This is a genomic window from Naasia sp. SYSU D00057 (genome assembly GCF_017916505.1).
Classification (GTDB): Bacteria; Actinomycetota; Actinomycetes; order Actinomycetales; family Microbacteriaceae; genus Naasia.
In genome coordinates, this window is sequence record NZ_JAFMSZ010000001.1 from 1294461 (window position 1) to 1523061 (window position 228601).

The window sequence follows — 228601 nt, forward strand, 5'->3', positions numbered from 1 at the left end:
GGGCGGCGGCGCGAGCCGCGATCGGATCTGCCGCCCGGGCAGTACCTGGAGAACGGGTTCCCGGTGCTGAGCTTCGGCCCCACCCCGCACGTCGACGCCGACCGGTGGCAGCTGACCCTCACCACGGAGACGGGCGAGCGGCGCACCTGGGACTGGCAGGGCATGCTCGACCTCGGCCCCGAGCTCGTCGAGAACACCGACATCCACTGCGTCACGGCCTGGTCGAAGCTCGGCACCACGTGGCGCGGCGTCCCGCTCGACCGGTTCCTCGACGGCCTGCAGACCGAGGCCCGCTTCGTGATGGCGGGCAGCGCGGACGGCTACACGACCAATCTGCCGCTGCAGGAAATCCTCGGCCGCGCCTGGGTCGCCTACGAGTTCGACGGCGCCCCGCTCGCGCCCGAGCACGGCGGCCCGGTGCGCCTGCTCGTGCCGCACCTCTACTTCTGGAAGAGCGCGAAGTGGCTGACCAGCCTGCGCCTCATGGTCGACGACGCACCCGGGTTCTGGGAGCAGAACGGGTACAACATGCACGGCGACCCGTGGCGCGAGGAGCGCTACTGGTGAGCTCCTCCTGGGTCCCGGCCACCCTCGTCGACGCCTGGAGGGAGACGCCGGGATCCCGGACCCTCGTGCTCGACGCCCGGCTCGAGCCGGCGCTCGCCGGACAGCACCTCGACATCCGCCTCACCGCCGACGACGGCTACACGGCGCAGCGCTCCTACTCCCTGGGCTCCCCCGCGGGCGCCGAGCGCTTCCAGGTGACGGTGGACCGGCTCGATCAGGGCGAGGTGTCGCCCTACCTCGTCGACGGCCTCCAGGTCGGCCACCAGATCGAGGTGCGCGGCCCGGTCGGGCGCTGGTTCGTGTGGGAGCCGACGCAGACCGAGCCCATCCAGCTGCTCGCGGGCGGCTCCGGCATCGTGCCCCTCATGTCGATGATCCGCACGCGCGAGCTGGCGGGCGGGACGGCGCCGATGCGCCTGCTCTACTCGGTGCGAGCGCCGGGCGACCGGTTCTACACCGACGAGCTCGACGACCTGGCGGCGCGAGGGCGCATCGACCTGCAGTACGTGTTCACCCGGGAGGTGCCCGAGGGCTGGCCGGCGCGAGCGGGCCGGATCACCGGGGCGCTCCTGCACGAGCTGACCCTGCCTCCCGAGGACGGGCCGACGATCTACGTGTGCGGCCCGACCGGATTCGTGGAGGCCGCCACGAAGCCGCTCATGCAGTTCGGGCACGAGGCGTCGCGCATCAAGACGGAGCGGTTCGGGCCGACGGGCTAGCACCTTCTCCGCCGCTGCCGCAGGGATGGGTGCGCCGGCCCGGTCGTGGGTCGACCGGGCCGGCGCCATGCTCACTGGGCAGCGGCATCCTCTTTCACCTTCGACAGCGGGTCGGCGAGATCCTCGAGCGACTTCCTCTCCGCGGCGACCCCGAAGACCGCGGCGACGACGCCGCCGAGGCTCATGATCCCCGCGCCCAGGTAGTAGCCGATGGTGAGGGGTCCGCGGTCCTCGCCCTCCCCGATGAGGGAGCCGTAGATGGTGGGCGCGAAGGCTCCGACCAGCTGTCCGACGGCGAACATGTACGAGATGACCTGGCTGCGCATCTCCAGGGGGAAGATCTCGCTCACCGTCAGGTAGGCCGAGGAGGCTCCCGCCGAGGCGAAGAAGAAGGACACGCACCAGAGGATCGTCTGCGTCGTCGCGGTGAGCGCGTCGATGGAGAACAGGAACGCCGACACGGCGAGCACGGCTCCGCTCACCACGTAGGTGAGGAAGATCATCTGCCGCCGGCCCCACGTGTCGAAGAAGTGGCCGAGCAGCAGCGGTCCGAGCAGGTTGCCGATCGCGAACGGGAAGAAGTACAGCGACACCTGGGAGGCGTCGAGCCCGTAGAAGTTGGTGAGGACGAGGGCGTAGGTGAAGAAGATCGCGTTGTAGAGGAACGACTGCGTGATCATCATGGACAGGCCCATGACGGTGCGCTTCGGGTAGTCCTTCCAGAGCACCCGCCAGATGGTGCCGAACGGGATGCTGCCCGTCGCCTCGACCTTGATCGCCTTCTCCTGCGGCACCGGCTCGAGGCGGACGCCGCTCTCCTCCACCTTCCGCTCGATCTCGTCGACCGTGCGCTCCGCCTCGTCCTCGCGGCCGTGGGTCATCAGCCAGCGCGGACTCTCGGGGATGTGCCGGCGCAGGTAGATGATGATCAGGCCGAGGACCGGACCGATGAAGAAGCCGATCCGCCAGCCCCAGTTCTCGTCGAAGATGTCCGTGTTGAGCAGGAACAGGTTCGCGAAGGCGCCGAGAGCCGCTCCGCCCCAGTAGGTGCCGTTGATGATGATGTCGATGCGCCCCCGGTACTTGGCCGGGATGAGCTCGTCGATCGCCGAGTTGATGGCGGCGTATTCGCCGCCGATGCCGAGCCCCGCCACGAAGCGGAACACGTAGAGGAACCACGGCTCCGTGGCCAGGCCGGCGATGCCGCTGCCGGCCAGGTAGATGATCAGGGTGAGGATGAAGAGCTTGCGCCGGCCGAGCCGGTCGGCGAGGCGGCCGAAGACGAGGGCGCCGATCACCTGCCCGACGAGGTAGATGCTGCCCGCGAACCCCACCTCGGTCGCCGACATGCCGAGCGACTTCTGGTAGCCGGCGGCCGCCACGATCTGGATCTCCAGGCCGTCGAGGATCCACGAGACCCCGAGGCCGACGACCACCGACCAGTGGAACCGCGTCCACGGCAGGCGGTCCATCCGCGCCGGGACGAGGCTTGCGTGGGGCCCCTTGTTCAGGGCTGCAGCCATGCGCGATGACATAGACGACTCCCTCTGCTTCAGCGGCGACGCCGCCGCCGCACGAGAGGGAACGCTACTCGCGGCTCCCCAACCTGCGAACTCGCTGGACGGGGGCTTGTGGCGCGCTCGGAGGAGCGCTAAGTCAGTGCGTTCCGAAGCCGGTCGGAGTGACCACCATCACGACGCGGTCCTCCGCGTCCGGCGGCGGCGTCTGGTCCGCGTTGCCGTAGCGCTTGCCGAGCTCGACGTAGAAGGCGCCGGTCGGGTCCTCCTCGACGCGCTCGAGCATGCCCCGCACCTCGAGATACCGGTACGGGTTCTCCGGGTCGATGATCGTGAACGACAGACGCGGGTCGGCCTCGAGGTTCTTCAGCTTCTGCCGCTTCGTCGTGTGCGTGAAGCGCAGGCCCTCGCCGTCCCACTTGAACCACATCGGCGTCGCACTGGGTGCGCCGTCGGTGCGGATGGTCGCGAGAGTGCCCACGATCGGGCGCTCGAGCAGGTCCTCGTATCCCTGGGGAGCAGCAGCCATGCGTCGAGCATAAATCGGTTTCCCGCCTGCCCTCGGAAGCGGAGACACCTCCCGCGGGACAGCGCCGGTCCCCCGGATTGGGGACAGCCCCCACCCCGAAGGGGGGCCTGCTCAGGGGTTATGCGCCGCGGGACAGTGTTCGTGGACTGATCCCGCCCTCCAGGGGAAGCACGGAGGACGGGCGGACCGGCCGGCCGCTGGGGAGTGGCGCCGTCGCGCGAGCGGCGGTCGGAGCGCCGGTCCGGCATCCGGGGGGAACGATGGACCACAGGCTGCACGCCTCGGCGCTGACCGGCGGAGCCGCGGCGACGCTCGTCACCGCCATCCTCGCCGTCAGCGTGCTCTGGCCCGCCGGCCCCGCACCCGAGGCCGCCGCCACCGTGAGCGCGCTCACGACGCCGCAGACGGTGACCACCGAGGTCTCCCCCCCGCCGATCGTGCGAGACGCGTACACGGTGACCCCGGCTCCCGCGCCGGCGCCGACAGCCGACACGTCGGCCGGCACGGCGACGACCGCCTCCGCGCCCACCGCCACCGCCGCCCCGATCGACGCGCTCGACTATCCCGTCCCCGACGGCCTCTCCTGCGCCGCGGACGAGGAGGCGATCCCGTCCGGCGAGCTGGGCTACTCCTGCGGGCCGGCCGACCTCCCCGACCCGAACACGCGCCCCGTCTACGACGACGGAACCGGTACGCCGGTCGACCCCGCCGGCCCGGGCACGGGCACCCCGGGCGCCGGCACGACGATCCCCGGCCCCGACACCACCGGCGTCCCCGCCGGCGTGAAGCTCCGCGTCGTCTACGGCGACCAGACGATCACCGCCGCGGGCACCGTCCTCGACGGGCTCGACATCCGGGGCCGCGTCATCGTCAAGGCCGAGAACGTGACCATCCGGAACTCGGTCATCCGCGGCACCGACGCCGGCGGCAAGTACGGCCTCATCGACGCCCTCGCCGGCAAGCCCGGCCTCAAGATCTACGACACGGAGATCGTCGCGACCACGCCGAACTACACGGTCAACGGGATCATGGGCTACAACTTCGAGCTGCACCGGGTCGACATGCACAACACGGTGGACCAGGTGCACGTGACGGGCAGCAACGTCGTGGTCGCCGACTCCTGGCTGCACGACACCGTGCACTACGACTACGACCCGTACCACTCGGACGGCTCCCACGACGACAACATCCAGATCGTCGCCGGCAGCAACATCCTCATCAGCGGCAATGTGCTCGAGGGCGCGAAGAACACCGCGATCATGGTCAACCAGGACAGCGGCGCCACGTCGAACGTCACCATCGTCGGCAACCGGCTCGACCACGGCGACTGCATCGTCAACGTCACCAGCAAGGGCACCGTCCGGGGCCTCACGGTCAACGACAACGTGTTCGGCCTCAACGCCTCGGTGAAGCGCTGCGCCGTGTACAGCCCGGTGAGCCCGGTGAGCATGTCCGGCAACACCTACGCCGACGGCGTGGTGGCCCTTCTCCGGACGCGATAAGGCCGTACCCCGGTAGACCGGTCGGACCACCTCTCGCGGGGGCATAACGACTTGATAACGGGGGCGCGTGGCGCCCCAATTACTCGACGTTCGAGCGACGCTCCTGAGCTTCGGAGAGCCACCGCCCAATACCTGAAGAAACCCTGATGTCAAGGGCCTTCTGGCCCCTGCTGCGGACCTTCTCAAATCCGGTCGGGCGACCGGTTTCGGCCGGGGGCGCGCTCCCACGCCGGCTCACGGCCTCGCCTAGGGTCGTTCCTCGTTTGCTCCGACCAACCTGAGAAACGAGATCGCTTTGCCGAAGAAGTACCCCGCCTCCCGTCCGATGCGAGCGCTTCGCGCCATCGCCGCCGTCGGCGCCGCCGGCGTCGTCGCGACCACCCTCGCGGTCTCCGGGGCGAGTGCCGCCGGCGCCGTCACGAGCCTCACCCCGGCCGGGTCGGTCGGCGCTCCCGCCGGCTCGAAGGCCGTCGTCTACGGCGACCAGACGATCACCAAGGCCGGCACGGTCATCGACGGCAAGGACATCCACGGCCGCGTCATCGTCAAGGCCGAGAACGTGACCATCAAGAACTCGATCATCCGCGGCACCGACGCGGGCGGCAAGTACGGCCTCGTCGACGCCATGTCCGGCAAGGCCGGCCTCAAGATCTACGACACCACGATCACCGCCACGAAGCCCAACTACACGGTCAACGGCATCATGGGCTGGAACTTCGAGCTCCACCGCGTGAACATCCACAACACGGTGGACCAGGTGCACATCGCCGGCAGCAACGTCGTCGTGAAGGACTCCTGGCTGCACGGCACCGTCCACTACACGAACGACCCCTACCACTCTGACGGCTCGCACGACGACAACATCCAGATCGTCGCCGGCAGCAACATCTCGATCACCGGCAACACCATGACGGACGCGGTGAACGCGGCCCTCATGGTGAACACCGACCGCGGCCCGGTCTCGAACCTCACCGTGGCGAACAACAAGCTGGACAACGGCAAGTGCATCTCGCACGTGACCAGCTCGGGCTCCGTCACCGGCATGAAGGTCACGAACAACGTCTTCGGCCGCAACGCCAGCATCAAGAACTGCGCGGTCTACAGCACGAAGGCCTCGGTCGCGATGTCCGGCAACACCTGGACGGACGGCACGGCCGCGGTGCTGCGCACCCGCTGACCCTCCCCCCTTCCGCGGCCCGGCCTCCTGCCTCGAGCAGGACGCCGGGCCGCCGTCGTCCCCGGTCCCCGTCCCTCCTCCGCGGCTGCCGCTCGCGGCCTCGCCTCAGTCGACGGGTGCCGGCCGGACGCGCACGTCGGCGAGCCCGCGCACCACGAGCGCCGCGGTGACGGCACCGGCCGCCATGATGGCGGCGAGCACCACGATCTGGAACCGCCCCGCCTCGAGCGGGGAGATGCCGCCGAAGATCGCGCCGACGAACGCGCCGGGCAGCGTGACGAGTCCCGTCGTCTTCGTCTGATCCGTGGACGGGATGAGCGCCGCCGTGATCGCGCGACGGGCGAGGTCGCGCGTCGCCCGGCGAGGGGTGGCGCCGAGCGCCAGCCAGCCCTCGACCTGCTCCCACTGCTCGCCGGTCGCCTGGGCGAACCGGCGCCCGGCGAGGGTCGCGATCGTCATCGCATTGCCGATCACGATGCCGCCGAGGGCGAGAGCGTAGCGGGGACTGAGGTCGATGGCACCGGTCGCGAGGGCGGGGGCGAAGCGGGCGGGAGCGCCGGCCGCCGTGAGGACGAGCACGGTGACCGCCATCAGCAGCCCGATCCCGAGGAGGGTGGGGCCGAGGGCCGCGAGGTCGGTCACCTCGTCAGGCTACGGTCAGCGGGCGGCCTCGGCTGCGCCATCCAGGGACGCGACGACGCGGGAGACCGACTCCCCGAGCCCCCACCGGCTGCCGAGCCGCGTGATCTCCTCGTGGCCGCCCTCCGGGATCCCGATCCGGGCGTCCACCTCGGGCAGGTCGAGGTCCCGCGCGACCGCGACGACCGCCGGTGCCCGCTCGAGGTAGTCCTCCGCGGCTCGGATCTTGGCCTTCAGCGATGCCGACAGCCGGATCCTGTTCTCCGAGGCGGCCGCGCGGATCCCGTCGAGGTCGCCGAACTCGGCGAGCAGGGACGCGGCCGTCTTCTCGCCGATGCCCGCGACGCCGGGCAGGCCGTCGCTCGCGTCGCCGCGCATGGTCGCGAAGTCGGCGTACTGCGCCGCCGCGACCCCGTACTTGGCGCGGACCACTTCATCGGTCACGATCTCGAGCTTGCTCATCCCGCGCGCGGTGTAGATGACTCGGACGCCGCGGGCGTCGTCGACCACCTGGAAGAGGTCGCGGTCGCCGGTCACCACGTCGACCGGGATGGTGGCGGTCACGGCGAGGGTGCCGATGATGTCGTCCGCCTCGTAGCCGGCCTTCCCGACGATGGGGATGCCGAGCGCGGTGAGCGTCTCGACGATGATCGGCACCTGGGGGGTGAGGGTGTCGGGCACCACCTCGATGTCGGACCCGGCCTCGACCTCCTCCGCCACCCGGTGCGCCTTGTAGGTGGGCAGCAGGTCGACCCGCCACTGCGGACGCCAGTCGTCGTCCCAGCAGGCGATCAGCTCGGTGGGCCGGAAGTCCGCGACCAGCCGCGCGATCATGTCGAGCAGCCCGCGCACGGCGTTGACGGTGGTGCCGTCGGGTGCCTTGAGGCTGTCGGGGAGGCCGTAGAAGGCGCGGAAGTACAGGGCCGCCGTATCCAGCAGCATCAGGCGGCGCTCAGTCACGGCATCAGTCTGCCGGAGCGGCGCGCCTCCGCCCTACCAGGTGCGCAGACGCAGCTGATCGAGGTCGCGGCGGAGGAGCTCGAGGCGGCGTTCCCGCTGCTCCGGGTACTGCGGGTCCATCGCGGCCGGCGTGGAGGGCGCGAGCCGCGCGCCGACGATGTCGTCGAGGGCCGCGTCGCGCGCCCCGGCGAGCTCGTCGCGCAGGAACGCCGGATCGTCGATGAGGGTCCGCAGCCGGTCGAGCAGCCGCCGCGTGATCTCGGCCCGGAGCTCGAGCACCGGCACGTCCTGCTGGCGGTAGTCGTCGTGCCAGCTCGCCCAGCCCTTGCGGCGGCGGGCGCGGTGCAGGACCTTCTCGAGCCGCGCCGACTCCTCCTCCTTCTCCGCGATGAGCTCCCCGATCTCCGTCTTCAGCGCGGCGACGAGCGCCCCCTCGTCGTAGTCGACCCGGTCGCGCAGGGCGCGCACGACGAGGAGGTTCTTCATGGCGAGGCGCAGGGCGCTCGCGACGATGAGCATGCCCTCGTCGACCTGCAGCTCCACGGAGGGAGTGGAAGCGTCGAGCGGCCCTCCGTCCGGCTGCACCCCTGCCCCGCTCACGCTCCCGATCCAACCGCATCGCACCGACTCACGGTGGGCATTGCGGGCGGACGGGGCGCCCCCGTCCGCGTGCCTGGCCCGCCTCCTGATCCGGGTCTAGCATCGGCATCCGGAAGAGAGGGGTCGGGCGATGGCAGGTGGGACTCCGTGAGCGCGATCGCCGCCCTCCCGGCGGCACGGCGGATCCAGCGGATCTACCTGGCGCTGCTGCTCGGGAACACGCTCGCGGCGTCGTTCATCTGGGGCATCAACACGCTCTTCCTGCTCGACGCGGGTCTCAGCAATCTGGAGGCGTTCGCGGCGAACGCGTTCTTCACGGCCGGGATGGTGATCTTCGAGGTCCCGACCGGCGCGGTCGCGGACACCGTGGGCCGCCGCGCCTCCTACCTCCTCGGCACGCTGACGCTCGCCGGAAGCACCGTCCTCTACTGGCTCATGTGGCTGTGGCAAGCGCCCTTCTGGGCGTGGGCGGTCGTCTCGGTGCTGCTCGGGCTCGGCTTCACCTTCTTCTCGGGCGCGGTCGAGGCCTGGCTCGTCGACGCGCTGCGCGCGTCCGGGTACGAGGGAGCGCTCGAGCCGGTGTTCGCCCGCGGCGTGGTGGTGTCCGGGATCGCGATGCTGCTCGGCTCGGTCGCGGGCGGCGTGGTCGCGCAGGCGACGGATCTCGGTGTCCCGTTCCTGCTGCGCGCCGGAGTGCTCCTCGCGATGTTCGCGATCGCCTTCCTCGTCATGCGCGACGTCGGCTTCACCCCCGACCGCTCGGAGGGGCCGGGGCAGGCGGTGCGGACGCTGTTCCGGTCCTCCCTGCGCTACGGACTCGGCTATCCTCCGGTCCGCTACCTGATGCTCGCCGCCCCGTTCACGGCCGGGGTCGGCATCTACGTCTTCTACGCGCTGCAGCCGTACCTGCTCGAGCTCTGGGGCGACGAGGAGGCGTACTCGATCGCCGGCCTCGCCGCGGCGATCGTCGCCGGGTCGCAGATCCTCGGCGGCTACCTCGCCCCGCGCGTGCGGCGCCTCTTCCGCAAGCGCACGACGACGATCCTGCTGTCGGCCGCCGCCGGGATGATCCTCCTGCTCAGCCTCGGCGTCACCCGGAACTTCTGGGTCGCTCTCGCCCTGCTCACCGCCTGGGGCGTCGCCTCCGCCCTGGAGGGACCGGTGCGGCAGGCGTACATCAACGACCTCATCCCGTCGCGGCAGCGCGCGACGGTGCTCTCGTTCGACTCGCTGATGGGCAACGTCGGCGGCGTCGCCATCCAGCCGGCGCTCGGCCGCGCCGCCGACGTCTCGGGCTACCCCTTCTCCCTGGTCGCGAGCGGCGCCATCAGCGCGATCGCGCTCCCGTTCCTCTTCCTCAGCCGCCGGCAGAACGCGCCGGCCGATGCGGCGTCGGGCGGCGGGGACCTCGTGCCCGATGACGCACCGGCGCCGACACCCGACCTGTCGGGTGACCCCGAGCCGGACCGCTGACCCCTCGGCAACGACCGCGCGGCGGCGCCGCGGCGCCGATCAGGCGGGCGGCAGCGCCGTTCTGCAGCGCCGCGGAGACCGGAGGGGGTCGACCCACGGCGGCGGAATCAGGTGCGGGACGCCGTCGAGGTATTGCAACTCCCAGCCGTCGTTGTCGAACCGGCGGTGGTGGTAGGCACACAGCAGGATCCCGTTGGCGACGGCGGTCGGGCCCCGCGCGTTGCCGATGCCCTGATGCCAGCCCTTCACGTGCGCGGCCTCGCATCGACCGGGCGGTTCGAGGCACGTGCCCCAGCCGCAGCCGCCGTACTGGGCCACCAGCGCCAGCCGCTGGTTCTCGCTGTGCAGCCGCCGGCCCTCACCGAAGTCGAGGACCTGGGACTTCCCGCCGAGCACGGCGGGCAGGATCAGCGCGTCGCAGGCGATCCGCCGGGCGGCGGCTGCCGAGATGGGCTGGTCGACGCCGGCGATCGTGGCGGAGCCGATGCCCGTGAGGAGCGCCTCGTGATCGATGGTCACGATGACCTTCGCCGAGATGCCGCCGACGACGCCGTCGTCGCGCTTGATCGCGTCGCGGGCGATGGAGACCAGCGCATCGAGGCGGCGCCGCGCGAGGCTGCGGTCGTCGCCGAGCACGGCGTCGTCCTGCTCCTCCTCGTCGGTGCGGAACCGGACCTCCCGCTTCGGGGCGGTGCGGGCGTTGATGGCGGTGAGGAGGTAGCCGGCCGACTCCGGGTCCGCCTCGGTGAGGATCGCCACCATGCCGCTGCGCCGCTGGATGACCTTCGTGCCGGCCTTGGCCACCAGATCGGCCTCCCGCGCCGCGACCCCGTCCGGGTCGGCGTGGGCGATGTAGCTCTTGCAGATCCGGCCGAGTCCCTGCGTCGTCTGCACCAGCGCGCTCTGCACGAGGAAGGCCTCGTCCCCGGCGAGCTGGTCAGCGTCGCGCTTCGGCGCGATCGTCTTCAGGGTGTCGACGATCAGGTCGGCCGCTTCGGCGCCGATCGCCCCGGAGTCCAGAGCCGCGGCGACCTCCGGGTGGGCGTCCGGCAGCCGCTCTCCGACCAGGGAGCGGCGCACCCCGAGAGCCTGGCCGACGGCGACCCACTCCACCGCCCGCCGCACCGACACCCGCCCCAGGGCCGCCACGGCGAGGGGTGCGCTGCGCTCCCCCAGCCGCTTCGCCAGCGACTCCTCGTCGCCGCGCGTGGACCGGCCGGCGAACTCACCGGCGGCCGCCGAGCCGATCGCATCCGCCAGGTTCGCCAGCCGGCCCGAGCTGCGGACCAGCTCGATCAGTGCCGTATCACCCAGCCCGTCGAGCAGCTCCCGGAGCTGCCCCGCATCCCCCGACACCGCCGCCTCGACGAGGGCGCGGTCGAGCCCGATCGCCTCGTCGGCGAGGGTAGCGGTCGGGCTTGCCATGGGTGCATCCTGCCCCCACCCACCGACACTCATCCCTGGTCAGACGCCGGTTATCCACATCCGAAGCCACCTGCCGCGACGCCGTCGGCGACCCCTTCAACGCACCGGGCATCCGTCCGCCGAGCGGGGCCTCTTGCGCTTGTTGGGCGGCCGCGATCAGAGTTCCGGCATGCAGGTGAGACGACTCGGCTGGGTGGGCACGCGGACGGAGAGGGCCGAGGAGCTCGCGCGCTTCTACGGCGAGGTCCTCGGCCTCCCGCTCGTGCACTCGGAGCCGGACTTCTGGGTGTTCGAGCTTCCCGACGGCAGCCACGTCGAGGTCTTCGGCCCCCGCGCCCCGGACCACGACCACTTCACAACCGGGCCGGTCGCGGGCTTCGCCGTCGCCGACCTCCCATCCGCCGTCGAGGAGCTCCGGGCGGCGGGCATCGAGTTGCTCGGCGTGGCAGGTCCGACCTGGCAGCACTTCCGCGGGCCCGACGGCAACGTCTACGAGCTCGTCGCGGAGTAGGCGCTCGCAGCCTCTTCCGGAGTCGGACGCGGACGGCCGTCAGCCGGCGTGCTGGTCGGGCTCGCTGTTCTCGGGCTGGAATGTCCACTCCGGCGGCTCGTCGGCGCCGGACTCCTCCGCCTCCTCGGCGACCTCCTTCGACGGCTGGACGGCGCCGGCCGCGTGATGCGACGGCGCGTAGATCGTGTAGAGCCGCAGCGGCTCGTCGCCCGTGTTGATCACGTCGTGCCATGTGCCCGCCGGGACCTGGATGGACCAGCCATCCGTGACGTCCTGCTGGAAGTCGAGGTCGTCCTTGTCAGGGCCCATCACGCAGCGGCCCTTCCCGGCGTCGACCCGGAGGAACTGGTCGGTGCCCGGGTGCGCCTCGAGCCCGATGCTCTCCCCCGGCGGGATGCTCATGAGCGTGACCTGCAGGAACTTGCCGGTCCACGCGACGGCCCGGTAGTTGTCGTTCTGCACCGTGGCGGTCTCGATGTCGAAGGCGTTCGGCTTGGGTCCGTTGTCCTGGATGCTCATGACTCGATCCTGGCGGGCCTGACCGCGGGGCGGGAGGGGTTGCAGGGCTTCGGGCTCGCTCCGTAGTGGCGCCGATCAGCAGAGGTGCGGCCCGAGCGAAGAGCCCGGGCCGCACGAGACCGCGCTAGGCGATCTTCTTCCGGTAGACGACCATCGCGAAGGCGTAGGCGACGACCAGGATGCCGACGCACCAGGCGAGGGCGGTCCAGAGATCGGCGCCGACCGGCTGCCCCGCGAGCAGGTCGCGGAGGGCGTTCACGATGGACGTGACGGGCTGGTTCTCCGCGAACCAGCGAACCGGCCCCGGCATGCTCTCGGTCGGCACGAACGCCGAGCTGAGAAAGGGCAGGAAGATGAGCGGGTAGGAGAACGCGCTCGCCCCGTCGACCGACTTCGCCGAGAGCCCGGGGATCACGGCGATCCAGGTCAGCGCGAGGGTGAACAGGAACAGGATCCCGGCCACCGCGAGCCACTCCAGCACACCCGCCCCTGACCGGAAGCCCATCAGGAGGGCGACGAGCACGACGACGACGAGCGAGGTGAAGTTCGCGACGATCGAGGTCAGCACGTGCGCCCAGAGCACGGATTGGCGGGCGATCGGCATCGACGAGAACCGCTCGAAGATGCCGCTCTGCATGTCGAGGAAGAGGCGGTAGGCGGTGTACGAGATGCCGGAGGCGATCGTGATGAGCAGGATGCCGGGCAGCAGGTAGTTCACGTACGAGTCCGTGCCGGTCTGGATCGCCCCGCCGAACACGTAGACGAAGAGCAGCAGGAAGGCGATCGGCATCACCGCCGTGGTGATGATCGTGTCCATGCTGCGGGTGATGTGGCTGAGCGACCGTCCGAGCAGGACCCGGGTGTCGCTGACGACGTGCGTCGACATGGTTGTCTTCTCACTCTCCCTTCGCGCCGACGATCGCGAGGAAGATCTCCTCGAGGCTCGGCCGCTTCTCGACGTACTCGACCCGGGCGGGCGGGAAGAGCTGCTTCAGCTCGGCGAGGGTGCCGTTCGCGATGATCCGCCCCTCGTGGAGGATGGCGATCCGGTCGGCGAGCGCCTCCGCCTCGTCCAGGTACTGGGTGGTGAGCAGCACGGTCGTGCCGCGGCCGGCGAGCTCCCGAATCGCCTGCCACACGTCCACCCGACCCTGGGGGTCGAGGCCGGTGGTCGGCTCGTCGAGGAAGATCACCGGCGGATCGCCGATGAGGCTCATCGCGATGTCGAGGCGCCGGCGCATGCCGCCCGAGTACGTGGACACCTTGCGTGCCGCCGCCTCCGTGAGGGAGAACCGCTGCAGCAGGTTGTCCGCGATCGCACCGGGATCCTTCAGATGCCGCAGTCGGGCGACGAGCACGAGGTTCTCGCGTCCTGTCAGGATCTCGTCCACCGCGGCGAACTGCCCCGTGAGGCTGATCGACTGCCGCACCTGCGCCGCCTCGCGGGCGACGTCGAAGCCGTTCACCCGCGCCTCCCCGGAGTCGGCCTTGAGGAGCGTCGACAGGATTCTCACGACGGTGGTCTTGCCGGCTCCGTTCGAGCCGAGCAGCGCGAGGATGCTGCCGGGCGCCACCTCGAGGTCCACCCCGCGCAGCACCTGCAGCTCCTTGTATGACTTCTCCAGCCCCGCCACGCGGAGGGCGGGGGCGGTCAGGGTCGTCATCGCTCCCGCTCCTCTCCGCTCGCTCGGTCGATCGCGTCGGACAGCCGGGCTCTCTCCTTGCGGATCCAGCTGCCGCCGCCGTAGTTCTCCATGAATGTGTCGGCGAAGTCCGCCGGCTCGCTGCCGACGACGTCACGGACCGGCACGCCCGCGGCCGCGCTCTGCTCGAGCAGGTCGGCGAGGTCGCTGAGCATGGCGATGAGGCTCTTGCCGTCGTCGCTCGGACCGAGGTGGAGCAGGTACCGCTCGAGCGCCGCTGCCGCCTGCCGGTAGCCGTCCGGCAGGGCCTTCACCCGCTGCTTGTACTCCCGGTACTGCTTCTTGTCGCCGAGGTCGCCGATGAGCTTCTCGAAGATGCCGGACATCGTCACTTGCCTTCTTCCCGGAGCTGTTCCAGTCGCTCTGCGAGGAAGCTCCACGTCCTCCAGAACTCTTCGAGGTAGTCGCGTCCCTGATCGTTGAGGGAGTAGACCTTGCGGGGCGGCCCTTTCTCGGACGGGACCTTCTCCACGTCGACGAGGCCGCGCTGCTCGATGCGCACCAGCAGCGCGTACACCGTGCCCTCCGCGATCTCGGCGAAGCCCTGTTCGCGCAGCCGGGCGGTGATCTCGTACCCGTACGCCGCTCGGACGGACAGGATCGCGAGGACCAGCCCCTCCAGCGTGCCCTTGAGCATCTCCGTCATCTGCTTGCCCACCGCACACCTCCTCGCGCTACTCAATGTCACTGACTACCGGTACATAGTGACCCTGGGTACCGCGCGGCGCAAGAGGCGCGAGAAGACGATCAGCCTTTCGGCCGATTCGCAGGCCGGCGCAGCGCAGCAGAGTGGAACCATGAACTCTGGCCCCCGCGCCCGCCGGCGGCGGCCGCTGCGCACCCTCGGCATCGCAGCCCTCGCCGCACTCGCGCTCCTCCTGGTCTCGGCCGCCGCCAACGCGGTCCTCACCGGCGTCGAACGCGCGAGCACGCCGCCCTACGGTGAGCGCGTCGCGGTCGGCGACGGGCACCTCAACGTCCACCGGCAGGGCGCGGAGGGCCAGACCCTGGTGCTCCTGACCGGCTACGCCACGGCCGCGCCGGCCCTCGACTTCGCGCCGCTGATCCGCGAGCTCGACGGCTACCGGATCGTCGTCGTGGAGGGCTTCGGCTACGGCTACAGCGACACCGAGGCCCCGCCGCGCACCATCGACAACATCACCCGCGAGCTCCATGAGGCTCTGGCCGCATCCGGGGTCGACGCACCCTATGTCCTGGTCGGTCACTCGATCGCCGGCATCTACGAGCTCTACTACGCGAACCGGTACAGGGACGAGGTGGCGGCCGTCGTCGGCATCGACGCCTCGGTCCCCGGCCAGATCAACGGCCTCGCCGGCCAGGACAGCCCCCTGAACCGGCTGCTCCCGGCCAGCGGCCTGCTGCGGGTCGCGAGCTTCGTCGCGCCGTCGTTCTTCGACCCCGAGGGCACCGCCTTCACCGACGGCGAGCTCGACCGGATGCGCCTGATGGCGAATTGGAACTCGGCGAATCCCGCCGTGCTCGACGAGGCGAACCACGGCGAGCAGAACTTCGCGGCCGTCGAGGAGCTGACTTTCCCGGCCGACCTGCCGGTGCTCTCCTTCATCAAGAGGACGGGCAGCCAGGAGGGCTGGCGGGAGCTGCACGAGCGGCAGCTGGAGGACCTCGAGCACGGCGAGCTCGTCGTCCTCGACGGCGGCCACTACCTCCACCACACCCTGGCTCCCGAGATCGCCGCCGCGATCACGCGGTTCCTGGGCGAGACGACGACGAGCCCGTGACGGGCCGGCGCGACGCCCGCCCTGATCGCTCTCTCGCGCTGCTCTCAGCGAGCCGGTCAGCGGTCGCCCCGGTCGGCCCAAACCTTTAGCGGCTAAAGTGACCGCGTGACCACCATCGCCCTCTTCGGAGCCACCGGCAAGACGGGGCGACGCGTCCTCGACCGCGCACTTCGCGCTGGGCACGACGTCCGCGCGCTCGTGCGCGACCCCGCCAACCTGGACGTCGCATCCCCGCGACTCACCGTGATCGGCGGGGACGTGCTCGATCCTCGGGCCGTCGCGGAGACCGTCGCCGGCGCCGACGCCGTGCTCAGCCTCTTCGGCCAGGTGAAGGGGTCGCCGGCGACGCTGCAGGCAGACGGCACCCGCAACATCGTCGCCGCCATGCGCCATTCCGGTGTGCGGCGCCTCGTCACCCTCTCCGGCGGAGGCCTGCGCGCCCCGCAGGACCGGCCGAAGCTGCCCGACCGGATCATGCGGCTGCTGCTCAAGGCCCTGTCCGGACATGTCCTCGCCGATGCCGAGCAGCACCTCCGGGTGCTGCAGTCCAGCGGGCTCGACTGGACGGTGGTCCGCGCCCCGCGACTCGTCGAGGTGCCGGGCAGGGGACGCTATCGGGTCGGCTGGGCGGGGGTGAACGCGAGCACCAGGATCAGCCGCGACGACCTCGCCGACTTTCTCCTCACCCAGATCGAGGACCGCTCCTTCGTGCACCAGCTGCCCTTCGTGAGCGACTGATGGCGGGCGACCGCGCCATCGAGGAAGCACGCGGAGAGCAGATCGCCCGGGTGCTCGAGGGCGTGGTCCTGCTGAGCCGGACCCTCACCTCGCACCGGCGGGCACCGTTCGCCGCGCGCCGCCTGACCGGCACCCAGATCGAGACCCTGTTCCTGCTCGCCCATCGATCCGGGCCGCTCACTCCGGGTCGCCTGGCGAGGCTGCTCGGGATCACCGCCGGAGCCGTCACCCAGCTGCTCGACGGCCTGCGCGAGGAGGGCCTCGTCGAGGTGACAGCGAATCCCGAGGACGCGAGGTCGCGGATCGTCTCGCTGACCCGGGACGCGGCCGCCGAAGTGGCGCGATTCGAGTCCGAGGCGGTCGTGAGCCTCCTCCCCCGGTTCGCAGCGCTGACCGACGGCGAGCTCACGGAATTGGCCGACCTCCTGCACCGCGTCGAGGGCCTCGCCTGACCGGTTGGCCTGCTCCCCCTTCATCCCGTGGGACTCGCTTGACCGACACGACCAGCCCCACCTGCGCACCGACGAACGGCATGATCGCCCGGATCGCGGGCGAGGCGGAGGGGCCGCTGCCCTCCCTCAGACGGTCTCCCCTTCGGCGCGCAGCTCCTCGGTGCGCGCCCAGGAGGCGAGCAGCCGGAGGCGCTCGGCGGAGGGCGAGCCGGGCTCAGCGGTGTAGACCATGAGCACGAGCCCGGGCTCAGCGGTGATGGCGAGCTCCTCGTAGGCGAGGACGAGCTCGCCGACGACCGGGTGGGTGAAGCGCTTGGTGCCCGTGCCGTGGGTGCGGACGTTGTGCGCGCCCCACAGTGCGCGGAAGGTCTCGCTCCGCGTGGAGAGCTCGCCGACGAGGTCCTGCAGGCCGCGGTCGTGCGGGTCCCGCCCTGCCTCCGCGCGCATGATCGCGACGCACATCTCGGCGAAGGTCTCCCAGTCCGGATAGAACTCGCGGGAGGCGGGATCGAGGAATTGGAAGCGCGCCAGGTTCGGGGTCCGGCCGCCGTTCCCGAGGACGGGCGAGTAGAACGCACGCCCGAGGGCGTTGACCGCCAGGAGGTCCTGCTGCGGGTTGCGGACGAAGGCGATGCCGTCGGTGATCGCGTCGATCGCCCACCGGAGGCTCGGGCGGGAGACGCTCTGCTTCGTCGGCCGGCGGCGCGGTCGGCCGGAGGCGGGGATGCCGTCCGCGGCTCGCGCGAGGTCGAACAGATGGGCGCGCTCGGTGTCGTCGAGCTGCAGCGCGCGGGAGATCGCCTCGAGCACGGATCCCGACGCTCCGGCGATGGATCCGCGCTCGAGCTTCGCGTAGTACTCCACGCTCACACCGGCCAGCGCGGCGACCTCGCTGCGGCGCAGCCCCGGCACTCGCCGGGAGACGCCGGAGGGCAGTCCGGCGAGCTCCGGGCTGACCCGCGCCCGTCGCGACATGAGGAAGTCGCGCACCTCGGATCGGTTGTCCATCCCGTCAGGGTAGGTCGGAGTGCGGGCGCCTGGGGTGCCCTGGCGGTACACCCCTCGGCAGGGACTCCCTCGCCTCGGCGCACCGACGTCTCCTGGTAGAGCGATGACCTCCACGACACCTGCTTCCCCGTCCGCCGACGCCGCGCCCGCCGCGCGTCCCGTCGGCCGGGCGCTTCCGGCCCTGCTGCTCCTGCTGACCGTGTTCGGGCCCATCTCGATGGACCTCTACCTCCCCGTGCTTCCCGCGCTCACCGCCGAGCTCGGCGCGGCCACGTCGCTCGCGCAGCTGACGGTCACGGCCTGTCTCGTCGGGCTCGCCCTCGGTCAGCTGCTCGCCGGTCCGCTCTCCGACCGTTTCGGCCGCCGGACGCCCCTGCTGATCGGGGTCGTCGCCTACGTCGCCGCCTCCGTCCTCTGCGCCCTCAGCCCGAGCGTCGAGGTGCTCGTCCTGGCGCGGCTGGTGCAGGGCGTCGCGGGCGGGGTCGGGCTGGTCATCGCGCTGGCGGCGGGTCGCGACCTCTACTCCGGCGGCCGGCTCATCCGCTTCTACGGACGCACGACGGTGCTCGGCGGGCTGGCCGCCATCGTCGGGCCGCTGCTCGGCGGACAGCTGGCCACGGTCACCGACTGGCGCGGACTCTTCCTGTGCCTCGCCGGGATCGGGGCAGCGATCCTGCTCGCGATCGCCCTCGGCTTCGGTGAGACGCTTCCGGCGTCCGGCCGCACCGGCGGCGGCTTCGCCGAGACAGCTCGGGACTACCGGGCGCTGCTGACGGATCGGGTGTTCGTGGCCGCCGTGCTCGTGCAGGGCTTCACCGGCGCCGCACTCTTCGCCTACCTCAGCGGCGCCACCTACGTGCTGCAGGACGTGTACGGGCTCTCACCCCAGCAGTACGCTCTCGCCTTCGGCCTCAACTCGGCCGGTTTCATGATGTTCGGCTACCTCGCCGGGCGCAGCTCCGAGCGGTGGAGCCTGCGCGGGACCCTCCTGATCGGCCTCGTCCTGGTAGCCGCGGGGTCGCTCGGCATCCTCGCCGCGGGACTCGTCCAGATGCCGCTGATCGCCGTGATCCTGTCGCTGCTCGTCATGGTCTCCGGCGTCGCCGCGATCACTCCCCCGACGACGACGATCGCTCTCGCCCACCACGCCGACATCGCCGGCACCGCATCGTCGGTGCTTGGGATGGCGCGCTTCGCATTCGGCGGCGCCGCAGCCCCGCTGGTCGGCGTCGCCGGCGCAGCCACCATGCTGCCCTTCGGCATCGTCACCACCGTGTCGACCGTCCTGGCCTTCGCCGCGCTCGGCCTGCTGCGCCGACACGGACGGTCCCGCAGTCCTCTCGTGGCCTCGCCCGCCCGGGCCCACTGACCGCCAGCGGCCCCCGAACCCGCACAGAAGCCCAGCCAACAGGAAGAAAGGAACACCATGCGTGGAGTTCTCATGCACGCCCCCGGAGACGTCCGCGTCGAGGACCGCGAGCGGCCGACAATCGTCGAGCCGACCGACGCGATCATCCGCCTCACCGCCGCCTGCATCTGCGGGTCCGATCTCTGGCCCTACCGCGGCGTCGGCCAGGACACCTGGCCCGTGCCGATGGGCCACGAGTACGTCGGCGTGGTCGAGGACATCGGCGCCGAGGTGAGGGACATCAGGGTCGGCGACTTCGTCGTCGGATCGTTCTTCGCCTCCGACAACACCTGCGAGATCTGCAAGGCCGGCTACCAGAGCCACTGCGTGCACGCGCAGCCAGGCGCCGCAACCGGGTCGCAGTCCGAGTACTGCCGCATCCCGCTCGCCGACGGCACGCTGGTCGCCATCGAGGGCACGCCCACACCGGAGCAGGAGCGGAGCCTGCTCGCCGCCTCGGATGTGCTCGGCACGGGCTGGTTCGCTGCGGTGGCGGCGGAGGTCGGGCCGGGCAAGACGGTCGCCGTCGTCGGCGACGGGGCGGTCGGCCTCCTCGGCGTCCTCGCCGCCAAGCAGCTGGGCGCCGAGCGCATCATCGCGATGAGCCGCCACGCCGACCGCCAGGCGCTCGCCCGCGAGTTCGGCGCGACGGACATCGTCGAGGAGCGCGGGGACGAGGGAGTGGCGCGGATCAAGGAGCTCACCGGCGGGGTCGGCGCGCACTCCACCATCGAGGCGGTCGGCACCCAGGAGGCGATGACCCAGGCTCTCCGCGCGACGCGCGCCGGCGGACACGTCGGCTACGTGGGCGTCTCGCATGAAGTGGAGCTGCCCGGGCTGGAGCTCTTCTTCTCCGGGGTGCACCTGCACGGCGGCCCCGCTCCCGTCCGCCGCTTCCTCCCCGAGCTGATCGACCTCATCATGCGCGGCGAGATCGACCCCGGCAAGGTGTTCGACCTCACCCTTCCGCTCGAGCAGGCCGCCGAGGGCTACCGGGCGATGGACGAGCGCCGTGCCATCAAGGTGCTGCTCCAGCCGTAGGCGCGGAACTGCATCGGCTGCCGGCGTCCCGCCGCGACATCAGGAGGCGCGGCGTCGCAGCAGGACGACGGCCAGCAGTATCACCGCGACGCCGGCGAGAGGCACGGGGGGCAGGCCGCGCAGCTCCGTCGCATCCGCGACGAGTCCGGCGAGTGTCGCGAGAACATGAAGCCTCAGTGCTCGTCGACTTCGACCAGGCCGGCGTCGGCCGCGCCCCGCCGCAGGGCATCGAGGCCGAAGGCAGCGACCGGGCCGTGCGCACCGGGCAGGAGGGGTGCGGGCGGCGCGGCCGCGTACGACGCGCCCCAGGCGAGCAGCGACGCGGTCAGCGAGTACGGATCCGGACCGGTCAGCGCGACGGTGGCGAGCTTCCGCCCGCCCAGGTCGCGTGCGACGGCCAGGACGAGCGAGCGCCCGCCGGGATCCGGCTCGCGGTCCGCCCCGGGAAGCCGCTCGGACAGGCGCCCCATCAGCGTCTTCATCGCCCGCGTTCGGCTGACGGGCGCCGCGAGACGGATGCCGACCTGGAGCGGCCGGGTCCAACGACCGAACCAGCCCAGGAAGACATCCACTCCCTGCAGCTGCGGGTAGCTCTCCGGCAGACCGAGATGCTCGGAGCCGCCCACGGACACCCCCGCCCGGGTCACGCCGGCGAACTCGAACCGGCGCACGCGCATGGCGCCCGGCTCCTCATGCAGCTGCGCGACACCCCCACGGACGCGAGGGCGGTACGCGAGCGCCGGCTCGGACGCCGTCGCGAGCACGGTGGCGCGGGTGCCGCCCGACGTCAGGGTCATCGCATCGCGGAGAGTGCCGCGGTAGTGCAGCTCATCGCCGCGCCCGGACCGCGACATGAAGTAGCCCACCTCCACCCGGCGGGCTCGCGGTCCGGCCTTCTCCACCGCCAGTGCCCCGGCGAGGTTGCCCGGCACGAAGTCGTAGCCGAATGCGGGCACCAGGGTGGCGCCTCGCTCGGCGGCCATCGGACCGAGGTCGAACACCTTGCGGACGAACGCCGCCTCGCCGGTCGAGTCGAAGTAGGAGGCACCGGCCCGGGCGGCCGCCGTCACTGTGGCACTTCCGAGCTTCAGGAACGGACCGACGGTCGAGACGACCACGTCGCCGGGGCCGAGGATGCGGCCCATGGCCGGCTCGGAGGTGACGTCGGCCTCGACGACCGGCAGGTCCGCCTGCAGGCCTGCCGCGACGGCGGTCATCCTCTCCGGGCTCCGCCCCACGAGCGTCGGACGATCGCCTCGCGCCAGCAGCTCGCGCAGCACTCGCCGCCCCGTATAGCCCGTCGAGCCGAGCAGAACGATCCGGGATCGCTCCATCCCGCCGCCTCCCGTCATCGGTGCAGCGCCAGGATACGACCGCGGGCGACGTCATCTTCGGCGCGTTCACGGAACTGTACGTTCGTACGTGTGACTTCCCCCGGCACCCGCATCCTCCGGCGACGCCTCGCGATCTTCGCGTTCATGCTCGTCTTCGGCATCGGGATGGCCTCGTGGGTGGTCCGCACCCCGGCCGTGCGCGACCTGCTGGAGGCGTCGACGGCCGAGATGGGCCTCGTCCTGCTCGGGCTGTCGGTGGGGTCCATGACGGGCGTGCTGTCGTCGGCCGCCGTGGTCCGCCGCCGCGGCGTCCGCTTCACGGTGACGGTCGGCGGCTCCGCCTTCGTGTCCGGGGTCGCGATGGTTGGCTTCTCGGCTGAGCTGTCCAGCGCGGTCGGGGTCTTCCTCGGCCTCGCCCTGGTCGGGCTCGGCATCGGCGTCTCCGAGATCGCGCTCAACGTCGAAGGGGCGGCCCTCGAGGAGATCTCGGGCAGAGCGGAGCTGCCGGCTCTGCACGGCTGCTTCAGCCTCGGCACGGTTCTCGGCTCCGTCGCGGGCATCGCCCTCACCGCCATCGATTTCCCGGTCGTCTGGCAGCTCGCGGCCGTCGCCGCCCTCGCCGCCGCCCTCCTGATCGCGGCGATCCGGTTCGTTCCCGCCGACACGGGCCGAGTGGCGCGACCGGCGGCGAGCGACTCCGCGTCGTCCCGACCGCGGCCATGGCACTCCGTCTGGCGCCAGCCGCGCGTCATCATGCTGGGCCTCATCGTCCTGGCCCTCGCCCTGGCCGAGGGCTCGGCCATGGACTGGCTCCCCCTGCTGATGGTCGACGACTACGGCTCATCGGCGACCCTCGGCACCGTCGTCTTCACCGGGTTCGCGGCGGCGATGACGGTCGGACGGTTCCTCGGCGGGCCGCTGATCGCATGGTTCGGGAAGGCCGCGGTCCTGCGCGTCAGCACGCTGGTCTCGGCTGCGGGGATCGCGATCGTCGTCTTCGCCGACAACCTGATCGTCGCCGGCTGCGCCGTCGTCCTCTGGGGCCTCGGCGCCGCCCTGGGGTTCCCGGTCACGCTGTCCGCCGCCGCGGACAGCGACGACCCCACGTCCTCCGTCGCGGCGGTCGCCACTGCGGGCTACGTCGCCTTCCTCGTCGGACCGCCCCTGCTCGGCTTCCTCGGCGAGCACTTCACCCTGCGCGGGGCGATGGTCGCCGTCCTCGTCCTCGTCGCCGCGGCGACGCTGCTGACGTCGGCCGCGAAGCCGCGCGCTCGATCCAAAGAGGCGGTGAGCACGTCCGGTGCGCTGTCGGACGGCGCCGCCCCGCTGAGTGCGCGGCACCCGGGCTGAGGCGATCGCCGAGGGTCATCGACGGCCTGTCTGCGCTCTGGCGGAGCGAGGCGGGAGAGAGCGCCTACAGCGGAAACAGAAAAGGCCCGGATGACCGGGCCTTCTTTAAGCGAGCACCTGCTGGCGCACCACGCCACCCAAGTCGCCAACGCCTCATCACGGTGGCTCCATCCCGCCACTCCCTCCATCTCGCACCACCGCCCCTCCCTCCCCCGCCACACCCGAGGGATTTGGCGGAGCCGGACGGAGACGGGGCTGATTGCAGCCCCTGCCACCGCCGGGGCTGCAGAAACTGCCGTGCCCCGCATCTCCTGTCGATAGCATTCGAGCGGACCCGGCGAGGGCATTCGATCCGACACCTCGACGCGTCAGGACGCAGGCCCCGCGGCTGCGCAGTTGTTCCAAACCGGAGGACCCGATGACGAGTTCCGACACCGCCCACGCCGCTGCCGAGCGGGAGCACGCCGAGCGTGAGCGTGAGCGTGAGCGTGAGGCGATCATCGCTGGCCGCGCGTACCTGGGGATCGAACTCGGGTCGACTCGCATCAAGGCATGTCTGATCACGGGTGAGTCCGCGCAGGTGCTGGCGGTCGGCAGTCACGAATGGGAGAACCGGTTCGTCGGCCGCATCTGGACCTACACGCTCGAGGACGTGTGGTCCGGCCTCCAGGCGGCATATGCGGACCTGGCGCGGGACGCTGAGCAGCGGCATGGTGTGCGTCCCGAGACTTTCGCCGCGATCGGGGTGTCGGCGATGATGCACGGCTACCTCGCCCTGGACGGGGACGGAGAGCTGCTCGTTCCCTTTCGCACGTGGCGCAACACGACCACGGGACCGGCCGCGGCGGAGTTGACCGAGCGCCTCGGCGTCAACATCCCGTTGCGCTGGTCCGTCGCTCACCTCTACCAGGCGATCCTCGATGAGGAGCCCCATGTGCCCCGGGTGCGCCACATCACCTCGCTCGCCGGGTACGTGCACTGGAAGCTGACCGGTCGGAGCGTGCTCGGTGTCGGGGACGCCTCGGGCGTGTTCCCGATCGACCCCGTCACCAAGGACTACGACAGCACGCTGCTGGGTCGGTTCGACGAGCTGGCCGGTGAGCGGGTTCCGGGGATGAAGCTGCGCGAGCTGCTGCCGGATGTGCTCGTCGCGGGCAGCGCGGCCGGTGAGCTGAGCCCGACGGGCGCGGCCCTCCTCGACCCGACCGGCGGGCTCAGATCCGGAGCGGCTCTGTGCCCTCCGGAAGGCGATGCCGGCACGGGGATGGTGGCCACCTGTGCGGTGGCACCTCGCACCGGAAACGTGAGCGCGGGCACGAGCATCTTCGCGATGACCGTGCTCGAGAGCCCGTTGACACGGGTGCACCCCGAGCTCGACGTCATCACCACGCCGGTCGGCGACCCCGTCGCCCTCGTCCACTGCAACAACGGCGCGAGCGAGCTCGCCGCCTGGGCCGGGATGTTCTCGCGATTCGCGGACGCCATGGGTCAGCCCGCGGACACCGACGCCGTGTACGAGGCTCTGTTCACGGAGGCTCTGGCCGGGGAGGCCGACGCGGGCGGCCTGCTGGCGTACAACTACCTCGCCGGTGAGCCGATCGTGGGGCTGCAGGAAGGACGGCCGCTGTTCGTCCGCACGCCGGACAGCCGGTTCAGCCTCGCGAACGTGATGCGCGCTCAGCTCTACGGCGTCTTCGGCACCCTCATCATCGGCATGCGCGTCCTCGCCGACGAGGGCGTCGCCCTCGACCGGATGTTCGCGCACGGCGGCATGTTCCGCACAGCAGGGGTGGCGCAGCGCTTCCTGGCCGGTGCGCTCGACGCCCCCGTCACGGTGGGCCGGTCGGCGTCGGAGGGCGGCGCGTGGGGCATCGCGGTGCTCGCCTCGTACCTGGATGCGGCGCCAGGTCTGGAGCTGGACGCCTACCTGCGGGAGCGGATCTTCCGGGACGCCGAGTTCGACACCGTGGAGCCGGACCCTGACGACGCGGCGGGCTTCGCCGCGTTCCTCCACCGCTACCGTGCCGGCATCGAGGTTGAGCGCGCGGCCGCCCAGGCCCTCTGACCGACTCCCCTCAGAGTAGGTGCGCCGCCGGGTGGAGCCCACCGCGGAGAGGCGACGACGCCTCAGATCGAGGTGACGTCGTCGAGGACCTCCAGCACGTGCCGGTACGGCTGCCCGGTCGCGCGAGTCATGCCGAGCTCGCACGTGCGATTGAGCGACGCGTACGCCGAGGCTCCGACCTCATCGAGCTCCCGCGACTCCGGTGCGGTTGCGGACGCGGTCAGCTCCGGATGCAGCATCCCCCGATCTCCCGCGAAGGCGCAGCACCCCCAATCGTCCGGCACGATCACCTCGTCGGCCGCTGCAGCGGCGACCCGCGAGAGCGCGGGGTTCACCCCCAGCCTCGTCGACGAGCACGTGGGGTGCAGGGCGAGCGAGCGCACCTTCTCCCCGGCGGGCAGCCGCGGCAGGACCATCTCGTCCACGAACGCGACGGCGTCGATCACGCGTATCGCCGGCTCCCCTGCCGCCTTCAGCAGGATGTGCAGGCCTTCCGTGCACGACGAGGCGTCGGAGACCACAGGGAGAGCGCCATCGAGCGTCGCGCGCCGCAGGGAGGCGACCACGCGCCCCTTCATCTCGGCGTACCCCTCGGTGAGACCCTTCGACTTCCAGGGCGTACCGCAGCACAGCGAGGGGATGTCGTCAGGCGTCGCCAGCTCGACGCCCGCGCGTTCGCACAGGCGGAGGAATGACTCGCTCACTCCAGCGCCGCTCTCGGGTCCGAACATGGTCGTGGTGCAGCTCGAGAAGTAGACGGCCTCCGGCGCCTGTGCGTCCAGCCGCTTCCTCCGCTGCCCGCCGCCGGGCAGCGTGCCCGAATACTGGGGAACCGTCTCGTCACCGAGCAGGGCCCGGCCGATCGTCGTCGCGAACGCGGGCAACGCACCCGGCACGCTCTTCGCCACGCTGAGAGCGATGCCACCGATCCGGCTCGTGGCGTCCCAGTGCTTCGCGACCGTCTTCCATCCCGCCTGCTCCGCCCTGCTGGTGTCGTCGGCTCTGAGCCTGCGGACGAGATCGCCGGTGTTGATCAGCACCGGGCACGCGGTCTGGCACATCCCGTCGACTGCGCACGTCTCGACGGCGTCGTACTCGTACTGCTGCTGCAGCTCGCGAAGCAGCACGACATCGCCCGCAGCCCTCGCGCGCGCGATCTCCCGACGCAGCACGATCCGCTCCCGGGGCGTCGTGGTCAAGTCACGGCTGGGGCATACCGGTTCGCAGTAGCCGCACTCGACGCAGCGGTCGACCTCCTCCTCCACGGTGGGGGTCGTCTTCAGGTCACTGACGTGCGCGTCCGGATCCTCGTTGAGCAGAACCCCCGGACTGAGGAGGCCGCCCGGATCCACGAGCGCCTTGACCTCCCGCATCACCGCGTACAGCTCGTCGCCATACTGCCGCCTCACGAACGGGGCCATGATCCGGCCTGTGCCGTGCTCGGCTTTGAGAGTGCCACCGTGGGCGAGCACCAAGGCGACCATGTCTTCCGTGAACGCTTCGTACCGGGCCAGCTCGTCAGGCCGGTCGAAGCGCTCGTTGAGCATGAAATGGATGTTGCCGTCCTTCGCGTGCCCGAAGATCACGCTCTCCTCGTACCCGTGCAGCTCGAACAGGCGGATCAGCTGCGAGCAGGTGTCGTAGAGACGCTCCACCGGCACCGCGATGTCCTCGAGCAGCGCCGTCGTGCCTGACGGCCGGTTCCCGGCGACGGCGGTGTAGAGCCCTTTCCGGATGTGCCACAGCTGCGCGCGCCGCACGGGATCGGTGCTCAGATCCGCCGGGCCGATGAGCCCGAGACCGGCGAACAGTTCGAGGGCCCGCTCCGCCTTCGCGCGGAGGGCCTCCTGCGAGTCCTCCTGGAACTCGACGAGCAGCGCTGCGTGATCCTCGACGGACAGCCCCCGCAGCTCCTCGGTGGCGTCGGGGTCCCTCTGAGCGACGCGGAGGCTCGCCGCGTCGAGCAGTTCGATCGTCGCGAACCCGGCGGCGACGAGCGAGGGCAGCGCCTTGGTCGCCGCGGCGAGGTCGGGGAAGAACAGGAGGCCCGTCGCCACCGCGGACCTGACCGGCACCGTCCGGAAGGTCGCCTCGGCGACGAACGCGAGTGTGCCCTCACTGCCGACGACCAGGTGCTCGAGGATCCGGACTGGAGGGTCGTGATCGAGGAAGGAGTTGAGCCCGTACCCCATCGTGTTCTTGATCGAGTAGAGCCGCCGTATCGTTGCCACGGAAACCGGGTCCGCTCGAACCCGATCGCGGAGGCGCTCCAGCCCTGCGTACAGGTCGGGCTCCGCAGCCTGGAGGCGCTGGTCCGCGTCTATGGCACCCGTGTCCAGCAGGGTGCCGCTCGGCAGCACGAGCACCGCGGACTCCAGCGTCCGGTAGGTGTTGGCCGTGATCCCACACGCCATGCCGCTCGAGTTGTTGGCGATCACCCCGCCGATCGTGCAGGCGATCTCGCTCGCCGGGTCGGGGCCGAGCTTCCGCCCATAACGCGCCAATCGCGCGTTGACCGAGCGGACAGTGGCTCCGGGCCCCGTTCTGACCCGCTCTCCGCTGTCCAGCACCTCGATTCGGCGGAAGTTGCGGCGCGTGTCGATCAGCACGCCCGCGGTACCCGCCTGACCGCTGAGGCTGGTCCCACCTGAGCGGAAGGTGACCGGCACCCTCTCGCGCGCGGCGACGGCGAGAACCGCGGCCACCTCGCCTGCTCCGTTGGGTGCCACGACCGCCAACGGGGTGAGCAGGTAGTGGGAGGCGTCGTGTGCGGACGACAGTCGATCCGAGGCACGAGCGGCGACCGTGCCACACGCCTCGGCGAGCGCCGCGACGAGTTCGGGCGGAACCGGAGCGAGGGTGGTGGCAGAGTCACCGTGAGCACGGCTCCCCTCCCCCGGACTCGCGATCCTCATCCTCCGCTTTTCGCGCAGCCGCTGCAGTGTCGCGCTACGACGCTTCTCGTGATCCATCGGTGCACTCCCTCGTGGTGATCCGCGCGTTCAGGCGACTCGGCGCTGGAGCACTCCGCCGGACGCGAAGCTCTCGATGTCCTGCATCAGCATTCGCAGACCGCGTTCCTGCACCTGCTCCGTCGCTCCGCCGATGTGCGGTGTCAGGATGACGTTCGGCAGCTGCACCAGCTGCGGCCAGACTCCGTCCGGCTCGCAGACGTCCAGCACCGCTCCGCCCAGCTGACCGGACCACAGAGCATCGAGCAGGGCCGATTCGTCGAGCAGGCTCTCGCGGGCCGTGTTCACGAGGATGGCACCCCGCTTCATGCGGGCGATCCTTCCCGTGTCGACGAGGTGCCGGTTCTCGGCCGTCGCCTTGGCGTGGAGACTGACCACGTCGCTGGTGCTGATCAGCTCATCGAGGTCGACCATGGCGATACCCGGGGGCACCGACGTCACATAGGGGTCGTACCCCTGCACGCTCATGCCGAAGGCGGTGGCGAGTGCGCTGACCTTGCGTCCGATGGCTCCCACGCCGATCAGTCCGAGCACTGCCGAGCGCGGCTCCCTGCCCATCCACATGCCGCCGGAGAACGTCGAATCGAGATGCGTCTCGCCGGCGAGAGCACGCTCGCGCAGCCATGACGATGCCTCGTTCTGCCGACGCATCAGCTGATTGACGCCGCTGAGGGTGAGGTCGGCGACGGAGTCGGCGTTCTTCGCCGGGGTGTTGATGACCGCGACCCCGCGCTCGCGTGCCGCGGCCAGGTCGACATTGATCGGATTGCCGCGAGCGCACGCGATGAGCCGGATCTGCGGGCGCGCGTCGAGGAGCTCCGCGGTGACAGGAGCGGCGTGCACGAGGAGCACTGTCTCGTCGTCCATCGCCGCGGCGATCGCCATCGGATCCCCTTGGTACTCCGCAAGGCCGGGCAGCGTCGGGCGAACGGAGCCGTCGATGTCCTCGTACCGGAGACGGAATCCCGCTCCCCACCCGTCGAGCGTGCGGCGCATCTGGTCGGCGGACAGATAGCTGTCTCCCATGACGAGAATCGAAGTGGTCACGCGGCTTTCCCTTCTGCGGTGCGAACGTGGTAGGTATTCGGTGAACATTTGTGCGAGCATCCGTGCATCCGGCGGCCGCCCTTCTTTCTGGAGATCCGATGTCCCACGCCCTGCCCTACGGCCGCGATGACGAGTTCGATAGAGAGCGCCTCGTGCGCGTGGCGTGGTACTACTACCGGGACGACATGACCCAGGCGCAGATCGCGCAGAAGATGGGAGTATCGCGGCCCACCGTGGCACGTCTGCTCGACCGGGCTCGAACGAGCGGCGTCGTCACGATCGACATCCAGACGAACGGCCTCGGCGGCATGGAGCTCCCGCGGATCCTGCGGGAGAAGTACGGTCTTCGAGACGTCGCAGTCGTTCCGCAGATCGACGAGTCGGTGTCCGGAGAGACAACCAATGCGCGGGTCGCGCTCGAGGGCGCGCAGTACCTGCGGCGCTACCTCTCCCCCGGCGCCGTCATCGGAGTCGGCTGGGGCGACACGGTGCTTCGCACGCTGCTGAGCCTCCGCCGAGCTGAGCTGGCGGGGGTCACCTTCGCAACTCTCACCGGGGGCATCGACGCGTACACCACCGCCATCCGGGGGGCGGCGAACAATGGGATCGCCGAGTTCATCCGGTTCATCCCCGCTCCTCTCCTTGCCTCCAGCCCGGAAATCGCCGAGGCGCTGGGGCAGGAGCGCCTCGTCACAGAGGTGATCGACCTCGCTCGTGGCGCAAGTGCGACGTTGATCGGGATCGGCGGAGCGGTGGCACAGGCCACGATCCTCCAGAACGGTCTCGTCAGCGAGGGACAGCTCGAGCAGTACCGCCGCCAGGGCGCGATCGGCGACATCCTCGCGCAGTGGTACGACGCGGACGGGGAGGTCCTCGACATGGGCATCGAGCGCTCGCGCGTCGGGATCCGGATCGAGGAGCTGCGCGAGATGCCGAACGTGATCGCCGTCGCCGGCGGGATGGACAAGCTGGCGGCGATCCGGGGCGCGCTGAACGGGCGCTTCGCCAGCGTCTTGATCACGACCGAGGACGTAGCGAGAGCTCTCGCTGTGGAGTGACGCCAAGGACACCTGCGTCCCTTTCCGTGAACATTTGATCACGCCGTGAACAGATGTTGATCACGGCTTGTCAGGATGTTAGCGTGGCCGAGGTCGTCGGGGACCGGGTTTCGTTCCCGCGGGAGAGGCACGAAGCGCCGGTGAGCGAACAGACGGTATCCATCCCGGAGACAAGATCTCCGGTGATCCCGCGCCTGCAGATCCAAGGGGTCTCGAAGAGCTTCGAGGCGGTGCATGCTCTGCGCGGCATCGACTTCTCGATCGCCCCGGGTGAGATCCACGCCATGGTCGGCGAGAACGGCGCGGGCAAGTCCACTCTGGTCGGCATCATCACCGGCCTTCTGACGCCGAACACGGGACAGCTACTTCTCGACGGGGAGCCCGTCTCCTTCAGCAGTCCGCTGCAGGCCCGGCACCACGGCATCGCCGCCGTCTACCAGGACCCCAATCTCTTCCCGCACCTCTCCATCGCCGAGAACATCTTCACCGGGCAGTACCCCACGCGCGCCGGCGCCCTCGACTCGGCGACGATGCGGCGTCGGGCGCAGGAGCTCCTCGCCCGCCTGGGCTTCGAGCTCGACGTCGACGCGCTGGTGGCCGGCCTCACGGTCGCCGAAGCTCAGTACGTCGAGATCGCCCGAGCCATGTCATCGGACCTGCGGCTGCTCATCCTGGACGAACCCACCAGTGCCCTGACTCCGGGCGAGGCCGCGAAGCTGTACGACCTCGTGGCGCGGCTGAAGAGCCAGGGCACGAGCGTGCTCTGGATCTCGCACCGGATGGAGGAGATCCGGCGGCTCGCGGACACCATCACGGTCCTCCGCGATGGGACACACGTGCGGACGGCGCCCGTCGACGAGCTGGACGACGCCACCATGATCAAGCTGATGGTGGGGCGATCTGTCGCGCTCGAGGCCGTCGCCCGCGACCGTCCCCTCGGCCCAGCTCGGCTCTCCGTCTCGAACCTCAGCCTTCCCGGCGTCTTCGACGGCATCTCCTTCAACGTGCACGAGGGGGAGATCGTCGGCGTTGCGGGACTCGTCGGATCCGGCCGCTCCGAAGTGGCGCAGGCGATCTTCGGCCTGTCCCCTCGGATGACGGGGACGGTGCTGGTCGACGGCAAGCCCGTCCGTCCCCGGTCACCCGGACAGATGAGCGAGCTGGGTCTCGTCTACCTTCCGGAGGACCGCGACGCCGAAGGCGTCATCTCGTCGATGACGATCACGGACAACATCGCCCTGCCGAGCCTGCCTCGGCTGAGCCGCTTCGGCTTCATGTCCGGCCGGAAGGAGCGGGAGGCGGCGTCGGAGCAGCAGAGCGCGCTCAGCATCAAGGGACGCCTCAAGTCCTTCGTCAGCGAGCTGTCGGGGGGCAACCGCCAGAAGGTGGCCCTCGCGCGGCTGCTCGCCACCGGTCCGAAGGTGCTGCTGCTGGACGAGCCCACGCACGGCATCGACGTGGGCACGAAGGCTCAGGTGCACGACATCATGCGGAAGCTGGCGCGGGAGGAGCGCCTCGCCATCCTCATGATCTCGTCCGACCTGCCCGAGGTCCTCGCGGTCAGCGACCGCGTGCTCGTGGTGTCCCGAGGACGACTCGTGGACGACATCCCCATCGAGGACGCGAGCCAGGAGAGCATCCTCGCGGCGGCCACCCGCACCGGCGCCGGCGGGGCGAACAAGGAGGACAGCAAGTGACCAAGACCGACGCGCCGCCCATGACCCCCGGCGTGACCTCCCGACGAGGCTTCGCGTCGAGTGGCGCGGCCGCCCTCCGGGTGCGGTTCCTCGGCGTCGTCGTGTTCCTGGTCCTGCTGATCCTCGTCTTCAGTCTCCTCGCACCCCGTTTCTTCACGCTCGACAACGGACGCAGCGTCCTCTTCACGGCCGCGATTCTGGCCATCGCGGCGGCCGGACAGACCCTGGTGGTGCTCACGGGCAACCTCGACCTCTCGGTCGGCTCCATCATGGGGGTGTCCGCATACGTCGTGTTCGACATCGCGGGAGGGGCACCCGCGCTGCAGCCCCTCGTCGTCGTCCTCGCGATCGCGATCGGGGCGGTGCTCGGGTTCATCAACGGCTTCCTGGTCGCCGTGCTCGAGATCCCCTCGATCGTTGCGACGCTTGGAACGCTCTCGATCTACCGCGGTTTCGTATCGGTGTACGCGAATGCCCAGGAGGTCACCGTGGGCGAGCTGCCCCGGTTCATGCGCGACCTCGCGACCGCCATCTGGCTCGGCGTCCCCGCCTACGTGTGGCTCGCGCTCGTCGTCGTGATCCTCGTGGCGCTCGCCCTGCGCTTCCTTCCCTGGGGCCGCAAGATCTACGCCTACGGCTCCAATCCGAAGGCGGCCCGCTTCTTCGGCCTCAACAATGCGGCCATCGTCCTCGGCGCCTATGTCGGCGCCGGCATCATCGCCGCGCTCGCCGGCCTGCTCCTCGGCGCCCAGGTGGGGAACATCAACTCCCTGCTCGCGAGCGGCATCGAGCTGCAGGTGCTCGCCGCGGTTGTCATCGGCGGGGTCAGCATCTGGGGCGGCTCGGGAAGCGTCTACGGGGCGGCGATCGGCGCCATCGTGCTGGCCACGATCAACAACGGGCTGGTCCTCCTCCAGGTCCAGGAGTTCTACCGGCTCCTCATCCAGGGGGCGGCGATCATCGCGGCCGTCGCCGTCGACGCGGTCGTGCAACGACGGGTCCTCGGTGCGACATCGCGCCGGCGAGTCATGGAGGTGACCGCGTGAAGCAGTTCATCCGCTCCTACGCCTGGGAGGGCACGCTCGTCGTCCTCATCGTCCTGGCCGCGATCTGGTCGAGCACGCTGTCTCCCTACTTCCTGAACTCGGTCAACCTGCTCAACTCGGCGGCGTTCTTCGTCATCTTCGCACTGATGGCCTTCGGGCTCTTTCCGATCGTGGTCCAGGGCGAGATCGACATCTCGCTCGCGTCGACGCTCGCGGTCGGAGCCGTGCTCCTCGCGAACCTCTCGGTCGCCGGGATCCCGCTCGTGGCGGGCCTGCTCATCACGCTCCTCGTGTGCGCCCTTCTCGGGGCCATCAACGGGATCCTCGTCGCCGTCGCCGGCCTCCCCTCGCTCGCGGTGACGCTGGGGACATTGGGGGCGTACCGCGGAATCGCCTACATCCTGGCCGGCGATGCCGGAATCACAGGGCTGACTCCGGAGTACACGCAACTGGGCTCCACGTGGGTCGGAGCCGTTCCGGCGACGGTCGTCCTCGCCCTCGTGGTCGCGGCGGGCTTCGGGGTGCTGATGGGCTTCACCCGCTTCGGCCGAGCGAGCTATGCGATCGGGAACAGCGCGAAGGCGTCCCGCATGGGCGGCATCGCCGTGATCCGCAACCGGGTGATCGCCTACGCACTCGCCGGAGCGATGTCGGGTCTCGCCGGCCTCGTCTGGGTGAGCCAGTACCAGTCGGCGCGCGGAGACAACGCCGACGGCAGCATCCTGTTCGTCATAACGGCGGTGGTGCTCGGCGGCGTCTCGATCAAGGGCGGAAGCGGCCGCGCGCTGGGCGTGCTGCTGAGCCTCGTCCTGCTGGGCACGCTGCAGACCGGCATGAAGCTCGCAAATGTCCCAGGGACCAGTCAGACCCTCGTGGTGGGTCTGCTCCTCGTGGCGAGCATCGGCCTCCCCCGTGCCTACCAGCTGATCCGCGCGCGGATCGCTGCACACCGACCTGCACACGCGAGAACCGCAGCACTGGAGGACGCCACACCGGCATGAATCCCGTCTCTCGCACCCGTAGGGCCCCACGGGCGACGGTCGCCCGCATCCACCGATCCGAAAGGAAGAGCATGTCCTCCATCACTCGACGAGGAAGTCGAATCTGGAAGGGAGCCGCGGCGCTCGTCGCCGGGGCACTCCTTCTCACCGCCTGCTCCAGCACGCCTCCCAGCGCGGGCGGGGACGACGCCGCCGCCGGTGGCGAAGACGTGAAGATCTTCATGGCACCCAAGTTCACCGGCCTCGCCTACTTCGAGGTGGCGCGGGAGGGCGGCGAGCAGGCGGGAGAGGACCTCGGCTTCACCTTCGACTACATCGGCTCCGACAAGCCGGACGCCACGGAGCAGATCGCGACTCTCACGAACGCGATCCCGCAGGCACCCAGCGCGCTCGTTGTCAGCGCCATCGACGGTGACGCCGTCGCGCCGGCTCTCAAGCAGGCGCGCCAGCAGGGCATCAAGGTCGTCACGTACGACGCGGACGCGGCAGTCGATGCCCGTGACCTGTTCGTCAATCAGCTGAGCTACGAGCTCGCGGCACAGACGATGCTCGACGCCGCGCTGCTCAACTCCCCCGAGGGCGGGCAGGTGGCATTCATCTCGGCGTCACCCAGCGCTCCGAATCACACCGCGCACGTCCAGATCATGAAGGAGCTCATCGATACCGACCCGAAGTACTCCTCGTTCAGCTACATCGACACCGTCCAGTTCGCCGGTGACGACGCGCAGAAGAGCCAGGACATCGCGCTCAACCTGATCCAGGCGAACCCCGACCTGAAGGTGATCATCTCCTCGTCCGCTGTCTCGGCGCCGGCCGCGCAGCAGGCCATCATCAACGCCGGCCTGCAGGGCAAGGTGTTCGCGACCGGCTTCGCCCTGCCCAGCTCGGTGAAGGACTTCATCGAGTCCGGCGCATCCGCGGCGTTCGCTCTGTGGGACCCGGCCGAGCTCGGCTATGTCGCGTCCGTGGCGGCCTACCAGCTGGCCACCGGCGAGATCAAGGGCGAGGAAGGCGAGACGATCGACGCCGGCGACGCCGGCACCTACACGATCGGTAAGGACGGGGAGATCCTCTACGACAAGCCGCTCATGTTCACCGCGGAGAACATCGGCGACTACGACTTCTAGTCCGATCGCACACAAGAAGAAGGGGGGAGCCGGCGGAGCCGGCTCCCCCCTTCTTGCGTGCCCCGACAGGGCGTCGGACGACGGACTGTCGGCAGCTCGGGTGGCCTCAGCGCGGGAAGTAGCGCCGGAGACTCTGCGTGCGGCCCACCAGGTCCCGCAGATCGGCGAGCGCGCCGGACAGCTCCCCCGCTGCTCGCGCCTGTACGAGGACGTTGCCGATCGACGTCGCCTCGACAGGCCCCGCCACCACCGGCAGCCCGGTTCGATCGGCGACTGACTGACAGAGCAGGGGAATCTGAGCGCCGCCGCCGACGATGTGCACCGAGTCGACCGCGAACCCGCTCAGCCTGGAGGCGGTCGCGACCGCGCGGGCATACGCGTGGGCCAGACTGACGAGGATGCTGCGGACGGTCGCCACCTCTCCACTGGGCGGGGCGATTCCGTGCTCGACGCACCAGTCGGCAATCCTGCGCGGCATGTCGCCCGGCGGCAGGAACCGGGGGTCCTCGGAGTCGAACACCACCGGCTCCCCATCCGCCGCCTCCGCCGCCGCGGCCAGTGCCGCCAAGTCGACGGAACGGCCGTTCCGCTCCCACCGGCGCTTCGTCTCATTGAGGAGCCACAGCCCGTTGACGTTGCGCAGGAACCGGACGGTGCCGTCGACGCCGAGCTCGTTCGTGAAGTTCTCCTCGCGGACCGCCGGCGTCCGCACCGGACCGACGAGCTCGAGCCCGACGAGCGCCCACGTTCCGCTCGAGATGTAGGCGAAGCGGGACCCGGTCGCAGGGACGGCAGCGACGGCTGAGGCGGTGTCATGAGAGGCCACGGCTCGGATCCGGACGGGACCGATTCCGTAGGCCTCCCGCACGTCGGGCGCGATCTCGCCGATGAGAGTCCCCGGCTCGGTGAGACCAGGCTCGAAGGCGAAGGGGATGTCGAGCCGCCGGAAGAGGTCCGCGCTCCAGCCGCCGGTGCCGATGTCGACGAGTCCCGTCGTCGACGCGTTGGTGCGCTCCGCGCCCCTCACTCCCGTCAGCTCGAAGGCGAGAAGGTCGGGGATCATCAGCACGCTGTCACCCTCCCGGAGCCAGCCCGTCCTGGCGTCGTCGAAGAGCTGATACAGGGTGTTGAACGGCAGATGCTGAAGGCCGTTGATCGCGAAGAGTTCATCGGCCGTCACCCGGTCCTGCGCAGCCGCGACGGCACGGGCATTCCGCTCGTCGCGGTAGTGCCTCGGCATCCCGAGCAGGCGACCCTGCCGGACGATGCCGTAGTCCACCGCCCAGGAGTCGATGCCCGCGCTGGCGAGCGGCCCCGGAAGTGCCGCGGCGGCGATGCCCTCGCCGACGTTGCGGGCGAGCTCGCCGAAGCTCCAATGGAGACCCTCGACCGTGCGGACAGGCAGGTTCGGGAACCGGACGACCGTCTCGAGACGAAGGACATCCCTGCTCACGGTCCCGCGGACAACCCGGCCGCTACTGGCGCCGAGGTCGACTGCGGCGACCGAGATCGTCATCGCCGACTACCGGAGGAAGGCCGCGGCGACACCCGAGTCGACGGGCACGTGCAGGCCCGTGGTCTGACCGAGATCGGCGCTCGCGAGCACGGCTACGGCTGCGGCGACGTCCTCGGGGATCACCTCTTTGCCGAGGAGGGTGCGCTTCGCGTAGTAGGCCCCCAGCTCCGACTCGGGGACGCCGTAGACCGCGGCCCGGCTCGCTCCCCATCCGCCCGAGAAGATCCCGGAGCCTCGCACGACCCCGTCCGGGTTGATGCCGTTCACGCGGATGCGGTGGGCGCCGAGCTCGGCGGCGAGCAGCCGGACCTGGTGCGCCTGGTCGGCCTTGGCGGCCGAGTAGGCGACGTTGTTGGGCCCCGGGAAGATCGAGTTCTTGGAGGAGATGTAGATGATGTCCCCGCCCATCCTCTGAGGGATCATCACGCGGGCGGCCTCGCGGGAGACGAGGAAGGAGCCGAGCGCCATGACGTCGTGCAGCAGGTTCCAGTCGTCGACGGTCGTGTCGGTGAGCGACTTCGCGACGGTGAGCCCGGCGTTGTTCACCACGAGGTCGACGCCGCCGAAGGCGAGCACCGCCTCCTGGAGGAGCTCACGCACCGCCTCCTCGTCGCGCACATCGGCCGGCAACGCGACCGCGACGTCGGTGGCGCGGAGGACACCGGCCGCTTCCGCGATCTCGTCGGCGACGGCGCGAGCGTTGTCGAGATTGACGTCGGCGAGCACGACGCAGGCGCCCTCCGCGGCGAGACGCTGGGCGATCGCCTTGCCGATGCCGCTCCCGGCCCCGGTCACGAGCGCGATCCGAGTGGCGTGGCGCTTCGGCTTCGGCATGCGCTGCAGCTTCGCTTCCTCCAGGGCCCAGTACTCGATCCGGAACTTCTCAGCCTCCGGGATAGGCGCGTACGACGAGAGCGCTTCGGCGCCGCGCATGGCGTTGATCGCGTTGACGAAGTACTCGCCCGCGACACGGGCCGTGAGCTTGTCGCGCCCGAAGCTGAACATGCCGATCCCCGGCACCAGCACGATCGCCGGGTCGGCGCCGCGCATAGGGGGCGAGTCGGGCGCCGCGTTCCGCTCGTAGTAGGCCCGATACTCCTCGCGGTACTGCTCGTGGAGCTCTGCGAGCCGGGCCAGGACGTCCTCGAGGGCGGCGTCCGGGCGGAGGTCGAGCGCCAGCGGCTTGACCTTCGTCCGGAGAAAGTGGTCGGGGCAGCTCGTGCCGAGATCGGCGAGCCGCTGGTACTGGGCGCGAGCCATGAAGTCCAGCACGCGCTCGTCGTCGATGTAGTGGCCGACAGTCGGCGAGTCCGTCGACGCCATACCGCGCAGCGTAGGCAGCAGCTCGGCAGCCCGCCGCCGGCGCTCCGGTGCGTCGAGCGGCCTCATGCCGTCGACGAGCGGGCCGAACGGCTCCGCCTCCCCCTGCTCGGCGATGTACCGCTCGGCGGTCTCGATGATCTCCCGCGAGCGTGCTTCGCACTCCTCGCTCGTGTCGCCCCACGCGGTGATGCCATGTCCGCCGAGGATGCAGCCGATCGCCTGCGGGTTCTTCGCTTTGATCTCCGCGATGTCGAGACCCAGCTGGAAGCCGGGCCGACGCCACGGCACCCAGACAACCCGGTCACCGAAGACGGCGCGGGTCAGCTCGGGGCCGTCGGCCGCGGTCGCGATCGCGATCCCCGAGTCTGGGTGGAGATGATCGACGTGCGCCGCGTCAACGAGGACGTGCATCGACGTGTCGATCGAGGGGGCGGCGCCTCCCTTGCCGTGGAGGCAGTACTCGAAGGCTGAGACCATCTCGTCCTCGTGCTCCGGTCCGCGGTACACGTCGCGCAGCCCGAGGACGCGGTCTCGACGCAGCACGGCGAGTCCCCCGCGGCTCAGCGTCGCAAGGTCGCCTCCGGATCCCTTGACCCAGACGAGGTCGATCGGTTTGCCGCTCGCAGGGTCGAGGTCCGTCCCCTTGGCGGAGGTGTTGCCGCCGCCGTAGTTCGTGAACCGCGGGTCGGCGCCGAGCGTCCGGCTGCGCTGGACGAGTTCATCGGCGGGCGTGGTGGACGTGGTGGCAGGCATGCGGAGGCACCTCGGATCGGGGAGGGAAGCGGAGATCGGGGAAGGAGGGGAAGGATCAGTGGTGGCGCTGCGAGGCCACCGCACGCAGCTGCGCGTCGATGAAGGAGCGGGCCTGGGTGGCGAGGTCCATGCTGTCGTCCCAGAGATCGCGCCAGATCGCGAGCGTGTGGGAGAGCTCCGGCATGACGACCTTGGACGAGAAGCTTTCGAAGGTGATCGGTCCCGAGTAGTCGATGGCTCCGAGCCCGCGGAAGAGCCCTGCGAAGTCCACGCTCCCACTGCCCAGATAGCCGCGGTGGCTCTCGCCGATGTGGACGTAGCCCAGGAGGTCGCCGCACTCGAGGACGGCGGCGTAGTTGTCGACCTCCTCGATGTTCATGTGGTAGGTGTCCAAGTGGATGACGAGGTTCGGCCGGTCCACCTCGCGCACGTACTCGACGGCCTGCCGAGCCGTGTTGAGGAGATTCGACTCGTACCGGTTGACGATCTCGAGCCCGATCGTGATGCCGGAGTCTGCGGCGGCGTCGCAGAAGCGGCGCACCGCGCCGATCGAGTTCGCCCTTCCCCGCTCCGTCACCGGCTGCGCGTACTTACTCAAAGCGCCGAACAGCACCCCGCCGAGGTAGACGAGTCCGACCTTCTCGGCGACATGGAGCGCATCCGCCAGGACCGCCTCGCCGGCCTTCACCCGCTCCTCGTCCTCGCTGCTCACGTCCGTGTCGAGAGAGAGACCGAGCGAAGCGCTGGCCTGCACCTCGTACTCGTCGAGCAGACGGCGCGTCAAGGCGGCGTCGACCCCACGCGGGTTCATGAAGAGGATCTCGATGAGGTCGTAGCCGGCGCGCTTGGTCGACTCGATGGAGTAGCGGGCCTCCTCCGGCGACCATCCGCCGGCCCAGACGAGACCGTGTGCGCCGATGAGGTTCGTGTAGGCCGTCTCCGACATGGGTTGAGCGCCACCTTTCCGCGTCGTCGATGACGCTTGCCGTTTCCTCGATCGAGGCTAGGGGTCCTGCGGGCCGCTGTCAAACATATGCTCAACACGTGAACATCTGTTCATTGCTCGATCTGCCTAACCCAAGTCGAAGCCTGCGTGCGTCCGAGGTGAGTCGCAGCAATGGGTCGATGCGCTGGCATCCTCAAGTGAGGCGACCACACCCGCGACGTGCGCGCAGAAACAGGTCTAGCCGACCGGCCGGAGGATGCCGCCCGCTTGCAGTCGACATTCCGGCGGCGTATGCCGGGCGCTGCCCCTGTTCACGCGCAGAAGCTGCTCGCTGCGCATCGCAGGAAGCGTCCATGGCGTCAGCCGGCATGGGATGCCCTGAGCTTGGAGATCGAGACACCGACCGCGCACGCAGAGTGCACGGGTGCATCTGGTCCCCCACCCTCAGACGGGCGCTAGCAGACTCAGGCGAGGAAGGACGCTGACGCGGAATCCTGCGGAAAACAGTGCTGGGGTACCTGGACTCGAACCAAGAACAACTGAACCAGAATCAGCCGTGTTGCCAATTACACCATACCCCAACGGGGGCGCCGCGAAGCGGACTCCCGGGCGGTCCCGGGCGAGGCCCGGACAACCGACATACGACTCTACCCCATGCGAGACGTTCCCGCTGACGGCCCTCGGCTCCCGCCTGCCGACGGGCCGCTTTCGAAAACGGTGTCGAAACCGGCACAGGGTCCTTTGCCTCGCGCCCCGTGGCTGTTAGCGTGACACCCGCGACGCTGCTTCACGTTTGAGCGAAACAAACGGGAGCAAATCCGGCGCCGCACTTGCACCCTCCAGCAATCCTCGATGACGAGAAAGGGACCAAGCAATGGTGCTGTCCAGGAAACGAGCAATAGCCGGTGTCGCGCTCGCCGCGATCTCCGCGATCGCGCTCAGCGCGTGCGGCTCCAGCGGGCCCGGCCAGAGTGCCGGCGGCGGAGCCTCCGGCGACGGAGCCTCCGCGTGGGCCCTCACGGGAGGCGTGCACGAGGTCATGTGGAAGGAGTCCTTCGAGAACTGGAACAAGGACAACCCCGACCAGGAGATCGCCGTCGAGTGGTTCGCCAACGACCCCTACAAGGAGAAGATCCGCACGGCCATGGGCGCCGGCACCGGCCCGAGCCTCGTGTTCGGCTGGGGTGGCGGCACCCTGAAGGAGTACGTCGACACGGGCAAGGTCGTCTCGCTCGAGGGTGAGGTCGACGAGCTCCTCGACCGGCTCATCCCGTCGATCGTCGACGGGGGCCGGGTCGACGGCGAGCTCTACGCGGTGCCGCAGTCGCAGACCCAGCCCGAGCTCATCTACTACAACAAGGACCTGTTCGACCAGATCGGGGCGGAGCCGCCCACGACCTGGGAGGAGACCATGGCCCTCGTTCCGCAGTTCAAGGAGGCCGGCATCGCGCCGTTCTCCCTGGCCGGCGCATCCAAGTGGCCCGAGCTGCTGTGGCTGCAGTACCTCACCGACCGGATCGGCGGCGCCGAGCCGTTCGCGAAGGTCGCCGCGGGCGAGGCCGACGCGTGGTCCGACCCGGCGTTCGCCGAGGCGCTCACCAAGATCCAGGACCTCGTCAAGGCCGGCGGCTTCGCCGAGGGCTTCGGCACGGTCGTCGCCGACGCGAACGCGGACGCCGCGCTCGTGCACACCGGTCAGGCCGCGATGCTCCTCCAGGGCAGCTGGGTCTTCTCGAGCTTCGCGCAGGACGCGCCCGAGTTCGTCGAGGGCGGCAAGCTCGGCTTCATCCCGTTCCCGACCGTCGAGGGCGGCACGGGCGACCCGGCCAACGTGGTCGGCAACCCGTCGAACTACTGGTACCTCAACGCGTCCGCGTCCGACGAGGCGAAGGAGGCCGCGATCACCTACCTCAACGAGCGCGTCTTCAACGACGAGTACACGAAGACGCTCATCGACGGTGGCGGCGTGCCGCCGGTGAAGGGCATCGAGAGCCAGCTCGACGACGCCCCGAACGGCGACTTCCTCCGCTTCGCGTACGACCTGGTGAACAACGCGCCCAACTTCACGCTCTCGTGGGACCAGGCGCTGCCCTCCGCGGCTGCTCAGGAGCTTCTGACCAACATGGACCAGATCTTCCTGCTGCAGATCACTCCCGAGGAGTTCGTCGCCAACATGAACGCGACCCTTTAGTCGGTCATGACCACCGACATCGAAGCCGGCGCCGCGGTCTCCCGCGGCGCCGGCTCCGGCCTCCTCCCATCCTCGGGACGCGCCCGCCGCGCTCCCCGCCCCAACGGCGGGGGGCACGGCCCCAGCCTCCTGATGGCAGTGCCGGCACTCGCCTTCTTCGCGGCCTTCGCGATCATCCCGCTCGTCGGCGTCGTCATCCTCAGCCTCATGAACTGGGACGGCCTCGGCACGCCCACCTGGGCCGGGTTCGACAACTGGACCCGCACCCTCGCCTCCCCCGAGACCCACAACGCCGCGTGGCTGAGCCTCGTGGTGATGATCGGCAACTGGGTGATCCAGGCGCCCCTCAGCCTGCTGATCGGCGTGTTCATCGCCGGGCACCAGCGCTACCGCGCGTTCCTCGCGGCGCTCTACTTCCTGCCGCTCGTCTTCTCGGCCGCGGCGACCGCGATCGCCTTCAAGGCGCTGCTCGATCCCAACTTCGGGCTCGGCGCGGCGCTCAAGATCCCGTTCCTCAAGCAGAACTGGCTCGGTGACCCGACGCTCGCGCTGGGCGTCGTGCTCTTCGTGATCGCGTGGACGTTCATCCCGTTCCACTCGCTGCTCTACCAGGCCGGCGCTCGGCAGATCCCGGCCTCGCTCTACGAGGCCGCCATGCTCGACGGGGCCTCGGGGTGGCAGCGCTTCTGGCAGATCACGATCCCCCAGCTGCGCTACACGATCATCACGTCGTCGACGCTGATGCTGGTCGGGTCGCTCACCTACTTCGACCTCATCTACGTGCTGACGCAGGGCGGCCCCGGCAACGCGACGCGCATCCTGCCGCTCGACATGTACCTGGTCGGCTTCCGCAGCTTCGACATGGGCCGCGCGAGCGTCATCGCCGTCATCCTCGTCGTGGTCGGCCTGACCCTGTCCCTCGCACTCAACCGAGCCAGCGGCGCCAACCGCATGGAGAGCCAGATGGAGGGCATGTGAGAACCGCACGCGCACGGCCGAACATTCTCGGCGGCATCCTCGGCTGGGTCTGGCTGGGCGTCATCGTCCTGCCGATCTACTACATCGTCCTCACCAGCCTGCGGGAGCAGTCCTCCTTCTACACGGAGAACCCCCTGCTGCCGCCGGCGGCACCGACGCTCGACTCGTACATCACCGTGCTGACGAGCGGTTTCCCGCTCTACTTCTTCAACAGCGTGGTGGTCACCGTCGCGTCGGTGGCGGTCATCCTCGTGATCTGCGTGATGGCGTCGTACTACATCGTGCGATCGCGGTCGAAGAACGCGCAGCGCACCTTCTCGGTGATCCTGCTCGGACTCGCGATCCCGCTGCAGGCGACGATCATCCCCGTCTACTACATGATCACGCGGCTGAGTCTCTACGACAGCCTGCTCGCGCTGATCCTGCCCTCGATCGCGTTCGCGGTCCCGATCACCGTGCTGATCCTCGTCAACTTCATGCGGGACATCCCCGGTGAGCTCTTCGAGTCGATGCGCGTGGACGGCGGCGGGGACTGGCGGATGCTGTGGAGCCTCGTCGTTCCCCTCGCCCGTCCGGCGATCGTCACCGTGGCGATCTACGACGCGCTCAACGTGTGGAACGGCTTCCTGTTCCCGCTGGTGCTGACCCAGAGCGCCAACACGCGGGTGCTGCCCCTGTCGCTCTGGACCTTCCAGGGCGAGTTCCAGATCAACATCCCGGCCGTCCTCGCGGCGGTCACCCTGTCCGCCCTGCCGATCGTGGTCCTCTACGTCGTGGGTCGCCGGCAGCTGATCTCCGGCCTGACCGCCGGATTCGGGAAGTAGCCGGGTCGCCGCCTCGGGGGCTCCATACCCCGGGGCGGCGACCCTCTCCGAGCGTCGCTCACCTGCGCCTGTGACGTAGGGTGGCGACGCTCGGCACAGTCGACGGCGGCAGCAGGCCGCCGGCTGCCCCCAGCAGAAGGATCGAGAGATGACACGACGCGGACGCCCTCCCCTGGGGCCCACCGAGGACGGCTCCGGCACGCGCCGCCTCTCGGAGCAGGAGGAGAGGTCGCTGGCGGGCACGGTCGCCGAGGCCTACTACCTCGAGGACCGCTCGATGGTCGACATCGCGGAGCGCCTCGGCATCACGCGGTTCCAGGTCGCGCGCCTCCTCCAGTTCGCCCGCTCGTCCGGCATCGTGTCGATCGACGTGCGCCTTCCCGGCGGCGTCGACGAGCAGCTGAGCGAGCGGCTCCGCGACGCCCTCGGCATCGAGCGCGCGATCGTGCACGACGTCGTCGGCGACAGCCCCCGCACCGAGATGGGGCGAGCGCTCGCGGAGCTGCTGCCCACCGTCGTGCAGCCGAGCGACGTCGTCGGCGTCACCTGGAGCCGCACCATCGTCGCCATGAGCGAGCACCTGAAGACGCTGCCGCCGTGCACGCTCGTGCAGCTCGCGGGCCACATCACGAGCGAGATCAGCTCCCCCGGCAGCGTCGAGGTCATCCGCCGGCTCGCCGATGTCAGCGGCGGCCGGGCGTTCCCCATCTACGCGCCCCTCGTCGCCCCGGACGCCTACGTCGCGACGGCGCTGCGCGGCCAGCGCGACCTCGCCACCGCCTTCGAGTTCTATCCCCGGATCTCCGTGGCCGTCATCACCATCGGCGCCTGGCTGCCCGGCGAGTCCTCCATCTACGACACCGTCGGCGCCGCCGAGCAGGATCTCGGCCTGGAGCTCGGCGCTGTCGGCGAGATCAGCGGACGGCTGTTCGACGCCGAGGGCCGCACGGTGTCCGAGGTGCTCGACGACCGTGTGCTCGGCATCAGCCTCGACGAGCTGCGGAACGTCCCGAAGGTCGTGGCGAGCGTCTACGGCGCCGGACGCGCGGCGGCGACGCTCGCGGCCGCGCGCTCCGGGCTGTTCACGACGCTCATCGCCGATCGCGCTGTCGCGTCGGCCGTGCTCGAGCTCGCGGAGACCGCGCCCGTCGAGTGACCGTGGCGGTCAGGGACGGGCGCTCGTCGGGCGCGCCCGACCGTCGGCCTGACGCGAGCGCTCCCCTGCCGCGGGCGTGACCGCGCCCCGGGCGGCGTTTGAACGCGCCCGGGGCACGGGGTCCATCAGGCGGAGGCGCCCGGCTGGACCAGCACCTTCAGCGCCGCGGGGTCGAGAGCGCCGTCGAGCGCCTCCACCACGCGATCGAGGGGGAAGCGCCCGGTCACGAGCGCGTCGAGGTCGACGCGGCCCGACGAAGCGAGCTCGATCGCGAGCGGCCAGGTGTTCGCGTAGCGGAACACGCCGGTCACCTCGAGCTCGCGGGCCTGGATGCGGGACACCGGCAGCAGGACGTCGTCCGCGCCCATGCCGACGAGGACGGCGCGGCCGCCCGGCTTGAGGGCGAGCAGGCCCGAGCGGACGGCCGGCTGCGCTCCAGAGGCATCGATGAACACGTCGACGTCCTTCGCGAACTCCGCCGGGTCCTCGGTGCGGGCGTCGAGCACGCGGTCCGCCCCGAAGCGGAGGGCAGCCTCGCGCCGCGTCTCGGCGATGTCGGACACGATCACCTCGCTGGCCCCGAATGCGCGGGCGACCTGCAGGATGACGATGCCGATCGGGCCAGCGCCGGTGATGAGCACCCGGCTCCCCGGACCCGTGCGTGCCTTCTGGTTGGCCCAGATGCCCACCGAGAGCGGCTCGCAGAGCGCCGCCGCCTCGAAGGACATCGAGTCCGGGATCGGGTGCGCGTAGTCCGCCTCGATCACGGAGTACTGGGCGAATGCGCCGTCGATCGGCGGAGTCGCGTAGAACTCCATCGCCGGGCAGAGGTTGTAGGCGCCGCGCTTGCACTGCTCGCACACCCGGCAGGCCCGCTGGGGCTCGATCGAGACGCGCTCCCCCACCCGGTCGGCCGGCACGGCCGATCCGACCGCGACGATCGTGCCGGCGGCCTCGTGGCCGAGGATCATCGGAGCGTCGACCACGAAGTCGCCGATGCGGCCGTGCTGGTAGTAGTGCACGTCGGATCCGCACACGCCGACCGCGGCGACCTCGATGAGCACCTGGTTCGGCTCGAGCGACGGCACGGGTCGCTCCTCGAGCCGCACCTCGCCCTGCTGGACGAGCACGCTCGCGCGCATGGACTCGGGCGCTGCGCTGCCTCCCGAAGATGCGGTGGTGGACATCAGCCCTCCTTCAGCTGGGCGACGAGACTGTCGCGGATCTGGCAGTTCTCGAACGAGAACGAGTCGGCGAGCGCGTCGAGCTCGCTGTCGTCGAGCCCCGTGAAGAGGCTCGCGTACTCCTCCGCCATGGGCTCGGCCACGATGATGTTGAGCAGCAGGCGGCGCACGAAGTGGAAGCGGCCGAACGGGTACGGGTCGAACTCGGGGAACTCCCGCTCGATCAGCGCCTGCACCGGCTCCGAGACCTCGCGCGGGCCGATCTCATCGCTGCCCCAGGCGTCGGCGCCGAGCCGCACCTTCTTCGCGACGAAGTCGTCGAAGCGACGGCGGTAGGGGGTCTCGGGGCGCACGCCCACCATGCCCTGCCGGCCGAGGTCCTTGTACATCCAGGACTGCCAGCTGACGTTGTGGCGCGTGTAGATCTCGAGCTGGTCGGCGAGGATCTGGCGGCGCTGGACGTCCTTCTCCTCGTCGTTGAAGTAGATCGGCGAGAACTCGCTGACCATGATCGGGGTGCCCGTGCGGCGGGCGTACTCGGAGCGCTCGAGGAACTTCTTCTCCACGTAGTCGCGGTCGATGTACACGCCGTCGGTCACGCCCGGGTAGGGGCCGCCGCGCCCGAAGCCGGCCGCCACGTAGTCGTGCACCGCGTAGACGATGCCCTCCTCCGTCGGCTCGTCCGGGAAGATGTCGAACTCGGTCGTGTACGTGTTGCCGTCGAGGAAGATGATGTGGTCGCGGTCGATGGCACGCACGGCGGCGACCGCCCTGTCGTAGAAGGGGCCGACCCGCTTGCGCGTCGCATCCGCGGGCTCGTTCATGATGTTGTAGCCGCTGACCCAGGGGTTGCCCTTGTAGCGGTCGGCGATCGCCTCCCAGAGGTTCACCACGCGGTCCTGGAAGTGCGGGTGGTCCCAGAAGGTGTCGACGTGCGTCGGGTTGTCCGAGTGCCAGTCCTGGTTCTGGTAGCCCGGCAGCGCGTGCAGGTCGATCATCGAGTAGATGCCGTGAGCGGCGCACTGCTCGATCGCGCGGTCGATGTGCCGGAAGCCGTCCTCGAGGATCTCGAACGGCTTGGCGTCGCTCTCGAGGTGCCGGTAGTTGATGTTCAGCCGGACCGAGTTGAAGCCCTCGCGCGCGAGGAACGCGGCGTCCGCGTCGCCGAAGAACGAGGTGATCAGCCGCGCGAAGAATCGGTCGGCCTTGTCCTCGCCGATCGCCTTGCGCACGTTCGCCCGCATCAGCGACTCGTTGCCGGCGAACCCGGTGATGAAGTTCTCCATCAGCAGCCAGCCGCCGATGTTGGGGCCGCGGAGCCGGACCTCCTGCCCGGACGCATCGACGAAGTCGGATCCTCGGATGGAGAGCGGGCGGGCGGGGGTATCGGCCATGAGCGTCCTCAAGCGTCGTTGCGTGGAGTCTCCGCGAGTGCGGCGCTTTCGAGGCTATGGGTGGCGGATCGGCAGTGTCAATGATTGAGCGCACATGAGCGCAACATCTGAGGCAAATCGTTGAACCTGTCGCCAACCAACGCAGCGGGCGTAACGATTTCAGGAGATTCGGTCCCGCCGCAGAGTCAGCATGCCGATCGCTGGCGTTCGCGGCCGGATCTCCTTGATTCGTTACCGCGCGCCTGCGTCGGGAGGCGTCAGAGGCGGTCGCGGACCAGCGCGGCGGCGACCTTCGCGCCGGAGCCCGCCGCCACGATGAGCTGCTGCGGGCCGGGCGGGGTGGAGTCGCCGGCGGCGTAAAGGCCCGGCACGGAGGTGCGGCCCTCGCCGTCGACCACGAGGAGGCCGTCGTCGTCGACAGCGGCGTCCAGGCCGTCCAGGTACGCGAGCGCCGGTTCGTAGACCGGGCGAACGAAGCCGGCCGTGCGCGGGACGGTCTCGCCGTCCTCGAGCAGGATGCCGGTCATGCCGGAGCGGTCGCCCACCACATCGGCGACCGGGCGCCGCTCGACGCGGACGCCACGGCCGGCGAGCTCGCGCTCGTCCTGCTCCCCCACCGGGCCGAACACGATGAGGTCGTCCGTCCAGCGGGAGAGCAGCCGCGCATGCTCGGCGAGGTCGTCGGTCTCGCCGATCAGCGCGAGGGGCTTGCCGCTCTCCTCGTAGCCGTCGCACATCACGCAGCTGTGCAAGGCGGTGCCGTAGAAGGCGCGGAGGGTCGGCAGGGCGGGCAGGCGCTCCACGAGGCCGCTCGTGACGACGACCGACACGGCCGTGACGGAGCGGTCCGCACCGCCGCGGATGCCCTGCGCCTCGACGCGGAAGACCTCGCCCTCCCGGCTCACGCGCGTGACACGGGCGTTCTCGAACTCGGCCTCCGGATACTGCTCGAGCTCCGCTCGGCCGAGCCGGCGCAGCTCGAGGGGCGAGATGCCGTCCCGAGTCGGATAGCCGTGCGAGTGCAGCGTCGCCGCGTTGCGGGGCCGGTTCGCGTCGAGCACGAGGGTGCGGTGGCGTGCACGCACGATGTTGAGCGCGGCGCCGAGCCCGGCCGGCCCGGCGCCGATCACCACGACCGAGTAGTCGGCGGCCGGAGCGTCGGGATGCACCGCGTCGGCCGGAGTCGCGGGGGCGTCAGGCATCGCGGAGGCGGTCGGCGAGGCGCTCGATGCGGACGAGCGTCGAGTGCTTGCCGAGGATCTCCATCGACTCGAACAGCGGCGGGCTCACCCGCCGACCACTGACGGCGGCCCGAAGCGGACCGAATGCGGTGCGGGGCTTGAGTCCCTGGCCCTCGATGAGCGCGGCCCGCAGCGCCGCCTCGATCTCCCCTGCCTTCCACCAGTCGAGGGTCTCGAGGGCCGCCATGGCGGCGTCGAGCACGGTGAGCCCGTCCGCCTTCGGCAGCGCGTCGTCCTCGACGACGATGTCCTCGTCGCGCGTGAACAGGAAGGCGAGCATGCCGTGCACCTCGCCGAGCAGGTTCACCCGCTCCTGCACGAGCGGGGCGGCCTCGTGCAGGACCGCGAGCTGGTGCTCGGTCGGCGGGTCGCTGAGGACGCCCTGCAGGTAGGGCACGATCCGGCGCTCGAAGTCCTCCGGCGCGAGCATGCGGATGTGGTCGCCGTTGATCGACTCCGCCTTCTTGAGGTCGAAGCGGGCCGGGTTCGGGTTGACGTCCGCCACGTCGAACGCCGCGGTCATCTCCTCGCTCGTGAACACGTCGCGGTCGTGCGTGAGCGACCAGCCGAGCAGCGCCAGGTAGTTGAGGAGACCCTCTGGGACGAAGCCGCGCTCCCGGTGGTGGAAGAGGTTCGACTCGGGGTCGCGCTTCGACAGCTTCTTGTTGCCCTCGCCCATCACGTAGGGCAGGTGGCCGAACCGCGGGATCTCCTTGGCCACGCCGATGTCGATGAGCGCGTGGTAGAGCGCCACCTGGCGGGGAGTCGACGAGAGCAGGTCCTCGCCGCGGAGCACGTGCGTGATGCCCATGATCGCGTCGTCGACCGGGTTCACGAGCGTGTAGAGCGGGTCGCCGCTCGGGCGGACGACCACGAAGTCGGGGAAGGACCCGGCCGGGAAGGTGATCGGGCCGCGCACCAGGTCGTCGAAGGAGAGCTCCTCGTCCGGCACACGCAGGCGCAGCGCCGGGGTGCGGCCCTCGTCGCGGTACGCCTGGCGCTGCTCCTCGGTCAGGTCGCGCTCGAAGTTGTCGTAGCCGAGCTTCGGGTCGCGGCCGGCGGCGAGGTTGCGGGCCTCGATCTCCTCGCCCGTCGCGTAGCTCTCGTAGAGGTGACCGGCTTCGGTCAGGCGCGCGATCACGTCGCGGTAGATGTCGTACCGCTGCGACTGCCGGTAGGGCCCGTGCGGGCCGCCGACGTCGATGCCCTCATCCCAGTCGAGCTTCAGCCAGCGGAGCGCCTCGACGATCTGCCGGTAGCTCTCCTCGGTGTCGCGCGCGGGGTCCGTGTCCTCGATCCGGAATACGAACGTGCCGCCGGTGTGCCGGGCGTACGCCCAGTTGAAGAGGGCGGTGCGCACCAGGCCGACGTGCGGGGTGCCGGTGGGCGACGGGCAGAAGCGGACGCGCACGTCGGCGCCGGTCGCGGAGGAGACGGGATAAGAAGCCATACCGGGTTCGATCCTACTGAGGGGCGGGGGCCTTGCCCTCGGTGCGGGCGGACGATGTGCGCTCGACCTCGGTGGTTGAGGTGCGCCCGCAGGGCGACTCGAAACCACCAGTCGGAGGGGAGCACGTGTGGTGGTTTCGAGGCTCGCTCCGCTCGCACCTCAACCACCGGGAAGCCGGCCTCGACGCGCCTTGTCACGCCTCGGCGACGAGGGTGAGCGGGGTGCCGCCCCACTCGACCGGGAGGGCGGTGGCGCCCGATCCTGCCGCGTTCCGGAGGAGGACGCCGCTCGGGCGGTGCGGGTCCGTCGACAGGATCACCCGGCCCGACCGGTTCACGAGGGTCAGCACGCCCGGGGCGCCGGTCAGCGCCGGCAGCAGGGCCGCCTCGATCTCCCGCACGTACAGGTCGGCGCCGAGCAGTCCGAGCAGCTCGTCGCCCCGCGTCACCGGCACGGTGAGGGTCAGCGTGTAGTCGTCGGTGCAGAGGTAGTCGACGTACGGGCCGGTCAGGTGCGGCAGCCGTGTCTCGGCCGGCACCCGCCACCACTCCATGAACGTGTAGTCGTGGAAGTCCTCCGACGAGGGGTCCTCGACGGCGGGCAGGCGACGCACCTGCGCCTCCGCCGGCGGAGCACCGAGGGTGTTGAACTTGCCGAGCCACCAGGCGAGGTGCAGGGGGACGTCGCCCAGCAGCCCGGGCGCCGCGATGAAGCCCGCGCCGACGACGAGCGTCGACCGGTCCGACAGGGCCGGCGTCACCAGGCGCTCCACGGCCGGATCGAGCAGCGCCGAGCGCTCCCCCGCTCCCGCGGCGAGCGCGGCGGCGAGCGGATGCCGCCAGCCCTCGAGCAGCCGGAGCACTGGAGCGAAGACCGCGGCCACCGCATCCGCGCGGCTGCCGATGAGCTGAGTCGTCATGATCCCCTCCTGTCCGCGGCCACCTTCTCGTCGATGAGGGCCTCGACCGCTTCCTGGATGTGGGCGAGCGTAGTCCCTCGCGCCCCGTCACGGTCCCCCGATGCCAGATGCCCGATCACGGCACGGTAGTGGTCGAGGGCGCGCTCCCGGTGCACCGCCTCGCGGAAGCCGACCCAGAGCAGCGGCCCGAACTCGGCCTGCAGCCGCACGTGCTCCCGCACGAGCCGCGCGGACTGCGACAGGGCGGCCACCTCGAGGCGGAACGTGCTCTCGGCCCGCCGGGCGGCGCCCTCCTCGGACACGTCGAAGGACGCGACCAGCCGGGACAGGCCCTCGACGTCGTCCTCGGTTGTCCGCTCGGCGGCGAGCTCCGCCGCGGCGGAGGCGAGGGCGGCGTAGTGAACGCCCATGTCGCGCAGCTCGACGCGGCTGAGCTCGCGGAGGCGGAGGTCGACGAGCGGCCGGTGATCCCGCACGGGCTGGACGAAGCTGCCTCCGCCACGGCCGCGGCGCGTCTCGACGAGCCCGCGGTCGCGCAGCGACTCGAGCGCTTCCCGAGCGGTCACGGTGGCGACGCCGAACCGCCGCGCGAGCTCCGCCTCGCTCGGCAGCCGCTCCCCCGACGGCAGCACGCCGAGGATGATCGCGTCGGCCAGCCGCTGCTCGACGAGCGCCGCTCGCCCGGCCCCGTCGAGCGGCGCGAAGACGGCCGCGCGGGCCGCGCCCCGGGCGCGGATCGTCTCGGGCATCGCCTCCCCCATCCTGTGACGAGACCGTAACACGAAGGACCTACGCAAGACATCTAGTTCCATATGAATATGTACCCATGACGTCTGCCCTCGCATCCGGACTCACCCGATGAGCGCCCCGGCGATCAGCCTCCGCGGGCTCCGCAAGGAGTTCGGCTCGGTGACCGCCGTCGACGGCGTCGACCTCGACATCGCGCAGGGCGAGTTCTTCTCGATGCTCGGCCCGTCCGGATCCGGGAAGACCACGGTGCTGCGGCTCATCGCCGGCTTCGAGCAGCCGACGGCCGGCACCATCGAGCTCTTCGGCGAGGACGTCACCAGCACCGCGCCGTTCGACCGCGACGTCAACACCGTGTTCCAGGACTACGCCCTCTTCCCGCATCTCAGCGTGCTCGAGAACGTCGCATACGGGCTGCGCGTGCGGGGCATGGGGAAGCGCGAGCGCGCCGAGCGCGCACGGGAGGCGCTCGAGGGCGTCCGCCTGGGCGGCTACGGCGACCGGCGCCCCTCCGCCCTCTCCGGCGGGCAGCGGCAGCGGGTCGCGCTCGCCCGCGCGACGGTGCTCCGCCCCAAGGTCCTGCTGCTCGACGAGCCGCTCGGGGCACTCGACCTCAAGCTGCGCGAGCAGATGCAGGTGGAGCTGAAGCAGCTGCAGCGCTCCCTCGGCATCACCTTCATCTTCGTGACGCACGACCAGGAGGAGGCGCTGACGCTGAGCGACCGCGTCGCCGTCTTCAACGACGGCCGCATCGAGCAGCTCGGCACGCCCGCCGAGATCTACGAGCGGCCCCAGTCGCGGTTCGTCGCCACCTTCGTCGGCACCTCCAACGTGCTCGAGGGCGCCGTGGCGGCGCAGCTCCTCGGCGTCCCCGGCACGTTCGCGCTGCGTCCCGAGCGGATCACGCTCGCCGACGCCCCGACCGGCCGGGACCGGGCAGCGTCCGGAACCATCGCGGAGGTCGTGTACCTCGGCACCGGCCGGCGGATCATCGTCGATCTCGATGCCGGGCTCCAGCTCACCGTGCTCGAGCACACCCTCGGCCGCGACGCCGCAAGCGATGCGGCGCTCCGCGGCACCCGCGTCGTCGCGGAGTGGAGCGACCGCGACCTCGTCGCCCTCGACGCCGCGGTCCCCGTCACCCCCTGACCCGGCCGCCGCCGGTCCACCCAGCCCCAACATCGCTCCACCAACACACAAGGAAGAAGGACGGCAATGAGAAGGCTCAACTTCCGCCGATCGGGAGCCCTGGTCGGCCTCGCGATCGCATCCGTCGCCGCGCTCACCGCCTGCGGCACCGCAGGAGGAGGATCCGGCGGCGGCGCCAGCGGGGCGCCGACCGACGAGCTCGGCGACTATGAGGACGCGGTCTCGATCCTCGCCTGGCCGGGCTACGTCGAGGACGGCAGCAACGATCCCGACGTCGACTGGGTCACCCCGTTCGAGGAGGAGACCGGCTGTCAGGTCACGGCCAAGTACTACGGCACCTCCGACGAGGCGCTCAGCCTCATGAAGAGCGGCGGCTACGACGTCGTGGCCGCATCCGGCGACCTCACGCTCCGGCTCGTGGCGGGCGACCTTGTGCAGCCCGTCAACACGGACCTCATCCCGAACTACGAGAACGTCTACGACTTCCTCAAGGACAAGTCGTGGAACAGCGTGGACGGGCAGCCCTACGGCGTCCCGCACGGCTACGGCGCCAACCTGCTCATGTACAACACCGACGTCGTGCAGCCGGCTCCGACCTCGTGGGACGTGGTGTTCGACCGCGCCGCCGAGTTCTCGGGCAAGGTGACCGCGTACGACAGCCCGATCTACATCGCGGACGCCGCGGTGTACCTCATGGCGCACAAGCCGGAGCTCGGGATCGAGAACCCCTACGCGCTCGACGAGACGCAGCTCGCCGCGGCGGTCGACCTGCTCAAGGCGCAGCGCCAGCACATCGGCGAGTACTGGGGCGACTACCTGAAGGAGATCCAGGCGTTCGAGTCGGGCACCTCGGTGGTCGGCACGACCTGGCAGGTCATCCAGAACTCGATCACGACCGGCAACACCGAGGTCGTGCTGCCCGAGGAGGGCGCGACCGGCTGGTCGGACACCTGGATGATCGCCTCCGACGCGGAGGCTCCGAACTGCGCGTACGCGTGGCTGAACTACATCGCGAGCCCCGAGGCGAACGCGGCGGCGACGCAGTACTTCGGCGAGGCGCCCTCCAGCCAGGAGGCGTGCGAGTTCCGCGACGACTGCGAGGCGTACCACGCGGGCGACGCGGAGTACGCAGAGCAGATCTGGTACTGGTCCACCCCGATCGCCGAGTGCCTCGACGGGCGCACCGACGTCCAGTGCACCGACTACTCCCAGTGGACGGCGGCCTGGCAGGAGATCAAGGGCTGAACCGATCGGGCGGGTGGGGTCGTCCGGCCCCACCCGTCCTCCTCCCCGGAAGGAGCGCGATGAGCGCGACCACCTCGACGCGGCGGCACTCCGTCTCGGCGTTCCTCTTCGAGCACGCCCGGCTGCGGCTCGCGCTGCTGCTGACGGCGCCGCTGTTCTGGCTCGGCCTCGTCTACATCGTCGCGCTCGCGGCCCTCCTCGTCACCGCGTTCTGGACGGTGGACAGCTTCACCGGCGAGGTCCGCATCGAGTGGACCCTCGACAACATCGTCACCGTCCTCACCGCGTCCGTGTACCAGTCGGTGACGCTGCGGACGGTCGGCATCGCACTCCTCGTCACCGTGATCGACATCCTGCTCGCGCTGCCGATCGCGTTCTTCATGGCGAAGGTCGCCGGTCCGCGCCTGCAGCGGGCGCTCGTCATCGCGGTGCTCACGCCGCTGTGGGCGAGCTACCTCGTCAAGGCGTACTCCTGGCGGACCGTGCTCTCGCCGGAGGGCCTCTTCGCCTGGCTCGTCGAGCCGATCGGCGGGTCCTCCCCCGGCTACGGCATCCCCGCCACCGTCATCACGCTCAGCTACCTCTGGCTGCCGTACGTGATCCTGCCGATCTACGCGGGACTCGAGCGGGTGCCGGACTCGCTGCTCGACGCGTCGAGCGACCTCGGCGCGAAGCCCTGGCGCACGGTGCGGTCGGTCGTCCTCCCGCTGCTCTACCCGGCCGTCATCGCCGGCTCGATCTTCAGCTTCTCGCTCACGCTCGGCGACTACATCGCCGTGTCGATCGTGGGCGGCGCCAACCAGATGCTGGGGAACCTCGTCTACACGAACGTCGGGACGGCGAACAACCTGCCGCTCGCGGCGGCCGCCGCGCTCATCCCGATCGCGATCATCATGGTCTACCTCGCCGCCGTGCGCCGGACCGGCGCCCTCGACAACCTCTGAAGGACCCATGCGACTGTCTCGACTGAGCAAGGGCGTGCTCGGCGCCCTCACCGCGGCGGTGCTCGCGATCGTCTACATCCCGCTCCTCGTGGTCGTGCTCAACTCGTTCAGCACGAGCCAGACCTTCGCCTGGCCGCCGCCCGGCTTCACGCTGGAGTGGTGGGCGCGCGCCGCCCGCAGTCAGGGCGCCCTCGACGCGATCGGCACGAGTGTCATCGTGGCCCTCGCCGCGACCGCGGTGTCGCTCGTGCTCGGCACGCTCATCTCGCTCGCTCTGCAGCGCTACGAGTTCTTCGGCCGCAGCACGGTGAACCTGCTCGTCATCCTGCCGATCGCGCTGCCGGGCATCATCACCGGCATCGCGCTCAACAACTTCTTCCGGACGATCGCGGGCGTGCAGCTGTCGCTGCTGACGCTGATCGTCGCCCACGCCACGTTCTGCATCGTCACGGTGTTCAACAACGTGCTCGCGCGGCTCCGGCGCACCGGCACCCGGCTCGAGGAGGCGTCCGCCGATCTCGGCGCCGGCGTCTGGACGACCTTCCGCCTCGTCACGTTCCCGCAGCTGCGCTCGGCGCTGCTCGCCGGCGGCTTGCTCGCGTTCGCGCTCAGCTTCGACGAGATCATCGTGACCACGTTCACGGCGGGCACGGGCGTGCAGACGCTGCCCATCTGGATCCTCAACAACGTGTTCCGGCCCAACCAGGCCCCGGTCGTCAACGTCGTCGCGGTCGTGCTGATCCTCGTGTCGATCATCCCGATCGCGATCGCGCAGAAGCTGGCCGGCCCCGAGTCCGGCACGCCGCGGGCGTCCGCGGGCCGTGCCGCGCGGTCCCGCTGACACGTCCGCGGGTCCTGCGGACAAGTTGCGACGGTCTACGGATGCGTATTGACCGCACGACCCGCGCCGGCGGGACCAGCGTCAGTCGCGGTTGCGGGCCGGGTTCGTCAGGGTGCCGATGCCCTCGATCCGGATGTCGACGGTCTGGCCGGCCGTGAAGCCGCCCGGGCCCGCCGGCGTGCCGGTGAGGATCACGTCGCCCGGGAGCAGGGTCCACACGTCGGACGCGGCCGCGATGATCTCCGCCACCGAGAACCGCATCTCGGACGTGTTGCCGCTGCGCCGCGGCTCGCCGTCGACGAAGGTGCGGATGTCGAGGTTCGACGGGTCGAGCTCGGTCTCGATGTAGGGGCCGAGCGGGCAGAACGTGTCGTAGCCCTTGGCGCGCGCCCACTGGCCGTCCGCGAACATCTGGTCGCGGGCCGAGACGTCGTTGCCGATCGTGTAGCCGAAGACGACCTCGTGCGCGCGCTCGACCGGCACCTGCTTCGCGATGCGGCCGACGACGACCGCGAGCTCGCCCTCGTGCACGATGCGGCCCTCGACGGGCGGCAGCTGGATGGGCTCGCCCGGTCCGATCACCGAGGTGTTCGGCTTGAGGAACAGCAGCGGGCTGTCCGCCGGCTGCTCCTGCCCGAGGTCGTCGCTGTGCGCCGCGTAGTTCAGACCGACGCCGACGACCTTGGAGCGCGGGATGACCGGCGCCAGCAGCTTGGCGACGCCGAGCGACACCCGCTCCCCCGTCGTGCGGTAGCCGGCGAACATGGGGTCGCCCGCGAGGACGACCAGCTCCTCCGCATCCTCGTCGAGGATCCCGTAGGACGCCTCGCCCTCGACACTGAACCGCGCGATCTTCACGACGTCGAGCCTACTGACCGGAGCAGGCGGCGGCCGCCGCGGAGCCGAAGGGGCGCCCCGACGGGTCAGACGAGCCGGGTCATCCAGTCGTGGTGGTCGGGGCGGCGGCCGTACTGGATGTCGGTGAGCTCCTCGCGCAGCGACATCGTCAGCGCCCCGGCCGGGGCCGAGGCGTCGCCGATCTCGAAGTCGGGCGTCTTCAGCACCGCGACGGGCGTAATGACGGCCGCGGTGCCGCAGGCGAACACCTCGGTGATCTCCCCCGACGCGACGCCCTCGCGCCACTCGTCGATCGTCACCGGACGCTCCTCGACGGCGTGGCCGTGGTCGCGGGCGAGCTGGATGATCGAGTCGCGGGTGATGCCCTCGAGGATCGTGCCGCTCGTCGACGGGGTGATCAGGGCGCCGTCGTGGCGCACGAGGAACAGGTTCATGCCGCCCAGCTCCTCGATGTACTTCCCCTCGACCGAGTCGAGGAACAGCACCTGCTGGCAGCCGTGCTCGTACGCCTCGGCCTGGGGCAGCAGTGACGCGGCGTAGTTGCCGCCCGTCTTCGCAGCGCCCATCCCGCCGCGTCCCGCGCGGGTGTAGTCGGTCGACAGCCAGATGGAGACCGGCTTGATGCCGCCGTGGAAGTAGGCGCCGGCCGGGCTCGCGATGACCCGGTAGTCCACCTTCTGCGCCGAGCGGACGCCGAGGAAGCTCTCGCTCGCGTACATGAAGGGCCGCAGGTACAGGCTCGTCTCCGGGGCCGACGGCACCCAGGCGGCGTCGACGGCGACCAGCTGGCGGATCGACTCCACGAAGTCCTCGGTCGAGAGCTCCGGCAGGTTGAGGCGCTGGGCGGACCGCTGCAGGCGCAGGGCGTTCCGCTCCGGCCGGAACGTCCAGACGGATCCGTCCGCGTGCCGGTAGGCCTTCAGGCCCTCGAAGATCTCCTGCGCGTAGTGCAGCACCGACGCGGCAGGGTCCATCGGGATGGGCCCGTATGGCACGACCTCCGCGTCGTGCCAGCCGTGCTCGATGTCCCAGGTGATCTGCACCATGTGGTCGGTGAAGTGCTTGCCGAAGCCGGGGTCGGCGAGGATCGCCTCGCGCTCGGCGTCGTCGCGGGCACGCTGCGAGGGCGTGGTGGTGAAGGCGAGGGGGAACTTCGTCGCGGTCATGTCGTGTCCAGTGGGCTAGTGGGTCGTGGGCGGCCGCAGCAGGGCCACGATCGCATCCCCCGTCTCGGAGGTGCGCCGCGGAGTCGCCTCGGCGGACCGGGCTTCCAGGTCGGCGGTCACCGCGGCCGACACCCGCGCCGCCGCGTCCCCATGACCGAGGTGGTCGAGGAGGAGCGCGACCGAGAGGATGGCCGCCGTCGGATCCGCCTTCTGCTGCCCGGCGATGTCGGGAGCGGAACCGTGAACCGGCTCGAACATCGAGGGGTGCGTTCCGTCCGGGTTGATGTTGCCGGAGGCCGCGAGACCGATGCCGCCGCTGATAGCGCCGGCCAAGTCGGTGAGGATGTCGCCGAAGAGGTTGTCCGTGACGATCACGTCGAATCTAGCAGGGTCCGTCACGAGGAAGATCGTGGCCGCGTCGACGTGCAGGTAGTCGACGGACACCGACGGGAACTCGGCGGCGACCTGGTCCACGACCCGCTTCCAGAGCCCGCCCGCGTAGCTCAGCACGTTCGTCTTGTGCACGAGGGTGAGCTTCCGCCGCCGGCGCTCGGCGGCGCCGAACGCGTAGCGGACGAGCCGCTCGACGCCGAAGGCGGTGTTGAGGCTGACCTCGGTCGCGATCTCGGCCGGCGTGCCGACCCGGATGGAGCCGCCGTTGCCGACGTAGGGGCCCTCGGTGCCCTCGCGCACGACGACGAAGTCGACGTCGCCCGGGCGGGCGAGGGGCGAGACGACGCCCGGGTGCAGCACGGTGGGGCGCAGGTTGACGTAGTGATCGAGCTCGAACCGCAGCTTCAGCAGCAGCCCCCGCTCGATGTTCGCGCCCGCGAGCCGCGGGTCGCCGGGCACTCCCCCGACCGCGCCGAGCAGGATCGCGTCGTGCCGCTTGATCGCCGCGAGCTCCTCGTCGGGCAGCACCTCGCCGGTCTCGAGGTAGCGCCCGGCACCGAGCCGGAACTCGGTCACGTCGACGGTGACGTCCTCGGGCAGCGCGACCTCGAGCACCTTGAGGGCTTCGGCGACGACCTCTGGGCCGATGCCGTCTCCCGGGATCGAGGCGAGGCGGATGACGGCGGGCATGGCACTCCGGGGATGTCGGCGGATCGGTTCCCTCACACTATCGCCCGTGCCAAGATGATCCCGGTCCGGGGAACCCTCCCCCGGCGACGCTGAGCGGAAGGCGATCGGATGAGCCTCGGTGCGGGAATCTTCCTCCTGGCGGTCGGCGCGATCCTCGCCTTCGCCGTGAACGTCGAGGTGCCGGGCATCGACCTGACGGTCGTCGGCTACATCCTCATGATCGCCGGCGCGCTCGGCATCATCCTCGGCCTCGTGCTGATGTCCCGCCGCCGCCGCTCGGTCGCGACGAGCCGCACCGCGGTGGACCCCGCGACGGGCGAGCGGCTGCGCCGCGACGTGCGCGACGACCTGCCCTGAGGATGTCCTCCGATCGGCCGCCGGACCGGACTCCCGGAGGCGAGCACGGCTGGGGGCGCTTCGACGACGAGTCCTCTGGCGACGCGGGCCGCCCACCTGCCGAGGAGCCGTTCTACACGCTCGGCTTCGGCACCATGCTGTCCTCGGTCACGTGGATCGGGCTGCTCGGCGGCCCGATCCTCCTCGTCTGGGGCTCGGTCTGGCTCGGCCTGGGCCGCCCGCTCGGCTGGGCGCTCGTCCTCCTGGGCGTGCTGATCCTCGTCGCGACCATCGTGCCGATGGTGCGGAAGCTCCGCGCCCGCCGCCGCCCACCCCGGTGACCACCCCCGGTGATCGAGGAGCCGGCCGCAGGCGGCCCACCCCGGCGATTGAGGAGCCGGCCGCAGGCGCCCCACCCCGGCGATTGAGGAGCCGGCCGCAGGCCGGCGTCTCGAAATCACCCGACGTGCCTACGAACTCGACCCGGCATGGCTGAGTCCGAAGGCGAGGTCGGGTGATTTCGAGACGGGCCCTACGGGCCCTCCTCAATCACCGGAAGGAAGGGAGCTCCTACTGGCCCTCGATCACCGGAGGTGGGAGAGACCGCTCAGGCGAGCTCGACCACGTCGATCTCGCGGAGCAGGTCCGCGTCGATCGCCGTGCGGATCTCCTCGAGGAGGTCGTCCGGGGCGGGGCCGTCGATGGTCAGGACGCTCAGCGCCTTGCCGCCCGCGGCCCGGCGCGCGATCTGCATGCCCGCGATGTTGATGCCGGCCTCGCCGAAGCGCTGGCCGTACACCGCGACGATGCCGGGGCGGTCCTGGTAGGTGAAGACGACGTGGTGCTCGGCGATCGGGACCTCGACGTCGTAGCCGTTGATCTCGACGATCTTCTCGATCTGCTTCGTGCCGGTCAGCGTTCCGGACACGGACACCTGGGTGCCGTCGGCGATCGCGCCGCGGATGGTGAGCACGTTGCGGTACTCCTCGGACACCGAGTCGGTGAGGAGGCGCACCTGGATCCCGCGCTGCTCGGCGAGCAGCGGCGCGTTGACGTAGGAGACGTTCTCGCTGACCACCCCGGCGAAGATGCCCTTGAGCGCCGCGAGCTTCAGCACGCTCACGTCGTAGTTCACGAGCTCTCCGCGCACCTCGACGTCGACGCTCGTGAGCGGGCCGTCGGCGAGGCCCGAGAACACCTGGCCCAGCTTCTCGATGAGCGGGATGCCGGGGCGCACGTACGGGTCGATGACGCCGCCGGCGACGTTCACCGCGTCGGGCACGAGCTCGCCGGACAGGGCCAGGCGCACCGACTTGGCCACCGAGATGCCGGCCTTCTCCTGCGCCTCGTCAGTCGAGGCGCCGAGGTGCGGCGTGACGACGATGTTGTCGAGGCCGAGCAGCGGCGATCCGGTCGGCGGCTCGGAGACGAACACGTCGATGCCGGCGCCGGCGATCCGCTTCGCGGCGAGCGCCTCGTACAGGGCGGTCTCGTCGATGATGCCGCCGCGGCTCGCGTTGACGATGCGCAGCTCCGGCTTGGCCTTCGCGAACATCTCGGAATCGATGAGACCGGTGGTCTCCGGCGTCTTCGGGATGTGGATGGTGATGAAGTCGCTCTGCGCGACGAGGTCCTCGAGGCTCAGCAGCTGCACGCCGAGCTGCTGGGCGCGGGTCGGGGTCACGTAGGGGTCGTAGGCGACGAGGGTTGCGCCGAAGCCGGCAAGGCGCTGCGCGACGAGGGTGCCGATGCGGCCGAGGCCGACGATCCCGATCGTCTTCTCGTAGAGCTCGACGCCGGTGTACCGGCTGCGCTTCCACTCCCCCGCCTTGAGCGACGAGTTGGCGTCCGGGATGTGCCGGGCCAGCGCGAGCAGGTGGCCGATCGCGAGCTCGGCGGCGGAGACGACGTTCGAGGTCGGCGCGTTGACCACCATCACGCCGGCGGCCGTGGCGGCCGGGATGTCGACGTTGTCGAGTCCCACGCCGGCGCGGGCGACGACCTTGAGGTTCGGGGCCGCGGCGATCGCCTCGGCATCCACCTTCGTGGCGGACCGCACCAGCACGGCGCTGGCATCGGCGAGCGCGGCGAGCAGCGCGGGCCGGTCGGTGCCGTCGACGTTGCGGATCTCGAAGTCGGGCCCGAGGGCGTCGACCGTCGCGGGCGAGAGTTCTTCGGCGATCAGGACGATCGGCTTGCTCACAGGCACATCCTTCGGAGGGGCGGCACAAACACGACGATCCTAGCGATCGGGCTTCCCGGCCCCGTTCACAGGTTTCCCCGGGTGACGTCACGGAACCCGCTCAGCGTGCCGCCGGTTACGCTCGGATCGACCCCAAGGGGAGTACTTCACCAACGGCGGACCGTCACTACGGACACGGTCCCGGCCCGCCGGCCCTCGCGGCGAAGGAGACCTTGACTCGCAAGATCGAGCCAAGGAGATCCGTGAACGTCAGCGCCCTCGTCTGGATCGTGACCCTCGCCGTCACCGTCGTCTTCTTCGTGTGGGAGTTCTTCAGCCACGTCCGGCGCCCGCACGAGCCGAGCATCGGGGAGTCGGCCCGCTGGTCGGCCTTCTACATCGGCCTCGCCCTCCTGTTCGGGGTCGGCGTGGGCGTCGTCAGCGGGTGGGAGTACGGCGGCCAGTACTTCGCCGGCTACCTCACCGAGAAGGCCCTGTCCGTCGACAACCTGTTCGTCTTCCTCCTCGTGATGACCTCGTTCGCGGTGCCGAAGGCGTACCAGCAGAAGGTGCTGCTCATCGGCATCGTGATCGCGCTGATCATGCGCGGCGCGTTCATCGCCGTGGGCGCCGCGCTGATCGCCAACTTCTCGTGGATCTTCTACCTGTTCGGCGCCCTGCTGCTGGTGCTCGCCGCCCAGCAGCTGCGGGGCTCGCACGGCGGGAACGCCGCCGACAACGCGGTCGTCCGCCTCGCCCGGCGGGTGCTCCCGGTCACCGACGAGTACCACGGCGACCGCCTCACCGTCCGGCTGGACGGGCGTCGCCTCGTGACGCCGATGTTCCTCACCGTGGTCGCGGTCGGCGTCATCGACCTCGTGTTCGCTGTCGATTCCATCCCCGCGATCTACGGGCTCACCGAGGAGGCGTACCTCGTCTTCACCGCGAACGCGTTCGCGCTGATGGGGCTCCGCCAGCTGTACTTCCTGCTCGGCGGACTCATGGAGCGGCTCGTGTTCCTCTCGCAGGGGCTCGCCGTGATCCTCGGCTTCATCGGGGTGAAGCTGCTGCTGCACGCGCTGCACGTCAACGAGGTGCCCTTCATCAACGGCGGCGAGCCGCTGCTCTGGGTGCCGGAGATCCCGACCTGGCTGTCGCTCGTCGTCATCGCGGCGACGGTGGCCGTGGCGACCGTCGCGAGCCTCGCCGTCACCCGGGGACGCTCCTCGGGGGTCTCCGGGGTGTCCGGGCACTCTGCGGCCGCGCACGCCGACGCCGCGGTCGCCGACGGCCGGCACTCTGACGTGGCGGTAACGAATCAAGGAGGAACGGCCGCGTCGGACACCGCGCATGCGGATCGGGGCCGATCGGACGCCGAAACTCCTTGATTCGTCACCCCCGGCTCCGGCTCCGGCCGGCCGGGACTCAGGCGGCGAGGGCGCTCACCGTCTGGCGGGCGATCTCCAGCTCCTCGTTGGTGGGCAGCACGAGCACCGCCGTGCGAGACGCGTCCGTCGAGATGCGGCGCTCGCCGCGCTCCGCGGATGCGTTCCGCTCGGCGTCGATCTCGATCCCGAGGCCCTCGAGACCGGCGAGGGACCGCTCGCGGATGAGCGGCGAGTTCTCCCCCACCCCCGCGGTGAAGACGATCGCGTCCGCACCGCCGAGGACGGCGAGGTAGGCGCCGACGTAGTGCTTGATGCGGTGGCAGTAGACGTCGAGGGCGACCTGCGCCGCTTCGTCCCCCGCGTCCGCGTTGCGGCGCACGTCGCGCAGGTCGGCGGAGCCGGTGAGCCCCTTCAGGCCGCTGCGCCGGTTGAGCAGGTCGTCGAGCTCGTCCAGGCCGAGTCCGCCGAACCGGGCGAGCTGGAAGACGACGGCCGGGTCGAGGTCGCCGGACCGGGTGCCCATCACGAGCCCCTGCAGAGGCGTGAAGCCCATGGAGGTGTCGACCGACTCGCCGCCCCGCACCGCGCACGCGCTCGCGCCGTTGCCGAGGTGGAGCACGATGGTCCGCGTCTCCTCGAGCGGCGTGCCGAGGAACGCGGCCGCCTTCTCCGAGACGTACTTGTGGGAGGTGCCGTGGAAGCCGTACCGGCGGATCCGGTACTTCTCCGCGACCGCGGCGTCGATCGCGTAGGTGTAGGCCTCGGGCGGCATCGTCTGGTGGAACGCCGTGTCGAAGATGGCGACGTGCGGCACGTCCGGGAAGGCGGCGAGCGCCGCACGGATCCCCGCCAGGTTGGCGGGATTGTGCAGCGGCGCGTACTCGGCGAGCTCGTCGATGTCCTTCTCGACCTGCGGCGTGACAAGCGTCGGCGCGAAGAACCGCGCCCCGCCGTGCACGACGCGGTGGCCGACCGCCGTGACCAGGCCGGCGAGCCCGGTGGGCCCGTGCTCCTCGAAGGCGCGGGTCATCGCGTCGAACGCGGCGCCGTGGTCGGGCAGGGCGGGCTCCATGGTCCACTCGCCGTCGGGGGTCGTGTGCGTGGCGACGCCCTGCACCTGCCCGATCCGCTCGAGGAGGCCCTTCGCGAGCACCTCCTCGGTGTCGGTCTCGATGAGCTGGTACTTGAGGGACGACGAGCCGCTGTTGACGACGAGGACGGCGGTCATGCGCGGGCCTGGCCGGCCTGGATGGCGGTGATCGCGACCGTGTTGACGATGTCCTGCACGAGGGCGCCGCGGGAGAGGTCGTTGACCGGCTTGTTGAGGCCCTGCAGGATCGGCCCGATCGCGACGGCACCGGCGCTGCGCTGCACCGCCTTGTACGTGTTGTTGCCGGTGTTGAGGTCGGGGAAGATGAACACGGTGGCGTACCCGGCCACCGCCGAGTTCGGCAGCTTGGTGCGGGCGACCGCGACGTCGGCGGCCGCGTCGTACTGGATCGGCCCCTCCACCGGCAGGTCGGACCGGCGGGAGCGCACGAGCTTCGTGGCGTTGCGGACCTTCTCGACGTCCGCCCCCTCGCCGGACTGGCCCGTCGAGTAGGAGAGCATCGCGACGCGGGGCTCGATCCCGAACTGGCTCGCGGTGACGGCGGAGGACAGCGCGATGTCGGCGAGCTGCTCGCTGGTGGGGTCGGGGATGACGGCGCAGTCGCCGTAGACGAGCACGCGGTCGGCGAGCGCCATGAGGAACACGCTCGACACGACCGAGACGCCCGGCTTGGTGCGGATGATCTCGAACGAGGGCCGGATGGTGTGCGCCGTCGTGTGCACCGCGCCCGACACCATGCCGTCGGCGAGGCCGAGGTGCACCATCATCGTGCCGAAGTAGGACACGTCGACGACCACGTCGCGGGCCGCCTCGAGCGTCACGCCCTTGTGGGCGCGCAGGCGCGCGTACTCCTCGGCGAACCGCTCCCGCAGCTCGGCGCCGTGCGGGTCGAGGATCTCGGCGCCCGTGATGTCGGCCCCGACCGCGCTGGCGCGGGCACGGATGTCCGCCTCGTCGCCGAGCAGCGTGAGCCGGGCGACGCCCCGGCGCAGGAGCCGGTCCGCGGCGAGCAGGATGCGGTCCTCCTCCCCCTCCGGCAGCACGATGTGGGCCTTCGCGGCACGCGCCTGCTCGAGCAGCTGGTGCTCGAACATCAGCGGCGTGACGACGCCGGTGTGCGGCACGGCGAGCAGCTCGAGGAGGGCGGCGCGGTCGACCGACTCCTCGAACAGGGCGAGCGCCTGGTCGTACTTGGCGCTCGACTCCGCCGCGAGCCGGCCGCGGCTCCTGGTGACGCGCACGGTCGTGTCGTAGGTGCCGAGCGGCGTCGACACGATCGGCAGCGTCACCTCGATGCCGGCCAGCAGGCGCTGGATCTGCTCGGGAAGCTCGAAGCCGCCGTTGAGCAGGATGCCCGCGAGCGACGGGAAGGTGCCCGACGTCTGCGCGAGGAGCGCGGCGATGAGCACCTCGACCCGGTCGCCGGGCACGATCACGACGGCGCCCTCGGTGAGGCGCGGCAGGACGTTGACCATCGACATGCCCGCGACCACGACGCCGAAGACGGGGCGCTGCAGCATCGCGGCGTCGCCCTGCACGAGGGTTCCGCCGGTCGCGGCGAGCAGGTTCTGCATGGTGGGCGCGACGAGCAGGGGGTCCTCGGGGATCGCCCAGACCGGGACCGCGTCGTCGTGCAGCGTGAGCCCGATTGTGAACCGGACGGCCGAGACGATCGCCGGGTCGACGCGGTTGGCGACGACCGCGAGGAGGGACGCGTGCTCCGCCTTGAGCTCGCCGACCGCGACCTCGGCGAGCTGCGCGAGCTCGTCGGCGGTGCGGGCGGTGCCGCCGCCGAACCGGTCCTGGCCGCCGCTGGCGCTGCGCCCGCCGAGCACCAGCAGGACGGGCGCACCCAGGTTCGCGGCGACGCGCGCGTTGAAGGACAGCTCGGTGGGGCTGCCGACGTCGGTGTAGTCGGAGCCGAGGATCACGACCGCCGAGCACTGCTCCTCGACCGCCTTGTACCGGTCGAGGATGCGGGCGAGCGCGGCGTCCGGGTCCGCGTGCACGTCGTCGTAGGTGACGCCGATGCACTCGTCGTAGCCGAGGTCGACGCCGTCGTGCTCGAGCAGCAGCTCGAGCACGTAGTCCCGCTCGCTGACGGAGCGCGCGACCGGGCGGAACACCCCGACCCGGTCCACCTCCCTCAGCAGGGTGTCGAGAACGCCCAGGGCGACCGTCGACTTGCCGGTGTCGCCTTCAGCGGAGGCGACGTAGACGCTCTTGGTCTCGATAGGCACGGGCCGATTCTAGGGAGCGCGTGTGAACGGCGGCCGGGAGCGGCCGGGGCGACATCCGGCAACGGTGTCCGCTTGCCGGATGTCGCTCCGGTCGCCGGTCAGGCGAGGCGGACGGAGACGGGCGTCGCGTTCGAGAACAGGTCGAGGACGGGGCAGTGGGCATCCACCGCGACCTGCAGCTCCTCGTAGCGCTCGCGCGGCTCCGGGCCCTCGAGCGTCACGGCGAGGCGGATGTCGCTGAAGCCGGGGCGGACCGACGGGTCGAGACCGAACAGCCGGCGGACGTCGATGTCGCCCTCCGCCTCGATCTCGATCGCGTCGAGTGCGATGCCGAGCGTCTGCGCGTAGAGGCGGTAGACGACCACCTGACAGGAGATGAGGGCGCCGAGGGCGTACTCGACGGGGCTCGCCGCGACGTCGTCGCCCGCGAGGGCGGCGGGCTCGTCGACCAGGAAGCGGTGCTTGCCGGACGAGACGCGGGTCGCGACGGCCCCCTCTCCCGTGCCGCGAACGCGGTAGGTGAGCTGGGCGTTCGCGGCGTCGGCCTCGATGCGGGCGTTCCAGGCGGCGCCGGCGGCGGTCAGGCGCTCGGCGCGGTCGGCGGCGGAGTCGGGGGCGAGGGCGGTGTCGGTGATCGTCATGGGTCCACCGAACCAGCGGTCGAGCCGGGCGGAAAGCGGACGCGTCACGAGGCGCAACCGCCCGTCACCCGCCGCAACGCGGCGTCATCCGGCGCAACGAAGGGCTTCCGCGGAGGCCTGGTCAGGCGCGCAGCAGCGCCTCGAGGGTGAGGCTGATCGCCGCGGTCGCGGCCAGGGCGACCCCGAGCGCGGCCGCGAGGCGCAGCGGTCCGCGGCCCCAGCCGAGGCTGAGCGCGGTGGCGAAGGCGGCCGGCGGGGTGACGATCGCCGTGCCGAGCACGAGCCAGGCGTACGAGTTGAGAGGGTGGCCGGCCGCGTCGGCGAACGCGAGCAGCGCGGCGAGGTCCGCGATCGCCTCGATGAGGTCCCAGCCGAACGGCACCGCGAGGACGACGGCGACGACGGCCCTGGCGAGCAGCGAGGAGGAGGGGCGCATCTCGTCGCGCTCGCGACGCTCGCGGCGTTCGCGGCGCAGGACGGGGACGTCGGCGGTCACGCCGCACCCACGACGAGCGGCAGCGGCGCGAGGAGGACGAGTCCGGCGATCCCCCAGCCGATCAGCTGACCGGTCGTGCGGGCGAACCACAGGCAGAGGGCGAACCAGGCGGGTGCCGCGAGCACGGAGAGGATCTGGCCGGCCGCGTAGAGCGCCGCGGGCAGCGTCCCCTCGGGGGCGTGGTCGTTCGCGAGGGCGGCGGCCGTCCAGCCGGCGGCCCACGTCACGGAGAGGAGGGCGCCGAGCGCGAGCAGGCCGAGCCGCAGCACGCTACTCTCCCGCGGACGCACCGCTCCCCTGTCCCCCACCGGTCCATTGTCGCCCGGAAACGCGAACCGGCGCCGCCCACGAGGGGGCGGCGCCGGTTCCGAGTGATCCCGGTGCAGTCCGGTGGTTGAGGAGCGGCGCAGCCGCGTCTCGAAACCAGGCGACCTTGTCCTCGGACCAGGCCACATCGCGGGCCGGGTCTCGAGACACGGTGCGTGATTTCGAGACGCCGGCCCGCGGCCGGCTCCTCAATCACCGAGGAGCGGGTCAGCGCGCAGCGCTGCCCTCGCGGTTCCGGATGCGCTCGCGCATCCGAACCATCAGGCACAGCGTCGGGACTGCACCGAGGTCAGCGCGCAGCGCTGCCCTCGGTGTAGTCGGCGTCGGTCTGCTTCCAGGCGAAGAGAGCGCGCAGCTCCTTGCCGGTCGCCTCGATCGGGTGCTGGGCGCCCTTCTCGCGGAGCGCCTTGAACTCGGGCGCGCCCGCGTCCTGGTCGTCGATGAAGCGCTTGGCGAACGCGCCGTTCTGGATGTCGGCGAGGACGGCCTTCATGTTCTCCTTGACGTGCGGGTCGATGACGCGCGGGCCGGAGACGTAGTCGCCGTACTCGGCGGTGTCGGAGACGCTCCAGCGCTGCTTCGCGATGCCGCCCTCCCACATGAGGTCGACGATCAGCTTCAGCTCGTGCAGCACCTCGAAGTAGGCGACCTGCGGCTGGTAGCCGGCCTCGGTGAGGGTCTCGAAGCCGTACTGGACGAGCTGCGAGACGCCGCCGCAGAGCACGGCCTGCTCGCCGAACAGGTCGGTCTCGGTCTCCTCGGTGAAGGTGGTCTTGATGCCGCCGGCGCGGAGGCCGCCGATGCCCTTCGCGTAGGAGAGGGCGAGGTCCCAGGCCTGGCCGCTCGCGTCGTTCTCGACGGCGACGATGACGGGCACGCCGCGGCCGGCCTCGTACTCGCGGCGGACGGTGTGGCCGGGGCCCTTGGGGGCGACCATCAGGACGTCGACGCTCTCCGGCGCCTGGATGTAGCCGAAGCGGATGTTGAAGCCGTGGCCGAACACGAGCGCCTTGCCCTCGGCGAGGTTGGGCTCGATGTCCTCGGCGTACAGGTGGCGCTGCACCTGGTCGGGCGCGAGGATGACGATGACATCGGCCCACGAGGCGGCGGCGGACGGGGTCTCGACGCGGAAGCCCTGGTCCTCGGCCTTGCTGCGGCTCGCCGAGCCCTCCTTCAGGCCGACGACGACCTCGACGCCGGAGTCGCGGAGGTTGAGCGCGTGGGCGTGGCCCTGCGATCCGTAGCCGATGACGGCGACCTTCTTGCCCTGGATGAGCGCGAGGTCGGCGTCCTTGTCGTAGTAGATGTCGGTCATTCTGTGCGTGTTCCTTCTCTGTGGGACTGAGTCTGCGAGTGGGCGGAGGGGGTCAGCTCTTGGCGACCGCGACGCGCTCGGTGATGCTCTTCGGGCCGCGGCCCATCGCGAGCAGGCCGGACTGGGCGAGCTCGCGGATGCCGAACGGCTCGAGCACGCGGAGCAGCGCCTGCGTCTTGGTCGTGTCGCCGGTCACCTCGATGACGAGCGCGTCGGTCGCCACGTCGACGACCTTCGCGCGGAACAGGTTCACGGCCTCGAGGATCTGGGACCGCGTGGTCCCGTCCGCCCGCACCTTGATGAGCATGTGCTCGCGCTGGACGGACTGGATCGGGTCGAGCTCGACGATCTTGATGACGTTGATCAGCTTGTTGAGCTGCTTCGTCACCTGCTCGAGCGGCAGATCCTCGACGTCGACGACGACCGTGATCCGGGACAGGCCCGAGATCTCGGTCGGGCCGACCGCGAGGGACTCGATGTTGAAGCCCCGGCGGGCGAAGAGGCCCGCCACGCGCGTGAGGAGGCCCGGCTTGTCCTCGACGAGCATCGAGAGCACGTGGCTCATTCGTTGCCCCCGATCACGGTGCGCAGGCTGGGGGCGTCGTCCTCGGTGTTGCGGCCGGTCTCCGCCATGTCGTTGTCCCAGCTCGGCGCGTGGTCGCGCGCGTACTGGACGTAACTGTTGGACACGCCCTGCGGCACCATCGGCCACACCATCGCGTCGGCGCTCACCACGAAGTCGATGACGACCGGTCGGTCGTTCGTCTCGAGGGCGAGCTTGATCGCCTCGTCCACCTGGTCCTCGCGCTCCACCCGGATGCCGAGGCAGCCGTACGCCTCCGCGAGCTTCACGAAGTCCGGCACCCGCATGGTCTGGTGGCCGGTGTTGAGGTCGGTGTTCGAGTAGCGGCCGTTGTAGAACAGCGTCTGCCACTGGCGCACCATGCCGAGCGAGCTGTTGTTGATGACGGCGACCTTGATCGGGATGTTGTTGATGACGCAGGTGGCGAGCTCCTGGTTGGTCATCTGGAAGCAGCCGTCGCCGTCGATCGCCCACACCACTCGGTCGGGCTGGGACACCTTGGCGCCCATCGCGGCCGGGACGGAGTAGCCCATCGTGCCGGCGCCGCCCGAGTTGAGCCACGAGTTGGGCCGCTCGTACTTGATGAACTGGGCCGCCCACATCTGGTGCTGGCCGACGCCCGCCGCGTACACGGCCTCCGGCCCTGTCAGCTCGCCGATCCGCTGGATCACGTGCTGCGGGGAGAGCAGGCCGTCGGTCGTGGCCGTGTAGCCGAGCGGGAACTCGGCGCGCAGCCCGTCGAGGTAGCTCCACCAGTTCGAGTAGTCGGGCTTGTCGCCGCCGGACGCGTCGGTGAACGCGCCGAGGAGGTCGACGAGCACGTCCTTCAGGTCGCCCACGATCGGCACGTCGGCGACGCGGATCTTCGAGATCTCGGCCGGGTCGATGTCGACGTGCACGATCTTCGCCTTGGGCGCGAAGAGCGCGGCCTTGCCGGTCACGCGGTCGTCGAAGCGGGCGCCGAGCGATACGACGAGGTCCGCCTCCTGCAGGGAGAGGACCGCGGGGACGGTGCCGTGCATACCCGGCATGCCGAGGTGCTGCGGGTGCGAGTCGGGGAAGGCGCCGCGCGCCATCAGCGTGGTGACGACGGGGGCGCCGGTCGCCTCGGCGAGGGCCTTCAGCTCCTCGGACGCCTGGGAGCGGATGATCCCGCCGCCGACGTAGAGGACCGGCTTCTTGGCCTCGGCGATCAGCTGGGCGGCCGCGACGATCTGCTTGCCGTGCGCCTTCGTGACGGGGCGGTAGCCCGGCAGGTCGAGCTTCGGCGGCCAGATGAACGGCGCGGTGTTCTGCTGCGCGTCCTTGGTGATGTCGACGAGCACGGGGCCCGGCCGGCCGGTGGAGGCGATGTGGTAGGCCGCCGCGATCGTCGAGGGGATCTCGGCCGCGTCCTTCACAAGGAAGCTGTGCTTCGTGATCGGCATGGTGATGCCGACGATGTCGGCCTCCTGGAAGGCGTCCGTGCCCATCAGGGTCGAGAACACCTGGCCGGTGATCGCGAGCATCGGCACGGAGTCCATGTGAGCGTCGGCGATCGCGGTGACGAGGTTCGTCGCGCCCGGGCCGGAGGTGGCGATCGCGACGCCGGTCCTCCCCGACGCACTCGCGTAGCCCTCGGCCGCGTGGCCGGCGCCCTGCTCGTGGCGGACGAGGATGTGCCGGATCTTCGACGTGTCCATCAGGGGGTCGTAGACGGGCAGGATCGCGCCGCCGGGCAGGCCGAAGACGTCCGTCACCCCGAGGAGCTCGAGGGTGCGGACGACGGCTTCGGCCCCGGTCAGGACCTCGGGCGCGTCGCTCGGGGCGGCGTGCTTGGGCGCGGTCGGCGTCGGTGCAGGGGACGCAGGCATGGGTATCGGATCCTCACAGGGACATCAGGTGCGGAAGGCGCCCGCGAACTACCCGGTGACTGCGCCCGTCGCTGCCGACCGGACGAGCTTGGAGTACTTCGCGAGGACGCCACGGGTGTAGCGCGGAGGGAGCGGGGCCCAGTTCTCGGCCCTGGCTTCGAGCTCAGCCGGGTCGACAAGTAGGTCGATCGAGCGAGCGGCGATATCGACCCGTATCAGATCACCATCGCGCACGAAGGCGATGGGACCAGCGTCCACCGCTTCGGGTGCTATGTGGCCGATGCACAGGCCGGTTGTGCCGCCTGAGAATCTGCCGTCCGTCAACAATAGAACATCGCGGCCGAGTCCTGCGCCCTTGATGGCGGCGGTGATGGCGAGCATCTCGCGCATGCCGGGTCCGCCCTTGGGTCCCTCGTAGCGGATGACCACCACGTCGCCGTGCTTGATCTCGCCGTTCGTGAGGGCATCCATGGCGGCGCGCTCGCGCTCGAACACCTTCGCGGGGCCCTCGAAGACCTCGGCGTCGAAGCCCGCGGTCTTCACCACGGCGCCCTCGGGGGCCATCGAGCCGCTGAGGATCGTGAGGCCGCCGGTCTCGTGGATGGGGTTGTCGAGCGTGCGGAGCACCTCGCCGTCGAGGGGCGCGATGTCCATCTCCTCGAGGTTCTCGGCGAGGGTCTTGCCGGTGACGGTCATCACGTCGCCGTGCATGAGGCCGGCCTCGAGCAGCGCCTTCATGAGGACGGGCAGGCCGCCGAGGCGGTCGACGTCGTTCATCACGTACTTGCCGAAGGGCTTGAGGTCGCCGATGTGCGGCACCTTCGAGCCGATGCGGTTGAAGTCGTCGAGGGTGAGCTCGACCTCGGCCTCGTGCGCGATGGCGAGCAGGTGCAGGACGATGTTGGTCGAGCCGCCGAGCGCCATGCCGACCGCGATCGCGTTCTCGAACGCCTCCTTGGTGAGGATGTCGCGGGCGGTGATGCCCTTCTCGAGCATCCCGACGACGGCCTCGCCGCTGCGGTGCGCGTAGTAGTCGCGGCGGCGGTTCGCGGAGGGCGGCGACGCGGAGCCGGGGAGGCTCATGCCGAGGGCCTCGGCGACGGACGCCATCGTGTTCGCGGTGTACATGCCGCCGCAGGCGCCCTCACCGGGCGCGAAGTTGCACTCGATCGCCTTGGCGTCGGCCTCGCTCATGGTGCCGGCCTTCACCGCGCCGACCGCCTCGAAGGAGTCGATGATCGTGATGTTCTTCTCGGTGCCGTCCGACAGGCGCACCCAGCCGGGCGCGATCGAGCCGGCGTAGACGAAGACGGCGGCGAGGTCGAGGCGCGCGGCGGCCATCAGCATGCCGGGGAGGCTCTTGTCGCAGCCCGCGAGCAGCACGGTTCCGTCGAGGCGCTCGGCCTGCATGACGGTCTCGACGCTGTCGGCGATGACCTCACGGGAGACGAGCGAGAAGTGCATCCCCTCGTGGCCCATCGAGATGCCGTCGGAGACGCTGATCGTGCCGAACTGCAGCGGATACCCGCCGCCCGAGTGCACGCCCTCCTTCGCCGCCTGCGCGAGGCGGTCGAGCGAGAGGTTGCACGGCGTGATCTCGTTCCACGAGCTCGCGATGCCGATCTGCGGCTTGTCCCAGTCGGCATCGCCCATGCCCACGGCGCGGAGCATCCCGCGCGAGGTCATGGCCTCGATGCCGTCCGTGACGATCCTGCTGCGCGGCTTGATGTCGGGCTCGCCCTGCTTCGTTTCGGACACGTAAAGAGGGTACCCTCCCGGGCGCGTCGCCCCGCCCGCTCCCGCTGTGCTCCCGAGTTGCCACTTTCCGTCCCTATTCCGCCGCTTGTGGGCGGAAAGTGGCAACTCGGGAGTCAGGAGGAGGCGGCGAGGGCGGCGCGGACGCGGGAGACCACGCCGGCGGGGTTCCTCATGTGCTCGGCGAGGACCCGGATGACGCGCCAGTCCTCGGCGGCGAGCTCCTCGAGGCGCTCGACGTCGCGGGTGTACTGGCGCTGATCCGTGCGGTGCTGGTCGCCGTCGTACTCGACGACGACGCGATACTTCCGGTACACGAGGTCGCCTCGGGCGACGAAGCGGCCGAACCGGTCGAGGATGTCGACGTTGAGCTCGGGCTCTGGCAGTCGCGCCGCGTGCAGGAGGAGCCGGAGCCGGGTCTCCTGCGGCGACTCGGAGCCGACCCGGATCAGCGGCAGCGCCTCCCGCAGAGTCGTGATGCCCCTGCGTCCCCCGGCTCGCGGAACGAGGGCCTTGAGCTCATCGACCGAGCATCGCGGCGACCGGCCGCCGACCAGGGCGTCCCCCGCGACGACGAGCTGCTCGACCGTGAGGTCGCCCGCCAGCTGCAGGAGCGTGTGCGCCGGAGACGTGACGAAGAGACCGTCGACGACGACCACCGCGATGTTTTCGACGTGGGTGTGGTGACCGACGATCCCTGCCACCCGGGGAGCGCGGTCCGGCTGGAACACCGTCACGTGGAGCGGCTCGTCCTTCTCAGCGCCCGGCACGGGCATGCCGTGGATGCGTGCCGCCGTCCGATGGCTGAAGAACTGTCCCGGTGCCATGAGCTCCGCGTAGACACGGCATCGCTCGAGGACAGAGGAGCCGACAGGGCCGGCGATACGGACTCCCGGGAACGGCGCCGCGAGGTCCGGCCCCCGCAGGCGCTTCTCCCCCAGTCCTTGAGCCTGGGCGTCCTTGACCCGGAAGGCCCCGGAGAAGCGCTCCGGCAGCGGCGTCGTCCGTCGTGGCATGGCGGGAAGGATGCCGCCCGGCGCGGCTCCTCGCGCCGCCCGTCCACACCCCCGCGCGAGTTGCCACTTTCCGGCCCCATTTGCGTGTCTTGGGGGCGGAAAGTGGCAATTCGGCCGAGGGGTACGCCCGCGTCAGCGGGCGAGGAGACGCGTGCGCTCGTCGGGCGGGAGGTGCTCGATCGCGCCGCGAAGGGTCACGCGCGGCATGTCCGCGCGGTGCTCCTCGAGGAAGGCGAGCAGGCGGGCGCGATCCACCTCACCGACCTCGCGGAGGGCGACGCCGACCGACGTGTTCACGACCTCCTCGGGGTCGTCCACGAGGATCCGGGCGAGCTCGAGCGGGTCGTCGAGATCCTTGCTCCGGATGAGCCAGAACGCGGCCGTGATCGCGGTTCGACGCGCGATCGGATTCGAGGACGCCGCGAGCTCGAACAGCGGGGCTCGCGATTTGTCGAGGAGGTACCAGCCGACGACGCGCGGGGCGGCCCGATCGACGAGGTCCCAGGTGTCGATGCGGTCGTGCCGCCGGAGGTAGAGCTCGCAGAGCTCGCGCCGCTCGTCGTCGGTGATCCGCGGCCGGCGTGCCCTGAAGTCGAGGACGCTCACCGCCCCGATGCGAGCCTCGTAGTACTCACTCTCGAGCAGTCGCTCGACCTCGTCGAGCGGCATCCGCTCGAACTCCTTCGCGAGGTCGAACGTGTGCTTCATCCGCACGCCGAGGATCGCGGCGTGCGGGAGCCGCCGCCGGATCTTCTCGCGCTCCTCGTCCGATCGGAAGGCCTGCAGCCGCTCCAGGAACGCCTCGGCGGTCAGCTCCGTCACCGGCCCTCCCTCCGTCGCGCGGGTCCTGGGAACGGACGCGACGGTACCGGGGAGGTTCCCCCTTCCGCGACCCCATCTCCCTTCGCGAGTTGCCGATTCCCGCCCCTATCGCAGCCGGATAGGGGCGGAAAGTGGCAACTCGGCGGACCCGAGGCCGGGCGTCAGTTGGAGGCGGGGGTGCGCTCCGCCCACGCGCTGCGGAGGTCGGCGAGGAGGGTCAGGACCTCGGCGACCTCGTCGGGGCCCGCCACGCGGTGGTCGGCGACCGTGGTGCCGGGGCCGATCTTGACGCCCAGGTCGGCGGGGCCAAGCGCCTCGAATGCGTCCTCGTCGGTGACGTCGTCGCCCGCGTAGAAGACGGCCGTGGAGTGCGTGTAGCGGCGGAGGTGCTCCACCGCCTCGCCCTTCGTCGTCGAGCGGACCGAGAACTCGAGCACGTCCTTGCCCCGCCGGACGGTGAGGTCGTTGATCTCGGCGCGCGTCTCCGACAGGGCGACCAGGTGCGCGACGCGGCTGTCCTTGTCGGTCGCCATCCGGGTGTGCAGCGCGAAGCCCGCCGGCTTCGCCTCCACCCACACCTCGTCGAGGTTGTCGGCGACCTGGTCGAGCACGTCGCCGAGCAGGCCGAGCCGCGCCTGCTCGTCCTCGTCGAGCGTGAACACGTCGTCCGGGGAGTCGAGCCGCAGCTCGACCCCGTGCGAGCCGACGAGCAGCGTCTCGTCGCCCGCGCCCGACACCTCCTCGAGGCTGTCGAGGGCACGCCCGGACACGAGGGCCACGCGCGTGGCCGGCAGCTCGGACAGGCGGCGCACCGCCGCCCGGTTGCCGGGCAGGGCGCGGGCCTTCGCCGGGTCGTCGACGACCGGCGCGAGCGTGCCGTCGAAGTCGAGGGCGACGAGCAGCCGCTCGGTCCGTGCGAGGTCGGCGAGGGCGTCGCGCAGTGCGGCGGGCAGCCAGGGCCCGTCCTGGCCGGCGCGGGAGTCGAGGGAGCTCATCGGCTCACTCGTCGGTCGTGGCGACGGCGGGCGCGTCCGCGGGCTGGGTGCGCCCGAGCACCTCGAGGAAGGTGTTCGACCAGCGCGCGACGTCGTGCTCGATGACCCTGCGGCGCAGGGCGCGCATCCGCATCGCCCGATCCCGCTTCGGCATCCGGACGGCGGTCATGATCGCGTCCTTCAGTCCGTCGATGTCGTGCGGGTTGATGAGCAGCGCGCTCTTCAGCTCGTCGGCGGCGCCCGCGAACTCGCTGAGGACGAGCACGCCGTCCTCGTCGACGCGGCTCGCGACGTACTCCTTGGCGACGAGGTTCATCCCGTCGCGCAGCGCGGTGACGAGCATGACGTCGGCGGCGAGGAACAGCGCCACCATCTCCTCGCGCGGATAGCTGTGGTGCAGGTAGCTGATCGCCTGGTGGCCGATCGTGCTGTAGTCGCCGTTGATGCGGCCGACGGCGAGCTCGATCTCGTCGCGCAGCTGACGGTACGTCTCGACCCGCTCCCGGCTCGGACTCGCCACCTGCACGAGGATCGCGTCCTCTCCGGAGAGGCGCCCCTCGGCGAGCAGCTCGCCGAAGGCCTTGATGCGGTGGCCGATGCCCTTCGTGTAGTCGAGGCGGTCGACGCCGAGCATGACGAACTTCGGGTCGCCGAGCTCGTGCCGGATCTGCCGCGCTCGCTCCTGCACGCCCGGGTCGTTCGCGAGCTTCTCGTAGCCGCTCGCGTCGATCGAGATCGGGAAGTGCCGCGCGATGACGGTGCGCACCCGGGCGCGGCCCTCGTCGTCCGTCTCGGGCACCTCGATGATCGTGCCCTTCGCCGAGTAGCCGAGGATGCGGCGGACGGCGCGCGCGAAGTTGCCGGCGTCCGCGTTGCGCTGGAAGCCGATCACGTCGGCGCCGAGCAGGCCCTCGACGATCTGGCGCCGCCACGGCAGCTGCGAGTAGATGCCGTATGCCGGGAAGGGGATGTGGTTGAAGAAGCCGATGGTGAGGTCGTCGCGCAGCTCGCGGAGCATCGCGGGGACGAGCTGCAGCTGGTAGTCCTGCACCCATACGGTCGCCTTCTCGGCGGCGACGGATGCGGCGGCCTCGGCGAAGCGCCGGTTCACCTCGACGTAGCTCTCCCACCACTCGCGGTGGTAGCTCGGCTGCGCGATGACGTCGTGGTACAGCGGCCAGAGGGTGTCGTTGGAGAAGCCCTCGTAGTACTCCGCGACCTCCTGCTCGGAGAGCCTGATCGGCACGAGCCACGCGCCGTCGCTCTCGAAGGACTCGAAGTCGCGGTCGGCGATGCCGGGCCAGCCCACCCAGGCCCCGTCGTTGCTGCTCATCACGGGCTCGAGGGCGGTCACGAGGCCGCCCGGCGAGTGCTGCCATGCGCCTCCGTCGCCCCGCTCCACCCGATCGACGGGGAGCCGGTTGGAGACGACGACGAAGTTGAACGTCCGGGAGGCTGCGCTGCTGATGGTCGATCCGATCTGCTCGGGAAACGGCACCGGAAGTCTACCGACCGCGGCCTGGACGCCTCCCTCTCGGGTTCTCCCCCGCCCGCTGAGCGCGCTGGATGTCGTCCTCGAGCTCGTCGCGGACGAGCAGGTCGTCGCGCAGATGGCCGACGCGGTAGCCGGCGCGCCCCAGCATGTGCGCCGCCATCGGGGTGGTGAGGAGATGGAGCGCCAGGATCGGAAGGACGACGAGCAGTGTCGTCCACGACCCGGAGGAGAGCACGAGCGCGGCCAGCGCCGCGACCATCCCGAGGATCTGCGGCTTCGTCGCGGCGTGCATCCGGCTGAGCGCGTCGGGGAAGCGGAGGAGCCCGATACCGGCGGCGAGCGACAGCACGGCCGCGAGGAGCAGCAGCCCGGCGGAGACGAGGTCGGCCCAGTCGTCGCTCACGTCAGTCCCTTCCTCGTGGCGCATGCTGGAGCGCCCCGCGCTCACCGTCCGACCGGCGGTCGTGCTTCGACACGTAGCGTGCGACCGCGATGGCGCCGAGCACCGCCGTCCCGGCCAGGGCGAGCACCAGCGGTATCGACCGCGTGTGGTGGTTCGCGACCATGTCGGCGATGAGCGCCAGCATCACGAGTGTCACGAGCACGTCGGAGCTGACCATCCGATCGATGATCGACGGGCCGCGCAGGATCCGGAGGAGGACGAGGAACGCCGCTCCCGCGAACAGCACCCCGGCGATCAGGTGCAGGATGTCGACCAGGGTCATCGGCTCACCTTCCGGTACTCGCTGTGCGAGCCGATCGCCCGCAGGAGTCGGCGCTCCGTGTCGAGGCTCCTCTGGCGCACCCGGTCGACAGCGGCCGCATCCGAGACGCCGAGCGCGTGCAGGAACAGCGTCGAGCGGGCCCGGTCCACCTCGATGACGAGGGACCCGGGAACGAGCGACAGGGTCACCGCGACGAGGGTGATGATGAGGTCTGAGCGGGTGACGAGCTTGACTTCGACGATGGCGGTGCCCGGCTGGCGCCGCGGGTCGAGCGCGTACGCCGCGACCTGCACCGATCCGGCGACCACCTCGCCGGCGAAGCGGACCAGGTACGCGAGCAGCCAGCCCGGGTGCAGCCGGCCCGTCAGCTGGACGGGCGGCAGCTCGAAGATGCGGGTCGCGAGCAGCGCGACGCCGATCCCGGCGAGCACGTCCATCGGGGTGAAGGAGCCCCAGAGCAGCAGCCAGAACAGGACGAGCCCGCCGAGGAGGAGCAGCTGGTGTCCCGTGCGGATCCCCTCCCCGCGGCGGCCGTGCCGGACGCCGCTCACGGGGCTCCCCCGAGCACGGCGGCGATGTAGCGCTCGGTGCCCTGCAGGTCGGCGCCGGCGCGCTGGGCCAGCGAGTACAGCGGCCCGGCCAGCACGGTGAGGCCGAGGCTCACGGCGACCATCCCGACGGTTGCGCCCACCATGAGCTTCGAGAGCGATCGGGTCTGCACGGTCGCGATTTCGTACGGGTTGTCCTGCAGCTCCGCCGTGAGCGCCGAGCGGTACTCGGGCACCTCCTTCGCGGGCCGCCAGAACGCGAGGTTCCACGTGCGCGCGAGGGGGTAGAGCGTGAGCAGGGACACCGCGACGGCGACACCGAGGAGCACGAGCGCGAGCGGTGTGCCGACGGCCGCCGCGCCCTCGAGGAGGCCCAGCTTGCCGACGAACCCGGAGAACGGCGGGATGCCCCCGAGGTTGAGCGCCGGCACGAGGAACAGCACGCCGACGAGGGGCGACGCCGACAGCAGCCCGCCGAGGCGGCTGACCGATGTGGTGCCGCCGACCCGCTCCACGAGCCCCGTGGAGAGGAACAGGGTCGTCTGCACGATGATGTGGTGCACCGTGTAGAAGATGGCCGCGGCGACTCCCGCGGCCGTTCCGAGCCCGACGCCGAGCACCATGTAGCCGATGTGGCTGACGAGCGTGAACGACAGCATGCGCTTGATGTCGGCCTGCGCGATGGCGCCGAGGATGCCGACCACCATCGTCAGCAGCGCGACGATCAGCAGCGGCTCGTTGAGCTCCGGGGTCGGGAAGAGGATCGTCTCCGTGCGGATGATCGCGTAGATGCCGACCTTGGTCAGCAGGCCGGCGAACACCGCCGTGACGGGTGCCGGCGCTGTCGGATAGGAGTCCGGCAGCCAGAAGGAGAGCGGGAAGACGGCCGCCTTGATGCCGAAGGCGAGGAGCAGCAGCACGTGCAGCAGCGTCTGCAGCTCGGCGGGCAGGTCGGCGATCCGATCGGAGATCTGCGCCATGTTGACGGTTCCGGTGGCGCCGTAGATCATCGCGATCGCGGCGAGGAACAGCAGCGAGGACAGCAGGCTCACCACGATGTAGGTCGTGCCGGCGCGGATGCGGGCCTCGGTGCCGCCGAGCGTGAGCAGGACGTAGCTGGCCACCAGCAGGATCTCGAAGCCGACGTAGAGGTTGAACAGGTCGCCCGCGACGAACGCGTTCATGACGCCGGCCGACAGCACGAGGTAGCTCGGGTGGTAGATCGAGAGCGGCGTGTCGGCGTCGTTGTCGGCGAGGCCCTGCCCGACCGCGAACACGAGGACCGCGAGGAGCACGGCGGCCGACACCGACACCATGAGGGCCGCGAGCCGGTCGACGACGAGCACGATCCCGAACGGGGCCTGCCACCCGCCGACCTCCATCACGAGCGGGCCGGTCGCGTCGACCACGAGCAGCAGCACGACGCCGATGACGAGGACGACCGAGAGCACTGTGCTCGTGATCGCGATCTGCAGGTGCGGCCGGCGCCCCGCGAGGAGCGCCGCGGCCGCCCCGATGAGCGGGAGCAGCACGACGAGCGGCACGAGGAGGAGGGGCAGGTTCATCGGTCCCTCTCGTCCGCGAGCGCGGGATCGGCCGCGCTCGCCTCGGCCTCGTCGTCGAGCGCGTCACCGAGCGACGAGTCGGGCTCGCCGCGGTCCGGCGCCTCGGCGGGCTGCGTCTCGCGCGTGCCGATGGCGACGTCCTCGTCGTCGAGCTGCACCTCGTCCTCCTTCGCCAGCCGCCAGGAGCGATAGACGAGCGCGAGCAGGAACGCCGACACGGCGAAGGTGATGACGATGGCGGTGAGGATGAGCGCCTGCGGCACCGGGTCCGAGTACGGCAGCGCCTCCTCACCGTCGACGATCGGGGCGGCGCCGGACGGGCCGGACATGATGAGCAGGAGCAGGTTCGTCGCGTTCCCGAGCAGGAGCACGCCGAGGATGACGCGCGTCATGCTCTTCTCGAGCAGCAGGTAGACGCCGCAGGCGTAGAGGACGGCCATCACGCCGACGAGCACGAGGGACGCGGTCATCGAGGACCTCCCGTTCCCGCGAGGCGATGCTCGCCCGCTTCGACCTGTGCCGCGACGGAGGGCTCGTCGCCCTCCTCCTCCTGCCGGTCGACCTCGGCGCCAAGGCTTCTCAGCACGTCGAGGACGAGGCCGATCACGACGAGGTACACGCCGAGGTCGAAGATGGTCGACGTCACGAAGGTGACGGATCCGAACCAGCCGAGGTCGAGGTCGAGGTAGGTCGAGGTGAGCGCGTCGACACCGAGGAACAGGGGCACGAGCGCCGCGCCGGTCGCGAAGAGCAGGCCGCTGCCGAGCAGCGCGCCGGCGCTGACGGGTGCCGCCGCCGCCAGCTCGATGCGCCCGGCCGCCAGGTAGCGCGCGACGAGCGCGAGGCCCGCGACGAGGCCACCTGCGAATCCGCCGCCCGGCGCGTTGTGCCCGGCGAGCAGCAGGTACAGCGACACGACGATGAGCGCCGGGAAGGCGAGCCGGACGACGACCTCGAGCAGGATCGAGCGGTTCCGCGGGGCGAGCGTGCGGCCCGCGAGCAGCCACGAGCCGCGGTCCTCGTCGGAGGTGGAGCGCCCGGCGCGGCCGCGCATGAGCGAGCGGCCCGAGCGCCGCGCGAACTCGGGCATCCGGTCGCTGCGACTGGAAAGGAAGACGAGACTCGCGACGCCGGTGGCGGCCACGATGAGCACGCTGAGCTCCCCCATCGTGTCCCAGCCGCGGATGTCGACGAGCGTCACGTTGACGATGTTGATGCCGTGGCCGCCGTCGACCGCGAGCCGCGGGAACTCGACGGAGATCGGCACCCCGGTCCGAGCGGCGAGGGCGACGAGGGCGACCGCCGACATGATGAGCGCGACGACGACCCCGAGCAGCGCGCGGCCGAGCTGGAACGAGGACCCGTGCTTCGTGCCGAGGCGGGCCGGCAGCCTACGCAGGACGAGGACGAACGCGACGAGGGTGACGAGCTCGACGAGCGCCTGCGTGAGCGCGAGGTCCGGGGCGCCGAAGTTCGCGAACAGCAGCGCCATGCCGAAGCCGGTGACGCCCACGAGGACGACCGCCTGGAACCTCTTGCCGGCGACCGCGCCCGCGATGGCGGCGACCGCGATAACGATCCCGACGGCGAGCTGGCCGGGCTCGTCCCAGAGCCGCACCTCGGGCAAATCCGGACCGAGTCGGACGAGGGCCGCGGTGACCGCGACGGCGAACACGACGAGGATGACGGCGAGGTAGTAGGGCAGCGATCCGCGCTGGACGAGCGTGGTCGTGCGCGCGGCGACGCGGTCGATCCCGCTCAGGGTGGAGCGGTAGGCGTCGGTGGCCGAGCGGCGGAGCGCGGTGCGGGCCTGGAGCCGCGCGATGCGATCGCGGGCGAGGAAGGCACCGGCGCCGATCCCGATCGTCACGGCCGACAGCAGGAGGGGCAGCTCGAACCCGTGCCACAGCGACAGGTGCGCCGGCTCCCCCTCGGCGGGCAGGACGTCGGCGGCCGGCGCGAGCACCGCGTCGAGCAGCGACGGGGCGAGGCCGCCGACGAGGCCCGCCGCGGCGAGCAGGGCCGGGGCGAGCAGGAAGGTCGGCGCGACGTGCACGGCACCCATCGGCGGCACCTCGGGCTTGCGCGCGAAGCCGCCCCAGATGACGCGGGCCGCGTACGCCGCGGTGAGCGCGGAGCCGAGGGTCACGCCGGCGAGCGCGACCCAGCCGAGTGCGTCGCCCTCCTCGCCCGCGTGCAGCATCGCCCCGAGCACGCCCTCCTTGGCGACGAAGCCGGCGAAGGGCGGCAGGCCCGCCATGGACGCGGCCGCCGCGACGGCCACGACGGCGAGCGCCGGCGCGGCCCGGCCGAGGCCGGACAGCTTCCGCAGGTCGCGGGTGCCGGTCTCGTGGTCGACGATGCCGACGAGGAGGAACAGCGCCGACTTGAACAGCGCGTGGGCGACGAGCAGCGCGAGGCCGGCGAGCAGCGCGTCGCGCGTGCCGAACCCGATCGTGGTGGTGAGGAAGCCGAGCTGGGCGACCGTGCCGTAGGCGAGCACGAGCTTCAGGTCCGTCTCGCGGAGCGCCCGCCAGCCGCCCACCACCATGGTGACGAGGCCGAGCACCACGAGCGACTCCCGCCAGCCGGGGACCTCGGTGAAGCCGGGGGCGAACCGCGCGGCGAGGTAGATCCCCGCCTTCACCATCGCGGCGGCGTGCAGGTAGGCGCTCACCGGGGTCGGAGCCGCCATCGCACCGGGCAGCCAGAAATGCAGCGGCACGATCGCCGACTTCGACACGATGCCCGCGACGACGAGCGCGGCGGCGGTGGTCCCCGCGGCCCCTTCGGGCGGCCGGGTGGCGAGCTCGCTGAGGCTCGTCGTGCCGGCCTGGTTCGCGAGGATCACGAATCCCGCGAGCATCGCGAGCCCGCCGAACGTGGTGACGAGCAGGGCCTGAAGGGCCGAGCCGCGGCTCGCCCGGCGGCCCGCGTAGTGCCCGATGAGCAGGTAGGAGAAGACGGTGGTCAGCTCCCAGAAGACGTAGAGCAGGTAGACGTCGTCCGCCACGACGAGGCCGTACATCGATCCGGCGAACGCGGTGAGGTAGCCGGCGAACGGGCCGAGCCCCGGCTCGTCGGCGGAGAAGTAGCGCCGGCAGTAGAAGAGGACGAGCGCGCCCACCCCGCCGACGAGCAGCGCGAGCGTCCACGACAGCGGGTCGAGGCGCGTGTCGAGCGTGAGCCCGAGTGCAGGCACCCAGGGCACCCGCTCCTCGACTCCCCCGGCGAACACGGCGGGGGCGACGGCGACAGCGTGCACGACGGCCGCGAGTGCGGGCAGCAGCGCGACGTAGAAGACGCGCGGACCGAGACGGGGCGTGAGGACCGGGACGAGGAGGGCCGCGAGCCCGAACGCGGCGAGGAGGAGAAGCATGTCTCCTCCGTACGTTCGGCGGCCAGTGGTCGTCGCGTGCGGTGATCGATCAGTAATCGAACGGCACGACCCGATTCTACCGGGTCGGGTTGCCGCCCTTCCCGACGCTCAGGGCAGCGCGAGCACGGCCTGGGCCGCCCGCACGAGCGGCGCGGCATAGGACCGGCCGTGCGAGGCGGCGTGCACCGCGAGCGGGTGCAGCTGGTGGACGGGCACCCGCTCCTTCCAGCCCGGCCGGAGCGGGTGCTCCTCCTCGTAGCCGGCGAGCACCTCGTCGAGGGCGGGGCAGCCGAACAGGTCGAGCATCGCGAGGTCGGTCTCGCGGTGCCCGCCGTGGGCGGCCGGGTCGATGAGCACGACTCCGTCCGGAGTCCACATCACGTTGCCGTTCCACAGGTCGCCGTGGAGGCGGGCCGGGGCGTCGTCGTCGTCGAACTGCCCCGCGGCGATCCGCTCGCCCGCCCGACGCACGATCCGCGCCTCGTCGGCGGACACGTTGCCCCGCTGCTCCGCCCGGTCGAGGTAGAAGAGCACCCGGTCGCGGGCGAAGAAGGAGCCCCACGCGCGGGCGCCCGGCGAGGTGGGGAGCTCCTGCCGCCCCAGGAAGCAGGGTCCGTCGAACCCGTCCGGTGGAGCGCCGAACCCCGCGGCGCCCGCGTCGTGCGTGCGAGCGAGGGCCGCCCCGAACCGCCGCGCGGCCTGTCCGGTTGCCGGGGCGCCGGCGAGGTGCTCGAGCTCGATCTCCTCCCCCTCCAGCCGCAGGACGCGCACCACTCGGGCGCCCCCCGCGGCCTCCGCGGCGCGCAGCCACTCCAGTCCGGCGACCTCGGCGGCGGCAGCCTGCAGGGAGCGTGAGCGCTTGCTGAAGGTTGCCGAAGAGCCGTCCATCCGTCCGAGGGTACGGGCAGGCGCCCGACGTACGCTCGATCCGATGATCCGGATCGGCATGAGCACGACGTGCGTCTACCCGTGGAGTCCCGAGCGCTCGTTCGCCATGGCGAAGGAGGCGGGCTTCGACGGCCTCGAGGTGATGGTCACCCGCGACCCGCGGACCCAGGACCCGGCGGCTCTGATCGAGCTGTCCGACCGCTACGAGCTGCCCATCCTCTCGATCCACGCCCCCGTGCTGCTCCTCACCCAGTTCGTGTGGGGACGGGATCCGCGCGTGAAGCTGGAGCGATCCGCGGAGCTGGCGCGCGCCGTCGGTGCACCCACGGTGGTCGTGCATCCGCCGTTCCGCTGGCAGCACTCCTACGCGGAGCACTTCCTCGACCTCATCGCTGCGACGTCGGCCGAGTACGCCACCACCATCGCGGTGGAGAACATGTTCCCGTGGAAGGTGCGCGGCCGCACTCTCACCGCCTACGCCCCGCACTGGGATCCGACCGGCTTCGACTGCGACGCCCTCACCCTCGACTTCTCCCACGCGGCCCTGTCCGGTCAGGACGGCCTCCAGCTCGCGACCCGCTTCGGCTCGCGGCTTCGTCATATCCACCTCTGCGACGGCCGGGCGCACTCCGAGGAGGGCACGCCGTTCGACGAGCACCTCCCGCCGGGTTCGGGGAGCCAGCCGATCGCGGAGACGCTCGCCCAGCTCGCGGCGACGGGCTGGGACGGCCAGATCGTGGCCGAGGTCAACACGCGCCGCGTCCGCGACGAGGACGAGCGCCGCGAGCTGCTGCGCTCCACCCTCGAGTTCGCGCGCCGCCACACCGCGGTCCCGGTGGAGCCGGAGCGCACCGCGGCCTGACCCCCGCACGGTTCGACAGGGCGGCTCGGGGGCCGTCGATCACACGGCGACGTGCGCGTGCGTCGGGGCGGGGGCGGGCGCCGGCGCGGTGAGGCCGAGGTAGCGCGCGGACCGCTTCCGCGACACCGCGAACACGGTGAGTGCGGCGGTTCCGACAGCCCACGCGGCGAGGCCCAGCGCCGCCGAGATGACCGGCGCCGGGCCGGCGCCCGTGACGATCGACTGCAGTCCGTCGAGCGCCTGGGTGATCGGCAGGTACGGGCTGATCGCCTGGAACGGCGCCGGGAGCACCTCGATCGGATAGAGCCCGCCGGTCGCGGTCAGCTGCAGCGCGAGCAGGAGAAGGGACAGGACGAGCCCCCACCGGCCGAAGGCGGCGGTCAGGAACGCGTGGATGCAGGTGACCGTGAGGGCGAACAGCACCGCGAACGGCAGGGTCGCGGGCACCGACGACCACGGCACGCCGAGCAGCCCGTGCAGCAGCGCGATGAGGAGCACGGCCTGCGCGAGCACGATCGCGCCCGCGCGCACGAGGGCGTAGCTCGTGATCCGGAGGTTGGACGCGGTCGAGGCGAGGATGCGCCGGCTGAACAGCCCGAGTGCGAGGAACGCCGCGAATGCGCCGACCCACAGGCCACCGGGGACGAGCAGGGTCGACGCGATGGCCGGCACGTCGTCGACCCGGTGGGCGCGCGCGACCTCGAGCGCGATCGGCGACGAGGCCACGTCGGCCACCTGCTCCGCCTGCTCGTCGGTGTACGCAGGAACCTGGTTCGCGCCCTCGCTGAGCGCGGTGGAGAGGTCCGCCGTGCCCGTCGCGAGCGTCGACGCTCCGGTCGCCGAGGCCTGCAGGCCCGTCACGAGCTGCCCGAGACCGTCCCGGAGTGAGCCGGCCGCGCCCGCGAGGCCGCCGCCGTTGGCCGCGAGGGTGGACGCCCCGCTCGCCACCGTGGCGATGCCGCTCTGGGCGGCCGCGGCGCCCTGGGCACCGGTGACGAGGGCGGGGCCGCGATCCGCCGCGGCCGTCAGGTTGGCGGAGATCTCCTGCAGCTGCTGCACGAGCGCCGGATCGATCGCCGGCGGCGCCGGCGGGGCGGGCGGCGCAGCAGGGTCGGTCGGCGGGGCGGGCGGGACGGGCGCGGCGGGCGGAGCCGCCGCCTGCACGGCGATCCCCGCGGACACCACGGCGAGCGCCTCGGAGAGCTGGCGGATCCCGTTCGTGTAGTCCGTCACCCCGCGCGGAAGCTGCTGCAGCCCCGCCGTCTGATCGCGGAGCCGGCTGATGCCGGTGCTCAGCGCCGACACCCCGCCGGTGTACGAGGCGACGCCGTCGGCGAGCGCCGCCGCACCCTGCTGCGTCGCGGTCGCGCCGTCGCGGAGGGCGCTGACGCCGTCCGAGAGCCCCCGCGATCCGTCGGCGACCTGCGCGGCCGCCTCGGCCGCCGTGGTGAACGCGTCCTTGAACTGCCCGGTGCCGCCGACGAGCCCCGAGATGAACTGCTCCGAGATCTGCGTGCCGAAGGCGGCGGCGAGCCCGTCGCCGATGGCGTCGGTGATGGGGCCGACGAGGTAGCCGTGGGCGTCGTCGGTGCGGACCGAGATGGTGCCGCGCACCGGGTCGGGAGTGGAGAGGGACGTCACCGCCGCGGAGAAGTCGGACGGGATCGTGAGCACGGCGTAGACCTCGCCGCGGGACAGCGCGTCCTCGGCCTCGGCCGCGTTCGTCAGCCGCCAGTCGAAGCCGGCCGCCCGGTCGCCGTCGCCGGTGAGCTCGGTGACGAGCAGGCGTCCCGCGAGCACCGGCGTCGTGGTGCCGTCCTCGGCGGTCTGCTCGATCATCTCGTCCTCGTTGACGATGGCGGCCGGCACGCGGCCGTCGTCGGAGCCCACCTGGGAGAGGGCGCCGGCGAACAGGCCCACCACCGCGAGCGGTACCGCGAGGAGCACCAGGACGGCGAGCACCCGGAGGGAGCGCCGGGAGGCGAGGGAGGTCACGACAGGACCGCCTTTCGGGCGAGGGCGGCGACCACGAGGGGGCGTCCCCCGCGGGTCTCGGGCTGTGGCTCGGTGGCTGCGCCGAGCAGGACGGTGGTCTCCGGGAGGACGATCGCATCGGCGAGGCGAAGGGCCGTCTCCAGGTGCCGGCCCTCGAGCTCGCCGAGGTCGACGACGATCACCTCGGCGCCGGAGGCGAGGCCCAGTGCAAGGGCGAGGGCGGCCCGCTGCTCGGCGGACAGCGCCGACGCGCGGTCGGCGAGCCGGACCGGCGGGAAGCCCTCCGCCTGCAGAGCGAGCGCCATGCGGTCGAGCACGATGTGGCCGGACTTGCGGCGGGAGCCGAACGGAGGCCGGCCCATCACCAGGCGCTCGGTGAGCAGCTCTCCCGCGGTGGGGCCCGGAACCGGCTGCACGTCGACGAAGGCGACCCGCCGGGACACGGCGGCGGCGTCGCTCGGCAGCGGGAGGCCGAGCACCTGGGCGCGCCCGCCCGTCACGGGCAGGCGGCCGGCGAGGGCCGCGAGGGCGCCGCGCCGCTCGCGGGCGCCGCCGACGACGACACCGATCCCGCCGATCGGCACCTCGAACGACACGGGCGGCCCCTCGGCGGGCGTGGTGAACTCCTCCGCGGTGATCGCGGCGCCATCCCGGCCATGCGCCCACTCGAGGCCGGCGCGGTGGGCGCCGAGGCTCTCCCCCTCGATGTCCACGTTCGGCAGGATGCGGTCGAGCCACTTCGGCAGGTACCACGCGGCCCGGCCGGCGAGCGCCATGGCGGCGGGCACGAGCGTCATGCGGACGAGGAACGCGTCGAACGCGATGCCGACGGCGAGCGCCAGCGCGATCGGCTTGATCGCCTGCGCCCCCTCGGGCACGAACGCCGCGAAGACGAAGAACATGATGAGCGCCGCCGCGGTGACGACGCGGGCGGCGTGGGCGAAGCCGACGACGACCGCCTTCCGCGCATCGCGCGTGTGCACCCACGTCTCGCGCATCCCGCTGACGAGGAACACCTCGTAGTCCATGGCGAGGCCGAAGAGTACGGCGATGAGCAGGATCGGCAGGAAGCTGAGGATCGGACCGGGCGTGATGCCGAGCACGTCGGCGAAGAAGCCGAGCTGGAACACCCCGACGACCACGCCGAACGAGCCGATGATCGAGAGCAGGAAGCCGAGCGCCGCCTTGATCGGCACGAACAGCGACCGGAACACCATCATCAGCAGCAGGACGGAGAGCCCGAGCACGATCGCGGCGAACGGCACGAGCGCGCGGCCGAGCGTCGAGGAGATGTCGATCATCACGGCGGTGGTGCCGGTGACGGCGATCGGGGTGCCGTACTCCTCCTCGATGGAGGGCGCGAGGTCGCGGATCCCCTCGACGAGCGCCGTGGTGCTCGGCGAGTCGGGCGCGCTCTCCGGGATCACCTGCAGGATCGCGGTGTCGACGGACGGGTTGGGTGTGCCGGGGCCGACCGCGCGAACGTCGTCGAGGTCCTCCAGCTCGCCGCGGATGCTCTCGAGGTCCTCGAGCACCTCGGTCGTCTGGGTGATGTCGACGAGCACGATGAGCGGGCCGTTGCGGCCAGGGCCGAAGGAGTCGGCGACGATGTCGTAGGCCTTGCGCTGCGTCGTGTCCTCCGGCTGCGTGCCGTTGTCGGGCAGGCTCAGCTGCAGCTGCATCGCGGGCACGAGGAGCGCGCCGAGCAGCCCGATCACGAGGATCACGGGCACGATCGGCGCCTTCAGCAGCAGGCGGACCCACCGCATGCCGAACGACGGCTTCGCCGCGATCTCCGAGTCGAGCGCGGCGGCCAGCGCGCGGCGGGATGCCCGCGAGCCCGGCTTCGGCTCGAGCCTGCGCTTCGCGAGGCCGAGCAGGGCCGGCACGAGGGTCACGGCGATGAGGACCGCGACGAGCACCGCGGCCGCCGCGGCGACGCCCATCACCGAGAGGAACGGGATGCCGACGACGAGCAGGCCGAGGAGCGCGATGATCACGGTGAGTCCTGCGAAGACGACCGCGCTGCCCGCCGTGGCGATCGCGGAGGCCGCCGACTCGCGCGGCTCCATGCCGGTCGCGAGCTGGTTCCGGTGCCGCGAGACGATGAACAGCGAGTAGTCGATCCCGACCGCGAGGCCGATCATCAGCGCGAGCATGGGCGCCGTGCTCGACACCGACGCGACGGAGGCGATCGCGGTGATGCCCGCGATCGAGATCCCGACGCCGACGAGCGCGCCGAGCAGCGGGAAGCCGGCGGCGAGGAGCGAGCCGAACGCCACCACGAGCACGACGGCGGCGAAGAGCACGCCGAACGCCTCCGTGATGGTCACCCCGAACTCGGTCTCGTTGAACACCTGGCCGCTGAACTCGACGGTGAGTCCGGCGTCCCGGGCGGACCCCGCGGTGGCGAGCACGCCGTCGATGGTGTCCTCGCTCACCTCCTCCGACGACGAGTCGAGAGTCACCTGGGTGATGCCGACGCGGCCGTCGTCCGAGATCGCATCCGTCGCGAACTCGGAGTACGGCGTCGAGACGGCCTCGACTCCCTCGACGGTCCCGATGTCGCTCGCCATCTGCTCCACCGCGGAGCGGTACGAGTCGTCCTCGATGGTCGCGCCCTCGGGCGTCTGCTGCACGATCTGGATGCTCGCGCCCGCCGTCTGCGGGAACACGGCCGCGAGCCGGTCGATCGCCTCCTGCGACTCGGTGCCGGGGATCGCGTAGGACTCCTCGGTCTCCCCGCCGAACAGCACCGCCGTGGTGCCGATGCCGGCGACGAGCACGACCCACGCGAGGATCACGCGCCACGGACGCGTGTAGGCCCACCGGCCGAGGCGGTAGAGGAGGGTGGCCATGCGACTGCTTCCTGTCGGGTGGTCAGTGCGCCGGCTCGGGGTGCCGGAGCAGGGAGGCGACGGTGTCGATGAGCGCGGCGCGGGCGTCGGCCGCCTCCGCCGGGGTCGGCTCGCCCTCGTCGGACCAGTTCGCGGCGGCGACGAGGATGTACGCCGCGCCGCCGATCGCGACGCCGAAGCGGATCCGGTCCTCGATGCTCGGCATGCGCTCGGCGACCGTCTCGCTGAAGCGGTGCATCAGGTCGTTGGCCCGCTGGACCGCGGGGATGGTGCCGAGGACCTGCCCCTGATTGACGAACAGGTGGACCGCGAGGCGGTGCTCGAGGAGGAAGTCGATGAAGCGCTCGACGAACCGATCGTGCTCGGCCCGATCGCCGCCGTAGGGATAGGACTCGACCACCTGGGCGAGGGCGTCGATCGCGGGCTCGATGGCCGCCGCGAGCAGCGCCTCCTTGGAGGCGTAGTGGTAGAGGACGCTCGACTTCGACAGTCCGGCGGCCTGCGCGATCGATCCCAGCGAGGCGCCGCCGAAACCCACGAGCGAGAACTGCTCGAGCGCGACCCGCTGCAGCGCGAGCGCGGAGGACGGGCTGGACACGCGCGGAGTCTAACTGTCCGATCGGTCAGGACAACAGGACCAAGGACCCTTCCCTCCGGTGCGATCCCGCGCTTACTCGCCCCGGATCAGGAGAATCAACCCCGCCGCCTCCCCCTGCCCGTGCAGATGGGGGCGCGGTATGTTGAGGGCCGAGGAGGCTCCATGCGCAAGTACGTCCTGAACGGCGCCATCATCAGCGCCACCGTGAGTGCCATCAGCACCTTCCGCACCGGCTCCGCCGGGCCGCGCGACTGGCGGTTCTACCTGAGCCTGGTCGCGTCCGTGCTGACGCTCGTCGTGGCCCTGGGAACGGTGCACAAGGAGTCCGAGGAGATGGCGGAGGGCAAGGATGGGTTTTAGCCCCTGGCCCGCCGTGGACTTCGTCCAGGTCCTCTTCGTCGGGTTCTCGATCCTGTTCTGGATCGCGCTTCTCGCGGTCCTCGTCCTCCTGGTGCGGTTCCTCCTGATCGGAACGAAGGCCGCGCAGGTCTACCTGCGCCAGCACGACGCGCGTCCGTTCCCGCCGGCGCACGCGCCGTCCCCCGCCCCCGCGGAGTCCGCCGGCCATGCCGCACCGGCCGCCGGTCCCGCGAAGGCGCCCACACCGCCCACCCCGAGCGGCGCTCCGTCCGCTCCGGCCGCCGCTGCTCCCGCCCCCGCCGCCCGCACGGCTGCGGCTCCGGCATCCGCCCCGGCTCCCACCTCGGCGGCCTCCGCCCCGGCGGCCGCTCCCCCCGCCGCACCGGCCCCTCGCACGACCGCACCGGCCGCGGCCGCTCCGACGACCACGGCGGCGCCCGCCGAGGCCGCTCGACAGGCGCCCGCCACTGCCGACGCGCCGACGGTGAAGCTGCCGGTGCGCGAGGAAGCCGTTCCGCACGAGGCACCCACCGTGCCCCTGCAGAGCGGCGCGGTGCCGCTCGACAAGGCGGCGCCCCGTCAGGCCGCGCCCAAGCGCGCGCCCCGCCCGAAGAAGGCCGACCAATGACCGCTTCCCGCAAGTCCCGCACCCCGGTCCTGCTGATCGTCGCCGTCGCCACCCTCGGCGCGGTGGCCGTCGGTCAGGCCGTCCTGGTGGCCCGCCTGCTGCTCGACCGCGGGCGCCGCGCCGAGCAGCACTCGCAGCCGTCACCCGCCGGCGCGGCGCCGACCGCCCTCCGCGACGACATCCCCGCTGTGCCGCCGCAGGACCCGCACTCCCCGCCGACCGGACCGGTGAAGATCAACCACCGTCCGCCGGGCGGCGTGCCGCAGGCGCCCGACACGGACGCCGACTCCGGCTTCGTCGGCGACGCCCCCGGCGTCACGCCCGGCGACTCCACCCGCGCAGGCGAGCGCTCCCTGTCCTGACGCCGAATCGCAGCGGTGTTGCGCGGATCAGGAAACGCCCTCCACGAAGCGGCGTGTCGTCCTGATTCGCGTGCGGAAGCGGCCGATCTGCCTGATCCGCGCAAGACCTCCTGATCCGCGCAGGTGGCGGGCGGAACGATCGGCCGACCGGGCTAGCGGACCTCGCCGCGGAGGTCGTCCTCCGGGCCGCCGAGCAGGCGCTCCGCCGGGGTGAGGGTTTCGCCCTCCTCGACCGGAGCCCCCGCAGCGGCGGGTTCGGGACTCGGCTCGCCCGGCGCGCCCTGCTCCCCCGCGGGGCGGGCTGCCAGCGGCCGCTCGACGAGGTCGACCTCGACCACCTCGGCGGTCGGGTCGGCCGGGATCCGGAACGTGCGGAGCTGGCTCGGGCCGAAATCGAGGTCGAGGGTGCGGCCGACGAGCGGCAGGTCGAGTCTCACGCGAGCCGGTGCGCCCGTGGTCTCCACAGCGCGGACGATGACGTCGGCGCCGCCGGGGCCGTCCGTCTCGTCCTCGCTGCCCTTCACCGCGGTGACCATCACCTGGCCGCCGCCGTCGGAGAGGAACGAGAACGCGGACGGCAGCGCGCCGTCGTGGAAGGACTCGAGCTGGGCGCGCACGGGCTGGCCGAGCAGGGCCGCCATCCGCGCGGGCTGGGCCGCTCGCCAGTCGCCGGCATGCGGCACGAGGCGGTAGCTGAAGCGCTGCACGCCCTGGTCCTGGTACGCGTAGATGCTCTCGTCGGAGAGCAGTCGCGGATCGTGCCAGGAGTAGACGGGGCTGCGGACGGCGGTGATGCCGATGCTCGCGGTGCCGCCGTCGACGGCGGGCGACACGTCGTACCCGTGCTTGTTGGTGGTGACGACCGTGAGGCCCGCCGGCGTGCCGCCGGACGTGCCGGTGAGGTCGACCCAGGCCTGGGCCGGCTCCTCCGCCCCGTCCACCGGGCGCTCGAGGGTGCCGTAGGGGATCTCGTAGGTGCCGACCGGGTTCTCGAGGGCCACCGGGAAGCGCAGCTTCATCAGGTGCGCGGGCTCCCGCCAGTCGAGCGTCGCGTTGACGGTGAGGAACGGACTGTCGGCGTCGAGCACGAGCTCCTCGACGAGCGTGGACCGGCCCCAGGACCGCTCGATCCGCACCCGGGAGCGCAGCGGGCCGGCCTCGCGGACCACGATCCGCTCGAGCGTCATGGCGGCGCCCGGCCACGCGTAGGAGAGGACGCGGTGGCCCCACGTGTCGGTCGGGTCCTCGTTCACCTGCGTGTGGATGGACGGGTTCGTGCCCGCGAGCACGTCGATCCCCGTCCCCTTGAGCAGGTAGGAGGACAGCCACCCGCTCTCCGGGTCGATCTCGATGCGGGCGTGCGCGTTCTCGAGCACCGTCTCCGTGACCGAGAGCGGCGAATCGACGGCGGGCGCCGGGTCGCCGGGCAGCAGACGGTAGACGCGGTAGCCGAGCGCGGGGACCTCCGCCCGGAAGACGAGGGCGCCGCGGCTCCGGTCGTCGGTCGTCGCGGTCGACTGCGAGCGCTGGGAGAGGACCGTGCGCCCCCCGTCGTCGACGACGTGCGCACCGGTCGGCTTGCCGCCGAACTGCAGGTCGACGTCCGTCTCCACGGGCCACGGGTGCGGGTTGAAGACGACGACCGGCTGCGTCGCGGGGTCGAGCGGGATGTCGATCTGCCGGGCGATGGTGTTGTGGGCGAGCGTCGTGATCCGCTTCGCGATCGCGACGGCCTCGCCGAGCTGGTCGCGGGCGTCGTCGTAGGCGGACTCGATGGCGGAGCCGGGCAGGATGTCGTGGAACTGATTGAAGAGGATCTGCTTCCACGCGCGCTCGAGGTCCTCCCGGGGGTAGCGGACCCCGGCCTGCATCGCGGCGACCGCCGCCCACCGCTCGGCGGTGAGCACGGCGTACTGGGCCCGGCGCTGCCAGGCCTTGATGCCGGAGTGGGCCGAGTAGCAGCCGGGCGAGTGGTGCTGCAGGTCGTCCTGACGCACCGGGAGGCTGTCGAGGTAGGCGTCGCCGCGGGCGAGCACCTCGTCGAAGTAGCGGCGCGGCGAGGCCATCTGCATCCTTCCGAAGGAGCCCATCCGGTCGTACCGGTAGATCGACTCGATGTTGGCCTTCGTCGGGCCGCCGCCGTGGTTGCCGACGCCGTAGAAGATCATCGCGTCGCCGATGCTGCGATCGAGCGCGCCGAGCGACTTGTCCGTCTGCCCGTCCACGGAGCCGGCCGGGCTGCAGTACTCGAACGGGATGCGGTAGCCGAGCACCCGGCTGCCGTCCGGTGACTGCCACGTGAAGAGGGTCTCCTCCAGCACGCTCTCGTGGGGCCCCGGCCGCAGGAACATGTACGAGTCGAGGCCGTGGCCGCGGAGGATCTGCGGGAGCATCGCGTTGTGGCCGAACGGGTCCACGTTCATCCCGACGGTGGCGGGCTTCCCGAACCGGGACTGCAGGTAGCGCTGGCCGTAGAGGCCCTGCCGGGCGAAGGACTCCCCCATCGGCAGGTTGCAGTCGGGCTCGACCCACCAGCCGCCCGCGTTGACCCAGCGGCCCTCGGCGACGCGCTCCCGGATCCGGGCGAACAGCTCGGGGTCCTGCTCCTCCACCCAGCTGAGCAGCACGATCTGGTCGCAGGTGAACACGAAGTCGGGGTACTCGTCCATCCGGTCGATCACCGACTGGAAGGTGGCGCGGGCCTCCTGGTAGCCCTCCTGCCATGGCCACAGCCACACCGGGTCGAGGTGCGCGTTGCCGATCATGTAGAGCGTGCGGTCCGGCGTCGAGACGGGCCGGGGCTGCGGCGCCATGTCGCGCGGCTGCGGCCCTGCCGGCGCGTTCGCGATCGGCGCGCGGCCCGGCACCGCCGCGTCGAGGCCCGCCGTGTCCGCGCTCGTCAGGGGCGCGCCGCCGTGCGGGCGGGCGCCCGCTGGGGCGCTCACTCGTCCGCCGCCCAGGCGTCGACGGTCTCGCTGATGACGTGGAGCATGAACGTGTGCATCTCCTGGATCCGGGGGGTGGTCGTCGTCGGGACGAGCAGCGCGTGGTCGGCGAACTCCTTCGCGGGACCGCCGTCGCCGCCGCCGAAGAGGACGGTCGTCGCGCCGCGCTGCTTCGCGGCCTCGAGCGCGGCGACCACGTTGCGGGACCGGCCGCTCGTCGTGAAGGCGGCGACCATGTCGCCCGGCCTCGCGAGCGCCGTCACCTGGCGCGCGAACACGTCGTCGTAGGAGTAGTCGTTGGCGATGCACGTCATCACCGTGGCGTCGGTGCTGAGCGTGACCGCGGCGAGCGGGCGCCGGTCGCGCCTGTAGTGGCCGATCAGCTCGCCCGTGAGGTGCTGCGCATCCGCCGCGCTGCCGCCGTTGCCGAAGGTGTAGAGCACCCGGTCGCTCTCGTACACCTGCACGAGCAGGGCGGCGACCTCTCGCACGGCGGGGAGCAGCCGCTCCATCTCCCGCGCGGTGGCGACGTGGTCGCCGAGCTGCTCGTTCATCCAGTCGGTGACCAGGGCGTCAGACATGCAGATCCGTAAGAGTCGGGGCGGAGCGGTCCGCGGCGTCGAAGGCGATGGCGCCCGCGCCGACCACACCGACGGTGTCGCCGAGCTGCGCGAGCTCGATCCGGACCGCGGCGGCGGCCGGAGGCATGGCCTGCGCGAGCACCTGCTCGCGCAGCGGGTCGAGCAGCAGCGCGCCCGCACGGGTGACCCCACCCCCGAGCACCACGAGGTCGGGCTCGAGGATGTTGACGAGGTCGGTCACGGCGTCGGCGAGCAGCTCGACGGTCTCGTCCCACACCTCGCGGGCGACCTCGTCGCCGGCGCGGGCGGCGGCGGAGACGTCCTCGGCGCGGATGACCTCGAGCGCGGACAGGACGCTGGACCGACCGGTGCCCGCGAGCGCGGCGACCGCCTCGGTGGCGCGCTCCGCGATCGCGGTGCCGGAGGCGTAGGCCTCGAGCGTGCCGGCGCGGTGGCCGAAGCCGGGCCGACCGCCGGGGCGGACGGAGATGTGGCCGTACTCGCCCCCGTTGCCCGCGGCCCCGCGGTGCAGGCGGCCGTTGATGACCGCCCCGCCGCCGACGCCGGTCGAGACCGTCAGGTAGACCATGGTGTTCGTGCCGCGGCCGGCGCCGAACCGGTACTCGCCGTACGCGGCGGCGGTGGCGTCGTTCTCGAGCGCGGCGGGAAGGCCGAACTCGGCGGACGCCAGGTCGACGACGGGGACGCTGTCCCAGCCGGGCAGGTGGATGGGGCTGAGGAGCATCCCGCGGGCGGCGTCGAGCGGTCCGCCGCACGAGATGCCGACGGCGGCGACGTCCTCGCCTGGGGCGAGGACGCCCTCCTCGCGCGCCGCCGCGACGGCACGGCGGCCGAGCGCGAAGAGTCGGCCGAGGATGACCTCGTAGCCGTCCTCGCGGCGCGTGGGCTCCACGAGGAAGCCGGAGACGGCACCCTCGGGCGTGACGACGCCGACCGCGAGCTTGGTCCCGCCGATGTCGAGACCGAGGACCGGACGTCTCGCTGCTCCCATGCAGTCCTCCGAACGTGGGCGACTTATGAAATCGTTCCCACAAATATACGGGCGGAGGGCGCGGCGATCAACCGACGCGCAGGTCGGACTCCACCTCGCTCGGCGCCGCGGTCGACCCGCGCAGCTGCACCGCCGCGGACAGGACGATCGTGCGGGTCCCAGCCGCGGGGTCCGCGATCCGGTCGACCACGGTCTGCACGGCCGCACGCCCCATCGCGCCCGCGTCCTGCGCCACCGCCGTGACGCCGGGCGTGACCATGCTCATCCACGGCACGTCGTCGAAGGCGGCGAGACTCAGCTGGTCCGGCACGCGCAGGCCGAGCTCGGCGGCCGCGCGCCAGGCGCCCTCGGCGAGCACGTTGTTCGCGGCGAAGATCGCAGTCGGCCGCCCGGGCGAGGAGAGCAGCTCGAGCGCGGCCGCCTTCGCGGCCTCCACGTCCCAGCCGGTGGGGATGACCAGCTCGCGCTCGTGCGGCAGCCCGGCGGCCTCGAGCGCGTCGGCGTAGCCCTCGCGGCGCTCGCGGCCCGTGGTCCAGTCGTCCTCGTCGATGAGGAGAGCGATGCGGCGGTGGCCGAGGTCGATGAGGTGGCGGGTGACGACGCGGGCGGATCCGCGGTTGTCGATCACCACGGCGTCGCACGCGCCGTCGCTGAACCGGCGGTCGACCTCGACGACGGGGACGCGCTGGCGCAGCAGGAAGTCCGTCGCGCCCGCCGACACGGGGGTCGCGACGACGCCGGCGACGCGGAGCGCGACGAAGGCCTCCGCGGCCGCGAGCTCGTCCTCGGGGATGCCCTGGTCGTCGATGAGCATGACGGTGTAGCCGAGGCGGGTCGCCTGCCGGCTGGCACCGGCCGCGAGGTTCGCGTAGAACTCGTTGCGCAGGTCGGAGACGAGCACGCCGATCGAGCGCGTCGACTGCTGCTTGAGGCTGCGCGCCATCGCGTCGACGACGTAGCCGAGCTCGTTCGCCGCCTGCCGGACGCGCAGACGGACCCCCTCGGCGACGTAGCCGTTGCCGGTCAGCGCCCGGGATGCGGTCGAGCGCGACACGCCGGCCGCCTCGGCCACCTCCTTGATGGTGGCCCGGCGCTCCGGCGGCACACGAGCCGCACTGCCGTCCCGCATACCGCTCCCTACTCCACGTCGATCAGGGCCTCGGAATGCTGGCCGAGGCGCAGTGCGCCAATTGTGACATCGACCGCCACCCGCGCGCGTCTCGTCGGCACCGGACCCGCCGAGAGCCGCAGCGGGACCTCCCGCTCCTCCCCCGCGCGCAGCCGCACGGGATCCGGCTCGCCGAGCACCGACCACCCGTCGGGCACGACGGCGGCGATGCGCGCCTCCGCGTCGGCGCGGTGCGGATTGCGCACGGTCACCGTCAGCTCGAGCTCGCGACCAGCCCCAACCCGGGCCCGGTAGGGGACGATCCGCGCGAGGACGCCGTCCGCGCCGAGGTCGAGCTCGTCGAGCGGGAGCAGCGCCTCGTGCATCTCGACGAGGTCGTCGCCGGCGTAGCCGAGGTAGTCGAGGTAGCCGGGCTCGACCCAGCGCGGCGCCCAGTGCCCGGTGGCGAACAGCCCGGGCCGGATGCGCCGGTAGAGCGCGGCGCTCTTCCGGTAGTCGTCGACCCGGAACCGGTTGCGGTACTGGTAGTTGAGGATCTCGTGGCGCTCGTTCGGGATGCCGAGGTTCTCCTGCTGGTCGCCGGTGAAGATCACCCGCACGCCGTCGACCTCGAGCTCGTAGGCGGCCTGGAAGAGCGTGTGGCCCGGCTGGTCGTGCGGCGTGATCGTGTACTCGTTCCAGGTGAACGGCTCGCCGAGCGGCAGGATGCGGTCGGAGGGGATCGGCTCGAACCACTGGCACGGCAGGTCGTGCTTCCAGGGGTCGTCGAGGACGGGCGCGACGTTCTCGGGCGTCCAGATCTCGGTCCCCTCGACGTCGCGCAGCAGCGGCAGGCCGGCGACGTGGTCGTCGTGGTAGTGCGTGACGAGAGCCGTCGAGATGCGGGTGACGCCGAACTGCTGCTTGAGCGCCGGCAGCGACGCGAGCCACGGCCGGCGCGCGGCCCGGTCCGTTCCGGTCGGCAGGCCGGTGGTCATGTCGTAGCCGTAGTCGATGATCAGCGCCTCGCCGGTCTCGGACAGCAGCACGTACGAGTAGGACAGCGCCGACGAGTTGTAGAGCAGGTGATCGGTGAGCTGCTGGAACGGGTTGCGCAGCCGGTGCTCGAGGTCCCAGGGGTGCCAGCGCCGGGAGTCGACGAGGTACTGCATGCGGTCGGCGAGCAGCTTGAGCGCGCCCTCCGGGTCGCGCATCGGGTGGCCGTGCGACGGCAGCAGCAGGTCGAGGCGCTCGTCGCGCAGCAGGTGCGCGGTGAGGACCACCATCGCCGGGCCCTCGTGGGCGCTGTACGACCACTGGCTCGCCGCGAGCGACCAGACCTTGCCGGGGCCGTAGAGGAAGTCGCCGGTGAACGCGATGCGGCGCCCGTCCCGCTCGAGGACGTAGGAGACCGAGCCGATGGTGTGCCCCGGGGTCGGCAGCGTCCGGAGCCGCACCCCCGAGTAGTCGGCGCTCCGGTACTCCGGCACGGTCGAGGCGACGGGCACCGGCTCGAGCAGCGAGAACCGGTCCTGGCGCAGGTTGTAGTCGTTGTCCAGCTGGCGGGTGCGCCACATCTCGCCCACCTCGGCGAACAGGTCGACCTCGACGGGCGGCACGTGGATGGGGATGCCGAGCGCCACCGCGCGCGGCAGGCCCTGGCCCTGGTCGCGGTGGTGGTGCGTCATGAGGATGTCGGTGATCCTCGTGACCCCCAGCTCCTCGAGCACGTCGAGCACGAGTCCCGACCCGAAGTCGATGGCGACACCGGTCCGCTCGCCCGGGCCGTCGGTGGCGATCACGTAGACGCTGCACGTGTCCTGCACGCGGTAGACGCCGGGTGCGACCTCCTCGACGCTGGGCGGACCGTCGTTCATCGGCCGGCCGCCCTGCGGTCGGCGAGGCGGCGGCGGTACTCCCGCCAGGTGTCCGCGACGACCGCGAGGTCCTCGCCGCGGATCGGCTCGCCGGAGCGGTCGATCGCCTCCGCGTAGTAGAGGGCCGGGACTCCGAGGCGGTGTTGGACGCCGGCGTAGCGCAGCCATTCGGCGCGGTCCGGCATCGGCCATTGGTCGGTGTCGATGACATGGCCCGGCATCGCGGCGCGGGCGATGCCCTGCCGCAGGACGACCTGGTCCGCGACAGGGGCGGGATGTCCCGACACGTCGTAGCGGAGCACGTCGTTCAGCCGCACCATGTCGCCGACGTCGCCGAACGAGGGGTGCACGGCGTGGGTGATGACGAGCGCGTCCGGCTTGGCCGCCTTCGACGCGGTGTAGAGGCCCCGAAGCAGGCGGTGCAGCGCGGCGACGCCCCAGACTCCGGGGGTGCCGCGGAGGGCGCGCCCGCTCGGGGTGCGCTGGGTGAAGTCGACCTTGAACCCGTCGGCGTCGAGGCCATCCGGGGAGAGCAGGTCGGCGACGATCCGCTCGAGGCGGGACAGGTAGGCGGCGCTGCCCGGGTCCACCGCGACCGGGCGGCCCGCCGGGTCGAGGACGCACTCGTCGGCGGGCAGGCCGGCGGGGTCCCACGCCTTCCACCAGAGCAGCACCTTTCGGCCCTCGGCGTGCCGATCGGCGATCCAGCCCTTGAGATCGGGCCAGTGCCCGAGGTCGGGAGTCGCGGTGCCGTACTGCGCCTGCCAGCGGTCGTCGATGACGATCGTGCCGGGGTCGAGGTCGTTCGCGGCGAGGACCCGGAGGAAGTCGTCGTATGCGGTCTCGCGGGCGAGCTGCGGCGCGAGGAGCACGACGAACGCCTCCTCGAGCGGCGTCTCCGGCTCGGTCTTCGCGCGCGGGTCCGGGGTGCCGTGGAGCGCGTGAGCGGAGCGTGCGCACTGGGCGCCCCAGCCGCAGAACATCGGCTCCTCCCACCAGTCCGGGCCGCGCTCCGGTGGCGCCGGCGCGAAGCCGGCGTCGACGAGGTCGGTGCGGGAGTCCTCGATCACCGACCACGCGTCGTCCGCGGGCCGCAGCACGAGCTCGGGCGAGGTCCACTCCCCCGCGACCGGCGTGTGACCCTCGTAGGACAGGCGCAGCCAGAAGCCGGCGTCCATCGGCTCGTAGCGCAGCGTCGTGAACGTGAGGTCCTGCACGGCGGCCCGCGCCGCGAGGCCGAGCCAGCCGCCGCCCGGCACGTGGGTCGGGCCGGTCGCGTCGCGGCGGCCGAGACCGAGCACGAGCGGCGGGGGCGAGAAGATGCCGTGCAGACGCCCGGGGTCGGCGTCCCCGACGACCCCGAGGGTGGCGGATGCCCGCGCGGGCCGCACGAAGGCGACCGGCTCTGTGGGCACCGGCACGAAGACGCTGCGGAAGCCGATCGACGAGCGGAAGTCGCCGCCCGCGCCCGAGCGGAGGGTGCCGCTGCCGCCGAAGAGGACCACGTCGTCGAGGTCGCCGCTGCCGCGCACCGTGACCGCGACCTCGATCGTCTCCGGCGTGCAGCGCAGCCGCAGCTCCCGCGTCTCCCAGGCGGTCGAGTTCGCGGGGATCACGAGCGTCACCGCATCGTCCGTGCGGTCGCGCAGCTCGACGGCGCCGAGGCCGTAGCTCTCGTCCGGGACGCCCGAGCGGTGCACGGAGGAGAGGAGGCAGATGTCGGTCCAGTTGTTGCCGTCCTCGGAGAGCAGCACGGCGTACGGCGACCGGTTCATGAGGGCCTCGTCCGCCGGCAGGCTCAGCGAGTACCACCGGCCCGAGACGGTCAGCCAGCGGCCGTGCTCGGCGACGGCGACGCCGGAGGCGGCGGGCTCGAGCGGCGGCGAGGGCTCGAAGCGGGAGGGGATCGGGAGCGGGTCGGAGGCGGCGGAATGCACCGGGGCAGCGCTGGCCGAAGGCATGTCCACCAGCGTACCTGGCATCGTTCCCAGACGGTTACTTCTCCGTCCCCGGGCGAGGCCCCGCGCCTAGACCAGCCCCGCTCCCGGTGGCGCTGCAACCGAACGACCGTTCTGCAACGGCACGCGGTTGCAAAGCGGTCGCTCGGTTGCAAAACCCCCCGACGCCGGCCGACGGCCCCTCGTCAGACCGTGAGGACCTGGCCCTCCGCCGCGAGCCGCTCGCGAAGGGCGCGCACGTCCACGTTCTGCACCGTGCATCCCGACGCGACGGCGGCCGCCGCCGCGAGGCCGACCGCGTGGCCGAGCATCTGGTACTGCACCTCCATGCGGACGGACGAGAACGCGACGTGGGAGGCGGAGATGCAGACCGGGACGAGGAGGTTGTCGGCATCCTCGCGGCGCGGCACGAGGCTGCGGTACGGGATGCCGTACCGCGGCACCGGCACGGAGAGGTACCCCTCGGTCACGACCATCCCGATCGGGCGCGGATGCTCGTACACCCACCGCCACGCGCGCTGCACCTCGCGGATGTCGAGGTGGTACGACCCGAGGGCGACCGTGTCGTCGGGGATCCGCCCCTCGACGAGGTCGTGCTCGGTGAGCGTGTGCTCCCCGTGCATCCGCCGCGCCTCCCGCACGTAGAGCTGGTGCGGCACGTGGCCGGTGTCCGCGAACTCGTCGGCGGGCAGCCCCCAGCGCTGCAGCTCGTCCCGGATCGACGCCGGCACCGCCGGATCGGTGGAGAGGAACCAGAGGAGGTCCTGCGCGTGGTGCAGATGGTGCAGCCGGAGCTCGTCCCGTCGCTCGGGCCCGGCGAGCGGATACTCCCACGCGGCGCCGTCGAGCACGCTGAGCGAGAACGGGCCGAGCGAGTTGCCGTCCGCCTTGCCTCCGGGCAGGTTCTGCTCGAGGCCGAGCATCCGTCCCGCCGGCGGCGTGCCGCCCGTCCTCCCCCAGTGCCGGAACAGTCGGCGGCCGAGCTCCCAGTGCGCCTCGTCGTAGCCGTCGCGTCGGGAGAACGGGATGCGGTCGTTCGCGGTGGTGAGGCACAGCCGGTATCCGTAGGACATGACCCCGCCATCGCCCGAACCGACCGGCGCGAGCGGCTCCGGCCGCACCTGCGGCAGCAGCGGCCCCTCCTCGAGGCCGGACTCGTCGCCCGCGAACGGGGACACCCACGGCGGGAACGCGTGCATGCCGGGCGCCAGCTCCTGACGCCCGGCGAAGCGCTCGCCGTGCATCATCCGGTCCTCCCGCCCGACGGATGCGGGGACGCCGGCGAGCGCGAGCAGGTCGCCCTCGTAGCTCGCGTCGACGAACACGCCGGCGGGATGCCGCTCGCCCGCCGTGGTCGTGACGGCGGTGATGGTGCCGCCCGCCGTCTCGACCGACGCGATTCGTGCGCCGAACACGACGTCCACCCCGGCCCGCTCGAGCCACTCGCCGAAGATCTGCTCCGCCACGTGCGGCTCCGGGCCGGCGTAGCGGCCGGGAGCGACGCCGTAGTGGTCCGCGACGGCGTTTCGGAACCGGGTCGCGAGCCCGCCGAGCACCCGCGGGTCGCCGATGTCGGTGTAGCCGAGGCCGCCGGAGGTCATGCCGCCGACGTGCCGTCCTGGCTCGAGGAGCCGGACCGCCGCTCCCGCCTCCGCCGCCGCCACGGCCGCGCAGACCCCCGCGGAGGTGGCCGCGTAGACGAGGACCTCCGTCACCCTGGCACACCCGCCGTCACCAGGGACCGCCGAGAGGTCGACATGGCTTTTCCGCCGTGGATGGCCGGGAGCACAGCATGGGAACGTACCCAGAACAGCGGGAAGCGTCAACGCGGGTGCCACGCATGGCCTCTCGCCCGAGGGAGGGAACACATCACGGAGATTCCCGGCTCCTGGAGCCCCGCTATGCGGAAGCGGGGCCGAATCCGACGGAATCTCCTCGAGGTGTTACGCCACGGCCGGGCCCGGCGTCAGCGGGCGGTGCGAGCGGCCTCGATCTCCTCGGCGGTGAGCGTGCCGATCGGTCCCGTGAACTGGCTCGCGCGGTGGGCGGAGGCGGCGTCGCCGGCGAAGAGCGAGCGGTCGTCCGCGTTGTCCCGGCCCGGCGCGCGCGAGCGCGTGCGGCGCTCGGCCTCGGCCTCGACGAGCTGCACCCGCTCGCGCGGGATGCCCTGCGGGCTCTTCTGGTGGAGCCAGGTGACGAGCTCCTCGCGCAGGTAGCAGCGCAGGTCGAACAGGGTCGGCGCGTCGATCGCGGTCACGAGGATGCGGACGCGCACGCAGCCGCCGACCGCGTCCGTGACCTGGAGGACGGCGACGCGGCGGTCCCACAGCTCCGTCCGGTCGAGCACGCGGTGCATCTCCTCGCGCATCTCGGCCGGATTGACGCGCCAGTCGAGGTCGAACTCGACGGCACCGAGCAGCTCGGACGTGCGCCGGGTCCAGTTCTCGAACGGCGTCGCGATGAAGTAGGTGGACGGCAGCATCAGGCGGCGGTCGTCCCACAGGTGCACGACCACGTAGGTGAGGGTGATCTCCTCGATCCGGCCCCACTCCTTCTCGACGACGACGACGTCGTCCATGCGGATGAGGCCGCTGAAGGCGATCTGCATCCCCGCGAAGACGTTCGCGAGCGCCGACTGCGCCGCGAGCCCCGCGATGATCGACACCAGCCCGGCGGACGCCAGGATGCTCGCACCCGCCGCCCGCGCCTCGGGGAAGGTGAGCAGCATCGCCGCGCCGGCGACGACCACGGTGAGCACCATCGCGAGCCTGCGCAGGATGAGCACCTGCGTGCGCACCTGGCGGGCCCATCGGTTGTCCGCCACATCCGTGCGGTAACGGGCCAGCGCGACGTCGACGACGAGGATGAGGACGCGGCACACGAACCACGCGAGGACCGCGATCGTCGCCAGCTGGAACCCGTGGGTGACCGCGTCGACGCCCTCCCCGGCCCTGGGCAGGGCGAGGTCGATCGCCACCCAGGCCGCCACAACGAGGGCAAGCGCACGGAAGGGGCGGCGCAGCGCGAGGACGTCCTTCTCCGGCCAGGACCGGCGGCGGGCGACCCAGCGGAAGGCGGCGCCGACGATCGCGGCCAGCACCAGGGCCGCCAGGACCGCGACGATCAGGAAGATCGCGGTGCGCGCGAGCGGGTCGCCGAGGACGGACATGAGGATGTCGGACGACAAGAGGGGCCTCCCGAAAGGTGCTCGGCGGAGAACGACCACGCTGTCGGGCTGGGTCCTCCAGATTCGCACACCCTCCTGGGCGCGACCCCTGGCCGCCGCGCGCGGCCGGCTCTAGCGTTGAGCGAGAGCCGAGCTGCGGCGGAAGGAGAATCATGAGCGACACCCGCGCCGACGACCCCTTCGACCCGGTGAGCGTCGAGGACAAGGTCGAGGAGTACCAGATGGCCGAGACGCCCGAGCCCGACGAGGAGCGGACCGTCGTGGAGCCGGTCGACGACCCCGAGGCCCCTCTCGACACCGGCGACGGCCTGCTCGACGAGGACGACTGGGATTCATCCTCACTGGAGCGCCCCGAGGGCGAGTGACCGCCGGCCGAACGCCCGCGGTTATCGGCGCTCAGGCACCGCTGTCAACCCTCCCTGGGAGTAGGCGGGGAGACTCCCGTGTGCCTCGGCGACCCGCGTAGCGTGGCAATCCCACCCCGGTGAAGCATCGGAAAGGAAACCCATGGCCCAGGTCATCGAAATCGTTGACGTCGACGTGCCCGTGCACACCGCCTACAACCAGTGGACCCAGTTCGAGTCCTTCCCGAAGTTCCTCTCCTACGTCGAGGAGATCACCCAGATCGACGACACGCACAACCACTGGCGGGTCAAGATCGGCGGCGTCGTGCGCGAGTTCGACACCGTCATCACCGAGCAGCACCCCGACGAGCGGGTCGCCTGGAACGCCATCGGCGGCAAGGATGAGCACGCCGGTGTCGTCACGTTCCACAAGCTGAGCGACAGCACCTCCCGGGTCACGGTGCAGCTCGACTGGAAGCCGGAAGGCGTCGTCGAGAGGATCGGTGACGCGCTCGGCTTCGACGAGCGGGCGATCAAGAAGGACCTCGAGAACTTCAAGGAGTTCATCGAGACCCGAGGCGTCGAGGAGGGCGGCTGGCGCGGCGACGTGCAGGCCTGATCCCCCAACTCACTAGCGCCCGTCCCCGCCCTTCTCCGAGGGGCGGAGGCGGGCGCTTCGCTGTGCCCGGAGCGAGTTGTCCACAGCGTCCTCCACATTGAGGACAGACCTGTCGACCACCGGGGTACTCCGCCTTCGGCCGTGTCCTCATCGATGAGGACACGGGTCCGGCAAATGGAGGACAAGCGTGTCCCCACTTCCGCTTTACGCCTTTGACCAGGCTTTTCTTTTTCGCATCAGCCAGGATCACCCCCGCGCGGGTGGCACCCGGAGTGGGATATGTCCCCCTCTTGTCCTCACTAGTGCGGACACGGCAATGTCTTCGTCGGGGGACAAAGACCTGACGGATACCTAGTCCAGATGGCAGTCCACTTACCAAGACCCGGCGCAAGCCGCAGCCACCCGTAACGAAGGAAGCCATCATGAACAAGCTCGTCAAGGGCTCCATCGCCGGCGCAGCCGGCATCGCTCTTCTCCTCGGAGGAGCCGGCACGTTCGCTCTCTGGAACTCGACCGCGACCCTCACCACCCCGAGCATCAGCTCCGGCCAGCTCTCGCTGGCGAACAACAACAACGGCGTCTGGAAGGACGCGGCCGGCACCCAGATCGACCCGGCCACGTACCGGATGATCCCGGGCCAGACCCTCACCTACACCTCGACGCTGAACGTCAACGCGGTCGGCAACGGCATCAAGGCGAACCTCACCTACTCCGGCCTCACCGGCAGCGGCACCCTCGACCAGTACGTCACCAAGACCCTCGAGGTCACCTCGAGCACCGCCACGGTCACCGGCCAGACGCTCGCGTTCACCGCGGGCGCCTCGACGGTCAACGTGAAGCTGACCGTCACCCTTCCGCAGACCGTGACCGGCACGCAGGGCATGAGCTCGACGCTCGATCTGAGCGCGCTGACCTTCACGCTCGCGCAGACCCTCTAACTGGGGAGCGTGCCCCGACCCCTGGTCGGGGCACGCTTTCCTTAGTTCTAAGACCACCACTTGGGGGAGGACTGGTCAGAATGACTCGCACCACCGACGCCGTCCGTGCGCTCGCCGCACGCCTGCGCGCCCGGGGCGTTTCCAGGAGGGCAGCTCGCCGCACGGCCGGCGCCTCCGCGACGGCGCTCGTCGCGCTCGTCGCACTCTCCCTCTCCTCGGTGGGGGGCACCACCGCCCTCTGGAGGGGCACGGTCAAGCCCAACCCGCCCGCCATCCGCTCCGGCTCGGTCACCGCCACCGTCGAGGGCTTCACCGGCCTCAGCACCACCTACACCGCGGATTCCCTGAGCAAGACCTCCTACATCAAGGTCGGCAACGCCGGCGACCAGAACGCGAACTACACCGTCTCGCTCAGCCTCTCCGGCAACAGCTCGGCGGCACTCGCCGGAACGACCTGGGTCACCGTGTGGCCGGCGGCGAGCGCCGCCGCCTGCACCGAGACCGCGGTCGCGCACAACGGGGCCACCTACGCGTGGAACGCAGTCCCGGTGTTCACCGGCTCCCTCCCTGCCGGAGCGAGCGGCTTCTACTGCCTCCGCTCCCGCACCGCCGCAGCCAATCTCGGCACTCCCGCGACGATCAGACCGCAGATCGCCGTCACCCTCACCCTTCCGAACACCGGGTGGAGCAGCACGGCCACCGCGGGCGCCACGCAGGATGTCGCCCCGAGCTCCGCCATCATCGAGAACGACTACACCGACGCGGTCCGCCGCGACGGCGCTGCACACTTCTGGCGCCTCTCCGAGTCGAGCGGCGCCGTCCTGTACGACCTCGTGGGCACCGACGACGCCTACGCCGGCTCCGGCCTCACCCGCGGCGCTCAGGGCGCCGTGCTGCTGGACAACAACAGCGCAACCGACTTCGCCGGGAACAGCTCGAGCATGGCGGTGACGCACACGGCCACCGCAGGGCCCCAGACCTTCGCGGTGGAGGCCTGGTTCAAGACGACCAGCACGACCGGCGGCAAGATCGTCGGCTTCGGTGACGGCATCACCGCACTGTCCGGCCAGTACGACCGGCACATCTACATGGACGCCGACGGACGCGTGTCCTTCGGCGTGTGGACCGGCTCCGCGAGCACGATCTCGACCGTCAGCGCCTACAACGACGGCGCCTGGCACCACGTGGTCGGCAACCTGAGCAGCGCCGGCCAGGAGCTCTGGGTGGACGGCAACCGCATCGGCACCACCGGCACCACGTCCGCTCAGCAGTACAACGGCCACTGGCACATCGGCGGCGACAGCACCTGGGCCGGCGACGCCCACTTCGACGGGACCATCGACGAGGTGGCGGTGTACAGCTCCCCGCTCGGCTCGATGGCGGTCAAGAACCACTTCAACATCTCCGGCCGAGGCGCGTACCCCGCCGGAGTCGGCGACACGTACGGCGCCGCCGTCTACGGCGACGCGCCGTCCCTGTTCTGGCGGCTCGCGGACGGCTCGACGTCGAACGTGGCCGCCGACTCCAGCCCCTCGAAGGCGGCGCCGGGCACGTACGTCAAGGGGGTCACCCGCGGGACGACGGGAGCCCTGCCCGGCACGCGCAACACCGCCGCCAGCTTCAACGGCGTCAACGGCATCGTGCGCAGCAACCAGGCCTACACCAACCCGCAGAACTACTCGCTGGAGCTGTGGTTCACCACCACGAGCACCTCCGGAGGCAAGCTGATCGGCTTCGGCAACTCCGCCGACGGGGTGTCGTCGCTCTACGACCGGCACGTGTACCTGCAGAACGACGGCAAGCTCGTCTTCGGCGCCTATCCGGGCAGCACGCAGACGATCGCGACGCCGAGCGCCTACAACGACGGCAAGTGGCACCACGTGGTCGCGACGCAGTCGACCACCGCCGGAATGGTGCTGTACGTGGACGGCCGCCAGATCGGCACCAACCCCGCCACGACCGCGGAGAACTACACGGGCTACTGGCGCGTCGGCGGCGACAACCTCGGCTCGTGGCCGAACACGCCGTCGAGCCAGTTCGTGTCCGGCACGATCGACGAGGTCGCCGTCTACTCGAAGGTCCTCAGCTCGACCCAGGCGAAGCGGCACTACGCCGTCGTCACCGGCGCCCCGGCCGCCTCGTTCACCACGAGCGTGAGCGGCCTGACGGCGAACGTCGACGCATCCGCCTCCCTCGACTACGACGGGTCCATCATCTCCTACTCCTGGAACTGGGGCGACAGCAGCGCGGCCGGCACCGGCATGACCGCCTCGCACGCCTACGCGTCGCCCGGCGTCTACACCGTCACCCTCACCATCACGGACAGCAGTGGCCGCACCGATGTCGTGACCGGCACTGCGACCGTGAAGGACGAGGCTGCGCCGAGCCTGCCCGGCACGCCGACCGTCACGTCGAACACCGGGACCACGCTGGGCCTCACCTGGCCGGCCTCCACCGACAACGTCGCCGTCAGCGGCTACGAGGTGTACCGCAACGGGGCTCTCCTCACCACGGTGGCATCGAACAGCTACACGGACTCGGGGCTGACGACCAGCACGACGTACCAGTACCACGTGCGAGCCCGGGATGCCTCCGGCAACGTGTCCGCCGGCTCCGCCATCCTCACCGCCACCACGGCGCCCCTCGATACCAACAACTGGTACCAGGTCAAGAACGTGAACAGCCAGAAGTGCCTGACCGCGGGCGGAACCGCCAGCGGGTCGGCGCTGGCGCAGTACGGCTGCGGCACCGGCGTGGAACAGCAGTTCAAGTTCGCCGCGGCGGGAACCGCCGGCTACTACACCGTCGCCTCGCGCCCGTCGCCGAGCATCGTGTGGGACGTCACCACCGCCGCCGCGACCGACGGACTCGAGGTCTACCTCTACTCCCTGCACGGCGGCGGTAATCAGCAGTGGCTGCCGACGCTTCAGGGGGACGGCTCGTTCACGTTCACCGCCCAGCACAGCGGCAAGTGCCTCGATGTGCCGAACCGACTGTCGGACGACGGGATCAAGATGCAGCAGTACACCTGCAGCGCGAACAACCCCGCGCAGCAGTTCACCCTGGTGGCGGTGTCCGGATGATCGCCCCTGCCCGCCTCGTCGCGGCGACCGCCGCGTCCGCCCTGTCGGTCGGGCTCGCGGTGGCCGGTCAGGCCCTCCTCGCCACCCCGGCCTCGGCCGCCGAGGAGAAGCCGGGCGCACTGCTCAGCCTCGACGGCAGCAGCTTCTCCGCCGCCCCTGATGGCGCGATCTTTCCGAACGGCGTCCTGATGGTGCCCGGCTCCGCCGACACGGCGACGATCTGGGTGAAGAACGTCTCCGGCGGGCCGGCCTTCCTGGGGCTCGCCCTGGCGGGCGCCACGGCCACCAACGCCGAGTTCCTCCAGGCCCTCACTCTCGAGGCGGCGGTCGAAGGAGGCGCCGCCGGGGCGCCCATCACCCTCGCGAGCCCGGACGCCTGCACTCCCCTGCTCGCCGGTGAGACTCTGGCCGACGGCGAGACCGCGAAGGTCTCACTCCGACTCGCGATGTCGCAGACCGCCGGGAACGGCGGCCAGGGCTCGAGCGCCGGCGCAGACCTCGCGGTCTCGCTCACCGACGCGACCGCCGGCGTCGCACTCCCGGTCGACTGCTCGGCGGTCAGCACGCCGATCCTGGCGGCCCTGCCCGCAGGCGCCGTCGCAGCCGGCGCGGCCGCCGCGGCTGGCACCGCCGCATCCGGCACGACAGCCGTCGCGGCTCCGGCCGCGGGAGGCACCGCCGCTCAGTCCGATCCCGTCGCCACTCCCCTCGCCGAGGCGGCCGAGGAGCTCGGCCTGCCCACTCTGCCGTTCAGCGAGCACCCGGCCCTCTATCCCGGCGTCCTCGCCGCCGCGGCGGTCCTCGCGGCCGGCCTCGTCGTCCTGATCCTGCGGAAGCGGAGGCGGAGCGATGACAGCGCCTCCTGAGCAGTCCACCCGAGAGAAGCACGGCGTCTGGCGGGCGCTGCGCCTCGGCCTCGGCTGGGGCCTGCTCGCCCTCGTCGCCGGCCTCGGCATCGCGGCCGTCGGCGTGCCCGCGGTCACCGGTTCCACCCCCCTCGCGGTCCTGACCGGCTCGATGGAGCCGAAGCTGCCCGTCGGGACGCTGGTCGTCGTCCGGCCCACGCCTCCCGAGCAGATCCGGCTCGGCGACGTGATCACGTACCAGTTGGAGCCGGGGCAGCCCGCCGTCGTCTCCCACCGCGTGATCGAGGTGCACTCGATCTCCGACGGCCGCCTGGAGTTCGTCACCCAGGGCGACAACAACTCGGCCCCCGACGCGACGCCGGTGCAGGCCGCACAGGTCAAGGGCACCGTCTGGTACAGCCTCCCGCTCGTCGGCTGGGCGAGCATCGCGGTCGGCCACTACGGCGTCTGGCTCGCGCCCCTCGTCGGCATCGGCCTGCTCGCGTACGCGGCCGTCCTCATCGGCGGTTCTCTGCTCGGCCGCGCCCGCGCGGCGAAGGCGGGACCGGCCCCTCTGGCAGACTGAGGCCTCCGCGCACGCGGAGAAGGGAGCGCCGGTGCCGGACCGCTCCCTGCCCCGTGCACGGGACCTCGGTCTCGTCGCCGCGGGCGGCGCCGTCGGCACGGGCCTGCGCTACGCGATCATCGAGGCGCTGCCCTCGGGCGGTGCCCCCCTCGCGATCCTCGCCATCAACGTCGCGGGCGCCCTCGCGCTCGGCGCCCTGCTCGAAGTCCTGGGGAGTCGCCCCGGGCCCGTTTCCTCGCGCCTGCGCCTGCTGCTCGGCACCGGCGTGCTCGGCGGCTTCACCACGTACAGTGCCCTCGCCCTCGACACGGTGTCGTTCGCCGGCGCTCCCCTGATCGCGGCCGCGTACGCGGGCGGCACGCTCGTCGCGGGTCTCGGCGCCGCATCGGCCGGCATCGCCCTGGTGCGGAGGGCGCGGTGACGCTCCTCCTCGTCGCGGCGGCGGGCGGGCTGGGCGCCGCCTGCCGCTTCGCGGTCGACACGCTCCTCCGCGCCCGCACCTCACCGCGCTACCCGGTGGGCACGCTCGTGATCAACGTGAGCGGATCCCTGCTCCTCGGCGTCGTCGCGGGCCTTGCGGTGGGCGGGCTCCTTCCGGATGCCGTGCAGCAGGGCGTGAGCGCAGGGTTCCTCGGCGGCTACACGACCTTCAGCACGGCCGCCGTGGAGGCGGTGCGGCTGATGCAGGACCGCCGCACCTGGCCCGCGGCGCTGGCCTCGGTCGGCATGCTGCTGCTCGCGGTCGCGGCCGCGGCCGTGGGCCTCGCCATCGGCTCGGCGGTCGCCGCCTAGCTCTTCGCGCCGGTCACCACGAGCGTGCCCCCGCGTTCCGGGCCGGTCCGGCATTTCCGGGCCACCTAGGTGGCCCGCTTCCGCCGGATCGGCCCGTCTTTCGGACCGGCCGACGCCTCAGGGGGCGATGTGACCCTCTGTCGCCGACTTCTCGGCCAGGAAGGCGTGCACCGTCGACACGACCGCCGAGCCCTCGCCCACGGAGTTCGCGACGCGCTTCACTGAGCCGCGGCGGACGTCGCCGATCGCGAAGAACCCGGGCACCGACGACTCGAACGAGCCCGGGTTGCGCGCGAGCGGCCACCCGCCCGCCTCGACCACGTCCGTGCCGGTGAGCACGAAGCCCCATTTGTCGCGCTTCACCGCCGGATCGAGCCAGCCGGTGTGCGGCGCCGCGCCGATCGTGATGAACACCGCCTCGCTCGGCAGCACCTCCTCCTCGCCCGTGGCGCGGGAGCGCAGGACGATGTGGTCGAGGCGGCCGGAGCCGCTCGCGCTGCCGCCGCCCACGAGGCGGCGCTGGGTCAGCACGTGCACGCCCGCCGCCTCGAGCTCGGCGATGAGGTACGCCGACATGCTCTCCGCGAGGTGCTCCCCGCGGACGATGATCGACACGTCGCGGGCGTAGCGGACGAGGTGCAGAGCGGCCTGGCCCGCGGAGTTGCCGCCGCCCACCACGTGCACGACGCGGCCGGTCTGCGCTCGCGCCTCGACAGCCGAGGCTCCGTAGAACACCGAGGCGCCGACGAACGCCGAGAGGTCGCCGAGCTCGAGCCGCCGGTAGGAGACCCCGGTCGCGAGCACCACGGAGCGCGCGACCAGCTCCTCACCGGGCGCGACGGACAGGCGGAAGTGCTCATCGATCGTCATGCCGACGACCTCCCGCGTGTGCGCGAAGTGCGCACCGAACAGCCACGCCTGCTGGAACGCCCGCTGAGCGAGCTCCGAGCCGGAAACCCCGCGGGAGAAGCCGAGGTAGTTGCGGATGAGCGAGCTGGACCCCGCCTGGCCCCCGATCGCGTCGCGCTCCAGCACGACGGTGCGGAGACCCTCCGACGCCGCGTAGACGGCGGCGGCGAGGCCGCCGGGGCCGGCGCCGACGATGGCGAGGTCGACGGGCTGCTCGTCCGGCAGGCCGGTTGTGAGCCCGTACGCGGCGAGCACGTCGGTGTTCGTCGGATCGGCCAGCACGCGCCCGTCCCGCAGCACGACGGCCGGCCCGCCCGCATCGCCCGTGCCGCCGAGAAGAGCACGCGCCGCCTCCGATCCCGGCGGCAGCCAGCGGTGCGAGATCGCGTTGCGGGCGAGTAGGGCCCGAAGCTCGTGGGTGCGGGGGCTCGCGTCGTCGCCGACGACCGCCACGTCCTGCCGCCCGCCGGTCGCGCGCGCCCAGTCGATGAGGAACTCGACGACCGACCGGTGGAAGGACTCGTCGGGCACCGGACCCGGCCGCAGCACGTAGTACTCGATCAGCCCGTCGCCCATCGCGTCGAGGACAGACCGGGTCACGTCCGAGTCGGCCCAGGCTCCCCACTCGATCACCCGGCCCCGGCGGGAGTCGGGGAAGAGCCGGCGCACGTGCGCGAACAGCGACGCGTCGCCGGTCCGCCCGTCGTCGGCGAGCAGCAGGGCCACCTGCTCGCCCGCCGTGGCGAGCCGGTCGAGCTCCGCGGCCCCCTCGTCGGCACCGCCGAGGGCGACGATGCGGTAGTCGGCGGAGTACCGCCGCTCGAGCTGCCCGGCCACATCCGCGCGCGTGTCCGCGGCGGAGACCGAGACGAGGATCACCGGCCGAGCCATGTCGCCTCCGGGTCAAGGGACAGGTGCGCATCGTGCGACGCGCCGCTACTGTACTCGCAGGTTCCGACCACGGCGCAGTGCGGAGGGACGATGCACAACCGGAAACCGGCGCTGGCGAAGGGCGCCCCCTCATGGGTGCCCCTGGCCTGACCAATCGCGCCGTCATCCGGACACCCGACCAGCGTCTTCGGGTGTTCGTGAGCTCGACCCTCAAGGAGCTCGCCGCCGAGCGGAAGGTCGCCAGGGCCGCGATCGAGCGCCTCGCCGCCGCCCCCGTCATGTTCGAGCTGGGCGCTCGGCCCCACCCGCCGCGCGCGCTCTACCGCGCCTACCTCGAGCAGTCCGACATCTTCGTCGGCCTCTACTGGGAGAAGTACGGCTGGGTCGCCCCGGACGAGAGCGTGTCCGGCCTCGAGGACGAGTACAACCTCGCGCCGCCGAGCATGCCGCGCCTGATGTACATCAAGGAGACGACCGGCGAGCGCGAGCCTCGGCTCGTCGAGCTCCTCGACCGCATCCGCACCGACGACATGGCGTCGTTCAAGTACTTCGCGGATCCCGCCGAGCTCGCGGACCTGCTCGTCACCGACCTCGCCACGCTCCTCGCGGAGCGCTTCGACGAGTCGCGCGCACCCGCTCCCCCTGCTCCTCCCCCGCCCACCGCCGAGGAGGTGCCCCCGCCGGCGCCGCCGCCGCAGCCGGTCAGCGCCCTGCCCCTGCCGCTGACCCAGCTGTTCGGCCGGGAGGAGGAGTGCACGAGCATCGTCGAGCGGCTGAGCACGGACGGGGTCCGGCTCATCACCCTCACCGGGCCGGGCGGCATCGGCAAGACCCGGCTGGCGATCGAGGCCGCCCGCCGGCTGGAGCACGTGTTCCCGGACGGGGTCGTGTTCGTGCCGCTCGCGCCGGTCGAGAACGCCGTCCAGGTGCCGAGCGCGATCGCCCAGGTGCTCGGCGTGCGCGACACCGGAGACCTCCCGCTCGAGCAGAAGCTCGTGACCGCGCTGCGCGACCGGCGGATGCTCCTCGTCCTCGACAACTTCGAGCATGTGATGCCCGCCTCGTCGCTCGTCACCGCGCTGCTCGAGGGCGCGCCGTCGCTCAAGGTGCTCGTCACGAGCCGCGCGCTGCTCCGGCTCTTGGGCGAGCACAGCGTCGACGTCGCGCCCCTCGAGCTGCCGGCGCCCCGGACCGGCGCCTGGGATCCGGATCAGCCGCTGCCGGCCTCGGTCGAACTGTTCGTCGAGCGGGCCCGGTCGGTGAAGCCCGACTTCGAGCTGACGCCGGACAATATCGACGCCGTCGAGCGCATCAGCTCGACCCTCGAGGGCGTGCCGCTCGCGATCGAGCTCGCCGCCGCGCGGATCCGGCTGCTCTCGCCGGCCAGCCTCCTCGAGCGCCTCGATCGGCGACTCGCTCTCCTCGTCGGCGGGCAGCGGAACCTGCCCCCGCGTCAGCAGGCGGTGCGCAGCACGATCGAGTGGAGCACGCGCCTGCTCGGCGGCCGCGAGCGCAACCTGCTCTGGCAGCTCGGCGGCTTCGCGGGCCGCTTCTCCCTGGAGGCCGCCGAGGCGGTCACCGACGTCTCCGGCGAGGTGCTGTCGCTCCTCGAGGCGCTCGTCGACACGAGCCTGCTGCGGCAGCAGGACCGCGGCGGCCGCACCTACTTCCAGCTCCTCGCGACCGTGCGCGAGTACGCGCTCGAGCAGCTCGACGAGCAGGGCCTGCTCGAGAAGTTCCGCAACCGGCACATGCGCTACTTCGTCGACTGGGGGCGGCGGATGGGCGCCGACCTCATCGGGCGCGCCCAGCGGGAGCGGGTCCAGGCGCTGCACGAGGAGCGCGACAACCTCCGCGCGGCGGTCCGGCACCTGCTGGAGGTGCGCGACTGGAGCACCACAGCCGAGTTCGCGTGGGCACTGCTGCCGTACTGGTGGATCGGCGGGCTGCTCGGCGAGGTCCGCGGCTGGATGGAGGAGATGCTCGACTCGGAGGAGGCGGTGTCGGGCCGCGCTCGCGCGATCGCGCTCTACTACACCGGCGCGATCGGCTACTGGCAGGAGTCCGCTGCCTCGATCGTGCCGAACCTCGAGGAGAGCGTCGAGCTCTTCAGAAGCATGAAGGCGGAGGCCGACGAGGGGATCGCCCTCATCTCGCTCGGCCTCGCCTACGTGACCGGCCCGCCACAGGACATTCCGGGGGCGGTCTCGTCGCTCGAGCGGAGCCTGCAGCTGCTGCAGGACACCGGCCACCTGTGGGGCGCCGGCCTCGCGCAGATCGCCTTCGGGCGGATCGAGCTGATGCGCGAGGACCCCCGCAGCGCCTTGACGCACTTCTCGGCGGCGCTCCGGCTCGCCGAGCAGCAGCAGGACGCCCTGGCGCTCACCCTCGCCCTCGACCACGTCGGCGTCGGCCACCTCCTCCTCGGCCACCTCCCCGACGCGACCTCGGCGATGCGGCGCGGCCTTCAGGTGTCGGTCGGCCTGCACCACGACGAGTTCCTCGCGCTCGGGCTCGAGGGCTTCATCGGGGTCGCGGCCGTGCAGGGCGACGTCGAGCGCGCCGGCCTCCTCACGGGTGCGGCCCGCGCTCTTCGCGAACGCGCCGGCATGTTCAATCCCTCCGAGTCGGCGTTCGTCTACAAGTTCGTCGAGGGCATCCGGGCGGGCGACGACGGGCCCCGCTTCGAGCGGAACTACGAGCAGGGCCGCCGGCTGTCGCCGCAGACCGCGGTGCAGACGGCGCTCGAGCTCGCGGACGCCGCCGCGCCCGGCGAGGCCGCCCCCGTCGCCGGGGACGGAGCGGAGTCGTGGGTGCCCCGGCCGTGACCGCCCACAGCGTCATCCGCACCCCCGACCAGCGGCTGAGGGTCTTCGTCAGCTCCACCCTCAAGGAGCTGGCGCCGGAGCGGAAGGTCGCTCGCGCGGCGATCGAGCGCCTCGCCGCCGCGCCGGTCATGTTCGAGCTCGGGGCGCGCCCGCACCCGCCGCGAGCGCTCTACCGCGCCTACCTGGAGCAGAGCGACGTCTTCGTCGGGCTCTACTGGGAGCGGTACGGCTGGGTCGCGCCGGACGAGACGGTGTCGGGGCTCGAGGACGAGTACAACCTCTGCCCGCCGACCACCCCGCGCCTCATGTACATCAAGGAGACGTCCGGCACCCGCGAGCCGCGGCTGGTCGAGCTCCTCGACCGCATCCGCACGGATGACCTCTCGGCGTTCAAGTACTTCACGGACGCGGCCGAGCTGGCCGACCTCCTGGTGGCCGACCTCGCGATCCTCCTCGCCGAGCGCTTCGACGAGTCCCGGGCCGGGACGGCACCAGCGCCCGCCCCCGCGCCGCCCGACTCCGCCGCACCCGCCGCCTCCGCACCGCCCGTGCCGCTCACCCAGCTGCTCGGCCGCGAGCGCGACCTCGACGCGATCACGCGGCTGCTGCGCGAGCCCGGCACGCGCCTCGTCACCCTCACCGGACCGGGCGGGATCGGCAAGAGCCGCCTCGCGATCGAGCTCACCCGCCGCCTCCGCCCCGACTACCCCGACGGCGTCGCGTTCGTCCCCCTCGCGCCCGTCGACAGCCCCGGACAGGTGGCCGGCGCGATCGCCCAGGTGCTCGCCGTGCACGACACCGGCGACCAGCCGCTCGAGGACAAGCTGATCCTGGCGCTGCGGGAGCGGCGGATGCTCCTCGTGCTCGACAACTTCGAGCAGGTGCTGCCCGCGGCGCCGCTCGTCACCCGGCTCCTCGAGGGGGCACCGCAGCTCACCGTGCTGGTGACGAGCCGCGCCCTGCTCCGCCTCGTGGGCGAGCACAGCGTCGAGGTCGCCCCGCTCGCCGTGCCGCATCATCGGATCGGCGCCTGGCACCCGAAGGGCGAGCCGGCGGCATCCGTCGCGCTCTTCGTCGAGCGGGCGCGCGCGGTGCGGCCCGACTTCGAGCTCACGCCCGAGAACGCCGACGCCGTGGAGGAGATCAGCCGGCGCCTCGAAGGCGTCCCGCTCGCGATCGAACTGGCCGCCGCGCGCATCCGCCTGCTCTCCCCGCGGTCCCTCCTCGACCGCCTCGACCGGCAGCTGGCGCTCCTCGTCGGGGGCCAGCGGAACCTGCCGCCGCGCCAGCAGGCGGTCCGCAGCACGATCGAGTGGAGCACCCGCCTTCTCGGCGAGGCCGAGCGCCGCCTCCTCTGGCGGCTCGGCGTCTTCGCCGGCCGGTTCTCGCTCGAGGCCGTCGAGGCCCTCGCCGACGACGACACCGACGTGCTCACCGTGCTCGAGGCGCTCGTCGACAGCAGCCTCGTCCGGCAGCAGGACCGGAACGGCCGCACCTACTTCCTGCTCCTCGCCACGGTGCGCGAGTACGCCCTCGAGCAACTCGAGGCGGCGGGCCTCACCGCCGAGATGCGGCAGCGGCACAGTCGGTACTTCGTCGACTGGGCTCGCCGGGCGGGTCAGGACCTCATCGGCCCGCGCCAGGCGGAGCGCGTCGCGGTGCTCGCCGACGAGCGCGACAACCTGCGCGCCACCGCCCGCACCCTGCTGGACGCCCGCGACTGGGAGACGGCGTGTGCGTTCTCCTGGTCGCTCTACACGTACTGGTGGATCGGCGGGCTGCTCGGCGAGGTGCGCGGCTGGATGGACGAGCTGCTCGCCGCCGATGCGCCCCTGACGGACCGGAGCAGGGCGATCGCGCTCTACTTCACGAGCGCGATCCACTACTGGCAGGATCCGGCCGGCTCGATCATCCCCGGTCTCACCGAGTCGGCGAAGCTGTTCGGGAAGGAGGGCGCACCGGACGGCGAGGCGCTCGCCCTGGTCTCCCTCGCGCTCGCCCGCCTCACCGCGACCCCGCCCGACGTGCCAGGAGCGACCGCGACGCTCGAGCGCAGTCTCGAGCTGTTCCGCAGCACCGGCAACGGCTGGGGGCAGGGCATGACCCACGTCACCCTCGGGCGCGTCCGGGTCTTCCTGCAGGACGTCCCCGGCGCCCTCGCGCACTTCGACGCGGCGGTGGAGCTGGCCGAGCGGCAGCAGGACGACCTCGCGCTCACGATCGCGCTGCACCACCAGGGCTGGTCGCACCTGCTGCAGGGCGACGCCGGCGCTGCCGCCGCCGCTTTCGAGCACGGTCTGCGTCTCTCGCTCCGGCTCCGGCACGACGACGGGATCGCGTACGGACTGGAGGGCTTCATCGGCATCGCCGGGCTGGGCGGCGACCCGGAGCGTGCCGGCGTGCTCGCCGGCGCCACCCGGTCGATGCGCGAGCGGGTGGGACTCTTCAACCCCGCCGACTACACCTTCCACGCCCGAGTCGTCGAGGAGCTGAGGGCGGGCGAGGGCGCCGCCGCCTTCGAGCGCGGCTTCGAGCGGGGACGCCGGATGTCGCCCGACGAGGCGGTCGCCGTCGCGATGGAGCTCGTGGCCTCGCCGGTGGATGCGTCATGACGCCCGCACCCGGCCGCTCCGCGATCCGCACGCCCGACCAGCGCCTGCGGGTGTTCGTCAGCTCGACGCTCAAAGAGCTCGCCCCCGAGCGCGCGGTCGCCCGGTCCGCCATCGAGCGGCTCGCGGCGGCTCCCGTCATGTTCGAGCTCGGGGCTCGGCCGCATCCGCCCCGCGACCTCTACCGGGCGTACCTCGAGCAGAGCGACATCTTCGTCGGCCTGTACTGGGAGCGCTACGGCTGGGTGGCGCCCGGCGAGGACGTCTCCGGCCTCGAGGACGAGTACAACCTCGCGCCTCCCGACATGCCGCGGCTCATCTACATCAAGGAGACGGCGGGCGCGCGGGAGCCGCGCCTGACCGGGCTGCTCGACCGCATCCGCTCCGACGACCGAGCCTCGTTCAAGTACTTCTCGGACCCCGCCGAGCTCGCCGATCTCCTCGTGGCCGACCTCGCCGTCCTGCTCGCCGAGCGCTTCGACGAGAGCCGCGCCGCCGATCGGGCGGACGACCGCGACGAGTCCGACGCGTCGCCGGCGCCGTCCGGGCGGGTGTCCCTGCCCGCTCCCCTCACCCAGCTGTACGGCCGCGAGGACGCGATCGACTCGATCGCGGACCGGCTCCGCTCCCCCGAGGTCCGGCTGCTGACCCTCACCGGGCCGGGCGGGATCGGCAAGACCCGCCTGGCGATCGAGGTCGCCCGGCGGCTCGCTCCCGAGTACCCGGACGGCGTGACCTTCGTGCCGCTCGCGCCCGTCGACAGCGCCGCGCAGGTCCCGGGCGCGATCGCGCAGGTGCTCGGGGTGCGGGACACCGGCGAGTCCCCGGTCGACCAGAAGCTGGTCACGGCGCTGCGCAGCCGGCGCACCCTCCTCGTCCTCGACAACTTCGAGCAGGTCCTCGACGCGGCGCCGCTCGTGGCCGCCCTGCTGTCCGGCGCCCCCGGACTGAGGCTCCTCGTCACGAGTCGCGCCCTTCTCCGCCTGAGCGGGGAGCACAGCGTGGAGGTCAGTCCGCTCGGGCTGCCGCCGTCCCGCACCCGGGAGTGGCATCCCGACGAGCCGCCCTCCCCTGCGGTCGCCCTGCTCGTGGAGCGGGCGCGCTCGGTCAAGCCCGACTTCGAGCTCACGGCCGACAACGTGGCGGACGTCGAGGCGATCACCGCCCGCCTGGAGGGCGTTCCGCTCGCCATCGAGCTCGCCGCGGCCCGCCTGCGGCTGCTGTCCCCCGCGGCCCTGCTCGAGCGGCTCGACCGCCGGCTGTCCCTGCTCGTCGGCGGCCAGCGCGACCTGCCGCCGCGGCAGCGGGCGGTGCGCAGCACGATCGAGTGGAGCACAAGGCTCCTGAAGCCCGACGAGCAGGACCTGCTCTGGCGGCTCGGGGTCTTCGCGGGGCGCTTCTCCCTCGAGGCGGTCGAGTGCATGGCCGATCCCGGAGCGGATGCGCTCGCCCTGCTCGAGACGCTCGTCGACAGCAGCCTGGTGCGGCAGCAGGACCGCACCGGCCGCAGCTACTTCCTGCTGCTCGCCACCGTCCGGGAGTACGCGCTGGAGCGGCTCGACGAGGAGGGGCTGCTGGAGCAGATGCGCGAGCGCCACGCGCGCTACTACCTGGGCTGGGCGCAGGCGTCGGGGCGGGAGGTGATCGGCGCGGGCCAGCGGGAGTGCGTCGTGCTGGTGACCAACGAGCGCGACAACCTGCGCGCCGCCGAGCGCCACTTCCTCGACGCGCGCGACTGGACGGGGGCGGCCGGACTGGCGTGGGCGCTGTGGCCCTACTGGTGGATCTCGGGCATGCTCGGCGAGGCGAAGGCGTGGATGGAGGAGCTGCTCGCGAGGGGGCACCCGCTCCCCGACGACGCGCGTGCTGTCGCGCTCTGCATCGTCAACGCGAGCTTCTTCTGGGAGGAGCCGGCGCCGTCCGTCATCGCCGGGCTGAGCGAGTCCGCCGACCTGTTCGAGCGGCTGGGCCGGCCCGCGGAGGCCGGGGTCCCGCTCATGTCGCTGACGATGGCCTACACGTCCGGCCCGAAGCCGGAGCTCGACAGGGCGGAGGCGGCACACGAGCGGGGCCTTCGCCTGTTCCGCGCCGCCGGCGACCGCTGGGGCGAGAGCGTGCTCCTCATCTCCGGCGGCATGATCGAGCTCGTCCGGGGCGACCGCGAGCACGCGATCGAGCGGTTCGAGCGGTCGCTCCGCCTGGCCGACGAGCAGCAGGACGACCTCGCGCGCACCCTCGCCCTACATCACCTGGGCTGGATCCATCTGCTCGGCGGCGACCCGCGGAGCGCGACCGGATACTTCGCCGACGCCCTGCACGCGTCCCTGCGCCTCGACCACCAGCAGGGCATCGCGTGGGGCCTCGAGGGTCTCCTCGGGGTGGCCGGCGCGACCGGCGACGTCGAGCGGGCCGGCATCCTCGCGGGAGCGGCCGAGGCTCTCCGCGAGCGGATCGGCGTTCCGGACAAGGCCGACGCCATCTTCCACGGGCGCGTCATCGAGCACCTGCGCGGCGGCCAGCACACGGCGGAGTTCGAGCGGGGCCACGCCCGAGGCCTCCGGATGCTCACCGAGGAGGCGGTCGCGGTGGCGGAGGCCGTGGCCGCCACCGCCGCCGCGGCTCCGGACGGCGCACCGAGCGCGCCGCTGCCGGTCTTCGGTCTCGGCGCCGCCGACGGCGCCGCTCCGCGGCAACGGCAGGAAGCGAGGACCGGATGACGACCCGCACGGCGCCGAGGCGCCCATCGCTGCCCGGCTGGCGCAACGACGGGCCGGACCGGATCCGGCCGCTCACCCGCTGGACCGCGATCGCGGTGCTGCCGTTCCTCGTCGCCGCCGTCGTGCTCCTCTACGCGCTGGCGAGCGAGACGGAGACGCTGTTCGCGTGGACGATCGAGCCGCCGTTCACCGCGATGCTGCTCGGCTCCGCCTACGTGGGCGGCATCTGGTACTTCGCGCAGGTCGTCGTCCAGGACCGCTGGCACCGCGTCAAGTACGGGTTCCCCGCCGTCGTCGCCTTCGCCACGCTGCTCGGGGCGGCGACGCTCGTGCACTGGGACCGCTTCCACTTCGGGCACATCTCGTTCATCACCTGGGCGACCCTCTACCTCGTGACGCCGGTGCTCACGCTCGTCGCCCTCGCCCGCAACTGGCGGGAGGACGACGGGCGCCCGGAGCGGCGCGACGGAACCCTGCCGCTCGCGGTGCGGCTCGTGCTCGCGGCAATCGGCGCCGCGGCGCTGCTGACGGGCCTCACGCTCTTCGCATTTCCCGCACTGTTCGCCGAGATCTGGGCGTGGGACCTCACGCCGCTCACCTCGCGCATCGTCGGCGGAGTGCTCACCCTGCCCGGCGTCGTCAACCTGTGGCTGCTCGTCGACGCCCGCTGGACCGCGTTCCGCTGGATGCTGCAGGCCGAGCTCGCGAGCCTCGTCTTCATGGTCGGCGCGGTGCTGTTCGCGGGCGGCGACCTGCGCTGGGACCGACCGCTGGCGCCGATCTTCGTGGCGCTCATCCTCGGCGCGCTGGTCGTCTACCTCGCCGTATACGTGTGGGCGGAGCGGCGACTCGGGCGGTCCGCCCGTGACTGACCGCGCCCCCGACCCCCTGCTCCGCATGGTGGATGCGGTGACGCTTCCGGTGCCGAACCTCGACGCCGGCCTCGCGTTCCACGTCGACCGCTCCTCAAGGCCCAGGAATGCAGAAAGCTCCGCGAGCCGGCGAGAGCTTGCGGAGCTTTTCAGTACACCCCCCGGGACTTGAACCCGGAACCCACTGATTAAGAGTCAGTTGCTCTGCCAATTGAGCTAGAGGTGCGCGCGATCCGGAACCCCGAACCGAGCATCAAGCCTAGCACGGCGGAAGCACCTCCGGGATCACCCCGGGGACCGCTGGCTAGCATGGCATCCGGGGCGATCGGGCCCCGGAAGCCGAGGAGAGGACACCACCGTGAGCGGAGCCGACCGTCTCGAGCAGGGCGACACCGCCCCCGACTTCACCCTCGAGGACGAGAACGGGAGCCCCGTGCCCCTCACCTCGTTCCAGGGCCAGAAGGTCGTCCTCTACTTCTACCCGGCGGCCATGACCCCGGGCTGCACAACGGAGGCGTGCGACTTCCGCGACAACCTCAACTCGCTCAAGTCCGCCGGCTACCAGGTGGTCGGCATCTCGAAGGACGAGCCCGCCAAGAACAGGGAGTTCAAGGAGCAGGAGAACCTCAACTTCCCGCTCCTCTCCGACCCCGACCTCACCGTGCACAAGGCCTACCGCGCCTACGGCGAGAAGTCGCTCTACGGCAAGGTCGTGGAGGGCGTCATCCGCTCGACCTTCGTGCTCGACGAGAACGGCTTCGTCCAGCTCCCGCTCTACAACGTGAAGGCCACCGGCCACGTGGCGTCGCTGCGCAAGAAGCTCAAGATCGACGCGTAGCCCTCGCGGTCAGGAGGAGCGGCGCGTCGCGTTCATCACCGACGGCGTGAACAGCAGCGCGATCGCCACCACCGAGGGGATCAGCAGCAGCCAGCCGATGTCGACCCGGGCGAACTGACCCTGGAACGCGCCGACCGCGATCGCCAGCTGGACGAACTGCCAGACGAAGGTCGGCCCGCGGGTCCACCCGCGCCTGCGAAGCGTGCCGACGGCCAGCGCGAAGAGGCCGGCGGCCGCGGCGACCGTCACGACGACGAGGAACAGGGCGCCCGCGACGGAGGCCGCGGGCTGCGTGAGGAGCTCCACCAGCAGCACCACGGCGACGACGAGCATGGCGATCGCCTCGAGCAGGATCACCCCCGCGAGCACCGCCAGAAGCGGCGGCGGCTTCGGCCGCGAACTGTTCGGAGAGAGTTCACTCACAGCGACATCCCATACAAGGCTATTGATCAGGCGATACCTGTATGCGACCATAACTGAGGTCGTTTTCAGGGCCCACAGCGGAGTGGGCGGCCCGGATCAAGACGGACTTCGAACGTACCGTCGCCGTGGCTCGTCCACGACCATTCATCGACTCCGGTCGCTCTGACCGAACTCCCCGCTGCAACACCAAAAGGAGCCCTCCGCATGGACTGGCGTGACAAAGCCGCCTGCCTGAACGCCGACCCCGAGCTGTTCTTCCCCGTCGGCAACACCGGCCCCGCCGTCGACCAGATCGACAAGGCCAAGGCGGTCTGCGCCCGCTGCACCGTCACCGAGACCTGCCTCCAGTACGCGCTGGAGACCGGCCAGGACTACGGCGTGTGGGGCGGCCTCAGCGAGGACGAGCGCCGCGCGCTCAAGCGCCGCGCCGCTCGCGCCCGTCGCGCATCCTGATCCGCGACTGACCTCCGGCGCCCGCGCGGCGCCGACCTCCCGGCCTCCGCTGGACGAGACGTCCGGTGCGATCCGCGGCACTCCCGCCGCGGCATCGCACCGGACGTTCCGCTTTTCCGGGGGTCCCGTGTTCGCTTTGCGAACGCGGCGGCCGTGGCCTCTGCGGACGCCTCAAGCGGGCGGTGTTCGCGATGCGAACACCGTTCAGACGCGGATCAGGAGCCCTGCATCCAGCGCATCGGGATCTCGATCGTCACCTCGGTGCCGCTGCCGACCATCGTGTGCCAGTCGATGACACCGCCCAGCTCGCCCTGGATGAGGGTGCGCACGATCTGGGTGCCGAGACCGGAGCCGACCTTGCCCTCGGGCAGGCCACCGCCGTTGTCGCGGACACTGACCGTGAGCTTCGACTTCCGGCGCGCCGCGACGATCTCGACGGTGCCCTCGCGGCCGGCGAGGCCGTGCTCGACCGCGTTCGTCACCAGCTCGGTCAGGGCGAGCGCGAGCGGCGTCGCGTAGGTGCTCGGCAAGACGCCGAAGGTGCCCGACTTCTGCGGATGCACCTTCGTGCTGTGGGTCGACGCGACCTCGGCGACGAGCAGCAGCACGCGCTCGAAGACCGCGTCGAAGTCGACGTTCTGGTTGAGCCCCTCGGACAGGGTGTCGTGCACGACCGCGATCGCCGAGACGCGGCGCATCGCCTGGATGAGGGCGTCCCGCGCCTCGTCCGTCCGCGACCGCCGGGCCTGGATCCGCAGCAGCGACGCGACCGTCTGAAGGTTGTTCTTGACCCGGTGGTGGATCTCCCGGATCGTCGCGTCCTTGGTGATGAGCTCCTGCTCCTGGTGCCGCAGCTCGGTCACGTCGCGGCAGAGCACGATCGCTCCCCTCCGCTCGCCGCGCGCGCGGATCGGGATGGCCCGCAGCGACACGGTGACGCCGCGTGCCTCGATGTCGGTGCGCCAGGGCGCCCGGCCGGTGACGACGAGAGGCAGGGATTCGTCGACGGTGTGCTGGTTCTCGATGAGCGCCGCCGTGACCTCGGCCAGGGACTCGCCCTCGAGCTCTCCCGTGAAGCCCATGCGGTTGAAGGCGGAGAGTGCGTTCGGGCTCGCGAACGTCGTCATGCCGTCCATGTCGAGCCGGATCAGCCCGTCGGATGCGCGCGGGGCGCCGCGGCGGGGGCCGGTCGGAGCGCCGAGGTCGGGGAAGTCCCCGGCGGCGATCATCTCGAACAGCTCGTCCGCGCACGCGTTGAAGGTCAGCTCCTGGCGGCTGGGCGTCCGGGTCTCGCTGAGGTTGGTGTGCCGGGTGAGGACCGCGACCGGCACGTTCGTCTTCTCGAGTCCGCTCGGCGAGATCCGCCGCTGCACCGGGACGGCGCGCACGCGGGTGGGCGTCTCCTCGAACCAGTCCGGGGCGGACGAGTCGATGATCCGGGCGCTCTCGAAGGCGTCGGTGACGAGTGCGCGCCACTCCGACTTGACGCGCTGGCCGACGAAGTCCCGGTAGAAGAGGGTCGCGGCGCTCGACGGCCGGGCGTGCGCCACCGCGACGAACGAGTTGTCGTCGGTCGGTACCCAGAGCACGATGTCGGCGAAGGCGAGGTCGGCGAGGAGCTGCCAGTCGCCGACGAGGAGGTGGAGCCACTCGACGTCGGCCGCCGTCGACCGTCCGGACGCGACGACGAGCTCGCTCAAGGTGGGCATGCCCCCAGCCTAGGCGCGCCCGGAGTGCCCCTCCGACGGCCCCCGAGATGCCAGTTGGTGCGGCATAACGGGCGGAACGGCGGCATCAAGTGGCATCTCGCGCGGTCGGACTACTCCGTGCGGGCCACCAGGTACGCGTTGAGGGCGGTCGTGAACTCCTCGTCGATGGGGCGGTCGACGCCGTCCACCTGGCGGATCGGCGCCGCGTGCCGCACGCTCGACACGAGCCACGCGGCGTCCGCGCTGTGCAGGTCTTCCGGGCGCAGCAGCGCGTAGTCGGTGCCGAGGCCGCGCTGGGCGGCGAACGCGAACAGGTCGCCCTGCGTCGTGCCGGGCAGGATGCCGAGGTGCGTGCCCGGCGTCACGAGCGTGTCGCCCACCCGCAGCAGCAGGTTCGACGTGGATCCTTCGAGGAGATACCCGTCGGAGCTGACGAAGACGACGTCGTCCGCGTTCCGGCGCTTCGCCTCACGGATGACGGCCCGGTTGACCGCGTAGGAGAGGCTCTTCGCGCCCTGCAGCAGCCACGGCGAGGTCTGCGCCACGTCGTGCCGGTAGCCGCGGTCGAGCATCACGACCCGGATGCCGTCCCGGCGCGCGGCCCGGAAGTCGTCGGCCGGGGCGGCGTAGGCCCAGCCGGTCGGGCGGCCGTCGCCCTCCACGCCGCGGGTGAGCACGGTCTTCACGTAGGCCTCGGGCACCGGGTCGATGGCGTCCGCGGCGGCACGGACGGCCCCCTCCCACGCGTCGAGGTCGGGCGCCGGCAGCTCGAGCGAGGCCGCCGAGCGGGCGAGCCGCTTCAGGTGCGCGACGAGCGCCTGCGGCCGGCCCGCCCCGACCGAGATCGTCTCGAACACGCCGTCACCGCGCGTCACGCCGAGGTCGAGGATGCGCACGTGCGGCGCATCCGGGTCCACGAGCTCCCAGGGCGCTGCGCCCTCGCGGTGCGGCGGCGCCTCCGCGGACGGCTGGTTGAGCAGGGCGAGAGCGGTGGTGGTCACTCCCCCATTCTGGCCGCCGCCGCTATCGTCGGCGCGTGACCAGCGACGCGCCGCCCGCATCCGCAGCCCGCCCCGGCATCGAGGTGCCCGATCGACGGGGCCGGACCGGCCTCGACCGGGAGGGCCGCGACCTGACCGGCAACCCGAACGTCGTCATCCGCGACGTCGAGCTGCTCTCCTCCAGCTGGTACGTGCTGCGGAAGACGACGTTCGACTACCGGCACCGCGACGGCACGTGGTCGACGGAACACCGGGAGACCTACGACCGCGGCGACGGCGCGACCGTCCTGCTCTACGACGTCGAGCGCCGCACGGTGCTGCTCACGCGCCAGTTCCGCTACCCCGCCTACGTCAACCGGCACCCGGACGGCATGCTGCTCGAGACGGTCGGCGGCCTCCTCGACGAGGACGACGCGGAGACGGCGATCCGCCGCGAGGTCGAGGAGGAGGTCGGGCACCGCATCGGCGAGGTCACCCGGGTGTTCGACGTCTACATGAGCCCCGGCTCGGTCACCGAGGTCGTGCACTTCTACGCCGCGCCCTACAGCTCGGAGACGGTGGGCGGGCCGGGCGGAGGGCTGGCCGACGACGGCGAGGACATCGAGCTCGTGGAGCTCGACTTCGACGACGCCGTCGAGCGCATCGGCGTCGACATCATCGACGCGAAGACGATCATGCTGCTCCAATGGGCGGCGTTGCGGGGCCCGTTCCGCCCCTGAGCGCGTCGCGGAGGCGGCGGATCAGCGGATCGCGCACCGCCCCTTCCCCGGACGGCGAGAGCTCCCGGCGCACCAGGTCCCGGATCGCGGCGAGCGCCGGAGAGCGGGGCGCGGACTCCTGCAGGGTGCGCCCGGCGAGCAGCGCCGCGTCGCAGCCTGCCGGATCCCAGGGCACGAGCGCCGGCTCGGTGATGCCACCGAAGCGCAGCAGGGTCGCCGCGATCTGGGACGCGGGGCTCACGCCAACGGCCGCCGCGCGCACCTTGGTGACCACCACGCGCACCGGCTCGGGCCCGACGAGCTCGAGAAGGTCGGCGTGCGCCCGGAGGAACCGGGCGAGCCCGATCGGGTCGGCGGCGCCGACCGCGAGCACCACGTCCGCCTCGCGGAGGGCGGCGATCGTGGCCGCGTTCCGACGCGGCGCGAAGAGGTCGCTGACGATCTCCTCGTCGCTCTCCAGGTTGAACCCGGCGTCGACGACGGTGAGGTCGGCGACCTGCCGGCACTCGCGGAGCGTCGCCGTGACGCGGTCGGCGGCAAGCTCCGGCCAGCGCGACGGGCGGGCGAGGCCGGTGAGGACGCCGAACGACGTGTCGCCGATGCGGTAGCGCTCCGCGATCCGCTCCAGCTCCCGCCCGCTCAGGGCATCGGTTCCGGCCAGACGGCACGCGGCCGCGAAGCCGGGCGCCTCGTCGAGCAGCCCGAGCGCGGGCGCGATGGAGGCGCCCTGCGTGTCCGCGTCGGCCAGCAGGACGCGGCGGCCGCCGATCGCGAGCTCCGCCGCGACGGTGATCGCGGTGGTCGTCCTTCCGGGCGCGCCGGTCGGGCCCCAGACGGCGACCACGCGGCCCCGTCCCGAGGGGCGCTCCGCCTCCGCCGGATCGGGTGCGGGCCGGCCCGCCAGCATCCGCTCGATGTCGCTCCAGGGCGCCGCCGCGTCGACTGCCTCGCGGAGGTTCAGCGCCGCGACGACCCCGCGCTCCTCGGGGCCGTCGATGAGCGCGACGAGGCGGACGCCCGCCGCGTCCGCCACCGACAGCACCGCGGCGCTCAGCATCCGCGGTGAACCGGACACGAGCGCCGCATCGGCGGGCACGCTCCTCAGGGCCGACGCGAGTTCGACGCCGCCCGCCGGCCGGGCGGCGATGTCGTGGCCCGCGGCGAGCACGGCCGGCAGCAGCCGGTCCTCGGTCGCCGCGTCGAGCGCGAGGATCAGCCTCATCGCTCGCCCGCCGGGGTCGCGACGGGCACGAGGGACACCGCGTCCTCGTTCGCGAGCGCCTGCAGCAGGCGCGCCACCCGGTCCTTCGGCACGAGGAGCTCGACCGCGCGGGAGCCGCCCGCGGAGAGGAACGCGCCGTCCTCCACTGAGCGCACGACCTCCGCGCCCGGCACCAGCACGGCGGGCGGACCGTAGCCGTCCTCCGCCTCGGGCGCGGCCCACACGTCGACCCGGGCGCCGGGCGCGACGCCGCGCGGCGGCTCGCCCGCGAGCGGGACCACCACCGACGACAGGCGCAGGCTCGTCTCCGACCCGACGGCGGAGACGGGGACGAGCTCGCCCTCGTCGACCGCCCGCGTGACGACGAGCCCCTCGGGCGGCAGGTCGTCAGGGGCCAGGTAGTGCCGGGCCGTGCCGCCGAGCCGCACGGCGGCGACCACCAGGGAGTCGCCGGTGATCCGGTCGCCGGCAGCCAGTGGCGCGGCGGCCGCGTAGACCTGCTCGGTGCGCTCGGCGCCCGCGACGACGGCCCAGACGCCCGCGACCGAGCCGAGAACGAGCAGGACGCCGAGGAGGAAGCGCACGTCGATCCGCCCGGTCCCGAGCCGTCCCCGCATCGCCATCTGTCGCTCCTCCTCGGTGGGCGACCATTGTTCTGCGCGGCCTTCCCGAGCCGCCTCGACTTATCCACACGGCTTCTGCGCGGATCCGAGCGCCGCTCGATAATCGAGGCATGACGACCGCGGCGGGCTCCATCGGGCGCTTCCTGACGCTCGCCGACACGGCGGACGTCCTCAACATCTCGCTGAGTCAGGCCTACTCCCTCGTGCGCAGCGGAGAGCTGCCGGCGATCAAGGTCGGCGGCAACGGGCACTGGCGCGTCGAGCGGGAGCAGCTGGAGGCGTACATCGCGTCCCGCTACGAGGAGTCGCGGCGCCAGGCGCTCTGGAACGAGAGCGACTACGCGAACATCCCCGAGCTGACCGCCGACCGCTTCGTCTGATCCCGCCCTTCCGGTGATCGAGGAGCGCCCGCGCCCCCTCCGGTGATCGAGGAGCGCCCCCGCCCCCTCCGGTGATTGAGGAGCGCCCGCCGCCCCCTCCGGTGATCGAGGAGCGCCCGCCGCCCCCTCCGGTGATTGAGGAGCGCCCGCCGCCCCTTCCGGTGATTGAGGAGCGCCCGCAGGGCGCGTCTCGAAATCACCCGACCTCGTCCTTGGGACTCAGCCATCTCGTGGCCGGATCCCGAGACACGTTGCGTGATTTCGAGACGCCGGCCTGCGGCCGGCTCCTCAATCACCGGGAGGGATGACGCCGTGTTGCGCCCCCGTCCGGAGCGGGCGCGGCACTCCTGGGAGGATGGATCCCGGAGGACACGGTGACGGAATCAACGGGCGCGGCCCTCGACGACTCGGTGCGCATCGCGGGCGACGCGGTGCTCATCCTCGACCGGCGGGTCTTCCCCGACCGCCTCGAGTGGGTGCGGGCGGGGACGCCCGCGGAGGTCGCGATGGCGATCCGCGAGATGGTGACCCAGAGCTCCGGCCCGCTCTACGCGACGAGTGCCGGGCTCGAGCTCGCGGCGCTCCAGGCCGCCGACCTCCCCGTCGACGAGGCGCGCGCCGCCCTGCAGGACGCGGGACGACTGCTCGCCGGCGCCCGCCCGACCAACGCGCACCCGCGTGAGGCGGTGCGAACCGTCCTCGAGGCGATCGAGGAGGCGCGGTCGACCGCCGAGCTCGTCGACACCGCCATCGAGGCCGCCCGCGGCGTCGAGCGGCACTACCGCGAGGCGAGCGTCGCCCTCGGCCGATCCGCGGTCGAGCTGCTGCCCGACGGCGCTCGCATCCTCACCCACTGCTGGATGGACTCCTACCTCTTCGGCCTGCTCGACGCCGCCGCGGAGCAGGGCCGGCGCTACGAGTGGGTCGCCACCGAGACCCGCCCCTACCTGCAGGGCGCCCGGCTGACCGCCCACTCCCTCCGCGAGCTCGGCCACCCCGTCACGCTGATCACGGACGGGATGGGCGCCGCCGCCCTCGCGCCCGGCTCGAGCATCGGGCCGATCGATGCGCTCGTCACCGCCGCGGACCGGGTGAGCCTCGACGGCGGTGTCGTCAACAAGGTCGGCACCCTGGGGCTCGCTGTGGCCGCGTCGGCGTTCGGCGTGCCCTTCCACGCGCTCGTGCACGCCCCGGACCCGACCGCGCCCACCGGCGCCGACATCGTCATCGAGGAGCGCGATCCGCAGGAGGTGCTCGCGACCCTCGGCCGGCGCACCGCCAGCCCGCTCGTCACCGACGCGTGGTACCCGGCCTTCGACCTCACCCCGGCCCGGTTCGTGACGCGCGTGGTGACCACCCGCGGCGCGTTCGCCCCCGAGCGGGTCGGCGACCACTTCACGACGGCCGACCGGGTTCCCGGCGACGTGCCCGCGCTCCCTAGGGTGGAGGCATGACCGTCTCCCTCTCCGCGAAGGTGCTCGTCGTCGATCTCGAGGGCACGACGAGCGCCGCCGGCTTCATCCTCGGCGACCTCTACGACTACGCCCGCCCGCGACTGCTGTCCTGGCTGCGCGAGCACGCCGACGACGCCGCCATCCAGCAGGCGCGCACGCAGGCGATCGAAGAGGCCGGACTCCCGGCGGATGCCTCCGATGAGGACATCGTCGCCGCCCTGCACCGGTTCATGGCCGAGGACGTGAAGTCGACGCCGCTGAAGACCATCCAGGGTCAGATCTGGGCGGAGGGCTTCCGCCGCGGCGAGATCTCCTCCCACTTCTTCGACGACGTCATCCCGAAGCTCCGCGAGTGGCACACCGCCGGCATTCAGATCGCCTGCTTCTCCTCCGGATCCGTCACCTCGCAGCGCCCGTGGTTCGAGCACTCCCCCGCCGGCGACCTGACGCCGCTCGTGATGGCCTACTTCGACACCGTCAACGCGGGCCCGAAGAAGCAGGCCGGCTCCTACGACACCATCGCCGCCGAGCTGGGGCGCCAGCCGAGCGAGCTCGTCTTCTTCACCGACCACCCGGAGGAGGTGGCGGCCGCGCAGGCCGCCGGCTGGCAGGTCGTCGCGTTCAGCCGTCCCGGTGAGCCTTGGTTCGGGGCGGACTTCGGCGACGCCCCTGTCGTCTCCTCCTTCGACGAGGTGGAGCTGACGGCCGCGTGATCGACGAGAACCGACTGCATGAGGCGGGTGCCCTGCTCGCCGCCGAGGCCGCGCGCTTCGCCGGCATGGGATGGATGCGCGGCACATCCGGCAACCTCTCCCTCACCCTCGAGCGCGACCCGCTGCGCCTCGCCGTGACCGCCTCCGGACTGGACAAGGGCGAGCTCGGGCCGGCCGACGTCGTCCTCACCGACAGCCGCGGTGAGCTGCTGCCGGGCGACGAGCGCGGGCTGGTCCCGTCCGCGGAGGCCGGGCTGCACGCGCGGATCGCCGCAGTCACCGGGGCGGGCGCCGCCGTGCACGTGCACGCCATGGCCGCCGTCGAGGCGGGCTTCCACTGGCCGGTCGGCGTCGAGATCGCCGACATGGAGATGCTCAAGGGCATCGGCCACTCGGCGCACGGCGAGCGCGTCGTCATTCCCGTGGTGCAGAACAGCCAGGACATGGTCGAGCTCGGCGACCGGTTCGAGGAGGTCTACCTCCGGCCGGCGAACGGCATCGCCGAGGTGCCCGCCGTGATCGTCGCCTCGCACGGCATGTACGCGTGGGGCGCCGACCTCGCCGCCGCCCGGCGGCACACCGAGATCGTCGAGTGGCTGCTCCGCTTCACGGTCCGCACTCGCGCGACCCGCTGAGCCCGCCCGCGGACCTGGCGCGGGTCATGCGGACAACTGCCCCTGGTAGACCGTCGCGAGTTGTCCGCACGGCCCGCGGCGGCCGTCAGGCCGAGGGCTGCGCGCCCGAAGTCAGCAGGTAGCGGACGTAGAGCCGGGACTCCCCGCCCGACCGGCCCCGGCCCATGTCCGTCTCGAGGCCGTAGATCCAGGCGGTGACGCCGTCCTCGAGGACGGCGGGCGCCGCGTAGCTCATCCACACGGCGGCGGAGTCGACGAACACCTCCGCCGACCAGGTGAGCCCGAGGTCGTGGGACCGGCGGGCGACGGCGGCCCCATCGGGCAGCCGCCGGTACAGCGCGATGAGCGTCCCGTCCGTGCACGCCACGGCGGGCTTCCCGCCCGCGCGGGCGACCACGGGCGCCGGCTCGCTCCAGGTCCGCCCGCCGTCGAGCGACACCGACCGGCCGATCGCGAAAGCGTTGCCGTAGCGGAACAGGCAGACGAGGGCGTCCCCGGTGTCGACCAGGTAGGGCTCCTGGTAGTCCCGGTCGACGCCGCGAGCGATGACGGTGCGTTCGCTCCACGTTCCGCCGCCGTCGCGAGACGCCGACACGAATGCGGAGTCGAAAGCCTGCGACCCGTTCTCGCGGCCGTAGTAGACGGCGTAGACGGTGCCGCGGGACCGGACGAGCGGAGCGCAGGTGGCGGCGCGAGCGAGGTTCCCGATGCGGGAGGGTGCGCTCCACGTCGCGCCGCCGTCCGCCGACGTCACGACGTAGCACCCGGTCGGGATGACGCCGTTGTGCTTGAAGAAGCTGAGGTGGAGCACGCCGTCGAGCACGGCGAGGGACGCATCCCGCACATCCCACGAAGGGTCGTCGACCACGACTCGCGGCTCGGTCCAGGTGCCGCCGCCATCCGCCGAGTAGGCGAGCTCGATCACGCCCTTCGACGGCGGCATGTGCGCCTCCGCCTGCCGCCAGGCGGCCACCAGCCGGCCGTCGGGCAGCAGGGCCAGTCCGGGGAACGCGGCGTGCCCCTTGTCGGTGACCTGCGCGCGCATCCGGTCGACCGTCAGCGCAGCTGCACTGCGGCCCTCGGCACCAGCGTCGGCGAGGATCTCCGACCGCGGCGGGCGCACAGGCTCACCCCGCCCTTCCGCCGTCGTCATCGGCGACTCCCCCGCCCAGCCCGCACGCCGTCCCCCTCGCCTCGTCCTGCCCTTGGCATGATCCCGCACCGCCACTGGGAACGTCCGGAGCGCGGGTCGTGCAATCGGCCACCACTCCGCGAACCGTCGCGACGTGTCCGCATGACCCGCCGGGACGCGTCAGCGGCGGGCGGACTCCGCGAGGATCTGGCCGGTCAGGAGGGACAGGGCGACGGGCGACGGGTCGTCGTGCCGCTCGACGGCGAGGGCGCGGGCCGCGCGCAGCACGCCGCGCGCGGCGCCCTCCCGGGCCTCCGGCTCGAGCGTCTCGATGTCGGCAACCTTCGCGAAGCCGATGATGCGGCGGATCGCCTTCGCCGCCGCGTAGACGGCGGAGTCGAGCTTGATGCTCGCGAGGACGTCCTCGAGCACCTCGTCCGGATACACGCGCGGGTCGACGCGCGACGGCCACAGGCGGCGGTACTCCTCCTCGAACGCGTCGAGCAGCACCGCGGGCAGCCGCAGGATCTGGTCGGCGCGCGACTGCTCGCCGAGCGCCTCGGCACGCGCGGCGGCGAGGACGAGGTTCGCCCACACAGCGCCGAGGTCGAATCCGGTCGGCCCGAATGCGCCGAACTCCGGGTCGAAGGCGCGGACGGACCGGCCCTCGGCCCGGACGAAGACGGAGCCGGTGTGCAGGTCGCCGTGCAGCAGCGACTGGGTGTTGTCGATGAACGCGATCTTCGCGAGTCCGATCTCGCGGATCAGGCGCCGATCGGCGCGGAGCGCGGCGACGTCGGGCGCGAGGCCGGGCAGGAAGCTGTTGTGCTCGTGCTCGATGTACGGCTCGGTGAAGACGAGGTCCTCGGTGATCTCGGTCAGCTCGGCGTTGACCGTGGACGACACCAGCTGTCGCTTGTCAGGGACGTGCATCCCGAAGACGCTCGTGCCGAAGCCGGTGCGGGCGACGTACCGGCCGAGCTCCTCCGCGGCGTAGTCGTGCACGCGGCCCGCGATGAGCTCGCCGCGCCACACCCGATGGTCGCTGAGATCCTCGATCGCGAGCACGTGGTTGTCGGCGTCGTACGAGTACACCGCCGGCACGTGCTCCGAGTCGAGGCGGAAGTGCTCGGTGAGGAGCACCGCCTCGCGACGGGAGCGGTCGCGCGTGATCGGCCAGCCCGGGTCGGACCGGGCGTGCGGCAGCGACTGCTTGAGCACCAGCCCGCGTCCCCGCTCGTCCTTCACGACGAAGACCAGGTTCATGTTGCCGTCGCCGATCTCGGCCACCGAGGCGATGGCCTCGGGGTCGACGACCGCCGCGAGGGCGGGCGTCGCGGCCAGGTAGGCGGGGACGGCCTCGGGGGTGAGCAGCTTGTGATCGGTCATCGCGTGGTGGTGCTTCCTGCCGTGACGGCGACGCGCCGTCGGCTGAACGTGAAACTGAACAGGAGGGCGACGAGCAGCACGATGCCCTTCCCGAAGTCCTGTGCATAGTACGGGAGTCCGAGCATCGTGAACCCGGTCACCATGACGGCGATGAGAACGGCGCCGAGGGCGGTGCCCCACGCGTTCGGCTTGCCGGCGCCGAGCACGGACACGCCGACGAGCGCGACCGCGACGGCGTCGAGCAGCAGGGAGTTGCCCGCGCTGACGTCGCCCTGGCCGATGCGGGCGGACAGCAGCAGACCGGCGATGGAGGCGAGCAGGCCGCAGCCGATGTAGGCGGCGGCGCGGTAGGTGCGCACCCGGATGCCGGCGAGGCGCGCGGCCTCGGCGTTGGCGCCGACCGCGTAGAGGGCCCGGCCCCAGCGGGTGTGCTCGAGGACGAACCAGAGCAGCGCGGTGAGCACGAGGAAGAGGATCACCGGCACCGGGATCGGCCCGATCCTGCCCCGGTCGAGCCAGAGGAAGTCGGCGGTGAAGACGCCGGGCGCGGTCGTGCCGTCGGGCAGCGTCATCCGCGACGAGATCGACTGCCCGTTGACGAGGATCAGCTTGAGCCCCACGACCACGAACATCGTGGTCAGGGTGGCGAGCAGGTCCGGGATGCGGGCGACGACGACGAGCAGCGCGTTGACCGCTCCGATGATCGCGCCGCCGAGCAGCACGGTGAGGATGGCGACGCCGCCCACCTGGTTGCCGATCACCATCGTCCAGGCCGAGATGGACACGGCGAAGCCGGCGCTCGCGCCGACGGACAGGTCGATGCCGCCGATCGTCATGGCGAGGGCGACGCCGAGCCCCGCGATCGCGGTCGGCGCGATGAACTTGAGCATGCCGAGGGCGTTGTCGACGGTGGCGAAGCTCGGCTCCGTCGCGGCGAAGAACGCGATCAGCAGCACGGTCACGGCGATGAAGCCCCAGCGGGCGACGCCGGCGGACACGGCGCCGCCGATCCGCGTCGCGAGGGAGGCCGGCGCGGTCGAGGAGAGGGAGGAGGAGGTCACGCGGGGATCTCGTTTCGGCTGGTCGCGCCGAGCAGCGACGCCACGACGGCGTCCCGGTCGACGGTGTCGGCGTAGGCGTCGAGGACGATGCGGCCCTCGACGAGGACCACGATGCGGTCGGCGAGCTCGAGCACCTCGTCGACGTCGGAGGACAGGAGGACGCCGGCCTTGCCGTCGCGGGCGAGGCGGCGCAGGGTTGCGCCGATCTCCCGGCGGGCGCCGATGTCGACGCCACGGAAGGGCTCGTCGAGCAGGGCGACCTTCGGGTCGGCGCTCAGCCAGCGGCCCACGACGACCTTCTGCTGGTTGCCGCCGGAGAGGTCGTCGACGGGCGTATCGAGGTCGCGCGTGACGACTCCGAGGCCGCTGACCACGGACTCGCCACGCTCGCGCTCGCGGCGGCCGGAGAGGATCCCGGCGCCCGACGAGGCGGCGCGGAGGAAGGGCAGCGTCACGTTGTGCACGACGCTCCAGCCGGGCACGATGCCCTGCGCCTGCCGGTCCTCGGGCACGAGCACGACGCCGGCGCGGATGGCGGCGTCCGGGTGCGCGGGCCGGTACTCGGCTCCGTCGAGCTCGAGGCGCGCCTCGGCACCGGCCGGGCGGACGCCCGCGAGGGCCTCCGCGAGCTCCGTCTTTCCCGCGCCGATCAGGCCGAGGATGCCGAGCACCTCCCCCGACCGGATGTCGAGGTCGACGGGCTCGGCGTTCGGCTGCAGGGTCAGGCCCCGGACCGACAGCGCTGTCCGGTCGCCGCGGGTCACGTCCGCGACGCCGACGACGAGCTCGGTGCGCCGGCCGAGCATCCGCTCGAGGATGACGTGCCAGTCGAAGGGACGCGGCACGTCGAGCTCGAGCCTCCCGTCGCGGAGGACGAGCACCCGGTCCGCGAGCGACTCGATCTCGCCAAACCGGTGGGACACGTAGAGGATCGCGAGGCCCTGCTCGCGGAGGCTCCGCAGCACGCGGAAGAGGCGCTCCACCTCGGGCGCGGTGAGGGTGGAGGTCGGCTCGTCGAGGATGAGCAGCCGGGGGCGGCCCCGCAGCACGCGCGCGAGCAGCAGCAGCTGCGCATCCGAGATGCCGAGCCGACCGGCGTCGGCGCGAAGCAGGTCGTCGTCCCAGGGCAGGTCGAGCACCGAGAGCACCTCGCGTGCCCGGCGCAGCGTCTCCCGCCGGCTGACGAAGCGGCCGCCTCGGGAGGCGTAGTCGGTGAGCAGCAGGTTGTCGGCGACGGAGAGGCCGGGCACGATGCCGTCCGCGACCTTCTGATGCACGGTCGCGACGCCGTGCTTGATGGCGGCCTGCGGGCTGCTGAGCCGGACCACCTCGCCACCGATGCGGACCACGCCGCCGTGCCTCGGGTTGGCGCCGCTCAGCGCCTTGATGAGGGTCGACTTGCCGGCGCCGTTCGTGCCGAGCAGGGCGGTGATCTCACCGGGGCGGATGTCGGCGTCGATCCCGTCGAGCACGAGGTTCGGTCCGTAGCTCACGGACAACGCCTCGAGGGAGACGACCGGGCGGTCGCCTCCCTCGAGGGCGGAGGTGTCGGATTCGGTCACGAGGAGACGGCGGGCAGCCAATCCGCGGTGACCACGTCGTCGAGGAGCAGCCCCGGCTCGGCCTCCCGCAGGTCGGTGACGTTGGTGATCTCGTTCTCGGCCAGGAAGTCCTGCGTGATCGTCACCGCGGGGAACGTCACGCTCTCCTCGTCCAGCTCACCGGCCAGCGAGAGGGCGAGGGTGCGGACCACCGCGGCGCCGACGGCGGCCGGGTCGGTGGCCGACGTGGCGACCCACGGGCTGCCCTCGGCGGTGATGACCTCGATGTCGGCGTTCGAGATGTCGATGCCGTACACCTTCACCTTGTCCTGCAGGTTGTTCTGGTTGACGGCCTGCACGACGCCCTTGGTGATCTCGTCGTAGGGGGCGAAGATCGCCTGGACGTCCGGGTTCTGCTTGAGGGCCGCGTCGACGAGCGGGATGTTGTCGGTGGCGGTCGACTCGGTGACCTTGCCCGTGGAGAACACCTGCTCGAGGCCGTTCTCCTCGACGACCTCGTTCCAGACGACCGCGCGGCGGTCGAGGGCGGCGTAGCCGGTCGCGCTGACGTAGCCGACCTTGGCGCCCTCGCCGACGTCCTCGATCAGCTGGTCGAGCACGCCCTGCGCCATCGACTCGTCCGACTGGGAGGTCACGATGACGCCCTCGGGGTCGTTGAGGGCGAGGTCGTAGACGACGACCGGGATGCCGGCGTCGACCGCCTGGTGCACGAGCGGCTCGATGGTGTCGGTCTGGCCGTGGTCGACGATGATCGCGTCCGGCTTGCTCGCGATCGCCTGCTCCAGGTCGGACGCGTGCTTGGCGTTGTCGTTGCGGGCGTCCGTGACGGTGAGGTCGATGTTCACCGACTCGGCCTGCGCGGCGGCGCCGGAGCCCCAGGAGGTGAAGTAGTCGCCGGCGCCGCTCTGGCGGACGAGCGCGACCTTCACCGGATCGCCGTCGAAGGGCGCCGGGGCGGGGGCGGCCGAGGCGGCGGGCGCGGAGCTCTGCTCCCCGGCGCTGCCGGTCGCCGACGTGGACTGCGCGCAGCCGGCCAGGCCCAGCACGGCAGCGGATGCCGCGGCGAGCAGGATCAGTGGTCGTCGTGTCATGGGATGCCTCTTCCAGGTCGTGCCGCGTGCTGTGGGCGGCTGCGGTAGCGACCCTAGACAGCGCTCCGCCGCCGCCGGGAGCGCGTGACCTTGTGTTACAGGGTCCGGGGGCGTGCACGTCGGCGGCGGATGACACGGTGTTACCGCGCGCGGTGACGCCGGAGGGGTGCGCGCGGCAGAATCGAGGGGAACACGATCGGAGAAGCCATGACCTTGCTCACCGTATGGAACGCGAACGAGCCCGCGACGCCGGAGCTCGAGACCACGGACGCGGAGCGCATCCGCGAGGTGCTCGCCGGTCTCGGCGCCCGCTTCAGCCGCTGGGAGGTCAAGCCGCTGCCCGAGAACGCGACGCAGGAGCAGGTGCTCGACGTCTACCGCTCGGAGATCGACGGCGTGCTCGAGTCCGAGGGCTACACGCTCGTCGACGTCGTCCAGCTGCAGCGCGGCGAGGGCCCCGAGTGGGAGGAGACGGTGCGCACCGCGCGGAGCAAGTTCCTCAGCGAGCACCGCCACGACGACGACGAGGACCGCTACTTCGCGAGCGGCAGCGGCGTCTTCTACCTGCACGCGAACGACAAGGTGCACGCCGTCTTCTGCGAGGCGGGCGACCTCATCTCCGTCCCGGCGAACACCACCCACTGGTTCGACATGGGCACGAACCCCGAGTACGTCTCGGTGCGGTTCTTCCACGACGACGACGGCTGGGTGGGCCACTTCACGGGCAACACGATCGCCGAGGGCTTCGCCACCTACGACCAGCTGGCCCAGCGCCGCAACGAGCTCGTCGGCGCCGCCTGACCCGGCGCCGCTCGGCGCTCAGCAGGTTCAGCAGGCACGCAGGCCGCTCAGCAGGAAGAACCGGGCCTCCGGTGCCTGCTGAAGCCGTCCGGCGCCTGCTGAACCCACGAGGCACGCCGGCGCTCGGACGAGCAGCTCCCTAGCTCAGCAGACGGCCGACATCGCCCTCAGCAGGCACGGAGGCCCTCCAGCAGGCAGAATCGGGCCTCGGCAGCCTGCTGAGCAGGCGCCGTTCCTGCTGAGCCGCAGTACCGGCGCACCCGAGCCCGCCTCCGCCGGCTCGGGGACCTCGGGCCGGCCGACCGGATCAGCTGTACTTGCTCGGCGTCGGGTAGGCGCCGGTGAGCACGTACTCCCCCAGCTCCTTCGACTTGTAGACCACCGGGTCGTGCAGGGTGATCGTCCGCGCGTTCCGCCAGAACCGGTCGAAGCCGTGCGACGTCGTCGTGGCGCGCGCGCCGGTCAGCTCGAAGGCGCGGGACGTCACGTCGAGGACGGTGCGGGTCGAGTCGACCTTCGCCGCCGTGATCTCGATCGCCAGCTCGCCGCGCTCGCCGTCGGTGAGGTCCCACCCCTTGGCGACCGCCGCGGTCGCGAGCTCCGTCGCCCGCCAGACGAGCGCATCCGACGCACGGGTCGCGGCGACCAGCTCGCCGAGCGTGCCGAGGATGTACGGGTCCTTCAGCGCGCTGTCGACGCCGGAGGTCGGCCACGGCTTCGTCGCGCTGCGGGCGTAGCCGGCCGCGGCCTCGATCGCGCCTTCCGCGATGCCGACGTGCAGGTGCGACAGCAGCAGCTGGAAGAACAGGATCGACAGCGACGCGAAGGGCCGGTAGCCGGCGCCCTCCTGGTCGGAGGCGCCGAGCACGTGAGCGGCGGGCACCGCGACGTTCTCGAACGTCACCGAGCCGCTCGCGGACAGGCGCTGGCCCATGTTCTGCCAGTCGAGCGGATGCGTGACGCCGTCCGCCCTGCCGTCGATCACGATCGCGAGCTTCTCTCCCGTGCCCGCGACGGTGCCGCTCGCGGTGATCCGATCGGCGACGGAGGCGCCGGTGGCGAAGAACTTGCGGCCGGAGACGCGGTAGCCGTCGCCGTCCGGCGTGAGCACGAGGCCCTCGTCCCGCGGGTTGCCGGCGCCGCCCCAGAACCAGCCGTGCCGGGCGGTGTCGGCCCAGAGGTCGTGCACGCGGTCGGACCGGTCGTTGAGGATCGTCCGCCACGAGTTGAGGTAGTGGTAGGCGAGCACGTGGCCGATCGACGCGTCAGCGCGGAGGATCGGGCGCACGACGCGCAGCACTGCCGACCAGTCGAGGCCTCCCCCGCCGAGCTCGGCCGGCACGAGGATCGGCAGCAGCCCCGCCTCGCGGATCAGCTGCACCTCCCGGTCCGGGTTCTCGTTCGCGGCGTCCCGGGCGACGACGTCCTCGCGCAGCCGCTCGGCGATCCTCTCCGCAGCGGCGACGGCCTCTTCCTCGGTGGTGATCACGACTCCGAAGACTAGCCGGGCGCTGCGGCAGCCTCGATTCGCGTTGCGGATCGCTACGTCAGCGCAGGCGGACCGCCAGCACGGCGGAGAGGGCGACCACGTCGACAGCCCGCACCGCGGCGGAGCGGCGTGGGAGCTCGAGGTCGTGCACGGCGAGGTCGAGGAAGTCGCGGCCGACCCGGTCGATGGTGCCGTCGAGCGCGCCGCTCGCGAGCTGGAGGCTGACCGGCACCCGGCGGCGCGCGAGGTCGCGCAGCACGAACGCGAGCCCGAGGCGGGCGGGCAGCGCGCGCTCGGCGTCCGCTGGAGGGTCGAGGGTGGCGGGGACGAGCCGCGGCGGCACGACGAGTGCGGCGACCGCCGAGAGCGGGACGATGACTCCGTCCGGTCGACCGTCGGCGGCCTCGCCGCTCAGCCAGTCCCGGCCGATCGTGCGGACGGTGACGGCGAGGGGATCCCCGGTCACGAGCCGCAGGCGCACCGGTTCGGAGGGCGCGGCCGCCACGACAGCGCAGAGGCGGTCGCGGAGGGACAGCCGGCCGAGGCGGAGCCGCTCCTCCTCCGCGCGCAGCTCGTCGCCCTCGGCGGTGAGCTCCTGTTCGAGCTGCCCCTCGAGGTCGTCGAACAGGCTGTCCCACCTCATGCCCGCGAGGCTAGCCCCGGCTCCTCCCGGCCACACGCATTGTCCACACGCACCTGGGAGCCGCGTGCAGAGGGTCCGCCTAGCCTGTCCGGCATGCGCAGGGGGAACGCGACGATCGCGCGCGCGCTGGGGGCGGTGCTCGCGCTGCTGCTCGGCATGCTCGGCGCCGTCGCTTTCGCCGCCGCCCCCGCGGCCGCCGAGCGCCGATCTCGCGGCCCTGGCGAACCAGGAGCGCTGGGCGAGCGGCCTGCCCGGGCTGCAGCGGAACGGCGACCTCGACCGGGTCGCCGCCGCCTGGGCCGCACAGATGGCGGCGGCCGGATCGCTCAGCCACAATCCGCAGACGGGCGCGCAGATCCCCGGCGGCTGGTCGAGGTGGGGCGAGAACGTCGCCCAGGGGCAGCGCTCGGGGGGCGAGATGCACACGGCGTGGATGAACTCGCCGGGGCACCGCGCCAACATCCTCGGCGACTACACCGACGTCGGCATCGCCTTCGTCCGGGCGGGCGGAACGACCTGGGGCGTGCAGGTGTTCGCGAAGTACGCGGGCCATTCCGGGGTGGCGCCGCCCGTCGCCGCTCCGCCGGCCGCCGCCCCGCCGCCGGCCCCCGCCCCTGCTCCCGCTGCTCCCGAGGCCGAGCCTGCGCCGGCGCCTACCGAGGCGCCGAGCACCGCCTCGACCCCGACCCCGACCCCGACCCCGACGCCCACGCCCTCGGCACCCGCACCGGTCGCGACCCTCGACGCCCGCGAGGACCAGGAGGCGGCAGCCACCCCGCGGCCGACGCCGACCGCATCCGCCGCGTCAGCCGCCTCCGAGAAAGCCGACGGCGATCGGTCGGTGCCGGTCGCCGTCGTGGCCGCCGCGGGCGGCGGTGCGGGCCTCCTGCTGCTCGCCGGAGCGCTTCTGCTCCTCGCGCCCGTCCGGCGCCTGCTGGCGGGCTTCCGCCGCCCGCGGCGCCGCCACTGACGCCCCTTCCGGGCAGTTATCCACATTCCGCATCGGTCATAGACACGCATGCCGCGGTGCTGGTTGAGTAACCGCACCCGATGACCCCCGTTCGGGGGGCTCCCGACCCTCGAATCATTGGCGACAACCCGATCCGTCCGCCCTGATGGAGTCGCGATGACCTCACCCGTCCCTGCCGTGCGCGCAACGACGCGCGTCGCCCGCATCGTCCCCGACGACTACTTCGGACCGCAGCCCACGTCGGCCGATGCGCTCCCCGATCCGGTCCCCCTGCTCGAGAACCTCACGCGGTGCGTGATCGAGATCCTCGCGGGTGCCCGGGAGCTCGAGCAGATCGGCAGGTGGGTGGACGAGGACGTCTACCGCCATCTGCTGAAGCGGGTCGTGCTCGCGTCCCGCGCCCGTGCGGTCCGCGGAGAGAAGGCAGCCCGGCCGGTGTTCACGATCGGCACGACGCACGTGTTCTCGCCTCGGGACGGGGTGATCGAGGCCACCGTCACGGTGCGGGGCCGCACCCGCAGCCGCGCGGTGGCCCTCCGCCTCGAGGGCCTCGACTCCCGCTGGCGCGCCACCGCCATCCACGTGCTCTGAGCCGGCGACGAGTCGCCACCGACGACCATCCAGCAGGGGTGCCGCTCAGGCTCGGCGGATGACGCTGAACGAGATTTCGTCCCCCCGGTGGTAGTCCTGGGCGAACAGGACCCGCCGCCCCTCCCGGGTGATCCCCACCTCGGTCACGAGCAGCCAGGGACCGAGCCCGTCCAGATTGTGTGCGGTCGCGATGTCGTCGGGCAGGTTGACGGCGGAGATCGTCGCCACCGAAGAGCGGATCTGGTGACCGTGAGCCTCCAGCGCTCCGGTGAGCGAACCGCCCCAGTCCCGATACGCGATAGGTCCGGGAAGAGCGTCGCGGACTATGACGTTCGCGCTGACCACCATGGGCCTGTCGTCCCCGAAGCGGATGCGGAGCAGCCTGATGACAGCGGTGCCGCCGGGGACCTCGAGAGCGTCTGCCTCTTCCTCGCTTGACTCCCCCTCCTCCACGCGCAGCACTGCGCTCGACACTCGGAAGCCACGTCCTTCGAGCACCTGGGTGATGCTTTCGTACTTCGTCATGGGGCGCTCGACCCGGAGCGACCCCTCGGCAGAGATGAATCGCCCCTGTCCCTGCACTGCCGACAGGATCCCCTGCTGCTCGAGCAGCTTCAGCGCCTCACGCAGCGTCGGTCGGGAGACGCCGAACAGCTCGGACAGCTCCGCCTCGGTACTGAGACGATCACCCGGCTTGAGTCCCAATCGGGAGATGAGTGCGATCACTTCGTCCCGAAGGCGATCCACCCTCGTCGTCTTCGCGATGCCTGCGACAGCGTCGGCGCTCTCCGGCATTCCATCTCCTTCGGTCTCGAATCGCAAGCGTATCCGCCGGATGGCCCACAGCTGCGCTAATGTTGTCAGACAGCGCATTGCTGTTGCCAGACAACCACCAGTGAGAAGAGAACTGATGTTGAACTTCGACGAGAAGCACTACCTGAGCGTCCAGTCCGGCGCCGTCGCTCTCGCCCAGCCGATCCACGACGCACTGAAGAAGGAACTCGACGCCGGCGTCGAGAACATCTTCTTCATGGGAGCAGGAGGGGTCGCGTTCCTCACGCTGCCCGCTGCACGGATCCTCCAGACGAAGTCGACCTTCCCCACGTTCGTCGACATGGCCGCCGAGGTGGTCCACACCGGGAACGTGAACCTGGGCCCGAAGTCGCTCGTACTGTTCCCGTCCGTCTCGGGCACCACGAAGGAAGCGATCGCCGCTCTGGAGTTCGCCAAGTCCAAGGGCGCCCGGGTGCTGACGCTCACCGGAACCGCGGGAACCCCCCTCGCCGATCTCGCGGACATCAATTTCCAGAACGACGCCGCCGACGACACCTCGAGCGAGAACTTCTACCTGCAGACCCTGTTCATCGCGCTCTCGATCATGCACTTGCGCGGGGAATACGACGAGTACGACGAAGTCATCGCCGAGCTGCAGACCCTCCCTCAACTCCTCGTCGACGTGAAGGCCGCGTTCGAGCCGCGCGCCGAGGCCCTCGCGCTCGAGATGAAGGACGAGCAGAACCACATCTTCACCGGGGCGGGCGGCGCCTGGTATGAGGCGTGGTACTACGCCATGTGCATCCTCGAGGAGATGCAGTGGGTGTGGACTCGCCCCGTCCACGCCTCCGACTTCTTCCACGGGACCCTCGAGCTCACCGAAAAGGACACGACCGTCTTCCTGTTCAAGGGCGAGGACGAAAGCCGACCGCTCGCAGACCGGGTGGAGCGCTTCGTTCCGACGGTGTCCGAGAAGCTGCGGGTCTTCGACTCGAAGGACTTCGAGCTGAAGGGCCTGTCGCCCCGGACCCGCGCACTGGTCTCGCCGATCGTCTTCGCCGCGGCCTTGGAGCGTCTGAGTGCACACCTCGAGATCGTCCGGAACCACCCGCTGACGACGCGCCGCTACTACAAGAAGGGCGACTTCTAGGAGCAGCGCCTTCGGGTGAGCGAACAGGGGCGGCGGTCCGTATCCGGAACGCCGCCCCTCCTTCGTCCTCGCAGACGTCATGAGCCGGCCGCATGACGGCGGCCCAGCACTCCGTTTCCCCTCGGCGACAGCGCGTCACGCCGGGGCGTCGGAGAGTCCACCGGTGGTCCTCAGCTCCTCGATCAGCCTTGGCAACTGGGCCATCCTTTCGAACCGCGTCGCCTTCTGGCGACTTTCGATCCGCGGAGCTTCCGTTCGGTAGGCCAGCACCCGCATCCCCGCGGCGAGCGCCGCGTTCACTCCGAAGGAGCTGTCATCGATTGCGATGCAGCGTTCCGGCGGGACCCTCAGCATCTCCGCGGCGCGCAGGTAGACGTCCGGCGCGGGCTTGCCGCGCCGGACATCCTCGGCGCTCGCGATGCATCCCTCGAACTTCGGCAGCAGCCCCGCGGCTTCGAGGCTGAGGCGGATTCGCGCGTGGTCGCTGTTCGAGGCGACCGCGATGGGGAGCCGGATCGCGTCGAGAGCGGCGGAGACGCCCTCGATCGACTGCACCCCGTCACGAAGCGCCTCATCGAGCCAATGCCGATAGGGCGCGAACCAGCCGGCTGGGAGCCGGCGGCCCAAGTTCTTCTCGAGCTCCGCAACGAGGAACTCCTGCGAGCACCCCGTGAATCTGCTCGTCACGGTGTCAAGATCGACGTTCCAGCCGAGGTCGGCGAATACCCGCTGCGACACGACCGCGCTGAGCGACTCGCTGTCGACGAGCACACCGTCGCAGTCGAACACCACCGCATCGAAGAACGGCGCCCCGGACATTCCGTCCGGGGCGCCGACATGACTCCGCGTCACGCGCACCAGCCGAGGGCCGTGCGGACCATCATCTTCGCCGCTACGGGGATCATCTCCACGTTCACCGCCTCGTCCGCGGCGTGAGCCACCAGCAGGTCGCCAGGTCCGCAGACGAGCGCTGGAATGCCTCGTGCCTCGTAGAAGGACGCGTCCGATTGGGCGCCGTTCGGTCCCGGGCCGTCGAGAGCGGCACCTCCCACGCCGGCCACGGCGTCGTTGCGCGCCGCCATTGCGGCACGCGCGAACTCCGAGGCCGGGTCGGTGTACGCCGGAGGCCAGGTGTCGATCCACTCGAACTCGATGGGATGCTCGCGCAGCCAGGGGTCGAGTGACGCGGCAGTGGTGAGGTGGCCCTCCACCTCTGCCCTGATCTGCTCCGACGTCTCCCCGGGGGGAAACGACAGGAGGTAGTCGAATCGCGCTCGGTCCGGGAAGTAAGGCGCCGCCGGGAAGCCGATGTCGGCATGCAGGACGCCGGGGTGGATGATGAACGCCCCGGGCGGGAACTGTGGATGCACCTTGGAGAAGGCCCACTGCTCCTCGAGCTGCCGCATGGCGTTGTACACGTAGACGGCCTTGTCGATCGCGTTCACGCCGACGCTGTCGCCGCCCCCTCCCGCCCGGATGGCGAGACCTCGGGAGGCCCAGTGAGTGGACCGTCCCCGCACCGTCACCGAGAACAGGTAGTTCCCGGCCGCGGTGTTGGCCACCTGCAGCAGGCGCTCGCCGGTGGAGGTCGGCTCAGGAATGAGGGCCGCGTCGACGGTGAATCCGGCGTCCAGGACGGCGGATGTGCCGACCTGGTGACTCATGGTCTCCTCGCCCACGACCGAGTGGATCTGCAGATCGCCCGCGAGCTCGACCCCCGCTCGGCGCAGGGCCTCGACGGCGAGCCACATGGCGGCGTGACCGGCCTTCATGTCAGTCGCACCGAGTCCATAGAGCAGGTTGCCCTCCCGCTCGGCCTTCCAGGGGTCGGCGAATCGCCCGCGCTGTGGCGCAACCGTGTCGATGTGACCGTTGAACGCGAGCGAGCGCCCGCCGCCGGTGCCGGCGCGGACACCGACGAGGTTGGCTCGGCCCTGGTCGGCCTCGACGAGATGCGTCTCCATTCCCGAGCGCCGCAGCCACTCGCCGAGCAGCTCGTTCGCGCGGGTCTCTCCGCCCCTGTAGGCGCCCGCGTCTACACCGGGCTGCACCGGATTGACGCTCGGGACACCCACGAGTTCGACCAGGAGCTGTTCCGCTTCTCCGGCGTGAGCATCGATCAGCGCGTCGAGGGCCATGAGGTCCGCGTCATGCTCGGGCCGCCGCGAGGTGACGGACGAGCTCACGATGCCACCACTTCGAAGCCGGTGATCGCCTTCACCAGGCTGTCCGGCGTGAACGTGCTCGTGGGCGCATCGACGGCAACCCGTCCGAGGCGCATCACGACGATGCGATCGGTCACCTCGAGCACGTGCGGAAGCGTGTGCGAGATGAAGATGACGGCGAGGCCCTTCTCGCGGGCCTGCTTGATCACGTGCAGCACCTCCGCCGACTGCCGCGCGCCGAGGTGGTTCGTCGGCTCGTCGAGGATGATCACCTTGGTGGCCCACGTCACCGCGCGGCCGATCGCCACGGCCTGCCGCTGACCGCCCGACAGCTTCGCGACGGAACGCGATGACGACGGGACCGCGATGCCGACCTTCTCGAGCTCCTGCCGCGCGCGGGCATCCATGCTCTTGTTCGCGAGGAAGCCGAGCTTGCCCCAGAACCCCGGCACGACCTCCTCCCTGCCGAGGAACACGTTCGCGCTAACCGACAGGTCGGGCGCAAGGCTCGAGTCCTGGTAGAGGGTCTCGATCCCCCTCTCGAGGGCGTCGTGCGGCGAGTTCCACTCCACGGGCTGTCCGTCCAGGTACAGCGCGCCGGCGTCCGGCTTGTGAGCGCCGGACAGCGCCTTGACCAGGGTGGACTTGCCGGCGCCGTTGTCGCCGACGAGCCCCACGACCTCGCCTGCGGCAACCGAGAAGTCGACATTGTCGAGCGCGATCACGTTGCCGTAATTCTTCGAGATGCCCCGGGCCTCGTAGACGGGCTGCTTGCTCATGCTGTGCTCCTAGGCTCTCGAGTTGTGGCGGCCGATGCCCTGGACCGCGACGGCGAAGGCGATCAGTGCTCCGACGACGATCTGCTGCGCGTTCGGCTCGATTCCGATGAGGATGAGCCCGCTCAGCACGCTCGCGGTGATGAGCGCGCCGAGCGCTGTGCCGGTGACGCGACCGACGCCGCCGACCAAACTGATCCCACCGATGACGGCGGCCGCGATGGACTGCAGCTCACCGCCGCGACCCGAGGCCGGGGAGCCGGACCCGAGGCGGAAGTAGACGAACAGCCCCGCGACCGCGGCGAGAAGCCCCGCGATGACATACACCTTCATCAGGTGTCGGTTCACGTTGATGCCGGCGACCCGCGCCGCGAACGGGTTGGAACCGATCGCGTAGGTGCGCCGCCCGAACCGGGTGCGCGAGAGACTCAGCCAGGCGATCACGAGCAGGACGAGCACGACGACAAGCGGCGTGGTGAGGATCTCGAGGAACCGGGTGTTCCCGATGAGAACCACCTCCTTCGGCGCCCCTGCGATCTGGACGCCGCCCGTGATGACGAGGGTCGTCCCCATGCACGCCCCCATGGTGGCGAGCGTCGCGATGAAAGGGGCGAGCTTCACCCGCGTGATGAGAAGCCCGTTGACGAGGCCGACGAAAGCGCCGACTGCGAGGGCGGCGACGATCCCGATCCCGATGCTCATCGCCGGGTCCATCCCGCTGCTGGTGGTGGCCCTGATGGCGAGCGCGGCGGAGACGCCGGACAGCCCGAGCAACGCGCCCACCGACAGATCGATGCCGCCGGTGAGGATCACCAACGTCTGACCGATCGCCATCAGCATCACGGGGCCGAAGTCCTGAAGGATGTTGCCGAACGCCGCGGTGGAGAAGTAACGCGGGTTCACGAGGGAGAACACGAGCACCATCAGCGCGAAGACGGCGAAGAGGAGGGTCTCCTGGCGGGTGGCGAATTCCTTGAGCCGCTCGTTGCGCCCGGATCGAACGGGACTGCTCTGCAGAGTCAACGGCATTCCTTTCGTCTCGGAGGTCACGGCATCACTCCGCGTACTGGTACTTGCGCGTGTCGGCGAGGTTGTCGAGGTTCATCACGACGTTGGGGATGACGACGGTCTTCTCGATGCTGTCGGCGTCCTCGCCCGTCACCTCGGCGTAGGCGTACTGGAGGGCGAGCCGGGCCTCCTGTGCCGGGTCTTGAGCGATGAGCGCCGACACGGTGCCCGCCTCGAGCTCCTCGACCTGGTTGGAGTAGGCGTCGTAGCAGATGAGCTTCACGTCGCCGACCTTGCCGGAGTTGTTGAGTGCCGCGATCGCGCCGGTGCAGGAGGTGCCGTCGACTGCGAACACTCCGGCGAGGTCGGGGTGCTCGAGCAGCGTGGTGTTGAGGATGGTCGTGGCCTCGGACGGCTGGCTGTATGCGTACTGCACGTCGAGCAGATCGATGCCGGTGTGCTCGTCCTCAACGCTCTGCTGGAAGCCCTCGACCCGCTGGGTGCCCGTGGTGTTGGTGGGCGAGGCGGAGATGATGAGCACCGTGCCTTCGCCCCCGATCTGGGCGTCCATCTCCTCGGCGGCGCGCTGACCGCCGTCCTTGTTGTCGCCGGTGATGTGCGAGACGAGGGTGCTGGTGTCACTCACGGTGGTGTCGACGGTGATCACCGGGATTCCTTGCGACTCCGCCTTGGTGACGCTCGGCTGAAGGGCGTCCGCGTCCGTGGGAACCAGCACCAGGGCGTCGATGTCCTCGGCGAGCGCAGAGTCGACGAAAGGAAGCTGCGTCTGCGGGGAGTACTGATCGGAAGCGCCCTGCCAGATCAGCTCGATGCCGAGCTTCTCCGCCTCGTCCTTCGCCGCGATCTCCATCGCTCGGAAGAACGGGTCGGACGAGATGCCGGGAATGAAGGCGACCGTGATGTCCTCCCCGGCTCCGCTCGCGTCCGAGTTCTCCGCTCCGGTGCTCGCCGTTCCGGAGCAGCCGGCGAGCGCGAGCCCCGCCATCGTGAGCGCGCCGACGACGGTCGCCCGAGTTGTCGTGTTCTTCATGCGTGAGAATGCCTTTCCTTGTATGGGGGGGGAACGGGGTGTTACTTCTCGGCGTACTGGTACCGGCGGGTGTCGTCCAGGTTGTCGGCGGTCATCACCACGTTCGGGATGACCACCTCCTTCTCCACGTCGTCCGTCTCGCCCTCGATGGCCGCGACGGCGGACTGCAGCGCGAGACGGGCCTCCTGTGCGGGGTCCTGAGCGACGAGCGCGCTGTAGATGCCCTGCTCCAGCTCTTCCACCTGGTTGGGGTACGCGTCGTAGCCGATGAGGTGGACCGCGCCGATCTTGTCCGCGTTGCGGAGCGCGGCGACCGCCCCGACGCCGCTGTTTCCCTCCACCGAGAAGATGCCCTCGAGGTCCGGGTTGTTGAGCAGGGCCGAGTTGACCTTGGTGGTGGCTTCGGAGGGCTGGCTGTACGCGTAGTCGATCCCGACGACCTCGATGTCGGGGTGATTCGCCTCCATCTCGTCGACGAAGCCCTTCACGCGCAGGGTGTCGGTCGTGATCGTCGGGGAACCGGAGATGACGAACACCTTGCCCTCGTCCCCGATCAGATCCGCCATCGTCTGAGCCGCCTGACGGCCGCCATCCTCGTTGTCGCCGGTGATGTGCGACACGAGATCCGATTGGTCGGTGACGGTGGTGTCCACGGTGATGACCGGGACGCCCTGGGCGGCCGCCTTCGTCACGCTGGCCTGCAGCGCGTCGCCATCGGTCGGCGCCATGATGAGCGCGTCGACGCCCTGCGCGAGCGCGCCGTCGACGAAGGGGAGCTGCGTCTGCGGGGAGTAGTCGCTCGAGCTTCCCTGGTACATCAGCTCGACGCCGAGCTTCTCGGCTTCCTCCTGGGCCGCCAGCTCCATGGCGACGAAGAACGGGTCGGATGAGATCCCCGGCACGAAGGCGACCCTCGGCTTCGCACCGCTGCCGGCGGTTCCCCCGTCGCCCGGTGCGGTGGAACAGCCGGCCGTAGCGAGGGCCAGGGCGGCCGCACCCGTGAGGGACAGCACCGTCTTCATGGTGATGCGCATGTCGTCAAGCTCCTTTGCTTTTCGCGGTGCCTTGCGGCGAACCCAAGGTGAACATGATTGTCAGACAACCACGAGCAGATGTCAAACATGTTTCGCGGGGGTGTCGCTGATGCTTCCTCCACTCCCGACGACCCTGGGCACGAGAGGAACGATATCGTTCTCATTGACCGCTCGCATAGCGACCGAGACACTCGCGGCGTTGTGCGTAAACGCCCACAACGACGGGACCTCTGCTCTCCTCCTTGTCGCGGCAGCGGCCAGTGATATCGTTCTCTCCCACCGGCGGACAGGCGTCCGCCGGCAGACCGCAAGGAGGCGCCGTGACCGCACACCTCATCGCCGTGGGCGACAACTGCCTGGACGTCTATCTGCGACAGGGGAACTACGCGATCGGTGGCAACGCCCTCAACGTGGCCGCCGACTGGCGCGCCGCCGGTCGGCCGGCTCGGTACATCGGCGCCGTGGGAACGGACCCTGCTGCCGAGCTGCTGCTCGCCGGGGTTGCGCAGGCCGGTCTGGGCCCCGAGCACGTCCGGCGACTGCCGGGGGCCACCGGCGTGACGTTCATCGACCTCGCCGACGGCGACCGGAAGCTGCTCCACGAGGAGTTCGGCGTCGGGCTCGATCTCCGACTGGACGAGCGTGAGCTCGCCGAGGTGGCGAGAGCGGACTGGGTCCACCTGCAGGGGACGGCACCGGAGGCCCGACTCGTCGAGCGGCTGGTCTCCGCCGGCGCGCGCGTGAGCGTCGACCTGTCGACCTACCACGTCACCACCGGCATTGCGGGCGTCGCCGTCGCCTTCGCCTCCGTCTCCGGGAGCGACGCCGCCGAGGCAGAGGCCCTCGCCGAACGCCTCCTCGCCGCCGGCGCCGCTCTCGCCGTCATCATGAGGGGCGAGCACGGATCGATTGCATGGGACGGGGTGGAGATGGTCCGGCACGCCGCACAGCGGATCGACCCGGTGGACACCTGTGGGGCCGGCGACAGCTTCATCGCGGCGTTCACCGGCGCGATCGTCTCCGGGGCCCCTGTCAGGGCCGCGATGGCGGAGGCTACGGGCGCGGCGTCTCGCACCTGCCTTCACTTCGGCGGGTGGGAGCAGACCCTCAATCCGTCCCCGCAGTGGCTGCACGATCAGGCGGTGGCGGTGGGGATCTCCCCCGCGCTTGTCGGCGGCGCCGAGTAGTCCAGATTTGGAACCGTCTCCCATGATTTCGGCGCCGGTCGGAGCACGACACCTTGCCCCGGGGACCACAACGTCCGGCAGCGCCGCCACGGGGCTCAGGGTGGTGGCCCGTGTCCAATGAGAAGCATGCGGGGATGCCGGCGGGCCATCACCCCGAAGCGCGGGACGGCCGCCGCTCCTCGGCGACGATCCGCGAGGTCGCCGTGCTCGCGGGCGTCTCCCCCGCGACCGCCGCCCGCGCCCTGAACAGGTACGGCTCGGTGAGCGCGGCGACGATCCGGAAAGTCTCCCTCGCCGCGGATCAGCTGGGCTACCGGACCAACCCCATCGCTCAGGCGCTGCGTCGTGGACACGCGAACTACGTCGGCTTCCTCCCCGGCGATCTGGAGAATCCGTTCTTCGCCACCGTCGCACGTGCCCTCGGCGACGCGGTCGAGGAGGCCGGCTACACGCTGACCGTCTCGAGCTCGGACGAGCGACTCGACCGCGAGCAGAAGATCGTGGACACGCTTCAGGCGAACCTGGTGTCGGCGTTGGTGGTCGCCCCGGTTCCCGGTCACGACCGCTCACACCTCACCCGGCTCGCCGCGGCGGGCATCCCCCTGGTCATCGTGGACCGCGCCATCCCTGGGCTCGCTGCGGACACGGTCACGGTGGACAACCGGGGAGGTGCGCGCGCCGGAGTCGAGCACTTGCTGGATCGAGGACATCGACGCGTGGGCTTCGTGAGCGACGTGCTGGAGATCGCGTCGTCCCAGGACCGACTCCAGGGCTACCGGGACGCCCTCTCAGCGCGGGGCTTTGTGCACGACCCGGACCTGCAGAGCGTCGCTCAGCCATCCCGCGACGGCGGCTACCGGGCTGCCCTCGCCCTCCTCGACCGACGGGATCCTCCTTCCGCGGTCTTCGCCGCAGACAACCTCATGACGCTCGGCGTGCTGCGCGCCGCCGGCGAACTGGGTCTGCGGATCCCCGAGGAGTTGTCCCTCGTCGGGTTCGACGACTTCGATCTCGCGACGGCGGTCCGCCCGACCATCACCACAGTGGCTCAGCCGGTCGCGGAGATCGGCCGGCGGGCCGGGGCGCTCCTGCTTCGCCGCCTCGAGGGGTGGGACGGTCCTGCGGAACACGTGAACCTGCCCACACGACTGATCGTCCGGGAGTCATCCGGGGGCGAGTCGGCGACGTCCGAGGGGTCGGGGGGTCGTCCAGGCTCTGCCTCGTGACCCTGAGCGCGGCGACCGTACGGCGCTGGCGGGTTGCGTTGTTCCTGATGTTCTTCCTCCCGGGCATCGCCGGGGCGTCGTGGGTGACGAGGACGCCGACCATCCGAGACGTCCTCGGCGCGTCTCCTGGGCAGATGGGCCTGCTGCTCTTCGGCCTCTCGGTCGGCGCAATGGCCGGCGTTCTCGCCTCGAGCCCCGCTGTCGCCCTGTTTGGCGGGAGGACGGTCGTCAGCCTCGGGGCTTCGGCCACGGTGCTGGGACTGCTGGGGGTGCTTCTCGGCGCGGTCGCCGCCGCTCCCATCGCCGTCTTCGGCGGGCTCGCTCTCCTCGGGGCCGGCGGCGGCTTCGCGGAGGTGGGTCTCAATGTGGAGGGCAGTGCGATCGAGGCCGCACTCGGCGGACGCCCGCTGCTGCCGCTGTCGCACGGCGGCTACAGTCTCGGCACCTTCATGGGTGCCGTCGCCGGAACGTCCCTCAATGCTTTCTCTGTTCCCATCGGCGCCCATCTCGGTGCCGTCGCCCTGCTCGTCATCACATGCCTGGTGTGGGCGGCGCTCAACATCCCGCCCGGCACGGGGCGAGCGGACGTCTGCTCCCCTCGACGACGGCTCCTCGTCGTGGCGCCCAAGAGAGGGCCTTTCGGCGTCCGGGTCGGAACACGGGATTCGCGGCTCCTGGCGCTCGGCGGCATCGTGCTGGCGATGGCCCTCGCCGAGGGAGCTGCGAACGACTGGCTTCCGCTCATCCTCGTCGACGGGTTCGGCACCTCCGCGGCCGAGGGGGCCTTCGTGTATGCCCTCTTCGCACTGTCCATGACGGTCGGGCGCCTCTGCGGAGGCCCACTCATCACCCGGTTCGGCCGCGTTGCGATCGTCCGGGCCAGCATCATCGCCGCCGCGACCGGCATCGGCGTCGTCGCCGTGCTGCCCTCACCAGCCCTCGCGGCCGTCGCCGCGGTGCTGTGGGGACTGGGATCGTCGCTCGGCTTCCCACTGAGCGTCTCGGCCGCCGCCGACGGACCGGAGGAGGGCGCGGCGGCCCGCGTCGGCAAGGTCGCGACCGCCGGCTACATGGCGTTCCTCGTGGGTCCGCCACTGCTCGGCTTCCTCGGCGGGCACGTCACGCTCCGCCTCGCCCTTCTCGTCGTCCTGGCCGTCGTCGTCGCGGCGTGGTTCGGTTCATCCGCCGCCCGCGAGCAGACGAAGACCGCGCACGGCGCGCCGGAGGAGGGCTGACAGACGGCCGGCGCCGGCGCGTCGCCGGGTCAGTTCCCCGACGCGACGAACAGCGTGCCGGTACCGGTGAAGGTGAGGCGTCCCTCGTCGGGCGTCACGAACACCGATGCACCGGCCGCGAGCTCCGTCCGGGTGCGCTCGCCCACCACCTCCGCGGGTCCGCCGAGCGCCAGCACGATCGCAGCGCCTGGCGGGGTCCAGCGCACCGCGGCGTGTCCGGCTTCCGCCGCGGTGGGCGATGCCGGCGTCACACGGGCGAGGACGAAATCGGGCACATCGGGCCGGAAGACCTCGACGCCCCGTCCCTCGTCGAGCGGCTCGATTCGCGGGGCCGGGAGCGGGCGGAAGATCAAGACCTCCCGCAGCTCCTCCGCGTCGACGTGCTTGTCCGTGAGCCCACCGCGGAGGACGTTGTCGGAGGCCGACATGATCTCGACGGCGAGGCCCCGCTGATACGAGTGGATGTTGCCCGACGGCAGGTAGAGCGCCTCTCCGCGGGCTAGGGAGACCCGGTGCATGAGCAGGGCCACCAGTGCGCCGGGGTCTCCGGGGTGCCGTTCGGCCAGCTCCGCGAGAGTGGCCGTCTCCCTCGGGAAGGAGGTGGCCGCCGAAGGCTGGGCGGCCGCCTGGAGCGCCGAAAGGGTGCGCGCCACGTCATCGGCACCGCTCAGCGCCCACCCCACAACGTCGCGGAGCACGGCGTCCGGCTCGCCCGCGAGCCGTCCTCCCAGATCGTCGAGGAGGGCCGCGTCCTCCTCGTTCGCCGCGCGGCTGCGGAGCTCGACGAGGATCGCTCGGGTCCGGTCGAGGTTCTGGAATCCGGCGAGCGCCTCGAAGGTCTCGCTCAGCGCGACGACCAGTTCCGGCTTGTGGAGCTCGTCCTTGTAGGTGCGGTTCGGGGCCTGCAGCGGGATGCCGGCGGCGTCCTCGCGCGCATACCCGTCCCGCGCCTGCTCGATGGACGGATGGGCCTGCAGCGAGAGCGGCTCGTCGGCAGCGAGCAGCTTGAGCAGGAAGGGCAGTCGGTCCGCCCTTCGATGCGGCCCCAGGGTGGTCTCGGGATCGGCGGCGATCCACTCGTCGAGGGTCTCGCACCCGCCGGTCATCGAGGAGTCCCTGATGCGACTCGGCGAGATGGGGTGCGCGCCGAACCACAGTTCCGCCTCCCGCTCTAGCTCGGGCTCGCGCCCGAGGATCTCCGCGATCGCCGTCGGCGATCCCCACGTGTATTGACGCGAACTGTTGGCGATCTCGACGAACAACGGGACTTCCTCTCCTGTCGCTCCACGCTACCAACGGCCCGGCAGAGTCCCTCGGGCCTGAGCGCCCACAGGTCGTCTCACCGCCCCTGGGCAGCTCGCTCGCGCGCAGGACGCGACTTCCCTCTCGATCTCGGAGTCGGCCGCGGGCCGGTGCCAGTGCGTATGCCGGACGCCTCCAGCAGCAGGCGCCGGACCGCGAGGCGCTACACACTTCCGTCTCGCGGATACCCCGCCCCTCGCCGCAGGCCGGGAACGGGCCGGGCCGGAGATGGAGCCGTCTACGTGTAGTGCCGGGATCAGCCGTTTCGGCCTGGCACCACGGAAACGGAACGGCCCCCGTCCAGCGGGGCTGGCGGGGGCCGGTCGCGATCGAGGGCGCTTCAGCCCTTCTTCTTCTCCGAGGCGCGGCGGGAGGCCCGGTTGACGGGCGGGGCCGCCGGCGCGGCGTTCGACTGGCCGAACGAGCCGCGCGGAGCCGCCTGGCGCGGCTGCGGGGTGCCGGCGCGCTGCGGGGCCGGGCGGTTGCCCGGGGCCGGCGCGGGCGGCTGCTGGCCGAAGCGCCCGCCGGTGGGGCTCAGCGTCTGCTGCTGCTCGGCCTCCTTCTGCTGCGCCTTCGCCGTCGCCGCGCGCTCGATCTGACCGCGCTGGTTGCGGACCTCGACACCGCCCGCGTCGCTCGGCGCGGAGTAGCTGAGGTTCTGCGCAGGAGCCGGCGTGCCGCCGAGGCCCTTCGCCGCCACCGTCGGCGCGATGACACCGGTGGGGGCCGACGTGACCTCGACCTCGAGGTTGAACAGGTAGCCGACCGTCTCCTCGCGGATCTGCCCCATCATCGTCTGGAACAGGGCGAAGCCCTCGCGCTGGTACTCGACGAGCGGGTCGCGCTGCGCCATGGCGCGCAGGCCGATGCCGTCCTTCAGGTAGTCCATCTCGTACAGGTGGTCGCGCCAGCGGCGGTCGATCACCGAGAGCACGACTCGGCGCTCCAGCTCGCGCATGGCCGCCGCGCCCAGCTGGGTCTCGCGGCGCTCGTAGGCGAGCTTCGCGTCGGACATGATCTCGCGGCGGATGAAGTCCCGGCTGATGCGGCCCTTCGAGCCGGCCTCGGCGAGCACCTCGTCGATCGTGATCGAGATCGGGTAGAGCGTCTTCAGCTCCGCCCACAGGGCGTCGAAGTCCCAGTCCTCGCTCGCGCCCTCACCGGTGTGCGAGTCGATGACCTCCTCGATCACCGTCTCGAGGAAGGCCTGCGTGCGCTCGTGCAGGTCGCCGCCCTCGAGGATGCGGCGGCGGTCGGCGTAGATCGCCTCGCGCTGGCGGTTCAGGACATCGTCGTACTTGAGGACGTTCTTGCGGATCTCGGCGTTGCGGGCCTCGACCTGCGACTGGGCGGAGCGGATGGCGCGGCTGACGACCTTCGACTCGATGGCGAGGTCGTCGGGGACGCCGTTGCGGCCCATGATCGCCTCGGCGGCGCCCGAGTTGAACAGGCGCATCAGGTCGTCGGTGAGCGACAGGTAGAAGCGGCTCTCCCCCGGGTCGCCCTGACGGCCGGAGCGACCGCGGAGCTGGTTGTCGATGCGGCGCGACTCGTGCCGCTCGGTGCCGAGCACGTAGAGGCCACCCGCGGCGACGACCTTCTCGGCCTCGGCGGCGACCTCCTCCTTGACGCGGTTGAAGACGCCCTCCCAGGCGGCCTCGTACTCGTCGGGGGTGTCGACCGGCGACAGGCCCTGCGTGTGCATCTCGGCGACGGCGAGGAACTCGGCGTTGCCGCCGAGCATGATGTCGGTGCCGCGGCCCGCCATGTTGGTGGCGACGGTCACGGAGCCGAGGCGGCCCGCCTGGGCGACGATGGCGGCCTCGCGCGCGTGGTTCTTCGCGTTGAGGACCTCGTGCTTGATGCCCTTCTTCGCGAGCAGGCGGGAGAGGTACTCGCTCTTCTCGACGCTCGTCGTGCCGACGAGGACGGGCTGGCCGCTCTGGTGCCGGCGAGCGATGTCCTCGACGACCTGCTCGAACTTGGCCTGCTCGTTCTTGTAGACGAGGTCGGACTGGTCGATGCGCTGCATCGGCCGGTTCGTCGGGATGGGGACGACGCCGAGCTTGTAGGTCGACATGAACTCGGCCGCCTCGGTCTCGGCGGTGCCGGTCATGCCGGACAGCTTCGTATAGAGGCGGAAGTAGTTCTGCAGCGTCACGGTGGCGAAGGTCTGGTTCTCGGCCTTGACCTCCACGCCCTCCTTCGCCTCGATCGCCTGGTGGATGCCCTCGTTGTAGCGGCGGCCCATCAGGATGCGGCCGGTGTGCTCGTCGACGATGAGCACCTCGCCGTTCATGACGACGTAGTCCTTGTCCTTCTTGAACAGGGCGCGCGCCTTGATGGCGTTGTTGAGGAACGAGATGAGCGGGGTGTTGGCCGACTCGTACAGGTTGTCGATGCCGAGGTAGTCCTCGACCTTCTCGATGCCGGGCTCGAGGACGCCGACGGTGCGCTTCTTCTCGTCGACCTCGTAGTCCTCGCCCGCGACGAGTCGCTTCGCGATGTTCGCGAACTCGGTGAACCAGCGGTTCGCCTCACCGGACGCCTGGCCGGAGATGATGAGCGGCGTGCGGGCCTCGTCGATGAGGATCGAGTCGACCTCGTCGACGATCGCGAAGTAGTGGCCGCGCTGCACGAGGTCCTGGGGCTGCCACGCCATGTTGTCGCGCAGGTAGTCGAAGCCGAACTCGTTGTTCGTGCCGTACGTGATGTCGGCGGCGTACTGCTCGCGGCGCTCGGCGGGGGTCTGGCCCGCGAGGATCACGCCGGTCGTCATGCCGAGGGCCCGGTAGACGCGGCCCATCAGCTCGGACTGGTAGCTCGCGAGGTAGTCGTTGACCGTGACGACGTGCACCCCGCGCGACGTGATCGCGTTGAGGTACGCGGGCAGCGTCGCGACGAGGGTCTTGCCCTCACCGGTCTTCATCTCGGCGATGTTGCCGAGGTGGAGCGCCGCACCGCCCATCAGCTGCACGTCGAAGTGACGGAGGCCCAGCGTGCGCTTCGATGCCTCGCGGACGGCCGCGAACGCCTCCGGCAGGAGGTCGTCGAGCGACTCGCCGTTCGAGTACCGCTCGCGCAGCACCGTCGTCTCGTTCTTCAGCTCCTCGTCGGTGAGGTGGGTGAAGTCGTCCTCGAGCTCGTTGACCTGCCGCGCGTAATTCTCGAGCCGGCGGAGGATGCGGCCCTCGCCGACGCGGAGCACCTTCTCCAGTACGGATACCACCGAGTCGTCTCCCTGCATTCGGCGCACGGCGATGCCGCCGCGCAGCCGCCCATGGTAGCAACGTTATCCCGCTGTTACCCGGGAGGCGCGGTGGTCGGCGGGAACCCGGAACGGCACCCGCCGGTGGCGCTCCGAGAGCGGCGGAGAGGGGCGGGGAGCCCGGACGGACTCCCCGCCACCCGTTCAGTGCCGCAGCGCCCGGGCGGTCGTGACCGCCTCCTGCACCTCCTCGGCGTGCTCGTCGAGTCCGATGACCCCGTAGTCCCAGCCCTTGCGGCGGTAGACGACGCTCGGGCGGCCGGTCTCGGAGTCGATGAAGAGGTAGAAGTCGTGACCGACGAGCTCCATGTAGTAGAGGGCGTCGTCGACCGTCATGGGCGTGGAGGAGAAGGTCTTCCGCCGGATGACGACCGGCGAGTAGCCGTCGTAGCCGAGCGGCTCGTCGTCGTTCGTGCTCGCGGCGGGCGCGGCGCCGTCCGGCACGATGCTGATCGACCCGGTCTTCGGGTCGATCCTCCGCAGCGTCTCGGCGTCGGCGGGGACCACGTCCGCGAGGCGGAAGTCCTGGTGGTCCACGGCGCGGACGGTCGGTGGACGATGTTGCCCTCGATGCACCTTCCGCTTGTCCCGCGCCCGGCGCAGGCGTTCCATCAGCTTGTCGAACGCCAGCTCGAACGCCGCGTACTTGTCCGGCGCACCTGCCTCCGCGCGGATGATCGGCCCCCGGCCGATGATCGTCAGCTCGACTCGATCGTCACCGGCATTGCCGTTCGTCTTCTCGTGGTGGCGGCAGAGCCGCACCTCGAACATCGCGGCATCGTCGACGAACGGACCGAGCTTCTCGGCCTTCTCGTCCACGTGAGCGCGGAACCGATCCGTGATTCCGCAATTGCGTCCGATGACGGTGATGTCCATGCTGACCTCCCGGGATCGAGGCGCGTCGCCCTCGATGGATCTGCCCCCGGCCCGGTCGGTTCTGTTCGCGTCGCGCCGAGGGCGGGCGATCTGGAACGCCTGTGTTCACTGACCTTAAACCTCCCGTTCGCTCGTGTCACGATTCAGACGGGATGGGGGCGGGGCTTGACGGATGGGGTGCTCTCTGCAGAGGCGTCGCGGCCAGCGTGACCGCTCCGAGCACCCGTCCGCCGGCCTCCCGCACCGCTCGCGCCGCCTCCTCGAGGGTCGCTCCCGTGGTCACCACGTCGTCGAGGAGCACCACCTCGCGGCCCGCCACGGAGCGGTCCGCGGCCATCGCTCCGGCCAGGTTGACGGCCCGGGCGGCGGCGGCCAGTCCCGCCTGGTCGCGCACCGCCCGCACATGCCGGAGGGCGCGGGCGAGCGGCAGCCGGGCGGCCCGAGCGAGCACGGCGAGCGGGAGGTAGCCGCGGCGTCGCGTGCTCGCCGGCGCGCTCGGGACGGGGACGAGGAGCAGCCGCCGGTCCGCGACGGGCGCCAGGTCGGCGGCCGCGACTGCAAGAGCCCGGCGGAGCGCTCTGGCGAGCACCGGGGCGGCGCCCGTGGCGCCGGAGTCCTTGAACGCGGCGATCACCCGCGCCACGGGTCCGTCGTACGCGGCGGCGCTCCACACCCGCATTCCTCCGGCCAGGCGCTGCACGACGACCTCACCGGCCAGCGCGCGCTCGCACGCGGCGCACACCGCACGGTCGGGAGCGCCGCAGCCGGCGCACGCCACCGGGAGGACGAGCGCGAGGGCGTCGGCGAGCGCCGCGCGGAGGGAGGCGAGCACCCGGCCACCCTGCTTCCCCGACCGCTCCCGGCCGCACCGTTCGCGGGATCGGCGGACGGCGGCGAACTCTCCGGATTGGGGAGGGCTACTGCTGGGTCGCGAGGTACGTCACGTCGCTGGCGGTCGTCTGCCACGCCGTGCCGCGCAGGACGCGGACGTCCCCGTCGGAGGTGAGCACCCGCAGCCCGCTCTGCCCGTTGCCGCCGACGAGCGCGACGGCGTCCGCGACCGGGGCGACCGTGTCGAGGACGGGGCCGCCGACGTCCTGCAGGCCGACGGCGGGGGTGCCGTCGATGCCCGTGCCCAGAGAGGCGACCGTCGTGTCGCTCACCCACGTCGCCGTCGTCGCGCCGGTCGGCGCGATCAGGTCGAACCAGGCCTCGGAGAGCCGCACGGGCACCCCGTCCTCGCGGACGATGCCGTAGACGCGCAGGACGGGACCGGCGGCGGTCCCGAGGAGCGTGAGCAGGCGGGTCGAGTCGCGCGAGACCGCCATCGAGAGGACGGTGGATCCCGCCGGCCAGCCGGACGCGACGGGGACCGGGTCGCCGCCCGGCGGCGTCGCGAGGAGCGCGGCAGGATTGCCGCGCGGCACGGTCCAGACGAACCCCGCCTCGTCGAGGGCCGGCGCGATCAGCCCGGGGCGAGTGTCCACCGTCACCGGATCCTCGCCCGACCGCACCGCGGCGACCGTCCCGTCGCCGGCGAGCACCGCGACGAGCTCGGTCTCCGCCGAGTACACGGCCGCCGAGGGAGCGAGCCCGGCCACCGCGTCGCTCAGGCCCTCGAGCGGCTCGAGGTCGCCGCCGGTGAGGAAGCCGAAGGCACCGTCGCGGCCCACGAGCGCGCTCGGGTTGATGAGCGGCTGCACGATCGGCGCGGTGCCGCCCGTCAGGTCCGGGATGTCGAGGTCGGTGCCGTCCACGTTGATCCGCACCGAGAGGATGGAGCCGCCGACGAGGCTGCGCCCCAGCTGGAACTGCATCCGCTGCTTCGTGACGTCGTCCGCCTGCACGACCTCGTCGTTGAGCTCGACGGTGGCCTGCCCGTCGGTCGGCGTCACCGACTGGCGCTCGAGGCGTGTGCCCTCCGGGAATGCGGTGGCGAGCACCGGCGGAGTGAGGGGCGCAGCCGGTCCTGCCAGCAGGGCCTCGACGATGCGCGTGGGCGCGTCCGCGGTCGACGGGAAGAAGCGGAGATCCGGGACGAGGTAGGTGAAGGTCGGGTCGAAGAAGTAGAGGGGGCGCTCCGAGAAGAGCCGGTCGAAGATCGCGCGGGCGAGCACGGTGCCGTCGGGCGCCTGGCTGATGCGCCACTCGCCGCCCTCCTCGGCGAACCGGAACTGCAGCTCCATCGACTCCGCGTCCGCGAACTCGGTGTAGCGGCCGCTGCCGTCGACGCTCGCGGTCGCGGGCACGAGGAGGCGCAGCGACGCGTCGCTGTCGGCGAGCGTCGACGTCGCCCGGCCGTGGATGAGCACGCCGGCCGCGGGGTTCCACTCGGTGGCGAGGTCGCGCGTGAGGAACTCGCGCGCCACCTGATAGTTGTCCTGGGGTCCGGCGCCGGCCGCGATGAAGCCGGCGAGGATCTCCGAGGGGGTGTCGCCCTCCTCCGGCCCCTGCGGGCGGAACGCGAAGCCCAGGTCCTCGCCGCGCTCGACGGGGTTCCCCTCGCGGACGGGGCCGCTCGAGGGGATGGTGGCGCAGCCCGCGAGCACGAGGGCGGCGACCGCGGCGACCGCGGCGCGCAGCAGGCGCGGGGTTCTCATGCGGCGTCCTCCGGCGGCAGGGGCAGCGGCGACGACGCGATGGGCACGCCGGGGCGGCGCGGCAGGGTGAGCCGGAACGACGAGCCCTGGCCGGGCGCCGACCAGACGTCGATGGTGCCGCCGTGGAGCGCGGCGTCCTCGAGCGAGATGGCGAGGCCGAGGCCGGTGCCGCCCGTTGTGCGCTTGCGGGAGGGGTCGGCGCGCCAGAAGCGGTCGAACACCCGGGACGCGTCGGCGGTGCTCATCCCGACGCCGTGGTCGCGGACGGCGAGCGCCACCGCGGTCTCGTTGCTGTCGACGATCACCTCGATCGGCTTGCCCTCGCCGTGCTCGATCGCGTTGGCGAGCAGGTTGCGGACGATGCGGCGGATGCGGCGCGCATCGAGCTCCGCCTCGAAGTGCCCGCCAGGCGCGACGAGGCGCAGCTCGGTGCCCTTGCGCTCGGCGAGAGACTCCATGCCGCCCATGGCATCCTCGGCGAGCTTGACGAGGTTGACCGGCTCGCGCTCGATCTCGACCGCGCGGGCGTCGTAGCGGCTGATCTCGAGGAGGTCGGTGAGCAGCGACTCGAACCGCTCGACCTGGGTGTGCAGCAGCTCGGCGGTGCGGGCGGTGGTGGGCTCGAACTTCTCGCGCTGGTCGTAGAGCACGTCGCCCGCGAGGCGGATCGTCGTGAGCGGCGTGCGCAGCTCGTGGGACACGTCGGACACGAAGCGCTGCTGCACGCGCGACAGTCCCGCGAGCTCGGTGATCTGGTGCTGCAGGCTGTCCGCCATCTCGTTGAAGGAGTGCGCGAGGGTCGCGATGACGTCCTCGCCCCGCTCCGGGATCCGCTCCTCCAGGTGCCCGGCCGCGAGCTTGCTGCTCGTCTCGGCGGCGATCCGGACCGGCGCGATGACGAGCTGGACGACGATCCAGGTGACGGCGCCGATCAGCAGGATGAGCGCCATGCCGCCGAACGCCATCGTGCCCTGGACGAAGGTGAGCGTCTGCTGCACCTCCGACAGGTCGTAGAGGAGGTACAGCTCGTAGGCGCCCGCCCCCGGCACGTCGACCGCGGAGCCGACCACGACGCCCGGACGGCCGTCGCCGCTGTCGCCGTTGATGCTCACCGACTGCCAGTACTGGTCCTCCTGCCCGGAGGACACGCGCTGCCGCAGCTCGTCGCTGACGTAGGTGTCGGCGTTGCCGCGGACGACGTCGGGGAGCGCGAAGTTCGTCTCGGTGTCGGTGGCGCGGAGGAACGCGATGCCCGAGTACGAGGTGGCGATCGACCCGATGCGGTCGATCACCGACAGCTGCACCAGGCCGAGCGCGCTGTCGTCGGCCGCGGTGGTCGTGTCGAAGGTGGACTGGGCGAGCTCGGTGGCCCGTGCCGACTGCTCCGTCACCTGCTCGACGCGGGCGTCGAACAGCCCGTTGCCGATCGTGTAGGTCATGTAGGTGCCCGTGCCGAGCATCGCGAACGCCGACAGCAGCAGCGTGATCGCGACGATCCGCACCTCCAGCGAGCGGCGGAAGGCGCGGACGACCGCCTCGTAGGCGGTCCGCGGCGCGCGCGTGAGGCCCGCGAGGCGGATGCCGAAGGGGATCTGGCGGAGGTCGGCCGCCGCCGGCCGCGGGCTGGTCACGGCTCAGCCGGAGGTGCCCGCCCGGTAGCCGACGCCCCGGACGGTGGTGACGATGCGGGGGTTCTCCGGGTCCTCCTCGACCTTCGCCCGCAGTCGCTGCACGTGCACGTTCACGAGGCGGGTGTCCGCCTTGTAGTGGTAGCCCCACACCTGTTCGAGCAGCATCTCGCGCGTGAACACCTGCTGCGGCTTGCTCGCGAGGGTCAGCAGCAGGTCGAACTCGAGCGGGGTGAGGTTGATGCGGTCGGTGCCGCGGCGCACCTCGTGCCCGGCGGCGTCGACCGTGAGGTCGCCGATCTGCAGCAGGCCGTTGTCGCCGGCGCTCGGCCGGAGGCGTGCCCGGATGCGGGCGACGAGCTCCTTGGGGTTGAACGGCTTCACGACGTAGTCGTCCGCGCCCGACTCGAGGCCCTTCACGACGTCGGCGGTGTCCGACTTCGCGGTCAGCATGATGATGGGCGTGCCGGACTCGGCGCGGATCTGCTCGCAGACCTGGATGCCGTCGAGCGTCGGCAGCATGAGGTCGAGCAGCACGAGGTCGGGACGGCTCTCCCGGAAGGCGCCGAGGGCCTCTCCCCCGTCCGCGCAGAAGGTGGGCTCGAGGCCCTCGGTGCGCAGGACGATGCCGATCATCTCCGCGAGTGCCGTGTCGTCGTCGACTACGAGGATCCGCGGGGTGCCGGCTGGCGTGTCGGTCATGGTGCCCACAGTGTATTCCGCGCGGGGCACCCGTCGACCGATGCCCACAGGCGGGCGCCAGCTCGGCCCCGAACGGGGACGGCATCGCCCGCCGCCGCTGTGCCACGATTGGAGGGTGACCGATACGGGCAGCTCGGACTGGCAGTCCCCGAGCGGCGGGCCGGAACGGCCGCGCTACGGCGAGTACGCGCCCGCGGGCGCGACGCCCTCCCCCGCTCCCTCCCTCTACGAGGTGCCGGGCGGTCCCGTCGGCTGGGCCCCACCGCCGAAGCCGGGCATCATCCCGCTGCGCCCGCTCGGATTCGGCACGCTGCTGACGGCGCCGTTCACGATGCTGCGCCGCGGCGCCGGCATCCTCGGCCTGTCCTTCCTGCTCCAGTTCGGCGTGCTTCTCGTCGGCGGCGGCATCGTCGCCGCCATCGTGTTCGCGGGCTTCGGCCGCATCACCGACTTCGACGACCCCGACCAGCAGCCCCTCGTGGCCGGCGCGGTCGTCGGCTCCGTGCTCGGCGGGCTCGCCCTCCTCGTGCTCAGCTACGTCGTCTCCGCCCTCCTGCAGGGCATCGTCGTCGACGCGGCGGCGCGGGCGACGCTCGGCGAGAAGCCGACCGTGAAGGGCGTGTGGCCGCGCGTGAAGCCGCGCCTCGGCCGCCTCGTCGGGTGGACGCTGCTGCTCGGGCTCGCGCTCATCGTCGTGGTCGCGGTCCTCGCCGGCGTCGTCCTGCTCGGCGTCGCGCTGGGTCCGGTCGGCATCGGCGTCGCCGTCACGGTGGCGATCCTGCTCGGCCTCGGCGCGATCGTCGCCGGCGTCTGGGTCTTCACGAAGCTGTCGATCGTGCCGAGCATCCTCGTGCTCGAGCAGTCGACCCTGCGGGGTGCGATCGCCCGCTCCTGGCGCCTCACGGACGGCTTCTTCTGGCGGACCTTCGGCGCCCAGGCACTCGTCACGGTCATGCTGTCGGTCGCCATCCAGATCATCACCACGCCGATCTCGCTGCTGCAGTTCGGCGCCGTGCTCATCGATCCCAACGGCACGGGCAGCGGCATCGCGGTCGCCGTGCTCGTGCAGGTGCTCACGGTGGTCGTGTCGATCCTCGGCGGCGCGGTGAGCGCGTTCGTGGTCTCCTCGCTCGTCGCGCTGATCTACCTCGACCTGCGCATGCGCAAGGAGGGCCTCGACCTCGTGCTGCAGCGCCACGTCGAGAGCGGCGTTCCGGGGGCGGACCCGTTCGCCCCCGGAGCGGCGTGACGCCGGTTCCGCTGCTCGCCGCCAAGGTCCCGGTCGAGCCCGACGGCGACGAGGGCCGTCGCTGGCTGCTCGACGAGCTCGGCAAGCCGGTGTACCAGGAGGCCCGGCCCACGTGGTTCGATCTCGTGTCGCAGGCGATCATCGACTGGATCAACGACCTGCTCGCCGGCGCGACCTCCGGCTCGGGAGCCGTCGCCCTCGTGATCGTGGTCCTGATCGTCGCCGCCCTGCTCGTCGGCGCGTTCCTCGTCTTCGGCCGCCCGGCGCTCAACCGCCGCAGCCGGGCCGGAGACGCGCTCTTCGGCGAGGACGACACGCGCGTGGCGGCCGAGCTGCGCTCCTCCGCCGAGCGCGCCGCCTCCGCCGGCGACTTCACGACGGCCATCCAGGAGCTCTTCCGCGCCCTCGCGCGGGGCATGGCGGAGCGCACCCTCCTCGACCTCTATCCCGGCATGACCGCCCGCGGCTTCGCCCGCGAGGCGGCCCGGCCCTTCCCGGGCCACGCCGAGCAGCTCGCCGCGGTCGCCGCCGACTTCGATGCGGTCCGCTACCTGGGCCGCGCCGGCACCGAGGAGCAGTACCGCCGCGTGGCCGAGCTCGAGCGCGAGCTGCGCACCGCGCGTCCGGCCGGGCTGGTCGCCTCGTGACGACGAGGATCCCGAGCGCGCCGGCCGAGGCCGATTCCGCCGGAACGAGGGCGAGCGCCGCCACGCCCACCGTGCGGCAGTGGCTGCGCAGCACCCGCTTCTGGATCGTCCTCGGCGCCGCCGTGCTGCTCGTCGCGGTCGTCTGGACGCTCATCTCGGGCGGCGTGCGCGCCGGAGAGCCGTTCGCATCCGACAATCCCGGCCCGCCCGGGGCGATGGCCCTCGCCGAGGTCCTCCGCCAGCAGGGCGTCGAGGTGACGGCGGCCGAGTCCTTCGCCGAGGCCCGCCGCGCGGCCGGAGACCCCGCGGACACGACCCTCCTCGTCTACGACACCGGCTTCTTCCTCGACCCCGACCGCATCGCGCAGCTCGGCGACCTCGCCGACCGCATCGTGCTCGTCGAGCCCACGGCCGACCTCCTCGAGGGCCTGGCGCCGTCCGTCGCGTTCGCGGGCGTCCCCGCGAGCGAGGCCGCCGTCGACCCCGAATGCGCGCTGCCCGCCGCCGAGCGCGCGGGCGCGATCACGCCGGGGAGCGCGGCCGTCCAGCCCGCGAAGGCTGGCGACGACGGCGGGATCTGGTGCTACCCCGCCGGGGATGGCGGCTTCCTGCTCGCCCAGGTCGAGACGGAGGGCGCGACGGTCACCGTGCTGCCCGCCGCGGCGCCCTTCGACAACGAGCACATCCTCCAGGCGGGCAACGCCGCCCTCGCCCTCAACCTGCTCGGCGCGACCGGCGAGCTCGTCTGGTACCTGCCGGGCCTGCTCGACCTCCCCGTGGGCGAGGACGCGCCGAGCCTCGCCGACCTCACTCCCGAGTGGGTGACGCCGGTGCTCCTGCTGCTCCTCGCGGTCTTCGTCGCGGCGGCCGTGTGGCGCGGTCGCCGGCTCGGTCCGCTCGTCGTCGAGAACCTGCCCGTCGTCGTCCCCTCCGGCGAGACGATGGAGGGGCGCGCCCGCCTCTACCAGCGCTCGTCCGCGCGGCGCCGGGCCCTCGACGCGCTCCGGGTCGGCGCGATCGGGCGCATCGCGTCCTCGCTCGGGCTGTCCCGCACGGCGACCGTCGACGAGGTGGTGCACACCGCGGCGCGCGCCCTCGGGCGCCGCGAGGACGAGGTGCGCCGCATCCTGCTCGATGCCGACCCCGCCACCGACGCCGACCTCGTCCGCGACAGCGACGCCCTGCTGCGCCTCGAGCGCGACGTCGCCGCCGCCACCGACCCCCGCACGTCCGCCCCGCACGGCGGCCCCGCCCCGCACGGCCGTCCCTCGCACGGCCGTCCCGCGCAAGGAGAGAACCGATGACCGACGAGCTCCGCCAGAGGCTCCGCGATGTCCGCACCGAGGTCGGCAAGGCGGTGGTCGGGCAGGACGGCGCCGTGACGGGCCTCATCGTCGCGCTGCTCGCCCGGGGCCACGTGCTGCTCGAGGGCGTGCCCGGCGTCGCGAAGACCCTGCTCGTGCGCACGCTCAGCCACACGCTGCAGCTCGACACGAAGCGCGTGCAGTTCACGCCCGACCTCATGCCGGGCGACGTCACCGGTTCGATGATCTTCGAGGGCGGCGAGTTCGTGTTCCGCGAGGGGCCGGTGTTCACGAACATCCTGCTCGCCGACGAGATCAACCGGACGCCGCCGAAGACGCAGTCGTCGCTGCTCGAGGCGATGGAGGAGCGCCAGGTCTCGGTGGACGGGCAGACCCGCCCGCTGCCCGCGCCGTTCCTCGTGGCGGCGACGATGAACCCGATCGAGTACGAGGGCACCTACACGCTGCCGGAGGCGCAGCTCGACCGCTTCCTGCTGAAGCTCGTGCTCGACGTCCCGCCGCGCGAGACCGAGTTCGAGGTGCTGCGCCGCCACGCGGCCGGCTTCAACCCGCGCGACCTCGCGGCCGCCGGCGTGCGCGCCGTGCTCGGAGCGGACGAGCTCGCGCAGGCGCAGGCGGCGGTCGCTCGGGTGGGCGCCGCGGAGGACGTGATCGGCTACACGGTCGACCTCGCCCGCGCGACCCGCACCTCCCCCTCGGTGAAACTCGGCGTCTCCCCCCGCGGTTCGACCGCGCTGCTCGCCGCCGCGAAGGCGTGGGCGTGGCTGCAGGGCTTCGACAGCGTCACGCCGGACCACATCCAGGACATGGCGCTGCCCGTCCTGCGCCACCGCATCCAGCTCCGCCCGGAGGCCGAGCTCGAGGGCGTGTCGGTCGACGCGATCCTCCGCTCGATCCTCGCCCAGGTCCAGGTCCCGATCTGATGCGCGGGCCCGTGCGTAACGAATCGAGGAGATCCGGGCCTGGAGGGGCCCAGATCCGCATGCGGTCGCGCAGTGGCGGGTGTGTCTCCTTGATCTGTTGCGCCTCGACCGGATGCGGGGCCGCCTGATGGCCGTCACCGGGCGGTTCGTGCTGCTCGTGCTGGCGGGCGTCGTGCCCGTGCTCCTGCTCAGCCTCGCCACCGAGGCGGGCGGGTGGGCCCTGCTCGGCTGGCTGCTGCTCGCCGTCGTGCTCGGAGTCGCCGACCTCGCCGCGGCCGCGTCGCCCCGCTCGGTCCTCCTGGCCCGCGACGTGCCCGCGCGCATACGCCTCGGCGAGACCGCCCGTGCCCGGCTGTTCGTCACCAACACGGGCAGCCGGACGCTGCGCGCGCTCGTGCGCGACGCGTGGCAGCCGTCCGCCGGCGCGGCGGCCAGCCGGCTGCGCCTCACGGTGCCGCCCGGAGAGCGGCGGGCCGCCGACATCGACCTGACCCCGTTCCGCCGGGGCGAGCGCCGCACCGAGCAGGTCACCATCCGATCCGTCGGTCCTCTCGGGCTGTGGGCACGCCAGGCGACCCTCAACGCGCCGGGCTCTCTCTGCGTTCTGCCGCCCTTCCACGCCCGGCGGCACCTCCCGTCCCGCCTCGCCCGCCTCCGCGAGCTCGACGGCCGGACGAGCGTGATGGTGCGCGGCCAGGGCACCGAGTTCGACTCCCTCCGCGAGTACGTCCGCGGCGACGACGTGCGCTCCATCGACTGGCGCGCCACCGCCCGTCGCGGCGGCAGCCCGGCCGGCCAGCAGGTGATGGTGCGCACCTGGCGTCCGGAGCGCGACCGCCGCGTCGTCGTCGTGCTCGACACGGGACGCACCTCCGCCGCCCGTGTCGACGACGAGCCGCGGCTCGACACGGGCTTCGAGGCGTCCCTGCTGCTCGCCGCCCTCGCCACGCGCGCCGGCGACCGCGTCGACCTGCTCGCCTACGACCGTCGCATCCGCGCCCGCTTGCACGGCTCGACCGGGCCGGAGCTGCTGTCCCGGATGGTGGACGCGATGGCGCCGCTCGAGCCGGATCTCATCGAGACGGACTGGACCGCCGTGCCCGCGCAGGTCCGTGCCCTGACGTCGCAGCGGTCACTCGTGGTGCTGCTCACCTCGATCGATGCGAGCGGCTCCTCCCGCGGGCTGCTGTCCGTCCTCCCCCAGCTCACCCGGCAGCACGTCGTCGTGGTCGCGTCCGTCACCGATCCCGGCGTGCTCGCCGCGACCCTCGACCGCCGCACCCGCGACGCCGTCTACCGGGCGGCGGCCGCCGAGCGCGCGCTCCTCGACACCGAGCGGGTCGCGGCCGCGATCCGCCGCCTCGGCGCCGACGTGGTCACGGGCGCACCGGCCGACCTGCCGCCCGCCCTCGCGGACCGCTACCTCGCCCTGAAGGCTGCGGGCCGCCTCTGACCTGACCGACGCGCCCTGGCGGCTGCAACAGCACGACCGTCTTGCAACGGCACGCGGTTGCAAGACGGTCGTTCGGTTGCGAGGGCCGCCTGCCGCGGCGGTCTCAGCCCGCGACGATCCGGCGGGCCCCCGCCTCGAAGGCACCGAGGTCGCCCGTCTCCCCTGCCCGCACCGCACGGCGGCCGAGGACGAGCATGTAGGCGAGGAAGGCGGCGAGCGCGGCGCCGCCGATCGTCATCTTCAGCCACCACGGCAGCGGCGACGGCGTGACGAAGCCCTCGATGATGCCCGACACGAACAGCACGAGCACGAGTCCGACGGCGACCGTGAACAGTGCGCGGCCGTCCTCCGCGAGCGCCTGGCCGCGCGTCCGCGGGCCTGGCGCGATCCAGGCCCAGAAGATGCGCAGGCCCGCCGCGGCCGCGACGAACACCGCCGTCAGCTCGAGTATGCCGTGGGGAAGGATGTACTCGAAGAACACGTCGCCACGGTCGTAGGCGAACATGACGCCGCCCGCGATGCCGACGTTCTGCGCGTTCGAGAAGACGACGTACGGCACCCACACCCCGGTGATGCCGAAGGCGACGCACTGCGCGGCGATCCACGCGTTGTTCGTCCAGACCTGACCGGCGAACGACGCCGCCGGGTTCTCCTTGTAGTAGTCGACGAACTCGTCCTCGACGTACCGCCGCAGGTCCTCGTCCGCGCCGAGGTTCGCGAGCACGCGCGGGTCCTGCGCCACCCAGACGCCGTAGAGCATGCCGATGACGACCGTCGCGAGCGCGACGGCGAGCGTGATCCAGCGGATGCGGTACAGCGCCGCCGGCAGCTGCGCGCCGAAGAACAGCGGGAGCTGGCGCAGCAGGTTCGCCCCGGCGCCCGTGAATCGGAGCCGGGCGCGGGACAGGATCACCGACAGCCGGTCGCCGACCACCGTCGAGCCCGCCGTCGTCTTGATCGCCGACAGGTGGCTCGCCGCCGTCTGGTACCGCTCGATGAGCTCGTCCGCCTCCGCGCCGCTCAGCCGCGGCTTCCGCCCGAGCTCCTCCAGCCGATCCCACTCCTCGCGGTGGGCGGCGGTGTAGGCGTCGAGGTCCACGCCTACGATGATGGCATGGCGGATGTTGGCCCCGACGACGAGCTGATCGTCGGCGAGGCCGTGGCGCTGGACGTCCGGCCGGCCAGCTTCATCCTGCGGGCCGCGGGCGCCGCCATCGACTTCCTCGTCGCCATCGCGGTGATGTTCGCCTTCGTGCTCGGGTTCTCCTTCGCGTTCGGCGACCTCGTCGACAGCGCCCTGTTCGCGGCGCTCACGATCGGGATGCTCGTGACGGTCACCGTGCTCGTCCCGGTCGTGGTCGAGACCGTCACGCGCGGGCGCTCCCTCGGCAAGCTGGCGATCGGCGCGCGGATCGTCCGCGACGACGGCGGGGCCATCGGCTTCCGGCACGCCTTCATCCGGGCGCTCACCGGCGTCCTCGAGATCTACCTCACCGCGGGCGGTCTCGCCGCCCTCGTCGGTCTCCTCAACCCGCGCGCGAAGCGGCTCGGCGACCTTCTCGCCGGCACCTACTCGCAGCACGAGCGCGTGCCGCGGGTGATCGAGCCCGTGTTCGGCGTGCCGGAGGCGCTGGAGGCCTGGGCGCGGACCGCGGACGTCGGGCGCCTGCCCGACCGCCTCAGCCGCCGGGTGGCCGCGTTCCTCAAGCAGGCGAACCGGATGACGCCCGTCGCCCGTCAGCGCCTGGCGGCCGAGCTGGCGGCCGAGGCGGCGCCGTACGTGTCGCCGCTGCCCGAGAACGCCGACCCGGAGTACTTCCTCGCCGGGGTCGCCGCGCTCCGCCGCGACCGCGAGTACCGCGCCCACGTCCTCGAGCAGGAGCGCCTGGCCCGCCTCGACCCGGTGCTCACGGGCCTGCCCCACGGCTTCCCGTCCCGGGACGGGTAAGCCCCGCCCCAGGGCGGGGGCGTGGAGACGCTGAGCGGGAATCATTAGTCGGGCTAATGACTTAACGTCAACGAGATGGTGAACGGAACGGATCCCGGCGACGAGCAGGAGCCGGCCGACTCGTGACCGCGACCTTCCGCTCCCTCCGCTGGCTGAACTACCGCCTGTGGTTCCTCGGCGCGCTGGTGTCGAACATCGGCGCCTGGATGCAGCGCACCGCGCAGGACTGGATCGTCCTCGTCGAGCTCACGGCTCAGGATCCGCTGGCGGTCGGCGTCACGATGGCGCTCCAGTTCGGCCCGATGCTCGTGATCGGCCCGTTCGCGGGACTGCTCGTCGACCGCTTCCCCGGGCGGCACGTGCTCGCGGTGACGCAGGCCGCGCAGGCGCTGCTCGCGCTCGGACTGGGCGCGCTCGTGCTGTCCGGCACCGCGCAGCTGTGGATGGTGTACGGCTTCGCGCTCCTGCTCGGCATCGTCACCGCGGTCGACAACCCCGCCCGCCAGACGTTCGTCGCCGAGCTCGTGCCCGCCTCCGACCTGCCGAACGCGGTCGCGCTCAACGCGGCGTCCTTCAACTCCGCCCGCCTCGTCGGCCCCGCGGTGGCCGGTGTCACGACCGCCGCGATCGGCTCCGGATGGGTGTTCATCCTCAATGCCGTCACGTTCGCCGCGGTGCTGCTCGCCCTGGCCGCGTTGCGGCGCCAGGAGCTGCAGCCGGTCGCCCGCGCCGAGCGCGGTCACGGCGGGCTGCGGGAGGGACTCCGCTACGTGAAGGGCCGTCCCGACATCCTGGCGATCCTCGCGATGGTGTTCCTGATCGGGACGTTCGGGTTGAACTTCCCGATCTTCACCAGCACGATGGCGCGCATCGAGTTCGGCAAGGGGGCCGGGGAGTTCGGTCTCCTGTCGTCCGTCCTCGCGATCGGCTCGGTGATCGGGGCCCTCCGTGCGGCGAACCGGAACCTGCCCCGCCTCCGCTACATCGTGCTCGCCGCCGCCGCGTTCGGGCTCTTCTGCGTTGTCGCGGCGCTCATGCCGAACTACGTGACGTTCGCGATCTCGCTCGTGCCGATCGGGCTCGCCTCGATGATCATGACGACGACTGCGAACTCCTACGTGCAGACGACGACCACGCCGTCCATGCGCGGCCGCGTGATGTCGCTGTACATGGCGGTCTTCGCCGGCACCACCCTGATCGGCGCTCCGGTCGTCGGCTGGGTCGCCGGGCTCTACGGCCCGCGCTGGGCGCTCGGCGTCGGCGCCCTCTCCGGCTTCGCGGCCGCCGCGGTGGGCGTCGCATGGTTCCTGTCCTCGCACCGCGTGCGCCTCGGCCGCTGCCCGTCGGCCCGCTGGGGCGTGAAGCTGCGGATCGACGCGGAGCTCGCCGCGTCCCGCTGAGCGCGCCCCTACCCCGCCGAGCGCGCCCCGAAACGCCGAGCGCGCCCCGTGCCCGAGGTGCTCTCGGTGCAGCGGGGCGCGCTCGGCGTGCTCGAGTGCGGCTCAGTAGCGGTAGTGCTCCACCTTGTAGGGGCCCGCGGGGTCGACGCCGATGTACTTCGCCTGCGCGGGGGTCAGCTCGGTGAGCTCCACACCGAGCGCGTCGAGGTGCAGGCGCGCCACCTTCTCGTCGAGGCGCTTCGGCAGCACGTGCACCCCCACCGGGTACTCCTCCGGCCGCGTGTACAGCTCGATCTGCGCGAGCACCTGGTTGCTGAACGAGTTGCTCATCACGAACGACGGGTGACCGGTCGCGTTGCCGAGGTTCATCAGGCGCCCCTCGGAGAGGACGAGCACGCTGCGGCCGCTCGGCAGGCGCCACTCGTGCACCTGCGGCTTGATCTCGACCTTCTCGGCCTGGCCGGTGGCCGCGAGGCCCTCGAGGCCGGCCATGTCGATCTCGTTGTCGAAGTGGCCGACGTTGGCGATGATCGCGAGGTTCTTCAGGCCGAGGATGTGGTCGAGGGTGACGACGTTCTCGTTGCCGGTCGCGGTGATGAGGATGTCGATCTGCGGCAGCACCGACTCGAGGCGGGCGACCTGGTAGCCGTCCATCGCCGCCTGCAGGGCGTTGATCGGGTCGACCTCGCTGACGATGACGCGCGCGCCCTGGCCGCGGAGCGCCTCGGCGGCGCCCTTGCCGACGTCGCCGTAGCCGACGACGAAGGCGACCTTGCCGCCGATCAGCACGTCGGTGGCGCGGTTGAGGCCGTCAGGCAGCGAGTGGCGGATGCCGTAGCGGTTGTCGAACTTGCTCTTCGTCACCGAGTCGTTGACGTTGATCGCCGGGAAGAGCAGCTTGCCGTCGCGCGCGAGCTCGTAGAGCCGGTGAACGCCCGTCGTGGTCTCCTCGGTGACGCCCCGGATGTCGGCCGCGATGCGGGTCCAGCGCTGCGGGTCGCGGTCGAGGGACCGGCGGAGGAGGTCGAGGATGACGTGGTACTCGGCGCTGTCCCCATCGCTGTCGGACGGCACGCGGCCGGCGCGCTCGAACTCGGCGCCCCGGTGCACGAGGAGGGTCGCGTCACCGCCGTCGTCGAGGATCATGTTCGGGCCGGTGAAGGTCTCGCCGGCGGCGGCGGCCTCGGTGGTCCAGTCGAAGATCTCCTCGGCGCACTCCCAGTACTCGGTGAGGCTCTCGCCCTTCCAGGCGAACACCGGGACGCCGGCGGGCGCATCCGGCGTGCCATTCGGACCGACGACGATCGCGGCGGCCGCCTCGTCCTGGGTGGAGAAGATGTTGCAGCTCGCCCAGCGGACCTGGGCGCCGAGCGCGACGAGGGTCTCGATGAGGACGGCCGTCTGCACGGTCATGTGTAGGGAGCCGGCGATGCGGGCGCCGGCGAGGGGCTTCGAGTCGCCGTACTCGGCGCGCAGCGCCATCAGGCCCGGCATCTCGTTCTCGGCGAGGCGGATCTGGTGACGGCCGGACTCGGCGAGGCCGATGTCGGCGATGCGGTACTGCAGCCCGCTCTCGGTGGTGGCGGTAGCGGTGATGCTCATCCGGTCATTCTCCCATTCGCGCCCGTCCTGCCGCAGGCGTCCCGTAGTGCAACGGCGCGAGCGCGGGAACCCATTCCCGTTCAGCAGGAACTCGCCGCGAATCCCCGCTCGTCAGGGACGCCGCGCCTGCTCGTGGACAGCACCTCGCCAGCGTCTTCAGCAGGAACGGAAGTTCCTCAGCAGGCAGATTCGGTCCGGTTTCGCCTGCTGAGCCGCTCCTGCGCCTGCTGAGGACGAGCCGTTCCTGCTGAGGACCCTCGGGTACTTGGCGACCCCGCACAGGACGGGTTCAGCAGGAGCCGAAGTGCCTCAGCAGGCAGAATCGGACCTGTTTCGTCTGCTGGACCGCGTCCGTTCCTGCCGAGCACCGCAGCGGTTCCTGCTGGGGACGAGCCGTTCCTGCTGGAGAGTCGGGATTCCGTCCGCGCCGCCGCGGTTCCTGCCGGCCCCATGCAAGACCGGTTCAGCAGGCGCCGACGCAGCTCAGCAGGCAGGTCAGGGTGTGTTTCGCCTGCTGGACAGCGTCCGTTCCTGCTGAACCACGCCGCCCAGCCCCTCGGGCGCGCGATCAGGCGTCGAAGTCGGGGGCGAGCGAGACGTGGCGCATGATCGACCAGCCCTGCGGAGCGGACAGGCGCTCGGCGTGCACCTCGCAGAGGTCGTAGCTGTGCGGCTCCGCCTTGTTGCTGAGGGGGCCGAGCACCGCCATCGAGTCCGCGTACACGTAGGTCAGAGTCGCCACTGCCTCGCGCCGGCAGCCCGTCCGGGAACACGGCCTCTTGCTCATATTCCGTTCAGGATAGCCGCCCCCGAAGGCGCGAGTAGCATGTGCGCATGCCTCGCTCACGATCCGCGGCGGGACGGGTCCGGGCTCCTCGGGCTCGGGGACTCGACCGCCACGGCCGCGGGCTCCGGTCCTCCGTCACGGGACCCCACCTGCCCATGCTGCGCGGGCGCATCGACGTCTTCGAGGAGGCGGTCGCCGACACCGCGGAGTACCTGCGCGGACTGTGGCCGGAGCTCGACCAGGTGAGCTTCGAGATCGCCGGCATCCCCCGCGCGGTGAGCGGACCGGCGGTGGACCGTTGGACGGTGCTCCCCCGCGAGAACCGGATCATCCTCTACCGCCTGCCCATCGAGCGGATGTCGAAGCTGCACGTCAACGACGAGACGCACCTCCGCATGCTCGTCGAGGGATGCGTGCTCCGCGCCGTCGGCGAGCTGCTGGGACGCGACCCCTGGGATCTCGCGCCCGACCGCTTCCGGCACCCCTGATCCGAGCCGGCGTCCCCGCGGGTCGTGCGGACACGGCACGACGGTCTGCCGGGGGTGCAGCTGTCCGCAGCCCCCGCGAGCGGCGCGGCCGGCGCTCAGTGGTAGACGGTGAGCGGCGTCGCGAGCGGATTCGCGGGACGCACGGGCGTGGCCGCGAGTTCGGCGTCGCCCGCGTAGGTGACCGACGCGGACACCCCGCCGCCGCCCGCGAGCACGTACATGGCGTTCGGGGCGAGGTCGACGCCGGCGCTCGCACCGGGGGCCAGCTCGATCGCCTGCTGACTGCCGCCGCCCGTGAGCGTCAGCGTGACGGTCGCGTCGCCGGGGTTCACGACGGCGAGCCGCGGGGAGGCGGCATTCGCGACCGCGATCGCGGCGGGCCCGGACAGCGGTCCGCCGGCGGAGAACCAGGCCAGGTCGACGCGCTCGCCGTCCTGCACCTGCACGTCGGTGAGCGGTCCGTCGACGTCGAAGCCGATGCCCGACTCCTCCGACTCCTCGGCGTCGGAGCCCGACCCGGAGCCCGAGTCCGACGCGGCGGACTCCTCGTCCTCGTCCTCGCCGTCCGCGGGCGGCGCGACCGTGGAGGCGCGCGCGGCGGCGACGACCGGCTCGGTGGCGGTGACCGTGACGGTGTAGGTGCCGTCGTCGAGCCCGGTGAGCGGCACGTCGAGCACCCGACCGGCATGGGCGTGCACGTCGACGGAGGTGCCGGTGCCGCCCGCGCTCTCCGGCGCGACGCCGATCGACAGCTCGGTGTCCGCGCTCGGCGCGAGGATGCGGACCACCGTCTGCACGTCCTGCGAGCCGCCCACCTGTGAGCGGGCGGTGGCCGCCTCCGCGGTGGTGATGCGGACGCCGGGGATCACCTGCGTCGTGGCGGGCGCGGCGGTGCGGCCCACGACGTCGACGCCGCCCGGCTCGAGTCCGCGGACCACCGCGTGCTGAAGGGAGGCGGTGACGAGCCCGCCGCGGCTGCGCACCTGCACCGCGAGCTGCGACGCGCCGGGGGCGTAGCCGGCGAGGGACAGCGCCTTCTGGCTGCGCGGCGGCACGACGAGGTCCTGCACACCCGGCGCCTCCACGGGACCGTCGGCCGTGTAGAGCACGAGGTCGACGTTCGCGGCGACATCGTTGGGGTTCGCGAGCAGCAGCATGCTGGTCCGCCCCGTGTCGGTCGCGCCGGCGACCACCCAGCTGGAGGCGGCGCCCTCGGTGCAGCCCGCGACGGCGAGGCCTGCGACGTCGGCAGCGGACGCGACCTGGGCCTGGGCGCCCGCGAGAAGCTGATCGTCCGCCCCAGCGCTCGGGGCCGTGATCACGGTGGAGGCGACGCCGTCCGCACGCGCGGCGACGTCGATGTCGGCCAGCGGGAACCAGGCGGCGCCCCAGACCGCGACCGTGCCGGCGGTCACCTCGGGGGCGCCGAACGTGTTGACGGTGGTCACGTCCTGCCCGAACTCGTCGCCGAGGCGGACGAGCGGCCCCGGGCAGGCGCGGTACTGATCGACCGCGGCCGGCGTGACGTCGACACCGGCGACGGCGGGCGCGGGCGCGGGCAGCAGCGCGCCGCCGAACACGAGGACGGCAGCTCCGCCGACTGCGACGATGCCGGACGCGACCCGGCCGCCGATGCGCAGAGCGCTACTCGCCATGGTCGCCTCCGAAGGCCAGGGTCGGCATGGTGCGCACCGGCACCGCGGCCGGGCTGCGGCGGCCGGCCTGCAGGCCCGAGCCGCGGCGGGCCTCCCGCTCGGGCCGCCACCAGTCGGCGAGTCCGCCGGTGGGCAGCGCGAGCAGCAGGGTCACGAGGAGCACGAGGAGCTGCATGCCGAGGATGGCGCCGCCTAGCGCGGTGTCGAAGCCGCCGGGTCCGCTCGGCGCGGCGGCGGGCATCCCGGCGTCGAGACCGGCGTAGCGCCACAGGGTGCCGTGCTCGGTCGAGGTGACGGGCGCGAAGAGCGGGTTGGCGTCCATCGCGGCGGCGGTGCGGTCGTGCACGACCCTCGTCTCCCGGGTGCCCGGGGCGAGCAGCACGTAGCCGATCCGCTGCGCCTCGAGCACGGGAACGGGGTCGTAGCCGCTGCGGGACGCGAGGTTGGCGGCGAGCGACGGGAGGTCGGCGCCGAGCGCGGCGTCCGGCGGCGCGGCGGAGTAGAGGGTGCTCTGCTGCTCGAGCGTCTCGCCCGAGCCGCGCTCGACGGAGGCGCTGATGCCGCTGCCGCTCTGCGCCTCGAGGACGAGGGTGCCGGTGGTGGGGTCGGTGGCGGCGCCGGCGGTCACGAGAGCGGGAAGGGTGCGCGGAGCGCCCGGGACCGCGCCTCCTGCGCCGGTCGCGACGGCCCAGACGAGGGGGACGACAGCGGCCGCGATGCCGACCGCGGCGAGCCCGCCGAGGGTGACGCGTGCGGTCCGCGCGAGCACTCGGTGTCCGGCGGAGAGCCCGATGACGGCCGCGCCGACGAGGCCGAGCCAGGTGAGGCTCAGCGCGGCGCCCGGCCAGGGCGTCACGGCGGCCTCGCCCGCGGCGCCGACGGCGACCCGCACGGCGAGGACGGCCGTCGCGAAGCCGGTGGCCGCGACAGCCAGAGCGGCCGCGGCTCGGGCGGCACCCGGCAGGACGACGGAGGCGAGCGCCAGCGCGAGCAGCGGCAGGAGGAGGACGACGGCGAGGACCTCTCCGGCGGCGGGATCGAGCACGCCCCACTTCGCCCAGCCGGTCGAGCCTGCGCCGGGAAGGCCGACGAGGAACGCGAGAGAGGTCAGCACGGAGTTCGGCTCGGTGGTCGCGGCGAGCGGCACGCCCGGATCGGCGAGGACACCGAGCGGCGTGCCCTGGAGGACGTGCTGGACGCCGAGGGGCAGGAAGAGGGCGAGCGCCGGGATCGGCAGGCCGACGAGCCGGTGCCAGCCGCGACCGCGTCGACCGGCGGAGGCGAGAGCCACCGTGGTGAGCAGCCAGAGGGCGAGCAGCGGCACCCAGAGGGACGGCGCACCGGCGAGCACCCCGGCGGCGAGCAGCGATGCGGTCGCCGCCGCAACCCAGGACCGACGGGCGGTGCTCAGGGCGAAGAAGAGCCACGGCAGCAGCAGGTGGGCGACGACCGCGCCGAGCCTGCCCTGGTCGAGCGCGACCAGGAGGGTCGGCGCGAGCGTCCAGGCCGCCGCCGCGATCCCGCGGAGGCCGGCGCTCGCGGTGAGGCGGGCGGCGGCGAACCAGGCGCCGGCCGCGGCGAGGGGCAGGGCGAGGACGTAGAGGAGCACGATGGAGTAGGACGGCGACCAGAACGTGACCGTGCCGAGCAGGGCGAGGATCCAGTTGAAGGGATCCGCGACACCCACGAAGCCGTCGCCGAGGCCGCGCCAGGCGTAGCCGAGCGAGCCCCAGAGCTCGCCGACGCCGCCGAGCGGCAGCAGGCCGGGAGCGGCGACGCCCGCGGCGCCGAGCAGCGGGACGTGCAGAGCGAGCCCGAGCAGGGCGGCGACGAGGACGACGGCCGCTCCCCCTCCGGCGAGGAACCGGATCTCGTGCCGGCCCGCGCGCCGGGCCGACGTGGCGTCCTCGCGGGCGAGCGCGCGGCGGCGCCGGATCTCGGCCCACGGCAGCCGGAGCGCCTCGATCGCGGTCCAACCGAGCGTCCGCTCGCGCTTCAGCCGCTTGCGCGCCGCCGGGACCGAGGCGGCGTGCCCGAACGCGACGGCGAAGGCGGCGCCGAACTCGCCGAGGACGCTCCCGGGCTGCTTGCGGAGCAGCTGGCCGAGGGCCCGCAGGATCGCGAGCGGCACGAGCGAGAGCCAGTGCAGCGGCAGAGCGAGCGGGGGCGAGTAGACGAGGCGGCGGTGCAGCTGGGCGGCGCGCTCCAGATACGACCGGCGCGTGCGGGACGTGCGCGGGCCGAGGACGGCGGTGCCCGGCGAGCGCCGGCCGGCGGACAGCACGCGGGCGTCGGGCACGAGGCTCACCCGGTGCCCGGCGAGGCGCGCGCGGACGCAGAAGTCGAGGGCGTCGTCGACCGCGGGCAGCGCGGGATCGAACCCTTCGAGGCGGGTCCAGACACGGTGGCGGACGAGCATCCCGGCGGCGGAGACGCCGAGGACGTCGCTCTCCCGGTCGTACTGGGCCTGGTCGAGCAGCGGCTCGGCGAGCTCGACCGCGGTGCCGAACCGGGTCATGCTCTCGCCGAAGGAGTAGAGGTAGTCGGGGTCGGCCCACTGCATGAGCTTCGGACCGGCGACCGAGACGGACGGCGAGATCTCGACGGCGGCGAGCATCGCTCGCAGCGCGTCCGGATCGGGCGCGTTGTCGGCGGCGAGGAGCCACAGCCACTCGCCGTCGGTGGAGGCGGGTGCGAGCACGCGCGCCGCCGCCTTCACGGCGTCCCCGAACGACAGGGACGAGGGCGCCGCGACATGCTGCACGCCGAGCAGGCCGGCGGGATGCTCGGTCACGCGTGAGCTGGCGCCGATGTCGACGATCACCGTCTGGTCGGGCGGTCGCGTCTGCTCGGCCAGGGCCTCGAGCGTGCGGTCGAGATACGCTCCCCCGTCATGGGCGACGAGGATCGCTGTCACTTTCGGCCGCACAGGGTCACGCTAGGCGCGGCGTCCCCCGCATCCGGGGAGGACACCCCGGGAGGCGGCGAGGATGCGCGGGCGACGGCCGCGCACAGCCCGGCGAACTGCCGGACAGAGGCAAACAGAAAGGGACGCCCCGGAGGGCGTCCCTTTGTGCTGTGATCCCGGCTCAGACGGCCAGCTTGCGGAGCTTGCGGCGCTCACGCTCGCTGAGGCCGCCCCAGATGCCGAAGCGCTCGTCGTTCTGGAGCGCGTACTCGAGGCACTGGGCCTTCACCTCGCAGCTCGTGCAGATCTTCTTGGCCTCACGGGTCGAGCCGCCCTTCTCCGGGAAGAACGCCTCGGGGTCGGTCTGGGCGCACAGTGCGTCGCCCTGCCAGGCGAGGGCATCCTCGTCCTCGGGCTGGGCGGCCTTGCGAACTCCGGGAACGCCGAGGCGGACCGGGTCGACGAACCAGTCCCCAGGAACCCCACTCCTGATCTCAGTGATAGCCATTGAAAAGTCTCCCCATGTGCACGCTGAGCTGGGTGCTCGTGTGCGTCTGAGGTAATTACAACCGTGGAATTACACCCACGTCAAGAGGCGGACGTTAGACCCTCAACCAACGGTCAAGGGTCGCGACGCGCCGGTAACAGAACGGAAATACAGGCGCAAATCGGAGTGCTTCCAGGCGCGCCTCAGGGCGCTTTCAGCGAGCACGAAGAGAAGAAGGAGAGGCGCACGTAGCGCGTCAAGCGGACGCGCCGCGCCGGGCCTCCCAGGCGCTCGAGACCATCTCGCTCAGGGTGTGCCGCATCGCCCAGCCGAGGTCGCGTGCCGCGAGCTCCCCGGTGGCCACGATGCGCGCTGGATCGCCGGGGCGGCGCGGCGCCACCTCCGGCTCGAAGTCGATGCCGGTGCCGGCCGCCATCGCGGTCATGATCTCCCGCACCGAGACGCCGTCGCCGCTGCCGAGGTTGTAGACGCGCTCGACGGGCAGGCCCTCGTCGAGCCGCTTGGCCGCCTCCACATGGGCCTTCGCGAGGTCCTGCACGTGGATGTAGTCGCGGACGCAGGTGCCGTCGGGCGTCGGATAGTCGTCGCCGTAGATTTTCGGCGTCCGCCCGTCGAGCAGCGCCTCGAAGACGAGCGGGAACAGGTTGTGCGGGCTCGCGTCGTAGAGGTCCGGGTATCCGGAGCCGACGACGTTGAAGTAGCGGAGCGACGTGTGCTGCAGACCGGTGGCCCGGCCCTGGTCGCGGAGCAGCCACTCCCCGATGAGCTTCGACTCCCCGTAGGGCGACTCGGGGAGCGTCGGGGTCTCCTCTGTGACGAGGTCGGTGTCCGGCGTGCCGAAGACGGCCGCGCTCGAGGAGAAGACGATCTTGTCGACGCCGGCCTCGGCCATCACACCGAGCAGCGTCGCGGTGCCGGTGACGTTCTGCTGGTAGGTGTGCAGCGGGCGCTGGACGGACACCCCCGCGTACTTGAAGCCGGCCAGGTGCACGACGCCCGAGATCTCGTGGTCCTCGAAGAGCTGCGTCATGCGCACCCCGTCGAGGATGCTCGCCCGCACGAACGCCGCGTCGTCGCGCACGAACTCGCGGATGCCGCTCGAGAGGTCGTCGAGGACGACGGAGGCGATCCCCGCCTCGGTGAAGGCCCGAACGACGTGGGCTCCGATGTAGCCGGCGCCGCCGGTGACCAGCCATGCCATGCGGCCAGCCTATCGACGCCGGATGGTCCACCGTCACGGCGAGGAGCCGGCACCGCCTCCGGCGGCCTCAGCGGGTCGACCACTGCGGATACTCCTCGGCATGGCTGCCGGGCGGCGCGGACCGGGGGCCGTAGCCGTCGGTGCGCAGAGCGCCGACCGTGTCGAGGATCGCGGCGGCCGAGAGGAGGAGCAGAAGGGAGAAGAAGAGGAGCATGGCAGGAACGCTATGGTCGCGGAGAAGCCGCCACGAGTGGCAGGATTGACGCACTTCGTGCATTTACCGCCACACTGGGTCCGACTGCGTCGCAGCGCCCGACAGGACAAGAGGAAGGGGCCCCGGTTGCTCCGGAAGATCGTCTGCATCGCCCTCCCCGGCATGGCCCACTTCGAGTTCGGCACCATCACCGAGGTGTTCGGGATCGACCGCACCGACATGGGCGGCCCGGGCTTCGAGTTCCACGTCGTCGCGGCCGACCCCGGCCCCGTGCCGACGAAGCACGGCCTCAAGCTGTACGTCGACGAGCCGCTCTCGGTGGCCGAGGACGCGGACCTCGTCGCCATCCCCGCCTACCTGTGGGAGGGCTTCGACGACCGCGTGCTCGACGTGATCCGGCGCGCAGCCGCACGCGGCGCCTGGGTGCTCAGCGTCTGCAGCGGCGCCTTCTACCTGGCGGAGGCCGGCATCCTCGACGGCAAGCGCGCGACGACGCACTGGATGTACACGGATCGCCTCGCCGACCGCTACCCGGCCATCGACGTCGACCCCGACGTGCTGTTCGTCGAGCAGGGCAACATCGTGACGGGGGCGGGCACCGCGGCCGGGATCGACGCCGCCCTGCACATCGTGCGGAAGGAGCTGGGCGCCGGCGCCGCCAACGTCATCGCCCGGCGCATGGTCATCCCGCCGCAGCGCGACGGCGGCCAGGCGCAGTACATCGGCACGCCCGTCCCCGAGGTCCGGACGGACTCCTTCGCCGAGGTGATCGACTGGATGCTCGAGCACCTCGCGGAGGACCTCACGATCGAGCAGCTCTCGCGGCGGGCGCTCATGTCGACCCGCACCTTCGCGCGCCGCTTCCGCTCGGAGACGGGCGCCACACCGGCCGCCTGGCTCAACCGCCAGCGGATCATCCGCGCCCAGCAGCTGCTCGAGGAGACGACGCTCGGCCTCGAGCAGATCGCCCAGCGCACGGGCTTCGGATCGGCCGCCGTCATGCGGCACCACTTCGTGAAGGTGCTGCAGACGAGCCCCCTCGCCTACCGCCGCACCTTCGGGGCCACGGTGCCCGCCGGCGAGGAGGAGCTGCAGAGCGCCTGACCCCCGGAACGGCGGCCGGAGCGGCCGGCGGCACGCCGCGCACTCCCGCCTCGCAGGAGGGTTGAGCAAACCTCAGGGCGGCTCTGGGCTTTTTCTCAGATTCCTCTAGCGGAGCGGCTTCGCGCGCTGATATGTTCGCGCCGCGCCGTTACCCGAGCGGCGCGGGCTCTTGACGGCTACCCACCGTGCGCCCTCGCCTTCTGCCCTGAAGGACCCACCAATGACGGTAGGACGAAGCCGCCGCGCGGTCTCCACTGTTGCCATCGCATCCACCCTCGCCGGCGGCCTCGTGTTCGTCGGCACCGCCCCCGCCTTCGCGGAGCCGGGCGGGGTGGTGATCTCCGAGCTCAACTACCACGCCGTGTCCGACCTGGACGGCGACGACTTCATCGAGCTGGCGAACACCTCGGACGCGCCGATCGACATGTCCGGCTGGGCCTTCTCGGCCGGCATCACCGGCGTCTTCCCGGCCGGCACGGTGATCCCCGCCGGCGGGCGCTTCGTCGCCGGCAAGGACGCGGTTCAATTCCAGGCCACCTACGGCTTCGCGCCGGACTTCGTCTACGGCGGCAACCTCAGCAACGGCGGCGAGCAGGTGTCCCTGTCCACCGCCGACCCGGTGGCGAACCCGACGGCCGTGCTCATCGACACCGTGACCTATGCGGACGTGGCGCCCTGGCCCGGCTCCCCCGACGCACAGGGCCCCTCGCTCGAGCTGCGCGACCTGATGTCCGACAACACCGTCGCCGAGAACTGGGGCCCGAGCACCGGCACCGGCGGCACCCCCAAGGCCAAGAACTCCCTCGAGGGCTCGAGCGCCCCCGGCACGATCAGCGACGTGGCGGCCAGCCCGCAGCGTCCGGCCCCGAACCAGGCCGTGCAGGTCACCGCGAAGCTGCCGACCGGCGCGACCGCCACCCTGAAGTACAAGGTCATGTTCGGCGCCGACGTCTCGGTTCCCTTCGTCGACGACCTCGCCAGTCCGGGCGGCGCGAACGACGGCGTCTACGCCGCATCCATCCCCGGTCAGGCCGCCGGCAGCCTGATCCGCTACCGCATCGAGGCGACCGCCGGCGGTCAGCCGGTCTCGTTCCCGGTCGCGGGCGACACCATCAACTACAAGGGCGTCGTCGTCACCAACCCCGCGGCGAGCACCGAGCTGCCGACCATCGAGTGGTTCATGGAGGACTCGGTCTACGAGGACCTCCGCGCGAACCACCGCGAGGACGACGTGCAGGGCGCGGCCGTCTGGTCGTACAACGGCGAGGTCATCGACAACGTCCTGATGAATATCCGCGGCGGCACCTCGCGCACCCTCGACAAGAACAACTGGAAGGTCGAGCTGCCGAAGGGCTACGAGTGGACCATGGGCGGCGCGCTGCCCTACCCGCTCGACGAGTTCGCTCTGCAGAACTACGTGAACCCGTACGCCGACATGGCGTGGCAGACGGTCGACGAGGCCGGCGCCCGCGGGCTCACGATCCTGCCGGTGCGCACCCAGCGCAACGGCTCCTTCTGGAGCCTCGGCCGCATCATGGAGACCGAGGACGGCGCCTGGCGCGATGCGCAGGGCGTGGACGACTGGGCCATCTACAAAGGCGACGGCGGCGCCGTCGGCCGCTCCACCTCCGCCGCCACGCTCGCCGCGTCGGGCTGGCTCGACAAGAAGACCCGCGAGGACGAGGACTTCACCGACGTCTGGACCCTCAGCAACACGGTCGACGCGGCCCCGTCCGCAGCACAGCAGGCGTGGATCTACCAGAACGTCAACGTGCCCGAGCTGATCAATTACATGGCGATCAACTCGATCACTCGGCACTACGACAGCGGCTGGCACAACTGGTGGCTCGCCCGCGACACCGAGGGCACCGGCCGCTGGGAGATGTGGCACTGGGACCTCGACCTGACCTTCGGCCCGCCCTCCGCCGACGGCAAGGGCACCTTCCTCACCCCCGACTCGGGCAACAACTTCACCGAGGCGATGCTCGCCTACCCGGAGTTCCGGGAGATGTTCCACCGGCGGCTGCGCACCCTCGCGGACCAGTTCCTGCCGGTCGGCGAGTACGAGGCGCTCCACGACACCATCCGTGACCGGACGCTGCAGGAGTGGCGCCTCGACAACACGGCCTGGGGCACGCGCAACTCCTTCTACACCCCTGAGCGCAGCCGGGCCCGTCTCCTCGAGGGCCTCACGGATCGCCGCAACGTGATCAACAGCAACACGGCGCCCAACGGTCCGGTGCCGACCTCCCAGTCGGCGGACGCGGCGGTCGTGATCAACGAGATCATGTACAGCTCGGCCAACGCGAGCGGCGACTGGCTCGAGCTGGCCAACCCGTCGAACACGGCGGTGGACATCTCGGGCTGGACGATCAGCGACGGCATCAACCTCACCGTCCAGGCGGGCACCGTCATCCCCGCGAACAGCCGCATGGTGTTCGTCGAGGACGACGCGGCCTTCCGCGCCGCCTACCCGGCCGGCAACCGCCTCGTCGGCGGCGAGTTCGGCGGCGGCCTGTCCGCCAACGGCGAGACGCTCACCCTCAAGGCCGGCGACCGCGTCGTCGACGCCGTGACCTACGGCGCGGCAGCGCCGTGGCCCGCGGCCACCGGCGGCCCCTCGCTGGAGCTGGTGAGCCCGACGGCCGACAACGCCGACCCGGCCAACTGGCGCGCCACCGCAGGCGCCAACGGCACCCCGGGCCTCGCCAACGCCGGCGCCACGCCGAACAACCCCGCCCCGACCGCGTCGTTCACCAACACGGTGAGCGGACTCCAGGTCAGCGTCGACGGCAGCGCGTCCAGCGACACGAACGGGACGATCGCGTCCCACTCGTGGAACTGGGGCGACAACACCGCCGCCGGCACGGGCGCCACCGCCACCCACACCTACGCCACGGCGGGCACCTACACGGTGACCCTCACCGTGACGGACAACGGCGGCGCGACCGCGACGAGCACCGCCTCCGTCACGGTGGGCGGCACCACCCCGCCGCCCACCGGCACCCTCGCCGCCGACACCTTCGGCCGGACCAGCACCAACAGCCTCGGCACCGCCGAGGTCGGCGGCGCCTGGACCGTGACCGGGACGTCGTCGAACTACGCGGTCAACAACGGCACCGCGAAGTTCACCACCGCGGCCGGGTCGGAGCGGATCGGATACCTCAACGGCGTTTCGTCGACCAGCACCGACCTGCGGCTGAGCGCGTCCTTCACCCGCCCGTCGAGCGGCACCGCCTACCTCGGCGTCTACGGCCGGCGCATTGGCAGCGACCACTACCGCGCCCGCGCCACGGTGAACGCGAGCGGAGCGGTCGCCCTGCAGCTGCAGCGCGGCACCACCACCCTGCGCTCGGGCACGGTGACGGGCCTGACGTTCAACACCGGCGACACCCTGCAGTTCCGAGTGCAGGTGACCGGCACCAACCCGACCACGTTCCAGGCCAAGGTCTGGAAGGCGGGCGGCACGGAGCCGGCGAACTGGACGCTGACCACGACCGACACCACCGCCGCCCTCCAGGCGGCCGGCTCGATCGGGCTCTACTCCTACTACAGCAGCGGCTCGACCCCGAGCCCGCTGGTCGTCAGCTGGGACAACCTCTCGGCGAGCTCGGTGGGCGGCGGCACGCCGACCAACACGCCCCCGCAGGCGTCGTTCACGAGCACCGCGAACGGCCTCACGGCGAGCTTCAACGGCTCGGGCTCGACGGATGCCGACGGCACCATCGCGTCCTACGCCTGGCAGTTCGGCGACGGCACGACCGGCACCGGAGCGACTCCGAGCCACGCCTACGCCACGGCCGGCACCTACCCGGTGACGCTCACGGTGACCGACAACGGCGGCGCGACGCACTCCGTCTCCCGCCAGGTGACGGTCGCGTCCACCCCGCCGGCGAACGCGGCTCCCACGGCCTCGTTCACCACCACGGTGGCCGGGCTCGGCGTGAACGTGAACGGCAGCGGCTCCACCGACTCGGACGGCACCATCGCGTCCTACTCGTGGAACTGGGGCGACAACACCGCGGCCGGCACCGGCGCGACGGCGACCCACACCTACGCGGCGGCAGGCACCTACACGGTGACCCTCACCGTCACGGACAACGGCGGCGCCACCGCGACGACCACCCGCCAGGTGACCGTCACCTCCGCTCCCCCGGCCGGCGGCCCGCTCGCCGCGGACACCTTCGGGCGCACCGCGACGAACAGTCTCGGCACGGCGGAGACCGGCGGCGCCTGGACCGTCTCCGGAACGGCCTCCAACTACTCGGTGAACGGCGGGACGGGCAAGTTCTCGACCGCGGCGGGCGCCGAGCGGATCGCCTACCTCAACTCCGTCTCGTCGAACAGCACCGACCTCCGGGTCAGCGCGGCGTTCAACCGGCAGACCACGGGCACCGTCTACCTGGGCGTCTACGGCCGCCGGGTGGGCACCGAGTTCTACCGGGCCCGCGTCGTGGTGAGCGCGAGCGGGGCCGCCACGCTGCAGCTGCAGCGGGGCACCACGACCCTCCGGTCGATCACGATCCCGAACGTGAGCTTCGCGACCGGCGACACCCTCCAGTTGCGTCTTCAGGTGACCGGCACCAACCCGACGACCATCCAGGCCAAGGTCTGGGAGGGCGCCACGGAGCCGACCGCCTGGACGCTGACGACCACCGACACGACCGCCGCCCTCCAGACGGCCGGATCGATCGGGCTGTACTCCTACTACAGCAGCGGCTCGACCCCGAGCCCGGTCGTCGTCAACTGGGACAACTTGACCGCCTCCCGGGTCCAGTGAACCTCAGTCGGCGGGGCGGGAGGCCCGCCGGCTGAGCCAACGGAGGTCCCCGGTGCTCCGCCCCTGCGGCGGACACCGGGGACTTCCATGTCTGCGGCCGCCCTCAGCAGGCCCGTCCTTCGGTTCAGCAAACACCGACGTGCGGTTCAGCAGGCACGGAAGTGGTCCAGCAGGCGAACGACGTGCGCTTCAGCAGGCACGGAAGTGGTCCAGCAGGCGAAATCGGACCGGATTCGCCTGCTGAACCTCCGCTGTTCCTGCTGAACCCCTCAGCCCGGCGCCGCACAGCCGCCGGACGCGGGCGTCAGCGGTTGACGGTGGCGAGGAAGACGATGCCGTCGCCGGCGATCTCGAGCTCACCCTCGTCGGGGGTCACGAAGGCGGCTTCGCCCGGCCGCAGCTGCGTTCCGGACGCCCGGCCGTTGACCGTGACGGTGCCGCCGAGGGCGAGCAGGATGCCCGGCCCCGGCAGCGGGACCTGCTCGGCCGGCTCTCCTGCGAGCTGATAGCCGTGCTCTGCGCCCGCGGCGCCCACGGCGATGCGGACGAGCAGGAAGTCGGGCACGTCCGGGCGGTACACCTCGACGCCGGTGCGGCCTCCCTCGGCCCGCAGCAGCGGCGCGGGCACCGGCTCGAAGCGGACGACCTTCTGCAGCTCGGCGGTGTCGACGTGCTTCCCGGTGAGGCCGCCGCGGAGCACGTTGTCGGATGCCGCCATGATCTCGATCGCGAGGCCGCGGAGGTACGCGTGGATGTTGCCCGAGGGCAGGTAGAGCGCCTGCCCCTGGGGCAGGCTCACGCGGTTCATCAGCAGCGCGACGAGGATCCCCGGGTCGCCCGGGTGCAGCTCGGCGAGCTCGTGCAGGGTCGCGTACTCCCGCGCGTAGCTGGTGGACGAGGGCGCGCGGCCGGCGGCACGGATGACCGCGTCCATCGTCGCGCGCGCCTCGTCGCCACCCTCGAACGCGAACTCGAGGACGCGCCGGAGCGCCGCGTCGGGCGTGCCGTTCAGCTTGTCGGCGAGCGCCTGCAGCAGGTCGGCGTCCCGCTGGTCGCCACCGACCGAAGCGTAGGTCCGCAGCTCGAGGAGCAGGACCCGCGTGAAGGAGAGGTCGCGGAACCCGGCGAGCGCCTCGAACGTGTCGCTGAGCGCGTAGACCAGCTCCGGCTTGGCGCCCTCGTCCTTGTACATCCGATGCCCGGCGTCGAGCGGGACGCCCGCCGCGTTCTCGCGCGCGAAGCCCTCGCGGGCCTGCTCCGGGGAGGGGTGCGCCTGGATGGACAGCGGCTGGTCCGCAGCGAGCACCTTCAGCAGGAACGGGAGCGTGTCGCTCGTCCGGTCGGGTCCGAGTGCACGGGCGGGGTCGGCCGCGATGAACGCGTCGAGCGTCTCGAAGTTCCCGGCGGTGCCGGGGTCGACGATCCGGCTGGGGGCGAGCGGATGGGCGCCCAGCCACAGCTCCGCCTCCGGTCCCCCGGAGGGCCGGCGTCCGAGCAGCTCCGCGATGGCGCTCGGCGAGCCCCACGCGTAGTCCTTGGGCGTGTTGGTGATGCCTACAAACACGGTTCCCCTCCTCGCGGGTGGCTTTGATCAAACTACCAACCGCCTTGGGCGCCGCTCGGACCGAGGCTTAGCCTCGTTGCGGCTTCCCAGCCTCGGCATCACACGCAATGGAGCTTCGATGACACTGGACACTGTCGCCCCCGCCGTCTTCACCACCCTGACGAGCGACTTCTACGGCTACGAGGACCTCCTCGCCGACCGGGAGAAGCAGGTCCTCGCGGACCTGCGCGACTACCTGGAGCGCGAGGTGCGCCCCATCGTCGACGACCACTGGGAGCGGGCCGAGTTCCCGTACGAGGTGATGAAGCCGCTCGCCGACCTGCGCCTGTTCGCGATGCCGTGGGCGGAGACCCGGCCGTTCGAGAACTCCGCCGTCTTCCGCGGCTTCGTCGCCCTCGAGCTCGCCCGGATCGACGCGTCGATCGCCACCTTCGTCGGCGTGCAGAACGGCCTAGCCATGGGGTCGATCAGCGTCGGCGGCGATGAGACGCAGCGACGCGAGTGGCTGCCGAGGATGGCGACGGCCGACGTCATCGGCGCCTTCGGCCTCACCGAGCCGCTGTCCGGGTCCGACTCGGCGCAGGGCCTCCGCACGATCGCGACGCGGGACGGCGACGACTGGATCCTCAACGGGTCGAAGCGCTGGATCGGCAACGCCACCTTCAGCGACATCACGATCATCTGGGCGAAGAGCGCCGAGGACGGCCAGGTGAAGGGCTTCCTCGTCCCCACCTCGACCCCCGGCTACCGGGCCACGAAGATCGAGGGCAAGCAGAGCCTGCGGATCGTGCAGAACGCCGACATCACGCTCGACAACGTGCGCGTGCCGGAGAGCCACCGCCTGCAGAACGCGAACACCTTCAAGGACACCGCCAAGGTGCTGCGCCTCACGCGCGCCGAGGTGGCGTGGGCGGCCGTCGGCAACGCGGTCGGCGCCTACGAGGCGGCGGTCAAGTACACCGGCGAGCGCGTGCAGTTCGGCAAGCCGATCGCATCCCACCAGCTCGTGCAGGACCTCCTCGTGCGCAGCCTCGGCAACATCACCGCCTCCCTCGGCATGGTGGTGCGCGTGTCGCAGCTGCTCGACGAGGGCAGGCAGAAGGACGAGCACGCCGCCCTCGCGAAGGCGTTCGCGACGGTGCGGATGCGCGAGACGGTGGGCTGGTGCCGGGAGGCGCTCGGCGGCAACGGCATCCTCCTCGACCACGGCGTCGCGCGGCACATGGCGGACGCCGAGGCCATCTACTCCTACGAGGGCACCCGCGAGATGAACACCCTCATCGTGGGCCGCGCGATCACGGGCAAGGCCGCCTTCGTCTGATCGACGCGCACGTTCCGGTGATCGAGGAGCCCGCGCAGCGGACGCCTCGAAACCCTCGACGGACCCGGGGAGCGAACCACCGAGGTGGCTGCTTCCCGAGACACGTCACGCGGTTTCGAGACGCGGGCCTCCGGCCCGCTCCTCAACCACCGGAATGCGGGCGGCCTCCGGCGCGCTCCTCAACCACCGGGGTGACCCGGGGCGGCGCCGCTACACCTCGATCGCGCCGCCGCGTTCCTCGAGGTGCCGCCGGAGGGTGAGGGTCGGGTCCTCGGCCTGCCGGCGCCGGTAGTCCGCGAACGCGAACTGGGCGCGCAGGCTCTCCCCCGCCCGCATCCGGTCGGCCTGCGCGGTCTCCACCTCCTGGATCCGCGCCGCCGCCTCCAGCACCTCGTCGCGCCGCTCGGGACCGAGGACGAGGACACCGTCGTCGTCGCCGACCACCCAGTCGTCGTCGGTGACCGCGACGCCGTCGAGGAACGCGGACCGCATCGCGCGCCCGGCCGGCGGCACCCGCCGCGGCCCGAAGGACCGTGCGCCCAGGCTGTGCAGCGGCAGCCCGATCTCGCGAAGCTGCCCGGTGTCGCGGTGCCGTCCCCAGACCACCGCGCCGGCGAGACCGGCCTCCCGCGCCTCCAGAAGGATCAGGTCCCCGACGCACGCCTCGTCCTCGCGCCCGCCGTTGTCAATGACGAGGACGGCGCCGGGCGGAGCGTCATCGATGACCTCGAGGAACACGTCGACGCTGCCGAGGTGCGTGACGGGGCGAGCAGGCCCCGAGAACGGGCGGCCGGGCAGCAGCGGCAGCAGCGCGGCGGGCGCCATGCGGGCCGGATCGCCGACGCGCAGCGAGGCGTCGGCGACCGCGGCGGTGGGAAGGACGGATGCCATGCGGTCTCCTCATCGTTCTGCCCCGAGTCTGGCCGAGCAGCGCCCGCCACGGGTGCCGTCCTCCGTCGGGATCCCGCCATCCGCTCCGCCCCGCCCACGGACACGTAACAAATCAAGGAGAAATTCGCCGGAGGGGCCCTCCTGCCGCATGCAGGGGCTCCCAGATGCCCGTTTTCCCTTGAACTGTTACGCCCCACCCGGCGCAGCGGCGGGGGCGCTCAGCCGGCGGAGGTGTCCTCCCGCGACTCGAGCAGGCGCTTCAGGGTCGCGAGGTCCGCCTCGACGGCGGCGGTGTCTGCCGCGAACTCCTCGTCCGTCATGCCGTCGGCCCGCCGCAGGGTGAACACCACGTCGCAGGCCGCGTCCCCATCCCGCAGGACGCGCATGGGGTTGTCGAACACTCGCCCGTCGGCCAGCGTCACCTGGTGGTCGAGCACCCCGTACTCGTTGCGCGGGGCGAAGGCGACCTCGATCGGCCCCATCGGGGACTCGGCGAGCCACCGCCCGTCGACCTGCTCGATCGAGCCGGAGAGACCGGCGGCCCACCGCGGCAGGTTCGCGGGGTTCCCGGCGAAGTCGTACACGGACGCCGCGTCCCGCTCGATGCGGATGCCGAGGTGCCGGGTCTCCCGGCTCATCTCAGCGGCCGGCCTGGGCGGCGCAGATCGGGCACTTCCCGTCGGGACCCAGTGTCGCCCACCAGTGCTTGGCGCACATCGGCTGCGTCGGCGGCAGCTCCTCCCGAGGGCCGGCTCCGGGATCCGGCACAGCACGCCTGGTCATGGCCTGCGAGTGTACGCGCGGTCGGCGGCGAGCGGCAGGCGCTTGCGGAGCCCCGGCGCCGCGGCTAGCGGTGCGCGGACCCGCGGCTAGCGGTGCGCGAGCGGGCTCTGCGGTGCGGCGCTGCGGCGCGGCGCGACCGGCTTCTCCGGAGCGACGGGCGGCCACGCGTCGGCCCGCGGCGGCTGGATCGAGCCGCGTCCGAGCGTGCGCACGAACTCCTCGTCCTTGCGGTGCGTCTCCGCGACCTTCACGGCGCGGCCGATGACGACTCCGAGCACGACACTGATCAGCATCCAGGCCCCGAGCCCGATCAGCACGATCCCCCACCATGGCATGCCCTTATCGTTCCAGCGCCGGACGGGGTACACACTCCCCACTGCGGGGGACGGGACGGCGCTGGCAGGATGGCCGCATGCGGATCAACAAGGTGCACCACATCGCGGTGATCGCCACCGACTACGAGCGGTCGAAGGCGTTCTACACCGAGATGCTGGGCTTCACCGTGCTGTCCGAGGTGTACCGCGAGGAGCGGGACTCGTGGATGGGCGACTTCGCTCTCAACGGCGAGTACCTGCTCGAGCTCTTCTCGTTCCCGTCTCCCCCGCCCCGCTCGACCGGTCCGGAGTCGACCGGCCTGCGCCACCTCGCATTCGAGGTGGACGACGTCGCGGCCGCCCTCGACGAGCTGGCCGGCAAGGGCGTGCGCTGCGAGGAGCTGCGCACCGACCCGCACACCGGCAAGCGCATGGCGTTCTTCTTCGACCCGGACGGGCAGCCGCTCGAGCTCTACGAGCGCTGACGCCGCCGCCCGCGTCGACCGCTCGATCCCCGGCCGGCGGGGCAGGCCGAGGACCCCGGCCGTGCGCGACGCGTGACCGGACCCGCCAGCCGGATCAGACCTGAGCGGGCGCGGCGGCCGGCACGGCCGAGAGCTCCGCCTCGAGGGCGGACGGGGCGCGCCGACGGCGCACCGCGAGCGCGACCTGGACCGCGAAGAACGCGAACAGCGCACCGCTCGCGGTGAGGAAGATCACCGACGCGAGGGCTCCTAGCTGAGCGCCGCCGAGGCCGCCGACGACGAGGAAGATGACCGCGAATCCGAGGACGGAGGCCGGCGATCCGGACATGGTTCTCCTTGGGAGGAAGAGGAGGACGGAGGGGGTCGGCACGACTGGCCACGGTGAGCGTACACACTTTTCGGCCGCCCCGCGGCACCCCCTTCTCCCGCTGCCGCGCAACCGCTGGTGGGCGGCCCGGCCCCTGCCGATACTGGGATCCCGGGCGCCCCTCGGCGGGCCGGAACCGCATCGACGCGAGGAGCTCCATGTCCGATCCGCACGCCCGCACCGCCGCGCTCGGCGGCGCCGCACCCCTGACCGCGCTGTTCATCGGCGGCACCGGCATCATCAGCTCCGCCTGCACGCGGGCGGCGGTGGCGGCCGGCTTCGAGGTGTTCCACCTCAACCGCGCGCAGCGCAGCGATGTGCGACCCGCGCCGCCCGCGGTGACGACGCTGACGGGCGACATCCGCGACCGTGCCTCCGCCGAGGCCGCGCTCGGCGATCGGACCTTCGACGTCGTCGTCGACTTCGTCGCGTTCACGCCCGAGCACGTGCGGGCGGACATCGACCTCTTCACCGGACGCACGCGGCAGTACGTGTTCATCAGCTCCGCGTCCGCGTACCAGACCCCGCCGTCGCGTCTGCCGGTCACCGAGTCGACGCCGCTGCGGAACCCGTTCTGGGAGTACTCCCGCAACAAGATCGCCTGCGAGGACCTCCTCGTCGCCGCCTACCGCGAGAGCGGCTTCCCGGTGACGATCGTGCGCCCGTCGCACACCTACGACGAGACGTCCCTACCGGTGGAGGGCGGCTGGACGGTCATCGACCGGATGCGCCGCGGCCTCGAGGTGGTCGTGCACGGGGACGGCACCTCGAACTGGACCCTCACCCACCACGAGGACTTCGCCCGCGCCTTCGTCGGCCTCCTCGGGAGGAGCGACGTGCTGGGCGAGGCGTTCCACATCACCTCGGACGAGGCGCCGCCGTGGGACGCGATCTACCGCATGCTCGCCGCCGCCGCGGGCGTCGCCGAGCCCAAGCTCGTGCACGTCCCCTCGGACGCGATCGCCGCCGCCACCCCGGAGGGCGCGGCCGGCCTCACCGGCGACAAGGCGCACTCGATGGTGTTCGACAACACGAAGATCAAGCGCGCCGTGCCCGGCTGGCGGGCGCGCATCCCGTTCGAGCACGGCGCCCGCCAGATCATCGCCTGGTACGACGCGGACGAGAGCCGCCGGGTCGTCGACGACGCGGTGAACGAGCGGATCGACAAGCTCGTCGAGGCGTACCGCCCGCGGCCGCTGTAGCGCGGCCCCGGGTCAGCTCAGCGAGCTCTCCGCGGCAGTGCCGAGCGGCGAGCCGCCGGTCGCGCTGGGGCCGTGGGTGGCGGCGTGGTCGGATGCAAACCAGTCTGCGGCGCTGGGCAGCGCGGCGGATCCGCTCCTGAACATGGGCTTGTCCTGTTCCGCCCCGGTCCGGGTATACCGGGGCTGTGCGGGCCACATGGTATTGCCGTGCCCGTTTCCGGCGCTAGAGCCCTCTTGCAGGGGCAGAGGGCCTCTCGTGCACGCGCAATGGACGCGGAAAGCACAGGCCCCGACCGGTCCGCGATCGGCCGCAGAGGCCGGAGTGCCCGGGCGTCGAGCGACAGATTCTTCGGCAGAAGCCCCCGGACTGTTCACCTGCTCGTGCTCCGGCTGACATTGTGACGCGGCTTCCGGGCCGGGCAATGTAGCGCCTACCAGGGCCTGTAACCCACCAGGTCCTCCACCCGAAGGACCGTCGGCGGGCGCCGGCGCGGCATCCCCGAGGCCGCCCCGCCCGATGGTCCACCTCTGCCCGAAACGCTGCACCCGCCCGGAGACCCGAATCATGACGCTCCCTGCTGCCCTGCCTGCTCCGCTGCCGCCCGCACCCCCTCCCCCTGCGGCGGCCACGCACCGCCCCGCGCCTGACCGCGCCGGCGGAGTGCCCTTCCTCATCCGCCGTCGCACCGCCGCGCAGAGGTGATCGACATGTTCTGGCTCGGCTCGCTTCTCGCGACGCTCTTCGTGGTCATCGCCGTCGGTGTCGCGACGCACGACGGCTACATCCGCCGGCACTACCGGCACCCCCGACTGCTGATCGGCGCGCTGCTGACCCTGTCGATCCTCGCGATCCCGCTCAGCGTCGGGATCGCGCTGACCGCGCCGGAGCAGCAGCAGCCCTGGGTCCAGTACGCGATCGGGGCCCTGTTCCTCACCCTGCCCGCCATCGTCGCCCTCGGCCTGCACCTGCGGCACAGCCCGCGCCTGCCCGCGCGGCAGCGGCGGGTGCTCGCGGTCGGCGCCCACCCCGACGACCTGGAGCTCGCCTGCGGAGCCTCCCTCGCCCGCTTCGTCGACGAGGGCCACGAGGTCATGGCCATGGTGATGAGCCACGGCGACCACGGCGGCATCGGCGAGGAGCGGGAGCGCGAGGCGCTCCGCGGCGCGGAGCTGCTCGGCCTCGAGGGCGTGACCGTCCGGGACTTCACCGACACCCGCATGGCGGAGGAGATCTCCGAGATCGTGGGCGCCGTCGAGGTCGCGATCGAGCTGTTCAAGCCGGACATCATCCTCACCCACTCGGCGCACGACCAGCACCAGGACCACCACGCGGTGCACCTCGCCACCATGCGGGCCGCCCGCCACAGCCCGACGATCCTCTGCTTCGAGAGCCCGTCGGTGACCCAGGAGTTCCGCCCGAACTTCTTCGTCGACGTCTCCGAGTACCTGGAGTCGAAGGTGTCCGCCGTGCAGATGCACCGCGACCAGTCCGGGAAGCCGTACATGGGCGCGAAGCTGCTCCGCGGAGCCGCCGTGTTCCGCGGGCGGCAAGGGCGCATCCCCCAGGCCGAGGGCTTCGAGGTCATGCGCGCCCTCTCCTCCGATCTGGGCGAGCTGTGAGCGGCCCGCGCGTGCTCGTCACGGGAGCGAGCGGACCCGCCGGACGCGCCCTGCTCGTGCAGCTCGACGAGCGCGGCATCCCGGCGATCGGCGCCGACCTCGTCGCGGACGGCCGCGATCCGCGCGTGCTCCAGGTTCCCGCGGCCGACGACCCGAACCTGCTCGGCGAGCTGCGCCGGATCGTCGCCGATCACCGCATCGACGTGGTCATCCCCACCGTGAGCGAGGAGCTGCCCCGCCTCTCCCGCGCAGCGGCCTCCCTCGGACCGGACGTGGCCGTCATCGTCGGCGCTCCGGGACCTGTCGACGCGTGCCACGACAAGCTGGCGACCGCTCGCACCCTCTCGGCCCGCGGCGTGCCCGTGCCGGCCTTCGCCCTGGCGAGCGAGGTCGGCGGCATGGCGGAGGCGTTCGACCGCCTCGGCTTCCCGTTCGTGGCCAAACCGCGCGTGTCGCGGGGCGGCCGCGGCGTGGTGGTCGTCCGCTCCGAGGCTGACCTCGACTGGGCGTCGCTCGACGACCGGTGGATCCTGCAGGAGTTCGCGCCCGGCACCGAGTACGCGCCCGTCGTGTACCGGAGCGGCAGCCCCGGGGCGCCGTCCACGGTGGCGGTGCTCGAGAAGACGGCCCTCAAGGGCGGCGAGATCGGCAACGCCGTCGCCGTCCGCCGCCGGATGGGCGCCGCGGTGTCGGACGTCCGGCAGCTCGCGGTCCAGGCGATCGCCGCCCTCGGCCTCACGGGACCGGCGGACATCGACGTGCGCCGGCGGCGCGACGGAGCCCCGGTGGTCCTCGAGGTCAACGCGCGGTTCGGGGCGAACAGCCGCTCCGCGCCGGAGCTGCTCGATCGGGTGCTCACCGAGCACGCCGCGCTGAGCAGGGTCGCGTGATGGCGGACGCGATCTCGTCGTTCATCGTCGGCGGCGGCACCCTCCTCCTCGTCTTCGGGGCGCTCCGGCTGCTGCTCGTCCCGTTCGCCATCGGGTTCGAGGTGCGCACGCGCCTGGAGCGACGCCGCGAGCGCGGCGAGACGGTCGGCCGCGACGTCCTCGTGTCCGTGATCGTGCCCGCCTACAACGAGGAGAAGGTGCTCGAGAACTGCGTGCGCTCGATCCTGGCGTCGGCGCACGCGAACCTCGAGCTCGTGATCGTCGACGACGGCTCGACGGACGGCACCCTCGCCTGCGCTCACCGCCTGGCCGGGCTGGACGACCGCGTCACCGTGATCTCGAAGGCGAACGCGGGCAAGGGGGCGGCACTCAACACCGGCATCGCCCGATCCAGCGGCGCGGTGCTGCTGTTCGCGGACGCGGACGGGCTGTTCCTGCCGAACACGATCGACGAGATGCTCCGCAGCCTGCGCGACCCGCTCGTCGGAGCGGTCTGCGGCGACGACCGCCCCGCCAACCTCGACCGGGTGCAGACGCGCCTCCTCACGCTGCTGAGCCACGTCGGCACCGGCCTCGCCCGCCGGGCCCTCAGCGACCTCCGCTGCCTCATCATCGTCTCCGGCAACATCGGCGCCTTCCCGCGCCACGTGGTCGAGGAGATCGGCGGCTTCGACGAGAACGTCGTCGGCGAGGACCTCGAGCTGACGTGGCGGGTGCGCAAGGCCGGCTACCGCGTCGTCTTCTGCCCCACCGCGCTGGTCTTCGCGGAGTCCCCCTCCACCGTGCGCGCGCTCTGGCGCCAGCGGGTGCGGTGGGCGCGGGGCCTGATCCAGACGACGCGGCTGCACCTCGGCATGGTGGGCAATCCGCGCTACGGCGCGTTCGGGGTCTACCTCGCGATCAACACGATCACCATGCTGTTCCTCCCGGTCGTGCAGCTCGCCGTGCTCGCCCTCCTGCCGCTGGCGGTCGGCCTCGGCCGGCCGCCTGTCGACGCCGATGTCCTCGCCGTGCTCGGCTGGCTCGGCCTCTGGGTCTCGCTCGGGATGCTGCTCGTCGCGGTCGCGCTCAACAGCGCCTGGCGGGACCTCCGACTGATCTGGACGGTGGTGCTCTGGCCCGCCTACTCGACTTTCACGGCCCTGGTCGTGGTGGCGGGCCTGTGGCAGGAGCGCAACGGGGCGCCGGCGCCGTGGAACAAGTTCGAGCGGACCGGGGTTGTGGACGCATCCCGCCGCGCGGTGGTCGGGCTGCGGGAGCATGAGGGGTGACCGAAGGCGGCGTGGAGCGGACGGGCGGATCGCCGTCGCCCTCGCCGCGCTGGTCGCGCTGCTGATGTCGGCCGCGGTTTGGCAGCTGGAGCCGACGGCCGCCCGCGACCGGGGATCGGCACCGGTGCCGGAGCGGATCATCGGCCTCGGCTTCGAGGACACGGTCGGCTCGGCGTCGTCCCTGCGCCGGCTCGACCGCTTGCTCGACGACGTCGCCGCCACCGGGGTGAGCGTCAGCGTCGGGCGCAGCGACTGGACGGGCTTCCCCTGGCCGGGCCACGAGGACCGATGGTCGGCGCCCGTGCAGGACACCGGCCGCGACTACGTCGCCGACGCCCTCGCGGTGCTGCAACGCGACGGCAGCGGGCGCGCGCGACAGGTGACCGCGGTCGTCGACGTGCTGGTGGAGCGCTGGATCGCGGAGGACCCGGCGATCGCCGGCGTCTCTGCGACGGGCGAACGGTCCACTCTGTTCCCGAGCGTGCGCGCACTCGACGGGATGGTGGGCGACCACCTGGTGTCGTTCGTCGGTGCCGTCGCCGAGAGATACCGGCCCCGTGCCATCAGCCTCACCGAGCTGTTCCTCGACACCTACACCTTCGGCGACGACGACCGGCAGTCGTATCGGGCCTACACCGGGCGGTCCGACTGGCCGCGCACCTCGTCCGGCGCCATCGACGAAGAGCACCGCTCGATCGCTCAGTGGCGCGCCGCCGCGATCACGCGGCTCGTCGATCGTGCGGATGCGGCGGCGGCGCGGCACGGCGTCGACCTCGAGGTGGAGGTGCGGGCCGATTGGACGGGGCGGGAGCCCGACCCGCGGCAGGACGGCCAGAGCTACTCCGCCCTGCTCGGGGCCGCTGACCGGCTCGTGCTGTGGGGCTACTTCGCGCTCGCCGATCGGGGTCCCGGCGACCTCGAGGCGCTGGCCCGCCGCCTGGGTTCGGCCGCCCGCGACCGCGCCATCCTGTCGATCGGGCTCTGGGCGAGGCACGGCACCATCTCCCCCGCCGACCTGGCCGAGGCCGCACGCGCCGCGGAGCGCGGCAGCGTCCGCTCGGTGTGGGTCACGCCCGCGAGCCTGATGGACGACGAGCACTGGCGGTCGCTCGCCGAGGTCTGGAACCCGCGCTCCGCCGGCGGCTGAGGCCTGCGGTCCCTGCCGCGCCGTTCCTGTCGCCCGTGCTTACTGCCCTTCGGCGCCGAGGGTGAGGCGTCCGGTGGCCCGCGCGAACTTGGACACCGCGGCCGCCGGCACGGCGCCCTCCGCGAGCACGACCGCCTCCAGCCGGTCGAGCAGCGCCCGGCGCTCCGCCGGATCGGTCGGGGCGCCGTCGATCAGCTCGACCTCCCACTCCCGCCACGTCCGCACCGTGCCGGAGCGGATATCCGTGCCGGCCACCCGGTCGTCGGCGAGCTCGGCGACCTCGCGGCCGTCCTCGTCGAGCACGATGATGGGCCAGCGCTCCGTGCGGATCTCGGCGATGGGTGTCAGCTCCCCACCGCCGAGGTGCTCCTGCACGAGCTCGAGCAGGGCCGGCGGAACCGTCTCGGACAGCGGGGCGTGGTACTCGGTGCGGCCCTCCTCGGCGGGGGTCTTCACGTGCCAGCCCTCGTCGTGCCCGCCGGTGCGGCGGCGCAGGACGATGCGGCGGGCGGCGAGCGCCCCGTCCTCGGTGTCGAAGTAGACGGCGTCGAGCAGGTCGGGACGCTCGGGCCGCCTCAGCGTGAACCCCGCGACCTCGGGCGGCTCGGCGTCCTCCGGGACGTCGTACTTGCGCTCGGTCTCGGTCATCGACGTGATGTCGTCGCTCATGTCGACCGCCTCCTCGTCCCCGGCCGCGCCCCCGGATGCGGGCGCGTGCACTCCATGATCCCGCGACCGCGGACCCGGCGTCAGGGGGTGGTCCGGTCGCCGCCTCCGCGACGGGACCCGCGCGGCCCTAGCGGGCTCGCTGGCGGCTGGGGCGGCTGCCGAGGGCGATGACCGACGTTCCGGCGAACATGATGACGATCGACGCGGCGATGGCGACGAGCATGAGCACTCCCGGGTTCTCAGGGCAGCGCCGTCGCCGCCGTGTGAGGGGGAGAGTACGGACGCCGCCCCCCGCCGCCGCGGGAGCACAGCGGGCGAGTCGCCCGGCGGGGGCGTCCGCGGAGCCGGCGGGCCCGCCGGCAACCCTGCGGTCAGCAGGACTTCCTGCCGTCAGCAGGAGTTCGGGGGCCTTCCCGTCCTGCTGACGGCAGATCGTCCTGCCGAGGAGGTGCGGCTACCGGAGGGCGGGCTCGGCCTGCAGGGCCGGGATGACCTCGCGCTCGAAGAGCTCGATGGACGACCGGTCGTACGCGGCCTCGGGGAAGTAGTGGATCGCATAGCTCATGCCGAGGTCGGCGACCTCGCGCATCCGCTCGATCACCTGCTCCGGGGTGCCGACGGCGAGTGCGCTGCCCGACTTGTACTCGGCGACGAAGGATGCGGCGCCGTCGGCGCCGAGGTACGGCGTGACCCTCGCCTCGAGGGCGTCGATGCGGTCGGCGACCTCCGCCTCGGTCTCGGCGAGGATCGTGTTGTAGTTCGCGCTGCGCACGATGCGGTCGAAGTCGGTGCCGACGTCGACGGTGTGCCGGCGCAGCAGCTCGCTCTTGTGCGCGAACTCCTCGGGGGTCCCGGCGAAGTTCGTGTAGGCCGCGTACTTGGCCGCGATCCGGAGGGTGACCTTCTCGCCGCCGCCGGCGATCCACAGCGGGATGCCGCCCTGCTGCAGGGGCTGCGGGAACACCCGCGCGCCCTCCACCTGGTAGTGCTGCCCCTGGAGGGTCGCGTAGCCGGTCTCCCACGCCTGCTTCATGATCTGCACGCCCTCGTCGAGGCGCGCGAGACGTTCCCCGGCACGCGGGAAGCCGTAGCCGTAGGCGCGCCACTCGTGCTCGTACCAGCCGCCGCCGATGCCCATCTCGGTGCGCCCGCCGGAGACGATGTCGACCGTGGCGGCCACCTTGGCGAGGTAGGCGGGATTCCGGTAGCTCATGCAGGTGCACATCTGGCCGAGGCGGACGCGACTCGTGACGGCGGCGAAGGCGGACATCAGCGTCCACGCCTCGTGGGTCGCCTCCTCGGTCGGCTGCGGCACCGTGTGGAAGTGGTCGTAGACCCAGATGGAGTCCCAGGGGCCGGCGTCGGCGGCCTGGGCGAGGGAGCGCATCGTCTCCCAGTGCTGAGCGGGCTCGATGCCGACGAGGTCGTGGCGCCAGCCCTGGGGGACGAAGATTCCGAATCGCATGGCGGAAGCCTAGTGAAATCGATTCCTGCGGCCGTGGAGCACCGACGGACGGGGGCGCGCCAACAGCCCCGGACGGGAGCCTGGCGGCGAGTGCTCGCGGACCACTACGCTCGGCCTCGGCGCTTACCCGAACGCCGCTCCTCTTACCCGAGAGGCACCCCTCCATGCGCGAGAACCTGCCCGCCGTCCTCGGCTTCGGCGTCATCTTCCTCATCGTCGGCGGGCTCGGCGGCAGCCAGCTCGGACTGACGGCGTCGATCATCTTCCTCGTCGCGAGCGCGGCACTGCTCGCCTTCGGCGGGATCACCGCGATCGTCGCCCACCGGCAGCGGGCGGAGGCGCTCGGCGCCACGCATCCTGCCGGCGCCGGGCCGCTGCGCCGCTGACTCCCGGCCGCGCCGCTCAGCGCAGCTCGGGGAACAGGTACGGCAGCGCCGCCGCCGCCATGTCGCCGTGGGAGTGCGCGGCGCCCGGCACGACCACCAGGGACCAGTTGAAGGTCTCGTCCTCCCCCGCCTCGTCTCGGGCACGGAGGAAGAAGTTGAACCCGCGGGTCAGCCGGTCGGTGCCCTGCCGGTCGGTGTTGCGGTCCCGCTGGAGGGAGTCGTCGTTCGGATCGACGTCGTCGCCCCCGAGGAGGACGAGCAGCGGTCGCTGGTACAGGTCGTCGACGGGATCGGCCGGCGACCTGCGGAACCCGTAGGGGAAGCGGGTGCGACGGTCCGGCACCGTGTACCAGCCGGCGTTCGCGGCGACGGCGATGCGGGCCCGGACGTTCGGCACGAACTCCATGAACCGGTGCACGAATTGGGCTCCCGCCGAGTGCCCGAAGATCGCGTACCGGTCCTGCGAGCCGCCGATGCTGTCGACGACGTAGTCGAACAGCGGCTCGATCACGTTGAACGCCCACTCGTCGCGGGGGCGCTCGTCGCCGTCCCGGTCGACCATGTTGCCGAGGTTGTAGCCCGCGGACCCGTCGTAGTCGTCGTCGGTGAACTCGGGCAGCAGGACGAGGACATCGTGACCGTCCAGCAGGTCCTGCCAGTCGTCCCGGTAGGCGCCGGGGTCCCGCTGCGCGCCGTGCAGCACGATGAGGATCGGCACGTCCTCGAGCGAACCCGACGGGGCCGAGTAGAGGACTCGCAGCGGACCGTCGGCGGGCGTTCCGGGGCCTGCGAAGCGGAAGGACCCCTCTCCTCGATCGATGTCCGCGCGCTCCGCGGGGATCGACGGCCTCGACTCCACGCCGCCCTCCTCTCCGTCGCCGCCGGCCGTGCAGCCGGCGAGGGTCAGCGCGGCCGTGAGGAGCAGAGCGGCCGCGCTTCGGGCTGGGGATCTCCGGCGAGCGCTACGGCTCGCGGGCGGGCGGGGCAAGGCAGTCGCAGGTCAGGGCGGCGGTCGAAGGGCCGGTGGGCACCAGGGCGGGTTCCACGTATCGCATGGTGACCGCCGTCTGCTCCGGAGTGCAGGGCTGCGCCGCATAGTTGAGGATCCGGTTGTCGGTCTGGATGCAGGTGAGGACGAGGTCCGCGGGCGCCTCCCGATGGATGACCACCTTCACCAGGAGCCCGAGGCCGGGCTTGCCGCGACTGCGGAACAGTCCCGGCGACCCGAACGCGAAGTTGCCGACGCTGAAGGCCACGGGAACGTCGCCGATGTACTGGATGGGAGCGACGATGTGGGGACCGTGGCCGATGATCATGTCGTAGCCCGCGCGCACCATCATCCGCGCCCAGTACCACTGCTGCTGGTTGGTGTCGGTGTAGTTGTCGCCCCAGTGCACGTAGGCGATCACCCAGTCGGCGCCCGCGGCGCGGGCCAGGTCGTACCCGCGTTGCACCGCCTCCGGCGAGAACGCCACCGTGCCGGGGGCGTCGAGCCCCGCGGTCACGGTCTTGCCGAACGACTCGCCGAGGGCCACGACCCCCACGGTCGCGAAGGACGAGTGCACCAGCAGAGGACGCTCCGCCTGCGCCACGTCGACCCCGGCGCCGAAGGTGACCATCCCGTTCTCGGCGGCGAACCGCATGGTGGCGAGCATCCCTCCGACACCCATGTCCATCGAGTGGTTGTTCCCGAGACCGAGGACGTCGACCCCCGCCCTGGCGAGCGCCGCGGCCGCGGCCGGATCGCTGTTGTAGTTGTACGCCTTCCCGGGATTGAGCGGGATCTTCTGCTCGGAGATCGGGGCTTCGGCGTTGGCGATGACGAGATCGCCGTCGAGGAGCGGCGCCAGGCCGGCCAGGGCGTAGTCGTATCCGTGCGCTTCGAGGAACGGCAGCGCCTCGTCCGCGAGCATGGTGTCGCCGGCGAACTGGATGCTCCACTGGTCGGGGTCCGCCTGCGGCGTGAGCCACACGTCGATGGACTGCGGAGGAGCCGCCTTCTCCGCGTCGTACTCCCCGACCATCGCCGCGACGATGGCGGATGCGGCGACCACCCCGACGAGCATCAGCAGCCGGTCGCGGAGCAGCGCCCCGGTCACGTCCGCACCTCCGTGAGCTCGCCCGGCGTCCACGAGAACCCCGCCTGCTGGGCTCCCCACATCTGGTCGCGGCACTCGTCACCCGACAGGACTGCGGCGACCATCCCGTCCTTGAGCACGACGACGCGATCGGCGAGCGCGATCTCGTCCGGGTCGTGGGTGGCGACGAGGATGGTGCCCTGGTGCCGGGCGATGACGCGATGCACCGCCTCCTTGGCGCTGGGAGCCAGCCCGAGGGTGGGCTCGTCGAGGAGCAGGATCTGGGGGTCCCCCATCACCGCGCGCCCGAACGCGATGTGCTGCCGCTGACTGAACGAGAGGTTGTTGCCCCGCTCGGTCAGCCACGCATCGAGTCCCTGCGGCAGCCCGTCGACGACGTCGCGGAGCCCCGTCGAGTCGACGATCCGCTCGACCTCCTCCGGCGGCGCGTCGGGGTCGCGGTAGGTGAGGTTGCGGCGGAGGCTGCCGCGCATGAGCGGCAGCTCGGGCGCCAGCACTCCGATGTGCCGGGCCACCGAGCGGATTGAGACCTGGTCCAGCGGCTGCCCGTCCACGGTGATCGAGCCCGACGCGGGCTCCACCAGCCGCGCGACCAGGTTGAGCACGGTCGACTTGCCCGCACCCCCGGGGCCGGTGATCGCCACCAGCTCGCCCGGCTCGACGGTGAGCGTGAAGTCGTTCAGAGCGCCGGGGACGGAGACCGACTCGAAGCGGATCTCGCCGCGGCGCACCCGCAGGCTGCCCTGCGACACGTCGTCGAGGTGACGGCTGGAGCTGCGCAGGTACTCCCGGATCTTGCCCTGCGACACCTGGGCCCGATGCCAGTAGTCGTGCGCGAGGCCGAGCCGCCGCACGGGACCGGCGAGCTGACGCGCCACCACGACGAAGGCCACGACGAGTCCGACGGTCGCCGCTCCCCGGCGCGTCTCGAGCAGGCCGGTGACGAGGACGGCGGCGACGGCGATCATGGCGAACGCGGAGGAGAGACCGCGGAGCCGGCCGCGGAGCACCGCGACCCGGATCAGGGCGGCGGTGAGGGCGTCGTTCTGGCGGGACAGCCGCGAGTACTCGCCGCCGAGGCGGCCGAAGACCTGCACGACCGAGTGCGCGTTGATCTGCTCGTCGAGGTTGCTCATGACGAGGGAGCGCCGGAGCCGCATCACCCGCGTCGCCTGGCGCATCGCGCGGCCGACGCTGAGGGAGGCGGCGGCACCGACGCAGAGCACCGCGACGATGCCGGCGGTCATCCACGCGTTGAACAGGGAGAGCACGGTGAGGGAGCCGACGATCACGATCCCCGCGTTGATGCCGCCGAGGATCCCGCGGCTGATCCAGAGGCGCGTCATCGAGAGGTCTCCGAGGAACCGGAGCAGCAGGCCGCCGCGCGCGCGTCCCATCATCTGGCGGGGCGTCATCCCCTGCAGATGCCCGTACATCCGCATGCGGAGATCGCGCACGATGCGGTAGCCGATCCGCTCCCGGAACGAGAACTCGATCGAGAACAGCAGCCCCTGCAGCAGGGCGAGTGCTGCGATGAGGACCGCCTCCAGCAGCGCGTTCTGCCAGGCGACGCGGGCGGCCTCGCCGACCGTGACCGGCACCATCGCCGCGATGACCGTGGGGATCAGGATGACGTACAGCACGAGCACCGCGACCTGCAGCAGGCCGAGCGCGACGACCACGAGCACGTCGCGGGCGCGGATGCGGTACAGCTCCAGCCGGCCGGCCACGTCACTCGTTCCCGGTGGCGCGGTGCGCGGGCGCGAGGAGCACCATGCGGCGGTGCGGGATGGAGCGCGTGGTGATGCGCGGCGGGCGCTCGTCGGCTTGCACGGGCGAGCGCTCCCCGAGGTGCACGACGGGGCGATCCTCGTCGAAGTCGTCGTCCGGTTCGGCATGTGCCGGCGGCCTGCCGACGCCCAGCAGGGTGTTCATGGCGTCGCCGTTGTCGAGGTCGTCGAGCGAGAGGACGGGGAGCCCGGTCGCCGTCTTCGCCTCCCGGGTCGCGAGTGGCGAGCGGGTCAGCAGCCCGGACACCGCGAGCACGTCGTGTCCCAGGTTCCGCAGGTGCGTGACGCCGGCTGCCGCGCCCATCGCGTCGGGCGCGGCGAAGATCACCGCGTCGATGAGCTCGTGGAAGGCGCGCGACTGGATGAGCCGCGAGGTCTCGCCCTGGTAGATCCCGTCCGCGATCTCGATCAGGTTGACCGCGGAACCGGAGTGGGTGAGGTGGTTGACGAGCTGGGCGAGGTTGCGCTCGATGACGGCCATCGGCTGCCGGTAGGTCGATGCCATGCCCACGTCCGTGAAGTCGAGCATCCGATGCGCGCCGGCGTCGAGCATGCACCAGTAGTCGTTGCCGGATCCCGTCCCGGTGGCCTTCGCCGCCCCTACGCGGAGCCCCGCGGCGGTGAGCCCGTAGACGAGGTGGCAGATCGTCGTCGTCTTGCCGGAGTTCATGGACGTGCCGATGACGGCGACGGTGCGGGGCCGGTCCCGGGCGGGCAGGACGGTCGGCAGCGCGAAATCCTTCACGTTGAGGGGCCGCCCGCGCTCGTCGCCGAGAAGCCCTGCCGGGAGGATGTCGGTGGCCGCGCGGACCGCCTGGCTCCGACTCAGCACGCGGGACGCGATGCCGCCGGAGGCCACCAGCTGAGTCCGCCCGATCGTCGTCGGCACGTGCGACTCGAACTGGTCGGTCGCGTAGCGGTCGCCGTAGGTGACGACGATCATGTCGTCCCGGTGCAGGGCGGCGCGCCTGCCGTCCGGCTGCTCGATGTGCCGGTGATGCCCGAGCCGGCTGACCGATGCGAGCACCAGGTCGCCGGAGCGCGGGCGGACCTTGCCGAAGACGATCGTCTGGGCGGCCTCCATCGGCACCCGGCGCGTGGTGAACGCACGTTTGACGCGGTCCAGCTGGGTCGGCGAGAGTTCGGCGACGTGGACGCGACGGTGCGTGGTCATGGGACTCCCTCTGCGCCGCTGCCCTGGGACGCGGTGGCTCTGCCGGAACAAGCCGGTACTCTCCCGCCGCCGGAGCACGGACACAAGGGACCTTGGGTCAATCTGAACGGAGGCCTGAACGGCGCAGTCGCATTCGGCGAGGAAGCCCCGCAGACAGAACGAGCCCCCTCGGCTCCTTGCGTCCAAGGACCCCGAGGGGGCTCCATCTTTACCCGATGGGATGAGCCGGGACAGTCCGGACACCCGAAGTCCGAAGGTCCCTCATTTCCACCCGAGGCCAAGGTACGCCTCTTGCGACACGCCGACTAGTGGTGTAGGCGGGTTGGGGCGCGTAATCCGCCGCCAATCGGCCCGAAGGCCCCTGCACGGCGCCTGGGAGGCAGGAGCGGAGGGTGGAACGTGCGCTCAGGCGGCCCGGTCGAAGTCCCGGCGGAACGGCGCCCGGTAGCCCATCGCCTTCAGCATCCGGCCGACCGCGAGGCCCACCACGAGGGCTCCCAGGAACCAGACGACGAGGATTGCGGCGATGAGCGCAATGGTTCCGAGGAAGGTCACCGGGTATTTGTACGTGACCCGCAGGTGCGCCGCATCCCGACACTCCGGGCGGATGCCTGTCAACCCCTGAAAACGGTTCGACTAGTCCTTTAGGGTTCGTCGCCCGGAGGCGAGGTCGTCCGCCAGCAGCCGGTCGCGCCGGTGCACGAGCAGTCGCGCGAGGAGGGCCAGCGCAGCCCCGAACGCGCCGCCGACGCTGTTCGCGACGATGTCCGACACGGTGGGGAACCTCTCGGTGAGGAACAGCGCCTGCGCGAACTCGATCAGCGCCGAGAAGACCGGAGCGGCGACGGCGACGATCCACCAGTCGCGGCGCGCGAGCACGAGCGCGGCGAGGAACCCGGCCGGCACGAACAGGAGCACGTTGCCGGTGAACTCGATCTCGCCGTAGCCGATCCAGGCGGGCACGCCGCGCTCGTGGAGTTCCTGGATCAGACGCGCGAGGCTGCCGCGGAAGGGGCGATCGACGGGCGCCGGCGTCAACGTGATGACGAGGACGGCGGCCAGGTACACGCCGAGCAGGCCGGCCGCGACGGCGATCCGGAGGCGGTCCGCGCGCGACGCGGCGGCGGCTCTCAGCCGCGCACCCAGCGCGGAGGCCGCCGGGGTCATGTCAGGCGCGCGCGTGCGCGATGATCGCGGCGACGACGGCGGCGGTGTCCTCCCAGCCGTCGACCGCATGGCAGGCGACGCCCGTCGACTTGACCGGGTAGTCGTTGCCGGTCGGGTCGAGCCGGTCGCCGACGAAGAGCATGTCGGCGATCGGGATGCCGCTGACCTCCTCCAGCCGCCGCATGCCGTAGGCCTTGTCGATGCCGCGACGCGTGATGTCGACCGAGGTCGAGCCGCCGGAGCGCACCTCGAGGTCGGGCAGGTCGGCGGCGACCGCCGCGCGCAGGGCGTCCTTCTTCTCCCCCGTCGGGTCCCAGCGCCGCTTGATGTCGACCGGAGCCTCCTGGCCGAGGGCCGAGAAGGTGACCTGCGAGCCGCGGTCCTCGAGGATCGCGCCCCAGGTCCTCTCCTCCCACAGGCCGAGCTCCTTGGCGCGCGTCTCGAGCGAGGTGAACGCCGCGGAGATCTGCTCCGGCGTCAGGTTCTGCGCGTAGACCTGCACCCACTCTCCGTCGGAGTGCCGCCAGTACTGCGTTCCGCACGTCGGCATGAGGTGCAGCCGCTCCAGCTGGGCGGGGTCGGCGTCCTCGAGCTTGCTGATCACCTGGGCGCGGAACTGGCCGATCTGCCCTCCGGAGATGATGCAGACCTCCGCCACGCCGAGCAGCTCGTGCAGCAGCTCGACCATCCGCGGGTCGAGGGCCGACTTCGACGGCGCGAGCGTGTCGTCGAGGTCGAACGCGACGAGGCGTGGCATCCAGTCGGCGCTCCAGACGTCGGACGCCGGGGCGAGGGTGGAGTCGGTCATTCCGTTCCTTCCGGGTGAACGCTCCATTGTGCCGGAACGCTATGCCGCCTGCGCGGCCTCGGGGCGGCATGCCGGTCGCCGGCCTGCGGCGCTTCTTTCGTTCGGATGCTCGGACGGCGCGTTCAGATGCCTGAACTCGCGCCTCCCGCCGGAGGGGCGTGGCCGTAGCGTGTGCGCAGGGCGCGGCCGCGCCGCTCCCGAGAGGAGGACCGGTGGATGCCGCGGAATTCCCCGGGGCGGTCGTGGTGCCGGCCGCCTGCCCCGCCTGGTGCGTCACCGAGCACGGCCTCGTGCTCGGCGAGGAGGACTCCCTGCACATCGGCGCCCGGCACATCGTGCACGGCGACGTCGCGGCCTGGCTCTGCATGTCCACGGATGCGGACGGGGTGGTCGACGGCCCCTACGTGGTGGTGGGCGACACCGAGTACACGCTCGACGAGGCGCGCGCGCTCGGCGTCTCCCTCATCGCTCTGACCGAGGGGGCGGGTTCGAGGGCTGCCGCAAAAGGCTGATGGCGCTCTCCCGGTCCTTCACGGCGAGCTTCCGGAGCACCGACGACACGTGCACCCGCACCGTCGTCGGCGACAGGAACAGCTGCTTCGCGACCTCCTCGGTGCTCCTGCCTTGGCCGAGCAGCTCCATCACCTCCCGCTCCCGCTCGCTGAGCTTCTCGGCCGGACCGGAGCGCCGCAGCAGCCGGGGCGGCGAGGCGCGGAAGTGCTGCAGCACGCGGGCGACGAGCGCGGGCGGGATCGCCGCCTCCCCGGCGAGGACTCGGTGCAGCGCGGCCGGCAGGGCGGCGGGCGAGGTGTCCTTCAGCAGGTAGCCGGTCGCACCGGCGCGGAGCGACTCGAAGAGGTCGTCGTCGTCGCGGGACAGGGTGAGCATGACGACGGGGGTGCCGGGCACCTCTCGCGCGATCCGCTCGGCCGCCCGGATGCCGTTGCCCGGCATGTGGATGTCGAGCAGCACGACATCGGGACGGAAGGCGAGGGTGAGGGCGACGGCATCGTCGGCGTTCGCCCCCTCCCCCACGATCTCGCAGCCGCCCGCCTCGAGGGCCGCGCGGATGCGGTCCCGGATGGGGCGGTGGTCGTCCGCGAGCACGACGCGGATCCTCTCGTCGGTCACCACGTCACCGTCACCACGCTCCCGCTTCCCGGCTGCGACGTGATGCGCAGCTCGCCGGGTAGCGCCCGGGCGCGCTCCCGCATGCTGGTCAGGCCGTACCCGTGCCCGGACTCCTCCTCGGCGGCGACGTCGAAGCCGCGGCCATCGTCGGCGATGCGGAGGGAGCGCCGGTCGCCGTCGCTCATCAGCCGGACGGTGACGCGGCGGGCGCCGCCGTGCCGGGCGGCGTTCGCGATCGCCTCGCGGAGGATGCGCGCGAGGGCGTGCCGCTGTCCGCTGTCGGCCGCGATGGTGTCGTCGAGGTCGATCTCGAGCTCGACTCCGTGTCTCCGGCTCGCCTCGCGCGCGGCGACGAGCAGGCCGAGGCCGAGGCTCCCGTCGCCCGTGGCCTCGAGGGCGGCGAGCGCGGAGCGGGCCTCGTCGAGCGCACGGTCGGACGCGCTGATGATCCGTGCGCCGCTGCCCTCGCCGGAGTCGAGGCCGTGCGCCTCGGCGCGGATGTAGGCGAGCTCCTGGATGACCCCGTCGTGCAGCTCCCGGGCGAGCCGGCGCCGGTCCTCGAGCACCGCCTCGTATGCGCGCGACCCCCAGTACTCGCGGATCTCGCGCGTGGCGCCGATGAGGAGCAGCACGTAGAAGGCGGTGCGCAGGAAATCGCCCGTGTAGATCCAGTCGGAGTAGATGGAGGGGTGCAGCGCGTAGTTGAGCCGCGCGAAGCCGGCGAGGGCGCAGGCGGGGGCGAGCCAGATGATGAACGAGTCGGGCCGCCGCCGTGCCTGACGCGCGAAGGCGACCGACGCGGTGAGCAGCGCGAGCCAGGCGACCGCCTGGCCGGCGAGCAGCACGGGATGGGTGTCGAGGCTCGCGAGGTCGACGTCGGCGGGCGTGTAGCCGCCGGCTACCGCGTCGGGCAGCACCGGCCGGAGCAGCCACACCACTCCGGCGGCGGCGAGCAGCACGAGGGCGACGGCCGTCCAGGACCAGGCGAAGCGGCGCCGCCCGACGGTCCGGCTGCGGTCGCCGATCCCGACGATGGCGGCGCCGACGATGAGAGCGGTGGCGACGAGCTGGCAGGTGAGCCGAAGCCACACGTCGAACGGCTGCCCCTGCAGGTCGAGGGCTGCGCTCAGCCACCTCGGCCCCACGGCCGCGACGACGAGGGCGGCGAGCCCCTGCGACAGGTAGAGGTTCTGCCGCTGCCGCCCGCGTCGGAACCGCTGGTGGGCCATGTAGGCGGCGAGCAGGGCGACGCAGGCGTCGACGGTGTCGAGCACGAGGTGCAGCCGCGGCTGCCGGAACGCGGGCACCACGACCGGCGAGTACAGGATGAGCAGGGTGACGACGGCGCCGACGGCCCAGCCGGCGGCGGTCAGCGGGTAGACGTAGCTGCGTCCGGCGTGGTGGGTCCGCAGCGTCGTGGCCGGTGCGACGCTGCGGGCGGCGCGGGAGGAGGAGGCGGCGAGCCCGGCATCTTCGCCGGGGATCACTGCTCCCATAGAGCGCCTCGGGTGTCGCGTGCGAGTGTCGACTGCCCCCGAACGAGGGCGTGCCGGAAGGTTACCGAGGGGGTGCAGTAGACCGACTAGTCCATTCCCGTACTACGGCTGGCTCGTCCACGCCGTTGCCCTCGCTGTGGCGAGGATCACCCTGCCCGCGCGTCAGCGGCAGCGGTCCGCGAGGTCGGCGAGCTCGCAGCGACGGAGCGCTCGACGCGCATCGCCCGCCCGTGGCCAGGCGTCAGTAGGACTGAAGGCGCGGCGTGCGCCCGGGCCGATGGGTCCGACTGCCGGCGCGGAGGTGGCGCCTCTCGACGCCTTCGTCGATGAACTGGAAGCCGCTGAGGGCGACGAGGGCGACGCCCACCGTCATCAGGACACCTACCGTGTAGCTGAGCACGCGCTCCCCCTCCGCCGAGGAACAACGGTACGGTCGGCCGATCGGTGTCCTCTCCTCCCACAACGAGTGACAGCGGGGGCGTCAGCATGCCCTTCTGGGTCGCGTCAGCGGCGGCGGTCGGCGAGGTCGGCGAGCTCGTAGCGACGGAGCGGCTCGACGCGCATGGCCTGGCGGCGGTAGGCGATCCGGAGCCCGCCCATGACGGCGAGCCCGGCGAGGCCGAGCGCCGCCCAGGCGAGCACCGCCGGCACGAGGTCGGCGGCGAGGTGGGCGGTTCCGCCGGAGGTGGCGAGCGCGCCGAGGGAGACGGCGGCGGCGAGCGCGGGAGCGCCGAACAGCCCGGCGGCGACGAGGGTGATGGCGGTGGCGGTCTTGAGCGTCATGAGGTTCCTGCTTCCGGGTCAGTGGGCGTCGGCGCCGGGTGCGACGACGGCGCGGGCGGTGCGCCAGAGGATGACGAGGTCGCCGATGAGCGACCAGTTCTCGACGTAGTAGAGGTCGAGGCGGATCGCGTCCTCCCAGGAGAGGGAGGAGCGGCCGCTGACCTGCCACAGCCCGCTCATGCCGGGCTTGAGGAGGAGCCGCCGCTCGGCCGCGGAGTCGTAGAGGGCGACCTCGTCCGCGATCTGCGGCCGCGGCCCGACGAGGCTCATGTCGCCGAGGACCACGTTGAGCAGCTGCGGCAGCTCGTCGAGCGAGTACTTGCGCAGGATGCGGCCGATGGGCGTGATGCGCGGGTCGTTGCGGATCTTGAACAGCGGGGTCGCGCCGTCGCCCTGCGCGGCGAGGAGCGCAGCGAGCTCCTGGTCGGCGCCGGGGCGCATGGACCGGAACTTGAGCATCCCGAACGGCCGGCCGCCGAGGCCGATCCGCTGCTGCCGGTAGAAGACGGGGCCGGGGCTGCTGAGTTTCACGAGCAGCGCGATGCTGAGCAGTACGGGCGCGAGGAAGAGCACGAGCGCGCCGGAGACGACGAGGTCGAATGCGCGCTTCTGGGCGACCTTGCTGCCCTCGAAGCGCGGGGTCTCGACGTGGATGAGCGGCAGCCCGGACACGGGCCGGGTGTGGATGCGCGGGCCGGCGATGTCGGTTAGGGCGGGCGCGACGACGAGGTGCTTCCGGCCGGGCTCGAGGCTCCAGCTGAGCTCCCGGAGCCGCGCGGGCGTCAGCTCGTTGGCGCCGGCGACGGCGACGGTGTCCGCGCCGGTGAGCGCCATGGCGGCGGGGATGTCGTCGAGGCTCGACCAGACGGGAGCGCCGCCGACCGGCAGGGTGGCCCGAGGCGAGCCGGGGATGACGGCGCCGACGACGGCGTAGCCGGCGTGCGGCTCGCGGGCGAGCTCGGCGGCGAGGTGGTCGACGGAGGAGGCGGAGCCGACGAGCAGCACCTGGAAGGCGTACTCCCCCGCCTTGCGGCGCGGCTTCAGCCACTGCCGCCACGTGGAGCGGCTCACGAGCAGCATCAGGACGCCGAGCGGCAGCGCGGTGAGGAAGTAGCCGCGCGTGATGTCGATGTCGAAGAGGTAGGCGGCGACGGCGAGCGCGCCGAAGAGGGCGAGGCTCGCGCCGATCACCCGCCGGTACTCGGTGAGCCCTGACCCCACCACCCGGGAGTCGCGCGACCCGGAGACGCGGAGGGCGAGCAGCCACAGCGCGCCGATCAGCACCGACACGACGAGGTACCAGTTGAGCGTCTGCGCGGTCGCGCCGAGTGGGGTCAGCTGCGGGCTGAGACCGAACCAGACGAGCTGGGTGCCGGCGACGGCCCAGGCCACGGCGAGCGTGTCGGTGACCATGAGCCGGTGGGCGTAGCGGACCCGCCAGTCGCGGCTGGCGGACGGGGCGTCCGACAGCGGGGCACGGCGGACGTCGGGGAGGGCATCGAGCACTGAGGGACCTTCTCGGGTAGAAGGCGCGGCGGGCGTCCTCCGTCAGGTTCTCGGAGTGCGGCCCGCTGCGATTCGGGTGGGGTAAGCGACCGGAGTTCGGGTTCCGGGAGCGATTTTCACGCTATCGGCGCCCACCGACATCGCCCGCTCCCCAGTTGGGGGGCCACTCCCGTGCGGCACCGCGTCGAACAGACCCCGGTCGTTGAGGAGGCTGCAAAGCGGCCGCCTCGAAACCACCCGTTATGCCTCGGAGCGAGGGCCCCGAGGAGGCGGCTTCAGACAGGCCGACGAGGTCAGGCGAAGACCGGCTCCGAAACCTCAGCGGGCACCTTGACGGAAGCCGTCGACTCCTCGGCCCGCGCAGCACGTCCCGCACGGCGCAGCACCACGAATCCGAAAGCCACCATGGCCACGAACGCAAGCCCACCCGCACTCGCCCAGGCCCACACCGCCGACTTCATCAACGCCGCGTCGGTCGAGCCGGACAGGGTCACGAGGGTGGCGATGACCGAAACGGCGACGAGCGCGAAGACGGCCAGGACAACGGTGTAGACGGAACGCGGCATGACTGTGGGGAGTCCGTTCGGGTAGAGGAGGGGAGGGTCTCAAACACCGGCGGTTGAGGGATAGCGAATCGAGCGTAGCGACGCAAAGCCCGAGGTGGGGGTTGTTTTGTTTTCCAAACTGTGTCTGACGGCGTGTCGCGGGCTTTTCGAAACCGCTCGCGACGAATCGCGTCTGCCTCCGGCGTGCTCGGTCACGTCAGCAGCGGCAGCACGAAGCTGACAACCCATGTTGCAATGGTGGTAACTGCCGCGATCACGAGGACGACGACGAGCGCCACCAACCATCGCGGCATTCCGCCCTCGCGTGGCGGCCTCGATTCACGGTCCTGGTCCTCCTCGACCATGCACGGAGCGTAGACCCGTGACCGTTCGCGTGAATCGTCCGCCAGCTACAGGGAACGCGGCCACAGGTGTGCGTAACCTTCGCCGACCAGCTCGAGGTGTTCGCCTCGTGCTCTCTGCGGCGATGAGCGACTACGGCCGCCCCATCCCCTTGTAGATCCAGCCGGCCGCGCGCCACTGCACAGGATCGAGCACATTGCGGCCGTCGATGATGATCTTGTCGCGCACAAGCTTCCCGACCTCGACGGGGTCGAGGTTCCGGTACTCCTTCCACTCCGTCACGAGCACGACGGCGTCCGCGTGGTTGAGCGCGTCCATGGTGTCGGTGGCGAAGCCGAGCTGCGGGTGCAGCCGGATGGAGTTGGGGATCGCCTCCGGGTCGGTGGCAATGACGTGCGCCCCGAGGCCGTTGAGCCGAACCGCCACATCGAGGGCGGGCGAGTCGCGGACGTCGTCGGAGTCGGGCTTGAAAGCGAGACCGAGGACGGCGACCTTCTTCTTGTAGACCTGCCCGCCGAGCGCCTCAATGACCATCTCGACCATCCGCTCGCGGCGGCGCATGTTGATCTTGTCGATCTCGAGCAGGAAGCGGATCGACTCGCCGCGGCCGAGCTCCTCGGCGCGCGCCGCGAAGCCTCGGATGTCCTTCGGCAGGCAGCCGCCGCCGAAGCCGACGCCGGCGTTGAGGAAGCGGCGGCCGATGCGAGCGTCGTAACCGATGGCGTCGGCGAGGGCGGTGACGTCCGCGCCGGCAACCTCGGCGATTTCCGCCATGGCGTTGATGAAGCTGATCTTGGTGGCGAGGAACGCGTTCGCCGACACCTTCACCAGCTCTGAGGTGGCGTAGTCGGTGGCGACGACGGGAGTGTCGTTGGAGAGGGCGGTGGCGTAGACCTCGTCGAGGAGCTGCTTCGCCTTCTTGCCCTTCTCTCCCGCTGGCAGGCCGTAGACGAGGCGGTCGGGGCTAATGGTGTCCTTGACCGCGAAGCCTTCGCGGAGGAACTCGGGATTCCACGCGAGCGTCGCCCCGCTGCCGGCCTCGATTTTCTCGGCGAGGCGCTCGGCGGTGCCGACGGGGACCGTGGACTTGCCGACGACGAGGTCGCTGACGCCGAGCTGTGGGATGAGCGCGTCGATTGCGGCGTCGACGTAGGTGAGGTCGGCGGCGTTCTCTCCCTTCTTCTGCGGGGTGCCGACGGCGACGAAGTGCACCTGGGCGCCCTTCGCGTCGGCGATGTTCGTCGAAAAGCTCAGCCGGCCGGAAGCCATGGCGGACTCGAGGATGTCGGTGAGGCCGGGCTCGAAGAACGGGGCCTGCGCGGCTTGAAGGGCCTGAATCTTGGCGGGGTCGACGTCGATGCCAGTGACTTCGTGGCCGAGCTCGGCCATGCTCGCCGCATGTACGGCGCCGAGGTAACCGCAGCCGATGACCGAGATTCTCATGGCGTCGGCTTTCCTTATCGGTGGGTCTCGAGGACGTGGAGCGGGCACTCTTTCTAGCAGGTGCCAGCTACTGGCGTAGCCCGAGGCCCAGTCCAGCGTCTGGATGGCTGAGTGTCCGGCAGTGGCGGAGTCAGCCGATCAGGCAGAAAGGCGCGAGTCACCGGAGGCCTGCGACCCGGTCGCGCGAGCGGTCTCCCCAGCTCGCTTACTCATGCGAATGACATTTGGCTCATCCAAAGACGAAGGGTCGGCAGCAGGCGCCGCGATACCTGTCGCAGGCGCCGCAGGACCCATCGCGAGAATCGCTCCTAAGAAGGCGCCAGCTGTGTCGGTAGCGATGTCGACGAACGAGGGGGTACGGCCCGGGAGAAACAGCTGCACGTACTCAATGGCGCAACTCGCAAGAAACCCCGCGAGTGCACCGGCCACCCAATGCCGAACAAGTCGCGCAACAACCGCCCCCACAGGAGCGAACAGCACGACGTTCGCAACGATATCCAGCACGTCGGCGAGTAGCTGCCCGTCACCGCCGAGATTCAGCTGAAGCAGCGACTCAAGCATCAGCGACTGCAACGAGATGGGCGAGAACACGAGAGTGGCGAAGAGGACAATGAAGCTGGCCAAGAGGATCCGTCGACGCATCTAGTCGAGGGTAGCCCAAGCCCTCTGCCGACATGGCGGGCCTGCCGGCGAGCCGCCGCTAGGGTGACTGAGTGAGGCTCGGTGGGCATCGGCACCAGCCCCAGTCGAAAGAGGCAGATCTATCCATGCGCATCCTCATGCTGTCCCACTCCCCCAACAACCCGAACGGCGGCGCCTCTCGTATCTTCCACATGCTGGCGGGCGAGTTCACCGCTCGTGGGCACGAGGTAATTTTGCTGCACCAGGAGGACATGCCCCTTCCGCGCGTCGACAAGGCGAAGCTCGCCGCCACACGACTCTGGATGCCGCAGAGCCTCAGCCGCGCGGGCATGCGAAGTGATCCGCGCTCGTTCGACGTCATTCTCTCGGCGTCGGGCATGGCCTACCCGCTGTTCAAGGCGCTTCGACGAAGCGGCCCCCGACCCGCTCTCATCAACCTGGTACACGGTCTTTCAGTCTTCGATCACACTGCGTCGGCTGCGGAGTCAACGCTGCGGCACTGGCGAACCTCGCTTCCCTACAAAGCGTTCACCGGCCCTCTGCCCGTGCGATGGGATCGGGAAGGGATCAGGTCTGCGGATCGAACTATCGTGCAGAACCTGCGGGATCTTTCGGAGGCTCGCGATATCCGCGGGTCGGACGACGCCGTGACCATGATCCCCGCGGCGGTTCATCCGGACCTCCTGGCACTCAGCTCGATCGTGCCTCCTCAGCGCGAACGGATCCCAGGACAGATGCTGTGGTTCGGCACATGGGAAGCCCGTAAAGGCACCCATCATCTTCCGCGTGCGCTCCGCGAAATCAGGCGCCGCCGACCGGAGGCGCGACTCGTCCTAGGCGGCACCGGCCGTACTACTGAAGAGATCCGACCGCTCTTCGCCAAGGAGGACCAACCTGCACTAGACGTGCTGCCACGCATCAGTGTCGAGGAACAAGCTCGCATCTTCCGCGAGTCGTCAATCTTCCTGTTCCCGTCACTCTCGGAAGGTTTCGGCCTGGCACTGCTCGAGGCTATGTCGTTCGGTCTCGCCGCGATTACGACACATACTGGCTTCGGCGCCGATTTCCTGAGGGACGGCATCGACGCCAGAGTGGTGTACCCGTCAGGAGAGCATCTGGCTCTCGCAGCAACGAGCCTCCTAGAACATGACGATGAGCGGGCAGCAATCGCTGACACGGGAAGAACGCTGGCCCGTTCCTTCACCGTCGAAAGGATGGCAGCGGCCTACGAGTCGGCGTTTGAAGAAGTTGTCGCTGGGCTCAAGCGGTGACGTGGAGCGGACTAATCAGCGGAGACGGCGCATGAAGGGATCTGGTTCACCGCGCACGGACGCATCGGAGGCGAGGACTATTGCCCCCGCACGGAAGCCGCCTACGATCACCGCAGTAGTTGTCAACTACAACTACGCACAGTACGTGGCGGGCGCGATCAGTAGCGTCCTGCACCAGTCGATGCCGTTCGACCAGGTGATCGTCGTCGACGACGGTTCTACCGACGGCTCGATGGAAGTGATCCGCTCGGCGGGCACGAGCGTCACAGTGGTCGAGAAGCCGAACGGCGGCCCGCTCAGCGCGGTATGGGCCGCCCTGCCGGCCACCGATTCGGACTACATCTACGTCCTCGATGCGGACGACCTCGCTGGCTCCAACCTCGTGGCCACAGTGACGGAGTCCCTGGGGACCCGGCCGGTCAAGGTGCAGTTTCAACTCCAAGCGATGAACTCCGAAGGCGACCGGACGGAAAGCGTCTTTCCGTCGTATGCGAGCGGATACGGCGCCCCACGCATGATCGACGACAATCGGCGCCTGGGCTTTTATGTATGCGCCCCGACGTCGGGCAACGTGTTCCGGCGAGATTTCCTGGCAGATTTGCTGGGTACTAGCGAGCTCGATGAGCGAGGTGCATTCGACGGCGTTCCCGCACAGCTTGCTCCATACTTCGGCCAGGTCGTCTCATTGAACACACCTCTAGCGATGTATCGTGTGCACGACCACAGCCTGTCGCAGTACGGTCACCCAACCCCAGAGCTGCTTCATCGGGAGCTGAATCGGTATCAGCAGCGCTGGGCACAGGTGGTAAGAGTGCTAGCCCTCAAGGGGATCGCATATACCGACCCGAGGGTTTCGGCGTACGTGCTCGAGCGGGAGATCATGGCCGCCACCCTGGACGGCAGGCGGCCGCCGCTGCGCAAGACGCTCACCTATGCGTCGAGGTTGGCCTCTTCAGGCCTACCTCTCAAGCAGCGGGCGTTGTTGCCATTGTGGGCCCTCGCGGTCGTCCTTCTTCCGAACACCACCGGGCAGGCACTCGTGCTTGCGAGGAGATCTCCTCGCAAGCGTGGCTTAGTGCTCCGCTGGGTTGCGGCGATGGGGCGGGCCCGCAGGCGGGAACACTAAGCGGCGGCGGTCATCCCGACGCTCTCGCTTGCAGCCTCGCAAGCGAGAGCGGCGTGTCGGCCAAGGTCTGGCCTACGCCCCCGTCGCGCAGATTGAAGTAGACGACATATTCAGCGTCGTTCTCCGCGGCCCAGTCGAAAACCTGGTCGATATAGTTCGGGAAGTCACCCAAGCCGTGGCTGTTGACGTCTCCGTCCCTCCCGACCTGCCAGTTGCCCCACTCCCCCAGCGCAACCGGCTTGCCCTGTTCTTTCGCGAATGCAGCGATGGAGTCGAGGTACGTCTGAACGGTCTGAGTGAGCACGGCTGCAGTGGGCGCGCTCGAGCCCCACTTCGAAGCGTAGGCGTCGATAGCTATGACATCCACATTCGTTGAGTTCGGGTAGAAGGCCCGATAATCGGCTCCGTCGGAGATCGGTGAGAAGACCACTTTGAGCGTCTTGGACGGCGCTGCGGCCGCGAACCCGGAACGAATGAGCGGCACGGCGCGATCCCACGCCGCCTTGAATTTGGCTCGATCAAGGGAGTTGGCGGGATAGGGAGACATGTTCATCTCCCAGTAGAGGCGGGCGTAAACCGTGGCTGGCCCCAGCTTCCCGAGCGATGCACCCATGGACTCATAGTCATCATCGTGCAGGCCCGTAATCGCCTCGTCGAGTAGCTGGTTCAACGGCTGGCCCGAATCATGTGGAATCAGCGGGACCCCGATGTCGGCGGCACGATCAGGGTGCGCCGCAACAAACGCGGTGAACCCAGTGTTGGCGTACAGCCAATAGCCTCGCGCCATGCCAGCCCAAGAATCACGCGCCATCCACGTGCCGAAGACCTGATTCTCGAGCCCCGGAATGGCGCCACCCGACCAGCCGACGAGAGTGCTGATACCGGTGCGGGCATTGGGGTCGGCCTTGTCAGCCGGCCCACACACGTACCCCGCTTCCCCTGCCGGGATGGCTTCTTCGCCGGCGACGCAGTCAATCGCCGCCCACTCCGGCGGCGGCGGCTCCTCCTCGGAGGCGCCGTCGTAGTTCGATTGCGATGACGAGGGATCTGCCGGAGGGGTCGCGTAGGGACTCGAAGGCGCGCTAGTCACCGTATAGTCATCGCGAACGATTGCCGGAAGCGCAGCAGCGGAGGCCACGGTCTGCGCCTGCGCGGCGTGTCCGAAATCCGCTAGAGCTCGGTAGTCCCCGGGCGCGCCCGCGAGAACCGCGACTGTGACCGATGCAGTCGTGAACATACCCATGACGCTTTCCAGCGTGGAAGCACGCGACCGCAAGCTCACAACATCCCCCGATACTTCCCGCACGGACGTGCGGCGCACCACTTCCCCCGAAGTGACTCACCCTCCTCCTACTCGAGAGAGGTGAGGCTTATACGGTCGCACTGCTCCCTTCCCCTCCCAAGCCCCCGTTCGGGGTCGAGACCCTGGTCCGGGCCCTGCCCTTATGCGCCGTTCTTGGTGAGACCGTACGGTTATGCAATGGCGACGAATCGGTCCCTTCCGACCACCCCCTCCGCGGCGCTCCTAGGAGCAGCCGTCGGATTTGCTGTTCTCGCGGTTACGGCTGCGGTGTGCGGCCTGGCATCCGTGGGGTCCATCGCCCTGATACTCGTGGCGGCGATCCTGGCCACCTCAATCGCTGGGGGTTTGCTGGCGTCCATCGGACCGGAGGGCACTCGGGACGCCGACGTCGGTAGACAGCGCCGGCGCCGGCACGCACTCGAACACCGAGGTCGGGTGGGCCGACCGCGCTGACGAAAGCCAGCGTTGGCTCAGTTTCCGGCCCGTACCAGGAGCCTCTGCAGCGACGCGGGAGTTTCGGCGAGGCTTTGCCCCACCCCTCCGTCGGCCAGATTGAAGTAGACCACGTAAGCCGCATCATTCTTCTCGGCCCAGTCGAATACCTGATCTATGTACGCGGGGAAATCGCCTCGCCCGTGGTTGTTGGTTGAGCCCTGAGCTCCGGTTTGCCAGTTCGCCCATTCGCCCAGAGCGACGGGCTTACCCTTCTCCTTCGCGAAGGCAGCGATTGAGTCGAGGTAAAGCTGAACCGACGCCGTCAGTACGGCGGCGGTCGGCGTCTTGGCGCCCCACTTCGCGGCATAGACATCCATCGCTATGACGTCGACGTTGGAAGAGCTCGGGTAGAAGGCACTGTAATCCGCTCCGTCCGAGATAGGGCAGAATACGACCTTCAGATCCTTGCTCGGCGCGGTCGCAGCGAAGCCTTCTCGGATTAGTGGCACCGCTCGGTCCCAAGCCGCCTTGAACTTACTCCGATCGAGGGACTTCGCTGGTTGGGGCGACATATTCATCTCCCAGTAAAGCCGGGCGTAGAGGGTCTCAGGCGCGCCCTTCGCCAGCGAAGCTCCCATTGCCCTGTACTCGCTGTCGCGCTTCCCCGCGATCGCTTCGTCCAGCAACTGGTTGAGGGGCACGCCCGAGTCGTGGGGAATGAGAGGCACTCCGATGTCTGCGGCGCGATCGGGGTGGGCTGCTACGAACGCGGTGTAGCCGGCGTTGGCTGACAACCATTGACCAGCCGCCATGCCAGCCCACGAATCGCGAGCCATCCAGGTCCCGAAGATCTGGTTATCCAAGCCCGCGATCTTCGCTCCCGACCAGCCGACCAGAGTCGTCGCCGAGGAGTCCACGCCAGCGGGCACAGCCTCGGAGCCCGCGAGTGCCTGAATGTCAGGCTGGTCGGGTGTACTGACTGTCAGGTGGGGACACTTGTTCAGGGCCGCCTGCACCGCCTCTTTCTCGCCTGCATTGACTGCGAGGCCCCACCTCGACTTCACACCCACCCACGCAGCGACGTAGGCGCAACGCTGCCCGGCGGAGGGGAGCCAAGTCTCGGGACCCTTCGCACCCCGGGCGGTACTCGAAGTTCGACTCACGACGTTTAGAGACCACTCGTAACCAACATCGTTCACGTAAGCGAGGCGCCGATCCGCTGACCAAGATGAGGCACCCGACTCCCACGCTTCTGAGATCGTCACCAGTAAGTCAGTTCGCACGCCGGACGGCGCGGTGAAGATGCTGTCGTCGTAGAACGAGCGCCACTTCCCGGCCACCGAGCACTTGACGCCCACGACTTCTGTGATCAGCGATTCGGCGCGCAGCACCTCCTTGCCGGTCTCGCACCCGTCCAAGTCCGCGTCGATGCGGGAGCCGAACGCACTCGCGGTGAAGCCCCCCGCGTCCTCGGGTTGCACCGGCAGTTTCGATAACAGCGAGTTGACCGAGGACGTGGCGGATGGAGCTGGCGCCGAGTCAGCACACGCGAACAGGCTCGCTCCAACGCACACCACGGCAAGCAACGCTCCCGCGGGTCGCAGGACGTGTCGCGCCTTGCCGATGTCGGCCACGGCGCCGGGACTCAGTCGCTGGTACGCCACAAGTGTCTCCTGGAGTCGGTCGAGCATATGGACGAGAACACAATGGAGGACGAGCGACTAAGCGTGTTCACATGGCGTTACGTCCGCGGCGTCGCCCCGCGGGCACGCGCGAGATTTGCCGCCCACCGCAGGAGGGGTCCTCGTCGCGCCGGAGACCTCCGGGACAGCGCCAGCGTTTCGGCCTTCCGTTTGGGCAGCACGACGAGGCCGAAAGCCCACCCGCAGAGAAGGACCTTCTGCGATCGAGGTAGAGAAGACCGTCTCACCAGTCTCGCGAACGCAAGCGCGGGCGCGGCTGATGGCCGTCGCCCGTCCAGCACGTCACTCATCAGTCGGCGTTCGAGCGTGTAGGCAGTAGTGCCGTACCTCGGCGCGGGGACCCCCTCTTCGGCAAGGACCGCGCGAACCTCTTCCCAGCGGCGCCCGTATTCGCGCAATTCTCGGTCGAGCAGTTCTGTAGTCGGCTGCCCCCACTGGGAATCGCTACGCCCGTGAACGCGGTATTGCGCCAGTGGCTCATTCAGAGAGGTCACGCTCCCGAAGTACGGTGCGAGCTGAGCCGGCACGCCGTCCACGAAGGCGCCCTTCTCCTGGAGATGTCCGGTTCCGGCCAGACGCGCGAGGTACTCCGTCCGGAACACGTTGCCGGAGGTCGGCGCGCAGAGGTAGAAACCGAGCACCCGGTTATCGTCGATCATCTGGTCCGAGGTATAAGAAGCAGGGTAAGACGGAAATACACTCTCGGTCGCGGCACCCGCCTCGGTGACGGCTTGGAGCTGAAACTGGAGCTTCACCGGCCGGCTTTCCAACTGGGGGCGGATCGTCTCCACCAGGCGAGCGCCTGCCCGATCGTCGGAGTCGAGCACGTAGGTGTATTCCGACGTTGCCGCGGCAACTCCCGCCCAAACCGCGCTGAGTTGGCCTCCATTGGTCTTCGCCACGATCTTGACAGCGGGAGCAAACTGTTCGATCACACGTAGGGACTCATCGGTGGAACCGTCGTCGACGACGATCACCTCATCGAACGGCACTGTCTGTTTCAGGACGCTGTTCACAGCATCCGCGACGTAGTCGGCGTAGTTGTAGTTCACGATGACGGCCGCGATCGTGCTCACTTCCGCGCACTCCCCCGTCGACACGTCCGCCCGTGCGGCGGGCCAGCCGAACGGCCGGTCCCACGATCAACCCTAGCTACCAGCGGGAAGCACTTGGAACGCAACGAGTAGCCGAAACCGATGCGCGCCGGCGGCTGCGAGTCGCCGGGACGCGAGGAACCGGATGGCATAGTAGCCCCATGACCGGGGGCGGAATGTTGCGGTATGGCAAGATGGGGCCAAGCGTGCTTCGTGGGTACGTCCATGCCCTCGCCAGGACGATTCACGCCCATACGCCCGTACGCATCGAGCGTGGCGTCCGGTTCGTCAACATCGAGCACGGAAGCGTGACTCTCGGGCGGAAGGTCCATCTTTACGAGGGTGTGCGCATCGACCTGCACTCCCGCGCCGCCCGAGTTTCCATCGGCGCGCTCACCTTCATCAACCGACGAAGCGAGATCATCGCAGTCGACTCCGTGTCGATTGGTGAGCGGTGCGCGATCAGCTGGGACGTATCCATCACAGACACCGACGGCCATCAGCTCTCCCATGTCGACACTTCGACCGCTCCCGTGACGATCGGGAACCACGTATGGATCGGTGCGCGGGCCACGATCCTTAAGGGGGTCACAATCGGAGACGGTGCGGTCATCGCGGCCGGCTCTATAGTGACCCGGGACGTCCCTGCCCACACGCTCGTTGCGGGCGCTCCCGCCAAGGTCGTGCGCACGGATGTCGCCTGGACCTAGGCGGGCAACTCACCGAGCAGGCTTCTTCCACTGGACGGCACGGTCGCGTCGGGCGAAGCGAGCCATGCCCCCGAAAGCGACCGCCTGCAGAAACATCACCTGCGAAGGAATGTGGGCAATCCGAGGGACGCGGATTCCTGCCAGTTCGGCTCCAAGGCTTGCCCCCGCTAGCACGTGCCCCGTCAGGAAGAGAGCGGCCAGCTTGCTCTTGGGGGCAGCCGCCACGGCAACGGCGAGCAGCGCCGCGTGGCTCAACGGCCCTAGCGTGGATCGCCAAAGCTTGTGCCCCCAAAGGCTCGCGCTGAGAGATCCGTAGCGCGGCAGAAGCAGTCGCCGTTTCACCCAGATGACCCAGAGGGCGCTGCCGAGTACGCGTGTCCGACGCTCCCACGACTGCTTCAAGCTTCCGATCGACTCTTCCCGGACGATCGCCATCGGCTCGTAGCCCACCCGATACCCCTGCTCCGCAATGTCGAGAGAGATCCAGAAGTCGTCGCACGAGATGTCTGCCGGAATCGGGCGCCAAGCAGAGCGGCGCACCGCGCACAGCGCGCCGTCCATGTTCGTGCTGCCGAATAGCGATTCATTCCGCTTGAGCCATGACGAGAACTTCCAGTAGCTGAGCTCGCCGCCCGTACCTTCTAGCTTCTCCCCTGCCACGGCGCCGTAGGCAGAGTCCCCGAGTCGACGCGTTAGGAGTTGGATCGCGCCTGCCTCGAGCATCGCGTTGGCGTCGGTGAGGACCACCCATTCGTGTCGTGCCGCCGCAAGGCCTGCGTTCAGGGCCTGGGATTTGCCGCCCCGGCTCGGTAGCGCCAGCACTTCCGCCCCCGCAGCTTCCGCGGCTCGCGCGGTCTCCGGGTCGCCGTCAGCAACGACAAGTATCTGCACTTCGCCCAGGTAGCCGTTCGTCTCGATGTTGCGGACCTTCTCGCCGATCACTCCGCTCTCGAGGTAGGCCGGCACGATGACCGTTACGCCGGGCCAATGCTGCACGGCCGGTACGTCACGGGTTCGCTTCGAGAGGCTTGCGGCGAGGGTGAGGACCACCGGGTACAGGAAATGTCCCGCCCCCGCGGAAACGGCGAGCGCCGCAATGATGCCCTTCTTCATCGGTCCAGCCTTTCGGAGGTCGCTGACTTCACGGCGGCGATCAGCGGTGCTACGGCTGCGGACCAGGAATGATCTTGCTCGACAGCCTGTGCACCAGAGGTGCCGAGGCGTTGCGCACGGGCGGGATCGTTGAGGAGCGCGACGATCTCGGAAGCCATCATCCCGGGCTCGTCAGCCAGGATGACCCCTCGTCCGACCAGGTCCTCGAGGCCTTCCGCGCCGACTGTCGTTGCCACTACCGGGCGGCCGTACGACAACGACTCGAGGATCTTCAATCGGGAACCTCCGCCGGCGAGAAGAGGAGCCACGGTCACAGCGGTCCGTTCGTACCACGGGGCGAGTGAATCCACTGTTCCGGTCACAACGATCGAATCAGACGCAAGCGCCCTCACGTCGGGATGAGGATCTCGACCCACGAGCTGCAACTTCGCTCCGGGTATCGCATCGATCACACACGGCCAGACTCGGCCACAGAACCACTTCACCGCGTCGACGTTCGGCGCCCAGGACAAAAGCGCGACGAAGCTGACGACGGGCGACTCGACGGCCGGCAAGGGCGTCGTCGCGTCCCAGG

At 71.4% G+C, this 228601-nt stretch carries 204 protein-coding genes, 2 tRNA genes and 1 pseudogene (2 of these 207 only partly in view); 81 read left to right on the forward strand and 126 right to left on the reverse strand.

What is annotated here, in order from left to right:
- Together J3P36_RS06195 and J3P36_RS06200 are read left to right on the forward strand one after the other, a co-directional pair.
- Positions 1 to 567, forward strand: the 3' portion of a protein-coding gene (locus J3P36_RS06195) for a molybdopterin-dependent oxidoreductase (protein WP_210506330.1). 27 nt of this gene lie to the left of the window's left edge; 567 of the gene's 594 nt are visible here — the last part of the coding sequence; its start codon lies off the left edge, out of view; its stop codon occupies positions 565 to 567.
- Positions 564 to 1286 (forward strand): ferredoxin reductase, encoded by a 723-nt coding sequence (locus tag J3P36_RS06200; protein ID WP_210506331.1) that lies wholly within the window; start codon positions 564 to 566, stop codon positions 1284 to 1286. Before J3P36_RS06195 ends, J3P36_RS06200 begins: the two co-directional genes overlap by 4 nt.
- 71 nt (positions 1287 to 1357) lie before the next feature.
- On the opposite strand, the gene J3P36_RS06205 is transcribed toward J3P36_RS06200, so the two are convergent.
- Entirely contained in the window at positions 1358 to 2809 is a 1452-nt protein-coding gene (locus J3P36_RS06205) for an MFS transporter (RefSeq protein WP_246854151.1), read from the reverse strand.
- A 133-nt stretch (positions 2810 to 2942) separates the two neighbouring features.
- Positions 2943 to 3332, reverse strand: coding sequence for a PPOX class F420-dependent oxidoreductase (locus J3P36_RS06210; protein WP_210506332.1), 390 nt, complete (start codon positions 3330 to 3332; stop codon positions 2943 to 2945).
- 260 nt (positions 3333 to 3592) lie between these two features.
- Here J3P36_RS06210 and J3P36_RS06215 point away from each other — a divergent pair, with 260 nt between their 5' ends.
- Both J3P36_RS06215 and J3P36_RS06220 read left to right on the forward strand, forming a co-directional pair.
- Complete coding sequence (locus J3P36_RS06215) at positions 3593 to 4834, forward strand: hypothetical protein (protein ID WP_210506333.1); 1242 nt, start codon at positions 3593 to 3595, stop codon at positions 4832 to 4834.
- A 295-nt stretch (positions 4835 to 5129) separates the two neighbouring features.
- Entirely contained in the window at positions 5130 to 6011 is an 882-nt protein-coding gene (locus J3P36_RS06220) for a hypothetical protein (RefSeq protein WP_210506334.1), read from the forward strand.
- A gap of 105 nt (positions 6012 to 6116) precedes the next feature.
- On the opposite strand, the pseudogene J3P36_RS06225 reads toward J3P36_RS06220, so the two are convergent.
- From J3P36_RS06225 to J3P36_RS06235, 3 genes and pseudogenes are all read right to left on the reverse strand, one after another.
- Positions 6117 to 6542: pseudogene (locus J3P36_RS06225) on the reverse strand (ABC transporter permease); the annotation flags it as partial.
- Positions 6543 to 6668: 126 nt separating this feature from the next.
- Positions 6669 to 7592 (reverse strand): 5'-3' exonuclease, encoded by a 924-nt coding sequence (locus J3P36_RS06230; protein ID WP_210506685.1) that lies wholly within the window; start codon positions 7590 to 7592, stop codon positions 6669 to 6671.
- 51 nt (positions 7593 to 7643) lie between these two features.
- Positions 7644 to 8153 carry a hypothetical protein gene (locus J3P36_RS06235; RefSeq protein ID WP_210506335.1) on the reverse strand — a complete coding sequence of 170 codons (510 nt, stop codon included), beginning with the start codon at positions 8151 to 8153 and terminating at the stop codon, positions 7644 to 7646.
- 204 nt (positions 8154 to 8357) lie between these two features.
- On the opposite strand from J3P36_RS06235, the gene J3P36_RS06240 reads away from it, so the two are divergent.
- Positions 8358 to 9683 carry an MFS transporter gene (locus J3P36_RS06240; protein WP_210506336.1) on the forward strand — a complete coding sequence of 442 codons (1326 nt, stop codon included), beginning with the start codon at positions 8358 to 8360 and terminating at the stop codon, positions 9681 to 9683.
- A gap of 39 nt (positions 9684 to 9722) precedes the next feature.
- Here J3P36_RS06240 and J3P36_RS06245 read toward each other — a convergent pair whose 3' ends face one another.
- A complete protein-coding gene (locus tag J3P36_RS06245) occupies positions 9723 to 11108 on the reverse strand; it encodes a DUF222 domain-containing protein (RefSeq protein WP_210506337.1) in 1386 nt (461 codons plus the stop codon).
- A gap of 169 nt (positions 11109 to 11277) precedes the next feature.
- On the opposite strand from J3P36_RS06245, the gene J3P36_RS06250 reads away from it, so the two are divergent.
- Positions 11278 to 11619 carry a VOC family protein gene (locus J3P36_RS06250; protein ID WP_210506338.1) on the forward strand — a complete coding sequence of 114 codons (342 nt, stop codon included), beginning with the start codon at positions 11278 to 11280 and terminating at the stop codon, positions 11617 to 11619.
- Between the two features lie 39 nt (positions 11620 to 11658).
- Here J3P36_RS06250 and J3P36_RS06255 read toward each other — a convergent pair whose 3' ends face one another.
- The 5 genes from J3P36_RS06255 to J3P36_RS06275 all read right to left on the reverse strand — a co-directional run bounded on the left by J3P36_RS06255 (position 11659) and on the right by J3P36_RS06275 (position 14499).
- Positions 11659 to 12138 carry a cupin domain-containing protein gene (locus tag J3P36_RS06255; RefSeq protein ID WP_210506339.1) on the reverse strand — a complete coding sequence of 160 codons (480 nt, stop codon included), beginning with the start codon at positions 12136 to 12138 and terminating at the stop codon, positions 11659 to 11661.
- Between the two features lie 124 nt (positions 12139 to 12262).
- Positions 12263 to 13024 carry an ABC transporter permease gene (locus J3P36_RS06260; protein ID WP_210506340.1) on the reverse strand — a complete coding sequence of 254 codons (762 nt, stop codon included), beginning with the start codon at positions 13022 to 13024 and terminating at the stop codon, positions 12263 to 12265.
- A 10-nt stretch (positions 13025 to 13034) separates the two neighbouring features.
- Positions 13035 to 13802, reverse strand: coding sequence for an ABC transporter ATP-binding protein (locus tag J3P36_RS06265; protein ID WP_210506341.1), 768 nt, complete (start codon positions 13800 to 13802; stop codon positions 13035 to 13037).
- The gene (locus J3P36_RS06270; protein ID WP_210506687.1) at positions 13799 to 14167 is read right to left on the reverse strand and encodes a DUF1048 domain-containing protein; all 369 of its coding nucleotides are present in this window, start codon (positions 14165 to 14167) and stop codon (positions 13799 to 13801) included. Before J3P36_RS06270 ends, J3P36_RS06265 begins: the two co-directional genes overlap by 4 nt.
- 2 nt (positions 14168 to 14169) lie before the next feature.
- On the reverse strand, positions 14170 to 14499 hold the full coding sequence (locus J3P36_RS06275) for a PadR family transcriptional regulator (protein ID WP_210506342.1): 330 nt from the start codon (positions 14497 to 14499) through the stop codon (positions 14170 to 14172).
- A 139-nt stretch (positions 14500 to 14638) separates the two neighbouring features.
- Here J3P36_RS06275 and J3P36_RS06280 point away from each other — a divergent pair, with 139 nt between their 5' ends.
- The 3 genes from J3P36_RS06280 (at position 14639) to J3P36_RS06290 (ending at position 16791) form a co-directional block, all read left to right on the forward strand.
- Positions 14639 to 15601, forward strand: a complete 963-nt coding sequence (locus J3P36_RS06280; protein WP_210506343.1) for an alpha/beta fold hydrolase — start codon at positions 14639 to 14641, stop codon at positions 15599 to 15601.
- 105 nt (positions 15602 to 15706) lie between these two features.
- Positions 15707 to 16339, forward strand: a complete 633-nt coding sequence (locus J3P36_RS06285) for an NAD(P)-dependent oxidoreductase (RefSeq protein ID WP_210506344.1) — start codon at positions 15707 to 15709, stop codon at positions 16337 to 16339.
- Positions 16339 to 16791: a MarR family winged helix-turn-helix transcriptional regulator gene (locus J3P36_RS06290; protein WP_210506345.1), complete on the forward strand. Its 453-nt coding sequence runs from the start codon at positions 16339 to 16341 to the stop codon at positions 16789 to 16791. Before J3P36_RS06285 ends, J3P36_RS06290 begins: the two co-directional genes overlap by 1 nt.
- A gap of 126 nt (positions 16792 to 16917) precedes the next feature.
- On the opposite strand, the gene J3P36_RS06295 is transcribed toward J3P36_RS06290, so the two are convergent.
- Positions 16918 to 17799 carry a helix-turn-helix transcriptional regulator gene (locus J3P36_RS06295; RefSeq protein WP_210506346.1) on the reverse strand — a complete coding sequence of 294 codons (882 nt, stop codon included), beginning with the start codon at positions 17797 to 17799 and terminating at the stop codon, positions 16918 to 16920.
- Between the two features lie 103 nt (positions 17800 to 17902).
- On the opposite strand from J3P36_RS06295, the gene J3P36_RS06300 reads away from it, so the two are divergent.
- Both J3P36_RS06300 and J3P36_RS06305 read left to right on the forward strand, forming a co-directional pair.
- Positions 17903 to 19168 (forward strand): multidrug effflux MFS transporter, encoded by a 1266-nt coding sequence (locus J3P36_RS06300; protein WP_210506347.1) that lies wholly within the window; start codon positions 17903 to 17905, stop codon positions 19166 to 19168.
- A gap of 57 nt (positions 19169 to 19225) precedes the next feature.
- Complete coding sequence (locus J3P36_RS06305; protein WP_210506348.1) at positions 19226 to 20248, forward strand: zinc-dependent alcohol dehydrogenase family protein; 1023 nt, start codon at positions 19226 to 19228, stop codon at positions 20246 to 20248.
- Between the two features lie 173 nt (positions 20249 to 20421).
- Here the strand turns inward: J3P36_RS06305 and J3P36_RS06310 are convergent, their stop codons facing one another.
- Positions 20422 to 21582 carry a saccharopine dehydrogenase NADP-binding domain-containing protein gene (locus J3P36_RS06310; RefSeq protein ID WP_210506349.1) on the reverse strand — a complete coding sequence of 387 codons (1161 nt, stop codon included), beginning with the start codon at positions 21580 to 21582 and terminating at the stop codon, positions 20422 to 20424.
- A gap of 90 nt (positions 21583 to 21672) precedes the next feature.
- Between J3P36_RS06310 and J3P36_RS06315 the strand changes: the two genes are divergently transcribed.
- Complete coding sequence (locus tag J3P36_RS06315) at positions 21673 to 22932, forward strand: MFS transporter (protein ID WP_307806969.1); 1260 nt, start codon at positions 21673 to 21675, stop codon at positions 22930 to 22932.
- 418 nt (positions 22933 to 23350) lie between these two features.
- Positions 23351 to 24997, forward strand: a complete 1647-nt coding sequence (locus J3P36_RS06320) for a xylulokinase (protein ID WP_210506350.1) — start codon at positions 23351 to 23353, stop codon at positions 24995 to 24997.
- Between the two features lie 62 nt (positions 24998 to 25059).
- Here the strand turns inward: J3P36_RS06320 and J3P36_RS06325 are convergent, their stop codons facing one another.
- Both J3P36_RS06325 and J3P36_RS06330 read right to left on the reverse strand, forming a co-directional pair.
- The gene (locus J3P36_RS06325) at positions 25060 to 27912 is read right to left on the reverse strand and encodes an FAD-binding and (Fe-S)-binding domain-containing protein (protein ID WP_210506351.1); all 2853 of its coding nucleotides are present in this window, start codon (positions 27910 to 27912) and stop codon (positions 25060 to 25062) included.
- Positions 27913 to 27999: 87 nt separating this feature from the next.
- Positions 28000 to 29016, reverse strand: a complete 1017-nt coding sequence (locus tag J3P36_RS06330) for an NAD(P)-dependent oxidoreductase (RefSeq protein ID WP_210506352.1) — start codon at positions 29014 to 29016, stop codon at positions 28000 to 28002.
- 98 nt (positions 29017 to 29114) lie between these two features.
- Here J3P36_RS06330 and J3P36_RS06335 point away from each other — a divergent pair, with 98 nt between their 5' ends.
- The 5 genes from J3P36_RS06335 (at position 29115) to J3P36_RS06355 (ending at position 34945) form a co-directional block, all read left to right on the forward strand.
- Positions 29115 to 30074, forward strand: a complete 960-nt coding sequence (locus tag J3P36_RS06335) for a sugar-binding transcriptional regulator (RefSeq protein ID WP_210506353.1) — start codon at positions 29115 to 29117, stop codon at positions 30072 to 30074.
- Positions 30075 to 30214: 140 nt separating this feature from the next.
- Positions 30215 to 31771 (forward strand): sugar ABC transporter ATP-binding protein, encoded by a 1557-nt coding sequence (locus J3P36_RS06340; RefSeq protein ID WP_210506354.1) that lies wholly within the window; start codon positions 30215 to 30217, stop codon positions 31769 to 31771.
- Complete coding sequence (locus J3P36_RS06345) at positions 31768 to 32817, forward strand: ABC transporter permease (RefSeq protein ID WP_210506355.1); 1050 nt, start codon at positions 31768 to 31770, stop codon at positions 32815 to 32817. Before J3P36_RS06340 ends, J3P36_RS06345 begins: the two co-directional genes overlap by 4 nt.
- Complete coding sequence (locus J3P36_RS06350) at positions 32814 to 33818, forward strand: ABC transporter permease (RefSeq protein WP_210506356.1); 1005 nt, start codon at positions 32814 to 32816, stop codon at positions 33816 to 33818. The genes J3P36_RS06345 and J3P36_RS06350 overlap by 4 nt, the downstream gene beginning before the upstream one ends.
- A gap of 71 nt (positions 33819 to 33889) precedes the next feature.
- Complete coding sequence (locus J3P36_RS06355) at positions 33890 to 34945, forward strand: autoinducer 2 ABC transporter substrate-binding protein (RefSeq protein ID WP_210506357.1); 1056 nt, start codon at positions 33890 to 33892, stop codon at positions 34943 to 34945.
- 106 nt (positions 34946 to 35051) lie between these two features.
- Here J3P36_RS06355 and J3P36_RS06360 read toward each other — a convergent pair whose 3' ends face one another.
- The 4 genes from J3P36_RS06360 to J3P36_RS06375 all read right to left on the reverse strand — a co-directional run bounded on the left by J3P36_RS06360 (position 35052) and on the right by J3P36_RS06375 (position 40064).
- Positions 35052 to 36461, reverse strand: a complete 1410-nt coding sequence (locus J3P36_RS06360; protein ID WP_210506358.1) for a rhamnulokinase family protein — start codon at positions 36459 to 36461, stop codon at positions 35052 to 35054.
- Positions 36462 to 36467: 6 nt separating this feature from the next.
- Complete coding sequence (locus J3P36_RS06365; RefSeq protein WP_210506359.1) at positions 36468 to 38537, reverse strand: bifunctional aldolase/short-chain dehydrogenase; 2070 nt, start codon at positions 38535 to 38537, stop codon at positions 36468 to 36470.
- 55 nt (positions 38538 to 38592) lie between these two features.
- A complete protein-coding gene (locus J3P36_RS06370; protein ID WP_210506360.1) occupies positions 38593 to 39483 on the reverse strand; it encodes a sugar phosphate isomerase/epimerase in 891 nt (296 codons plus the stop codon).
- Positions 39484 to 39992: 509 nt separating this feature from the next.
- Positions 39993 to 40064: transfer RNA gene (locus J3P36_RS06375), tRNA-Gln, on the reverse strand.
- 293 nt (positions 40065 to 40357) lie between these two features.
- Here J3P36_RS06375 and J3P36_RS06380 point away from each other — a divergent pair.
- From J3P36_RS06380 to J3P36_RS06395, 4 genes are all read left to right on the forward strand, one after another.
- Entirely contained in the window at positions 40358 to 41674 is a 1317-nt protein-coding gene (locus J3P36_RS06380; RefSeq protein WP_210506361.1) for an extracellular solute-binding protein, read from the forward strand.
- A 6-nt stretch (positions 41675 to 41680) separates the two neighbouring features.
- The gene (locus tag J3P36_RS06385) at positions 41681 to 42652 is read left to right on the forward strand and encodes a carbohydrate ABC transporter permease (RefSeq protein WP_210506362.1); all 972 of its coding nucleotides are present in this window, start codon (positions 41681 to 41683) and stop codon (positions 42650 to 42652) included.
- A complete protein-coding gene (locus J3P36_RS06390) occupies positions 42649 to 43476 on the forward strand; it encodes a carbohydrate ABC transporter permease (protein ID WP_210506363.1) in 828 nt (275 codons plus the stop codon). The genes J3P36_RS06385 and J3P36_RS06390 overlap by 4 nt, the downstream gene beginning before the upstream one ends.
- A 148-nt stretch (positions 43477 to 43624) precedes the next feature.
- A complete protein-coding gene (locus tag J3P36_RS06395; RefSeq protein ID WP_210506364.1) occupies positions 43625 to 44632 on the forward strand; it encodes a sugar-binding transcriptional regulator in 1008 nt (335 codons plus the stop codon).
- A gap of 125 nt (positions 44633 to 44757) precedes the next feature.
- On the opposite strand, the gene J3P36_RS06400 is transcribed toward J3P36_RS06395, so the two are convergent.
- From J3P36_RS06400 to J3P36_RS06425, 6 genes are all read right to left on the reverse strand, one after another.
- The gene (locus J3P36_RS06400; RefSeq protein ID WP_210506365.1) at positions 44758 to 45819 is read right to left on the reverse strand and encodes an NAD(P)-dependent alcohol dehydrogenase; all 1062 of its coding nucleotides are present in this window, start codon (positions 45817 to 45819) and stop codon (positions 44758 to 44760) included.
- Positions 45819 to 47210 carry a glycoside hydrolase family 5 protein gene (locus tag J3P36_RS06405; RefSeq protein ID WP_210506366.1) on the reverse strand — a complete coding sequence of 464 codons (1392 nt, stop codon included), beginning with the start codon at positions 47208 to 47210 and terminating at the stop codon, positions 45819 to 45821. The genes J3P36_RS06400 and J3P36_RS06405 overlap by 1 nt, the downstream gene beginning before the upstream one ends.
- A 257-nt stretch (positions 47211 to 47467) precedes the next feature.
- Positions 47468 to 48412 (reverse strand): NAD(P)/FAD-dependent oxidoreductase, encoded by a 945-nt coding sequence (locus J3P36_RS06410; protein ID WP_210506367.1) that lies wholly within the window; start codon positions 48410 to 48412, stop codon positions 47468 to 47470.
- Positions 48405 to 49901 (reverse strand): glutamate--tRNA ligase, encoded by a 1497-nt coding sequence (gene gltX / locus J3P36_RS06415; RefSeq protein WP_210506368.1) that lies wholly within the window; start codon positions 49899 to 49901, stop codon positions 48405 to 48407. Before gltX ends, J3P36_RS06410 begins: the two co-directional genes overlap by 8 nt.
- A 193-nt stretch (positions 49902 to 50094) precedes the next feature.
- A complete protein-coding gene (locus J3P36_RS06420; protein ID WP_210506369.1) occupies positions 50095 to 50820 on the reverse strand; it encodes a cache domain-containing protein in 726 nt (241 codons plus the stop codon).
- Positions 50817 to 51569, reverse strand: a complete 753-nt coding sequence (locus tag J3P36_RS06425; protein WP_246854152.1) for a FadR/GntR family transcriptional regulator — start codon at positions 51567 to 51569, stop codon at positions 50817 to 50819. Before J3P36_RS06425 ends, J3P36_RS06420 begins: the two co-directional genes overlap by 4 nt.
- Positions 51570 to 51678: 109 nt before the next feature.
- Between J3P36_RS06425 and J3P36_RS06430 the strand changes: the two genes are divergently transcribed.
- The 4 genes from J3P36_RS06430 (at position 51679) to J3P36_RS06445 (ending at position 55746) form a co-directional block, all read left to right on the forward strand.
- Positions 51679 to 52716 (forward strand): ABC transporter ATP-binding protein, encoded by a 1038-nt coding sequence (locus tag J3P36_RS06430; RefSeq protein ID WP_210506371.1) that lies wholly within the window; start codon positions 51679 to 51681, stop codon positions 52714 to 52716.
- A gap of 66 nt (positions 52717 to 52782) precedes the next feature.
- A complete protein-coding gene (locus tag J3P36_RS06435) occupies positions 52783 to 53961 on the forward strand; it encodes an ABC transporter substrate-binding protein (RefSeq protein ID WP_210506372.1) in 1179 nt (392 codons plus the stop codon).
- Positions 53962 to 54020: 59 nt separating this feature from the next.
- On the forward strand, positions 54021 to 54905 hold the full coding sequence (locus J3P36_RS06440) for an ABC transporter permease (protein WP_210506373.1): 885 nt from the start codon (positions 54021 to 54023) through the stop codon (positions 54903 to 54905).
- Positions 54906 to 54912: 7 nt separating this feature from the next.
- Positions 54913 to 55746 carry an ABC transporter permease gene (locus J3P36_RS06445; protein WP_210506374.1) on the forward strand — a complete coding sequence of 278 codons (834 nt, stop codon included), beginning with the start codon at positions 54913 to 54915 and terminating at the stop codon, positions 55744 to 55746.
- 81 nt (positions 55747 to 55827) lie between these two features.
- Here J3P36_RS06445 and J3P36_RS06450 read toward each other — a convergent pair whose 3' ends face one another.
- The 3 genes from J3P36_RS06450 to J3P36_RS06460 form a co-directional block, all read right to left on the reverse strand.
- On the reverse strand, positions 55828 to 56604 hold the full coding sequence (locus J3P36_RS06450) for a fumarylacetoacetate hydrolase family protein (protein ID WP_210506375.1): 777 nt from the start codon (positions 56602 to 56604) through the stop codon (positions 55828 to 55830).
- A gap of 65 nt (positions 56605 to 56669) precedes the next feature.
- A complete protein-coding gene (locus J3P36_RS06455; RefSeq protein WP_210506376.1) occupies positions 56670 to 57770 on the reverse strand; it encodes a branched-chain amino acid aminotransferase in 1101 nt (366 codons plus the stop codon).
- Positions 57771 to 57785: 15 nt separating this feature from the next.
- Complete coding sequence (locus J3P36_RS06460; protein ID WP_210506377.1) at positions 57786 to 58853, reverse strand: 3-isopropylmalate dehydrogenase; 1068 nt, start codon at positions 58851 to 58853, stop codon at positions 57786 to 57788.
- Positions 58854 to 58961: 108 nt separating this feature from the next.
- Between J3P36_RS06460 and J3P36_RS06465 the strand changes: the two genes are divergently transcribed.
- Positions 58962 to 59210 carry a DUF6458 family protein gene (locus J3P36_RS06465; RefSeq protein ID WP_210506378.1) on the forward strand — a complete coding sequence of 83 codons (249 nt, stop codon included), beginning with the start codon at positions 58962 to 58964 and terminating at the stop codon, positions 59208 to 59210.
- A gap of 2 nt (positions 59211 to 59212) precedes the next feature.
- Positions 59213 to 59530, forward strand: a complete 318-nt coding sequence (locus J3P36_RS06470; RefSeq protein ID WP_210506379.1) for a hypothetical protein — start codon at positions 59213 to 59215, stop codon at positions 59528 to 59530.
- A gap of 266 nt (positions 59531 to 59796) precedes the next feature.
- Here the strand turns inward: J3P36_RS06470 and serA are convergent, their stop codons facing one another.
- Positions 59797 to 61392 carry a phosphoglycerate dehydrogenase gene (serA, locus tag J3P36_RS06475; RefSeq protein ID WP_210506380.1) on the reverse strand — a complete coding sequence of 532 codons (1596 nt, stop codon included), beginning with the start codon at positions 61390 to 61392 and terminating at the stop codon, positions 59797 to 59799.
- Positions 61393 to 61634: 242 nt separating this feature from the next.
- Between serA and J3P36_RS06480 the strand changes: the two genes are divergently transcribed.
- Positions 61635 to 62759: a TerC/Alx family metal homeostasis membrane protein gene (locus tag J3P36_RS06480; protein ID WP_210506381.1), complete on the forward strand. Its 1125-nt coding sequence runs from the start codon at positions 61635 to 61637 to the stop codon at positions 62757 to 62759.
- 37 nt (positions 62760 to 62796) lie between these two features.
- Here the strand turns inward: J3P36_RS06480 and J3P36_RS06485 are convergent, their stop codons facing one another.
- From J3P36_RS06485 to J3P36_RS06580, 20 genes are all read right to left on the reverse strand, one after another.
- Positions 62797 to 63987 (reverse strand): acetate/propionate family kinase, encoded by a 1191-nt coding sequence (locus J3P36_RS06485; RefSeq protein ID WP_210506382.1) that lies wholly within the window; start codon positions 63985 to 63987, stop codon positions 62797 to 62799.
- Positions 63984 to 66110: a phosphate acetyltransferase gene (pta, locus tag J3P36_RS06490; protein WP_307806970.1), complete on the reverse strand. Its 2127-nt coding sequence runs from the start codon at positions 66108 to 66110 to the stop codon at positions 63984 to 63986. Before pta ends, J3P36_RS06485 begins: the two co-directional genes overlap by 4 nt.
- 98 nt (positions 66111 to 66208) lie before the next feature.
- Positions 66209 to 66751 (reverse strand): OsmC family protein, encoded by a 543-nt coding sequence (locus tag J3P36_RS06495; protein WP_210506383.1) that lies wholly within the window; start codon positions 66749 to 66751, stop codon positions 66209 to 66211.
- 121 nt (positions 66752 to 66872) lie between these two features.
- A complete protein-coding gene (locus J3P36_RS06500; RefSeq protein WP_210506384.1) occupies positions 66873 to 67247 on the reverse strand; it encodes a hypothetical protein in 375 nt (124 codons plus the stop codon).
- Positions 67244 to 67555, reverse strand: coding sequence for a hypothetical protein (locus tag J3P36_RS06505; RefSeq protein ID WP_210506385.1), 312 nt, complete (start codon positions 67553 to 67555; stop codon positions 67244 to 67246). Before J3P36_RS06505 ends, J3P36_RS06500 begins: the two co-directional genes overlap by 4 nt.
- Before the next feature lie 308 nt (positions 67556 to 67863).
- Positions 67864 to 68889 (reverse strand): ketol-acid reductoisomerase, encoded by a 1026-nt coding sequence (gene ilvC / locus J3P36_RS06510; RefSeq protein ID WP_210506386.1) that lies wholly within the window; start codon positions 68887 to 68889, stop codon positions 67864 to 67866.
- A 52-nt stretch (positions 68890 to 68941) separates the two neighbouring features.
- Entirely contained in the window at positions 68942 to 69454 is a 513-nt protein-coding gene (gene ilvN / locus J3P36_RS06515) for an acetolactate synthase small subunit (protein ID WP_210506387.1), read from the reverse strand.
- Positions 69451 to 71325, reverse strand: a complete 1875-nt coding sequence (locus tag J3P36_RS06520; protein WP_210506388.1) for an acetolactate synthase large subunit — start codon at positions 71323 to 71325, stop codon at positions 69451 to 69453. Before J3P36_RS06520 ends, ilvN begins: the two co-directional genes overlap by 4 nt.
- Positions 71326 to 71373: 48 nt before the next feature.
- Positions 71374 to 73083 (reverse strand): dihydroxy-acid dehydratase, encoded by a 1710-nt coding sequence (ilvD, locus tag J3P36_RS06525; protein WP_307806971.1) that lies wholly within the window; start codon positions 73081 to 73083, stop codon positions 71374 to 71376.
- Between the two features lie 113 nt (positions 73084 to 73196).
- Entirely contained in the window at positions 73197 to 73907 is a 711-nt protein-coding gene (locus tag J3P36_RS06530) for an endonuclease domain-containing protein (protein WP_210506389.1), read from the reverse strand.
- A 321-nt stretch (positions 73908 to 74228) separates the two neighbouring features.
- Positions 74229 to 74918, reverse strand: coding sequence for a DNA alkylation repair protein (locus tag J3P36_RS06535; protein ID WP_210506390.1), 690 nt, complete (start codon positions 74916 to 74918; stop codon positions 74229 to 74231).
- Positions 74919 to 75079: 161 nt separating this feature from the next.
- Positions 75080 to 75913 (reverse strand): trehalose-phosphatase, encoded by an 834-nt coding sequence (gene otsB, locus J3P36_RS06540; protein ID WP_210506391.1) that lies wholly within the window; start codon positions 75911 to 75913, stop codon positions 75080 to 75082.
- 4 nt (positions 75914 to 75917) lie between these two features.
- The gene (gene otsA, locus J3P36_RS06545; protein WP_210506392.1) at positions 75918 to 77411 is read right to left on the reverse strand and encodes an alpha,alpha-trehalose-phosphate synthase (UDP-forming); all 1494 of its coding nucleotides are present in this window, start codon (positions 77409 to 77411) and stop codon (positions 75918 to 75920) included.
- 7 nt (positions 77412 to 77418) lie between these two features.
- Positions 77419 to 77811, reverse strand: coding sequence for a monovalent cation/H(+) antiporter subunit G (mnhG, locus tag J3P36_RS06550; protein WP_307806972.1), 393 nt, complete (start codon positions 77809 to 77811; stop codon positions 77419 to 77421).
- A 1-nt stretch (position 77812) separates the two neighbouring features.
- Positions 77813 to 78133, reverse strand: coding sequence for a monovalent cation/H+ antiporter complex subunit F (locus J3P36_RS06555; protein WP_210506394.1), 321 nt, complete (start codon positions 78131 to 78133; stop codon positions 77813 to 77815).
- Complete coding sequence (locus J3P36_RS06560; protein WP_210506395.1) at positions 78130 to 78684, reverse strand: Na+/H+ antiporter subunit E; 555 nt, start codon at positions 78682 to 78684, stop codon at positions 78130 to 78132. The genes J3P36_RS06555 and J3P36_RS06560 overlap by 4 nt, the downstream gene beginning before the upstream one ends.
- Positions 78681 to 80246 (reverse strand): Na+/H+ antiporter subunit D, encoded by a 1566-nt coding sequence (locus J3P36_RS06565; RefSeq protein ID WP_210506396.1) that lies wholly within the window; start codon positions 80244 to 80246, stop codon positions 78681 to 78683. Before J3P36_RS06565 ends, J3P36_RS06560 begins: the two co-directional genes overlap by 4 nt.
- Entirely contained in the window at positions 80243 to 80716 is a 474-nt protein-coding gene (locus tag J3P36_RS06570; RefSeq protein ID WP_210506397.1) for a Na(+)/H(+) antiporter subunit C, read from the reverse strand. Before J3P36_RS06570 ends, J3P36_RS06565 begins: the two co-directional genes overlap by 4 nt.
- Complete coding sequence (locus J3P36_RS06575) at positions 80713 to 83625, reverse strand: Na+/H+ antiporter subunit A (protein ID WP_210506398.1); 2913 nt, start codon at positions 83623 to 83625, stop codon at positions 80713 to 80715. The genes J3P36_RS06570 and J3P36_RS06575 overlap by 4 nt, the downstream gene beginning before the upstream one ends.
- A 108-nt stretch (positions 83626 to 83733) precedes the next feature.
- Positions 83734 to 84513 (reverse strand): fructosamine kinase family protein, encoded by a 780-nt coding sequence (locus J3P36_RS06580; RefSeq protein WP_210506399.1) that lies wholly within the window; start codon positions 84511 to 84513, stop codon positions 83734 to 83736.
- Positions 84514 to 84556: 43 nt separating this feature from the next.
- On the opposite strand from J3P36_RS06580, the gene J3P36_RS06585 reads away from it, so the two are divergent.
- Complete coding sequence (locus J3P36_RS06585) at positions 84557 to 85375, forward strand: sugar phosphate isomerase/epimerase (protein WP_210506400.1); 819 nt, start codon at positions 84557 to 84559, stop codon at positions 85373 to 85375.
- 39 nt (positions 85376 to 85414) lie between these two features.
- On the opposite strand, the gene J3P36_RS16745 is transcribed toward J3P36_RS06585, so the two are convergent.
- Genes J3P36_RS16745 through J3P36_RS06600 form a run of 3 tightly spaced genes read right to left on the reverse strand, consistent with a single transcriptional unit; the run spans position 85415 to position 90826 of the window.
- Positions 85415 to 87370, reverse strand: a complete 1956-nt coding sequence (locus J3P36_RS16745; RefSeq protein WP_210506401.1) for a YhgE/Pip domain-containing protein — start codon at positions 87368 to 87370, stop codon at positions 85415 to 85417.
- A complete protein-coding gene (locus J3P36_RS06595; RefSeq protein ID WP_210506402.1) occupies positions 87367 to 90228 on the reverse strand; it encodes an MMPL family transporter in 2862 nt (953 codons plus the stop codon). The genes J3P36_RS16745 and J3P36_RS06595 overlap by 4 nt, the downstream gene beginning before the upstream one ends.
- Positions 90229 to 90250: 22 nt before the next feature.
- Entirely contained in the window at positions 90251 to 90826 is a 576-nt protein-coding gene (locus J3P36_RS06600; RefSeq protein WP_210506403.1) for a TetR/AcrR family transcriptional regulator, read from the reverse strand.
- A gap of 162 nt (positions 90827 to 90988) precedes the next feature.
- On the opposite strand from J3P36_RS06600, the gene J3P36_RS06605 reads away from it, so the two are divergent.
- Genes J3P36_RS06605 through J3P36_RS06615 form a run of 3 tightly spaced genes read left to right on the forward strand, consistent with a single transcriptional unit; the run spans position 90989 to position 92176 of the window.
- Positions 90989 to 91186, forward strand: coding sequence for a hypothetical protein (locus J3P36_RS06605; RefSeq protein ID WP_210506404.1), 198 nt, complete (start codon positions 90989 to 90991; stop codon positions 91184 to 91186).
- Positions 91176 to 91814: a hypothetical protein gene (locus J3P36_RS06610; RefSeq protein WP_210506405.1), complete on the forward strand. Its 639-nt coding sequence runs from the start codon at positions 91176 to 91178 to the stop codon at positions 91812 to 91814. Before J3P36_RS06605 ends, J3P36_RS06610 begins: the two co-directional genes overlap by 11 nt.
- The gene (locus J3P36_RS06615) at positions 91811 to 92176 is read left to right on the forward strand and encodes a hypothetical protein (RefSeq protein ID WP_210506406.1); all 366 of its coding nucleotides are present in this window, start codon (positions 91811 to 91813) and stop codon (positions 92174 to 92176) included. The genes J3P36_RS06610 and J3P36_RS06615 overlap by 4 nt, the downstream gene beginning before the upstream one ends.
- 152 nt (positions 92177 to 92328) lie before the next feature.
- Here the strand turns inward: J3P36_RS06615 and J3P36_RS06620 are convergent, their stop codons facing one another.
- The 8 genes from J3P36_RS06620 to J3P36_RS06655 all read right to left on the reverse strand — a co-directional run bounded on the left by J3P36_RS06620 (position 92329) and on the right by J3P36_RS06655 (position 104844).
- Complete coding sequence (locus tag J3P36_RS06620) at positions 92329 to 95121, reverse strand: glycoside hydrolase family 38 C-terminal domain-containing protein (RefSeq protein WP_307806973.1); 2793 nt, start codon at positions 95119 to 95121, stop codon at positions 92329 to 92331.
- Positions 95118 to 95702, reverse strand: a complete 585-nt coding sequence (locus J3P36_RS06625) for an SIS domain-containing protein (RefSeq protein ID WP_210506407.1) — start codon at positions 95700 to 95702, stop codon at positions 95118 to 95120. Before J3P36_RS06625 ends, J3P36_RS06620 begins: the two co-directional genes overlap by 4 nt.
- Positions 95695 to 96714 carry an ROK family protein gene (locus J3P36_RS06630; RefSeq protein ID WP_210506408.1) on the reverse strand — a complete coding sequence of 340 codons (1020 nt, stop codon included), beginning with the start codon at positions 96712 to 96714 and terminating at the stop codon, positions 95695 to 95697. Before J3P36_RS06630 ends, J3P36_RS06625 begins: the two co-directional genes overlap by 8 nt.
- A 67-nt stretch (positions 96715 to 96781) precedes the next feature.
- On the reverse strand, positions 96782 to 97843 hold the full coding sequence (locus J3P36_RS06635) for a LacI family DNA-binding transcriptional regulator (RefSeq protein WP_210506409.1): 1062 nt from the start codon (positions 97841 to 97843) through the stop codon (positions 96782 to 96784).
- An 8-nt stretch (positions 97844 to 97851) separates the two neighbouring features.
- Positions 97852 to 99699 carry an MBL fold metallo-hydrolase gene (locus J3P36_RS06640; RefSeq protein ID WP_210506410.1) on the reverse strand — a complete coding sequence of 616 codons (1848 nt, stop codon included), beginning with the start codon at positions 99697 to 99699 and terminating at the stop codon, positions 97852 to 97854.
- Positions 99696 to 101660 carry a hypothetical protein gene (locus J3P36_RS06645; protein ID WP_210506411.1) on the reverse strand — a complete coding sequence of 655 codons (1965 nt, stop codon included), beginning with the start codon at positions 101658 to 101660 and terminating at the stop codon, positions 99696 to 99698. Before J3P36_RS06645 ends, J3P36_RS06640 begins: the two co-directional genes overlap by 4 nt.
- 182 nt (positions 101661 to 101842) lie before the next feature.
- Entirely contained in the window at positions 101843 to 103372 is a 1530-nt protein-coding gene (locus J3P36_RS06650; RefSeq protein ID WP_210506412.1) for an FAD-dependent oxidoreductase, read from the reverse strand.
- 251 nt (positions 103373 to 103623) lie between these two features.
- Positions 103624 to 104844 carry a mechanosensitive ion channel family protein gene (locus tag J3P36_RS06655; RefSeq protein ID WP_246854154.1) on the reverse strand — a complete coding sequence of 407 codons (1221 nt, stop codon included), beginning with the start codon at positions 104842 to 104844 and terminating at the stop codon, positions 103624 to 103626.
- 152 nt (positions 104845 to 104996) lie between these two features.
- Here J3P36_RS06655 and J3P36_RS06660 point away from each other — a divergent pair, with 152 nt between their 5' ends.
- The 8 genes from J3P36_RS06660 to J3P36_RS06695 all read left to right on the forward strand — a co-directional run bounded on the left by J3P36_RS06660 (position 104997) and on the right by J3P36_RS06695 (position 112051).
- Complete coding sequence (locus J3P36_RS06660; RefSeq protein ID WP_210506413.1) at positions 104997 to 105209, forward strand: hypothetical protein; 213 nt, start codon at positions 104997 to 104999, stop codon at positions 105207 to 105209.
- Between the two features lie 142 nt (positions 105210 to 105351).
- Positions 105352 to 105807 carry an SRPBCC family protein gene (locus J3P36_RS06665; RefSeq protein ID WP_210506414.1) on the forward strand — a complete coding sequence of 152 codons (456 nt, stop codon included), beginning with the start codon at positions 105352 to 105354 and terminating at the stop codon, positions 105805 to 105807.
- A gap of 422 nt (positions 105808 to 106229) precedes the next feature.
- On the forward strand, positions 106230 to 106745 hold the full coding sequence (locus J3P36_RS06670) for an alternate-type signal peptide domain-containing protein (protein WP_210506415.1): 516 nt from the start codon (positions 106230 to 106232) through the stop codon (positions 106743 to 106745).
- 80 nt (positions 106746 to 106825) lie between these two features.
- A complete protein-coding gene (locus tag J3P36_RS06675; protein WP_210506416.1) occupies positions 106826 to 109828 on the forward strand; it encodes a LamG-like jellyroll fold domain-containing protein in 3003 nt (1000 codons plus the stop codon).
- Complete coding sequence (locus tag J3P36_RS06680) at positions 109825 to 110694, forward strand: hypothetical protein (RefSeq protein ID WP_210506417.1); 870 nt, start codon at positions 109825 to 109827, stop codon at positions 110692 to 110694. The genes J3P36_RS06675 and J3P36_RS06680 overlap by 4 nt, the downstream gene beginning before the upstream one ends.
- Entirely contained in the window at positions 110678 to 111259 is a 582-nt protein-coding gene (locus tag J3P36_RS06685) for a signal peptidase I (protein WP_210506418.1), read from the forward strand. The genes J3P36_RS06680 and J3P36_RS06685 overlap by 17 nt, the downstream gene beginning before the upstream one ends.
- Before the next feature lie 31 nt (positions 111260 to 111290).
- Entirely contained in the window at positions 111291 to 111680 is a 390-nt protein-coding gene (locus J3P36_RS06690; protein WP_210506419.1) for a CrcB family protein, read from the forward strand.
- Positions 111677 to 112051: a CrcB family protein gene (locus J3P36_RS06695; protein ID WP_210506420.1), complete on the forward strand. Its 375-nt coding sequence runs from the start codon at positions 111677 to 111679 to the stop codon at positions 112049 to 112051. Before J3P36_RS06690 ends, J3P36_RS06695 begins: the two co-directional genes overlap by 4 nt.
- A 117-nt stretch (positions 112052 to 112168) precedes the next feature.
- On the opposite strand, the gene J3P36_RS06700 is transcribed toward J3P36_RS06695, so the two are convergent.
- Positions 112169 to 113851: an FAD-dependent oxidoreductase gene (locus J3P36_RS06700; RefSeq protein ID WP_210506421.1), complete on the reverse strand. Its 1683-nt coding sequence runs from the start codon at positions 113849 to 113851 to the stop codon at positions 112169 to 112171.
- A 197-nt stretch (positions 113852 to 114048) separates the two neighbouring features.
- On the opposite strand from J3P36_RS06700, the gene J3P36_RS06705 reads away from it, so the two are divergent.
- The 4 genes from J3P36_RS06705 to J3P36_RS06720 are packed head-to-tail and all read left to right on the forward strand — an operon-like array spanning position 114049 to position 122877.
- Positions 114049 to 116679 (forward strand): DUF4062 domain-containing protein, encoded by a 2631-nt coding sequence (locus J3P36_RS06705; RefSeq protein WP_210506422.1) that lies wholly within the window; start codon positions 114049 to 114051, stop codon positions 116677 to 116679.
- Entirely contained in the window at positions 116661 to 119291 is a 2631-nt protein-coding gene (locus tag J3P36_RS06710; protein WP_210506423.1) for a DUF4062 domain-containing protein, read from the forward strand. The genes J3P36_RS06705 and J3P36_RS06710 overlap by 19 nt, the downstream gene beginning before the upstream one ends.
- A complete protein-coding gene (locus J3P36_RS06715; RefSeq protein ID WP_210506424.1) occupies positions 119288 to 122005 on the forward strand; it encodes a DUF4062 domain-containing protein in 2718 nt (905 codons plus the stop codon). The genes J3P36_RS06710 and J3P36_RS06715 overlap by 4 nt, the downstream gene beginning before the upstream one ends.
- Complete coding sequence (locus tag J3P36_RS06720; protein ID WP_246854156.1) at positions 122002 to 122877, forward strand: hypothetical protein; 876 nt, start codon at positions 122002 to 122004, stop codon at positions 122875 to 122877. Before J3P36_RS06715 ends, J3P36_RS06720 begins: the two co-directional genes overlap by 4 nt.
- A 153-nt stretch (positions 122878 to 123030) precedes the next feature.
- Here J3P36_RS06720 and J3P36_RS06725 read toward each other — a convergent pair.
- Positions 123031 to 123103 (reverse strand) — tRNA-Lys (locus J3P36_RS06725).
- 132 nt (positions 123104 to 123235) lie between these two features.
- Here J3P36_RS06725 and bcp point away from each other — a divergent pair.
- Entirely contained in the window at positions 123236 to 123715 is a 480-nt protein-coding gene (bcp, locus tag J3P36_RS06730; RefSeq protein ID WP_210506425.1) for a thioredoxin-dependent thiol peroxidase, read from the forward strand.
- A gap of 9 nt (positions 123716 to 123724) precedes the next feature.
- On the opposite strand, the gene J3P36_RS06735 is transcribed toward bcp, so the two are convergent.
- Positions 123725 to 124138 carry a hypothetical protein gene (locus tag J3P36_RS06735; protein ID WP_210506426.1) on the reverse strand — a complete coding sequence of 138 codons (414 nt, stop codon included), beginning with the start codon at positions 124136 to 124138 and terminating at the stop codon, positions 123725 to 123727.
- A 204-nt stretch (positions 124139 to 124342) separates the two neighbouring features.
- Between J3P36_RS06735 and J3P36_RS06740 the strand changes: the two genes are divergently transcribed.
- Complete coding sequence (locus J3P36_RS06740) at positions 124343 to 124591, forward strand: WhiB family transcriptional regulator (protein ID WP_210506427.1); 249 nt, start codon at positions 124343 to 124345, stop codon at positions 124589 to 124591.
- Between the two features lie 215 nt (positions 124592 to 124806).
- Here J3P36_RS06740 and J3P36_RS06745 read toward each other — a convergent pair whose 3' ends face one another.
- Together J3P36_RS06745 and J3P36_RS06750 are read right to left on the reverse strand one after the other, a co-directional pair.
- Complete coding sequence (locus J3P36_RS06745) at positions 124807 to 126300, reverse strand: sensor histidine kinase (RefSeq protein ID WP_210506428.1); 1494 nt, start codon at positions 126298 to 126300, stop codon at positions 124807 to 124809.
- A 110-nt stretch (positions 126301 to 126410) separates the two neighbouring features.
- The gene (locus tag J3P36_RS06750; RefSeq protein ID WP_210506429.1) at positions 126411 to 127301 is read right to left on the reverse strand and encodes an aminodeoxychorismate lyase; all 891 of its coding nucleotides are present in this window, start codon (positions 127299 to 127301) and stop codon (positions 126411 to 126413) included.
- Positions 127302 to 127336: 35 nt separating this feature from the next.
- Between J3P36_RS06750 and J3P36_RS06755 the strand changes: the two genes are divergently transcribed.
- Positions 127337 to 128020, forward strand: coding sequence for an NUDIX domain-containing protein (locus tag J3P36_RS06755; RefSeq protein WP_210506430.1), 684 nt, complete (start codon positions 127337 to 127339; stop codon positions 128018 to 128020).
- Here J3P36_RS06755 and J3P36_RS06760 read toward each other — a convergent pair.
- Both J3P36_RS06760 and J3P36_RS06765 read right to left on the reverse strand, forming a co-directional pair.
- Complete coding sequence (locus J3P36_RS06760; RefSeq protein ID WP_210506431.1) at positions 127974 to 129242, reverse strand: regulator; 1269 nt, start codon at positions 129240 to 129242, stop codon at positions 127974 to 127976. The two genes, J3P36_RS06755 and J3P36_RS06760, sit on opposite strands and share 47 nt — an antisense overlap.
- Entirely contained in the window at positions 129239 to 129865 is a 627-nt protein-coding gene (locus tag J3P36_RS06765) for a hypothetical protein (protein ID WP_210506432.1), read from the reverse strand. The genes J3P36_RS06760 and J3P36_RS06765 overlap by 4 nt, the downstream gene beginning before the upstream one ends.
- A 110-nt stretch (positions 129866 to 129975) precedes the next feature.
- On the opposite strand from J3P36_RS06765, the gene J3P36_RS06770 reads away from it, so the two are divergent.
- The 4 genes from J3P36_RS06770 to mtnB all read left to right on the forward strand — a co-directional run bounded on the left by J3P36_RS06770 (position 129976) and on the right by mtnB (position 133047).
- Complete coding sequence (locus J3P36_RS06770) at positions 129976 to 130245, forward strand: helix-turn-helix domain-containing protein (protein WP_210506433.1); 270 nt, start codon at positions 129976 to 129978, stop codon at positions 130243 to 130245.
- A 374-nt stretch (positions 130246 to 130619) separates the two neighbouring features.
- Complete coding sequence (locus J3P36_RS06775; RefSeq protein ID WP_210506434.1) at positions 130620 to 131699, forward strand: hypothetical protein; 1080 nt, start codon at positions 130620 to 130622, stop codon at positions 131697 to 131699.
- Positions 131696 to 132412 carry an acireductone synthase gene (mtnC, locus tag J3P36_RS06780; protein WP_210506435.1) on the forward strand — a complete coding sequence of 239 codons (717 nt, stop codon included), beginning with the start codon at positions 131696 to 131698 and terminating at the stop codon, positions 132410 to 132412. The genes J3P36_RS06775 and mtnC overlap by 4 nt, the downstream gene beginning before the upstream one ends.
- Positions 132409 to 133047 carry a methylthioribulose 1-phosphate dehydratase gene (mtnB, locus tag J3P36_RS06785; protein ID WP_307806974.1) on the forward strand — a complete coding sequence of 213 codons (639 nt, stop codon included), beginning with the start codon at positions 132409 to 132411 and terminating at the stop codon, positions 133045 to 133047. The genes mtnC and mtnB overlap by 4 nt, the downstream gene beginning before the upstream one ends.
- 85 nt (positions 133048 to 133132) lie before the next feature.
- Here mtnB and J3P36_RS06790 read toward each other — a convergent pair whose 3' ends face one another.
- The 5 genes from J3P36_RS06790 to J3P36_RS06810 form a co-directional block, all read right to left on the reverse strand.
- Positions 133133 to 134200, reverse strand: coding sequence for an exo-alpha-sialidase (locus J3P36_RS06790; RefSeq protein WP_210506436.1), 1068 nt, complete (start codon positions 134198 to 134200; stop codon positions 133133 to 133135).
- A 159-nt stretch (positions 134201 to 134359) separates the two neighbouring features.
- Positions 134360 to 135568, reverse strand: coding sequence for an S-methyl-5-thioribose kinase (gene mtnK, locus J3P36_RS06795; protein ID WP_210506437.1), 1209 nt, complete (start codon positions 135566 to 135568; stop codon positions 134360 to 134362).
- Positions 135565 to 136629: an ABC transporter permease gene (locus J3P36_RS06800; protein WP_307806975.1), complete on the reverse strand. Its 1065-nt coding sequence runs from the start codon at positions 136627 to 136629 to the stop codon at positions 135565 to 135567. The genes mtnK and J3P36_RS06800 overlap by 4 nt, the downstream gene beginning before the upstream one ends.
- Positions 136626 to 138191, reverse strand: a complete 1566-nt coding sequence (locus J3P36_RS06805) for a sugar ABC transporter ATP-binding protein (protein WP_210506438.1) — start codon at positions 138189 to 138191, stop codon at positions 136626 to 136628. The genes J3P36_RS06800 and J3P36_RS06805 overlap by 4 nt, the downstream gene beginning before the upstream one ends.
- Positions 138188 to 139282 (reverse strand): substrate-binding domain-containing protein, encoded by a 1095-nt coding sequence (locus J3P36_RS06810; protein WP_210506439.1) that lies wholly within the window; start codon positions 139280 to 139282, stop codon positions 138188 to 138190. The genes J3P36_RS06805 and J3P36_RS06810 overlap by 4 nt, the downstream gene beginning before the upstream one ends.
- Positions 139283 to 139489: 207 nt before the next feature.
- Here J3P36_RS06810 and J3P36_RS06815 point away from each other — a divergent pair, with 207 nt between their 5' ends.
- Positions 139490 to 140083, forward strand: coding sequence for an acireductone dioxygenase (locus J3P36_RS06815; RefSeq protein ID WP_210506440.1), 594 nt, complete (start codon positions 139490 to 139492; stop codon positions 140081 to 140083).
- A gap of 307 nt (positions 140084 to 140390) precedes the next feature.
- Here J3P36_RS06815 and J3P36_RS06820 read toward each other — a convergent pair whose 3' ends face one another.
- Positions 140391 to 141572 carry an acyl-CoA dehydrogenase family protein gene (locus tag J3P36_RS06820; protein ID WP_210506441.1) on the reverse strand — a complete coding sequence of 394 codons (1182 nt, stop codon included), beginning with the start codon at positions 141570 to 141572 and terminating at the stop codon, positions 140391 to 140393.
- Positions 141573 to 141630: 58 nt separating this feature from the next.
- A complete protein-coding gene (locus J3P36_RS06825) occupies positions 141631 to 142215 on the reverse strand; it encodes a hypothetical protein (protein ID WP_210506442.1) in 585 nt (194 codons plus the stop codon).
- On the opposite strand from J3P36_RS06825, the gene J3P36_RS06830 reads away from it, so the two are divergent.
- Together J3P36_RS06830 and J3P36_RS06835 are read left to right on the forward strand one after the other, a co-directional pair.
- Positions 142214 to 143185 (forward strand): CAP domain-containing protein, encoded by a 972-nt coding sequence (locus J3P36_RS06830; RefSeq protein WP_246854157.1) that lies wholly within the window; start codon positions 142214 to 142216, stop codon positions 143183 to 143185. The genes J3P36_RS06825 and J3P36_RS06830 overlap by 2 nt on opposite strands.
- A 156-nt stretch (positions 143186 to 143341) precedes the next feature.
- Complete coding sequence (locus tag J3P36_RS06835) at positions 143342 to 143776, forward strand: Rv3235 family protein (protein WP_210506444.1); 435 nt, start codon at positions 143342 to 143344, stop codon at positions 143774 to 143776.
- 45 nt (positions 143777 to 143821) lie between these two features.
- On the opposite strand, the gene J3P36_RS06840 is transcribed toward J3P36_RS06835, so the two are convergent.
- Positions 143822 to 144649 carry a GntR family transcriptional regulator gene (locus J3P36_RS06840; RefSeq protein ID WP_246854158.1) on the reverse strand — a complete coding sequence of 276 codons (828 nt, stop codon included), beginning with the start codon at positions 144647 to 144649 and terminating at the stop codon, positions 143822 to 143824.
- A gap of 37 nt (positions 144650 to 144686) precedes the next feature.
- On the opposite strand from J3P36_RS06840, the gene J3P36_RS06845 reads away from it, so the two are divergent.
- Positions 144687 to 145700: an SIS domain-containing protein gene (locus tag J3P36_RS06845; RefSeq protein ID WP_210506445.1), complete on the forward strand. Its 1014-nt coding sequence runs from the start codon at positions 144687 to 144689 to the stop codon at positions 145698 to 145700.
- Positions 145701 to 145835: 135 nt separating this feature from the next.
- Here the strand turns inward: J3P36_RS06845 and J3P36_RS06850 are convergent, their stop codons facing one another.
- From J3P36_RS06850 to J3P36_RS06875, 6 genes are read right to left on the reverse strand one after another with little or no spacing between them, the layout of a single operon-like run.
- A complete protein-coding gene (locus J3P36_RS06850) occupies positions 145836 to 146558 on the reverse strand; it encodes an HAD family phosphatase (protein ID WP_210506446.1) in 723 nt (240 codons plus the stop codon).
- A complete protein-coding gene (locus tag J3P36_RS06855) occupies positions 146549 to 147886 on the reverse strand; it encodes a M20 family metallopeptidase (RefSeq protein ID WP_210506447.1) in 1338 nt (445 codons plus the stop codon). Before J3P36_RS06855 ends, J3P36_RS06850 begins: the two co-directional genes overlap by 10 nt.
- Positions 147883 to 148644: an ATP-binding cassette domain-containing protein gene (locus J3P36_RS06860; protein ID WP_210506448.1), complete on the reverse strand. Its 762-nt coding sequence runs from the start codon at positions 148642 to 148644 to the stop codon at positions 147883 to 147885. Before J3P36_RS06860 ends, J3P36_RS06855 begins: the two co-directional genes overlap by 4 nt.
- A 9-nt stretch (positions 148645 to 148653) precedes the next feature.
- A complete protein-coding gene (locus tag J3P36_RS06865) occupies positions 148654 to 149664 on the reverse strand; it encodes an ABC transporter permease (protein WP_210506449.1) in 1011 nt (336 codons plus the stop codon).
- Positions 149665 to 149695: 31 nt separating this feature from the next.
- Entirely contained in the window at positions 149696 to 150700 is a 1005-nt protein-coding gene (locus J3P36_RS06870) for an ABC transporter substrate-binding protein (protein ID WP_210506450.1), read from the reverse strand.
- A gap of 41 nt (positions 150701 to 150741) precedes the next feature.
- Positions 150742 to 151734, reverse strand: a complete 993-nt coding sequence (locus J3P36_RS06875) for an ABC transporter substrate-binding protein (protein ID WP_210506451.1) — start codon at positions 151732 to 151734, stop codon at positions 150742 to 150744.
- 320 nt (positions 151735 to 152054) lie between these two features.
- Here J3P36_RS06875 and J3P36_RS06880 point away from each other — a divergent pair, with 320 nt between their 5' ends.
- From J3P36_RS06880 to J3P36_RS06890, 3 genes are all read left to right on the forward strand, one after another.
- Positions 152055 to 152921, forward strand: a complete 867-nt coding sequence (locus J3P36_RS06880; RefSeq protein ID WP_210506452.1) for a PfkB family carbohydrate kinase — start codon at positions 152055 to 152057, stop codon at positions 152919 to 152921.
- Positions 152922 to 153055: 134 nt separating this feature from the next.
- Positions 153056 to 154147, forward strand: a complete 1092-nt coding sequence (locus tag J3P36_RS06885) for a LacI family DNA-binding transcriptional regulator (protein ID WP_210506453.1) — start codon at positions 153056 to 153058, stop codon at positions 154145 to 154147.
- A gap of 47 nt (positions 154148 to 154194) precedes the next feature.
- Complete coding sequence (locus J3P36_RS06890; protein WP_210506454.1) at positions 154195 to 155382, forward strand: MFS transporter; 1188 nt, start codon at positions 154195 to 154197, stop codon at positions 155380 to 155382.
- A 29-nt stretch (positions 155383 to 155411) separates the two neighbouring features.
- Here J3P36_RS06890 and manA (J3P36_RS06895) read toward each other — a convergent pair whose 3' ends face one another.
- The 7 genes from manA (J3P36_RS06895) to mtrA form a co-directional block, all read right to left on the reverse strand.
- Entirely contained in the window at positions 155412 to 156644 is a 1233-nt protein-coding gene (gene manA, locus J3P36_RS06895; protein WP_210506455.1) for a mannose-6-phosphate isomerase, class I, read from the reverse strand.
- 380 nt (positions 156645 to 157024) lie between these two features.
- Positions 157025 to 159913 (reverse strand): preprotein translocase subunit SecA, encoded by a 2889-nt coding sequence (gene secA / locus J3P36_RS06900; protein WP_210506456.1) that lies wholly within the window; start codon positions 159911 to 159913, stop codon positions 157025 to 157027.
- A gap of 183 nt (positions 159914 to 160096) precedes the next feature.
- Positions 160097 to 160828: a ribosome hibernation-promoting factor, HPF/YfiA family gene (gene hpf, locus J3P36_RS06905; protein WP_210506457.1), complete on the reverse strand. Its 732-nt coding sequence runs from the start codon at positions 160826 to 160828 to the stop codon at positions 160097 to 160099.
- Positions 160829 to 160964: 136 nt separating this feature from the next.
- Positions 160965 to 161660, reverse strand: a complete 696-nt coding sequence (locus J3P36_RS06910; protein WP_210506458.1) for a ComF family protein — start codon at positions 161658 to 161660, stop codon at positions 160965 to 160967.
- 85 nt (positions 161661 to 161745) lie between these two features.
- Complete coding sequence (locus tag J3P36_RS06915; RefSeq protein ID WP_210506459.1) at positions 161746 to 163428, reverse strand: LpqB family beta-propeller domain-containing protein; 1683 nt, start codon at positions 163426 to 163428, stop codon at positions 161746 to 161748.
- Positions 163425 to 165059, reverse strand: a complete 1635-nt coding sequence (gene mtrB / locus J3P36_RS06920) for an MtrAB system histidine kinase MtrB (RefSeq protein ID WP_307806976.1) — start codon at positions 165057 to 165059, stop codon at positions 163425 to 163427. The genes J3P36_RS06915 and mtrB overlap by 4 nt, the downstream gene beginning before the upstream one ends.
- A gap of 3 nt (positions 165060 to 165062) precedes the next feature.
- The gene (gene mtrA, locus J3P36_RS06925; protein ID WP_210506460.1) at positions 165063 to 165758 is read right to left on the reverse strand and encodes an MtrAB system response regulator MtrA; all 696 of its coding nucleotides are present in this window, start codon (positions 165756 to 165758) and stop codon (positions 165063 to 165065) included.
- Positions 165759 to 165873: 115 nt separating this feature from the next.
- On the opposite strand from mtrA, the gene J3P36_RS06930 reads away from it, so the two are divergent.
- The 5 genes from J3P36_RS06930 to J3P36_RS06950 all read left to right on the forward strand — a co-directional run bounded on the left by J3P36_RS06930 (position 165874) and on the right by J3P36_RS06950 (position 171355).
- Positions 165874 to 167007, forward strand: coding sequence for a hypothetical protein (locus tag J3P36_RS06930; RefSeq protein ID WP_210506461.1), 1134 nt, complete (start codon positions 165874 to 165876; stop codon positions 167005 to 167007).
- Entirely contained in the window at positions 167004 to 167654 is a 651-nt protein-coding gene (locus tag J3P36_RS06935; protein ID WP_210506462.1) for a DUF4129 domain-containing protein, read from the forward strand. The genes J3P36_RS06930 and J3P36_RS06935 overlap by 4 nt, the downstream gene beginning before the upstream one ends.
- On the forward strand, positions 167651 to 168958 hold the full coding sequence (locus J3P36_RS06940) for a DUF4350 domain-containing protein (protein WP_307806977.1): 1308 nt from the start codon (positions 167651 to 167653) through the stop codon (positions 168956 to 168958). Before J3P36_RS06935 ends, J3P36_RS06940 begins: the two co-directional genes overlap by 4 nt.
- Entirely contained in the window at positions 168955 to 169902 is a 948-nt protein-coding gene (locus J3P36_RS06945) for a MoxR family ATPase (RefSeq protein ID WP_210506463.1), read from the forward strand. Before J3P36_RS06940 ends, J3P36_RS06945 begins: the two co-directional genes overlap by 4 nt.
- Positions 169903 to 170029: 127 nt before the next feature.
- Positions 170030 to 171355, forward strand: a complete 1326-nt coding sequence (locus J3P36_RS06950) for a DUF58 domain-containing protein (RefSeq protein WP_210506711.1) — start codon at positions 170030 to 170032, stop codon at positions 171353 to 171355.
- Positions 171356 to 171458: 103 nt separating this feature from the next.
- Here J3P36_RS06950 and J3P36_RS06955 read toward each other — a convergent pair whose 3' ends face one another.
- A complete protein-coding gene (locus J3P36_RS06955) occupies positions 171459 to 172454 on the reverse strand; it encodes a stage II sporulation protein M (RefSeq protein ID WP_210506464.1) in 996 nt (331 codons plus the stop codon).
- 15 nt (positions 172455 to 172469) lie between these two features.
- On the opposite strand from J3P36_RS06955, the gene J3P36_RS06960 reads away from it, so the two are divergent.
- Both J3P36_RS06960 and J3P36_RS06965 read left to right on the forward strand, forming a co-directional pair.
- Positions 172470 to 173303, forward strand: coding sequence for an RDD family protein (locus J3P36_RS06960; RefSeq protein ID WP_210506465.1), 834 nt, complete (start codon positions 172470 to 172472; stop codon positions 173301 to 173303).
- 122 nt (positions 173304 to 173425) lie between these two features.
- Positions 173426 to 174703 carry an MFS transporter gene (locus J3P36_RS06965; RefSeq protein WP_210506466.1) on the forward strand — a complete coding sequence of 426 codons (1278 nt, stop codon included), beginning with the start codon at positions 173426 to 173428 and terminating at the stop codon, positions 174701 to 174703.
- Positions 174704 to 174805: 102 nt separating this feature from the next.
- On the opposite strand, the gene ahcY is transcribed toward J3P36_RS06965, so the two are convergent.
- The gene (gene ahcY / locus J3P36_RS06970; RefSeq protein ID WP_210506467.1) at positions 174806 to 176305 is read right to left on the reverse strand and encodes an adenosylhomocysteinase; all 1500 of its coding nucleotides are present in this window, start codon (positions 176303 to 176305) and stop codon (positions 174806 to 174808) included.
- Positions 176306 to 176873: 568 nt separating this feature from the next.
- On the reverse strand, positions 176874 to 177092 hold the full coding sequence (locus J3P36_RS06975) for a DUF3499 family protein (protein ID WP_210506468.1): 219 nt from the start codon (positions 177090 to 177092) through the stop codon (positions 176874 to 176876).
- A 47-nt stretch (positions 177093 to 177139) separates the two neighbouring features.
- Here J3P36_RS06975 and J3P36_RS06980 point away from each other — a divergent pair, with 47 nt between their 5' ends.
- Positions 177140 to 177580: a metallopeptidase family protein gene (locus J3P36_RS06980; protein WP_210506469.1), complete on the forward strand. Its 441-nt coding sequence runs from the start codon at positions 177140 to 177142 to the stop codon at positions 177578 to 177580.
- A 95-nt stretch (positions 177581 to 177675) separates the two neighbouring features.
- On the opposite strand, the gene J3P36_RS06985 is transcribed toward J3P36_RS06980, so the two are convergent.
- From J3P36_RS06985 to J3P36_RS07005, 5 genes are all read right to left on the reverse strand, one after another.
- Positions 177676 to 179235 carry a DUF5719 family protein gene (locus tag J3P36_RS06985; RefSeq protein ID WP_210506470.1) on the reverse strand — a complete coding sequence of 520 codons (1560 nt, stop codon included), beginning with the start codon at positions 179233 to 179235 and terminating at the stop codon, positions 177676 to 177678.
- Positions 179225 to 182164 (reverse strand): glycosyltransferase family 2 protein, encoded by a 2940-nt coding sequence (locus J3P36_RS06990; protein ID WP_210506471.1) that lies wholly within the window; start codon positions 182162 to 182164, stop codon positions 179225 to 179227. Before J3P36_RS06990 ends, J3P36_RS06985 begins: the two co-directional genes overlap by 11 nt.
- Before the next feature lie 160 nt (positions 182165 to 182324).
- Positions 182325 to 182651, reverse strand: coding sequence for a WhiB family transcriptional regulator (locus J3P36_RS06995; RefSeq protein WP_210506472.1), 327 nt, complete (start codon positions 182649 to 182651; stop codon positions 182325 to 182327).
- Positions 182652 to 182886: 235 nt separating this feature from the next.
- Positions 182887 to 183852 (reverse strand): UDP-glucose 4-epimerase GalE, encoded by a 966-nt coding sequence (galE, locus tag J3P36_RS07000; protein WP_210506473.1) that lies wholly within the window; start codon positions 183850 to 183852, stop codon positions 182887 to 182889.
- A 67-nt stretch (positions 183853 to 183919) separates the two neighbouring features.
- The gene (locus J3P36_RS07005) at positions 183920 to 184066 is read right to left on the reverse strand and encodes a hypothetical protein (protein ID WP_210506474.1); all 147 of its coding nucleotides are present in this window, start codon (positions 184064 to 184066) and stop codon (positions 183920 to 183922) included.
- Between the two features lie 126 nt (positions 184067 to 184192).
- On the opposite strand from J3P36_RS07005, the gene J3P36_RS07010 reads away from it, so the two are divergent.
- Both J3P36_RS07010 and J3P36_RS16545 read left to right on the forward strand, forming a co-directional pair.
- Complete coding sequence (locus J3P36_RS07010; RefSeq protein ID WP_210506475.1) at positions 184193 to 185170, forward strand: helix-turn-helix domain-containing protein; 978 nt, start codon at positions 184193 to 184195, stop codon at positions 185168 to 185170.
- Between the two features lie 220 nt (positions 185171 to 185390).
- Positions 185391 to 189950: a PKD domain-containing protein gene (locus J3P36_RS16545; protein ID WP_210506476.1), complete on the forward strand. Its 4560-nt coding sequence runs from the start codon at positions 185391 to 185393 to the stop codon at positions 189948 to 189950.
- A gap of 304 nt (positions 189951 to 190254) precedes the next feature.
- Here J3P36_RS16545 and manA (J3P36_RS07020) read toward each other — a convergent pair whose 3' ends face one another.
- A complete protein-coding gene (gene manA, locus J3P36_RS07020; RefSeq protein ID WP_210506477.1) occupies positions 190255 to 191514 on the reverse strand; it encodes a mannose-6-phosphate isomerase, class I in 1260 nt (419 codons plus the stop codon).
- 118 nt (positions 191515 to 191632) lie between these two features.
- Here manA (J3P36_RS07020) and J3P36_RS07025 point away from each other — a divergent pair, with 118 nt between their 5' ends.
- Positions 191633 to 192835 (forward strand): acyl-CoA dehydrogenase family protein, encoded by a 1203-nt coding sequence (locus J3P36_RS07025; protein WP_210506478.1) that lies wholly within the window; start codon positions 191633 to 191635, stop codon positions 192833 to 192835.
- 210 nt (positions 192836 to 193045) lie between these two features.
- Here J3P36_RS07025 and J3P36_RS07030 read toward each other — a convergent pair whose 3' ends face one another.
- The 4 genes from J3P36_RS07030 to J3P36_RS07045 form a co-directional block, all read right to left on the reverse strand.
- Positions 193046 to 193726: an RraA family protein gene (locus tag J3P36_RS07030; RefSeq protein ID WP_210506479.1), complete on the reverse strand. Its 681-nt coding sequence runs from the start codon at positions 193724 to 193726 to the stop codon at positions 193046 to 193048.
- Positions 193727 to 193944: 218 nt separating this feature from the next.
- Positions 193945 to 194364 carry an SRPBCC family protein gene (locus J3P36_RS07035; RefSeq protein ID WP_210506480.1) on the reverse strand — a complete coding sequence of 140 codons (420 nt, stop codon included), beginning with the start codon at positions 194362 to 194364 and terminating at the stop codon, positions 193945 to 193947.
- 1 nt (position 194365) lies between these two features.
- Positions 194366 to 194509: a hypothetical protein gene (locus J3P36_RS07040; protein WP_210506481.1), complete on the reverse strand. Its 144-nt coding sequence runs from the start codon at positions 194507 to 194509 to the stop codon at positions 194366 to 194368.
- Between the two features lie 86 nt (positions 194510 to 194595).
- Positions 194596 to 194844 carry a hypothetical protein gene (locus tag J3P36_RS07045; RefSeq protein ID WP_210506482.1) on the reverse strand — a complete coding sequence of 83 codons (249 nt, stop codon included), beginning with the start codon at positions 194842 to 194844 and terminating at the stop codon, positions 194596 to 194598.
- A gap of 77 nt (positions 194845 to 194921) precedes the next feature.
- Here J3P36_RS07045 and J3P36_RS07050 point away from each other — a divergent pair, with 77 nt between their 5' ends.
- Positions 194922 to 195308 (forward strand): VOC family protein, encoded by a 387-nt coding sequence (locus tag J3P36_RS07050; RefSeq protein WP_210506483.1) that lies wholly within the window; start codon positions 194922 to 194924, stop codon positions 195306 to 195308.
- Positions 195309 to 195402: 94 nt separating this feature from the next.
- Here J3P36_RS07050 and J3P36_RS07055 read toward each other — a convergent pair whose 3' ends face one another.
- Complete coding sequence (locus J3P36_RS07055; RefSeq protein ID WP_210506484.1) at positions 195403 to 195636, reverse strand: hypothetical protein; 234 nt, start codon at positions 195634 to 195636, stop codon at positions 195403 to 195405.
- 197 nt (positions 195637 to 195833) lie between these two features.
- On the opposite strand from J3P36_RS07055, the gene J3P36_RS07060 reads away from it, so the two are divergent.
- A complete protein-coding gene (locus J3P36_RS07060; RefSeq protein WP_210506485.1) occupies positions 195834 to 196877 on the forward strand; it encodes an SDR family oxidoreductase in 1044 nt (347 codons plus the stop codon).
- A gap of 12 nt (positions 196878 to 196889) precedes the next feature.
- Here J3P36_RS07060 and J3P36_RS16550 read toward each other — a convergent pair whose 3' ends face one another.
- Entirely contained in the window at positions 196890 to 197021 is a 132-nt protein-coding gene (locus J3P36_RS16550) for a hypothetical protein (RefSeq protein WP_282595085.1), read from the reverse strand.
- 564 nt (positions 197022 to 197585) lie between these two features.
- Here J3P36_RS16550 and J3P36_RS07065 point away from each other — a divergent pair.
- From J3P36_RS07065 to J3P36_RS07080, 4 genes are read left to right on the forward strand one after another with little or no spacing between them, the layout of a single operon-like run.
- Entirely contained in the window at positions 197586 to 198497 is a 912-nt protein-coding gene (locus tag J3P36_RS07065) for a PIG-L deacetylase family protein (RefSeq protein WP_210506486.1), read from the forward strand.
- Positions 198494 to 199387 carry an ATP-grasp domain-containing protein gene (locus J3P36_RS07070; RefSeq protein ID WP_210506487.1) on the forward strand — a complete coding sequence of 298 codons (894 nt, stop codon included), beginning with the start codon at positions 198494 to 198496 and terminating at the stop codon, positions 199385 to 199387. The genes J3P36_RS07065 and J3P36_RS07070 overlap by 4 nt, the downstream gene beginning before the upstream one ends.
- A complete protein-coding gene (locus J3P36_RS07075; protein WP_210506488.1) occupies positions 199387 to 200658 on the forward strand; it encodes a glycosyltransferase family 2 protein in 1272 nt (423 codons plus the stop codon). Before J3P36_RS07070 ends, J3P36_RS07075 begins: the two co-directional genes overlap by 1 nt.
- Entirely contained in the window at positions 200648 to 201805 is a 1158-nt protein-coding gene (locus J3P36_RS07080) for a hypothetical protein (RefSeq protein WP_210506489.1), read from the forward strand. Before J3P36_RS07075 ends, J3P36_RS07080 begins: the two co-directional genes overlap by 11 nt.
- Positions 201806 to 201844: 39 nt before the next feature.
- Here the strand turns inward: J3P36_RS07080 and J3P36_RS07085 are convergent, their stop codons facing one another.
- Together J3P36_RS07085 and J3P36_RS07090 are read right to left on the reverse strand one after the other, a co-directional pair.
- Complete coding sequence (locus J3P36_RS07085) at positions 201845 to 202474, reverse strand: CYTH domain-containing protein (protein WP_210506490.1); 630 nt, start codon at positions 202472 to 202474, stop codon at positions 201845 to 201847.
- 454 nt (positions 202475 to 202928) lie between these two features.
- A complete protein-coding gene (locus J3P36_RS07090; protein ID WP_210506491.1) occupies positions 202929 to 203939 on the reverse strand; it encodes an LLM class F420-dependent oxidoreductase in 1011 nt (336 codons plus the stop codon).
- 164 nt (positions 203940 to 204103) lie between these two features.
- Here J3P36_RS07090 and J3P36_RS07095 point away from each other — a divergent pair, with 164 nt between their 5' ends.
- The gene (locus J3P36_RS07095; RefSeq protein ID WP_210506492.1) at positions 204104 to 204325 is read left to right on the forward strand and encodes a hypothetical protein; all 222 of its coding nucleotides are present in this window, start codon (positions 204104 to 204106) and stop codon (positions 204323 to 204325) included.
- A 16-nt stretch (positions 204326 to 204341) separates the two neighbouring features.
- Here J3P36_RS07095 and J3P36_RS07100 read toward each other — a convergent pair whose 3' ends face one another.
- The 7 genes from J3P36_RS07100 to J3P36_RS07130 form a co-directional block, all read right to left on the reverse strand.
- Positions 204342 to 205184 (reverse strand): hypothetical protein, encoded by an 843-nt coding sequence (locus J3P36_RS07100; protein WP_210506493.1) that lies wholly within the window; start codon positions 205182 to 205184, stop codon positions 204342 to 204344.
- Positions 205185 to 205287: 103 nt separating this feature from the next.
- Positions 205288 to 206424, reverse strand: a complete 1137-nt coding sequence (locus tag J3P36_RS07105; RefSeq protein ID WP_210506494.1) for a CapA family protein — start codon at positions 206422 to 206424, stop codon at positions 205288 to 205290.
- Positions 206421 to 208154: an ABC transporter ATP-binding protein gene (locus tag J3P36_RS07110; RefSeq protein ID WP_210506495.1), complete on the reverse strand. Its 1734-nt coding sequence runs from the start codon at positions 208152 to 208154 to the stop codon at positions 206421 to 206423. The genes J3P36_RS07105 and J3P36_RS07110 overlap by 4 nt, the downstream gene beginning before the upstream one ends.
- A 1-nt stretch (position 208155) precedes the next feature.
- Complete coding sequence (locus J3P36_RS07115) at positions 208156 to 209388, reverse strand: DUF1611 domain-containing protein (protein WP_210506496.1); 1233 nt, start codon at positions 209386 to 209388, stop codon at positions 208156 to 208158.
- 405 nt (positions 209389 to 209793) lie between these two features.
- Positions 209794 to 209943, reverse strand: coding sequence for a hypothetical protein (locus tag J3P36_RS07120; protein ID WP_210506497.1), 150 nt, complete (start codon positions 209941 to 209943; stop codon positions 209794 to 209796).
- 81 nt (positions 209944 to 210024) lie between these two features.
- Positions 210025 to 210555: a VanZ family protein gene (locus J3P36_RS07125; protein ID WP_210506498.1), complete on the reverse strand. Its 531-nt coding sequence runs from the start codon at positions 210553 to 210555 to the stop codon at positions 210025 to 210027.
- 1 nt (position 210556) lies between these two features.
- Positions 210557 to 211363 carry an HAD-IIB family hydrolase gene (locus tag J3P36_RS07130; protein ID WP_246854161.1) on the reverse strand — a complete coding sequence of 269 codons (807 nt, stop codon included), beginning with the start codon at positions 211361 to 211363 and terminating at the stop codon, positions 210557 to 210559.
- Between the two features lie 212 nt (positions 211364 to 211575).
- Here J3P36_RS07130 and J3P36_RS07135 point away from each other — a divergent pair, with 212 nt between their 5' ends.
- Positions 211576 to 211875: a hypothetical protein gene (locus tag J3P36_RS07135; RefSeq protein ID WP_210506499.1), complete on the forward strand. Its 300-nt coding sequence runs from the start codon at positions 211576 to 211578 to the stop codon at positions 211873 to 211875.
- Here J3P36_RS07135 and J3P36_RS16750 read toward each other — a convergent pair.
- From J3P36_RS16750 to J3P36_RS07180, 9 genes are all read right to left on the reverse strand, one after another.
- Positions 211826 to 212494 (reverse strand): response regulator transcription factor, encoded by a 669-nt coding sequence (locus tag J3P36_RS16750; RefSeq protein WP_307806978.1) that lies wholly within the window; start codon positions 212492 to 212494, stop codon positions 211826 to 211828. The genes J3P36_RS07135 and J3P36_RS16750 overlap by 50 nt on opposite strands.
- Positions 212491 to 213990, reverse strand: a complete 1500-nt coding sequence (locus J3P36_RS07145; protein WP_210506501.1) for an ATP-binding protein — start codon at positions 213988 to 213990, stop codon at positions 212491 to 212493. Before J3P36_RS07145 ends, J3P36_RS16750 begins: the two co-directional genes overlap by 4 nt.
- Positions 213991 to 214231: 241 nt before the next feature.
- On the reverse strand, positions 214232 to 214390 hold the full coding sequence (locus tag J3P36_RS07150) for a hypothetical protein (protein ID WP_210506502.1): 159 nt from the start codon (positions 214388 to 214390) through the stop codon (positions 214232 to 214234).
- Between the two features lie 104 nt (positions 214391 to 214494).
- A complete protein-coding gene (locus J3P36_RS07155) occupies positions 214495 to 214773 on the reverse strand; it encodes a hypothetical protein (protein WP_210506503.1) in 279 nt (92 codons plus the stop codon).
- Positions 214774 to 214791: 18 nt separating this feature from the next.
- Positions 214792 to 216279 (reverse strand): sugar transferase, encoded by a 1488-nt coding sequence (locus tag J3P36_RS07160; protein ID WP_307806979.1) that lies wholly within the window; start codon positions 216277 to 216279, stop codon positions 214792 to 214794.
- Between the two features lie 293 nt (positions 216280 to 216572).
- Positions 216573 to 216845: a hypothetical protein gene (locus J3P36_RS07165; protein WP_210506504.1), complete on the reverse strand. Its 273-nt coding sequence runs from the start codon at positions 216843 to 216845 to the stop codon at positions 216573 to 216575.
- 191 nt (positions 216846 to 217036) lie between these two features.
- Positions 217037 to 217189, reverse strand: a complete 153-nt coding sequence (locus tag J3P36_RS07170) for a hypothetical protein (protein WP_210506505.1) — start codon at positions 217187 to 217189, stop codon at positions 217037 to 217039.
- Between the two features lie 130 nt (positions 217190 to 217319).
- Complete coding sequence (locus tag J3P36_RS07175) at positions 217320 to 218630, reverse strand: UDP-glucose/GDP-mannose dehydrogenase family protein (protein WP_210506506.1); 1311 nt, start codon at positions 218628 to 218630, stop codon at positions 217320 to 217322.
- A gap of 138 nt (positions 218631 to 218768) precedes the next feature.
- Positions 218769 to 219272: a VanZ family protein gene (locus J3P36_RS07180; RefSeq protein WP_210506507.1), complete on the reverse strand. Its 504-nt coding sequence runs from the start codon at positions 219270 to 219272 to the stop codon at positions 218769 to 218771.
- Positions 219273 to 219397: 125 nt separating this feature from the next.
- Between J3P36_RS07180 and J3P36_RS07185 the strand changes: the two genes are divergently transcribed.
- The gene (locus tag J3P36_RS07185) at positions 219398 to 220543 is read left to right on the forward strand and encodes a glycosyltransferase family 4 protein (protein WP_210506508.1); all 1146 of its coding nucleotides are present in this window, start codon (positions 219398 to 219400) and stop codon (positions 220541 to 220543) included.
- 31 nt (positions 220544 to 220574) lie between these two features.
- A complete protein-coding gene (locus J3P36_RS07190) occupies positions 220575 to 221669 on the forward strand; it encodes a glycosyltransferase family 2 protein (protein ID WP_210506509.1) in 1095 nt (364 codons plus the stop codon).
- A 10-nt stretch (positions 221670 to 221679) separates the two neighbouring features.
- On the opposite strand, the gene J3P36_RS07195 is transcribed toward J3P36_RS07190, so the two are convergent.
- From J3P36_RS07195 to J3P36_RS07205, 3 genes are all read right to left on the reverse strand, one after another.
- The gene (locus J3P36_RS07195) at positions 221680 to 222906 is read right to left on the reverse strand and encodes a hypothetical protein (RefSeq protein ID WP_210506510.1); all 1227 of its coding nucleotides are present in this window, start codon (positions 222904 to 222906) and stop codon (positions 221680 to 221682) included.
- Positions 222907 to 223442: 536 nt separating this feature from the next.
- Entirely contained in the window at positions 223443 to 225098 is a 1656-nt protein-coding gene (locus J3P36_RS07200; protein ID WP_210506511.1) for a hypothetical protein, read from the reverse strand.
- Positions 225099 to 225148: 50 nt separating this feature from the next.
- Positions 225149 to 226186, reverse strand: coding sequence for a glycosyltransferase family 2 protein (locus J3P36_RS07205; protein WP_210506512.1), 1038 nt, complete (start codon positions 226184 to 226186; stop codon positions 225149 to 225151).
- 179 nt (positions 226187 to 226365) lie between these two features.
- Here J3P36_RS07205 and J3P36_RS16560 point away from each other — a divergent pair, with 179 nt between their 5' ends.
- Positions 226366 to 226914, forward strand: a complete 549-nt coding sequence (locus J3P36_RS16560; RefSeq protein WP_282595086.1) for an acyltransferase — start codon at positions 226366 to 226368, stop codon at positions 226912 to 226914.
- Between the two features lie 9 nt (positions 226915 to 226923).
- On the opposite strand, the gene J3P36_RS07215 is transcribed toward J3P36_RS16560, so the two are convergent.
- Positions 226924 to 228027: a glycosyltransferase gene (locus J3P36_RS07215; protein ID WP_210506513.1), complete on the reverse strand. Its 1104-nt coding sequence runs from the start codon at positions 228025 to 228027 to the stop codon at positions 226924 to 226926.
- Positions 228024 to 228601, reverse strand: partial view of a glycosyltransferase family 4 protein gene (locus tag J3P36_RS07220; protein ID WP_210506514.1) — the 3' portion only. Its footprint extends 580 nt past the window's final position; 578 of the gene's 1158 nt are visible here — the last part of the coding sequence; the start codon falls outside the window, past its right edge — the gene reads right to left on this strand; the stop codon is at positions 228024 to 228026. Before J3P36_RS07220 ends, J3P36_RS07215 begins: the two co-directional genes overlap by 4 nt.

What these genes read in the sequence shown, in the direction of transcription:
- J3P36_RS06205 (WP_246854151.1), bottom strand. Translation starts at nt 2,809, where the DNA reads ATGGCTGCAGCCCTGAACAAGGGGCCCCACGCAAGCCTCGTCCCGGCG.
- J3P36_RS06210 (WP_210506332.1), bottom strand. Translation starts at nt 3,332, where the DNA reads ATGGCTGCTGCTCCCCAGGGATACGAGGACCTGCTCGAGCGCCCGATC.
- J3P36_RS06215 (WP_210506333.1), top strand. Translation starts at nt 3,593, where the DNA reads ATGGACCACAGGCTGCACGCCTCGGCGCTGACCGGCGGAGCCGCGGCG.
- J3P36_RS06230 (WP_210506685.1), bottom strand. Translation starts at nt 7,592, where the DNA reads ATGCTGCTGGATACGGCGGCCCTGTACTTCCGCGCCTTCTACGGCCTC.
- J3P36_RS06245 (WP_210506337.1), bottom strand. Translation starts at nt 11,108, where the DNA reads ATGGCAAGCCCGACCGCTACCCTCGCCGACGAGGCGATCGGGCTCGAC.
- J3P36_RS06250 (WP_210506338.1), top strand. Translation starts at nt 11,278, where the DNA reads ATGCAGGTGAGACGACTCGGCTGGGTGGGCACGCGGACGGAGAGGGCC.
- J3P36_RS06255 (WP_210506339.1), bottom strand. Translation starts at nt 12,138, where the DNA reads ATGAGCATCCAGGACAACGGACCCAAGCCGAACGCCTTCGACATCGAG.
- J3P36_RS06260 (WP_210506340.1), bottom strand. Translation starts at nt 13,024, where the DNA reads ATGTCGACGCACGTCGTCAGCGACACCCGGGTCCTGCTCGGACGGTCG.
- J3P36_RS06265 (WP_210506341.1), bottom strand. Translation starts at nt 13,802, where the DNA reads ATGACGACCCTGACCGCCCCCGCCCTCCGCGTGGCGGGGCTGGAGAAG.
- J3P36_RS06270 (WP_210506687.1), bottom strand. Translation starts at nt 14,167, where the DNA reads ATGTCCGGCATCTTCGAGAAGCTCATCGGCGACCTCGGCGACAAGAAG.
- J3P36_RS06280 (WP_210506343.1), top strand. Translation starts at nt 14,639, where the DNA reads ATGAACTCTGGCCCCCGCGCCCGCCGGCGGCGGCCGCTGCGCACCCTC.
- J3P36_RS06290 (WP_210506345.1), top strand. Translation starts at nt 16,339, where the DNA reads ATGGCGGGCGACCGCGCCATCGAGGAAGCACGCGGAGAGCAGATCGCC.
- J3P36_RS06295 (WP_210506346.1), bottom strand. Translation starts at nt 17,799, where the DNA reads ATGGACAACCGATCCGAGGTGCGCGACTTCCTCATGTCGCGACGGGCG.
- J3P36_RS06300 (WP_210506347.1), top strand. Translation starts at nt 17,903, where the DNA reads ATGACCTCCACGACACCTGCTTCCCCGTCCGCCGACGCCGCGCCCGCC.
- J3P36_RS06305 (WP_210506348.1), top strand. Translation starts at nt 19,226, where the DNA reads ATGCGTGGAGTTCTCATGCACGCCCCCGGAGACGTCCGCGTCGAGGAC.
- J3P36_RS06310 (WP_210506349.1), bottom strand. Translation starts at nt 21,582, where the DNA reads ATGGAGCGATCCCGGATCGTTCTGCTCGGCTCGACGGGCTATACGGGG.
- J3P36_RS06320 (WP_210506350.1), top strand. Translation starts at nt 23,351, where the DNA reads ATGACGAGTTCCGACACCGCCCACGCCGCTGCCGAGCGGGAGCACGCC.
- J3P36_RS06325 (WP_210506351.1), bottom strand. Translation starts at nt 27,912, where the DNA reads ATGAGGATCGCGAGTCCGGGGGAGGGGAGCCGTGCTCACGGTGACTCT.
- J3P36_RS06335 (WP_210506353.1), top strand. Translation starts at nt 29,115, where the DNA reads ATGTCCCACGCCCTGCCCTACGGCCGCGATGACGAGTTCGATAGAGAG.
- J3P36_RS06355 (WP_210506357.1), top strand. Translation starts at nt 33,890, where the DNA reads ATGTCCTCCATCACTCGACGAGGAAGTCGAATCTGGAAGGGAGCCGCG.
- J3P36_RS06360 (WP_210506358.1), bottom strand. Translation starts at nt 36,461, where the DNA reads ATGACGATCTCGGTCGCCGCAGTCGACCTCGGCGCCAGTAGCGGCCGG.
- J3P36_RS06365 (WP_210506359.1), bottom strand. Translation starts at nt 38,537, where the DNA reads ATGCCTGCCACCACGTCCACCACGCCCGCCGATGAACTCGTCCAGCGC.
- J3P36_RS06370 (WP_210506360.1), bottom strand. Translation starts at nt 39,483, where the DNA reads ATGTCGGAGACGGCCTACACGAACCTCATCGGCGCACACGGTCTCGTC.
- J3P36_RS06380 (WP_210506361.1), top strand. Translation starts at nt 40,358, where the DNA reads ATGGTGCTGTCCAGGAAACGAGCAATAGCCGGTGTCGCGCTCGCCGCG.
- J3P36_RS06385 (WP_210506362.1), top strand. Translation starts at nt 41,681, where the DNA reads ATGACCACCGACATCGAAGCCGGCGCCGCGGTCTCCCGCGGCGCCGGC.
- J3P36_RS06395 (WP_210506364.1), top strand. Translation starts at nt 43,625, where the DNA reads ATGACACGACGCGGACGCCCTCCCCTGGGGCCCACCGAGGACGGCTCC.
- J3P36_RS06400 (WP_210506365.1), bottom strand. Translation starts at nt 45,819, where the DNA reads ATGTCCACCACCGCATCTTCGGGAGGCAGCGCAGCGCCCGAGTCCATG.
- J3P36_RS06405 (WP_210506366.1), bottom strand. Translation starts at nt 47,210, where the DNA reads ATGGCCGATACCCCCGCCCGCCCGCTCTCCATCCGAGGATCCGACTTC.
- J3P36_RS06410 (WP_210506367.1), bottom strand. Translation starts at nt 48,412, where the DNA reads ATGCCTGACGCCCCCGCGACTCCGGCCGACGCGGTGCATCCCGACGCT.
- gltX (WP_210506368.1), bottom strand. Translation starts at nt 49,901, where the DNA reads ATGGCTTCTTATCCCGTCTCCTCCGCGACCGGCGCCGACGTGCGCGTC.
- J3P36_RS06420 (WP_210506369.1), bottom strand. Translation starts at nt 50,820, where the DNA reads ATGACGACTCAGCTCATCGGCAGCCGCGCGGATGCGGTGGCCGCGGTC.
- J3P36_RS06425 (WP_246854152.1), bottom strand. Translation starts at nt 51,569, where the DNA reads ATGCCCGAGACGATCCGCGCCCGGGGCGCGGCCCGCGCGGCCGTCTTC.
- J3P36_RS06430 (WP_210506371.1), top strand. Translation starts at nt 51,679, where the DNA reads ATGAGCGCCCCGGCGATCAGCCTCCGCGGGCTCCGCAAGGAGTTCGGC.
- J3P36_RS06435 (WP_210506372.1), top strand. Translation starts at nt 52,783, where the DNA reads ATGAGAAGGCTCAACTTCCGCCGATCGGGAGCCCTGGTCGGCCTCGCG.
- J3P36_RS06440 (WP_210506373.1), top strand. Translation starts at nt 54,021, where the DNA reads ATGAGCGCGACCACCTCGACGCGGCGGCACTCCGTCTCGGCGTTCCTC.
- J3P36_RS06445 (WP_210506374.1), top strand. Translation starts at nt 54,913, where the DNA reads ATGCGACTGTCTCGACTGAGCAAGGGCGTGCTCGGCGCCCTCACCGCG.
- J3P36_RS06455 (WP_210506376.1), bottom strand. Translation starts at nt 57,770, where the DNA reads ATGACCGCGACGAAGTTCCCCCTCGCCTTCACCACCACGCCCTCGCAG.
- J3P36_RS06460 (WP_210506377.1), bottom strand. Translation starts at nt 58,853, where the DNA reads ATGCCCGCCGTCATCCGCCTCGCCTCGATCCCGGGAGACGGCATCGGC.
- J3P36_RS06465 (WP_210506378.1), top strand. Translation starts at nt 58,962, where the DNA reads ATGAGCCTCGGTGCGGGAATCTTCCTCCTGGCGGTCGGCGCGATCCTC.
- J3P36_RS06470 (WP_210506379.1), top strand. Translation starts at nt 59,213, where the DNA reads ATGTCCTCCGATCGGCCGCCGGACCGGACTCCCGGAGGCGAGCACGGC.
- J3P36_RS06485 (WP_210506382.1), bottom strand. Translation starts at nt 63,987, where the DNA reads ATGACCGCCGTCCTCGTCGTCAACAGCGGCTCGTCGTCCCTCAAGTAC.
- J3P36_RS06495 (WP_210506383.1), bottom strand. Translation starts at nt 66,751, where the DNA reads ATGACGATCACCGACACCGCCCTCGCCCCCGACTCCGCCGCCGACCGC.
- ilvC (WP_210506386.1), bottom strand. Translation starts at nt 68,889, where the DNA reads ATGACCGACATCTACTACGACAAGGACGCCGACCTCGCGCTCATCCAG.
- ilvN (WP_210506387.1), bottom strand. Translation starts at nt 69,454, where the DNA reads ATGAGCCACGTGCTCTCGATGCTCGTCGAGGACAAGCCGGGCCTCCTC.
- J3P36_RS06520 (WP_210506388.1), bottom strand. Translation starts at nt 71,325, where the DNA reads ATGCCTGCGTCCCCTGCACCGACGCCGACCGCGCCCAAGCACGCCGCC.
- J3P36_RS06530 (WP_210506389.1), bottom strand. Translation starts at nt 73,907, where the DNA reads ATGGCACCGGGACAGTTCTTCAGCCATCGGACGGCGGCACGCATCCAC.
- otsB (WP_210506391.1), bottom strand. Translation starts at nt 75,913, where the DNA reads ATGAGCTCCCTCGACTCCCGCGCCGGCCAGGACGGGCCCTGGCTGCCC.
- J3P36_RS06555 (WP_210506394.1), bottom strand. Translation starts at nt 78,133, where the DNA reads ATGACCCTGGTCGACATCCTGCACCTGATCGCCGGGGTGCTGTTCGCG.
- J3P36_RS06565 (WP_210506396.1), bottom strand. Translation starts at nt 80,246, where the DNA reads ATGAACCTGCCCCTCCTCCTCGTGCCGCTCGTCGTGCTGCTCCCGCTC.
- J3P36_RS06570 (WP_210506397.1), bottom strand. Translation starts at nt 80,716, where the DNA reads ATGACCGCGTCCCTCGTGCTCGTCGGCGTGATGGCCGTCCTCTACGCC.
- J3P36_RS06575 (WP_210506398.1), bottom strand. Translation starts at nt 83,625, where the DNA reads ATGCTTCTCCTCCTCGCCGCGTTCGGGCTCGCGGCCCTCCTCGTCCCG.
- J3P36_RS06580 (WP_210506399.1), bottom strand. Translation starts at nt 84,513, where the DNA reads ATGGACGGCTCTTCGGCAACCTTCAGCAAGCGCTCACGCTCCCTGCAG.
- J3P36_RS06585 (WP_210506400.1), top strand. Translation starts at nt 84,557, where the DNA reads ATGATCCGGATCGGCATGAGCACGACGTGCGTCTACCCGTGGAGTCCC.
- J3P36_RS06595 (WP_210506402.1), bottom strand. Translation starts at nt 90,228, where the DNA reads ATGGCCACCCTCCTCTACCGCCTCGGCCGGTGGGCCTACACGCGTCCG.
- J3P36_RS06605 (WP_210506404.1), top strand. Translation starts at nt 90,989, where the DNA reads ATGCGCAAGTACGTCCTGAACGGCGCCATCATCAGCGCCACCGTGAGT.
- J3P36_RS06610 (WP_210506405.1), top strand. Translation starts at nt 91,176, where the DNA reads ATGGGTTTTAGCCCCTGGCCCGCCGTGGACTTCGTCCAGGTCCTCTTC.
- J3P36_RS06615 (WP_210506406.1), top strand. Translation starts at nt 91,811, where the DNA reads ATGACCGCTTCCCGCAAGTCCCGCACCCCGGTCCTGCTGATCGTCGCC.
- J3P36_RS06625 (WP_210506407.1), bottom strand. Translation starts at nt 95,702, where the DNA reads ATGTCTGACGCCCTGGTCACCGACTGGATGAACGAGCAGCTCGGCGAC.
- J3P36_RS06630 (WP_210506408.1), bottom strand. Translation starts at nt 96,714, where the DNA reads ATGGGAGCAGCGAGACGTCCGGTCCTCGGTCTCGACATCGGCGGGACC.
- J3P36_RS06635 (WP_210506409.1), bottom strand. Translation starts at nt 97,843, where the DNA reads ATGCGGGACGGCAGTGCGGCTCGTGTGCCGCCGGAGCGCCGGGCCACC.
- J3P36_RS06640 (WP_210506410.1), bottom strand. Translation starts at nt 99,699, where the DNA reads ATGAACGACGGTCCGCCCAGCGTCGAGGAGGTCGCACCCGGCGTCTAC.
- J3P36_RS06645 (WP_210506411.1), bottom strand. Translation starts at nt 101,660, where the DNA reads ATGCCTTCGGCCAGCGCTGCCCCGGTGCATTCCGCCGCCTCCGACCCG.
- J3P36_RS06660 (WP_210506413.1), top strand. Translation starts at nt 104,997, where the DNA reads ATGAGCGACACCCGCGCCGACGACCCCTTCGACCCGGTGAGCGTCGAG.
- J3P36_RS06665 (WP_210506414.1), top strand. Translation starts at nt 105,352, where the DNA reads ATGGCCCAGGTCATCGAAATCGTTGACGTCGACGTGCCCGTGCACACC.
- J3P36_RS06670 (WP_210506415.1), top strand. Translation starts at nt 106,230, where the DNA reads ATGAACAAGCTCGTCAAGGGCTCCATCGCCGGCGCAGCCGGCATCGCT.
- J3P36_RS06675 (WP_210506416.1), top strand. Translation starts at nt 106,826, where the DNA reads ATGACTCGCACCACCGACGCCGTCCGTGCGCTCGCCGCACGCCTGCGC.
- J3P36_RS06680 (WP_210506417.1), top strand. Translation starts at nt 109,825, where the DNA reads ATGATCGCCCCTGCCCGCCTCGTCGCGGCGACCGCCGCGTCCGCCCTG.
- J3P36_RS06685 (WP_210506418.1), top strand. Translation starts at nt 110,678, where the DNA reads ATGACAGCGCCTCCTGAGCAGTCCACCCGAGAGAAGCACGGCGTCTGG.
- J3P36_RS06700 (WP_210506421.1), bottom strand. Translation starts at nt 113,851, where the DNA reads ATGGCTCGGCCGGTGATCCTCGTCTCGGTCTCCGCCGCGGACACGCGC.
- J3P36_RS06715 (WP_210506424.1), top strand. Translation starts at nt 119,288, where the DNA reads ATGACGCCCGCACCCGGCCGCTCCGCGATCCGCACGCCCGACCAGCGC.
- J3P36_RS06720 (WP_246854156.1), top strand. Translation starts at nt 122,002, where the DNA reads ATGACGACCCGCACGGCGCCGAGGCGCCCATCGCTGCCCGGCTGGCGC.
- J3P36_RS06740 (WP_210506427.1), top strand. Translation starts at nt 124,343, where the DNA reads ATGGACTGGCGTGACAAAGCCGCCTGCCTGAACGCCGACCCCGAGCTG.
- J3P36_RS06745 (WP_210506428.1), bottom strand. Translation starts at nt 126,300, where the DNA reads ATGCCCACCTTGAGCGAGCTCGTCGTCGCGTCCGGACGGTCGACGGCG.
- J3P36_RS06760 (WP_210506431.1), bottom strand. Translation starts at nt 129,242, where the DNA reads ATGAGGCTGATCCTCGCGCTCGACGCGGCGACCGAGGACCGGCTGCTG.
- J3P36_RS06765 (WP_210506432.1), bottom strand. Translation starts at nt 129,865, where the DNA reads ATGGCGATGCGGGGACGGCTCGGGACCGGGCGGATCGACGTGCGCTTC.
- J3P36_RS06770 (WP_210506433.1), top strand. Translation starts at nt 129,976, where the DNA reads ATGACGACCGCGGCGGGCTCCATCGGGCGCTTCCTGACGCTCGCCGAC.
- mtnC (WP_210506435.1), top strand. Translation starts at nt 131,696, where the DNA reads ATGACCGTCTCCCTCTCCGCGAAGGTGCTCGTCGTCGATCTCGAGGGC.
- J3P36_RS06790 (WP_210506436.1), bottom strand. Translation starts at nt 134,200, where the DNA reads ATGACGACGGCGGAAGGGCGGGGTGAGCCTGTGCGCCCGCCGCGGTCG.
- mtnK (WP_210506437.1), bottom strand. Translation starts at nt 135,568, where the DNA reads ATGACCGATCACAAGCTGCTCACCCCCGAGGCCGTCCCCGCCTACCTG.
- J3P36_RS06810 (WP_210506439.1), bottom strand. Translation starts at nt 139,282, where the DNA reads ATGACACGACGACCACTGATCCTGCTCGCCGCGGCATCCGCTGCCGTG.
- J3P36_RS06815 (WP_210506440.1), top strand. Translation starts at nt 139,490, where the DNA reads ATGACCTTGCTCACCGTATGGAACGCGAACGAGCCCGCGACGCCGGAG.
- J3P36_RS06830 (WP_246854157.1), top strand. Translation starts at nt 142,214, where the DNA reads ATGCCCGCGAGGCTAGCCCCGGCTCCTCCCGGCCACACGCATTGTCCA.
- J3P36_RS06825 (WP_210506442.1), bottom strand. Translation starts at nt 142,215, where the DNA reads ATGAGGTGGGACAGCCTGTTCGACGACCTCGAGGGGCAGCTCGAACAG.
- J3P36_RS06835 (WP_210506444.1), top strand. Translation starts at nt 143,342, where the DNA reads ATGACCTCACCCGTCCCTGCCGTGCGCGCAACGACGCGCGTCGCCCGC.
- J3P36_RS06840 (WP_246854158.1), bottom strand. Translation starts at nt 144,649, where the DNA reads ATGCGCTGTCTGACAACATTAGCGCAGCTGTGGGCCATCCGGCGGATA.
- J3P36_RS06845 (WP_210506445.1), top strand. Translation starts at nt 144,687, where the DNA reads ATGTTGAACTTCGACGAGAAGCACTACCTGAGCGTCCAGTCCGGCGCC.
- J3P36_RS06860 (WP_210506448.1), bottom strand. Translation starts at nt 148,644, where the DNA reads ATGAGCAAGCAGCCCGTCTACGAGGCCCGGGGCATCTCGAAGAATTAC.
- J3P36_RS06870 (WP_210506450.1), bottom strand. Translation starts at nt 150,700, where the DNA reads ATGAAGAACACGACAACTCGGGCGACCGTCGTCGGCGCGCTCACGATG.
- J3P36_RS06875 (WP_210506451.1), bottom strand. Translation starts at nt 151,734, where the DNA reads ATGCGCATCACCATGAAGACGGTGCTGTCCCTCACGGGTGCGGCCGCC.
- J3P36_RS06885 (WP_210506453.1), top strand. Translation starts at nt 153,056, where the DNA reads ATGCCGGCGGGCCATCACCCCGAAGCGCGGGACGGCCGCCGCTCCTCG.
- J3P36_RS06890 (WP_210506454.1), top strand. Translation starts at nt 154,195, where the DNA reads ATGTTCTTCCTCCCGGGCATCGCCGGGGCGTCGTGGGTGACGAGGACG.
- hpf (WP_210506457.1), bottom strand. Translation starts at nt 160,828, where the DNA reads ATGGACATCACCGTCATCGGACGCAATTGCGGAATCACGGATCGGTTC.
- J3P36_RS06915 (WP_210506459.1), bottom strand. Translation starts at nt 163,428, where the DNA reads ATGAGAACCCCGCGCCTGCTGCGCGCCGCGGTCGCCGCGGTCGCCGCC.
- mtrA (WP_210506460.1), bottom strand. Translation starts at nt 165,758, where the DNA reads ATGACCGACACGCCAGCCGGCACCCCGCGGATCCTCGTAGTCGACGAC.
- J3P36_RS06945 (WP_210506463.1), top strand. Translation starts at nt 168,955, where the DNA reads ATGACCGACGAGCTCCGCCAGAGGCTCCGCGATGTCCGCACCGAGGTC.
- J3P36_RS06950 (WP_210506711.1), top strand. Translation starts at nt 170,030, where the DNA reads ATGGCCGTCACCGGGCGGTTCGTGCTGCTCGTGCTGGCGGGCGTCGTG.
- J3P36_RS06960 (WP_210506465.1), top strand. Translation starts at nt 172,470, where the DNA reads ATGGCGGATGTTGGCCCCGACGACGAGCTGATCGTCGGCGAGGCCGTG.
- ahcY (WP_210506467.1), bottom strand. Translation starts at nt 176,305, where the DNA reads ATGAGCATCACCGCTACCGCCACCACCGAGAGCGGGCTGCAGTACCGC.
- J3P36_RS06975 (WP_210506468.1), bottom strand. Translation starts at nt 177,092, where the DNA reads ATGAGCAAGAGGCCGTGTTCCCGGACGGGCTGCCGGCGCGAGGCAGTG.
- J3P36_RS06980 (WP_210506469.1), top strand. Translation starts at nt 177,140, where the DNA reads ATGCCTCGCTCACGATCCGCGGCGGGACGGGTCCGGGCTCCTCGGGCT.
- J3P36_RS06985 (WP_210506470.1), bottom strand. Translation starts at nt 179,235, where the DNA reads ATGGCGAGTAGCGCTCTGCGCATCGGCGGCCGGGTCGCGTCCGGCATC.
- J3P36_RS06995 (WP_210506472.1), bottom strand. Translation starts at nt 182,651, where the DNA reads ATGGCTATCACTGAGATCAGGAGTGGGGTTCCTGGGGACTGGTTCGTC.
- galE (WP_210506473.1), bottom strand. Translation starts at nt 183,852, where the DNA reads ATGGCATGGCTGGTCACCGGCGGCGCCGGCTACATCGGAGCCCACGTC.
- J3P36_RS07005 (WP_210506474.1), bottom strand. Translation starts at nt 184,066, where the DNA reads ATGCTCCTCTTCTTCTCCCTTCTGCTCCTCCTCTCGGCCGCCGCGATC.
- J3P36_RS16545 (WP_210506476.1), top strand. Translation starts at nt 185,391, where the DNA reads ATGACGGTAGGACGAAGCCGCCGCGCGGTCTCCACTGTTGCCATCGCA.
- J3P36_RS07025 (WP_210506478.1), top strand. Translation starts at nt 191,633, where the DNA reads ATGACACTGGACACTGTCGCCCCCGCCGTCTTCACCACCCTGACGAGC.
- J3P36_RS07030 (WP_210506479.1), bottom strand. Translation starts at nt 193,726, where the DNA reads ATGGCATCCGTCCTTCCCACCGCCGCGGTCGCCGACGCCTCGCTGCGC.
- J3P36_RS07035 (WP_210506480.1), bottom strand. Translation starts at nt 194,364, where the DNA reads ATGAGCCGGGAGACCCGGCACCTCGGCATCCGCATCGAGCGGGACGCG.
- J3P36_RS07040 (WP_210506481.1), bottom strand. Translation starts at nt 194,509, where the DNA reads ATGACCAGGCGTGCTGTGCCGGATCCCGGAGCCGGCCCTCGGGAGGAG.
- J3P36_RS07045 (WP_210506482.1), bottom strand. Translation starts at nt 194,844, where the DNA reads ATGCCATGGTGGGGGATCGTGCTGATCGGGCTCGGGGCCTGGATGCTG.
- J3P36_RS07050 (WP_210506483.1), top strand. Translation starts at nt 194,922, where the DNA reads ATGCGGATCAACAAGGTGCACCACATCGCGGTGATCGCCACCGACTAC.
- J3P36_RS07055 (WP_210506484.1), bottom strand. Translation starts at nt 195,636, where the DNA reads ATGTCCGGATCGCCGGCCTCCGTCCTCGGATTCGCGGTCATCTTCCTC.
- J3P36_RS07060 (WP_210506485.1), top strand. Translation starts at nt 195,834, where the DNA reads ATGTCCGATCCGCACGCCCGCACCGCCGCGCTCGGCGGCGCCGCACCC.
- J3P36_RS16550 (WP_282595085.1), bottom strand. Translation starts at nt 197,021, where the DNA reads ATGTTCAGGAGCGGATCCGCCGCGCTGCCCAGCGCCGCAGACTGGTTT.
- J3P36_RS07065 (WP_210506486.1), top strand. Translation starts at nt 197,586, where the DNA reads ATGTTCTGGCTCGGCTCGCTTCTCGCGACGCTCTTCGTGGTCATCGCC.
- J3P36_RS07075 (WP_210506488.1), top strand. Translation starts at nt 199,387, where the DNA reads ATGGCGGACGCGATCTCGTCGTTCATCGTCGGCGGCGGCACCCTCCTC.
- J3P36_RS07080 (WP_210506489.1), top strand. Translation starts at nt 200,648, where the DNA reads ATGAGGGGTGACCGAAGGCGGCGTGGAGCGGACGGGCGGATCGCCGTC.
- J3P36_RS07085 (WP_210506490.1), bottom strand. Translation starts at nt 202,474, where the DNA reads ATGAGCGACGACATCACGTCGATGACCGAGACCGAGCGCAAGTACGAC.
- J3P36_RS07090 (WP_210506491.1), bottom strand. Translation starts at nt 203,939, where the DNA reads ATGCGATTCGGAATCTTCGTCCCCCAGGGCTGGCGCCACGACCTCGTC.
- J3P36_RS07095 (WP_210506492.1), top strand. Translation starts at nt 204,104, where the DNA reads ATGCGCGAGAACCTGCCCGCCGTCCTCGGCTTCGGCGTCATCTTCCTC.
- J3P36_RS07115 (WP_210506496.1), bottom strand. Translation starts at nt 209,388, where the DNA reads ATGACCACGCACCGTCGCGTCCACGTCGCCGAACTCTCGCCGACCCAG.
- J3P36_RS07125 (WP_210506498.1), bottom strand. Translation starts at nt 210,555, where the DNA reads ATGACCCCGGCGGCCTCCGCGCTGGGTGCGCGGCTGAGAGCCGCCGCC.
- J3P36_RS07130 (WP_246854161.1), bottom strand. Translation starts at nt 211,363, where the DNA reads ATGACCGACTCCACCCTCGCCCCGGCGTCCGACGTCTGGAGCGCCGAC.
- J3P36_RS07145 (WP_210506501.1), bottom strand. Translation starts at nt 213,990, where the DNA reads ATGGGAGCAGTGATCCCCGGCGAAGATGCCGGGCTCGCCGCCTCCTCC.
- J3P36_RS07155 (WP_210506503.1), bottom strand. Translation starts at nt 214,773, where the DNA reads ATGACGCTCAAGACCGCCACCGCCATCACCCTCGTCGCCGCCGGGCTG.
- J3P36_RS07165 (WP_210506504.1), bottom strand. Translation starts at nt 216,845, where the DNA reads ATGCCGCGTTCCGTCTACACCGTTGTCCTGGCCGTCTTCGCGCTCGTC.
- J3P36_RS07170 (WP_210506505.1), bottom strand. Translation starts at nt 217,189, where the DNA reads ATGGTCGAGGAGGACCAGGACCGTGAATCGAGGCCGCCACGCGAGGGC.
- J3P36_RS07175 (WP_210506506.1), bottom strand. Translation starts at nt 218,630, where the DNA reads ATGAGAATCTCGGTCATCGGCTGCGGTTACCTCGGCGCCGTACATGCG.
- J3P36_RS07180 (WP_210506507.1), bottom strand. Translation starts at nt 219,272, where the DNA reads ATGCGTCGACGGATCCTCTTGGCCAGCTTCATTGTCCTCTTCGCCACT.
- J3P36_RS07185 (WP_210506508.1), top strand. Translation starts at nt 219,398, where the DNA reads ATGCGCATCCTCATGCTGTCCCACTCCCCCAACAACCCGAACGGCGGC.
- J3P36_RS07190 (WP_210506509.1), top strand. Translation starts at nt 220,575, where the DNA reads ATGAAGGGATCTGGTTCACCGCGCACGGACGCATCGGAGGCGAGGACT.
- J3P36_RS07195 (WP_210506510.1), bottom strand. Translation starts at nt 222,906, where the DNA reads ATGTTCACGACTGCATCGGTCACAGTCGCGGTTCTCGCGGGCGCGCCC.
- J3P36_RS07200 (WP_210506511.1), bottom strand. Translation starts at nt 225,098, where the DNA reads ATGCTCGACCGACTCCAGGAGACACTTGTGGCGTACCAGCGACTGAGT.
- J3P36_RS16560 (WP_282595086.1), top strand. Translation starts at nt 226,366, where the DNA reads ATGACCGGGGGCGGAATGTTGCGGTATGGCAAGATGGGGCCAAGCGTG.
- J3P36_RS07215 (WP_210506513.1), bottom strand. Translation starts at nt 228,027, where the DNA reads ATGAAGAAGGGCATCATTGCGGCGCTCGCCGTTTCCGCGGGGGCGGGA.